Annotated in this window: 194 protein-coding genes and 1 pseudogene (1 of these 195 cut by a window edge); 116 read left to right on the forward strand and 79 right to left on the reverse strand. The window is 66.3% G+C overall.

What is annotated here, in order from left to right; all coding sequences use genetic code 11:
- Positions 1 to 359 precede the first annotated feature (359 nt).
- From P9A16_RS18705 to P9A16_RS18750, 10 genes are all read left to right on the forward strand, one after another.
- A complete protein-coding gene (locus P9A16_RS18705; protein ID WP_278025898.1) occupies positions 360 to 731 on the forward strand; it encodes a hypothetical protein in 372 nt (123 codons plus the stop codon).
- A 128-nt stretch (positions 732 to 859) separates the two neighbouring features.
- Positions 860 to 1,108, forward strand: a complete 249-nt coding sequence (locus tag P9A16_RS18710) for a hypothetical protein (protein ID WP_023512719.1) — start codon at positions 860 to 862, stop codon at positions 1,106 to 1,108.
- A gap of 445 nt (positions 1,109 to 1,553) precedes the next feature.
- Complete coding sequence (locus P9A16_RS18715; protein ID WP_278025899.1) at positions 1,554 to 2,978, forward strand: M20 family metallopeptidase; 1,425 nt, start codon at positions 1,554 to 1,556, stop codon at positions 2,976 to 2,978.
- Positions 2,971 to 4,665: a M28 family peptidase gene (locus P9A16_RS18720; RefSeq protein ID WP_023514190.1), complete on the forward strand. Its 1,695-nt coding sequence runs from the start codon at positions 2,971 to 2,973 to the stop codon at positions 4,663 to 4,665. The genes P9A16_RS18715 and P9A16_RS18720 overlap by 8 nt, the downstream gene beginning before the upstream one ends.
- 64 nt (positions 4,666 to 4,729) lie before the next feature.
- Positions 4,730 to 5,578 carry a transporter substrate-binding domain-containing protein gene (locus tag P9A16_RS18725; RefSeq protein WP_278025900.1) on the forward strand — a complete coding sequence of 283 codons (849 nt, stop codon included), beginning with the start codon at positions 4,730 to 4,732 and terminating at the stop codon, positions 5,576 to 5,578.
- 112 nt (positions 5,579 to 5,690) lie between these two features.
- Entirely contained in the window at positions 5,691 to 6,410 is a 720-nt protein-coding gene (locus P9A16_RS18730) for an ABC transporter permease (RefSeq protein ID WP_037404989.1), read from the forward strand.
- A complete protein-coding gene (locus P9A16_RS18735; protein ID WP_023514193.1) occupies positions 6,410 to 7,138 on the forward strand; it encodes an ABC transporter permease in 729 nt (242 codons plus the stop codon). Before P9A16_RS18730 ends, P9A16_RS18735 begins: the two co-directional genes overlap by 1 nt.
- On the forward strand, positions 7,135 to 7,914 hold the full coding sequence (locus tag P9A16_RS18740; protein ID WP_130516780.1) for an ABC transporter ATP-binding protein: 780 nt from the start codon (positions 7,135 to 7,137) through the stop codon (positions 7,912 to 7,914). The genes P9A16_RS18735 and P9A16_RS18740 overlap by 4 nt, the downstream gene beginning before the upstream one ends.
- A gap of 51 nt (positions 7,915 to 7,965) precedes the next feature.
- On the forward strand, positions 7,966 to 8,823 hold the full coding sequence (locus P9A16_RS18745; protein ID WP_023516985.1) for a transporter substrate-binding domain-containing protein: 858 nt from the start codon (positions 7,966 to 7,968) through the stop codon (positions 8,821 to 8,823).
- A gap of 202 nt (positions 8,824 to 9,025) precedes the next feature.
- Complete coding sequence (locus P9A16_RS18750; protein ID WP_156032107.1) at positions 9,026 to 9,517, forward strand: GNAT family N-acetyltransferase; 492 nt, start codon at positions 9,026 to 9,028, stop codon at positions 9,515 to 9,517.
- Positions 9,518 to 9,560: 43 nt separating this feature from the next.
- Here P9A16_RS18750 and P9A16_RS18755 read toward each other — a convergent pair whose 3' ends face one another.
- The 4 genes from P9A16_RS18755 to repA form a co-directional block, all read right to left on the reverse strand.
- Positions 9,561 to 10,205, reverse strand: a complete 645-nt coding sequence (locus tag P9A16_RS18755) for a GntR family transcriptional regulator (protein WP_023516987.1) — start codon at positions 10,203 to 10,205, stop codon at positions 9,561 to 9,563.
- Between the two features lie 155 nt (positions 10,206 to 10,360).
- Positions 10,361 to 11,587: a plasmid replication protein RepC gene (repC, locus tag P9A16_RS18760; protein WP_023516988.1), complete on the reverse strand. Its 1,227-nt coding sequence runs from the start codon at positions 11,585 to 11,587 to the stop codon at positions 10,361 to 10,363.
- A gap of 261 nt (positions 11,588 to 11,848) precedes the next feature.
- Positions 11,849 to 12,922, reverse strand: a complete 1,074-nt coding sequence (gene repB, locus P9A16_RS18765) for a plasmid partitioning protein RepB (protein WP_037409496.1) — start codon at positions 12,920 to 12,922, stop codon at positions 11,849 to 11,851.
- Entirely contained in the window at positions 12,922 to 14,175 is a 1,254-nt protein-coding gene (gene repA / locus P9A16_RS18770) for a plasmid partitioning protein RepA (RefSeq protein ID WP_443021680.1), read from the reverse strand. Before repA ends, repB begins: the two co-directional genes overlap by 1 nt.
- A gap of 500 nt (positions 14,176 to 14,675) precedes the next feature.
- Between repA and P9A16_RS18775 the strand changes: the two genes are divergently transcribed.
- From P9A16_RS18775 to P9A16_RS18785, 3 genes are all read left to right on the forward strand, one after another.
- On the forward strand, positions 14,676 to 14,933 hold the full coding sequence (locus P9A16_RS18775) for a WGR domain-containing protein (protein ID WP_023516092.1): 258 nt from the start codon (positions 14,676 to 14,678) through the stop codon (positions 14,931 to 14,933).
- A gap of 666 nt (positions 14,934 to 15,599) precedes the next feature.
- The gene (locus P9A16_RS18780; protein WP_256363708.1) at positions 15,600 to 15,989 is read left to right on the forward strand and encodes a helix-turn-helix domain-containing protein; all 390 of its coding nucleotides are present in this window, start codon (positions 15,600 to 15,602) and stop codon (positions 15,987 to 15,989) included.
- On the forward strand, positions 15,989 to 17,269 hold the full coding sequence (locus P9A16_RS18785; RefSeq protein ID WP_024271553.1) for a type II toxin-antitoxin system HipA family toxin: 1,281 nt from the start codon (positions 15,989 to 15,991) through the stop codon (positions 17,267 to 17,269). The genes P9A16_RS18780 and P9A16_RS18785 overlap by 1 nt, the downstream gene beginning before the upstream one ends.
- A gap of 81 nt (positions 17,270 to 17,350) precedes the next feature.
- Here the strand turns inward: P9A16_RS18785 and P9A16_RS18790 are convergent, their stop codons facing one another.
- The 4 genes from P9A16_RS18790 to P9A16_RS18805 form a co-directional block, all read right to left on the reverse strand.
- Positions 17,351 to 18,778, reverse strand: coding sequence for an FAD/NAD(P)-binding protein (locus P9A16_RS18790; RefSeq protein WP_023516866.1), 1,428 nt, complete (start codon positions 18,776 to 18,778; stop codon positions 17,351 to 17,353).
- Positions 18,779 to 18,787: 9 nt separating this feature from the next.
- Positions 18,788 to 19,420 carry an RBBP9/YdeN family alpha/beta hydrolase gene (locus P9A16_RS18795; protein ID WP_023516867.1) on the reverse strand — a complete coding sequence of 211 codons (633 nt, stop codon included), beginning with the start codon at positions 19,418 to 19,420 and terminating at the stop codon, positions 18,788 to 18,790.
- Between the two features lie 224 nt (positions 19,421 to 19,644).
- Positions 19,645 to 22,341: a bifunctional diguanylate cyclase/phosphodiesterase gene (locus P9A16_RS18800; protein WP_245290338.1), complete on the reverse strand. Its 2,697-nt coding sequence runs from the start codon at positions 22,339 to 22,341 to the stop codon at positions 19,645 to 19,647.
- A 31-nt stretch (positions 22,342 to 22,372) separates the two neighbouring features.
- Entirely contained in the window at positions 22,373 to 23,473 is a 1,101-nt protein-coding gene (locus P9A16_RS18805; RefSeq protein ID WP_023516869.1) for a TRAP transporter substrate-binding protein, read from the reverse strand.
- A gap of 247 nt (positions 23,474 to 23,720) precedes the next feature.
- On the opposite strand from P9A16_RS18805, the gene P9A16_RS18810 reads away from it, so the two are divergent.
- On the forward strand, positions 23,721 to 24,068 hold the full coding sequence (locus tag P9A16_RS18810) for a hypothetical protein (RefSeq protein ID WP_024270057.1): 348 nt from the start codon (positions 23,721 to 23,723) through the stop codon (positions 24,066 to 24,068).
- An 18-nt stretch (positions 24,069 to 24,086) separates the two neighbouring features.
- Here the strand turns inward: P9A16_RS18810 and P9A16_RS18815 are convergent, their stop codons facing one another.
- From P9A16_RS18815 to P9A16_RS18860, 10 genes are all read right to left on the reverse strand, one after another.
- Positions 24,087 to 24,521: a GNAT family N-acetyltransferase gene (locus P9A16_RS18815; protein ID WP_023515004.1), complete on the reverse strand. Its 435-nt coding sequence runs from the start codon at positions 24,519 to 24,521 to the stop codon at positions 24,087 to 24,089.
- Positions 24,522 to 24,721: 200 nt separating this feature from the next.
- A complete protein-coding gene (locus P9A16_RS18820) occupies positions 24,722 to 25,006 on the reverse strand; it encodes a copper-binding protein (protein ID WP_023515005.1) in 285 nt (94 codons plus the stop codon).
- 17 nt (positions 25,007 to 25,023) lie between these two features.
- Entirely contained in the window at positions 25,024 to 25,491 is a 468-nt protein-coding gene (locus tag P9A16_RS18825; protein ID WP_037405311.1) for a cupredoxin domain-containing protein, read from the reverse strand.
- A 32-nt stretch (positions 25,492 to 25,523) separates the two neighbouring features.
- Complete coding sequence (locus P9A16_RS18830; protein WP_023515007.1) at positions 25,524 to 26,882, reverse strand: multicopper oxidase family protein; 1,359 nt, start codon at positions 26,880 to 26,882, stop codon at positions 25,524 to 25,526.
- A gap of 14 nt (positions 26,883 to 26,896) precedes the next feature.
- Entirely contained in the window at positions 26,897 to 28,357 is a 1,461-nt protein-coding gene (locus P9A16_RS18835) for a TolC family protein (RefSeq protein ID WP_037405313.1), read from the reverse strand.
- Entirely contained in the window at positions 28,357 to 28,575 is a 219-nt protein-coding gene (locus tag P9A16_RS18840) for a hypothetical protein (protein WP_023517405.1), read from the reverse strand. Before P9A16_RS18840 ends, P9A16_RS18835 begins: the two co-directional genes overlap by 1 nt.
- A gap of 88 nt (positions 28,576 to 28,663) precedes the next feature.
- The gene (locus P9A16_RS18845; RefSeq protein WP_156031816.1) at positions 28,664 to 29,050 is read right to left on the reverse strand and encodes a hypothetical protein; all 387 of its coding nucleotides are present in this window, start codon (positions 29,048 to 29,050) and stop codon (positions 28,664 to 28,666) included.
- Positions 29,051 to 29,295: 245 nt separating this feature from the next.
- Positions 29,296 to 30,681, reverse strand: coding sequence for a TrkH family potassium uptake protein (locus P9A16_RS18850; protein ID WP_371260087.1), 1,386 nt, complete (start codon positions 30,679 to 30,681; stop codon positions 29,296 to 29,298).
- A gap of 214 nt (positions 30,682 to 30,895) precedes the next feature.
- Positions 30,896 to 31,480: a tyrosine phosphatase family protein gene (locus tag P9A16_RS18855; RefSeq protein WP_023517402.1), complete on the reverse strand. Its 585-nt coding sequence runs from the start codon at positions 31,478 to 31,480 to the stop codon at positions 30,896 to 30,898.
- Between the two features lie 147 nt (positions 31,481 to 31,627).
- Positions 31,628 to 33,958 carry a mechanosensitive ion channel domain-containing protein gene (locus tag P9A16_RS18860; protein ID WP_278025902.1) on the reverse strand — a complete coding sequence of 777 codons (2,331 nt, stop codon included), beginning with the start codon at positions 33,956 to 33,958 and terminating at the stop codon, positions 31,628 to 31,630.
- A 249-nt stretch (positions 33,959 to 34,207) separates the two neighbouring features.
- Here P9A16_RS18860 and P9A16_RS18865 point away from each other — a divergent pair, with 249 nt between their 5' ends.
- Positions 34,208 to 34,975: an SDR family NAD(P)-dependent oxidoreductase gene (locus P9A16_RS18865; protein ID WP_023515593.1), complete on the forward strand. Its 768-nt coding sequence runs from the start codon at positions 34,208 to 34,210 to the stop codon at positions 34,973 to 34,975.
- Between the two features lie 68 nt (positions 34,976 to 35,043).
- Here the strand turns inward: P9A16_RS18865 and P9A16_RS18870 are convergent, their stop codons facing one another.
- Together P9A16_RS18870 and P9A16_RS18875 are read right to left on the reverse strand one after the other, a co-directional pair.
- Complete coding sequence (locus tag P9A16_RS18870) at positions 35,044 to 36,561, reverse strand: malonate--CoA ligase (RefSeq protein WP_024270061.1); 1,518 nt, start codon at positions 36,559 to 36,561, stop codon at positions 35,044 to 35,046.
- Between the two features lie 132 nt (positions 36,562 to 36,693).
- Positions 36,694 to 37,566, reverse strand: coding sequence for a GntR family transcriptional regulator (locus P9A16_RS18875; protein WP_023515591.1), 873 nt, complete (start codon positions 37,564 to 37,566; stop codon positions 36,694 to 36,696).
- A gap of 213 nt (positions 37,567 to 37,779) precedes the next feature.
- Here P9A16_RS18875 and P9A16_RS18880 point away from each other — a divergent pair, with 213 nt between their 5' ends.
- The 12 genes from P9A16_RS18880 (at position 37,780) to P9A16_RS18935 (ending at position 48,641) form a co-directional block, all read left to right on the forward strand.
- Positions 37,780 to 38,700 (forward strand): GntR family transcriptional regulator, encoded by a 921-nt coding sequence (locus tag P9A16_RS18880; protein WP_023515590.1) that lies wholly within the window; start codon positions 37,780 to 37,782, stop codon positions 38,698 to 38,700.
- Positions 38,697 to 40,055, forward strand: a complete 1,359-nt coding sequence (locus P9A16_RS18885; protein ID WP_023515589.1) for an acyclic terpene utilization AtuA family protein — start codon at positions 38,697 to 38,699, stop codon at positions 40,053 to 40,055. Before P9A16_RS18880 ends, P9A16_RS18885 begins: the two co-directional genes overlap by 4 nt.
- Positions 40,048 to 40,350 carry a DUF4387 family protein gene (locus tag P9A16_RS18890; RefSeq protein ID WP_023515588.1) on the forward strand — a complete coding sequence of 101 codons (303 nt, stop codon included), beginning with the start codon at positions 40,048 to 40,050 and terminating at the stop codon, positions 40,348 to 40,350. Before P9A16_RS18885 ends, P9A16_RS18890 begins: the two co-directional genes overlap by 8 nt.
- A 216-nt stretch (positions 40,351 to 40,566) precedes the next feature.
- On the forward strand, positions 40,567 to 41,520 hold the full coding sequence (locus tag P9A16_RS18895; protein ID WP_023515587.1) for a tripartite tricarboxylate transporter substrate binding protein: 954 nt from the start codon (positions 40,567 to 40,569) through the stop codon (positions 41,518 to 41,520).
- Between the two features lie 30 nt (positions 41,521 to 41,550).
- Positions 41,551 to 42,024, forward strand: a complete 474-nt coding sequence (locus P9A16_RS18900; RefSeq protein WP_023515586.1) for a tripartite tricarboxylate transporter TctB family protein — start codon at positions 41,551 to 41,553, stop codon at positions 42,022 to 42,024.
- Between the two features lies 1 nt (position 42,025).
- Entirely contained in the window at positions 42,026 to 43,543 is a 1,518-nt protein-coding gene (locus tag P9A16_RS18905; RefSeq protein ID WP_023515585.1) for a tripartite tricarboxylate transporter permease, read from the forward strand.
- Positions 43,544 to 43,625: 82 nt separating this feature from the next.
- Positions 43,626 to 44,705, forward strand: a complete 1,080-nt coding sequence (locus P9A16_RS18910; RefSeq protein ID WP_023515584.1) for an Ldh family oxidoreductase — start codon at positions 43,626 to 43,628, stop codon at positions 44,703 to 44,705.
- Positions 44,705 to 45,490, forward strand: a complete 786-nt coding sequence (locus P9A16_RS18915) for a hydroxypyruvate isomerase family protein (RefSeq protein ID WP_023515583.1) — start codon at positions 44,705 to 44,707, stop codon at positions 45,488 to 45,490. Before P9A16_RS18910 ends, P9A16_RS18915 begins: the two co-directional genes overlap by 1 nt.
- Positions 45,487 to 46,863 carry an NAD-dependent succinate-semialdehyde dehydrogenase gene (locus tag P9A16_RS18920; protein WP_023515582.1) on the forward strand — a complete coding sequence of 459 codons (1,377 nt, stop codon included), beginning with the start codon at positions 45,487 to 45,489 and terminating at the stop codon, positions 46,861 to 46,863. Before P9A16_RS18915 ends, P9A16_RS18920 begins: the two co-directional genes overlap by 4 nt.
- 8 nt (positions 46,864 to 46,871) lie before the next feature.
- Positions 46,872 to 47,279, forward strand: coding sequence for a cupin domain-containing protein (locus tag P9A16_RS18925; RefSeq protein WP_023515581.1), 408 nt, complete (start codon positions 46,872 to 46,874; stop codon positions 47,277 to 47,279).
- An 11-nt stretch (positions 47,280 to 47,290) separates the two neighbouring features.
- The gene (locus tag P9A16_RS18930) at positions 47,291 to 47,584 is read left to right on the forward strand and encodes an antibiotic biosynthesis monooxygenase family protein (RefSeq protein WP_023515580.1); all 294 of its coding nucleotides are present in this window, start codon (positions 47,291 to 47,293) and stop codon (positions 47,582 to 47,584) included.
- Positions 47,585 to 47,594: 10 nt separating this feature from the next.
- Positions 47,595 to 48,641: an AbrB family transcriptional regulator gene (locus tag P9A16_RS18935; protein WP_023515579.1), complete on the forward strand. Its 1,047-nt coding sequence runs from the start codon at positions 47,595 to 47,597 to the stop codon at positions 48,639 to 48,641.
- Here P9A16_RS18935 and P9A16_RS18940 read toward each other — a convergent pair.
- From P9A16_RS18940 to P9A16_RS19000, 13 genes are all read right to left on the reverse strand, one after another.
- Complete coding sequence (locus P9A16_RS18940; RefSeq protein ID WP_023515578.1) at positions 48,626 to 49,696, reverse strand: threonine aldolase family protein; 1,071 nt, start codon at positions 49,694 to 49,696, stop codon at positions 48,626 to 48,628. The genes P9A16_RS18935 and P9A16_RS18940 overlap by 16 nt on opposite strands.
- Positions 49,697 to 50,003: 307 nt before the next feature.
- Complete coding sequence (locus tag P9A16_RS18945; protein WP_023515577.1) at positions 50,004 to 50,807, reverse strand: hypothetical protein; 804 nt, start codon at positions 50,805 to 50,807, stop codon at positions 50,004 to 50,006.
- Positions 50,808 to 50,999: 192 nt separating this feature from the next.
- Positions 51,000 to 52,166, reverse strand: coding sequence for a PP2C family protein-serine/threonine phosphatase (locus P9A16_RS18950; RefSeq protein WP_023515576.1), 1,167 nt, complete (start codon positions 52,164 to 52,166; stop codon positions 51,000 to 51,002).
- Positions 52,167 to 52,276: 110 nt separating this feature from the next.
- Complete coding sequence (tssE, locus tag P9A16_RS18955) at positions 52,277 to 52,756, reverse strand: type VI secretion system baseplate subunit TssE (protein ID WP_023515575.1); 480 nt, start codon at positions 52,754 to 52,756, stop codon at positions 52,277 to 52,279.
- Positions 52,757 to 52,771: 15 nt separating this feature from the next.
- On the reverse strand, positions 52,772 to 54,298 hold the full coding sequence (tssC, locus tag P9A16_RS18960) for a type VI secretion system contractile sheath large subunit (protein WP_023515574.1): 1,527 nt from the start codon (positions 54,296 to 54,298) through the stop codon (positions 52,772 to 52,774).
- A gap of 7 nt (positions 54,299 to 54,305) precedes the next feature.
- Positions 54,306 to 55,799, reverse strand: a complete 1,494-nt coding sequence (gene tssC, locus P9A16_RS18965; protein ID WP_023515573.1) for a type VI secretion system contractile sheath large subunit — start codon at positions 55,797 to 55,799, stop codon at positions 54,306 to 54,308.
- A gap of 4 nt (positions 55,800 to 55,803) precedes the next feature.
- On the reverse strand, positions 55,804 to 56,307 hold the full coding sequence (gene tssB, locus P9A16_RS18970; RefSeq protein WP_023515572.1) for a type VI secretion system contractile sheath small subunit: 504 nt from the start codon (positions 56,305 to 56,307) through the stop codon (positions 55,804 to 55,806).
- A gap of 42 nt (positions 56,308 to 56,349) precedes the next feature.
- Entirely contained in the window at positions 56,350 to 57,489 is a 1,140-nt protein-coding gene (gene tssA / locus P9A16_RS18975; RefSeq protein ID WP_023515571.1) for a type VI secretion system protein TssA, read from the reverse strand.
- Positions 57,490 to 57,698: 209 nt separating this feature from the next.
- The gene (locus tag P9A16_RS18980; protein WP_023515570.1) at positions 57,699 to 58,313 is read right to left on the reverse strand and encodes a DUF6931 family protein; all 615 of its coding nucleotides are present in this window, start codon (positions 58,311 to 58,313) and stop codon (positions 57,699 to 57,701) included.
- A gap of 62 nt (positions 58,314 to 58,375) precedes the next feature.
- Entirely contained in the window at positions 58,376 to 60,412 is a 2,037-nt protein-coding gene (locus P9A16_RS18985; RefSeq protein ID WP_023515569.1) for a type VI secretion system Vgr family protein, read from the reverse strand.
- A 149-nt stretch (positions 60,413 to 60,561) separates the two neighbouring features.
- Complete coding sequence (locus P9A16_RS18990; RefSeq protein WP_023515568.1) at positions 60,562 to 61,038, reverse strand: Hcp family type VI secretion system effector; 477 nt, start codon at positions 61,036 to 61,038, stop codon at positions 60,562 to 60,564.
- A gap of 74 nt (positions 61,039 to 61,112) precedes the next feature.
- Positions 61,113 to 63,818, reverse strand: coding sequence for a type VI secretion system ATPase TssH (gene tssH / locus P9A16_RS18995; protein WP_245290339.1), 2,706 nt, complete (start codon positions 63,816 to 63,818; stop codon positions 61,113 to 61,115).
- A 152-nt stretch (positions 63,819 to 63,970) separates the two neighbouring features.
- Positions 63,971 to 64,333 (reverse strand): STAS domain-containing protein, encoded by a 363-nt coding sequence (locus P9A16_RS19000; RefSeq protein ID WP_245290162.1) that lies wholly within the window; start codon positions 64,331 to 64,333, stop codon positions 63,971 to 63,973.
- Between the two features lie 100 nt (positions 64,334 to 64,433).
- On the opposite strand from P9A16_RS19000, the gene P9A16_RS19005 reads away from it, so the two are divergent.
- From P9A16_RS19005 to P9A16_RS19065, 13 genes are all read left to right on the forward strand, one after another.
- Complete coding sequence (locus P9A16_RS19005) at positions 64,434 to 65,462, forward strand: ATP-binding protein (protein WP_024270063.1); 1,029 nt, start codon at positions 64,434 to 64,436, stop codon at positions 65,460 to 65,462.
- Entirely contained in the window at positions 65,459 to 65,839 is a 381-nt protein-coding gene (locus P9A16_RS19010; protein WP_023517450.1) for a PAAR domain-containing protein, read from the forward strand. Before P9A16_RS19005 ends, P9A16_RS19010 begins: the two co-directional genes overlap by 4 nt.
- A 1-nt stretch (position 65,840) precedes the next feature.
- Positions 65,841 to 66,920: a class I SAM-dependent methyltransferase gene (locus P9A16_RS19015; RefSeq protein ID WP_024270064.1), complete on the forward strand. Its 1,080-nt coding sequence runs from the start codon at positions 65,841 to 65,843 to the stop codon at positions 66,918 to 66,920.
- 73 nt (positions 66,921 to 66,993) lie between these two features.
- Complete coding sequence (locus P9A16_RS19020; RefSeq protein WP_278025903.1) at positions 66,994 to 67,758, forward strand: FHA domain-containing protein; 765 nt, start codon at positions 66,994 to 66,996, stop codon at positions 67,756 to 67,758.
- Positions 67,755 to 68,315, forward strand: coding sequence for a type VI secretion system lipoprotein TssJ (tssJ, locus tag P9A16_RS19025; protein ID WP_023517087.1), 561 nt, complete (start codon positions 67,755 to 67,757; stop codon positions 68,313 to 68,315). Before P9A16_RS19020 ends, tssJ begins: the two co-directional genes overlap by 4 nt.
- A gap of 74 nt (positions 68,316 to 68,389) precedes the next feature.
- On the forward strand, positions 68,390 to 69,721 hold the full coding sequence (tssK, locus tag P9A16_RS19030) for a type VI secretion system baseplate subunit TssK (protein ID WP_024270065.1): 1,332 nt from the start codon (positions 68,390 to 68,392) through the stop codon (positions 69,719 to 69,721).
- A gap of 10 nt (positions 69,722 to 69,731) precedes the next feature.
- On the forward strand, positions 69,732 to 71,174 hold the full coding sequence (gene icmH, locus P9A16_RS19035; RefSeq protein WP_023517466.1) for a type IVB secretion system protein IcmH/DotU: 1,443 nt from the start codon (positions 69,732 to 69,734) through the stop codon (positions 71,172 to 71,174).
- Positions 71,171 to 72,958: a type VI secretion protein IcmF/TssM N-terminal domain-containing protein gene (locus tag P9A16_RS19040; protein ID WP_024270066.1), complete on the forward strand. Its 1,788-nt coding sequence runs from the start codon at positions 71,171 to 71,173 to the stop codon at positions 72,956 to 72,958. The genes icmH and P9A16_RS19040 overlap by 4 nt, the downstream gene beginning before the upstream one ends.
- Positions 72,955 to 76,470, forward strand: coding sequence for a type VI secretion system membrane subunit TssM (gene tssM, locus P9A16_RS19045; RefSeq protein ID WP_024270067.1), 3,516 nt, complete (start codon positions 72,955 to 72,957; stop codon positions 76,468 to 76,470). The genes P9A16_RS19040 and tssM overlap by 4 nt, the downstream gene beginning before the upstream one ends.
- Positions 76,471 to 76,566: 96 nt before the next feature.
- On the forward strand, positions 76,567 to 78,402 hold the full coding sequence (gene tssF / locus P9A16_RS19050) for a type VI secretion system baseplate subunit TssF (RefSeq protein WP_023517400.1): 1,836 nt from the start codon (positions 76,567 to 76,569) through the stop codon (positions 78,400 to 78,402).
- Positions 78,366 to 79,457, forward strand: a complete 1,092-nt coding sequence (tssG, locus tag P9A16_RS19055; RefSeq protein ID WP_024270068.1) for a type VI secretion system baseplate subunit TssG — start codon at positions 78,366 to 78,368, stop codon at positions 79,455 to 79,457. The genes tssF and tssG overlap by 37 nt, the downstream gene beginning before the upstream one ends.
- A gap of 118 nt (positions 79,458 to 79,575) precedes the next feature.
- Positions 79,576 to 81,114, forward strand: coding sequence for a class I SAM-dependent methyltransferase (locus P9A16_RS19060; RefSeq protein ID WP_023515368.1), 1,539 nt, complete (start codon positions 79,576 to 79,578; stop codon positions 81,112 to 81,114).
- Between the two features lie 4 nt (positions 81,115 to 81,118).
- Positions 81,119 to 81,886 carry a protein kinase domain-containing protein gene (locus P9A16_RS19065; protein WP_023515367.1) on the forward strand — a complete coding sequence of 256 codons (768 nt, stop codon included), beginning with the start codon at positions 81,119 to 81,121 and terminating at the stop codon, positions 81,884 to 81,886.
- Between the two features lie 139 nt (positions 81,887 to 82,025).
- On the opposite strand, the gene P9A16_RS19070 is transcribed toward P9A16_RS19065, so the two are convergent.
- The 5 genes from P9A16_RS19070 to P9A16_RS19090 are packed head-to-tail and all read right to left on the reverse strand — an operon-like array spanning position 82,026 to position 86,994.
- On the reverse strand, positions 82,026 to 82,364 hold the full coding sequence (locus tag P9A16_RS19070; protein WP_023515366.1) for a slr1659 superfamily regulator: 339 nt from the start codon (positions 82,362 to 82,364) through the stop codon (positions 82,026 to 82,028).
- Between the two features lie 29 nt (positions 82,365 to 82,393).
- Positions 82,394 to 82,942, reverse strand: a complete 549-nt coding sequence (locus P9A16_RS19075) for a slr1658 superfamily regulator (RefSeq protein ID WP_023515365.1) — start codon at positions 82,940 to 82,942, stop codon at positions 82,394 to 82,396.
- A gap of 4 nt (positions 82,943 to 82,946) precedes the next feature.
- Positions 82,947 to 85,304 (reverse strand): SpoIIE family protein phosphatase, encoded by a 2,358-nt coding sequence (locus tag P9A16_RS19080; protein ID WP_023515364.1) that lies wholly within the window; start codon positions 85,302 to 85,304, stop codon positions 82,947 to 82,949.
- Positions 85,301 to 86,479, reverse strand: a complete 1,179-nt coding sequence (locus P9A16_RS19085; protein ID WP_023515363.1) for a class I SAM-dependent methyltransferase — start codon at positions 86,477 to 86,479, stop codon at positions 85,301 to 85,303. Before P9A16_RS19085 ends, P9A16_RS19080 begins: the two co-directional genes overlap by 4 nt.
- A complete protein-coding gene (locus P9A16_RS19090) occupies positions 86,476 to 86,994 on the reverse strand; it encodes a hypothetical protein (RefSeq protein WP_023515362.1) in 519 nt (172 codons plus the stop codon). The genes P9A16_RS19085 and P9A16_RS19090 overlap by 4 nt, the downstream gene beginning before the upstream one ends.
- A 211-nt stretch (positions 86,995 to 87,205) precedes the next feature.
- Between P9A16_RS19090 and P9A16_RS19095 the strand changes: the two genes are divergently transcribed.
- From P9A16_RS19095 to P9A16_RS19110, 4 genes are all read left to right on the forward strand, one after another.
- The gene (locus P9A16_RS19095; RefSeq protein WP_023515361.1) at positions 87,206 to 88,129 is read left to right on the forward strand and encodes a PP2C family protein-serine/threonine phosphatase; all 924 of its coding nucleotides are present in this window, start codon (positions 87,206 to 87,208) and stop codon (positions 88,127 to 88,129) included.
- A 301-nt stretch (positions 88,130 to 88,430) separates the two neighbouring features.
- Entirely contained in the window at positions 88,431 to 89,183 is a 753-nt protein-coding gene (locus P9A16_RS19100; RefSeq protein WP_023517395.1) for a Tll0287-like domain-containing protein, read from the forward strand.
- Positions 89,180 to 91,927, forward strand: coding sequence for a hybrid sensor histidine kinase/response regulator (locus P9A16_RS19105; RefSeq protein ID WP_278025904.1), 2,748 nt, complete (start codon positions 89,180 to 89,182; stop codon positions 91,925 to 91,927). The genes P9A16_RS19100 and P9A16_RS19105 overlap by 4 nt, the downstream gene beginning before the upstream one ends.
- Positions 91,924 to 92,295 (forward strand): response regulator, encoded by a 372-nt coding sequence (locus tag P9A16_RS19110; RefSeq protein WP_023517393.1) that lies wholly within the window; start codon positions 91,924 to 91,926, stop codon positions 92,293 to 92,295. Before P9A16_RS19105 ends, P9A16_RS19110 begins: the two co-directional genes overlap by 4 nt.
- 9 nt (positions 92,296 to 92,304) lie before the next feature.
- Here P9A16_RS19110 and P9A16_RS19115 read toward each other — a convergent pair whose 3' ends face one another.
- A complete protein-coding gene (locus tag P9A16_RS19115; protein ID WP_024270069.1) occupies positions 92,305 to 93,714 on the reverse strand; it encodes a helix-turn-helix domain-containing protein in 1,410 nt (469 codons plus the stop codon).
- Between the two features lie 120 nt (positions 93,715 to 93,834).
- Here P9A16_RS19115 and P9A16_RS19120 point away from each other — a divergent pair, with 120 nt between their 5' ends.
- Genes P9A16_RS19120 through mce form a run of 5 tightly spaced genes read left to right on the forward strand, consistent with a single transcriptional unit; the run spans position 93,835 to position 100,290 of the window.
- Positions 93,835 to 95,367 carry an acyl-CoA carboxylase subunit beta gene (locus P9A16_RS19120; RefSeq protein ID WP_024270070.1) on the forward strand — a complete coding sequence of 511 codons (1,533 nt, stop codon included), beginning with the start codon at positions 93,835 to 93,837 and terminating at the stop codon, positions 95,365 to 95,367.
- A 14-nt stretch (positions 95,368 to 95,381) separates the two neighbouring features.
- Positions 95,382 to 95,684: a hypothetical protein gene (locus P9A16_RS19125; RefSeq protein ID WP_023514401.1), complete on the forward strand. Its 303-nt coding sequence runs from the start codon at positions 95,382 to 95,384 to the stop codon at positions 95,682 to 95,684.
- Positions 95,684 to 97,702: an acetyl-CoA carboxylase biotin carboxylase subunit gene (locus P9A16_RS19130; RefSeq protein ID WP_024270071.1), complete on the forward strand. Its 2,019-nt coding sequence runs from the start codon at positions 95,684 to 95,686 to the stop codon at positions 97,700 to 97,702. Before P9A16_RS19125 ends, P9A16_RS19130 begins: the two co-directional genes overlap by 1 nt.
- Before the next feature lie 40 nt (positions 97,703 to 97,742).
- Positions 97,743 to 99,881 carry a methylmalonyl-CoA mutase gene (gene scpA, locus P9A16_RS19135; RefSeq protein WP_024270072.1) on the forward strand — a complete coding sequence of 713 codons (2,139 nt, stop codon included), beginning with the start codon at positions 97,743 to 97,745 and terminating at the stop codon, positions 99,879 to 99,881.
- 7 nt (positions 99,882 to 99,888) lie between these two features.
- On the forward strand, positions 99,889 to 100,290 hold the full coding sequence (gene mce / locus P9A16_RS19140) for a methylmalonyl-CoA epimerase (protein WP_024270073.1): 402 nt from the start codon (positions 99,889 to 99,891) through the stop codon (positions 100,288 to 100,290).
- A gap of 12 nt (positions 100,291 to 100,302) precedes the next feature.
- Here mce and P9A16_RS19145 read toward each other — a convergent pair whose 3' ends face one another.
- Positions 100,303 to 101,301 carry an AraC family transcriptional regulator gene (locus P9A16_RS19145; protein WP_024270074.1) on the reverse strand — a complete coding sequence of 333 codons (999 nt, stop codon included), beginning with the start codon at positions 101,299 to 101,301 and terminating at the stop codon, positions 100,303 to 100,305.
- Positions 101,302 to 101,621: 320 nt separating this feature from the next.
- Here P9A16_RS19145 and P9A16_RS19150 point away from each other — a divergent pair, with 320 nt between their 5' ends.
- Entirely contained in the window at positions 101,622 to 102,740 is a 1,119-nt protein-coding gene (locus P9A16_RS19150; protein ID WP_278025905.1) for a branched-chain amino acid ABC transporter substrate-binding protein, read from the forward strand.
- A 63-nt stretch (positions 102,741 to 102,803) separates the two neighbouring features.
- Here P9A16_RS19150 and P9A16_RS19155 read toward each other — a convergent pair whose 3' ends face one another.
- Positions 102,804 to 103,661, reverse strand: coding sequence for a LysR family transcriptional regulator (locus P9A16_RS19155; protein WP_023517528.1), 858 nt, complete (start codon positions 103,659 to 103,661; stop codon positions 102,804 to 102,806).
- Positions 103,662 to 103,753: 92 nt separating this feature from the next.
- On the opposite strand from P9A16_RS19155, the gene P9A16_RS19160 reads away from it, so the two are divergent.
- From P9A16_RS19160 to P9A16_RS19200, 9 genes are all read left to right on the forward strand, one after another.
- Positions 103,754 to 105,085, forward strand: coding sequence for an aspartate aminotransferase family protein (locus tag P9A16_RS19160; RefSeq protein WP_024270076.1), 1,332 nt, complete (start codon positions 103,754 to 103,756; stop codon positions 105,083 to 105,085).
- A 13-nt stretch (positions 105,086 to 105,098) separates the two neighbouring features.
- Positions 105,099 to 105,557 carry a cobalamin B12-binding domain-containing protein gene (locus P9A16_RS19165; RefSeq protein ID WP_023517487.1) on the forward strand — a complete coding sequence of 153 codons (459 nt, stop codon included), beginning with the start codon at positions 105,099 to 105,101 and terminating at the stop codon, positions 105,555 to 105,557.
- Complete coding sequence (meaB, locus tag P9A16_RS19170) at positions 105,554 to 106,546, forward strand: methylmalonyl Co-A mutase-associated GTPase MeaB (RefSeq protein WP_024270077.1); 993 nt, start codon at positions 105,554 to 105,556, stop codon at positions 106,544 to 106,546. Before P9A16_RS19165 ends, meaB begins: the two co-directional genes overlap by 4 nt.
- On the forward strand, positions 106,543 to 108,243 hold the full coding sequence (locus P9A16_RS19175) for a methylmalonyl-CoA mutase family protein (RefSeq protein WP_023517291.1): 1,701 nt from the start codon (positions 106,543 to 106,545) through the stop codon (positions 108,241 to 108,243). Before meaB ends, P9A16_RS19175 begins: the two co-directional genes overlap by 4 nt.
- An 8-nt stretch (positions 108,244 to 108,251) precedes the next feature.
- Positions 108,252 to 109,001, forward strand: a complete 750-nt coding sequence (locus P9A16_RS19180) for an enoyl-CoA hydratase/isomerase family protein (protein WP_023517292.1) — start codon at positions 108,252 to 108,254, stop codon at positions 108,999 to 109,001.
- A 2-nt stretch (positions 109,002 to 109,003) separates the two neighbouring features.
- A complete protein-coding gene (locus P9A16_RS19185) occupies positions 109,004 to 110,635 on the forward strand; it encodes an AMP-binding protein (protein WP_024270078.1) in 1,632 nt (543 codons plus the stop codon).
- 148 nt (positions 110,636 to 110,783) lie between these two features.
- The gene (locus P9A16_RS19190; RefSeq protein WP_023513229.1) at positions 110,784 to 112,733 is read left to right on the forward strand and encodes a PrkA family serine protein kinase; all 1,950 of its coding nucleotides are present in this window, start codon (positions 110,784 to 110,786) and stop codon (positions 112,731 to 112,733) included.
- A 25-nt stretch (positions 112,734 to 112,758) separates the two neighbouring features.
- Positions 112,759 to 114,081 carry a YeaH/YhbH family protein gene (locus P9A16_RS19195; RefSeq protein WP_023513230.1) on the forward strand — a complete coding sequence of 441 codons (1,323 nt, stop codon included), beginning with the start codon at positions 112,759 to 112,761 and terminating at the stop codon, positions 114,079 to 114,081.
- A 13-nt stretch (positions 114,082 to 114,094) separates the two neighbouring features.
- Positions 114,095 to 115,636, forward strand: coding sequence for a SpoVR family protein (locus tag P9A16_RS19200; RefSeq protein ID WP_023513231.1), 1,542 nt, complete (start codon positions 114,095 to 114,097; stop codon positions 115,634 to 115,636).
- Between the two features lie 37 nt (positions 115,637 to 115,673).
- Here P9A16_RS19200 and P9A16_RS19205 read toward each other — a convergent pair whose 3' ends face one another.
- From P9A16_RS19205 to P9A16_RS19245, 9 genes are all read right to left on the reverse strand, one after another.
- Positions 115,674 to 118,058: a polysaccharide biosynthesis tyrosine autokinase gene (locus tag P9A16_RS19205; RefSeq protein ID WP_051758579.1), complete on the reverse strand. Its 2,385-nt coding sequence runs from the start codon at positions 118,056 to 118,058 to the stop codon at positions 115,674 to 115,676.
- 59 nt (positions 118,059 to 118,117) lie between these two features.
- The gene (locus P9A16_RS19210) at positions 118,118 to 119,023 is read right to left on the reverse strand and encodes a UTP--glucose-1-phosphate uridylyltransferase (protein WP_278025906.1); all 906 of its coding nucleotides are present in this window, start codon (positions 119,021 to 119,023) and stop codon (positions 118,118 to 118,120) included.
- A gap of 4 nt (positions 119,024 to 119,027) precedes the next feature.
- On the reverse strand, positions 119,028 to 120,059 hold the full coding sequence (locus tag P9A16_RS19215) for a glycosyltransferase family 2 protein (protein WP_024270079.1): 1,032 nt from the start codon (positions 120,057 to 120,059) through the stop codon (positions 119,028 to 119,030).
- Positions 120,056 to 120,985, reverse strand: a complete 930-nt coding sequence (locus P9A16_RS19220; protein WP_023517113.1) for a glycosyltransferase — start codon at positions 120,983 to 120,985, stop codon at positions 120,056 to 120,058. The genes P9A16_RS19215 and P9A16_RS19220 overlap by 4 nt, the downstream gene beginning before the upstream one ends.
- The gene (locus tag P9A16_RS19225; protein WP_023517114.1) at positions 120,982 to 121,980 is read right to left on the reverse strand and encodes a glycosyltransferase family 2 protein; all 999 of its coding nucleotides are present in this window, start codon (positions 121,978 to 121,980) and stop codon (positions 120,982 to 120,984) included. Before P9A16_RS19225 ends, P9A16_RS19220 begins: the two co-directional genes overlap by 4 nt.
- Complete coding sequence (locus P9A16_RS19230; protein WP_024270080.1) at positions 121,970 to 123,172, reverse strand: glycosyl transferase 4-like domain-containing protein; 1,203 nt, start codon at positions 123,170 to 123,172, stop codon at positions 121,970 to 121,972. Before P9A16_RS19230 ends, P9A16_RS19225 begins: the two co-directional genes overlap by 11 nt.
- 14 nt (positions 123,173 to 123,186) lie before the next feature.
- Positions 123,187 to 123,972 (reverse strand): glycoside hydrolase family 16 protein, encoded by a 786-nt coding sequence (locus P9A16_RS19235; RefSeq protein ID WP_023517456.1) that lies wholly within the window; start codon positions 123,970 to 123,972, stop codon positions 123,187 to 123,189.
- Positions 123,973 to 123,977: 5 nt separating this feature from the next.
- Positions 123,978 to 125,102, reverse strand: a complete 1,125-nt coding sequence (locus P9A16_RS19240; protein ID WP_051758581.1) for an acyltransferase family protein — start codon at positions 125,100 to 125,102, stop codon at positions 123,978 to 123,980.
- 371 nt (positions 125,103 to 125,473) lie between these two features.
- Positions 125,474 to 126,946 carry a lipopolysaccharide biosynthesis protein gene (locus tag P9A16_RS19245; RefSeq protein ID WP_023516873.1) on the reverse strand — a complete coding sequence of 491 codons (1,473 nt, stop codon included), beginning with the start codon at positions 126,944 to 126,946 and terminating at the stop codon, positions 125,474 to 125,476.
- Positions 126,947 to 127,068: 122 nt separating this feature from the next.
- Here P9A16_RS19245 and P9A16_RS19250 point away from each other — a divergent pair, with 122 nt between their 5' ends.
- A complete protein-coding gene (locus P9A16_RS19250) occupies positions 127,069 to 128,028 on the forward strand; it encodes a glycosyltransferase family 2 protein (RefSeq protein WP_023516874.1) in 960 nt (319 codons plus the stop codon).
- Between the two features lie 63 nt (positions 128,029 to 128,091).
- Positions 128,092 to 129,039: a polysaccharide pyruvyl transferase family protein gene (locus tag P9A16_RS19255; protein WP_023516875.1), complete on the forward strand. Its 948-nt coding sequence runs from the start codon at positions 128,092 to 128,094 to the stop codon at positions 129,037 to 129,039.
- A 25-nt stretch (positions 129,040 to 129,064) separates the two neighbouring features.
- Here P9A16_RS19255 and P9A16_RS19260 read toward each other — a convergent pair whose 3' ends face one another.
- On the reverse strand, positions 129,065 to 130,063 hold the full coding sequence (locus tag P9A16_RS19260; RefSeq protein ID WP_050744331.1) for a glycosyltransferase family 2 protein: 999 nt from the start codon (positions 130,061 to 130,063) through the stop codon (positions 129,065 to 129,067).
- Positions 130,064 to 130,171: 108 nt separating this feature from the next.
- A complete protein-coding gene (locus tag P9A16_RS19265) occupies positions 130,172 to 130,498 on the reverse strand; it encodes an exopolysaccharide production repressor protein (protein WP_024270521.1) in 327 nt (108 codons plus the stop codon).
- Between the two features lie 679 nt (positions 130,499 to 131,177).
- Here P9A16_RS19265 and P9A16_RS19270 point away from each other — a divergent pair.
- From P9A16_RS19270 to P9A16_RS19285, 4 genes are all read left to right on the forward strand, one after another.
- The gene (locus P9A16_RS19270) at positions 131,178 to 131,855 is read left to right on the forward strand and encodes a sugar transferase (RefSeq protein WP_023516822.1); all 678 of its coding nucleotides are present in this window, start codon (positions 131,178 to 131,180) and stop codon (positions 131,853 to 131,855) included.
- 103 nt (positions 131,856 to 131,958) lie between these two features.
- On the forward strand, positions 131,959 to 133,182 hold the full coding sequence (locus P9A16_RS19275; protein ID WP_037407048.1) for a polysaccharide biosynthesis/export family protein: 1,224 nt from the start codon (positions 131,959 to 131,961) through the stop codon (positions 133,180 to 133,182).
- A 7-nt stretch (positions 133,183 to 133,189) separates the two neighbouring features.
- Positions 133,190 to 134,467 carry an O-antigen ligase family protein gene (locus P9A16_RS19280; RefSeq protein WP_023516824.1) on the forward strand — a complete coding sequence of 426 codons (1,278 nt, stop codon included), beginning with the start codon at positions 133,190 to 133,192 and terminating at the stop codon, positions 134,465 to 134,467.
- Positions 134,468 to 134,484: 17 nt separating this feature from the next.
- Positions 134,485 to 135,498, forward strand: a complete 1,014-nt coding sequence (locus tag P9A16_RS19285; protein WP_278025922.1) for an acyltransferase family protein — start codon at positions 134,485 to 134,487, stop codon at positions 135,496 to 135,498.
- A 14-nt stretch (positions 135,499 to 135,512) separates the two neighbouring features.
- Here the strand turns inward: P9A16_RS19285 and P9A16_RS19290 are convergent, their stop codons facing one another.
- Together P9A16_RS19290 and P9A16_RS19295 are read right to left on the reverse strand one after the other, a co-directional pair.
- Positions 135,513 to 137,615: an ATP-binding protein gene (locus P9A16_RS19290; RefSeq protein WP_024270522.1), complete on the reverse strand. Its 2,103-nt coding sequence runs from the start codon at positions 137,613 to 137,615 to the stop codon at positions 135,513 to 135,515.
- Positions 137,612 to 138,352: a response regulator gene (locus tag P9A16_RS19295; RefSeq protein ID WP_023515866.1), complete on the reverse strand. Its 741-nt coding sequence runs from the start codon at positions 138,350 to 138,352 to the stop codon at positions 137,612 to 137,614. The genes P9A16_RS19290 and P9A16_RS19295 overlap by 4 nt, the downstream gene beginning before the upstream one ends.
- Positions 138,353 to 138,585: 233 nt before the next feature.
- Between P9A16_RS19295 and P9A16_RS19300 the strand changes: the two genes are divergently transcribed.
- The 11 genes from P9A16_RS19300 to P9A16_RS19350 all read left to right on the forward strand — a co-directional run bounded on the left by P9A16_RS19300 (position 138,586) and on the right by P9A16_RS19350 (position 152,486).
- Positions 138,586 to 139,608, forward strand: coding sequence for an ABC transporter substrate-binding protein (locus P9A16_RS19300; RefSeq protein ID WP_023515867.1), 1,023 nt, complete (start codon positions 138,586 to 138,588; stop codon positions 139,606 to 139,608).
- A 122-nt stretch (positions 139,609 to 139,730) separates the two neighbouring features.
- The gene (locus tag P9A16_RS19305; RefSeq protein WP_023515868.1) at positions 139,731 to 140,759 is read left to right on the forward strand and encodes an ABC transporter substrate-binding protein; all 1,029 of its coding nucleotides are present in this window, start codon (positions 139,731 to 139,733) and stop codon (positions 140,757 to 140,759) included.
- A gap of 72 nt (positions 140,760 to 140,831) precedes the next feature.
- On the forward strand, positions 140,832 to 143,045 hold the full coding sequence (locus P9A16_RS19310) for an ABC transporter permease (RefSeq protein WP_023515869.1): 2,214 nt from the start codon (positions 140,832 to 140,834) through the stop codon (positions 143,043 to 143,045).
- Positions 143,042 to 144,103 carry an ABC transporter ATP-binding protein gene (locus tag P9A16_RS19315; RefSeq protein ID WP_024270523.1) on the forward strand — a complete coding sequence of 354 codons (1,062 nt, stop codon included), beginning with the start codon at positions 143,042 to 143,044 and terminating at the stop codon, positions 144,101 to 144,103. The genes P9A16_RS19310 and P9A16_RS19315 overlap by 4 nt, the downstream gene beginning before the upstream one ends.
- 67 nt (positions 144,104 to 144,170) lie before the next feature.
- Positions 144,171 to 144,971, forward strand: a complete 801-nt coding sequence (locus P9A16_RS19320) for an inositol monophosphatase family protein (RefSeq protein ID WP_023517449.1) — start codon at positions 144,171 to 144,173, stop codon at positions 144,969 to 144,971.
- A gap of 222 nt (positions 144,972 to 145,193) precedes the next feature.
- Positions 145,194 to 147,020 (forward strand): ABC transporter permease, encoded by a 1,827-nt coding sequence (locus P9A16_RS19325; RefSeq protein WP_024270524.1) that lies wholly within the window; start codon positions 145,194 to 145,196, stop codon positions 147,018 to 147,020.
- On the forward strand, positions 147,020 to 148,141 hold the full coding sequence (locus tag P9A16_RS19330; protein ID WP_023517334.1) for an ABC transporter ATP-binding protein: 1,122 nt from the start codon (positions 147,020 to 147,022) through the stop codon (positions 148,139 to 148,141). Before P9A16_RS19325 ends, P9A16_RS19330 begins: the two co-directional genes overlap by 1 nt.
- 72 nt (positions 148,142 to 148,213) lie before the next feature.
- The gene (locus P9A16_RS19335; RefSeq protein ID WP_023517333.1) at positions 148,214 to 149,320 is read left to right on the forward strand and encodes an ABC transporter substrate-binding protein; all 1,107 of its coding nucleotides are present in this window, start codon (positions 148,214 to 148,216) and stop codon (positions 149,318 to 149,320) included.
- A gap of 96 nt (positions 149,321 to 149,416) precedes the next feature.
- Entirely contained in the window at positions 149,417 to 150,262 is an 846-nt protein-coding gene (locus tag P9A16_RS19340) for an inositol monophosphatase family protein (protein ID WP_024270525.1), read from the forward strand.
- On the forward strand, positions 150,259 to 150,900 hold the full coding sequence (locus tag P9A16_RS19345) for a dual specificity protein phosphatase family protein (RefSeq protein WP_023517319.1): 642 nt from the start codon (positions 150,259 to 150,261) through the stop codon (positions 150,898 to 150,900). The genes P9A16_RS19340 and P9A16_RS19345 overlap by 4 nt, the downstream gene beginning before the upstream one ends.
- Complete coding sequence (locus P9A16_RS19350) at positions 150,897 to 152,486, forward strand: metallophosphoesterase family protein (protein WP_024270526.1); 1,590 nt, start codon at positions 150,897 to 150,899, stop codon at positions 152,484 to 152,486. Before P9A16_RS19345 ends, P9A16_RS19350 begins: the two co-directional genes overlap by 4 nt.
- Before the next feature lie 77 nt (positions 152,487 to 152,563).
- Here the strand turns inward: P9A16_RS19350 and P9A16_RS19355 are convergent, their stop codons facing one another.
- Positions 152,564 to 153,580, reverse strand: coding sequence for a LacI family DNA-binding transcriptional regulator (locus P9A16_RS19355; RefSeq protein WP_023517343.1), 1,017 nt, complete (start codon positions 153,578 to 153,580; stop codon positions 152,564 to 152,566).
- A 303-nt stretch (positions 153,581 to 153,883) separates the two neighbouring features.
- Here P9A16_RS19355 and P9A16_RS19360 point away from each other — a divergent pair, with 303 nt between their 5' ends.
- From P9A16_RS19360 to P9A16_RS19390, 7 genes and pseudogenes are all read left to right on the forward strand, one after another.
- Entirely contained in the window at positions 153,884 to 154,726 is an 843-nt protein-coding gene (locus P9A16_RS19360; protein WP_023517342.1) for a LysR family transcriptional regulator, read from the forward strand.
- 178 nt (positions 154,727 to 154,904) lie between these two features.
- Entirely contained in the window at positions 154,905 to 156,515 is a 1,611-nt protein-coding gene (locus tag P9A16_RS19365) for an ABC transporter substrate-binding protein (RefSeq protein WP_023517341.1), read from the forward strand.
- A gap of 253 nt (positions 156,516 to 156,768) precedes the next feature.
- Positions 156,769 to 157,758, forward strand: coding sequence for an ABC transporter permease (locus P9A16_RS19370; protein WP_024270527.1), 990 nt, complete (start codon positions 156,769 to 156,771; stop codon positions 157,756 to 157,758).
- Positions 157,755 to 158,573, forward strand: a pseudogene (locus P9A16_RS19375) (ABC transporter permease); the annotation flags it as partial. The gene P9A16_RS19370 and the pseudogene P9A16_RS19375, both read left to right, overlap by 4 nt.
- A 135-nt stretch (positions 158,574 to 158,708) precedes the next feature.
- Positions 158,709 to 159,473, forward strand: a complete 765-nt coding sequence (locus P9A16_RS19380) for an ATP-binding cassette domain-containing protein (protein WP_245290378.1) — start codon at positions 158,709 to 158,711, stop codon at positions 159,471 to 159,473.
- Entirely contained in the window at positions 159,470 to 160,267 is a 798-nt protein-coding gene (locus tag P9A16_RS19385) for an ABC transporter ATP-binding protein (protein WP_278025907.1), read from the forward strand. Before P9A16_RS19380 ends, P9A16_RS19385 begins: the two co-directional genes overlap by 4 nt.
- A complete protein-coding gene (locus P9A16_RS19390) occupies positions 160,257 to 161,354 on the forward strand; it encodes an aminotransferase class V-fold PLP-dependent enzyme (protein ID WP_023517203.1) in 1,098 nt (365 codons plus the stop codon). The genes P9A16_RS19385 and P9A16_RS19390 overlap by 11 nt, the downstream gene beginning before the upstream one ends.
- On the opposite strand, the gene P9A16_RS19395 is transcribed toward P9A16_RS19390, so the two are convergent.
- On the reverse strand, positions 161,339 to 162,151 hold the full coding sequence (locus tag P9A16_RS19395) for an alpha/beta fold hydrolase (protein WP_023517204.1): 813 nt from the start codon (positions 162,149 to 162,151) through the stop codon (positions 161,339 to 161,341). The genes P9A16_RS19390 and P9A16_RS19395 overlap by 16 nt on opposite strands.
- Before the next feature lie 355 nt (positions 162,152 to 162,506).
- Between P9A16_RS19395 and P9A16_RS19400 the strand changes: the two genes are divergently transcribed.
- The 6 genes from P9A16_RS19400 to P9A16_RS19425 all read left to right on the forward strand — a co-directional run bounded on the left by P9A16_RS19400 (position 162,507) and on the right by P9A16_RS19425 (position 171,600).
- Positions 162,507 to 163,121: an ANTAR domain-containing response regulator gene (locus tag P9A16_RS19400; RefSeq protein WP_037408701.1), complete on the forward strand. Its 615-nt coding sequence runs from the start codon at positions 162,507 to 162,509 to the stop codon at positions 163,119 to 163,121.
- A complete protein-coding gene (locus P9A16_RS19405; protein WP_024271229.1) occupies positions 163,118 to 164,329 on the forward strand; it encodes an ABC transporter substrate-binding protein in 1,212 nt (403 codons plus the stop codon). The genes P9A16_RS19400 and P9A16_RS19405 overlap by 4 nt, the downstream gene beginning before the upstream one ends.
- Positions 164,330 to 164,745: 416 nt before the next feature.
- On the forward strand, positions 164,746 to 165,972 hold the full coding sequence (locus tag P9A16_RS19410) for an MFS transporter (RefSeq protein WP_023517254.1): 1,227 nt from the start codon (positions 164,746 to 164,748) through the stop codon (positions 165,970 to 165,972).
- Between the two features lie 9 nt (positions 165,973 to 165,981).
- Positions 165,982 to 168,432: a nitrite reductase large subunit NirB gene (gene nirB, locus P9A16_RS19415; protein ID WP_023517255.1), complete on the forward strand. Its 2,451-nt coding sequence runs from the start codon at positions 165,982 to 165,984 to the stop codon at positions 168,430 to 168,432.
- A 5-nt stretch (positions 168,433 to 168,437) separates the two neighbouring features.
- Positions 168,438 to 168,773, forward strand: coding sequence for a nitrite reductase small subunit NirD (nirD, locus tag P9A16_RS19420; RefSeq protein ID WP_245290435.1), 336 nt, complete (start codon positions 168,438 to 168,440; stop codon positions 168,771 to 168,773).
- 175 nt (positions 168,774 to 168,948) lie between these two features.
- On the forward strand, positions 168,949 to 171,600 hold the full coding sequence (locus P9A16_RS19425) for a nitrate reductase (RefSeq protein ID WP_023517258.1): 2,652 nt from the start codon (positions 168,949 to 168,951) through the stop codon (positions 171,598 to 171,600).
- Positions 171,601 to 171,827: 227 nt separating this feature from the next.
- On the opposite strand, the gene P9A16_RS19430 is transcribed toward P9A16_RS19425, so the two are convergent.
- Positions 171,828 to 172,874, reverse strand: coding sequence for a LacI family DNA-binding transcriptional regulator (locus P9A16_RS19430; protein ID WP_023517188.1), 1,047 nt, complete (start codon positions 172,872 to 172,874; stop codon positions 171,828 to 171,830).
- Positions 172,875 to 173,170: 296 nt separating this feature from the next.
- Between P9A16_RS19430 and P9A16_RS19435 the strand changes: the two genes are divergently transcribed.
- The 7 genes from P9A16_RS19435 to P9A16_RS19465 all read left to right on the forward strand — a co-directional run bounded on the left by P9A16_RS19435 (position 173,171) and on the right by P9A16_RS19465 (position 180,624).
- Complete coding sequence (locus tag P9A16_RS19435) at positions 173,171 to 174,505, forward strand: ABC transporter substrate-binding protein (RefSeq protein WP_037406593.1); 1,335 nt, start codon at positions 173,171 to 173,173, stop codon at positions 174,503 to 174,505.
- Positions 174,506 to 174,829: 324 nt separating this feature from the next.
- Positions 174,830 to 175,777 carry a carbohydrate ABC transporter permease gene (locus P9A16_RS19440; RefSeq protein WP_023516419.1) on the forward strand — a complete coding sequence of 316 codons (948 nt, stop codon included), beginning with the start codon at positions 174,830 to 174,832 and terminating at the stop codon, positions 175,775 to 175,777.
- A complete protein-coding gene (locus P9A16_RS19445) occupies positions 175,774 to 176,715 on the forward strand; it encodes a carbohydrate ABC transporter permease (protein ID WP_023516418.1) in 942 nt (313 codons plus the stop codon). The genes P9A16_RS19440 and P9A16_RS19445 overlap by 4 nt, the downstream gene beginning before the upstream one ends.
- Positions 176,712 to 176,900 carry a hypothetical protein gene (locus tag P9A16_RS19450; RefSeq protein WP_023516417.1) on the forward strand — a complete coding sequence of 63 codons (189 nt, stop codon included), beginning with the start codon at positions 176,712 to 176,714 and terminating at the stop codon, positions 176,898 to 176,900. The genes P9A16_RS19445 and P9A16_RS19450 overlap by 4 nt, the downstream gene beginning before the upstream one ends.
- Before the next feature lie 4 nt (positions 176,901 to 176,904).
- The gene (locus P9A16_RS19455) at positions 176,905 to 178,002 is read left to right on the forward strand and encodes an ABC transporter ATP-binding protein (RefSeq protein WP_024271040.1); all 1,098 of its coding nucleotides are present in this window, start codon (positions 176,905 to 176,907) and stop codon (positions 178,000 to 178,002) included.
- Positions 177,995 to 178,990: an ABC transporter ATP-binding protein gene (locus P9A16_RS19460; RefSeq protein WP_023517478.1), complete on the forward strand. Its 996-nt coding sequence runs from the start codon at positions 177,995 to 177,997 to the stop codon at positions 178,988 to 178,990. The genes P9A16_RS19455 and P9A16_RS19460 overlap by 8 nt, the downstream gene beginning before the upstream one ends.
- A gap of 14 nt (positions 178,991 to 179,004) precedes the next feature.
- Positions 179,005 to 180,624, forward strand: a complete 1,620-nt coding sequence (locus tag P9A16_RS19465; protein WP_024271039.1) for a dihydroxyacetone kinase subunit DhaK — start codon at positions 179,005 to 179,007, stop codon at positions 180,622 to 180,624.
- Positions 180,625 to 180,813: 189 nt separating this feature from the next.
- On the opposite strand, the gene P9A16_RS19470 is transcribed toward P9A16_RS19465, so the two are convergent.
- The 3 genes from P9A16_RS19470 to P9A16_RS19480 form a co-directional block, all read right to left on the reverse strand.
- Positions 180,814 to 184,002: an efflux RND transporter permease subunit gene (locus P9A16_RS19470; protein ID WP_024271038.1), complete on the reverse strand. Its 3,189-nt coding sequence runs from the start codon at positions 184,000 to 184,002 to the stop codon at positions 180,814 to 180,816.
- A 327-nt stretch (positions 184,003 to 184,329) separates the two neighbouring features.
- A complete protein-coding gene (locus P9A16_RS19475; RefSeq protein ID WP_023517007.1) occupies positions 184,330 to 185,520 on the reverse strand; it encodes an efflux RND transporter periplasmic adaptor subunit in 1,191 nt (396 codons plus the stop codon).
- A gap of 58 nt (positions 185,521 to 185,578) precedes the next feature.
- Positions 185,579 to 186,376 (reverse strand): alpha/beta hydrolase fold domain-containing protein, encoded by a 798-nt coding sequence (locus P9A16_RS19480; protein ID WP_023517006.1) that lies wholly within the window; start codon positions 186,374 to 186,376, stop codon positions 185,579 to 185,581.
- A 142-nt stretch (positions 186,377 to 186,518) separates the two neighbouring features.
- Between P9A16_RS19480 and P9A16_RS19485 the strand changes: the two genes are divergently transcribed.
- From P9A16_RS19485 to P9A16_RS19495, 3 genes are all read left to right on the forward strand, one after another.
- Entirely contained in the window at positions 186,519 to 187,433 is a 915-nt protein-coding gene (locus P9A16_RS19485; protein WP_023517005.1) for a LysR family transcriptional regulator, read from the forward strand.
- A gap of 132 nt (positions 187,434 to 187,565) precedes the next feature.
- Positions 187,566 to 187,991, forward strand: coding sequence for a hypothetical protein (locus P9A16_RS19490; protein ID WP_023517004.1), 426 nt, complete (start codon positions 187,566 to 187,568; stop codon positions 187,989 to 187,991).
- 62 nt (positions 187,992 to 188,053) lie between these two features.
- On the forward strand, positions 188,054 to 189,130 hold the full coding sequence (locus tag P9A16_RS19495; protein WP_024271037.1) for an NAD(P)H-dependent flavin oxidoreductase: 1,077 nt from the start codon (positions 188,054 to 188,056) through the stop codon (positions 189,128 to 189,130).
- Positions 189,131 to 189,308: 178 nt separating this feature from the next.
- Here the strand turns inward: P9A16_RS19495 and P9A16_RS19500 are convergent, their stop codons facing one another.
- Positions 189,309 to 190,634, reverse strand: a complete 1,326-nt coding sequence (locus P9A16_RS19500) for an MFS transporter (RefSeq protein ID WP_023516011.1) — start codon at positions 190,632 to 190,634, stop codon at positions 189,309 to 189,311.
- Positions 190,635 to 190,930: 296 nt separating this feature from the next.
- On the opposite strand from P9A16_RS19500, the gene cyoA reads away from it, so the two are divergent.
- The 10 genes from cyoA (at position 190,931) to P9A16_RS19550 (ending at position 198,234) form a co-directional block, all read left to right on the forward strand.
- Positions 190,931 to 192,025 (forward strand): ubiquinol oxidase subunit II, encoded by a 1,095-nt coding sequence (cyoA, locus tag P9A16_RS19505; protein ID WP_023516010.1) that lies wholly within the window; start codon positions 190,931 to 190,933, stop codon positions 192,023 to 192,025.
- A gap of 102 nt (positions 192,026 to 192,127) precedes the next feature.
- A complete protein-coding gene (gene cyoB, locus P9A16_RS19510; protein WP_023516009.1) occupies positions 192,128 to 194,131 on the forward strand; it encodes a cytochrome o ubiquinol oxidase subunit I in 2,004 nt (667 codons plus the stop codon).
- Positions 194,132 to 194,134: 3 nt separating this feature from the next.
- Positions 194,135 to 194,758, forward strand: a complete 624-nt coding sequence (gene cyoC, locus P9A16_RS19515) for a cytochrome o ubiquinol oxidase subunit III (RefSeq protein ID WP_023516008.1) — start codon at positions 194,135 to 194,137, stop codon at positions 194,756 to 194,758.
- Positions 194,755 to 195,153 carry a cytochrome o ubiquinol oxidase subunit IV gene (cyoD, locus tag P9A16_RS19520; RefSeq protein WP_023516007.1) on the forward strand — a complete coding sequence of 133 codons (399 nt, stop codon included), beginning with the start codon at positions 194,755 to 194,757 and terminating at the stop codon, positions 195,151 to 195,153. The genes cyoC and cyoD overlap by 4 nt, the downstream gene beginning before the upstream one ends.
- A 266-nt stretch (positions 195,154 to 195,419) precedes the next feature.
- Complete coding sequence (locus P9A16_RS19525; RefSeq protein WP_278025908.1) at positions 195,420 to 196,139, forward strand: SURF1 family protein; 720 nt, start codon at positions 195,420 to 195,422, stop codon at positions 196,137 to 196,139.
- Positions 196,140 to 196,273: 134 nt separating this feature from the next.
- On the forward strand, positions 196,274 to 196,468 hold the full coding sequence (locus tag P9A16_RS19530; protein ID WP_024269947.1) for a hypothetical protein: 195 nt from the start codon (positions 196,274 to 196,276) through the stop codon (positions 196,466 to 196,468).
- Positions 196,461 to 196,877: a hypothetical protein gene (locus tag P9A16_RS19535; protein ID WP_024269948.1), complete on the forward strand. Its 417-nt coding sequence runs from the start codon at positions 196,461 to 196,463 to the stop codon at positions 196,875 to 196,877. Before P9A16_RS19530 ends, P9A16_RS19535 begins: the two co-directional genes overlap by 8 nt.
- Before the next feature lie 12 nt (positions 196,878 to 196,889).
- Positions 196,890 to 197,810, forward strand: a complete 921-nt coding sequence (locus P9A16_RS19540; RefSeq protein WP_023517514.1) for a dihydrodipicolinate synthase family protein — start codon at positions 196,890 to 196,892, stop codon at positions 197,808 to 197,810.
- Positions 197,811 to 197,821: 11 nt separating this feature from the next.
- On the forward strand, positions 197,822 to 197,968 hold the full coding sequence (locus P9A16_RS19545) for a hypothetical protein (RefSeq protein WP_023517515.1): 147 nt from the start codon (positions 197,822 to 197,824) through the stop codon (positions 197,966 to 197,968).
- A gap of 23 nt (positions 197,969 to 197,991) precedes the next feature.
- The gene (locus tag P9A16_RS19550) at positions 197,992 to 198,234 is read left to right on the forward strand and encodes a hypothetical protein (protein WP_023517516.1); all 243 of its coding nucleotides are present in this window, start codon (positions 197,992 to 197,994) and stop codon (positions 198,232 to 198,234) included.
- A 367-nt stretch (positions 198,235 to 198,601) separates the two neighbouring features.
- Here P9A16_RS19550 and P9A16_RS19555 read toward each other — a convergent pair whose 3' ends face one another.
- Entirely contained in the window at positions 198,602 to 199,195 is a 594-nt protein-coding gene (locus P9A16_RS19555) for a TetR/AcrR family transcriptional regulator (RefSeq protein ID WP_023517453.1), read from the reverse strand.
- A gap of 105 nt (positions 199,196 to 199,300) precedes the next feature.
- On the opposite strand from P9A16_RS19555, the gene P9A16_RS19560 reads away from it, so the two are divergent.
- The 3 genes from P9A16_RS19560 to P9A16_RS19570 all read left to right on the forward strand — a co-directional run bounded on the left by P9A16_RS19560 (position 199,301) and on the right by P9A16_RS19570 (position 203,755).
- Positions 199,301 to 199,975, forward strand: coding sequence for a PspA/IM30 family protein (locus tag P9A16_RS19560; RefSeq protein ID WP_024270298.1), 675 nt, complete (start codon positions 199,301 to 199,303; stop codon positions 199,973 to 199,975).
- A gap of 27 nt (positions 199,976 to 200,002) precedes the next feature.
- Positions 200,003 to 200,281, forward strand: a complete 279-nt coding sequence (locus tag P9A16_RS19565) for a YiaA/YiaB family inner membrane protein (RefSeq protein ID WP_023517096.1) — start codon at positions 200,003 to 200,005, stop codon at positions 200,279 to 200,281.
- A 75-nt stretch (positions 200,282 to 200,356) separates the two neighbouring features.
- Positions 200,357 to 203,755 (forward strand): acyl-[ACP]--phospholipid O-acyltransferase, encoded by a 3,399-nt coding sequence (locus P9A16_RS19570; protein ID WP_024270297.1) that lies wholly within the window; start codon positions 200,357 to 200,359, stop codon positions 203,753 to 203,755.
- 200 nt (positions 203,756 to 203,955) lie between these two features.
- Here the strand turns inward: P9A16_RS19570 and P9A16_RS19575 are convergent, their stop codons facing one another.
- The 8 genes from P9A16_RS19575 to P9A16_RS19610 form a co-directional block, all read right to left on the reverse strand.
- On the reverse strand, positions 203,956 to 204,957 hold the full coding sequence (locus P9A16_RS19575; protein ID WP_024270296.1) for a hypothetical protein: 1,002 nt from the start codon (positions 204,955 to 204,957) through the stop codon (positions 203,956 to 203,958).
- Positions 204,954 to 206,057, reverse strand: coding sequence for a GNAT family N-acetyltransferase (locus tag P9A16_RS19580; RefSeq protein ID WP_023516948.1), 1,104 nt, complete (start codon positions 206,055 to 206,057; stop codon positions 204,954 to 204,956). Before P9A16_RS19580 ends, P9A16_RS19575 begins: the two co-directional genes overlap by 4 nt.
- Positions 206,041 to 207,243, reverse strand: a complete 1,203-nt coding sequence (locus P9A16_RS19585) for a hypothetical protein (RefSeq protein WP_023516949.1) — start codon at positions 207,241 to 207,243, stop codon at positions 206,041 to 206,043. The genes P9A16_RS19580 and P9A16_RS19585 overlap by 17 nt, the downstream gene beginning before the upstream one ends.
- On the reverse strand, positions 207,240 to 208,115 hold the full coding sequence (locus P9A16_RS19590; RefSeq protein WP_023516950.1) for a HesA/MoeB/ThiF family protein: 876 nt from the start codon (positions 208,113 to 208,115) through the stop codon (positions 207,240 to 207,242). The genes P9A16_RS19585 and P9A16_RS19590 overlap by 4 nt, the downstream gene beginning before the upstream one ends.
- Positions 208,112 to 209,056 (reverse strand): hypothetical protein, encoded by a 945-nt coding sequence (locus P9A16_RS19595; protein WP_245290358.1) that lies wholly within the window; start codon positions 209,054 to 209,056, stop codon positions 208,112 to 208,114. The genes P9A16_RS19590 and P9A16_RS19595 overlap by 4 nt, the downstream gene beginning before the upstream one ends.
- Positions 209,057 to 209,175: 119 nt before the next feature.
- The gene (locus P9A16_RS19600) at positions 209,176 to 210,819 is read right to left on the reverse strand and encodes a metallophosphoesterase family protein (protein ID WP_024270295.1); all 1,644 of its coding nucleotides are present in this window, start codon (positions 210,817 to 210,819) and stop codon (positions 209,176 to 209,178) included.
- Between the two features lie 5 nt (positions 210,820 to 210,824).
- A complete protein-coding gene (locus P9A16_RS19605) occupies positions 210,825 to 211,310 on the reverse strand; it encodes a class I SAM-dependent methyltransferase (protein ID WP_023517252.1) in 486 nt (161 codons plus the stop codon).
- A gap of 11 nt (positions 211,311 to 211,321) precedes the next feature.
- Positions 211,322 to 212,665 (reverse strand): nucleotide sugar dehydrogenase, encoded by a 1,344-nt coding sequence (locus P9A16_RS19610; protein ID WP_023517253.1) that lies wholly within the window; start codon positions 212,663 to 212,665, stop codon positions 211,322 to 211,324.
- Positions 212,666 to 212,886: 221 nt separating this feature from the next.
- On the opposite strand from P9A16_RS19610, the gene P9A16_RS19615 reads away from it, so the two are divergent.
- Together P9A16_RS19615 and P9A16_RS19620 are read left to right on the forward strand one after the other, a co-directional pair.
- Positions 212,887 to 213,984, forward strand: coding sequence for a glycosyltransferase family 4 protein (locus P9A16_RS19615; RefSeq protein WP_024270294.1), 1,098 nt, complete (start codon positions 212,887 to 212,889; stop codon positions 213,982 to 213,984).
- Positions 213,981 to 214,715: a polysaccharide deacetylase family protein gene (locus P9A16_RS19620; RefSeq protein WP_023512972.1), complete on the forward strand. Its 735-nt coding sequence runs from the start codon at positions 213,981 to 213,983 to the stop codon at positions 214,713 to 214,715. The genes P9A16_RS19615 and P9A16_RS19620 overlap by 4 nt, the downstream gene beginning before the upstream one ends.
- 506 nt (positions 214,716 to 215,221) lie before the next feature.
- Here the strand turns inward: P9A16_RS19620 and P9A16_RS19625 are convergent.
- The 9 genes from P9A16_RS19625 to P9A16_RS19665 all read right to left on the reverse strand — a co-directional run bounded on the left by P9A16_RS19625 (position 215,222) and on the right by P9A16_RS19665 (position 228,299).
- A complete protein-coding gene (locus P9A16_RS19625; RefSeq protein ID WP_023512973.1) occupies positions 215,222 to 215,641 on the reverse strand; it encodes a cyclic nucleotide-binding domain-containing protein in 420 nt (139 codons plus the stop codon).
- 47 nt (positions 215,642 to 215,688) lie between these two features.
- Entirely contained in the window at positions 215,689 to 218,400 is a 2,712-nt protein-coding gene (locus tag P9A16_RS19630) for an ABC transporter transmembrane domain-containing protein (RefSeq protein ID WP_024270293.1), read from the reverse strand.
- 70 nt (positions 218,401 to 218,470) lie between these two features.
- Entirely contained in the window at positions 218,471 to 219,622 is a 1,152-nt protein-coding gene (locus P9A16_RS19635; protein ID WP_023515397.1) for a glycosyltransferase family protein, read from the reverse strand.
- Positions 219,619 to 220,929: a glycosyltransferase family 4 protein gene (locus tag P9A16_RS19640; RefSeq protein ID WP_037406212.1), complete on the reverse strand. Its 1,311-nt coding sequence runs from the start codon at positions 220,927 to 220,929 to the stop codon at positions 219,619 to 219,621. The genes P9A16_RS19635 and P9A16_RS19640 overlap by 4 nt, the downstream gene beginning before the upstream one ends.
- Before the next feature lie 17 nt (positions 220,930 to 220,946).
- On the reverse strand, positions 220,947 to 222,149 hold the full coding sequence (locus P9A16_RS19645) for a glycosyltransferase family protein (protein ID WP_023515395.1): 1,203 nt from the start codon (positions 222,147 to 222,149) through the stop codon (positions 220,947 to 220,949).
- A gap of 73 nt (positions 222,150 to 222,222) precedes the next feature.
- Entirely contained in the window at positions 222,223 to 223,398 is a 1,176-nt protein-coding gene (locus tag P9A16_RS19650; RefSeq protein ID WP_023515394.1) for an ABC transporter permease, read from the reverse strand.
- Entirely contained in the window at positions 223,395 to 224,393 is a 999-nt protein-coding gene (locus P9A16_RS19655) for an ABC transporter permease (protein WP_023515393.1), read from the reverse strand. Before P9A16_RS19655 ends, P9A16_RS19650 begins: the two co-directional genes overlap by 4 nt.
- A 112-nt stretch (positions 224,394 to 224,505) precedes the next feature.
- Positions 224,506 to 226,407 carry an ABC transporter substrate-binding protein gene (locus P9A16_RS19660; protein WP_024270292.1) on the reverse strand — a complete coding sequence of 634 codons (1,902 nt, stop codon included), beginning with the start codon at positions 226,405 to 226,407 and terminating at the stop codon, positions 224,506 to 224,508.
- Positions 226,404 to 228,299 (reverse strand): dipeptide ABC transporter ATP-binding protein, encoded by a 1,896-nt coding sequence (locus tag P9A16_RS19665; protein WP_081870547.1) that lies wholly within the window; start codon positions 228,297 to 228,299, stop codon positions 226,404 to 226,406. The genes P9A16_RS19660 and P9A16_RS19665 overlap by 4 nt, the downstream gene beginning before the upstream one ends.
- A 260-nt stretch (positions 228,300 to 228,559) precedes the next feature.
- Between P9A16_RS19665 and P9A16_RS19670 the strand changes: the two genes are divergently transcribed.
- Both P9A16_RS19670 and P9A16_RS19675 read left to right on the forward strand, forming a co-directional pair.
- A complete protein-coding gene (locus P9A16_RS19670) occupies positions 228,560 to 229,522 on the forward strand; it encodes a hypothetical protein (RefSeq protein ID WP_023517376.1) in 963 nt (320 codons plus the stop codon).
- A 184-nt stretch (positions 229,523 to 229,706) separates the two neighbouring features.
- On the forward strand, positions 229,707 to 230,686 hold the 5' portion of the coding sequence (locus P9A16_RS19675) for a UDP-glucose dehydrogenase family protein (protein WP_023517375.1). The gene runs 364 nt beyond the window's last position; only the first 980 of its 1,344 coding nucleotides appear in the window; the start codon lies at positions 229,707 to 229,709; the stop codon falls past the right edge of the window.

Here is a 230,686-nt window from a genome sequence, read left to right on the forward strand (position 1 = left end):
CAGCACAGAAGAGAGGAGAAAAGGCCAATCCCTTGACCAAACCCTGATCAGAAAACCATACTCAGAAGTGGCTCACTTCTCGGTGGAAAAACCGGCTCAGTTCCGCGCGGAAACCAACATCCCGGGAACTGTGCGGCAGATGGGGTACTTTCACCGACTATCTCGCCGATAAACGCTACGATTGCCTTCCTTTCAGGCTCGCCGACGCCGGCTTCGCGACGATCAGCTATGACGGTTTCAAGGGCGGGCTCCTTGCCCTGCGAGACTGGTATCCGAGCATCGGACTCAAGACACTGAACTTTCGCGACGACCTGGAGAGAGATCATCCGTCCGAGTTTACCCGCCAATGCGGATCCGCTTTGAAGGGGCTCTGCGACAGTGATGTCGGAAAACGCGTCCATCGCGAGCTTGCCGCCTCGAACGGCCAGCGAAAGTTCGTCTATTGGCTCACGCTGAACAGCCATCTGCCGTATGTTCCCGTCGAAAACGGCCCCCTGGCATGCAATTCGGCTCAGGCCCGGATAACCGACCGCATTCCGTGCGAGCTGACGGAAATCTGGATGGAGGTGTTCGACGCCGTCGCCGCGATCGCCGCCGATCCGGACCTGCCGCCCCTCGACATCATGGTCGTCGGCGATCACAACACGCCGATGTGGTCCCGGGCTGCGGCCAGCCATTTCCGCACCGGCCTCATCGACTGGTATCGATTGGAATATGTTGCAGACCGCTAGGGAAACAGCGGATCTCGCGGGCGGGACGGCAACGTCCGGTCCGGAGAAACCGCCTTTTCCGCGAGGGGATCTCCAAGAAGGCAAAAGCCGTCATTGATCGGGGCGGGAACCCTCTGTAGTCCAGTGCAATGAGATCCCTGAGCCTCCTCCTCCTGTCGGCCGTCCTTGCCTTCTGCGCCAGCCTCGCCGTCGCGGGTCTGTTTCTTCCGGTCTACAGCCTTTTCGAGGGTGGGACGCACAGCTGCCTGGCGGGCGGCCTTGCGCAGTGCCTGTCCTGGATCCCCCTCAGTGCCCTTTTCTACGGGCCGCTGTTCTCCATCGTCGGCGTCGTGCTCGGCACGCCGCTTGTCATGACGATCCTTGCATGGCGCGCATGAGCGCGGCAGACTCCGGCGCACAGCATACCGAAATGGCCCACGCCAGGCCGGAGCTGCCGGCCGGGTGACCAAACAGGCTGCGTGCCGGGCGTCCCCCTCCCCCCAAGGACGGGGCGGCTGTGTCCCCTTCGACAACCGGCTCTTTTCTCCATGCCGGAGAAGACCGCAGTGTTGGAAAGGGACGGGACGCCAACGCAAGGCAGTGTGTTTTCCCCTCCCCCAGCCCCCTGCGCCAAAGCATTTCCGGTGAAAGCGGGTTTACTGGAGGCCTTCTATCTCCTTGTTTTTCCGAATTGTCCGACGCCGAAGCGGTCCCGCTTCGGCTGGAAATGCTCAAGGGCCCGCAGCCGTCTCCTGCCGACAACAGCACAGCCCTCTTGCGTATCCAAAAATGTTATCGTAAATTGGCGCCAATCTTGGATACCATTTGCAAGGCAGAGACGTGATGATGAATTCCGATGCCATCTGGGGCCTCGTCGAGGCGAAGCGGGCGGTGTTTTTCGACCTCAGCGACCGGGTGTGGGACACGCCCGAAACGAACTATGCGGAACATGCCGCCGCCGAGGCCCATGCAGCGGTTCTGGACGCGGAAGGCTTTCGTGTCGCGCGGGGCATGGCGGGCATGCCGACGGCGGTGATGGGGGAAGCCGGGCAAGGCGGGCCGGTCATCGCCATTCTCGGCGAATTCGATGCGCTGCCGGGCCTCAGCCAGGTGGCGGGGCTTGCCGAGGAACGGCCGCTCGTTGCCGGCGGCAACGGGCATGGCTGCGGCCACAACCTGCTCGGCGCGGGCGCGCTGATGGCCGCCACCGCGGTCAAGGACTATCTTGCGGCACACGGGCTTGCCGGGCGCGTCCGCTACTATGGCTGCCCCGCCGAGGAGGGCGGCTCCTCCAAGGGCTTCATGGTACGCGCCGGCCTGTTCGACGACGTCGACATCGCGATATCGTGGCATCCGGCGCCCTTTGCCGGCGTCAACAATCCCGTCTCGCTCGCCTGCAACGAGATCGACTTCCATTTCTCCGGCCGTGCCGCCCATGCCTCCGCCACACCCCATCTCGGGCGCAGCGCGCTCGATGCCGTCGAGCTGATGAATGTCGGCGTCAACTATCTGCGCGAGCACATGCCCTCCAGCGCCCGCATCCACTATGCCATCACCGACGCTGGTGGCCATGCGCCGAATGTCGTGCAGGCCCGCGCCTCGGTGCGCCATCTCGTGCGCGCCCGCAGCCTGCCGGAACTGCATGCCCTTTCGGCCCGCGTGCGCGCCGTCGCCGAAGGCGCGGCGATGATGACCGGCACGACCGTCACGAGCCAGATCGTCAGCGGCGATGCCAATCTCGTCGGCAACACGCCGCTCGAGACCCTCATGCACCGCCATCTCGAACGGCTCGGCCCGCCGGCCTTCGACGCGGCCGACCGCGCCACGGCGGAAGCCTTCCAGAAGACCTTCACCGCCGAGGACATCGCCTCGGCCTTCGAGCGTTTCGGGCTGAAGCTGCGGCGCGGCGTGGCCTTGTGCGACACGATCTTTCCGCCCGAAAGCGGCGCGGGCACGCTGGTCGGCTCCACCGATGTCGGCACGGTGAGCTGGGTCGTGCCGACGGTGCAGATGCGCGGGGCGACCTATGCGATCGGCACGCCCGGCCATTCCTGGCAACTCGTGGCGCAGGGCAAGCTCCCCGCCGCCCACAGGGGCATGGAGCACGCCGCCAAGGTGATGGCCGCAACGGCCCTCGACCTCATCGCAGATCCCGCCCTCATCGCTGCCGCAAAGGCCGATCACGCCGCCCGGCTCGACGGCACGCCCTTCGTCAACCCCATCCCCGACGACGTCGATCCTCCATTGCCGGTGACGTCCAATGCGTAATCCGCCTCGTCCCGACCGCGCGCGCCTCGCCGCGCATATCGAAGAGTTCGCCCGCCGCATCAAACTCTCCGGCACAACGGAAGAGCGCGAGAGCTTTCGCTATCTCGAACGGGAGATGGCGTCCTACGGCTACCGGACGGAACTCCTCGCCCACGACGCCTATATCAGCCTGCCCGGGCGTGCCCGCATCGAGGTCGGGGGCGAAGGCCTGCGATGCATCACGCATTCCATGTCTCTTTCGACCCCGGCCGAGGGAATTTGCGCACCGCTTGTCTATATCGGCGACGGCAGCGCTGTGTCCTTCGCCTCGAACAGCGTTTCCGGCAAGGTTGTTCTGGTCGACGGGATCGCCGACGAACAAGTAACCGCACTGGCCGCCCTTCATGGAGCGGTGGGTCAGATCCATATCAGCCCAAACGAACATCTCTACGAGATGTGTGTTTCGCCGGTATGGGGCAATCCTTCGCAGATAACGCGGCCGCTGCTGCCATCCACGGTCGTTTGCACCATCGCCTGTGATGACGGGGCTGCCCTGAAGGCGCGCTCACTGAGCGATGAAACCCTCTCCGTGAAGCTCTGGGCCGAGGTGGATACCGGCTGGCGAAAGACGCCGCTCCTTGTCGCCGAGTTGCCGCCGGCGAACGCGGAGCACACCGACCATCCGTTCGTTCTGCTGTCCGGCCACCACGACACATGGCACTACGGCGTCATGGACAATGGCGGCGCCAACGCCACCATGCTCGAAGCAGCGCGGTTGCTTGCCGAGCGACGCGACCTGTGGAGGCGCGGCCTCAGGCTCTGCTTCTGGTCCGGGCACTCCCATGGTCGCTATTCCGGATCGGCCTGGTATGCGGATGAACACTGGGATGAACTCAACCGGCGTTGCGCCGTCCATGTCAACGTCGATTCGACCGGCGGCGCGGGGGCAAGCGTTCTTGCAAACTCGGCGGTCATCGACGAGCTGAAGACGCTTGCCGCCGAGGAAATCGAGGCGGTGTCCGGCCAGATTCACGCGGGGCGCCGCCACCAGCGGGTTGCAGACCAGTCATTCTGGGGCATCGGAATACCTTCGATGTTCGGAAGCATCAGCCATCACCCTCCCGGCGGCGTGAAGCGCCCTTCGGCCCATGGCTGGTGGTGGCACACGCCGCACGACCTGATCGAGCACATGGACCTCGACAACCTCGATCGCGATACGGCGATCGTCCTGGCCGTGCTGTCTCGCCTGCTCATCGATCCGGTCCTGCCGTTGGACTATACGGCCTTCACCGCCTCGATGCGTTCGGAACTCTCGGCGCTGGTGGCCGGCCTCGATGGCCGTCTTGATATCACCGGTCTGCTCGGCCGCCTCGATGCGCTTGAGGCGGCGGCCCGAACCGTGAACGAAATGGCCAAGAGCGCGCGTGAAGGCCAGCGGGCCGAGATCGACCGCGCCCTGATGCGTGTGTCGCGTGCCCTCGTGCCGATCAACTACACGAGCGGCAATCGGTTCAGCCATGACAGCGCGCTGCCGCATCCTGCCTGGCCCTCGCTTTCCGGCCTTCGCGCGCTCGCAGAGCTCTCCGAAGACGCTGCGGACACCGCCTTCCATGTCGTCTCCGCACGACAAAGCAGAAATCTCGTCACCCATAGCCTTGGGGAGGCACAGGCGGTGCTTGCCGCCCTCATCGAGCGCAGGGAAGGCTGACAAAACGCATCATTTCACCGCAGCACAACCGAGAGACATTCGGCAATAAAAAGGGAACGGAAAGATGAAACGGAATGCATGGATATCGGCAATTCTCCTGAGCAGCATTGCCCTTGCGGCGTCTACGGCCGCCGCCAGGGACTGGACCCATGTCCGGGTGGGCATAGAGGGTGCATTTCCGCCATGGAATGCGCTCGACGCGAAGGGGCAACTGTCCGGCTTCGACGTTGACCTGATCAAGGACATATGCGCCCGCGCCAAGGTCGAATGCGAGTTGCAGGCGGGCGAGTGGACGAGCCTCATTCCCAGTCTGAATGCCGGAAAATTCGACCTCGTCATGACGCTCGGCATCAACGAGAAGCGCAAGAAGGTCGTTGACTTCACAGTTCCCTACGCCAGTGGCGTCGCAACGTTCCTGATTGCCAGGGACGGACCGGTCGCAGAACTTCCCATGACGGGAGAACGCCTCAATCTCAACGACAAGCAAAAGGCTGAGCCGGTCATGGCGGAGATCGGCAAGCGCCTCGAAGGCAAAACGATCGGTGTCGTGCAGTCGACCAGCCAGGAGCAGCTCATCAATGCGTATTTCGGCGACGCCGTCACGGTCCGCACCTACAAAAGTTCGGGTGAACGCGACCTCGACATCAAGGCTGGCCGCCTCGACGCAGGCTTCGACAGCGGCGTCTACGGCACGAAGATGCTTGCCGAGCCGGGCAACGAGACCCTGGCGATGACCGGCCCGCTGGTGAAAGGCGCAATGCTGGCGACGGAAGTCGCCATGGGTATGCGCAAGGGCGAAGTCGAGTTGAAAGCCAAATTCGACGAGGCGATCAAGCAGGCTGCTGCCGATGGTGTCATTCGTGCCCTCTCCACGAAATGGAGCAAGCTTGATCTAACCCCTTCCTACCAGTGAACCGAGCCCGCCGGGTGGGTCTTTCAGGACCCATCCGGCCCTCGTCAGGCGGACACACCACAATGAACAGATGGCCAAACTCGATACCGGCGGGCCGGGGACCCTTCTCGCCATGAGCCAACCCAGCATCCTCGATCTCGTAAGCTTCGGGCCGAACGGCTGGGGCCAGGCGCTTGCCGCCGGCGCCACCATGACGATCCTCATCGCGCTGGCCGGCTTCTTCATCGGCGGCCTGATCGGCACGGCGGGCGCCTGGGCGAAGATTTCCGGCGGGCCGGCCGTGCGGTTCGCCGCGGAAACCTACACGACGGTGCTGCGCGGCATTCCGGACCTGCTCGTCATCTACCTCTTCTATTTCGGCGGCAGTGCCGTCGTCAGCGCGGTCGGGCGGCTGTTCGGGGCGGAGGGTTTCGTCAGTTTTCCGGGCTTTCTGGCCGGCGCCCTTGCCGTCGGCGTCACCTCGGGCGCGCAGCAGACCGAGGTCTTTCGCGGCGCCTTCCGCGCCGTGCATCCCGGCGAGCTGGAGGCGGCAACCGCCTGCGGCATGGGCCGGGCGCTGAAATTCCGCCGGGTCGTCGCGCCGCTGACGCTCCGCCATGCCCTGCCCGGCCTCGGCAATGTCTGGCAGGTGGTGCTGAAGGAATCCGCTCTCGTCTCGGTCACCGGCGTCGTCGAGCTGCTGCGCCAGGCGCAGATCGGTGCGGGCTCCACCAGCCTGCCCTTCGATTTCTACCTGATCGCGGCGCTGATCTACCTCGCCATATCCACCCTGTCCGGCTTTCTGCTCCACACCTCGGAGCGCCGGTTCTCGCGCGGCGTCAGGAGGGGCTGATGGACATCGTCTTTCTCTGGGAAACCTTCGTCAGCCTGCTTGGCGCCTTGCCGCTGACGCTGGAGCTTGCGGCAACCGCCATCCTGCTCGGCGCGGGCCTTGCCCTGGCTCTGGCGCTTGCCCGGCTTTCCGGCATTTTCCTGCTCGACTGGTCCGCCCGGCTCTATGTCTTCCTCTTCCGCGGCACGCCGCTTCTGGTGCAGATCTTCCTCATCTACTACGGCCTCAGCCAGTTTCCGGCCGTGCGGCACTCCTTCCTCTGGCCGGTGCTGCGCGAACCCTACTGGTGCGCCGTCCTGGCGCTGATGCTGAACACGGCCGCCTATGCCAGCGAGATCATCCGCGGCGGCCTGCTCTCCGTGCCGCATGGCCAGGTCGAGGCCGCGCGTGCCTGCGGCATGCCGCGCTTCATGATCTTCCGCCGGGTCGTCCTGCCGCTCGCCATTCGCCAGGCGCTGCCGGGCTACGGCAACGAGATGATCGCCATGGTGAAAGCGACCTCGCTCGCCTCGATCATCACGCTGATGGAAATCACCGGCGTCGCGGCGCGCATCATCTCGGAAAGCTACCGGGTGATCGAGGTCTTCGTCGTCGCCGGCGCGCTCTATCTCGTGCTCAATTTCGTGCTCACCCGGCTCGTCGCCGCGCTCGAACACCGGCTGAGCCCGGCGCAGCGCCGGCCGCTGCCCCTGCCCTCCTCCGCCGCCCTTTCGGGAGAAACCCCTTGACCCAGACCCACACCGCACCGCCCGTCGCCATCGCCGTGCGCGACCTGAAGAAGCGCTTCGGCCCCATCGAGGTGCTGAAGGGCATCGGCCTGGAAGCACGCGAGGGCGAGGTCGTCTCGATCCTCGGCTCCTCCGGCTCCGGCAAGTCGACGCTGCTGCGCTGCATCAACCTTCTGGAAGTGCCTGATTCCGGCTCGATCTGCGTCGCGGGCGAGGAAATCCGCCTGAAGGCCGCCGGCGATGGCCGCAGCCGGCCGGCCGATGCGCGGCAGGTCGACCGCATCCGCGCCGAACTCGGCATGGTCTTCCAGAGCTTCAATCTCTGGTCCCATCGCACCGTCCTGGAAAACGTCATCGAGGCGCCCGTCCATGTGCTGAAGCGCCCGCGCCGCGAGGCGATCGAGGAAGCCGAGGCGCTGCTGGCCAAAGTCGGCATCGCCGACAAGCGCAACCACTATCCCGCCCACCTCTCCGGCGGCCAGCAGCAGCGCGCCGCCATCGCCCGGGCGCTCGCCATGCGGCCCAAGGCCATGCTGTTCGACGAGCCCACTTCCGCGCTCGATCCCGAGCTCGTCGGCGAGGTGCTGCGCGTCATGCGCGGCCTTGCCGAGGAAGGCCGCACCATGCTGGTCGTCACCCATGAGATGGGTTTCGCCCGCGACGTGTCGAACCGCGTCGTCTTCCTCCACCAGGGCGCCATCGAGGAGGAAGGCACGCCCGACGAGGTCTTCACCCGCTCCGGATCCGCCCGGTTCCGACAGTTCATCAGCGCCTGAGCGCGTTTCAGCCGCAAAACGCCACCACCACCAAACAAAAGGGGAATGCACATGAAGAACACAGCCAAGATCGCCCTAGCGGCCCTCGGCCTCGCCACGACCGTCACGGCCGGCGCGGCCATGGCGGAGGAGAAGACGTGGACGACGGTGACGATCGCCACCGAGGGCGCCTTCCCGCCCTACAACCTCACCAAGCCCGACGGCACGCTCGACGGCTACGAGATCGAGCTCAGCAAGGTTCTCTGCGCCCATATGAAGGTCGAATGCACCATCGTGCCGCAGGCCTTCGACGGCATCATCCCGGCGCTGAACGCCGGCAAGTTCGATGCCATCATGGCCGGCATGTCGGCGACGGAAAAGCGCAAGGAGGTCATCGACTTCTCGCTGTCCTACGGCAGCACCGGCCAGGCTTTTGCCACCCTGAAGGGCAGCGACCTCGAAAACATGCCGATGAAAGGCGAGCTTTTCTCCCTTGCCTCCAACGAGGCGGGCGCCCGCAAGGCCGCAGAAGACCTGAAGCCGCTGCTCGACGGCAAGACCATCGGCGTGCAGAGCGCCTCGATCGCCGCCCGCTTCATCGACGAATACCTGAAGGGCGCCGTCGAGGTACGGGAATACAAGACGACCGAGCAGCACGACCTCGACCTCATCGCCGGTCGGGTCGATCTCGTCATGGCCTCCATGGGCTACCTGATGACCGCAGCGGAAAAGCCGGCCAATGCGGACATGGCCATCGTCGGCCCGCGCTTCCAGGGCGGGTTCCTCGGCGCCGGCAGCTCGGTCGGCCTGCGCAAGAGCGATCCGAAGCTGAAGGCGCTGTTCGATGCCGCCATCACCGCCGCCAAGGACGACGGCACGATCAAGCGCCTGTCGGAAAAGTGGTTCGGCTTCGACCTGACGCCGCGCTGATGCCCGGTTGAAGCCGGCAAGAGCAAATCCCTGATCGAACGCGCCCTGCAAGGATCCCGGAAACGGGCGGCTTGCAGGGCGCGAGCGGCCGGCTGTTGACAGCCCGTCGCGGCTACCCTACAGCGGAGGCTCCCGAGAGAAGGAGATTTATGCGCAGAGGTCCCGTCTGAGCCGCCCTATGCGGTGCTGCCCGGCATCCCGGATGCCGATCCCCTTTGCACATCCATCTTTCTGTGGAGTTTTCGTGAAAAACGACATCATTCTCCGTGCCTATGACCCGGCATCGGACCTCAAGACCCTGTCCAACATCTGGTTCGACGCCTCGCTGAAGGCCCATGCCTTTCTGGGCGAACCGCGTCTGCGTGCGCAGCAGACGCTGATCGAAACGACCTACCTGCCCGCAGCCGAAACCATCGTCGCCTGCCATCGCGAAAGGCCCGTCGGCTTCATCAGCCTGCTCGACGCCTTCGTCGGCGGCCTGTTCGTCGCGCCGGGCCAGCAGGGCCGCGGGATCGGGCGCACCCTGATCGCCGAGGCGCTTGCCCTGAAGGGCGAGCTGGTGCTGGAGGTCTATACGCGCAATGCCGAGGCCTTTGCCTTCTACGGCGCCCTCGGCTTTGCGGAAATCTCCCGGCGGCCGAGCGACGACGAAGGCCTGCCGTTCGAAAATGCCCGTCTGCGCCTGAAAGCCTGACGGCCGGCCGGAGCAGCACGCCTGCTCCGGCTCCTTTCGCCACTCAGCTGCGGATCGGGGCCTGGCGGATGTGGATTTCGATCAGCCGCTTCAGCTCCGCGACATCGCCGGCCGCCAGCGCATCGACCATCAGGTGGTGCTCGCGGGCGGATTGTTCGATGCGCGCGCGGGTACGCCACTGGGAGACCGGCGCCGAGGCCGTGCGCTGGCGGATTTCCGCGACGAGTTCGACAAGTTCGAGATTGCCCGAAAGGAGCAGCAGCGCCCGGTGGAAGGCGAGGTTGGCGTCGTAGTGCTCGATGATCGTGCCGCGAAACGACATGTCGTCGAATTGCCGGGCAAGGCCGCGCAGGGTCTCGATCGCCTCGGGTGTCGCATGAGCGACCATCCGGTCGGCAACGGACGTCTCCAGGATCACGCGGATGTCGCTGATCTCCTGCGTGCGGGCATCGTCGACCTCGTAGACCTGGTAGCCGCGGTTGGGAATGTGCTGCACCAGCCGCTTCTGCGACAGACGGTCGAGCGCCCGGCGCACCTCCGGCCGCGTGCAGGCGTAGCGGCGTTCGAGGTCGATCTGCTTCAGCCAGGTGCCTGCCGGCAGGGTTCCCGTCAGGATATCCTGCAACAGGAGATCCGTGACATCCCGTTCCTCCGCCTCGACTGCCGCTTCCGTCTGTGCCGCCCGCATCGTCCGTCCCGCTTTCTGACCGCGCGCCGCTCTGCTTCGGTCGCGGAATTGGCGCCATTTTTGGAGAAACTATGATAGCTGCCCGCGCAATTCAATGCGGATTGCCGTTTTCAGTCAAAAGCTTGCCGAGTTTCCCGTCCTGCCACCCTGCAGCATCAGTCATCCCCGACCGCGCGTCCCCGCTCCAGCGCCTGCAGCATCGGATAGATGCTGAACGCCCCACGGCCGGCCTTTTCGGTGAGATCGCGGAGATAACCGCCGGGCGAGCGAATGGCTTCACCCCGTTGCAGGAGCGCGGCGATCACCACCGCGGCCGCCTGTTCGCCCATCGCGGCCTTGGCCTTGCGCCAGGCATCGGGCGAAATGCCGAGCATCGAGCGCACGAGGTCGGCCGCTGCCAGGAGATCGGCCCAGCTGGTAACGCCATCTCGTCCGTAATCGGCGATATCGGGGCAAAGTTTGACCAGCCGAGCAAGGCTGATCGCCATCTTCTGCTCCGGTGCCGGCCGTGCCTCGTTCACCGCCTTCACCTTTTGAGTTTCTCGGCTATAGGATTCAAATTTTTGGTCTGTGTTTGAATTCTGTATATGCTGCTCAGTCTGAAGGTCACTGCCGCTCAATTCTTCTTCCGAAAGGCTTGAGAGATAAGCGTTTTCCACTTTGGCCCGAAGATGCAGCAAGGCCTCTCGCCGATCGGCCAGGAGATCGCGGGCAGCGCCGCGGCCAAGCCCGGCAGCAAGCTGTGCAAGACGTGCGGCGTAATCCAGCCAGTCGCCAGCCCTGCCCTCCTCCAGGGCCGTGGCAACGATCTTGGCGATGTCACGCTGGTGCAGCGTCACCTCGCCGCGCAGGGCCCGCTGGGCGCGATCCTCTGCCCGCACGGTCTCTGCCGCCTCGAAAATCTCGCCGGCCCGCAGCGCCAGCGGCGCCAGGTCGAAGCCGAAGGCATCCTCCAGCGCGCCCGCCTCGTCCCGGCGGCAGAAGCGCTTGCCGTTGGCGCTGTCGCGGCGGAAGATCATGCCGGCCTCGACGAGCGCTACGATATGGCGCCGGATCGTCGCCGGGGCCATGCCCCGCGCGCGCAGCGAAAGCTCGCGATTGGAAGGAAAGACGATGATCGGCGCCGTGCCGTCGAGCTCGCGCTCCGTGGCGAAGGAGACGAGCGCCTCCAGCACGCTGATCGTGCGGTCGCCGATGCCGTAGACCCGGCGGGCTTCCGTCACGGCGCGCATGAGCTGCCATTTGTCGGCGCGCCCGGTGTCGTTGCCGCCTTCGCCGGCACGCAGCTTCTCCTGTCGCTCCGTCGTCGCGCGCTGCCTCAGGAAAAGGCGCGCACTCATCCGTCCGCCGCCAAAAGGCGTCGTTGCAATCTGCTCCATCATTGTCGGGTCCCCTTTTCTGAGGCAAGGAGGTCCCGTCAACGCCGGCCATCAGGCAGACGAAGGTCTTCGTTTCGCGCGGCAACAGGGCCGGACGACTCTTGACTTTGACTGTTGGAAGTGATTCTCTCGAATTGCTACATAGAAGAGGGCTTCCGAAATGGTGACGTTTTGGGGGCCTTTTTTCTTGTCTCCGCGTATCCTTCCGCTGGTTTCTCAGGTGTTTGCCAGCCGCTCACGCGGCCGAATCAGGTGTTTACCTGCTCAGTCCTTCCCCGCCTTTTCGGCAAGAAAGACCGCATAATCCTCCCGCAGGCGGCTCTTCAGCGCCGCAATGAAGGCCGGATCGACATCTTTCGCGAAGGAAAGACGCACCGCCTTGCCCTTGCGCTCGACCGTGGCAAGCAGCGCGCCGTCAGCCCGGACGATCTCCTCAGCAGCAGCCGGCGCCTTCTGCGCCGGGCGCAGCAGGCGGTCAAACAGCATCTGGAAGCGCTCGTCGCTCGCTGCCGCCGCAAAGCGCGCGGAGGTCGTCTCGTCGTCCGCCTTCTCGATCTCCGCTCCGTTGCCGTTCGCAAACAGCGCACCGAGCGCCATCCAGCGCTCGCGCCCCGCCTTCGGCGCCGGGCCGATCGCGCGGATAAAGCGCAGCGGCACCGCATCGGCCACCTGCAGCAGCCGCGACAGTTCGCTCTTCTGCACCGCCAGCGCATCGCAGACGAGCCGGCGCTCGAAACTGCGGCCGACAAGCGTATGGGCAAAGAGGGCGCGCTCGATGAAGCTCAGATTGCGCCGCTCGGCATTTTCCTTGCCTTGGGCGAGCACCAGCTCGTCATCGGTGAGCGGCCGCACGACCGCCTTGACCTTGACGCTGAGACGGCGGGCCGCCTTCAGGCGGCGGTGACCGTAGGCAACCTGGTAGCGGCCTTCGCTCTCGCCTGCCCCATCCGTGGCTGAGGACGGGCGCACGAGGATGGGCACCTGCTGGCCGTTCTCGCGCATGCTCTCGACAAGCGCAAGAAAGTCCGGATCGTCGCGCTCCTCGTCGGAGAGACGGTCGCTGACGAAGGAGACGTCGATCCGCCCGGTATCGAGCGAGACGATGCGCTCGCCCTCTTCCAGAGCCTGGCGCAGCACCCGTGCCTCCTCCGCCTCGCGGGTGATGGAGGACAGCGTGAGCCCCATCGCCTTGACGGCGCCGGAGGACGTGCGCCCCGGCGTGGCGGGCGTCTCGGCGACGGGGAGCGATTTCGTCTCGGGCGCACGCTCCGCGCCGGCGGGCAGGATATCCCCGCCGAACAGCGCCTTGATCGAGTTCTTGCGGTCGCGGCCGGTCATCATGTGCGACCCCATGCGCTGTGGACGAGCTGTTCGATTTCCTGGTTGACCGCCTCGAGCGAATCCATCGCCCGGTCATAGGTCCCGCGGGAAAAATTCTCGCGGCCGACCTCGTAGAGCGTCTGCTTGGTAAGGCCGGCATCGGAGACGGCGGTGGATTTCAGCATGGTCGAGGTCAGGACGCGGTTGCCGAAGAGCGAGCGCAGGAAGCCGACGATCTGCGCCTGCGGCCCGTCATGCGGCTCGTAGCGGGTAACGAGATAGCGCAGGAAATCGAAATTGAGCTGGCCGCCCGCCTCGCGCACCACGCCGAGCAGATCCGAGGTCATGAACAGGAACTGGCTCATCGAGGCAACGTCGAGCATCTGCGGATGCACGGTGACGATGACCGAGGTGGAGGCGCAGAGCGCCGAGAGCGTGAGATAACCGAGCTGCGGCGGGCAATCGATGACGACGACGTCGTAGTCGTCGGCGACCGAAGCGAGCGCCGCCTGCACGCGGGTGAAGAACAGGCCGTGCGCCTCCCCTGCCCGGCGCTCGGCAAGCGCACGCGGTGTCGCATGCTCGAATTCCTGCAGTTCCAGATTGCCCGGCACGAGATCGAGATTGTGGAAATAGGTTTTTCGAACGATGGCGGACAGCGGACGGGCTTCGCCGTCATAGCGGATCGCGCCGTAGATCGTGTCGTTGCCGGCAAGGTCGAGTTCCGGCTGATAGCCGAAGAGCGCCGAGAGCGAGGCCTGCGGGTCGAGGTCGATGGCAAGCACCCGGTGGCCGGTCATGGCGAGATGCTGGGCCAGATGCACCGTGGACGTCGTCTTGCCGGAGCCGCCCTTGAAATTGGTGACCGAGATGATCTGCAGGTGTTCGCCACGCGCCGGATCGCGCCACTTCACATAGGAACGGGCCTTTGCCGCATTGCCCTTGGCGCGCGCCTGTTCGGCGAGGTGATGGCGCAGCGCATCGATATCGGCGAGCGAATACATGCGCCGGCCGCCCGGACCGGTCGCCAGTTCCGGCCCCTCGCCCGCCAGCGAGATCTGCCTGAGATAGCCGTCCGAAACGCCGATCAGCCGCGCCGCCTCGCCCGAGGTGAAGCTGCGCAGCGTCTTCTGCGAGGTCGGCGGAAACAGCCGGTCGCGCATGGCCTGGAGCTGCACGGACAGCGCCTGTGCGTCTTCCGCAATGGTTACGTCGGCCGGGCGAAGCGTCGACATGGATTCTCCAAGGGCTGTGTGCGACGGCTTGGCCATCGGCAGTCTCCGTTCATTCCCCGATCCGCGGCCCCTCATGGTCCGGCAGACCGGCTTGCCTATAGTTTCTCCGATTCTCACCCCGGGGATATGCGGGGACAAAGAAATCTACAGAGGCTTTCGGCAGTTACGGCGAAAGTCACAATCTTCGCCCGGCTCCGTAAGAGACGGTGGGACAGGTTCCGAGTCGCGTCAAGCGTTTTTTGGTTAACGACGCCCTGGCGGGCGAGGGCCGGAATCCCGCGGAATCAGGACTCTGGCGGTTCCCGGCGGCGCGTCATCCACCGGATTCTGACTCCGTCCCGCGCAAGGTCGGAGGCGCTTTGCGCCGGGCCGCAGCCGAATCGTCGGCCACGCCTGCCGATTCTCGTTCCCACCTTGCTCAAGGGCTCCGTTGACAGCTGTCAACCGCGCGATCCATCAGCATCATGAATCGATGCGCAGCCATCGATTCCAAAAATGCGTTGGACGGGATTCGCCCTGCCGGCGAGACTCGCCCCATGGACGAGACGAGGTCAAGCCATTTCGAACGCCGGGACGCGACCCGCAACATGCAGCGCTTCTACCGCCTGACGGTGACGCGGGATCTTTTCGGCACCGTGCTCTTGGTACGCGAATGGGGACGCATCGGCGTCTATGCCCGCGAGCGCAGGGAGGCGAAGGAGAATCTTGCCGCCGCCTGCCGGGATGCGGACCGGCTGGCGGTGCAGAAACAGCGGCGGGGCTACAGGCTGATCGAGGCCGATGGTGGGCGTTGACAGCTGTCAACACACCGGCCGCCGGGCGGGGTGAGGCGTGGACGAGATGCCGGCCCCGATACGCGGCATTGACAATGCCGGTAGTGGCGTTCCGCCATTCGCCGACCCGCCGATTTGACATTCCGGAACCCTACGCACGTACAGCAACACCCGCCAACGCGCTCCAGCAATCGCCCGCGCATCGCAGCGATGACCAGCGGGGCCGCATCCTTCTTCCTGTCCTGTGCCGGCAGCTCCAGCCCCTCGGCAACGAGCGCTTTCTTGTCGGGGGCGTGGGGCGTGGGGCGTGGGGCGTGGATCATCATTTGGTTGCCAGCTGTCAACTCGGCACGGCCCCGATGGGAGCAGTACGCCAGGCTGGCAGGCGCGTCCGATGGTGTAAAACGCCAGCACCATGGTCGGGTCGACCATTCCGGCAGACCCGCCCGACCGCCACGTCGCAGAGGGCGCCAAACCGCGATGTGCCGCTCGGGCCCCCAGCCGCCCGGGACAGCCGCGTGGCACTCCTTACCGCAACGCAGAGCAAGCAATGGAGGAAAACAGGCGCGGCAATGGATGGCACTCCGGGAACGGCGCAGAATGCCGGCATGCAAGGGTACCAAAAAAGCGGAATCCCGCTCTCTGCGCCAGGAAAAGCGGAATCCCGCTTTTTTGTAAGCCCGTTCCATGGTATGCGGAAATCCGCTTGTTTTGCAGCAAAGAGCGTCTTTCCGCATGAAATCCTCCGTCGCCGAAAATCTGGGCGCGCAGCTGCGCCGCACCCGCAAGGGCCGCGACCTCACCCAGCCGGCGCTGGCGGCGCGGCTGGGGCGGGATCGGGCGCGCATTTCGGAGCTGGAGCGCGACCTCATCCAGGGACGTCTCGGGCGCGACCGGCTGGCGCTGCTCCTGGAGATCTGCGATGCGCTCGACCTTTCGCCCGTGCTGGTGCCGGCCGAACGGCTGGCGGCGGTGCAGGTCCTGCTGGCGCCCGCCGGACCGAAAGAAGACGCCGCGCGCCCGGACGGCACCGCCTTCGACGACGTTTTCATCGACCTTGCCGACGGAGAAGCGTAATGGCGCGCGCGGCGGTGCTCGGGGTGCACCTCCTTGATCCTGCGGGCCGGCCCCGGCGGGTCGGCATCCTGTCGCGCGACGGGGAGGGGGCGACGGCCTTTATCGTCGACGAGGCCTATCTGCGCGATCCGGCCCGGCCGGTGCTGAGCCTCGGCTGGCAGGTGCCGGGCGACGAGGCGGCGACGCGCGGCCGGCTTGCCGCACGCGGCGACAAGATCGGCCTCAACGGTCACCTGCCGCCGTGGTTTGCCGGTCTCCTGCCCGAGGGCGCGCTGCGCGACCTCGTGCTCGCCGAGATGGGCCCGGGCCGGCACGATCAGTTCGATCTCCTGACGCGACTCGGCGGCGACCTGCCGGGTGCCGTGCTGGTGACGTCAGAGACGGCGCCGCCCGAGACCGCCGGTCCCCTCCATCTCGAACGGTTCGCCGGGCTCGACCTGCCGCAGCCGGAAGGACTGGTCAAATTCTCACTGGCCGGCGTGCAGCTGAAATTCTCCGCCGCCCCCGCCGGCGCCCGGCTGACCGTGCCGGCGCGGGGCGGGGAGGGACGGGCGATCCTCAAGGTGCCCACGGCGCGCTATCCCGGCCTGCCGGAGGCCGAATTCGCCGCCATGACGCTCTGCCGGATGATCGGCGTGACGACGGCCGATTGCCGGCTCGTGCCGGTGGGGGAGATCGACGGCCTGCCTGCCGGCCTGCTTTCGGGTGGCGCGATGGCGCTCGCCGTCGACCGGTTCGACCGGCCGGGGGAGGGGGAGCGCCTGCACATGGAGGATGCCGGCCAGGTCGTCGGTGCCGTCGGCGAGCGCAAATACACGATGGCGACCTACGAGACGATCCTCAACATGATCCGCCGCTTCAGCACCGACTGGCGTGCCGACGTGCTGGAGGGCATCCGCCGCATCGTCGCCGACGTGCTCATCGGCAATGGCGACAACCATTTGAAGAACTGGTCCTTCCTGTTTCCGGGAGGCGGGGCTGTACGGCTGTCGCCGGCCTACGACATCGTGCCGACCGTGCTCTTTGCGCCCGACGACCAGCTGGCGCTGCGCTTCGTCGGCACCCACGGCTTTTCCGCCGTCACCCTGCGCCGCTTTCGCCGCGTCGCGGACTTCCTCGGGCTCGATCCGGACTGGATCGAGCGAGAGGTGCGCGACACCGTGCTGATGGCACTCGATCTCTGGCCCGAAGCGCTGAGGGCGCATCTCGGCGCACCGCAGGCAGACCGCCTGATTGCGCGGCTCGGGACGCTGGCGCTGGTTGAGGAAGCGCGGGGTTGACCCTCCTCCCCTCTCCTCCCCACGACAGGGGAGGGGAGGGGAGGGCGCGCTCAGAGCAGTTCCGCTTTTCCCTGACAAGCTCTAGCCGTGCGCACGCACCTGCGCGGCGGGGAGGCTGGCGGCGATTGCGCGGGCGACGAGCACGGCGTGCTCCGTCACCTGCGGCAGGCCCATCAGCTCGCCGAACGTGCCGCGCGCCAGCGGGCCGGCAACGAAGAGCGTGCCGGAAGGCCGGCCGCTGGCGGCAACGCTGCGGCTTTGCTCATCGACCAGCAGGCCGAGACCCACCGGGTCCGCCCGCACATGGCCCGCGGCGGCAAGACCGGAGAGATAGGGCTGGCTTTCCAGCACCGCCTCGTGGCCCGGCCCCGTCGTCACCACCACCGCATCGAAACGGCCGTCTTCGAAGCCTCCGCCGTGCCGCAGGCGCAGGCGCACGGCAAGGCCGCCCGTAGCATCGTGTTCGGCTGCCGCAATCGAGCCGGCGCGAAAGGCGAGCGTTCCCTCGGCAAGGCGCTGCTCCAGCACGGCTTCCACCTGCGGGGCGATGCGGAAGCGGTGCGCATCCCAATAGGGCCGCAGGAAGCGCAGGAGCCGTCGCTGCTCGGCGAGGGGCAGCGCGCGCCAGATCGTACCGCCCTCCGCCCGCACCCGGTCGATGACCGCATGCCAGCCGACGTCCTGCGCTCCGGCCTCGGCGACGGTCTGGCGGATCCGGCGGAGCAGGGCGCGCGCCGAGCGGGCGGGCGGGGCGGTGAAATTGCCGAACGGCGCAGGCGCGGCAAGATCGTGCCCGCGGGCACGCAGGCCCCGGCGCGAGACGGCGGTGATGAGGCCGCGATGCCCGCGGGCATCGAGCGCGGCGATCACATCCGCCGCGGTGAGGCCGGCACCGACGACAAGAACCCGGTCGAGCGCCCCGATGCGCCGGAGCGCGCCGGGCACGGTGGCATCAGGGACGTAGCCCGGATGTCCGGCGAGGGCACGCGCCAGCACGGCCGGGGCGCGCGGCGCCGGGTGGGTCGTGGCGATGACGACGGTGTCGGCGAAGAGCACCGTGCCGTCGGCGGCCGCGATGCGCCAGTCGCCGCCCTCCTGCCGGGTCATCGCGGCGACGCGGCCGCGATGGTGCTCCACCGCCCCGCTGGCGAGGAGCGGTGCGAGCTGGTTGGCGACGTAGCGGCCGAAGGCCGAGCGACGGGTGAAGACATGGCCGTCCGCCGTCTCGGCATCGGGGTCCGTCGCAAGATAGCCGGTCACCCGCAGCCAGCGGGCGAAATGCTCGCCATCCTCCGGCAAAAGCGACATGCGTGCAGCCGGCACATTGATGCGGTTGACCGGTTCGTCCGTGTCATAGGCAAGGCCGCCACCGAGCCGGGCGCGGGGCTCGAACACGACGATGCGCGCCGCATGCGCCGGCAGCGCGCGCGCCAGGTGGTAGGCGACCGCCGCGCCGCTGAAGCCGCCACCGACGATCGCCACGACCGGAAGGAAGGATGAGGTGCTCATGCGCGTCTTTCAGTGGAGGGCTGCGGGGGAAAGGCCCGGGGAGGGGAGAGGGGACGGCAGGCGCCCCGTTGCCCGGCCCGCACCGGCCGCCCGCGTTTTCAGAAGTTCGAGGAAATCATAGCCGGCGGTCCAACGGCCGAAACCGCTGGCGATGTTGATATGGCCGGCATGGCCGATATCGACGAGGTCGCTGCCCCAGGCGCGCGCCGTCTGGCGCAGCCGCTCGGCCGGCATGTAGGGATCGTTGAGGCTGCCGACGACGAGCGAGGGAAAGGGCAGCGGGCGCTCCGGCATGGCACCGAACCGGATGATGCAGGGATGCAGCCCTTCGGTCGTCTCCAGATCGCAAGGCGCCACGAGCAGCGCGCCACGGATGCGCCCGGCGAGCCGGCTTTCGGCAAAATGCGCCGCGAGGATGCAGCCGAGGCTGTGGCCGACCAGCCAGACGTCGTTGCTCACCATCTCCACCACCCGTTCCAGCCGGACGAACCAGTCCCGCTGCTCCGGGCAGGACCAGTCGTGCTGCTCGACCACGCGGCTTTCCAGGTTGTCGCGCGCCCAATGGCGCTGCCAATGCGCCGCCGGCGAGCCGTTGAGACCCGGCAGGATGAGCGTATCGACGGGAATATCGAGCGACGGCATGGTGGCCTCCAGACGATCGGGATGCCCTGCGGCATCGATACCGGGGAGGATAACGCGTTCGGCTGGCGAGTATAGGAATTCTATCTTTTATATGGACTAATTTTCGAAAAGCCTTTTCACCCGGAACGGGAAGCATAACCTGCAACACTCGAAGCCCACGCCCCGCCAAGGGCGGCCATCGGCGATAGAGGCCGTGGCCCTTGCCCGCGCAGGCGGCGCCGGTTTCAGGACACCAGGCGTCTGGCCGTGATGGCCTCGATCTCTTCATGGACAAGGATGCTGGAGACGGCCTTGAGCAGCGGCTGGGGCCTGCCGAGCAGGAAGCCCTGGGCTTCCGTGCAGCCCGCCTGGCGGATCGCTTCCAGCTGGGCCGGGGTCTCGATACCCTCGGCCGTCGTCGTCATGCCCAGCTCGCCTGCAAGCGCCGCGATGGCCGAGACGATGGCGGCGCTGTCGGGGCGGACCGTGATGTCGTTGACGAAGGAACGGTCGATCTTGACCTTGTCCAGCGGGGCCAGCCGCAGGTGGCTGAGGCTCGAATATCCCGTGCCGAAATCATCAAGGACGATGCGCACGCCGAGCGCCTTCAGGCTCTTCACCGCGGCAAGGGTCCGGTTGTCGTCGTCGAACAGGGCGGTCTCGGTGATCTCCAGCTCGAGCCGCGCCGGATCGAGGCCGGTCTCGGCCAGCACATCCCGGACGATCGCGACCATGTCGCCGAAGGCGAGCTGCACCGGCGACAGGTTGACGGCAATACGCGGCGCGCCCGGCAGATGCACGGCATCCCGGCACGCCTGCCGCAAGGCCCAGGCGCCGATCTCGACGATCAGCCGGGTCTCCTCCGCCAGCGGAATGAACTCCCCCGGAGACACGGAACCGCGCTCGGGATGCTGCCAGCGCAGCAGGGCCTCGAAGCCGCTGAGCGTGCGGGAGGCCAGCTGGTAGATCGGCTGGTAGGCGAGCTCGAACTGCTCCTCGGCAATCGCCCGTCGAAGGTCCGCCTCGAGGGCGATGCGGCCATGCAGCTGCTCGTCCATTTCCTCCGTGAAGAAGCAGAACGTGCCGCGCCCGCGGGACTTGGACTGGTAGAGCGCCACATCCGCCTGCTTCAGCAGCGTGTCGGCATCCCCGCCCGCACCCTCGGCAATGGCGATGCCGATGCTCGTCGATATGGCGATCGCCCGGCCCTCGATGGAGAACGGCTGGCTGAGGACATCGACGATGCGGGCGCTCAGCACTTCGGCGGATTGCGGCTGGTCGTGCCCGGTGCACAGGATCGCGAACTCATCGCCGCCAAGGCGCGCGACGGTGTCGGTCTTGCGCACGCAGGCGGACAGGCGCCGCGCGACGTCCCGCAGCAGCTGGTCGCCGACCGGGTGGCCGAGCGTGTCGTTGATGTCCTTGAAACGGTCGAGATCGAGGAACAGCAGCGCGGCCTGCCCACCCCTGGTGCCGATCTGCTGCAGGACATCGGCAATCTGCGTGCGGAAGGCCAGCCGGTTCTGCAGGCCGGTCAGGTCATCGTGATGGGCAAGGAAGCGGATGCGGCTTTCCTGGCGGGTGAGGGCAATGTTCTGCCGCTGCGCCTCCTCGACCGCGGCATTGGCGCGGGCATTGGCCGCGGCGAGCTCCGCGTGGGCCGCCTTCAGCGCGGTGATGTCCGTGCGGATGCCGACGCGGCCGCCATCGGCCGTCCGCCGCTCGCTCGCCAGCACCCAGACGCCGTTCGGCAGCATGCTCTCGATCGCGCCGCTGTCCCCGCTGTGCCAGGCGACAAGATCGCCGATGAAGGTATCGATGTCCCCCGTAAGCTGCGGATACTGGCCCCTTTCGGCGCCCTGGCGAACGATATCCTCGAAACGCGCGCCTGCCTCGATGAAGGGGGCGCTCAGCGCGTAGAGGTCGCGGTAGCGCTGGTTGCAGGTCACCAGCCGGTCGTTCTCGTCCCACATCACGAAGCCATCGGACATCGCCGCGATCGCATTGTCGAGGACGGCAGAGGCGCGCTCACGCTCCGCGCCGACCTTTTCCCTCTGGCGGATGGCGACCAGGATCGCCGCCGCGAAGGCGAGCACGAACAGCGCGACGATCCCGGCGCCGAGAACGATGCCGTCGCGCGCGCTGCGCCAGTCGGAGAGCAGAACCGCGTTCTGTGCGCTGAGCACCACCCTGATGTCACCATAGAGCGACTGCCGGGCGACCGTCAGCACGCCATCGTCCGCACCGGTCTCGGTGGCCGGGAAGGCCACGCCGTTCACCGCCCCCTGCTGATGGGCAGCGCCATGGGATTTGCCGATCAGCAGCTCGTCATGCGGCTGCGAGGCGATAACCCTGCCATCGGCGCGCTCCAGGAAGATCCGCGTACCGCGTCCCAGATTGGTCTCCGACACCAGCTTCATCAGGGTCTGCAACGGCACTTCGGCGACCGGAACGATGCCGATCCATCCGGGAATCGGACGCGCGACATAGAGCGACCAGTCGCCGGTGACGGGATTGTGCACCGGGCCGATCAGGGTTGTCGGATTACGGCCCACCAGCGCGACATCGGTCGGCAGCGGATGACGCACCGTCATCGATTGCCCGGACGCCACCACGCTGCCATCCGGCGCAACCAGCAGGAGATCGCGAAAGGCCATTGTCTGAAAGCTGATGCCGCTCAGCAGCTGGCCGGCCGGCCCGGCCTGGCCCGGGGCGATCTTCGCCGCCTTGAACAAAGCCGGGAGGCTCGCCAGCGCGCCGTCGACCTGAAGCAACTGCCGCTCGAGCGCGTTCTCCACCGCCTTGGCGGACCCTTCCAGCGATTGCCGCGCGGCCAGCCAGGCAGCCCGTTCCGCCTTTTCCACGACATGCACGGTGCCAAGCGCGATGATCGTCAGGATGGCGGCCGTGCCGGCGCAGACGACGAGCTGAAGGCGTTTCATCACGGCAGGATACCCCGGCATTTCTGGTTGGTCATGGGCTTTGGGGCTCGTTTGCAAGGACGGGTTTGAGATAGGTGTTCCAGGTCTGCTCGCAGCTCTTTCCGCATCGCTTGAACCAGCGCGGCAGCACGACATCGAGCAGCAGGCGCTGCCGCCGCACTTCGTCCTCCGGCGATGTCGGCACGATGGTCATCGCCGCCTGGGTTTCGCCGGAACAGTCCGGCGCGCCGGCATTGCAAGCGAGCCCGCGCGCCGTGTCCGCCTCGGCCTGGGCCCAGATCCGCTGTTCGAGCTGGCGCACGCCCTGCGCGACCGTGCTGCGCACATCGACGGGCAGGTTGTCCCAATAGGGCCGGTTGACGCCGAAGATCGATACGCCCCAGCTCAGCGCCATGGCATGCACATAGGATGTGACCTCCGGCAGCCCGATCTCGTAGCCGCTCAGCGTGCCGGTGATCGCGCAGTCGACGAGGTCATCGCGAAGGCTCGGCACGATATCGGCAAAGGGTATGCTCACCGGCACGGCACCGAGCGCCGTCACCAGTTCCGATTGCGCGACGGAGGACGTCCGGATCCGCCGGCCGGCGAGGTCGTCGAGACCGGTGAACGCGTCGACGCAGAACAGCACCTGCGCCGGATAGGCGTAGACGCCGAGAAGCCGGATATCGTAGCGCTGGTCCAGCACCATTTCCAGGTGCGGCCGGTAGGCGCCGACCGTCCGGCGCAGCATCGCCACGTTGGGGTTCAGCGTCGGCAGGTCGATCGCGCTCAGTTCCGGCTCGTCCCCGGCGGTGGCGCTCAGCAGCACGGTCCCGAAGGAGACGACGCCAAGCCGCAAGAGCTGAAGCATTTCCTGGGCACGCAGCCCGCCGGCATCCAGCGGGCGGATCGCCGCGCTGATCCGGCCCTGCGACAGCGGCCCGATTTCCGTTTCCCAGAACGGCTGCTCGATCTTGGTGAACTGCGTGACGCCTGCAAGACCGCCGATGACCTGCAACCGGACCTGATCGCCTGAAGATTGCTGGGCGGAGGCACCGCCGGCACAGCCAAGCAGCGCAGCAAACAGGGTGCACGCCAGCCATGCGCCGGTAAAGCGGCCTGCCGCTGCACGCCCGCACCCTCGTCCGCTCATTCGTTACCCCCGGCTTACTCTTCTCCCAGCGTGAAATCTTCCGTCATAGAAGTTAACGGACCCTGTGTCCGAACTGCGAAATATGACATCTTGAGTTGCATCGATACGCCCGCGTTTTCCGGGATGCTCCGCAGTCTGGCTTGCCCGCTGCGATTTCGTCGAATAGGGCGGGATCGATATCCGGCCCCTCTTGAACCGGCCGCTTCCGGACGCCAGATAGGCGCTCGGACCGCAAGGAGACTGATGCTTGAACACGACCTGCCCCGTTCTCACGCCCGCAGAGAAACACTATGTCGAGATACAGGAGCGGGTGGAGAAGGCCATGATGGCCGCAATCCACGCGGCGCTGAAGACCGCGATCGAACAGGCTGCCGAGGAATTGAAGGCCGTCGGCCTCGACGAGCCGCCGCCGGCCTACGACTATTTTGTCGCCCACGCACAGCAGCAGCTGTTCCTGCACCTGTGCGGCGCGGACCCCGAGACCTTCGAGGGCGGCGATCCCGACATCGCCACCTTCGTCATCCGCAACGGCCAGAACATCCGCGACCACTACTGGGCCAAGGACAGGCCGGCGTCCGACGACGCCGAAGGCTGACCGGATCCCCCGCCGAGATCAGGCGGCCATAAGCTCGAAGCGGTGCATCTCGTCGTCGAGGCCGCGATAGGTCCATGCCAATGCCGTGAAGAAGGCGTGGGCCGCGTCGTTCTCGTGATCGACGAAGGCCATCCAGCCGGCGGCCGGCGGATGGCCGTCCCAGCCGACGACCGCGGCAAGCGCCCGGCGGCCCAGGCCCGTGCCACGCACGGCGGGGCGCACCGCGATATCCGTGATCCCGTGGAGCCCGCCTGGCTCGGGACTCCACACACAACCGACGAGTGCAGCGGGCGCACCGTCCTCGACACCGACGAGCTGGACGCCGTCCGTTGCGTGCAGGACGTGATCGAGCCATGCCTCGTCGAGCGGACCGAGTTCCTCGTTGAGGCGTTCGTCCTCGAACCAGTGCTGGATCCATGGCCAATCCTGCGGGGTGATCCGTCTCAACTGCATGCGCGTCCTGTGCTCCCTGACCGATGCCCCGAAGATGGGAGCGCCGGACCGGAAATTCCATGGGGCCGGGTGAGGGCGATCGCCGGTGTCGGATGGAGTGCGCGGGCCCCCTCTGCCCGGCCGGCCATCTCCGCAGACCCCACGCGATCGCCCCCGGCGGGGAAATGCCGCGCTCCTTTCGAGAGCGCGGCCTCCCGGCCTTACTTCACCTGCGTGACCGTCAGCTTGCCATTGACCCGCTCTGCGACGAACTCGACCTTTGCGCCGGCCTTGAGCTTCTCCATGAGCGCCGCGTCGGCGACCTGGAAGACCATGGTCATGGCGGGCATTTCGAGGTTCTTCAGCTCCTCGTGGACGAGCGTGACCTTCTTGGCCTTCTCGTCCACCTTCTTGACCGTGCCGTTCGTGAATTCCTGCGCGAAGGCGCCGGAGGCGGCAGCAAGGACGAGCGCTGCGGAAAGAGCGATTTTTGCGATGAATTTCATGATGTTCTCCTTTCTTCTCACTTCTTGGCGACGGTGATGTCGCCGTGCATGCCGGCGTCGTAGTGCCCCGGCACGAGGCAGGCGATCTTGAAGACGCCGTCATTGGTGAACTTCCAGACGACCTCGCCGGCCTTGCCGGGGGCAAGGCGGATGGCATTGGGATCCTCGTGTTCCATTTCCGGGAACTTCTCCATGACCGCCTTGTGCTTCATGACCTCCTTCTCCTCGTCGAGCACGAATTCATGGTCGAGCTCGCCGGAATTCTTGATCGCGAAGACGATCGTCTGGCCCTTGCGGACCTTGAAGGTGCTCGGCGTGAAGATCATCTTGCCGTCGTCGGTCTCCTTCATCGTCACGCGGATGGTCTGGGTGGCCTCGGCCTTCTTGCCGGGTTCGCCGACAGCCATGGCACCGTGGCCGGCATCGGCAAGGGCGCTCGTCGAAAAGCCCGCTGCGAGCAGCAGCGCGGTCAGTGCGGTCTTCATCATTTCATATCCTTCGTTTCGAGGGGGTTGGCTCAGCCGTGCTTGGCGTGGCCGGGGGTAATCGTGGTCTTCGCGTCCTTGGCCTTGGTCGTTTCGGGCAAGGCGCCCGTCCACTCCCAGGCCTGCGTGCCGGGCGGGTTTTCGTACCAGCCCGGATCGCTGTAATCGCCCGCCGAGATACCCTCGCGGACCTTCACGACCGAGAACATGCCACCCATTTCGATCGGGCCATGCGGGCCCCAGCCGTTCATCATGGGGATCGTGTTCTCCGGTATCTCCATCGACATTGCGCCCATATCGGCCATGCCGGCGGTGCCCATGGGCATGTATTCGGGACGGAACTGTCTGATTTTCTTGGCGACCTCCTTCTTGTCGACGCCGATGAATGTCGGGACGTCGTGCCCCATGGCGTTCATGGTGTGGTGCGACTTGTGGCAATGGATCGCCCAGTCGCCGACATATTTCGCGTCGAACTCGTAGGCCCGCATCGCCCCGACGGGGATGTCGATGCTGACCTCCGGCCAGCGCGCTTCCGGTCGGACCCAGCCGCCGTCCGTGCACGTCACCTCGAAATCGTAGCCGTGCATGTGCACCGGGTGGTTCGTCATCGTCAGGTTGCCGACACGCACGCGGACCTTGTCGTTCTTGGAGACCACCAGGGGGTCGATCCCCGGGAAGACACGGCTGTTCCAGGCCCACAGGTTGAAGTCGGTCATCTCCATGATGCGCGGGACATAGGCGCCGGGCTCGATGTCGAAGGCGTTCAGGAGGAACACAAAATCCCGGTCGACGGGCATGAAGGCCGGGTCCTTCGGATGCACGACGAAGAAGCCCATCATGCCCATCGCCATCTGGACCATCTCGTCCGAATGCGGGTGGTACATGAAGGTGCCGGACTTGATGAGGTCGAACTCGTAGACAAAGGTCTTTCCGACCGGGATATGCGGCTGCGAGAGCCCGCCGACGCCGTCCATGCCCGAGGGCAGGATCATGCCGTGCCAGTGGATCGTCGTGTGCTCCGGCAGCTTGTTCGTCACGAAGATGCGCACCCGGTCGCCCTCGACCGCCTCGATGGTCGGGCCCGGCGACTGGCCGTTATAGCCCCAGAGATAGGCCGTCATGCCCTCCGCCATCTCGCGCTCGACAGGCTCGGCGATCAGGTGGAATTCCTTGACGCCATTGTTCATGCGGTAGGGGAGCGTCCAGCCGTTAAGCGTGACGACAGGCGTGTAGTCCGGGCCGGTGGTGGGACGCACCGGGAACTGGGTGGCCGCGCTATCCATGACCGCCGCCTCGGGCAGGCCCATATTGGAGGTCTGGGCCCAGGCGGTGGACGAGACGAGCGCCGCGCCTGCAGCGCCGGCCCCGAGAAACTGTCTTCTGTTGAACATCGTCGTTTCCTTTCTCAATGGCCGGCGCTTTCGGCTTCTTCAGCCGGTGCCGCGCCGCCTTCCGCCGCCGCCGAACCGGTGCTGCCGCCGTAAAGCACGGGGGCAAGGTTCGCTTCGGCGAGCCAGAAGTCGCGCTTGGCGTTGACGGCAAGGAGGGTGGAGTCGATCTTCTCGCGGCTGTCCGCGATCAGCTCGAAGGTGCTGGTGATCATGCCGTTGTAAGTCATCATGGATTGCTCCTCGATGGCCGTGCGCAGCGGCAGGACGCTGTTGCGGTAGTGTCGGGCGATGTCGTAGGTCGACCGGTAGGCCACATAGGCCGAGCGCGCCTCGGAACGGACGTTGACCGCCTTTTCCGCGAGCTGGTTGGCCGCCCGCATATAGGCGAGTTCGCCCTTGCGCATACGGGCCTGGCCGGAATCGAAGATCGGGATGGTGAATTCCAGCCCCGCCGTCTTGGAAATGCTCCGGCGGATCTTGCCGTCCTCGCGCTCACGCTCCTGTTCCAGCGTGCCGACCAGCTCGATATCCGTAACGAGGCGGGTGGCGTCGGTGAGCTTGTAGGACTGGGCCGTCGCCGAAAGCTCCAGCCGGGCGACCTGCATGTCCATGCGCTTGTGGATGGCCTCGGCCTCGATATCGTCCCGCTTGGCCAGCGCCTTGGGAAGCGACGGCAGGCGGTTGGGGATCTGGAACTCGATGTCCGAGCCCGACAGGCCCATCAGCCGGACCAGCTCTTCCTTGGCGAGCTTTGCGGCGAGCCGCGCCTTGGCGGTCTCTCCCGTCAGCTCGGCATAGAAGACGTGCTCGCGGGCCTGGTCCGCCTTGGGCATCGACCCGGCCTCGCCGATCTTCGTGGCGAGTTCGGAAGCCGCGTCGGCGGCCACCTTGGCCTGGTTGAGATAGGTGACGTTCTCCCAGGCGGAGACGGCATTGATCCAGGCACGGCGGGTTTCCGCCGCCAGCGAGACCGTCTCGACCGCAGCGTTCAGCTGCGCCTGCCGGAAGCGCGTTTCGGCCAGCTTGATGTCCCGGTCGTAGGTGGCGAGCGCAAGGATGTTCGCCGCGATGGCCCCCTCCAGAACCCGGTAGGCCTCAAGCCCCGGCGTGCCGATGCCGGAGAGCCCGACGGAGACTGTCGGCAGCACGGAAAGCTGGGTCTGCCAGGCGTCGGCGGCGCTGTCGCCAAGATCGGCATAGGCCGCCTGCAGGCCCTTGTTGTTGAGGAGCGCGACCTGGACGGCGGTCTCGACGTCGATCGACTTCCTGGCCATCAGCGCCTTCACGCGTTGACGGGTCTCTTCGGCCTGCTGGCGGTTCTGCACCCAGACGGTCTGCTTGCCCGTGGCTTCCGCGCTTTTGGCCGAAGCGTCGGAAAAGCCCGCCGTCTTCGCCGAATAGCCGGTGCTGACGCAGCCGGTGGCGAACAGGGGAAGCACAAGCGAGGCGACCAGCTTCATCTTCAGCGATACCATCATGCACCGCCCTTCGGTGCCTGATCGTCGTTGAGGCCACGCCACGGCTTGGGATCAACGGGCATGCGATGGGAATAGGCGCCGATGGGGCTCTGATAGGCAAGGGGAGCCGCTACGGCGGTGTCAGGATCATGGGACGAAGCGACGACTTCGGGCAGCGTGGATGCGCATCCGCTCGCGACAAGCGGAATGGCAGCCACCAGGAACATGAGTTTCATGGTGAAAATCCGAGAAATAGATGACGAAGGCGCCGGCGCGCGTTGCCGCGCACGGGCACTGCAACACCCTCAAGGGGTCTGCGGAATCTCAGATATTGGGCGGCAGGTGCAGACGGGGTGCAAGGCCGACGAGATCGTTGTCGTCGATGAACGCAAGCACGGGATCAAGACGCGGATGGGCCAGCGCAGCGCTGTCGCAGTCGATGGCCGCGACGCCGCAATAATCCTGGCAGCAGTCCGGCTTGGTGTCCTTCGCGCCCGCCTGCCGCTCACCGCCGCCATGGTGATCCTCGTCCGCGACGGCGGCGTGGTCGGTGCCATGGGAGGCGGTATGATCGGCTTCGATCTGGGAAGCTGCGGCCGGCGTCTGCGGATGCATGGCGGCATTTGCCGAGGACAGGCTGTAGCCCGCCAGCGACACGACGATCACCAGTCGAAAAATCAGCGTTGCCGCTGCAGAGGCGAATCGAAGCATGCCGCTCATGATCCCGTAAATCACCGGAGCCTTGAAGATTGTCAACCGGCCCCGCTCTCAAACTGCACGCCCCCCGTCGAAAGACAGACGGGCAGCACGCGGGGCGGCCAGGAGGAAGGCGGTTCGTTTGAGCATCGTCCAGGTCCTCGTTCACGGCTGCGACATGCAGCACGGGAAGGCTAGGGCGACGATTTTTCCCTCACCTCTCGCAAACCTTACAAATTTGTAAGGGAGCGGCGGCGGTATCAGCTCTTCCAGAAAAGCGGCGTCAGCACCACGAGCACCGTCAGCACCTCGAGGCGACCGAGCAGCATCATCACCGAGAGCAGGTAGAGGGCGGGGTCGGAGATGGTCGAGAAATTGCCGGCCGGGCCGATGATGGCGCCGATGCCCGGGCCGACATTCGAAAGCGCGGTGATGACGGCCGACGTCGAGGTCAGCACGTCGTAGCCGAAGGCCGACATGGCGAGGCTGCCGGCGGCCCAGAGCATCAGATAGGTGGTGAAGAACAGGACGACAGCGCGCTGCAGTTCGGGATCCACCGTCATCCTGCCGTAGCGCACGGCATGGATGCCGTTCGGATAGATCAGCTTGTAGAGGCCAGTGCGGATCATGTTGAAGAGAATGATGAAGCGGTAGGCCTTGATGCCGCCCGCCGTCGAGCCTGAGCAGCCGCCCATGAAGGTCATGAAGAACGCCATGGCGACGACGAAGGGCCCCCAGAGCGTATAGTCCTCGCTGGCAAAGCCCGTCGTCGAGAGGATCGTCGAGACCGTGAAGAAGGAATGGGCGAGCGCGGCGTGGAAGGGCACGCCGCTGTTCAGTCGGTGATAGACGGCGATCGCCACCGAGAAGGCGACGAGATAGGCGAGGAAGACGCCGATCTGCGGGTCGCGCAGCGCGTCGAGCCGGCCGCGCACCATGAAGACGATCAGGATCGAGAACGGGAGGCTGCACACCGTCATGAAGAACGTGCCGGCCCACAGCAGCGGGAGGCTGTTGAAATAGCCGAAGGAAGCGTCATGGGTGGAGAACCCGCCGGTCGCCACCGTCGCCATGGCATGGTTGAGCGCATCGAAGCGGCTCATGCCGAGCACGGCATAGGTGAGCGTGCAGGCGAGCGTGATCAGCACGTAGACGAGCACGAAGGCGCGGGTGAAGCTGGCGATGCGGGCGAACGGCTTGTCGTTCGTGTCGGAGGATTCCATCTTGAAGAAGGAGATGCCGCCGACCCTGAGATAGGGCATGACGAAAAGGCCGAGCGCGACGATGCCGATGCCGCCCAGCCAGTGCAGCAGCGAGCGCCACATCAGGATGCCCGGCGGAGCGTGGTCCAGCCCGGCAATGACGGTCGAGCCGGTCGTGGTGATCGCCGAGACCGATTCGAACAGCGCCTTGGCGAAGTCCATGTCGAGCGAGGACAACATGAAGGGCACCGCGCCCACGAGCGAGAAGACCAGCCAGAGCAGGTTGACGAGCAGAAAGCCCATCTTCTTGTTGAAGGGCGGCGGGCCGGAGCGGGTCGCCGCGGCCGCAAGCAGAGAAACGCCGCCGACGAGCACCGCCGACAGCACGAAGACCTGCCAGTCCCGATGGCCGTAATAAATGTCGACCATGGCGGGTACGAGCATGGCGGCGGCAAGATACAGCCCGCAGATCGCCGAAATGTTGATGGCGGACCGGTAGATCGTGGCGTTCAAGGAAGATGGTCCCTCATCAAGGCATGGGCCGACCGCGCCCTCCGGCTGCTGCCGCAGGCTTTCAGGTTCCTCTCCCTACACCGGAAGACCGCCGCCCGGAAGCGCCTTCCGGCGGATGGGCGGCAGTCGCGGCAGCGGACTGGGCTCAGTCGAGTACGGCCATGCGCAGTTCGGCCTCACGGCCGAGCTGCGTCATCCATTCGGTATATTGCGGGCGGTTCTTGATCTGGCGGCCGTAGTGGCGGCCGAGCGCAGCGTTGAGTTCGCCCTTGCGGCCGAGCTGGGCATCGGCAAAGCCGATCATCTGCGAGTTCGGCCACGCCTGCGGGCGAATGGCGACGAGGCGGGTGAAAAGATCCTCGGCAGCCTCGCCGGGGTTGGCCTGCGCCATCAGGGTCAGCATGGCGGCCGTCGAGCGCGACACGCCCATATGGCAATGGACCAGGAGGTGGCTCGGTCCCTGGCTGTCCTGCCGTGCCTGGAAATCCGCGCCGAACTGCAGGATCGCCTCGACATGGTCCGGCCGGGGCATCACCTGGTCCGGCAGGGCGGCGATGATGTCATGGAAACGCAGCGTCGTGCGGTGATGCCGGGCATAGGTCGCAAAGGCCTCGAGCTCGGGCAGATCGGGATCGACGATGGACAGGACGTGGGTCACCTTGCGCTCACGCTGAGCCGGCAGTTCATCGATCCCGCAAACCGTCAGTTCCGGGGTAAAAATCACATCCATGGTCTATCCTTCCAATCCTGCTGCTTCGGCCCATCGCCACGTCAACGCTGGCGCCAAACGAGGGCGAAAGCATGTCGCGCGCCGCCTGCTTCTACGACAGGCAGGCGGGCGCCGATAGGGCCAAATCCGGGGGCCTCGCGCTGACAATCAGGCACCTGCCCCGTTGGCGGCGGCGAGCGTCTCCTGGCGCCGGCGGTGGGCCTCGATCGCCGCAGCCTCGGCCTGGCCCTCGCCGCTGTGGCCACCGACCTGCACGGTGGGGGAGGCGAACTGGATGCCGTTCTGCTTGAAGTCGAGCTTGATGCGATTCATGATCTCGCGGCGGATCATGAACTGCTCGCCCGGCTTGGTGGTGAAGCCGACACGCACGACGATGGCATATTCGCCGAAATCGGAAACACCCTTCATCTTCAGCGGTTCGAGCAGGATATCCTTGTATTCCGGCTTTTCGGCGATCTCCGCGCCGATGCGCTTGATGACCTTGCGCAGCTTTTCGAGATCCGTGTCGTAGGTGACGGAGAGGTTGAACTTGATGACCGACCAGTCACGGCTCATGTTCTGCACCGCGCCGAGCTCGCCGAAGGGGACGGTGGTGAGCGGACCGCGGTGGTGGCGCAGCTTGACCGAGCGCAGCGAGAAGCTCTCGACGACACCCTTGTACTTTCCGGTCTCGATATATTCGCCGATGCGGAAGGCGTCGTCCCAGAGATAGAAGATGCCCGAGATCAGGTCCTTGACGATGGTCTGGGCGCCAAAGCCGATGGCGACGCCCGCAACGCCTGCGCCGGCGATCAGCGGGCCGATATCGACGCCGAGGCTGGTCAGCACCATCATCACGGCGACGGCGGCGAGCGTAACGGCGAGGATGTTGCGCAGGATCGGCAGCAGCGTGCGGATGCGGGCGTTGCGGCCGCGCTCCTCGTCGGAAACGCGGCGGTCGAGCGGGCCATCGGCCATGCGCGCGGCGATCTCCGCCTTGAGGAACTGCCAGGCGATATCGGCGACCAGCAGCACGGCGATCGCCTGGGTGATGGCATGGGCGACGCGGCTGACCAGCGTTTCCCCGGCGCCCATCATGCCGGCGGCATCGACACCGGCGGCGGCGGCCACCAGCCAGGCACACAGGATGATGACGACGCCGCGCGCACCGCGTTCGCCGATGACGAAGTACATGCCCGTCGGGCGATCCACCTCATCGCCGCCATGCAGGCGCGCGACGATCGCCGTCGTCAGACGCAGGAGCGGGGGCAATACGAACGCCACGATGCCGGCCCAGAACAGAAGATGCAGCCCGGCCGTCCAGACGACAAGCAGCAGGATGACTGCCACCGTCGCCAGCCAGGACCAGATCTTGCGGGTGGTGTCCGTCTGGTCGGCCCGGCGCGGGCGCGACCAGACCGCCTCGATGGCGATGGTGAAGAGACCGAGGTCGAAGGCGAACATGACGAGCAGCATCGAGCCCTGGGAGAAGCCGAACACCCGCATCGATTCCAGCACGACCCAGCCGACGGCGAAGAAGCGCAGCGCGCGCTGCAGCCGCGTGAACCAGTAGTGCGCCTGCTCCGGCGTGATGCGACGTACAGGAGGGGACTCCTCGGCCGACGCAACGACAGCGTCGGCATCCGGCATGGTTTCGGTGGCGGCCGGCATGGCGAAAGCGGCCGCACCGTCGCCTTCCGGCAGCGTGACCGCCGGCGTTTCGGCAATGAGGGCCGCGTCACCCGGCACGGCCGGTATCTCGCCCTCGGCCGGCGCCGTTTCGACGACAGGCGCCGGACGGCGGGCTGGTTGTTCGAGCAGCCAGACGACATAGGCGCCGATGAGGCTGCCGAAGCGGGCAAGGATGGCGGCAATGGCGAGGATGAGCGCGGTGCGCTGGAGGAGCGGCGGCCAGGCGACCATGGCGAGCGGCAGCAGCGCGCCGACGGCGAAGCTGATGGCCTGCCCACCGACATGCAGCCCCATCGGCACCACGCCCACCGGATCGGGCCGCGGCCCCGCCTCCGCGCGGCGCCAGTGCCGGCCGGACAGGTGGTTGAACAGCCGCTCGAAGCCGATGGCGAGCAGGGGCACGAGCATCAGCAGCGTGAGGAGACGCAGGGCGCCGATCTGGGTGACTTCGGCGCGCAGCCGCGACAGGGCGGTGCTGGCGCCGCCGCCAAGCTCCATGCTGCCCCGCATGATGGTGTCGATGCGGCGCTGGACCACGTCGAGCCTGTCGGCGACATAGCCTGACTGCATCATCGACCCCATGCCGCCGGCCGGCGCTTCGTCCGCCTTGGTCTCGTCCTTGCGGGTCGTTTCCAGCCAAGCGGCAACATCGGGATCGGCAAGCAGGCGCGATATCTCGCGCAGCTTGTCCTGCGGCGCCGTGTCGGCATCTTGCGCCAGCGCAGGCTGGGCAAGGCCGGCGAGAAGGAGGATCATCGCCCCGAAGAGCATCCTGCAGGGCAAGAGATCGCGGATTGCAGTCACCATAGATGTCATGATCTCCCCTTGATGGACGGCGCCACTGCCTGGAGCCGCCGGCACCCTTCGGGTGTCCAAAGGAATATTAGTACATGCCGCGCAGAACGGCCATCGCCGGTTTCAATTCTCGGCCACACTTTTGCCACCGAAAGGCAGGCTGCAAAACCGCTGCACATCGCCGCGGAAAATGGTCTAGCTTGGGCCCGTCCTCCCGCTCGGAGGGCAACGGAAAATCCAGAGGGACGGGTAGATTTCAAAATGGCAGACAGACTGAAGAACAAGACCGCGATCATTTCAGGCGGCGCGACGGGCATGGGCGGCGCCTCCTCGAAACTCTTTGCCGCCGAAGGGGCGCGCGTGGCGATCATCGACCGCAATGCGGAGGCGGCGGAGGCTACGGTCGCGGCCATTCGCGCCGCAGGCGGCGAAGCCGCCTTCTGGACGGCGGATGTTTCCGACGAGGACGCCGTCAACGCGGCGGTCAGGGGTGTCGAGGCGACCTATGGTCCGGCCAATGTTCTCTTCAACCATGCCGGCACGATCGTCATCAAGCCGTTCCTCGAAACGACGCTGGCGGAGTGGGAGTGGCTGCATGCGGTCAATGTCCGCTCGATGTTCCTGATGACCCGCGCCGTCCTTCCCGGCATGATCTCGACAGGCGAGGGCGCCATCGTCTGCACCTCCTCGATCTCGGCCGTCGCAGCAACACCGATGGAGGTGCTGTACGACACGACCAAGGGAGCGGTGCACCAGTTCGCACGGGCGATCGCCGTGGAGTTCCGCGACCGCAACATCCGGTGCAACGCCGTCTGCCCGGGCTTCATCCGCACGCCGCACGGCCTGCGCGAGATCGAGGACCTGCAGGCGCTGGGCGTCGATGTTTCCGATGCGGCCCTTGCCGCGCAGCAGGGGCGCATCGGCGAGCCGGAGGACGTCGCGCGCGCCGCGCTCTACCTCGCCAGCGACGAGTCCCGCTTCATCACGGGCACTCATCTCTTCGTGGACAACGGCTTTACTGCCGTCTGAAGGATAAGGTCGGCGAAGGGGCGGGACCTGCTCCCGCTCTTTGGTCGATCCTAAAACCGGTACCGTGCCTATGGCTTGCCGGAATAGAGGTCCGCATAGGTCTGGCGCAGCACGTTCTTCTGCACCTTGCCCATCGTGTTGCGGGGCAGGTCGTCGACGAAGAGCACGCGCTTGGGCTGCTTGTAGCGCGCCAGCCGGTCCTTCAGCCCGTCGAGCACCGCCTGTTCGTCGATGGTCGCGCCCTTCTGGCGTACCACGACGGCCGTCACGCCCTCGCCGAAATCGGGGTGGGGCACGCCGATGACCGCGCTTTCGACGACGCCGGGCATGCCGTCGATCTCGGTTTCCACTTCCTTGGGATAGATGTTGTAGCCGCCGGAAATGACGAGGTCCTTGCCGCGCCCGACGATGTGCACATAACCCCGCGCATCGATCAGGCCGAGATCGCCGGTGATGAAGAACCCGTCCGTGCGGAACTCTGCCGCGGTCTTCTCCGGCATGCGCCAGTAGCCCTTGAAGACGTTCGGTCCCTTCACCTCGATCATGCCGGTCTCGCCATCCGGCAGCGGTGTGCCGGTTTCCGGCTCGGTGACGCGCAGCGAAACGCCCGGCAGCGGGAAGCCCACGGTGCCGGCAATGCGCTCGCCGTCATAGGGGTTGGAGGTGTTCATGTTGGTCTCGGTCATGCCGTAGCGCTCGAGGATGGCGTGGCCGGTCTTTTCCGAAAAACTGCGATGCGTCTCGGCAAGAAGGGGCGCCGAGCCGGACACGAAGAGCCGCATGCCGGCCGTCGCCGCCGGCGTCAGGCCGGCATGCTGCACGAGGCGGACATAGAAGGTCGGCACGCCCATCATCACGGTGGCGTCCGCCATCAGGCGCAGCGCCTCGTCGGCATCGAACTTCGGCAGGAGATACATCGACGCGCCTGACAGCAGCGTGACGTTCGAGGCGACGAACAGGCCGTGCGTGTGAAAGATCGGCAGGGCATGGATCAGCCGGTCGGCGCTGGTGAAGCGCCAGTGGTCGCGAAGGGCGAGCGCGTTGGACAGGAGATTGTTATGCGTCAGCATCGCGCCCTTGGAGCGGCCGGTCGTGCCCGACGTATAGAGGATCGCCGCAAGGTCATCCGCACCGCGCCCGATATCGGCGAATTCGGGTGTCTCCGTGCGGGCAAGCTCCAGCAGCGAGCCGCCGCCCTTGTCATCCAGCGTTTCGACGGCCGCGCCGTACTTGCCGGCGACGGGGCTCACGCCGTCGCGGGCGCCCGGCGAGACGACGACCAGTCTCGGCTCGGCATCGCCGATGAAATAGTCGAGTTCCGCCAATGTGTAGGCGGTGTTGAGCGGCAGGTAGACGGCACCGGCCCTGACGCAGGCGAGATAGAGCATCAGCGCCTCGGCGCTCTTTTCCACCTGCACGGCGACCCGATCCCCCGGCCGGACGCCGCGCGTGGCAAGAGCACCCGCCAGCTGCCCCGAAAGGGCAATCATGTCGCCATAGGTCCATCGACGCCCGTCGCCGGTCTCGATGAAGGCCGCCTCCGGCCGTGCCTCCGCCCGGATTGCGTCGAAGAGGTGGTTGCTCATGGGCTCGTTTCCCTCGTAGTGCCGATACTGTCCCGCGCTGCCCGCGCCGGGGTTCCCCTCACCCTGCAGGCCGCGCGGGTACACTAGCCTTGTGGAGCTCCGCGCGACAACTCGAATTCCCTGCAGGCCGGTTCAGGGCGAAGGCGCCTTCAGCGGCCCGAGGGCGCTCAGATGCTTGCGCATCGCCTCGGCGGCCTTGCCGTTCCTTCCGTCCAGCACCAGTTCGAGGATGTGCACATGTTCGGCACAGCGCTGGCGGGCCTGTTCGCGGTCCACCCGCTGCTGGTATTCGATGAGCCGGCGCAGCCGGTCGACACGCCTCAGGCTTTCGATGAAGAAGGCGTTGCGGCTGCATTCGGCGATCGCCTCGTGCATCTCGCTGTTCGTCTCGAACAGGCGAACCGCCGAGATTTCCAGGATCTCCCCCGCCACGAAGCGCCGCTGCTGTTCGAGATGCCGCTCCAGCACCGGGCGATTGAGCACAAAACCCGGCTCCAGCAATGCGGCCGGCTCGATCGCCTGACGAAAGCTGTAGCTCTGCCGGTAGGTTTCCATCGAGGTCAACACCGGCAGGAAACGCCAGCCGTGCCCCGGCAGCCGCTCCGCCCAGCCCTCCTCCGACATGCGCCGGAGCAGGGCCTGCAGGCGCGGGCGCGTGATGCCGTAGCGGCGCAGGAGCTCGTTTTCACTCGCCCGGTCGGGAATTTCGCCGGCCAGCCGGTCGCGCGCGATGGCGAGATAGACCTCCTCTCCGCCGTCGGGCGCCGGCTCGCTGGCGGCAAGGGCCCTTGCGGCGGAGGGATCGGCCACCTTGAAGCCGCCGCGCTCGGCCGCAGCCAAAACGCCGGCCTGCTGCAGTTCGCGCAATGCGGTGCGGATCGGCGAGCGCGAGACCAGGAAGCGCTCCGCAAGGCTGCGCTCGGTCAGCGGCTCGCCCGGCGCCAACCGTTCGGCATGCACGAGCCGGGCGATCTCACGGGCGAGGGGGCTGGATATCTGGGTCATGGATGCTCCTGGATGGCCCGGTCTTGTCGCACGTTCCACAGCCTTCGCCAAGCGCTGGTCCTTTGCGCTTGCATAGTACCATGATTCAGACTATTGGACTTTTGTCATTTCGAAATACCATGAGAAGGCGGCCGGCGGAAACGGCGCGGCCAGATTGATTGATTGCCTACGGATTGTCGTATATACGCGCTTAATACCATCCAGGGGTCGATCATGAACGAACTTCATCGCTCGCTGGCGGACAAGATCGTCCGCCATATCAGGACATCGGCCATGGAACGGGGACAGCACCTGACAGAAGCCAGCTTCCAGTCCCTGTTCGGCACGTCGCGCCAGCCGATCCGCTCGGCGCTCGGCATTCTGGCGGACCAGGGCATTGTCGAGCAGGTGCCCAACAAGGGCTTCTATCTGCGCGATCCCGACCGCATCGCCGCCGACCCGCTGCCCGCCGCCAACGATACGTCGGACGAGGCGACCTATCTGCGCATTGCCGATGACCGCCTGTCGCGCCGCCTGCCGGACCGGGTGAGCGAGACCGACCTGATGCGGCGCTACGGCGTGTCGCGGCTGGGGCTGCGACGCATCCTGACGCGCATCTCCGGCGAGGGCTGGATCGAGCGCAACGAGGGCCGGGGCTGGACCTTCGCGGTGCTGATCGATTCCGTCGAGGCCTACCGGGAATGTTACGACCTGCGTCAGGTGATCGAGGTGCACGGCATCCGCTCACCCGAGTTCCGCGCCGATCCCGTCATCCTCGCGGACCTGCGCCGCCGGCAGGAGATCGTCGCCGACGGCGGCTGGCAGCGGCTGAGCCAGATGGAGCTGTTCGAGGCGAATTCGTCGTTTCACGAAGGCCTCGCCGCGCTCTCCGGCAATCGTTTCCTGATCAACACGGTGCAGAAGCTCAACCAGCTTCGCCGCCTGATCGAATACCGCCAGACGCTGAACGCCGAGCAGGTGCGTGGCCAGAATGCCGAGCATCTTGCGATCCTCGATGCGCTTGATGTCGGCGACACCGCGAAGGCGGCGGACCTGATGCACAACCACCTCGGCAAGGCCAAGCTGCGCAAGGCCCGCGCCGAAATGTTTTCCGGTGGCCCCGCTGGCGGGCCGGACAAGGGAGATGACACATGACACGCGTACTTATACCCGCAGGCGCGCTGGGTCTGGGTTATGACCGCGCGGCGCTGGAGCGCGGCGTCGCCAACCAGCCCGACATCATCGCCATCGACGGCGGCTCGACGGACAGCGGCCCGTCCTATCTCGGGCGCGGCGTCTCGAAATATTCGCGCGCCTCGACCAAGGTGGAATGGCGCGAGTTGATGCAGGCGCGGGCGAAGGCCGGCGTTCCGCTCGTCATCGGCACCGCCGGCACCTGCGGCGCGGATGATGCGGTGGACTGGCTTTTCGACATCACCCGCGAGATCGCCCTGGAGGAGGGCATGCAGGTCAAGGTCGCCACGCTGAAATCCGGCCAGCCGAAGGAGCGGGTGAAGGCCGCGCTCGGCGACGGCCGTCTGCACGCGCTGCCGGCCGCACCCGATGTCAACGAGGCCATCGTCGACGACTGCACCAACATCGTCGCCCTCGCCGGCGTCGAACAGGTCGCGGCGGCGCTCGCCACCGGGGCGGATATCGTTATTGCCGGGCGCACCACGGACACCGCCATCATCGCGGCGCTGCCGGTCGTTCGCGGCGACCATGCCGGCGCCGCATGGCACGGCGCCAAGGTCGGCGAATGCGGGGCGCTCGCCACCACGCAGCCCAATTCCGGCGTGATCCAGATCGACTTCGACGCCTCCGGCTTCACCATCGAGCCGATGGCGGCAGACGCCGCCGCGACGCCCTATACCGTCTCCGCCCATATGCTCTACGAGAATTCCGATCCGTTCATCCTGCACGAGCCGGGCGGCCATCTCGACGTCACGCGGTCCGAATACGAGGCGCTCGACGGGCGCCGGGTGCGTGTCGAGGGCTCGAAATGGGTGCCGGGGCGCTACACGGTCAAGCTGGAGGGCGCCCGCATCGTCGGCTACCAGACCGTCGGCCTCGCCGTGGTGCGCGAGCGCCGTTATGTCCAGCATGTGCGCGAATGGGCGGCGGATATCGAGGCCAAGGTGCGTGACAAGATCGTCGCCCGCATGGGTCTCGCCCCCGATGCCTTCAGCGTCGAGATCCGGCTGATCGGCATGGATGCGACGCTCGGCGCGCTGGAGAACCGTCACGACATTCCCGTCGAGGTCGGCATTCTCGGCATTCTCACCTGCCCGACCGCCGAACAGGCGGCCGAGGCCGGCAAAATCCTCAACCCCTATCTCCTGCATCATCCCCTGACCGAGGACGAGCCGATGCCGACCTTCGCCTTTCCCTTCTCGCCCGCCGAAATGCAGCGCGGCGCGCTCTACGAGTTCTGCCTCAACCATGTGATGGAGCTGGACGACCCGCTCGCCGCCTTCGTGCTCGAAACCCATGAGGTGGGACATGCCTGAACTGGGAAGCCTCGTCAGCAAGGTACGCTCCAAGAATGCCGGGCCGTTCTGGTTGACGATCGACGTCTTCTGCGACGATCCGGCGACCTATGCCCGGGTGCGTGACGGGCTGAAGGATGCCACCGTGGCGCGGCTCTTCGGCGTCGAGCAGCAGTTGCTCAAGCGTTTCGACATTCCCGCGCTCAACGTCGTGAAATTCTCCGTGCCGCGCCCCGTCGTCCAGGGCACGCGCGCCGACCGCGACATGCACGGTGCCGGCTGGGCCTGCCTCCTGGAGGAACTGCAGATCGACTGACCGGTCCCGAACGCACCTTCCCGATCCCGTCCCTCGCCATCGGCGGGGGACACGCCGGCCACCGCGACGCCTTCTCCCCGTCCCCCGGCAAAACAATGTTGACAAGCGGCCAGATTGTCGTAAGTGTATTAATACGACAACGGCAAGGAGGCCGATGTCTGTGTTGCCGGCTCGGCAGCACCAGGGCTTTCAGCCCGGACTTATTGGGAGGAAATTATGATCAAAGCAGTTTTTGCCGCCGCAGTGGCGTTTTCGCTTTCGGCCGCAGCGCCGGCCTTTGCCGATCCGGCGGTGGTGATGGCGCCGGGCGGTGCCGGTGGCGGGTATGACGCCATGGCGCGCCTGCCGTTCGACGCGATGTCGAAGGAAGGCATCTTCGCCGACGGCGCGACCTTCACCAACAAGGGCGGTGCCGGCGGCACGATCGGTCTTGCCGAGTTCGTCGGCGCGAACCGCGGCAACGACAATGCCGTCATGTCGATGGGCGTCATCATGGTCGGGGGCATCCTGCTCAACTCCTCGCCCGTCACGCTCGACGACGTGACGCCGCTGGTGCGCCTCACCAACGATACGGGTGTCGTCGCCGTCGCGACCGATTCCCCGATCAAGACGGTGGACGATCTCGTCAAGGCGATGAAGGAAAACCTCGGCGCCGTGTCGATCGGCGGCGGCTCAGCCGGCGGCGTCGACCACATCGTGATGGCGCTGATCGCAAAGGAAAGCGGCCTGGAGCCGGCCAAGCTGAACTACATCCCCTATGACAGCGGTGCGGAAGCCGTGACCGCGCTCGGCGGCGGTGCCGTGACGGTCGCCGTCTCGGGCGTCTCGGAGTTCAAGCCGATGGCCGATGCCGGCCGCATCCGCATCATCGCGGTCACCTCCGAAGGCCGCGTCAACGGCATCGATGCGCCGAGCCTGAAGGAAGCCGGCCTCAACGTGGTCGTCGGCAACTGGCGCGGCATCGTCGGTGCGCCCGACATGTCTGCGGACGGCCGCAAGATGTGGCTCGACCGCTTTGCCAAGATGCATGAAAGCGCTGCCTGGAAGGACATTCTCGCCAAGCAGGGCTGGGAAGACGCCTACCTCGCCGGAGACGATTTCGTCGCGTTTCTCAACGACGAAAAGACCCGCATCGGCGCCATCCTGAAGGAAGCCGGCCTCGTCAAGTAAGCCGCGGCGCTTTTCGAAAGGATGTCTGACATGACGGAACGCCCCTATTGGCTTGCGGCGGGAACGGTCGGCTGGGGAGCCATCGTTTTCTGGAAGGCCGCGGAACTGCCCCAGTTCGACCAGTACGCCCATGTCGGCCCGGGCTTCATGCCCTCGGCCATCGGGATCGGCCTGGTCCTCATGGGCCTGCTGCTGACACTGCAGATCTACCGGGGCGTTCCGTTCGAGGAACAGGACGCCGAGGACGTCAGTGAGGACCACGCGGTCAACTACACCGCGCTCTGCCTTGCCGCGGCGGCCTGCGCCCTGCCGATGCTGACGATGAAGCCGCTCGGCTTCGTCATAACCTGCACCGGCTGTTTCGTGCTGGTGGCCGCGGCCTTCAAGTCGCGCCGCTGGCATCTCGACCTGGTGCTCGGCCTCGGCTTCTCGCTGTTGTGCTGGTGGCTCTTCCGCAAGCTGGGTGTCCAGCTTGGCGGTCTTCTTCCGATGATGGGGGTGTAGGATGGACGCGATCACCGGCTTGATGAACGGTTTTTCCGTCGCCCTTCAGCCACAGAACCTGATGTGGGCCTTCGTCGGCACCTTCATGGGCACCGCCATCGGTGTCCTGCCCGGCATCGGCCCGGCGCTGACCATCGCGCTGCTGTTGCCCGTCACCGTCTATATCGAACCGACCGCGGCCTTCATCATGTTCGCCGGCATCTTCTACGGCGCCATGTATGGCGGCTCCACCACCTCGATCCTGCTCAACACGCCCGGCGAGAGCGGCGCGATGATGACCGCGCTCGAGGGCAACAAGATGGCCCGCCAGGGTCGCGGCGCGGCGGCGCTCTGCACGGCCGCGATCGGCTCCTTCGTCGCCGGCACCATCGGCACGCTGGGCATCACCTTCCTGGCGCCGCCCATCGCCGAGCTCGCCTTCATCTTCAAGCCGCAGGACTATTTCGCCCTGATGCTGCTCGCGTTCCTCTCCGTCTCGGTCGTGATGGGAACGTCCAAGGTGCGCGGCTTCATCGCGCTCCTGCTCGGCCTGTCGCTCGGCGTCGTCGGCATCGACAAGCAGACCGGCCTGCAGAGGCTGACCTTCGGCGTGCCCGACCTCATGGACGGCGTCGAGATGACGGTCGTGCTCGTCTCGCTCTTCGCCATCGGCGAGACGCTCTATGTCGCCAGCCGCTTCGGCCTGCAGAAGCCCAACCTCAATCCGCTCGCCGGCGGCATCTGGATGACGAAGGACGACTGGAAGCGCTCGTGGAAGCCGTGGCTGCGCGGCACTTTCTTCGGCTTTCCCATCGGCGCGCTGCCGGCCGGCGGCGCAGAAATCCCGACCTTCCTCTCGTATACGGTCGAGCGCAAGCTGACCAAGCATCCGGAAGAGTTCGGCAACGGCGCCATCGAGGGCGTGGCGGGTCCGGAGGCTGCGAACAACGCCGCCGCTGCGGGCGTGCTGGTGCCGCTCCTGACGCTCGGGCTGCCGACGTCGGCCACCGCGGCGATCCTGCTCGCCGCCTTCCAGAACTACGGGCTGCAGCCGGGGCCGATGCTGTTCATCAACTCCGCCGATCTCGTCTGGGGCCTCATCGCTTCGCTCTATGTCGGCAACCTGATGCTGCTGATCCTCAACCTGCCGCTGGCGGGGCTCTGGGTACGGCTGCTCTTCATCCCGCGTCCCTATCTCTATGCCGGCATCCTCATCTTCTCGCTGGTCGGCATCTGGGGCGTATCCAACTCCTGGGTGGACCTTGCCATGATGTTCGGCGTCGGCCTGCTCGGCTACACGATGCGTGTCTATGACTTCCCGATCGCGCCGGTGCTGATCGGTCTCATTCTGGGGCCGATGGCGGAGGTGCAGATGCGCCGGGCGCTCGCCGTGGGGCAGGGGGATCCGATGGTCTTCGTCTCCACCCCGCTCTCGGCCGTGCTCGTCGCCATCTCCGCCCTGATCCTCATCGTGCCGGCAATGCTGCACTGGCGGCGCACCCGCAAGATCGACATGCCCGACAAAACCGCCGGCGCCTGACGCCGCCCACCACCGATGCCAATGCCCGACCGGCCGCACCCCTGCGGCCGGATGGGAAAACGCAACCCTCAGGGAGCCCACCATGGCTGAAACGCTTTACTTCCGAGCCGAAGACCTGACCCGCTACGCCACCGAGATGTTCCTCTCCGTCGGCATGAGCAAGGCCGATGCGGCGCTGATCGGGGGCGACCTCGTCAAGGCGAACCTGCGCGGCGTCGACAGCCATGGCGTCAGCCGCATCCCGATGTATCTGGAGCGGCTGAAGCGCGGCCTCGTCAATCCACGCCCCGAGGTGAAGGTGACGAAGGTGGCCGGCGCCGTCGCCGCGGTCGACGGCGACAACGGCATGGGCTTCGTCGCCTCCAACATCGCCATGAACGCCGCCTGCGACATTGCCGGCGAGATGGGCATCGGCCTTGCCGGCGTGAACCGCTCAACGCATTTCGGCATGGGAGCGTGTTATGCGCTGCGCGCCATCGAGCGCGGCTTCATCTCGATGATCTTCACCAATTCCTCGCCCGCCATTCCGATGTGGGGCGGGCGCACCACCTTCCTCGGCGCAAGCCCCATCGCCGCCGGCATTCCGGGCGGCAAGCACCCGCCCTATGTCATGGATATGGCGATGACGGTCATCGCGCGCGGAAAGATCCGGCTCGCGGCCATGAAGGGCGACCCCATCGCCGAGGGCCTGGCGCTCGATGTCGACGGCAACCCCACCACGGACGCCGCCAAGGCCTTCGAGGGCGTCTGCCTGCCCTTCGGCGGCGTCAAGGGTTCGGTGCTGGCGACGCTGATGGACCTGATGTCCGGTGTCCTCACCGGCGCGAATTTCGGCGGCGACGTGAAGAGCCTCTATTTCGACCATTCCGAGCCGCAGAATGTCGGCCACCTGTTCTTCGCCATCAAGCCGGACCTCTTCCTGTCGCTCGATGATTTTGGCGCGCGCATGGACGAGTTCTACGAGCGCATCAAGGTGCTGCCGCGCGCGGCCGGCGTCGACGAGATCATGATGCCGGGCGAGCCCGAGCAGCGCCGCGAGGACGAACGCCGCCGCACCGGCATCCCCGTCACCGGCAATGTCGTCGCGGATCTCATCGCCGAGGGTGAAGGCCCCGGCGTCGCCTTCCCGGAAGGCAGCGCGGCCCCTTTCGAGGCAGCCTGATGAACCGCCTCTCCGCCCACATCGGCTACCTCTATGGCGACCTGCCGCTTGCCGAACGGCCGGCGGCGGCGGCACGCGACGGCTTCACCGCCGTCGAGCATCCCGAGCCCTTTGCCGTGCCGGCGAAGGAGATGCGCGCCCGCCTTGCCGATCTCGACCTCACCTTCTCACAGGTCACGTCGGGCATGGGCGATGCAGCCGCGGGCGAAAAGGGCCTTGCCGCCCTTGCCGGCCGCGAGGCTGCGTTCCGCGCCGGCTTCGACCGGGCGCTTGCCTATGCGCTGGAGATCGGCTGCCCCTTCGTCCATCCCATGGCGGGGGTGCCGAAGGGCGGCGTTCTGGACGCGGCTGAGACCTACCGGCTGAACCTCTCCTGGGCGCTGAACCAGGTGGAAGGCAGTAGCGTGCGGGTGCTCGTCGAGGCGATCACCATTCCCGGCTACCATATGGGCAGCCTTGCCCTTGCGGCAGAGTTGCAGGACCAGTTCCACGGCCGTTTCGCCCTGCTGTTCGACACCTACCATGCCACCGTTCTCGGTGAGGACCCGCGCCTCTGGATCGCGCAGAATGCCGACCGCATCGGCCATGTCCATATCGCCGACCACCCCGGCCGCCACGAGCCGGGAACCGGCACGCTCGCCTTCGAGCCCATGCTCGCCGCCCTCACGGCAGCCGGTTACGCCGGTGCCATCGGCTTCGAATACATCCCCTCCGCCGCGACATCCGCCAGCACGTCCTTCCTTCCCGGCTGGAAGCGGCTCCTTTCCGAAAAGGTTTCCCCATGACCGCGATCACCTCCGTCAATCCCGCCACCGGAAAGCCCATCCGCAGCTTCGACCTGCAGGACGATGCCGCCGTGGACGCTGCGCTGGAGGCAGCAGCCCGCGCACAGCGCGCCTGGCGGCGCGTCCCGGTCGGCGAGCGCGTGGCGCTGCTCACCCGCATGGCCGCGGCGCTGCGCGCCGGCAAGGCGCGGTACGCCGAGATGATCGTGCGCGAAATGGGCAAGCCCATCGCCGAGGCCGAGGCCGAGATCGAGAAATGCGCCTACAACTGCGATTTCTACGCCGAGCATGCGCCGGTCTATCTCGCCGACGAGCCCGTTGCCTCCAATGCCAGCGAGAGCGTCGTCGCCTTCGAACCGCTCGGCGTGGTGCTGGCGATCATGCCGTGGAACTATCCGTTCTGGCAGTATTTCCGCTTCGTCGCCCCGGCGCTTGCCGCCGGCAACGGCGCGATCCTCAAGCACGCCAACAACGTGCCGGAATGCGCGCTTGCCGTTCAGGAGGTGATGGACGCCGCCGGCACCCCGGCCGGGCTGACGGCGACACTGCTCATAGACACGTCCAAGGTCGCCGGCCTCATTGCCGACCCGCGCATCGCCGCCGTGACGCTGACGGGCTCGACCGAAGTCGGCGCCATCGTCGCTTCGCAGGCCGGCAAGGCGCTGAAGAAGCAGGTGCTGGAACTCGGCGGCTCCGATCCGTTCATCGTGCTCGCCGATGCCGATCTGGAGGCCGCCGCCGAGACCGCCGTCAAGGCGCGTTACATCAATGTCGGCCAGTCCTGCGTCAACGCCAAGCGCTTCATCGTGGAGGAGGCCGTCGCTGATCGCTTCACCGCGCTCTTCGTCGAAAAGGCCGCCGCGTTGAAGATCGGCGATCCGATGGAGCGCGACACGAAAATCGGCCCGATGGCGCGCGAAAACCTGCGCACCGGTCTGCACGATCAAGTCAAGCGCTCGCTTGCCGAGGGGGCCGTGCTGAAACTCGGCGGCGAGCCGCTCGAAGGCGATGGCTTCTACTATCCACCGACCGTGCTCGACCACGTCAGGCCGGGCATGACGGCCTTCCGCGAGGAAACGTTTGGCCCGGTCGCCGCCATCATCCGCGCGAAGGACGCGGACGAGGCCGTCGCCATGGCCAATGACAGCGAATACGGCCTCGGCGCTGCACTCTGGACGGGCGATGCTGCCCGCGGACGAGCACTCGCCGCCCGCATCGATGCCGGCGCCGTCTTCATCAACGGCATGACCGCCTCCGACCCGCGCTACCCCTTCGGCGGCATCAAGCGCTCCGGCTACGGGCGTGAACTCGGCGTCTATGGCATCCGCGAATTCGTCAACATCAAGACCGTCTGGATCGGTCCTTCCAAGTGAGGTCCCCAATGTCCGAACCCGCTATCCTGCGCCCGCACGAGCTGAAGACCAACGACCGCGGCGGCGGCGCGCGCACCACGCCGCTCGTCACCCGTCGCTGCGGCTCCACCAGCATGATCAACGGCATCACAGCCTTCGATCCCGGCGCCGCCATCGGCCTGCATTTCCACAATTGCGAGGAAAGCGTCATGGTGATCGAGGGCGAGGCGATCGCCGAGATCGATGGCGTGCAGCACCATCTTTCCACCAACGACACGACCTGGATCCCCGCCAACGTGCCGCACCGCTTCATCAACGCCTCCGACAAGCCGATGCGCATCTTCTGGACCTACGCCACGGTCAATGCCACCCGCACCATGGTCGCGTCCGGCGAGAGCCGGTCGATCGATGCCGAACACGGCCATGCAGCGAAATGAAGGAGAACCCCATGTCCCCCGTCGTTGAGGTGGCGGAGATCAGGGTCACCGATCCCGCCGGCTTCGAGGCCGCCGTTGCGGCGGCGCGGCCCTTTTTTCTCGCTGCCGAAGGTTGTCTCGATCTCGCCTTGCACCGCGTCGTCGAGACGCCGGAGACCTACCGGCTGCTCGTGACATGGCGCAGCATCGAGGACCATATGGTCACGTTCCGCGCTTCCGACGGTTTCCAGAGATGGCGGGCACTCGCTTCGCCCTATTTCGCAGCGCCGCCGGTCGTCACCCATTCGGCGGCCGTGGCTCTCTGACGGGCGGGGCATGGCGCACACCCTCCTTTTCCGGCGCGGGATGACCGTGCTGATCGCGGCAGCTGGCGTTGCGGTCTTCCTCGCCCTGCATCTGCCCCTGCCGTTCCTGTTCGGGCCGATGGCCGCCTCGCTGGTGGCGGCGCTGTTCGGCGCGCCGCTGGCAGGGCTGGGGCCGGTGTCGGTCGCCGCGCGCTCGGTGCTCGGCATTGCCATCGGAACCTCCGTCACCCCGGCGCTGATCGCCGAACTGCCCTCGATGGTCGCGTCCCTGGCACTCGTGCCGGCCTATATCGTCGTGATCGGGCTGATCGGCGTTCCCTTCTTCCGGCGCGTCTGCGGCTTCGATCCGGTAACGGCCTTCTATGCCGCCATGCCCGGCGGGGCGGCGGATATGACGATCTTCGGACAGGAGGCCGGGGCGAATGTCCGGCAATTGTCGCTGGTCCATGTCACGCGGCTGATGGTCATCATGGTCGTCGCGCCCATCATCCTCGTCAACATCTACGGCGTCGGCCTCACGCATCCGGTCGGCCCGCCGGCCTCCGACCTGCCGGTTCCGGAAATGCTGATCATGGCGGTCGCCGCTCTCGTCGGCTGGAAGGGTGGCGAGCGGATCGGCCTTTTCGGCGCGGCGATCCTCGGGCCGCTCCTCGTCTCCGCCGTCCTGTCGCTCGCCGGCATCCTGCATCTGCGTCCGCCGCGCGAGGCGCTTCTGGCCGCACAATTCCTCATCGGCATGGGCATCGGCGTCAGCTATGTCGGCGTGACGCTGCGCGAACTGCGCAACACCGTCACCGGCGGGGCTGCCTTCGTGCTGATCCTCGCCGCGCTCGCCGGCGCGGTGACGGAACTCGTGACGCTGACCGGCCTTGCCCCGCCCGTCGAAGGCTTCCTTGCCTTCATTCCCGGCGGGCAGGCGGAAATGTCGATGCTGGCGCTGGTCTCCGGCGCGGACCTGAGCTTCGTCGTCGTGCACCACCTCACGCGCATCCTGGTGGTCATCCTCGGCGCGCCGATCCTGTTCCGCCTCATGCGCCGGGCTCAGCCGCCCGGCTGAGGCGACCGCAGCCGTGCCAGCGCCGCAACGATCGCCCGCCCGGCGACCTCCACGTCCTCGGCGGAAATGTCGATATGGGTGACCATGCGGACGCGGCTCTCGCCCTCGACATTGACGCGGATCCCCGCACCGAACAGTGCCTCGGCCAAGGTGCGCGCGGGAACGCCTGTCCCCGAAAGGTCGAGAAACAGGATGTTGGTGACATCGCCCTCGGGCTGCAGGCCAAGGCCGGGCACGCCGCCGAGCAACGTGGCAAGCCGGCGGGCATTGGCGTGATCCTCCGCCATGCGCGCGACATTGTGATCGAGCGCATAGAGCCCCGCGGCGGCGAGAATGCCGGATTGCCGCATGGCGCCACCGAGCCGGTGCTTCCAGATCAGCGCCTCTTCGATGAAGCCTTCCGGCCCCGCCAGAACCGCACCGACCGGGCATCCCAACCCCTTGGAAAGATCGATCCAGACGCTGTCGCACGGCGCGGCGAAGCGGGCCGCCGGAAGGCCGGTGGCGACGGCGGCGTTGAGCAGCCGCGCACCGTCCATGTGCAGCGCGAGCCCTTTTTCCTGCGCCAGTGCCTTCAGGGCAAGGATCGTCGCCTCGGGCCAGATGCGCCCGCCGCCGCGATTGGTGGTCTGCTCGATGGCGATGACCCGGCTGCGCGGCGAACGGTGGCGCGGCACCCGCAACCGGCGTGCGACGTCCTCCACGGAAAAGAGGCCCGTCGCCGTCTCGATCGGGCGGAACTGCGCCCCGGAAAGCGCCGCTGCGCCCGCCCCTTCCGAACCGAAGACATGGGCGTTTTCCGCACAGACGATCTCGTCCCCCGCCCGGCAATGGACGAGGAAGGCGATCTGGTTCGCCATCGTTCCTGAAGGCAGGAACAGCGCCTTCTCTTGCCCCAGCAGCTCGGCCACCCGTGCCTCCAGCGCCAGCGTCGTCGGGTCCTCGCCCCGCTGCTCATCCCCCACGACCGCCGCCGCAATGGCCTGGCGCATGCCTTCGCCGGGGCGCGTGGCGGTGTCGGCAGCAAGATCGATGAGGGGGGAAGGGGGCGACATGAACGCTATCCTTGAATGCGAGGCGGCAACCGGCGCGCCGACGGCGCACCGGAGCGATCCTATCCGGAAGGAGACGGTTGCCACAACACGCCACCGCACCCGATGAGAAGGCCATTTCCTGCCTCCACGCCCTGAAAGGGCGGCACAACGGCACCGCAGGAACGGAGATCCCGGCTCCGCCTGCCCACAAGGGTTGGGCTGGCGACAATCGCACTGAGACGCGGAAAGGCAAGAAGCTTGCCTTTCCGTTCAGAAAAAGGGTCCGGTCCGGCGCAGGATCTGCCGCGACCGCCCCAGGCTGCACCGATTACATCAGCATCAGCTTGTCGTTCAGCGCCATCCAGCCGCCGGGCTCCTTGATCAGGGCGGCGGTGTCGTGCTTGCCGAAGATGCGGGTGAAGCTGCGTTTGGTGAAGATCTCGTAGAACATCGCCGAGGCCGGGCCGACGGGCCCGCCGCGGCCACCGAAAGCACCGGCGATCACGGTTTCCTGATAGGCGCGCCAGTGAACCTCCATCGCGGTGCGCGCGACGAGCTTGCTCAGCGTCACCTTGATGCCGAGCTTGGCGACGGTGGTGGCCACGCTGGTGGCAAGGCCGACCGCCGGGATCGGAATGGCGGCACCGGCAAGACCGACGCCGCGCACGCCGATCTTGGCCACCTTCGCCTTGAGCATGGCATCGACCCAGCGCGTCACCGTCTCGCTCTTCTTGAAGCCCTTGCCGGCGGCCTTGATGCCGATGAGATGCGCAGCCGTGGTGCCGACGGCGCTGCCCTCCTTCAGGATGCTGCCGACATCGACCGCCGTCACACCCGAGGCAAGGCCCCCGGCGAGACTGACCGCGCTGCCGCCGAGCCCCTTGAAGGTGCGCCCGGTGAAATACTTGCGCGTCTTCGGCGACATGCCGTCATGTCCGTTGGCCAGGAAGGCCGGGTTCGGGATGACCCTCTCATCCGCATCCTCCGCGCCGTAGACCTCGCGCAGGAAATGCACGACCGCCACGATGCTCGCTGCGGTGTCGTCCATATCCGCGATCGATTCCACGACACACCAGCACACGTCTTCCGCGTCGCCCTTGTCGAGCGCGCCAAAATTGATACCACCCGGCACGACCTGTCCCCCTTTGAAAAACCAGAGACGGCCCGTGTGCAGCCCTTGCTCGCCGTGCCGTTCTACCCCTTGTCCCCACCACGTTACGCGGCGTCGCTTGCTTACGCCATCACTAAAATGCCGACGCAGACGCTACTGCAAACTCCGCACAATTGACAGTGGCAAGTCGCGGCCCAACCGCACTTTTCGCGTTCAGGCACACCGCCGGACGACCAGCACCGTGATGTCGTCGAACTGTGCCGCGCCGCTGGCAAAGGCACGCGCCTTCGCCAGAACGGCACCGGCAAGATCGGCCGAGGAAGCGCCGCGATTGCCGGCGATCTCGGCAAGGATGGCCTCCGTGCCGAACTGGGCCTGATCCGCGTTCTGCATGTCCGAAAGACCATCGGAGGTGAGGAACAGGCAGTCGCCCGCAGCAAGGGCCAGCTCATGATCGGCAAAGGTCAGCGCCTCGATGACCCCGAGCGCCGGATCGGGCGGCGTGGAGACCTCCGACACGGCCGCCGCGCCTGTCAGGATGGGATAGACATGCCCGGCATTGCAATAGGCGAGGCGACCGGTCGCAACCTCCAGCAGGGCGAAGAACAGCGTGACGAAGCGGGAATTCGGATTGTTCTTGCAAAGCTCGTCGTTGACGAGGGCGACGATCTCGGAAGGCTGAGGCACCCGGCCGGCTATGGCGTGGAACTGCAGCGTCCCCGCCCGCAGGAGACTGCGCGTGCGCGCCATGAAGAGCGCGGCCGAAGCCCCCTTGCCCGCCACATCGCCGATCGCCAGCGCGACGAGGCCCGGCGCGACCTCGAACACGTCGTAGAGATCGCCGCCGATTTCAAGGGCAGGATCGACGCTCGCAAAGATGTCGAGCCTTGCCGGATCGACGGGAAATTCGGTGGGCAGCATGGATTGCTGGCACAGCCAGGCTTCCGCCAGTTCGCGCTCCAGCCGGTCGAGCTGGCGCTGGTTGATGTCGCGCAGGAACTTGCGTTCCAGCACGGCCCTGACGCGGGCAGCAAGCAGCGCGGGATTGAAAGGCTTCGGCAGATAGTCCTCAGCGCCCAGCTCGACGCAACGCACCACCGTCTCGATCTCCGATGCGGCGGAGATCATCACGACGGGCGTCTTCTGAAGCCAGCCCTCGTCGCGCATGGCCTGCAGCGCATCGACACCGTTCATGCGCGGCATCATCACGTCGAGCAGCACGAGATCGAAGGGCTCGCTGCGGATCCTGTCGAGCGCCTCGAGGCCGTCGGCCGCCTGGTGCACATCGACGAGACCCTGCCGCCGCAGCCGGCGCGCCAGCACGTCCCTGTTGTCCTCGATATCGTCGACGATGAGGATTCTTGCCTGGGAGAAATCCAAAGAGGGCCTCGTGGCTGCGATGCGGATGAAGGGCGGCGCCGGGGCGTCAGGTTACGCCAATCGCGCGGCGTTTCAAGGCGGCGGATGGAATTGCCATACCGTGCCCGGCCTTACCGCCCGTTGATCGAGAGCATGCCCGTCACGGGATCGATCGCCGTGTTGAAGATCACCGCCTCGCTGGAGGAATCGGTTTCCAGAAGCGCGTTGATCTGGAAGCGCAGCACCCGCTCGACCTGGTTTTCCGGCACGACCAGCACGACGGAAAGCTCGCGGAAGCGTGGCTCGAACCGGCGGATGACATCCTCCAGTCCCTTGCGGAACTGTTCCTGCTGGGCGGGCGAGGCGAGGTGCTGGCTTTGCACTTCCGGCAGGCCGTAGGTCAGGATCGACTGGCGCAGCTCCGTCAGCCGCGCGTCCTCCGGCAGGCGGCCCGGCCGGGTGTTGAACAGGATTTCCAGGTCGCGCCGGACCGATTCGTGCAGTTCCTGCATGGCGCGGTCGGCACTGCGATCGGTCTCGATGCTGTCGCCCTGCAGCAGCCGGTCGAAGAGCGGAAGCCGGGGAGGGGCCTTGTTGGGAAGCCGGGCCATGCGTTCTCCTTTGCCTTACCGCGACCGCATCGCCTGGACTTCAGTGCGCATCCGGAACCCGGAGACGACCTGGTCGAACTGGAAATGCGGCTGGAGATGCAGCACGCAGTTCATGACGCCCGGGCGCCCGCTCACCTCGCTCATCTCCAGCCGCGCCCCGGCCAGCGGATAGCGCGCCTTCAGCTCGGGGCCGGCATCGGTGTTGCCGATCGTGTAATTGCGCAACCAGTCTTCGAGATACCGTTCGAGGTCCTGCGGCGTCGTATAGGCGCCGACCCGGTCGCGCGCCATGATCTTCACATAATGGGCGAAGCGGCTCATGCACATGACATAGTGCAGCATGGAGGACAGCCGGCCATTGACCTGCATGGGCAGGTCGCCGTCATTCGGGGCGGCATAGAGCGATTGCGCGCCGAGGAAGACGACGGACCGATCGAAATTGCGCGGGGTAAGCGCGATGAAGCCGAGCCCTTCGAGAATCTTCTGCTTCTTGTCGGTAAGCTCCACCTCCAGCGGCCGCCGGTAGGCGATGGCCTCGCCGGTGGAAAAATTTGGCGCCGGCAGATGGTCGACCACACCACCGAGATCGCCCTCCGGACCGCGCGTGCCGCACATGTCGGCAAACCAGCCCCAGTCACGGAAGGCCCGGATGGCAATGACGCCGAAGGCGAAGGCGGCATTGCCCCAGAGCCAGGAATCGACCCCCGCGCCACCCTCGCTGTAGCGGAAGCCGTCCTGACGGGAGGCGCTGTCGCGGTATCGGTCGCGCAGCAGGACACGCGGCATGGCGATGCCGAGGAAACGGCTGTCCTCGAGGTCGCGCAGCCGGCGCCAGCGATGGTATTCGCCGAGCTGGAAGCCGGCATCGAGACGTTGTGCATAGGAAAGGTCGGCGAAGGTGGTGACGCCGAAGAGCTCCGGCGCGGCACCAAGGATGCAGGGAGAGAAGGCCGCAGCGGCGACCTGCGCAAGCCCGGTGAGCGTGCCGACATCGTCCTGCCCGCCGGGGGCACGGTGGCGCACCGCGTGATCGCACAGAAGCAGACCGTAGGGCACGCCGCCCGGCATGCCGTATTCTTCGCTGTAGACCTTGGCGAACAGCGTGCTCTGGTCGAACTCGATGGCACGGTCGAAGTCCCGCGACAGCTCCGCCCAGGTCGCGTTGAAGAGCTTGACGCGGACCTTGTCGTCGTTGCCGGTTTCCGAAAGCAGGAGATCGACACCGCGCCAGGAGGCTTCCAGCGCCTTGAAATCGGGAGTGTGGATGATGGCGTCGATCTGGTCGCCGAGGAGCGGATCGATCGCCGCGATATCGCGGGTCAGCACCGCGCGCCAGCGGTCGCCGCCCTTGCGCGGGCCGAACCAGAGACGGAGGCATTCGTCAGGGTCCTCGCAGTCGAGGAACCGGTCGAGCGCCGCGGCAGGAGCATCCCCGCCACGGCCCAGGACAGCATCGACGATCCGAAGCCGCAGGCCGGCTTCGCCCGTCGCACCATCGCCGCCGGAGGCGTGTCCCGCAGCGATGGCGTCGTCTTCGTGCATCCGGGCGTCAGCCCATCTGCGGAATGCGGGCGACGAGGCGCATGGAGGCGGTCAGCTCTTCCATCTGCAACCACGGACGCAGGTACGCGACGGCGTTGTAGGCGCCCGGCGAACCCGGGATTTCCTTCACCGTGACCTGGGCTTCGGCCAGCGGATACTGCGCCTTCATTTCGGCGCTCGCATCCGGATTGCCGTTGACGAAGTTGCGGATCCAGTTGTTGAGCCAGGTCTCGCAATCGCTGACCTCGAGGAAGGAGCCGATCTTGTCGCGGCCCATGACCTTGAGATAGTGCGAGAAGCGCGACGTCGCCATGATGTAGGGCAGGCGGGCGGAGATGGCGGCATTGGCCGTCGCGTCCGGCTTGTCGTACTTCTTCGGGCGCTGGGTCGTCTGTGCACCGAAGAACACGGCATAGTCGGTGCTCTTGTAGTGGCAGAGCGGCAGGAAGCCGAGCTTGGAAAGTTCGGCTTCGCGGCGGTCGGTGATACCGATTTCCGTCGGGCACTGCTGGTCGGCATCGCCGTCGTCGCTGGTGAAGGTGAAGGTCGGAAGGTTCTCCACCTTGCCGCCGCCTTCCGCACCGCGGATGGCCACGCACCAGCCGTACTTGGCGAAGGCCGAGGTCAGGCGTTCACCCAGCGCGTAGGATGCATTCATCCAGGTGAAGTCTTGCGACTGCATCTTTGTGACGACGCCGTTGGCATCGATCGGGGCTTCCTCGAACTTGAACTCCTCGATCTGCTTGCCCTGCGAACCGTAAGGCACGCGGGCGAGCACGCGCGGCATGGTGAGCGTGACGAAGCGGCTGTCGTCGCTGTCACGGAAGCTGCGCCACTTGATGTATTCCGAGCTGTCGAAGATCTTTTCGAGGTCGCGCGGCTTAGAAAGCTCGGTGAAGCTTTCGAGGCCGAACATCTTCGGGCTGGCGGCCGAGATGAAGGGCGCGAAGGAGGCGGCGGCGACATTCGACATGCCCTGCAGCACTTCGAGGTCTTCCGTGCCGCTGCCGAATTCGAAGTCGCCGATCAGCGCGCCGTAGGGTTCGCCGCCGGGCGTGCCGAATTCGTTTTCGTAGAGCTTCTTGAAGATCTGGCTCTGGTCGAATTCGACGGCCTTGGTGAGGTCCTTGTGCAGCTCCTTCTTCGTCATGTTGAGCATGCGGATCTTCAGCGTCGCGCTGGTTTCCGAGTTCTTGACGAGATAGTTCAGACCGCGCCAGGTGCCTTCCAGCTTCTGGAACTCGTCATTGTGCATGATCGCGGTGAGCTGCTTGGAGAGCTTCTCGTCGATGGCCGCGATCGCCTTGTTGAAGGTCTGCGTGAGGTTCTTGCTGAACGTCACCGTGCCGGAAAGGGCTTCGGAGGTCAGCGTGCGCAGGAGGTCCTGGATCTCGTCGGGCTCGGCGGTCTTGGTGACCTGGATGGCCTGGTCGAGAAGGCTCAGGGAGCCGGTCTCTTCGGCGACAGCGGCGCTGCCGGCTGCTTGGGTCTCGGCGCTCATGCCCTTACTCCTTCTCTGCGCCAAGCTCGCCCGCCAGGGCCGTCAGCTTGTCGGTGTTCTGCAGGACTTCTTCCAGGAGGCTTTCCAGCTCTTCCGAGCGATCGACCTTCGACATCAGGTCGCGCAGCTTGTTGCGCACGGCCAGCAGCTTGCGCAGCGGCTCGACCTGGTCGACGATGGCGCCGGGCTCGAAATCGTCGATCGACTTGAACTTCAGCGCGACCGGCAGCAGGGAATCGTCACCCGCCAGCGTGTTCTCCACCTTGAATTCCGCGCCGGGCGTCATGCGCTGCATGACGTCGTCGAAATTGTCGCGGTCGATCTGGATGAACTTGCGGTCACGCAGCGGCTTCTGCGGCTCGTAGGGCTTGCCCGAAAAGTCGCCGATCACGCCGACGACGAACGGCAGTTCCTTGCGGACCTGCGCGCCTTCCGTCTCCACGTCATAGGTGATGTGAACGCGCGGTGCACGCACTCTCTTCAGTTTCTGTTGAACGCTTTCTGCCATGACGGCCCCCTCTTCAAGCGGTGGATTTTCTGCGACTCGTTATCAATAACCCTGTTCAGCCGGCTCCGGCGGCTTGATGCCCGCCGCCAGCAAGATGCGCTGCAGATGGGACGGGTCCTCGACCAGCTCCAGCAGCAGTTCGGGCAGGCTCATGCGCGCACGCCTGACGGCGTCATCGAGCGTGTACGACATGGGCGAATGGGGCTCCGTCTTGCGGAAATAGGCGGCGATGCGGGACAGTTCCGCCAGCGCCTCCTCACGAGACTGATAGCCTTCGATCTTCCGCACGACGACGGTGGTTTCCCCCGCCGCGCGCATGCCGGCCTCGCCCTCGTCTGCCGGACCGTCGGCGGCGATGTCCTCGCTGCCGGAAGAGTAGTTTGCAACTGCCAGCTTGTCAGCGGCGAAATGGGCGATCGAGCGGGAGATCTCCTCCAGAAGCTCGCGCAGCGCCGAAACGGGCGGGGCATCGACGCCTGCCACCGCGTCGAAGGCCGCCGACATCTCGGCAAGGGCGGCAAGCGCCTCCGCGATCCCGGTCTGGGTTTCGGCGAAGAAGGAGGCGGGCGTATCGGCCACGCTCTCCATGAATTGCTCCATGGTCACCGCGCCGTTGTCGATCCGCTCCTGCCGGCGGTTGGAATCGGTGACCTTGGCAAGGTCCGTCGCCTGCTCGTAGTTCCACAGCGAGTAGCTGCCCTGCGAACCACGGGTGATGGACACGAGGCGGATCGGCTGGATGAGCGTGCCGACCGCGCCGGAGCCGTTGAGGCCGGCGACGGCGGATACTTTTCCTTCCACGCCGTCTTCGTCAAGCTCGGGAAAACACGTCTCCCAGAAACCCGCGACGAGGCCGGTCATCACCTTCAGGCCATCGCGCAGGCCCATGAACCCGTCCTGCCGCAACAGGGCCTCGATCAGCCATGCGGCGATTTCGAGATCCTTGCCATGGGTGCCGAGAATCTCCGCCGCCGTTTCGGCGACCGTATCCCATTCCTCGGGCGGTGCGCCGCCGAGTTCGACAGCGGCCCGCTCGGCCGAGCGGGCGGCGTTACGGGCGTCCTTGGTGCGGTAGTAGAGCGAGGTGGGGGAGCTGTCGGAACGCGGATCGGTCCCGGCAGGCGCCTCTTCCGAGATCGGCTGGAGCAGAGCATCGACATCGATAACCTGCGGCAGAGCCATGGGTCTAGATCCTCCCCTCGCGGGCTGATTGCGGAATAGCCGGCGCATGCCGCTTCCGCCGCACTTCAATTGGATACCGCTACACGCGGGGCTGGCAGAGAATGCTTAGCCCCAAATACTTAATTGATCTTGAAGCGAATCTCCCGATTCTGGAGCTTCGCCCCGAGCCTGTTGTTCCACAAACGTCACACGTTTTTGTGAAGCCTGGCTCACGATCCATTCGTTCCTACCGGCCGCTCGCCCGGCAACCAGCCGTTGCCGCCATTGGCAATGCTGACCGCCCGGACGATTGCCGTCTCGAAGCGGTCGACGAGCGTCGCCGCATCGCCATTGGTGATCGACAAGAGGATGGACGCCCCCGCGCCGATCGGCCCCAGGCGCGGATCGGCCTCCGCATCCGGCATGCCCTCCGGCGCAAGGCTGCCGCCGGACCAGAACACCGAGAGCGCGGCATAGGCCGCCGCTCCCGTGAACTTCGCCGATTCGGCGCATTCCATGCAAGAGCGGCGACGGGCGTCGCTCGGCTCGTAGACCCAGGCCGCCGTGCGGTCGAGGCACAGCATTTCCAGCTCGGTCGGCACCGGAATGTTGGTTCTGGCCACCACATGCGCCCACCAGATCGCCTCGCGGATGGGCAATGCAAAGGCGACGAACCGCACGGCGTCCCCAATGTTTTCCGCCTCGACGAGCAGCGCGAGGAAGCCTTGCGGTGACAGGTCGGGCAAAAGGAAGGGGCGAGCCTCGGCAGACAGGTCCGCCCGGCTGCAGATCTCCTGCGCCGTCTGGGCCGTCACCTTGCGGAACGCTTCCGTCTGGATCTTCACCGTCTGCCCTTCGTTCTTGCCGGTTCCGGATGGCGGAGCGCCTGCTCCCCGCCGGAGCCGGCCTAGTTGATCTTCACGATGCCGCCCTTGAGGATGGCCATGCCATCGCCCGCGACGTTGACGACCGGTCCCTTGACATCCGTCTTGGCGGAACCCTCGATGGAAAGGGTGACGCCCTTGATGGTGATGCCGGCCTGCGTGATCTCCACCGTGCTGGCGCCGCATTTCAGCGTGATGCCCTGCATCGCCTCGAGCGTGATCTTGCCGGCGCTGGCCTTCGTCGTCTGGTTGCCCTTAGACAGCGTCAGGCTGTCGTCGCCCATGGTGAGCGCCACGGTACGGCCACCCTTCTTGAGCGTCAGGTCGTCATTGCCGGTGGACAGCGTGACGGTGCGGTTGCCCTTGTCGATGTCGAGCATCTCGTTGCCCGTCTCGATCTTTTCCGTCCGGTTGCCCTTCTTGATCGTCAGGGTCTCGTTGCCCTCGGTGATCTCGGTGGTGCGGTCGTTCTTGATCGTGCGCTTCTGGTCGTGCCCGACATTCAGCGTGTCGTCGTTCTCGACTTCCCGCAGGAAATCCTTCTCCGCATGGAAGGTGATCTTTTCTTCGCCCTTCTTGTCCTCGAAGGAGAGCTCGTTGGCATTCGCCGTCTGGCCGGACTTGCTGCTGCGGGTCAGAAGCCCGCTCTTCGTCATGTTGGCGGGCAGCGCCCAGGGCGGCATGTTGTCGGCATTGTAGACAGCGCCCGTCACCAGCGGCCGGTCCGGATCGCCGTCGAGAAACTGCACCACCACCTCCATGCCGATGCGCGGCACGAAGACGGAGCCCCAGTTGCTGCCGGCGAGCGACTGCGCCACGCGCACGAAGCAGGAGCTCTTCTCGTTCTTCTTGCCGTAGCGGTCCCAATGGAACTGCACGCGGATGCGGCCGTATTTGTCGGTGTGGATCTCATCGCCGGACGGGCCGACGACGAGAGCCGTCTGCGGCCCCTGAACTACGGGCTTCGGCGTTGGCAGCGGATTGCGCGCGATGCGCGTCGCCGGCATGGAGGAGAAACGGTTGCGGTAGTAGGGTTTGACCTCGGTGCCGGGCCGCATGGTGAAATGCGCGCGATCAAGGGCCTCGTGATGCACTTCCGTCAAGACGAGGCGGCGGTTTTCCGCAGAGACGGGATGCCCCTTCAGCGTGAAGGCATGGCCGCTCGTGAAGCTGGCGCAAGTGCCGCCACCGCTCACCGTCTCGAAGCCAGCCTCGGCCGCGTCGATGGCGGCGGTGGCATACCGCTTCAGCGTGTCGGCTTTCACAGACGTGCCAGGGAAGCGGAAATGCTCCCATTTCTTGCTCGAGGCGGGCTGCTGGTTCGTCTTGCGTTCGCCCTCGATGTTGTCGGCGGGCTTCTCGAAGTCGTAGTCCTCGATATGCCATTCGGCGTCCGTGAGGCTCGCGCCCGTGTCGAAGGTGTGGATGCTGTCGACCGCCTCTTCCTGCGCCTGGCGGTATTCGACGGTGTCCTGCAGGCAATCGGCATAGGCGGACGCGTTGTCTGCCAGCACCAGCTTGTGCTCGCCGTCCTTGTGCTTGAAGAAATAGAAGATGCCCTCCTCGGAAAGGAGGCGCTGGAAGAAGTCGAAGTCCGTCTCGCCGAACTGGACCCGGTATTCACAGGTCTCGTAGCTGGCGCTCAGCTTCTTCTCGAAGGGCACGTCGCTGTCGCCGAGCAACTGTTCGATGATGGCGACAGCGGTCTTCTCCTGGAAGACCTTGTGATCGGAGGTGCGCTTGAGCAGCCACAGGCTGGGCGAGACGACAAGCGTATAGAGCCGGTATTCGTTGCGCGTGAAGGCACCGGCCGAGAAGGCGGTGACGATGCCGTTGACATAGCGGCGCTTGCCGCCGGGACGCGCCATGGAGAGGGTCACGCTCTTGCCGAGCAGATCCTTTGGATCGATCGAGGCGCGCGTGGAAAGGGCGCTGACGGTGAATTCGAAGAGGCTGGAGATGCCTTCCGTGCCGCGCGCTTCCGTGGCGACGAAGACGTCTTTCCCGAGAGGTGTCTCCAGGGTGATCCAGCGGTCCTCTTGAACTAGGGTCGTCGCCATGGGGTCTTGCTGCCCGAAAGATGCGCGCGAGGCACGCATCGCCGTCTTGTGTCATGGGTCGGAGGCGGCAGGGCCGGACGCTCCGTCGAAGCTCGCGGCGCGACCCCGCCTCTTGCGGTAAGCCGCGCCGTGAAGGCCTGTGGCTGGCGTCAGCCGCTCTTGGTCGTGGACAGGTCGTAGTTGACCGTGACCGGGGTGCCGCCCTTGTTCTTGTCGTCGTAGGGCACGAACTTGAATTCGATCTTGGTGAAGTTGATCGAGAGCGATTCCGTCGGACGGTCACCGCCCGAGGAGACGCTGTAGCCCGAGATGAGCGCGTTGGTCAGCGTGTATTCGACATAGGTGTTGCCCGGGTTGCCCGTGCTGACCAGGTGGATTTCCACCTTCTTGCCGGTGGTGCCCGTCACCGATTCGGTGAACAGCTTCGGCGAGGCGCCGTCGAGCGTCTTGGTGACGACGACTTCACTGATGCTCGGCTCGCTGGCCTCGCGGTTCGTGCTTGCGCCCGCCGGCGTGGAAATGCCGCGGCCGACGCCGAACTGCAGGGACGACACGTCGATCCACTTCTTGTGGGTGTCGTGCGTCGCTTCCCCTTCGATGCCTTCGTATTTCAGGTAGATTGCCATAGTTTGCTCCCTTGGTATCCTGATGGAGATGTCGTCGATGGATCGGGACGATCACGGCCCGCCCCGCATTGGCTTCATTGCGCTGCCACGAATTCCGTCGGCTGTTCCGGCTGCGCGACCGTATCGCCCGAAGGTTGCGCGTGGAATTCGAACTGGCCGTTTTCATCGAGCACGGCCTTCAGTCCGCCGATCTGTCCGCCCTCCGCCATGACGGCGAGAACATGGGACGACAGCCTCGGCAGGAGCCCACGCGAAAGAATGTACTCGATGTTTCGGGCGCCGCTTTCCACTTCCGTGCAGCGGCTGGCGATCTCCTCGACGAGCGTGTCGTCCCAGCTCAGGACCGCGTTGTAGTTTTCCGCGAAACGCTTGCGGATACGGCCGAGCTGCAGGGTGACGATCTGGCGGATGACGTCGTCGGCGAGCGGAAAATAGGGAACCACGGAGCAGCGGCCGAGGAAGGCCGGCTTGAAGCTCTTCAGCAGTTCCGGACGGATCGCCTCCGTCAGCTCGGTCAGGTCCGGCCGCTTGGCTGGGTCCGCATAGAGCTTGTGGATGAGGTCGGTGCCGGCGTTCGAGGTCATGATGATGACCGTGTTCTTGAAGTCGATGTCGCGGCCTTCGCCGTCGCGCAGCATACCCTTGTCGAACACCTGGTAGAAGACGTCCTGCACGCCGGGATGGGCCTTTTCCATCTCGTCGAAGAGGATGACCGAATAGGGCCGCCGGCGCACGGCCTCCGTCAGCACGCCGCCTTCGCCGTAGCCGACATAACCGGGGGGCGAGCCGACGAGCATGGAAACCTTATGCTCTTCCTTGAATTCCGACATGTTGATGACGGTGAGGTTCTGCTCGCCGCCATAGAGCAGGTCGGCAAGCGCCAGCGCCGTCTCGGTCTTGCCGACGCCCGAGGTGCCAACCATGAGGAACACGCCGATCGGCTTTCTCGGATCGAGCAGCTTTGCGCGCGACGTGCGGATGGTTTCGGCAATCGCCTCCAGCGCATGGGACTGGCCGATGACGCGCTCGCGCAGCTTGTCGTTGAGGCCGAGGATCGTCTTGATCTCGTTGGAGACCATGCGTCCGACCGGAATGCCGGTCCAGTTGCCGACAACTTCGGCGATCGCCTGGCTATCGACCGTCACCCGCATCAGCGGCGTCTCGCCCTGCAACGCTTCCAGCTCCCCGGTGAGGACGGAAAGCTCCGCCTTCATCTCCTCGGGGGTCTTCTCGCCCGGCTCGGCTTCGTCCGGAGCGGTCAGGGCATCGTGCAGCGCGCGGATGCGCGAGACGAGGTCCTGCTCGCGCTTCCACTGGTCTTCCAGCTTTTCCAGTTCCTCGGCAACGCGCACGCGCTCCTCTTCGAGGTCCGCGATGCGCCCGGCATGGTCCGCGCCGATCTTCGTTTCACGCGCCAGTACGCCGAGATCGACGTCGATCATGTCCAGCCGGCGGCGACGGTCCTCGACGGCCGCGGGCACGGCATTGCTGGCGATGGCGACGCGGCCGCAGGCCGTGTCGAGCAGGCTCACCGCCTTGTCGGGCAGCTGGCGGCTCGGAATGTAGCGGCGCGACAGCCGGACCGCATCCTCCACGGCCTCGGCAAGGACGCGCACGCCGTGGTGGCGCTCCAGCGTCGGAATGAGGCCGCGCATCATGGCGATGGCCGCAACGTCGTCCGGCTCCTCCACCTTGACCACCTGGAAGCGGCGGGTCAGTGCGGGATCGCGCTCGAAATACTTCTTGTACTCCGCCCAGGTCGTGGCGGCGATGGTGCGCATCTCGCCGCGGGCGAGCGCCGGCTTCAGGAGGTTTGCCGCATCGTTCTGGCCGGCAGCGCCACCGGCGCCGATCAGCGTATGGGCCTCGTCGATGAACATGATGATCGGCTTGGCGGAAGCCTTGACCTCCTCGATCACCTTCTTCAGCCGGTTCTCGAACTCGCCCTTCATACCCGCCCCCGCCTGCAACAGGCCGAGATCGAGCGACAGGAGTTCGACATCCTTGAGGGCAGACGGCACCTCGCCGGCGGCGATCTTCAGCGCAAAACCTTCCACGACCGCCGTCTTGCCGACGCCGGCCTCACCGGTCAGGATCGGGTTGTTCTGGCGGCGGCGGGTGAGGATGTCGACGATCTGGCGCGTCTCGGAATCGCGGCCGAGCACGGGATCGATCTTGCCTTCGCGCGCCCGCGCCGTGAGGTTGATCGTGTACTGGTCGAGCGCCGAACCGCCGGCCGGGCCGGCCGGGGACGAGGTGGAGGCCTCGCCGGAGGCTGCCGTCTTGCCGCTGGCGGCGGCCGACTGGCCGGCCTCGCTGCTGCCCGAGACGATCTTCAGAAGACTGGTCTTCAGCGTTTCCGCATTGATCCGCGCAAAGAGCGGAGAGGCATCGCGCGCCAGTGCGGAGAGGGCGTCGTCGCCGAGCAGGCTGACGATGAGATAGCCGCTGCGGATCGAGCTGTCGCCATATTGCAAGGAGCCGTAGATCCAGGCCTCGCGCACCCACTTGACCACATTGGGGGTGAGGGCCGGCGAGCGGCTGTTGCCGGTCTTCAACCGGTCGAGCACCTTGGTGAGATCGGCCGCGAGCCGGCCCGTGTCGATCTCGAAATGGCGCAGGATGGCCGCGACGTCGTTGTCCGTCGCCTCCACCAGCTTCGTCAGCCAGTGCTCGATCTCGACATTGTAGTGGGTTCTGGACAGCGTCAGCCCGACAGCACCTTCGAGCGACGAGCGGCAATGTGCATTCAGTCGCCCTACCAGCGATTGCAGATCCACGTTCAGCAAAGCAGCCCCCCAGCTTTTGCCACGCCAAAACCCGGTATAACCGTGCTTCAGCGTAAAAGGATGATTAGAATCAATTCTCGTAAGGCAAAACGATTACCAACTCTAAAACCTAGTACGCGTAAAAGTCTACCGTCGTTTGTTTCTCACCCGGAGAGTGCGGCGTCCACATTCGGGTAGATTGGAAACAACCTTAAGAAACCACTCATTTCGAAGACCAGGCGGATGCGGCTGTTGAGGCCGGCCAGCGCCATGCCGCCGCCTGCCGCGCGGATCTTCTTGGCCGCGGAGAGGAAGGCGGAAAGCCCGGTGCTGCTGATATAGTCGAGATTTGTCAGGTCGATGACGAGGTTGACGTCGCCCCGGTCGATGACCGCGGAAAGATGCCTGTCGAAGACGGGAGAGGTCTGGCTGTCGATCCTGCCGCTGGGAGAAACGACGAGCTTGCCTCCCTGCCGGGCCTCGGCGATGTTCATGATGATATTGACCTCGGGCTTCCTGTTGATCACTCTGGCGCTTCGCCGGGACGGCGTCGGATGCGGGCGATGATTTCAGAAAGTTGCGCGACTTGCCAGAACGTTTTTTGACACTTTTCGGTGTGCCGGCGTGATGCGGGAAGGCCCTGTCTCCGATGCCGCGCTGATCGCGCATCTGCGCACATCCCTCTTGCCGCAACGGTTTCCGGTGCGCCGCGAGGCCGAACTGGAAGGCGGTGCGGGCGATGCGGGCGATGCCGTCTCCTTTTACGACCATCATTGGCCGGCGCCGTCGCTGCTCGCCGCCAGCGCCGTGCGGGTAGCGGGTGGCGACATCGCCGCGGCGCTGCGCGCGGCAGGCATCCGGCAGCTTTTGCGCGCCCTTGTCGCCAAGACGGCGAGTGCGCAGGAGGCGCTGGCGGCCCTGGCGGAGCGGATCGACACGGCCGGCCTCGATATCGGCCTCCTCGTCCTCGACGTCGTCACCGGCACGGCATCGGGGGCGGCCTGCGGCAGGGCATCGGCGGTTCTCGCCCGGTCGGAACGGGCCGGTACGGCGGTTCTGCAGGCTGGCGACATCGCGTGGCTGACGGCCGGCGACGTCGCCGCTCCTCCGGCCGCGGTCGCCACACCGCTGGACGGCATCGCCGCGCTGGTGCACGAGCGGATCGGCCGAGGCCGCTCCGGCGCGGCCTGCGCGCTGCTCGTCAAGGCACGCGGCCGCCTTGCGCAGGAAGCGGCCTTCTCCCTCGGCAACACCCATGGCGACATCCAGGTCGCGGCGGAGAAGGTGCGGCGCTTTCTGGAGACGCACGGCGCCGGCGAGGCCGATGTCACCGGCATCGACGTGGCACTCGACGAGATCCTTACCAACGTCGTGAACTACGGCTTCGAGGACGGCGGAGCCCACGAAATCGTCCTCGCCCTGTCGATCGCGTCGAACCTGCTGACGATCGAGGTGCAGGACGACGGGCGCCCTTTCGATCCGCTCGGCATTCCCGAGCCCGACCTGGAGGCGGACCTGGAAAGCCGACAGATCGGCGGCCTCGGCATGCATTTCGTGCGCACGCTGCTTGACAGGGTTTCCTACAGCCGCCGTAATGGCTGGAACGTGTTGAAACTGGAAAAACACCTCGTCGCAGAGGCGGAGAAGGCATCGTGAACGCCGCACGCATGGGAGACATGGTCAAGCAGGATGCGCCGCATTGCCATGCGCCGATCCACCCGGCCGCGCTTGTACCGACGCCGGTGCCCCATCCCGCCCTGCCGCTTGCCATCATCGGCGGCCTGCCGACCGTGATGATCGGCAACATGCCCGCCGCAAGGATGACGGACATGACGATCCTCTGCTCGCTGCCCAGCTGCGTGCCCGGTGGACCGGGCATGATCTCCAAGGGCTCCTCCACCGTTCTGATCGGCGGCCTGCCGGCCGCAAGGGTCAACGACCTGACGCTGCACGCCGTCTGCGTCGCGCCGATCCCCAGTCCCGTCGGAAAGATCCTGCCGCCCGGTTGCCCGACCGTGATGATCGGCGGCTGACGTGCGGATTACCCATTTCGAGACGTTGCGGCCGGTCTGTCCGGTTTGCCGGCTGAACGGGCTGGAAGGCCGGCTGAAGCTCACCACGATCGAGGCCGAGACCGGGGAGGACGTTCAGAGCGGCATCCTCTCCTGCGCGCTGTGCGGCTCGGAATTCCCCATCCTCGACGGCATGCCGGTCATCGTGCCGGAGGTGCGCCGCTTCGTGCAGGACAACCTCTTCTACCTCATGGCCCGCACCGACCTGACGCCCGCCGTCGAAAGCCTGCTGGGCGACGCCGCGGGGCCCGGCAGCGGCCTCGAATCGATCCGCCAGCACGTCTCCTCCTACGCCTGGGACCATTGGGGAGATCACGATCCCGCCGCCTTCACCCCGGTGCCGGGCGGCGGCGTGCCCGGCGCAGTGTCGCGCAACCTCGCCCAGGCCCTCGACATGCTGGACGGGGACCTGCCGGAGGGCCCCGTGCTCGACATCGGCTGCGCGGCCGGCCGCACCGTGACGGACGCGGCGGAGCGGCTCGGCCGCGACGTGCTCGGCATCGACCTCTCCGTGCCGCTGGCGCGCTGCGGCCGACAGGCGGTGGTCGGCGGCCGCATCGACTACGGCCTGCGCCGCGTCGGCCTCGTCTACGACCGGCGGTCCTACGCCCTCCGCCACCGGGCCGAAGGGCGCGGTGACGTGTGGCTCTGCGATGCGCTCGCGCTGCCGTTTTCCGCCGGCACCTTCGCGCTTGCCATCGGCATGAACGTCGTCGATTGCATGCGCGATCCGCGGGCGGGGCTCATCGAAATCAGCCGCGTGCTCGCCGACCACGGCAGCGCGGTGCTGTCCGTGCCCTTCGACTGGGCGGGTCAGGTAACGCCGGTGGAAGCCTGGCTGGGCGGCCACTCGCAGCGCTCCGGCCATGCCGGCAGCCCGGAGGCCATTCTGGACCTCCTCCTGTCCGACGGGCCGCTTGCCGCCGGTACGCTCCGACGCACCGGGGCCCCTGCCGAAGTGCCCTGGCACGTCCGGTTGCACGATCGCTCCTGCATGTATTATTCCGCTTATCTGGTGGTCGCGCGCAAGACGGTGGGGTAACATCCCCGCGTGCCAGCGATTCCGTGATTCTTTCGGTCAGACGGAAGATCCGGATCGTCAGCGGGGGTGGACAATGCGATTGCGACTCGTACTCAAGGGGCCGGAGCGGCTGATGGCCGGTCTGCGGGAAAAGACCGTCGAGACGGGTGCCGTCGTCATCGGGCGCTCGGCCGAGGCCGACTGGGTGCTTGCCGATCCCGAACGCATCGTTTCCAAGCGTCATTGCCGCGTCGAACGGCAGGCCGGCGGCTTTCTTCTCACCGACATGTCCACCAACGGCGTCCTGGTCAACGGCGTGCCGCTGGGGCGCGAAGCCTCCCGCATGCTGGTCGACAGGGATGTGCTGACGCTCGGCGATGCCGTCATCGCGATTGCGATCGAGACGGAAGCGCCGGCCGTCGCGGCCAATGCCGGCCAGGCCGTTCCCTCCGCCGGCGCCGACGATCCCTTCGCCGAAGGCCCCTTCGGTTTCGACGACCTTGCCGAGCAGGCCGTGGAGTCCGCCATCTTGCCGGATGTGACGCCGGAGAATGCTAGAGACAAGGTTGCGGTCCTACAGGATTGGTGGATTCCCGATGCGGCAAGCCGGCATGGCGAGCCAAATCCTGTGGATATCTCCGGGGGCATGGGCAATGCCTCGAATGCAAATACCAATGCGGCGGGCGAGACGGTAGCCTCGTCCGATGCGGAAGCGAATCTCGTTGCGGCAGCCGTAGGGCTGGATGCGGCGGCGTTCGCGAGGGCTGTTGAAGCGGCGATGTCGGTCTTGTCTGTGGACGAAAAGCGTAGGTTTGAGGGGCGGTTGCGGGATCTTCTTCGCAAGGAGAAGGCAGGTTGACGACTGGACTCTATCCGGTGCGGTGGTGGCTGGCCGGGTTGCGCGCGGTGCTCGCGCGCCCTTTCGCCTTCCTGTGCCTGGGTCTGGTGGCCTTTTCCCTCGCCGGCTGTGGTGCCTTCGGCGCGAAAAAGCCGCCGCCGACGGAGATCGAGATCAAGCCGGCGCCGGTCGATGCCAGCCTCGACGTCATCGCGGTCGCCTCACCCCTCGTCAATCCGGGGCCGGACGGGCTGCCGCAACCGGTGGTGATGCGGCTCTACCAGCTGAACGGCGAGACGGCATTCGCCAATGCCAGCTTCCGCCAACTCTGGGAAGCGGATGCCGAAACGCTGGGGCCCACCATGCTGGGCAAGACGGAACTTTATTTCGCACCCGGTGAGGTGCAGCGGGTCAAGGCGAACCTGATCGAGGGAACCACGATTATTGCCGTGGTGGTCGGGTTTCGCAATTTCGAGGAGGCCAAGTGGCGGGCCATGGTCGGGCTCCAGGGGGACAAGAAGTTCAAGCTCAAGGCGGAGCTGAAGACGCTGTCCATCGAACTGGGGCCGCAGGACTGAGCAAGTCGTGGCGTAGCGGCAAGGCCGGTGCGACGCGGGCAGAGCCCGCGCCGCCGGCGTAAGGAAGGGTGTGGATGTCGTTCGATGACAAGGTGATCTGGTCGGAGGGGATGTTTATCCGTGCCCAGCACTTCCAGCAGGAAGCGCGCCATGTCGAGCGCCAGCTGAGAGCCCGGACCAAAGCGCTCGTTCCCTATGGCTGGGGCTTGACCGAGCTGCGCCTCAACCGCGAACTCCTGTCGATCGGCCAGTTCGCCGTCGAGCGCGCGGCCGGCGTGTTTCCCGACGGCACGCCATTCTCCCTGCCCGACGGCGGCGTACGCCTGCCGCCGCTTATGCTCGGCGAGAGCGTCCGCAACGCCGTGATCTACCTCACCCTGCCGCTGACGGAGCCGGGCGGACGCGAGGTGGCGGACGCCGATGCCGAGCTGACCACGCGCTACACGCTCGCCGAGGTCGATGTGGCCGATGCCAACAGCTCCGATCTCTCCGCCGCGCCGATCAATGTCGGCAAGCTGCGCCTGCGCTACGGGCTGGAGACGAGCGACCGCAGCGGCCTCGTCGGCATCGGGCTCGCGCGCATCGTCGAGGTGCGCAGCGACAATTCCGTGGTGCTCGACGAAAGCTACGTGCCGCCGGCGATGGACTGCTCCGTCTCGCCGATCCTCTCCGGCCTTTTGACGGAAATCGTCGGCCTCACCAACCATCGCGGCGAGGCGATCGCCTCGCGCCTTGCCGGCACCAATGTGGGAACGGCCGCCGAAATCACCGACCTGATGATGCTGCAGACGATCAACCGCTGGCAGCCCGTCTTCACCCATATGGCCTCGGCGGCCTTCGTGCATCCCGAGCGGCTGTTCGTGGCGATGATCGGGCTCGCCGGCGAGCTTGCCACCTTCACCGCCGCCGGTCACCGGCCGCGCCCCTTCCCGGTCTACGATCACGAGCGCCTGCAGCTCTCCTTCGCGCCCGTCGCGGCGGCGGTGCGCCAGGCGCTCAACGCCGTTCTGGAGCGCAGCGCCATCACCATCCCGCTCATCGAGCATCGCTACGGCATCCGCGTCGCGGATGTGCCGGACCGCTCGATCTACGGCAAATATTCCTTCATCCTGGCCGCCAAGGCCGACATGCCGGCCGATGCGCTGGTCCGCCGCCTCGTCGGCCAGATCAAGATCGGCGCGGCCGAGCAGATCACCGAGCTTGTCAATGCGGCGCTTCCGGGCGTCATGCTGCGCGCCCTGCCGGTCGCCCCGCGCCAGATCCCCTACCACACGGGGAAAGCCTATTTCGAGCTCGACCGCTCCAGCCCCAACTGGAAGCAGATCGCGGCCGGCACCGGGCTTGCCATCCACGTCGCCGGCGATTTCCCGGCGCTCGAGCTCGACCTTTGGGCCGTGAAGGACTGAGGAGGCGGGCGTGAACGATCCATTTGCCGATTTCCCGAACGCCGACGACACGATCCGCAGGCCGCTGGGCGGCGTTCAGGCACGCCCGGTGTCCGGCTTCGGCCAGGAGAGCCTGCCGCGCGGTGGTTTTTCCGGCGATGGCGGCTTCTTCGCCGCCCGTCCCGTCGCTGGCCAGAAGGACGATCTCGATTTCGGGCTGGATGCCCTGCCGGTCGAGCGCGCGCGCCATCGCGGCGACCCCGCCATCGAAAAGGCCTTCGACCTTGCCGCGGTGAACCCGCTGGTCGGCGCCGCCTCGCCGCTGCTCTGGCTTGCCGGCCGGCTCAACGAAAGCGCCGCGCCCGACGACATCGCCGAGTTCCGCCGCCGCGTGCTGGAGGAGATCCGCAATTTCGAGACGGCCGCCATGGCGCGCGACACGCCCGACCGGCTGGTGCGCGTCTCGCGCTATGCGCTGTGCGCCGTCATCGACGACATCATCCTCAACACCCGCTGGGGCGCGACGACCGGCTGGGCGAGCCAGAGCCTCGTCTCCATCCTCTACAACGAGACCTGGGGCGGCGAGCGCTTCTACGACCTGCTCCAGCAGCTCCTGCAGCAGCCCGAGCAGAACATCGACGTGCTGGAGCTGATGGCGATCTGCCTGTCCATCGGCTTCAGCGGCAAGTACCGCGTCATGGACGGCGGGCAGGGGCAGTTCGCGCGGCTCAGGCAGGATCTCTACCGCGTCATCCGCCGGGTACGCGGCCCCTATGAGCGCAATCTCTCCCAAGTCTGGCAAAGTGCCGCCGCGCCGCACCGCGCACCGCGCAGCATGGCCGCGCCCTGGGCGGCGGCGCTCGTGCTGCTGGCGCTGCTCGCCGTCGTCTGGGCCTTCTCGTCCATCAGCCTGCGCTCCAGCATGGAGGAGACCGCGACGCAGATCAGCGCGCTCGTTCCCGCCATTCCGCTTCTCGTCGAGCGCGCCGGCATCCCGACCATCCCGGATCCCGTGCCGCCGGTGCGCAAGACGCAGATCGAGCGCTTGTCGGAGGCGCTTGCCGCCGAGATCGCCGATGGCCGGATCGAGGTGGCGAGCATCGGCGACAAGGTCGCGATCCGCATGCTGAAGGCCTCCTTCCCCTCCGGCGGCACCGACCTGTCGCTGGCCGAGGAACCGCTGATCACCAAGATCGGCGACGCGCTGGATGGCGAGAGCGGCGCCATCGTCGTCGTCGGCCATACCGACAACGTGCCCGTCGGCGCGGGAAGCCCGCTCGGCGACAACATGGCGGTTTCGCTCGCCCGGGCGCGCTCGGCGGCGCAGATGCTGCAACGCCATGTCGATGACGCTGCGCGTGTCACCTTCGAGGGCCGCGGCGCCAACGACCCGATCCTGCCGAACACGACGCGGGAGAACCGCGCGCGCAACCGGCGCGTCGAATTCCAGATCCCGGCGGAAAAGACGCCATGAGGCCATGGCTGCTCATCACCTGGTTTCTCGGACTTGCGGCGGCGCTTGCCGCAGGCTGGTTTCTGGCCAAGCAGCCGCCCGTCGACAATCCCGACCTGAAGCTCCTGCTGCCGCTGCTGCCCGTCGTGGTCTGGGCGTTGCTGCCGGTTGTCTTCTCCCGCTTCTTCCTGAAGCGCGGCACGCCCGAGACGCCGGCGCTGCGCGACCTGCGCCGGCAGGTTTCCGCCTTCCTCGCCGATCGCGGCCTCAAGGGTGCGCGCGGGCGCTACTCGGTGCCGTTCTTCCTCGTCGTCGGCCCGGCGGGCAGCGGCAAGACCTGCCTGCTCGAAAGCACCGAGATGCGCCTCGGCATGCCGAAGACGATCGGCCCGGCCAACTGGTGGGTCGGCCCGGAGGCCGTGTTCGTCGAGGCGCAGGTTTCCGAGGATGCCGGCGAACTGTTCCGCCTGCTGCGCGCCGTGCGGCCGAAGCTGCCCGTCAACGGCATCCTCCTCGTCGTCAGTCCGGCGGATCTTGTCCTGGCCGACCAGATCGAGCAGCGCATGACCGCCGAAACCATCGCCACCTGGTTCCGCCAGGCCGACGAGACGCTCGACCAGACGCTTCCGGCCTATGTGCTCCTGTCACGCACCGATCTCGTGCCCGGCTTCCAGGAGATTTTCGAGCGCATCGAGCCGGCCGACCGGGCGCAGCCCTGGGGCTTTGCCCTGGCGCATGACAGAAAAGAGACGAAAACCGTCGAGGCGCTGCACGCGGAGATCGACGCCGGCTTCGGCGACATCGTCGAGACCATGCGCCGCCGCCATATCGAACTCCTGTCGAAGGAGGCCGATGCGATCCGCTGCGTGCATATCCACGGTTTTTCCGCGCAGATCGCGGCGATCCAGCGCATCGTCATGCCTGTTGTCGATGCAATGATGCCGATGGGCAACGGCGCCTGGCGGGGCGTTCTCCTGCGCGGCATCTTCATGACCAGCGCGCGCCAGGAGATGCTGTCCATCGACGCCCTGCTGCCGGAACTGTCGCGCCGCTTCGCCATGCCCCGCAGCGGCATGTTGCCGCCCGATCTCGGCGGCGACGAAGAACTGAACCACGGCTATTTCATCAGCGGCGCCGTGAAGAAGGCCATCCTCCCGGAAGCCGGCCTCGTGCTGAAGGAGCGCCAGCGCGCGGCCGCGCCCGCCCTCTACTGGCTGCCGCTCGCCCTTGCCCTCCTCGTCTGTGCGGCCGGCGGCTACGCCCTGTTCTCGAGCTTCGACCACGAGATCGGCCTGCGGCGCCAGGTGCAGGAGGCGATCGGCGATGCCGCGCCGCTCACCGGGCCCACGCGCCGGGAGGACCTGCCGCGCACGCTTGCCGCGCTGGAGCGGCTCGATGCGGTGAGCCTCGTGCTGGCCGCGCAGAGGCCCGTGCCGCGCTACGCCTTCTGGCTCGACAAGCGCGGCATGCTGAAGGACGGTCTTGCAGAGGCGAAGCGGGCGCTGCACGTCAATGCGCTCGCGCCGCAGGTCGCCGCCTGGCTCGAGGCCGACCTCGTCGAAGACGGGAACGACACGGCAGCACTCAATGCGCTGATCGCCCTGGCTGAAACGGCCGGCGACCCGGCCTCGCCGGCATTGCGCGCATGGCTCGAGAAACGCGCCCCGGCGGTTGCCGGCGGTCATCCCGAAAAATTCGTCGCCGAGGCGCTGGAGGCGATCCGCCAGGCCGGCGGCCTTGCCGTCGACCGCGCCTATGTCGAGGCCGCACGCCGACGCATCGCCTACCGGGAAAGCCTGACGTGAGCGTGGGTGCGCGACTCAGGAAGCGTTTGCGGGTGCTGCGCCGCCCGGGCGTCATCCTGACGCTCGTCGTGCTGTTTCTAGCACTCGTCGTCTGGTTCATCGGCCCGCTCATCGCTTTTGGCGACATGCGCCCGCTGGGATCGTCCAGCGCCCGTCTTGCCATGCTCCTCCTGCTGGCGCTCGTCTGGGGCGGCGTCGGTTTCCTGATGCGCACCAAGCGGTCCAGCGAAGAGGCCGCGCTGCTTGCGGCCCTGCGCAAGCAGGAAGAGGAAGCGACCGCAAAATCCGACAGGGCCACGGCGGAGGCCGAAGCCGAGATATCCGCATTCCGCGAAGCGGCCGGCCGGGCGATGGGCCTGCTCAGGCGGGGCCATGGCGATCTCTTCGTCAGCGCGCGCTACGCACTACCGTGGTACATGGTGCTCGGCGCCGACGGCGCGGGCAAGACGTCGCTGGTGCGCGCCAGCGGCCTGACGCTGCCGTTCGAGGGCGACGGCGCGGTGGAGACCCCTTCCGCCCGTTTCCACATCAGCGACCAGGCACTGCTGGTGGAGTTTTCCGGCCGGCTCACCGGCAGCGAGGAGCCGCAGGCACGCCAGCTCTGGCTCAAGGCGCTGCAGCACATCCGCAGCCTGCGGTCGCGCCAGCCGGTCAACGGCATCCTCGTTGCGATCAGTGTCGACGAGCTGCTGGCCATGCTGCCGGAAGAGGCGGTCGCCTACGCCACGGCCATTCGCCAGCGGCTCGACGAGGCGGTGCAGCGCCTGCGCGCCAACGCGCCGGTCTACATCGTCGTGACGAAGCTCGACCGGATCGTCGGCTTCGAGGAGCTTTTCGAGGACCTGACGACCGAAGAGCGTGCGGCCGCCTTTGGCCTGCCGATCGCACCGGATCTCGGCGGCGATTCGCGCGGGCCGGCAGAAGCCCTCGACAAGGGGTTTGCCGGCCTCGTCGAGCGGATCATGCAGCGCCAGTTCGTCTGCCTGCAGGAAGAGCCCGACGAGATGCGCCGCCGCCGGGCCTTCGAGTTTCCCGCACAGTTCGCGCTGCTGCGTGAGCGCATCCAGCCGTTCGTGCAGCAGCTTGCCACCCAGCACCGCTTCGGCACCGCCACGAACATGCGCGGCGTCTTCTTCGTCTCCTGCCGGCAGGACGGCGACAATGTCGATGCGCTGGCCGGCTCGCTCGCGCCGGTCTTCGGGCGCAGCGCGGCGGCGCTGTCGCTGGCACCCGATCCGGGCATGCGGCGCGTGCGGCCCTTCTTCCTCTACGGGCTCTTCCGCAAGGCCATCTTGCCGGAGGCCGATCTTGGCGGGCTGACGCGGCCGGCGCTCGCGGCGGCGCGGTTCAAGGATCTGGCGATCAACGCCGTCCTCTGCCTTGCCGCCTTCGCCGCGCTCGCCTTCTGGTGGTTCGGCTTTTCCGACGGGCGCGCCTATGTCGCCGGCGTCACCGGCCAGACCACCGCGGCCCGCGGCGAGATCGCCGAGGCCGTGCCGGGCGGCACGCTCTCCATGCGCTTCGAGCCGGTCCTGGCGGTGCTCGACCGGCTTGCCGCGCTCAGCGAGGCCGAACCGCGCGGCGCGACCTTCGGCCTCTACAGCCCCGACCCTGTGCAGGGCGAGGCGCGCAAGGCCTATGACAAGGCGCTTGCCAACCTGTTCTTTCCCTTCGTCTGGCAATATCTGCGTCAGGGCCTCGAGAACCCCACCACACCCGCGGCACTGCGCTTCACCCAGCTGAAGTTCTACCTGATGCTGACCGGCGAGCGTCCGCCGGGCCGCGAGACGGCAGCGCTGCTCGGCCCGGACTTTGCCGCCAACTGGATGCTCTACGACCGCAGCGACGCGGTGGACCGGCGCATTGCCGAGCATTTCTCCGAACTCGCGTCCGTTGCGATCCCGGCGCCGGCGGCCGATGTCGCGCTGATCGAGAAGGCGAGGGCGGACATCACCAATTACAGCCTCGCCCGGCTTGCCTACGACCAGGCGCTGACGCTGCCCGACGTTGCGGCGATGGCCATGTGGCGGCCGGTCGACCATATGGGGCTTTCCGGTCCCGAGGCGCTGGCGCGGGTGAGCGGGGCAAGCTTCTTCGACGGTATCGAGGGCATCTACACGAAGAACGGCCTCGGCGTGATGATGCGCGCTTCGGCAGAGGCCGCGAGCACGCTTGCCGACGATCTCTGGGTGATGGGCCGGCCCGATACCGCGCTCGACCGCGAGCGCGAGACCGGCCGCATCCGTGACGGCCTCGCCGATCTCTACCGTGTCACCTACATGAGCCGCTGGGACAGCCTGATCGCCGACCTCGGCATTTCCGGCGAGACCGACGCACGCCGTCTTGCCGATGCGGTGGCCATCGTCGCCGGCAACCCTTCGCCGGCGAAGGAGCTTTTCGTCGCCATCGCCGCGGAGGTGGATCTCCAGGACCTGTCGACGACGGCGGCAAGCGCCGTCGAGGCACTGGCGGCCGAGCGGCTTTCGCAGGTGACGAAGACCGTGCGGGCGCCGCGCCGCGTCGTCAACGTGCCGCAATCGGTCAGCGATCATTTCAGGGCCTTCCGTCTCGCGGTCGTGCCGGCGGCGGAGGGACAGCAGTCGCAAGTCGACGACATGCTCGCCGCGCTCGAACCGCTCTATCGCCAGCTGAACCACGTGGCAGCCGGCGGCGACGTGCTGGAGCTCGGCGCCGAACCGCAGACGATCCTCAGCCAGCTCACCGACCGCAACGGCAAGCTCCCGGCAAACCTGCAGCCCTTCTTCGCCCGCATCCTCACCCAGGTGGGCGCGGTGACGGGCGGCAGTTCGCGTGAGCGGCTGAAGGAGATCTGGACCTCGACCATCCTGCCGCTGTGCACCGCCACGACCGTCGGCCGCTACCCCTTCGACCGGGAGAGCATCAACGACGCCTCGCTCGACGACTTTTCCCGGCTGCTCGGCCCGCAAGGCGCGATCGCCGGTTTCCGCGACACCTATCTGAAGCCCTATATCGACCGGACGACGAAGCCCTGGCGCTGGAAAAGCGGCCAGCAATTCGGCCTCGGTTTCCCCGATGAGGTCCTCGCCGCCTTCGAAAAGGCCGACGACATCACGACCGTCTTCTTTGCCGGGCAGGAGAAGCCGAATGTCGACTTCACTGTGGAAGTCGGCAAGCTGGACATGACGGCCCGCGCCTTCCTCATCGATATCGGCGGCAAGGTGGCGAGCTACACGCACGGGCCGCCGGCAGGCACGCAATATCTCTGGCCGCCGGAGAACCTGGTGGCGGGCGCGTCCATGTCCATGACGCCCGAGGTTGCCGGCCAGCGAAACATCCTGACGGAGCAGGGCGCCTGGGCGCTCTTCCGCCTTTTCGACCAGGGCCGCAAGATCGAGAAGAACCCGACGGACGTCGTAACCTACCAGTTCCGCCTCGGCAGCCGCGCCGTCCTGATGCGCCTCACCGCGCCCGCCACGCGCAACCCCTTCGCGCGCGACGTCCTCTCCCCGTTCGCGTGCCCGACGCTATGAAACACCGTCCGCCTTTCCTTGACAGCATGAAACGGAGTGCGCCAATGTCCGCACAACCATCGCGATATGCCCGTTTCCAATCGCCAAGGGGCCTCCATGTCGGATGATCTGCTTGTCCACTACAACCGCGAACTGCTGAGTATCCGCCGGGCTGCGGCGGCCTTTGCGGCCGAAAACCCGCGCATCGCGGGCCGGCTGCGCCTGTCCGAGGACGCGATCGAGGATCCGCATGTCGGCCGGCTCATCGAGGCTTTCGCCTATCTCACCGCCCGCGTGCGGCAGAAGATGGACGACGATTTCCCTGAGCTGACCAATGCCATGCTCGGCATCCTCTATCCGCATTTCGACCGGCCGATCCCGTCCATGTCGATCCTCCAGCTCGATCCGAAGGCGGAGCTGGCAGAGCCCTATCCCGTCCCGTCGGGCACGCTGCTCGACACCGAGCCGGTCGATGGCGAGCGCTGCCGGTTCAGCACCTGCTCGGACGTCACGCTGCATCCGATCGTCGTGCGCGCGGCCACGCTCACCGGCCGCCCGATCACGGCGCCGGAAACGCCGCAGGCGCACAATGCGGCGGGCTGCCTGCGCCTGACGCTGGAAATGGCGGGCGAGGACCAGAGTTTTTCGACCTACAATCCCGGGCGCCTGCGCTTCTTCCTGCGGGGCCAGCCGCAGCTCGTCTATCCGCTCTACGAACTCCTGCTCAACGACGTGGTCGCGATCGCCTTTGCCGAAGGCGCCAGCGACCGCAGCCCGGCAATGCTGGATGCCGACGCTCTTTCGCCGGGCGGCTTCGGCCCGCACGAGAGCATGCTGCCTTATCCGCAGGCCTCGCATCCGGCCTACCGGCTTTTGACCGAATATTTCGCCTTCCCCGAAAAATTCCTGTTCGTCGATCTCGAATTCCCGGAGGCCGGGCGCCTTGCCGGCAAGGGGCGCACGCTCGACGTCTTCCTCTATCTCAACCGTGCCGCGCCCAGCCTGGAGCGCTCGTTGACGGCGGCCGCCTTCGCGCTCGGCTGCACGCCGATCGTCAACCTGTTCCCCCAGACCGCCGAGCCGATCAAGCTCGACAGGACTGTCACCGAATACCGCGTCGTGCCGGACAGCCGGCGGCTGAATGCGCTGGAGGTCTACAGCATCGAGGCCGTTGCCACCGTGAATGCCGAGGGGGACGCGAGGACGCTGTCGCCGTTCTACGGCATCCGCCACGGCGTCGATGCCGACGAGGTCCGCGGCGAGGAGAAGGCGGCGGCCTGGTGGCTCTCGCACCGCCGGCCGGCCGAGGAGGAGAACCCGGGCAGCGAGGTCTTCCTGTCGCTCTCCGATCCCGAATTCAACCCGAAGAGCCTTGCCGACGACGTCCTGTCGGTGGAAACGCTCTGCCTCAACCGCAACCGGCCGGAGCGGCTGCCCTTCGGCGGCGGCCAACCGCAATTGCGGATGGTCGAGCCGGTGCCGATGGTGAAGGGCATGCGGCTGCTGACGGTGCCGACCGCGACGATCCGCCCGCATTACGGCCAGGGCGGGCGCTGGCGGCTCATCTCGCATCTGGCGCTCAACCATCTCTCGCTCGTTTCCGATGGCGGGGTGGAAGCGCTGAAGGAAATCCTGCTGCTCTACGATTTCCGCAACTCGGCCGAAACGCGGGCATTGATCGACGGCATCACGGCGCTCTCCTCGCAAAGCGGCACGGCGCGGGTGCGCAGCTTCGGCCAGAGCGCCTTCTGCCGCGGCGTCGACGTGACGATGACCTTCGAGGAGGGCAATTTTTCCGGTAACGGCGTATTCCTCATGGCGAGCATCATCGAGCGTTTCCTCGGCCTCTATGCGAGCGTCAATTCATTCTCACGGCTCACCGCCCTCGTTCGGGGGCGAAGCGGAAAGCTGAAGACATGGCCGGCACGGGCAGGCGATCGAATTCTTCTCTAGTCGCCCGCGCCTTCGACGGGCCGCAGGCGTTCGAACTCTTCCAGATGATCCGCATCCTGGAAGCGCTTGGCGCGGAGGAGGGGCACGACACCGCGCACCGGCCGGTCGATCCGGTCGGGCAGGGGGTGGACCCCGAGCGGGCGGCCGTGAAGATCCGTTCGTCGGTGCCGCTCGGCTTCGCCTCGGCGGAGGTGCTTTCCGTGCGCCGGCCGCGCAGCGGCGGACCTGTCGAGATGACGCAGACGCTGGTCGGCCTGACCGGCCCCTCGGGCGTGCTGCCGCATGCCATGAGCGAGCTCGTGCAGATGAGCGTGCGCGAACGCAATTTTGCCCTGCGCGAATTCTTCGACGTCTTCAACAACCGGCTTTCTGGCCTGCTCTACAATGCCTGGGCCAAGTATCGCCCGGCGATCGAGCGCGAGCGGGCGGCGCAGCTTTCGACCGCCGCCCCCATCGACCACGCGCTGAAATCCCTTGTCGGCCTCGGCCTGCCGGCGATGACCGACCGCACCCGGGTGGGCGACCACACCTTCGTCTTCTTCGGCGGGCTTCTTGCCCGGCAGGGCCGCTCGGCGGTGGCAATCGAGCAGGCGCTCGCCGGCGCGCTCGGGCACACGCTGCGCGTCGAGCAGTTCGCCGGCGAATGGTATCCGATCGCCCCGTCCGACCGCACGCAACTGCCCGACCGCACCCGGCCGCGCGGCGCCTTCGCGCGCCTCGGCGACGATGCGGTGATCGGTACGAAGACCTTCGACATCCAGTCCACGGTCACGCTGCGCGTGGAGGGGCTGGACTATCCGGCCTTCCGTTCACTGCTGCCGGACGGCAGCCGGGCACGGCTTCTCACCGACCTTGCCGCCAGCGCGCTCGGCGCCGACAAGATGTTCAACATCCGCCTGGAGCTGAAACCCGACCACGTGCCGGCGCTGCGGCTCGGCGGGCAGCGCGAGGACACCAAAGCGAGCAGGCTCGGCTGGAACACCTGGCTCCAGCCGGCACGCCCGCGCCAGCAGCCGGCCGCCGTCCAGTTCCGCCCGCCGCCGCATCTGCGCTGAAAGACGTTCCCGGCAGAGCTGCGCAGCGGTTTTGCGGAAAAACAGAAGACTGGCGCACCTGTCGTTCCCGCGCCGCCCGCGTATCCCTATTGATATTGCTCGAGCATAGGATTTCATCATGAATGACTGGACCCACGGCTACGTTTCCGACATCGAATATCTCCCCGGCTTCTATATCGAGCAGACGCCGGCGCATCTGGACGTGGCCTGTCTCCTGCGTGGCATCGAGCCGCCGGTGGAGGAGGGGGCGCCCTTCGCCTATTGCGAACTGGGATGCGGGGTCGGCGAAACGGCGCTGACGATCGCCGCAGCCAACCCGCAGGCCGACGTCTGGGGTTTCGATTTCAATCCGGCGCATATCGCACGCGGGCGCTCGCTCGCCGCGGCCGGTTTCGTCGGCAACATCCGCCTGGAGGAGGCCTCCTTCGAGGATCTGGCCCATGGCCGGCAACCGGGCCTGCCGATGTTCGACTATATCACGCTGCATGGCGTCTGGAGCTGGGTCAGCGCGGAGAACCGCCGCCATATCGTCGATTTCGCCGCCCGTCATCTGAAGCCCGGCGGGCTCCTCTATGTCACCTACAATGCCCTGCCGCGCTGGACCGCTTCCATGCCGATGCAGCGCCTCGTCAGCCTCGCCGCCGCGCATGACAGCGAGCGCAGCGACCGGCGCGTGCTGCGGGCGCTGGACATGGCTCGCGCCTTCTCCGAGGCCGGCGCCGATCTGATCCCGGCGGAAATGCTCGACCGGCTGGACAAGGAGCGGGCGGAGGGAACCGCCTATCTCAGTCACGAATATCTCAATGCACACTGGTCGCCCTGCTACCAGATCGACGTGGCGCAGGATCTGGCAGCGGCCAAGCTGTCCTTCGTCGCCGCAGCCAATCTCTTCGAGAACTATCCGGACCTCTGCACGACCGACGCCCAGCGGCGTCTCATCGAGGGCTTCCCCGCCGCCCATGCGGAAACCGCGCGGGACTTCTTCCTTGCCCGCAGCTTCCGGCGCGACATCTATATGCGCGGGCCCCGGCCGATCGCCGCCCGGCGGCTGGAAAAGCGGCTGGCGGCCCGCAGGCTCGCCCTCGTCGTGCCACCCTCCGCGATCAAGCTTTCCGTGAAGGTGCCGGTCGGCGAGGCAACGCTGAACGAGAGCTTCTACGGCCCGGCCCTTGCCGCCCTCGCCGAAGGCCCCATGACGATCGGCGCGCTCAGGAGCCTGCCGGAAGCGGACGGCTCGTCCGCCACGGAGCGTGAGGTACTGGGCATGCTGATCGGCTCCCGCCAGGCGATGGCCCTGCCGAATGCGGTGACGGAGGAGAGCGTCGCAGCGGTGCGGCGCTACAACCGCGCCCATCTCAGGATCTGCTCCGACGAGGGCCGCGCCGTCTGCGCGCTCGCGGCGGCGGGGATCGGCTCCGGCATCACGGTGCGCCTGTTCGAAATGCTGGCCTACGAAGTGCTGCTCGACGGCGTCGAGGCGGAGGCCGGCGCGGTGACGGCGGCCATCCACGCCCTGCTGGCGGCGCGCGGCGACCGGCTGCGCAACGAGGGCGTCCCGATCGAGGACGAGGGGGAGGCGCTGCGTGTCATCCGGGAAAATGTCGACCTGATCCTGACCGTCGCCCTGCCGATGTGGCGACGCATCGGCGCGATCTAGGCCGATGGGCGTACCGCCCCCGGTCAGCGAAGCCGTCCTGCGCGGGCAGGGTCCCGTGCGGGTCTACCGCGCGCAGATCAGGGCGGCGCCCGTCATCGTCAAGCGTCTCGTCGGGGACGGGGATGCCGTGGCGCTCCGGCGTTTCGAGCGCGAGCGGCGGATCGCCCGGCTGCTGGTACATCCCTCGCTGCCGCAGCTCGTGGCGGAGGGCGAGGACTGGATTGCCCTCAAGATGCTGGGGAAGGCGCTTTGCGAACCCGATGTGGCGGCGCGCTACGCGGATCCGGCTGCCCTCCGCCTGCTGCTCGCCAGGCTTGCCGCCGCGCTCGCCTTCGCCCATGCGCGCGGCGTCGTCCACCGCGACGTGAAGCCGGCGCACGTGCTCTTCGACGGCGGAACGCCAGTGCTCATCGATTTCGGCATTGCCGGTACGCCCGGCGATGACCTGCAGCGAGCGGAACTGTCCGGTTCGCCCGCCTGGATGGCGCCGGAACAGCTTGCCGGCGAACCGGCCGGCCCGGCGGCCGACATCTGGCCGCTCGCGGCGCTCGGCCTGTTCCTGCTGACGGGGGAAAAGCCCTATGAAGGCGAGGCGGAGGCGGTGCTGCGCCGCCGGCGGGCGGGCGAGCCGCCGGCTTTCGTCGTTTCCGCGGCCCTGGAACGGGAGGACCCCGCTCTGCTCGGCTTGCTGATGGCGGGGATCGGTGCGGCGGACCGGCCGACGGCGGCGGAGTTCCTGCGGATTCTAGAGGGCACCTGCCCCTCACCCTGACCCTCTCCCGGCAAGCGGAAGAGGGGACTTGCCCTACAAATCGTCGTGAGCGGGAAAAACGGCGGCGGCATCTTCCCTTCGCCCCGCTTGCTGGGAGAAGCTGCCGGCAGGCGGATGAGGGCGCTCCGCCCCTCCATCCTCAGGCGATGACCAGATTGACTGCCGGATGCAGCTTCTTCAGGTTCGGCAGGGACTTGGACTGCCACGGGATCTGCGTGCTGCCCTTGACCATGAGGCCGATGCCCGGCTGCTTGCGCACGTCGATGGTGAATTTGGCGAGCAGGTTGATGCCGGAGCTGTTGAGGAATTCCAGCCCCGACAGATCGAGCGTGATGGTTTCCGGCTTCTCGGTCAGCACCTGCTGCATCAGTTCCAGGATCGGGGCATAGGCCTCCGTGCCGGAAAGGCGCATCGTGCCCTCGTAATGGATCGCAGAACCCTCGCTCCAGACACGGTATTCGTTCGTCTTGATTTCCATTTTGTACAATAAACTCCCGGTATGTCTGCTCAAACGATGTCGAGGGCGGCGTAGGTGTCGAGGCGCATCGCGTCCGGTACTGCCGCTGGTTGGAAACGCCAGCCGAGACGCGCGCCATAGTCGCTCATTAGGGTGAGCAGGCCAAGTCCCGAGCCGCTCGAATTCATGTTCTCCGCATTTTCTTCGATGCGTTCGATGAGGAGTTCACCCGGGTCACGGGTCGTCAGTTCGGCAAGGAGCGCCTGGAACCTGCCGGCCGTCTCCTGGGTGACGAGGTTGCTGATGCGGATCTCGAAGCAGCTGCCGTCGAGCGAGGCCTCCAGCGTGATGCCGTCGCCATGGCGGAACTTCACCGCATTCTCGAGCAGTTCGTTGGCGAGATAGCCGATGCTGTGGCGCGCCTCGTTATAATCGCCGCCCTCATCCCGCCGCCGCAGGGCGAAGAAGTCGCCAAGGAATTCCGACGTAACGCCGCAATGCTGCCAGGCAAGGTCGAGCGGCCCGTCGGCAAGACGGATGCGGTTCTTCAGCGCCCCGGCGCCGTTGGTGAATTCCACCTGTCCGAATGTGGCTTCCATGACGTTACCTGTGTTTCATGACGACGAGCGTGATGTCGTCGTGGATCTTCTGGGTGCCGATATGTGCCATGAGGTCGGCAATGATGCCGTCCTTGATCGCGTCGGCGTCCTTGCGGCGATGGCGCTTTGCGCTCTCGCACAGCCGATCGAAGCCGAAGAGTTCGCCCGCCGGGCTTTCCGCCTCGGTCACGCCGTCCGTATGCAACACGATGACGTCGCCGGAATCGAACGGGAATTCATGCGTGTCGACGAAGGGTCCGATGTCGCTTTCCAGGCCGATCGGGAAACCGAGATCGACCGTGTCGATGCGCTCGACCTCATCGTTGTCGCGCAGGACCAGCACCTCCTCGTGCTGGCCGGACAGCGTGATCTTGCGATCCTCGTAGTCGAGGAAGGCAAGCGAGAGGTGCTTGTCGGTCTTGGTGCGCTGGATGTTCTTGAAGACGGCGCGGTTCAACACTTCAAGGAACTCGCGCGGATCCTCGTCGCCCTGCTCCTGAAGGGCGCGCGCAACCGACTGTACCATCAGCATGAGCACGCCGCTTTCGAGGCCGTGGCCCGTCACGTCGCCGATGCCGACCTTCATGCGGCCCTGATCGTGCAGCACGTCGAAATAGTCGCCGCCCACCTCGTCGGCCGGCTCCATGTAGCCGGAGACGTCGATGCCCTTGATCTCGTCCAGCTCGTCGCGTTTCGGCAGCACCATCATCTGGATGTGCCGGGCGACATCGAGCTCGGCGCCGAGGCGCAGGTTCTCGCTCTTCAGCTTGGCATTCAGCGCGTTGATCTCGCCATTGGCCGTTTCGAGCGCCTTGGTGCGTTCGGCAACGAGGTTTTCAAGGTTTTCCGTGTGGTAGCTGATCTCCTCCGCCATGCGGTTGAAGGCGACGCCCACGGCGGCCACCTCGTCGCGCGCGGGAATGGCGACACGCACCGAGTAGTCCTTGTTCTGGAGGCGCTGGGCGGCATCCGCCAGCGCCCGCAGGCCGGCGGTAATGCGGCCGGAAATCGCGAAGACGGCGCTGAGAACGACGAGCAGCGACAGGATGACGGTCCCGACCTGCCAGGTCACGACCTGGCGCGTCTCGGCCGAAATGCCGTCCTTGGCCGCGATCAGCGAGGCATAGATCTCCCGCTCGGGCACCATGAAGCCGAGCGACATGACCTCGCGGGTGACGGGCACCTTGCCGGTATAGAGGTTTTCCGCGTTGAGCTGCTTGAGGAGCACGACATAGGGCACGTCCTCGCCGTTTTCCTTCAGCGTCAGCGTGGTAAGCACGGTCTCCGGGCTGGATGGCATGGCGAGCCCGGCAATGGCCGCCTGGCTGCTGTGCGCAAGCCGCCGGTCGAAGCCGCTCTCGTTGTTGATCTTGACGCCCAGCGTCTTCTCGCCGTCCTCGGTGACGGCAAGCACGTTGCCGTTCGACATCGAGAGGAAGGCGAAGCCCGTCTCGGCGATCTTCACGCTCTTGACGATGTCGGCGAGCTGGTCGAGCGTCAGGTCGACGCCGACGATGCCGTTGAGGTCCTTGCGGTCGGGCGTCGTCAGCGGCTGGAAGAAGCTGACGATGATCTTTCCGGTAATGCCGTCGAGATAGGGAGACAGCATGGTGATGGGACTGTCGACCGGGCGCTCCGACGGTTTCGCCAGCCAGGTTTCCCAGGTCTCGTAGAGGCCGGGGAAATAGAAATCCCACCAGTTCGTCTCGTTGTGGCCGGGATAGACCTTGTCGAAGACGGAGCCCTGGTCGTTGTAGGGCGTCGACCGCAGGATCGGGTTGGCGCGCGGGCCGATATAGTACATCTGCAGCTTCGGCGGGCCGGCGGACAGGAAGCTCGGGCCGACGAGGTTGAAGGCGGCGCTTTCGCGCACGGTCTTCATCGCATCCGGCGTCGGCTGCTTGTTCTCGTCGAGCAGATAGCCCCAGACGGTGACGGCGGAAGCCTCGCCCGGCTGGTTCTGCCACCAGTTGCCGGTCTCGTTATAGGCGAGCGGGGTGGTCACGCCGTCGGTTTGCAGCTGCTGGCCGAGCTTGTCGGAAAGCGCGGGATTGTCGATGAACGTCTGCATCGATCCCGCAAGGCCGCTCACCTCGGAATGGTAGCGGTCGAGCAGCAGGTCCGTGCGCTCGACGGTCGTCGCGATATAGTTCTGCAGGTATTCGATATTCGCCTTTTCGAGACCGCGACCGACCTCGTCCATGGCGTTGGTGGAAAGGCGGTTGACGTTCCACAGCGCAATGCCGCCGGCGACCAGGAGGTCCACCAGCACGGCGCCGCCGACGACGAGCACGAATTTCGCGCGGAACGAGGTCAGCGAGAAGCCCCAGCGCGAGGGCGGCGTTTCGGCAAAATCGCTCATTGCGGCTTGCGTCCCGACGCAACCCAGACGGGCCAGCCGGCATACCCGCCGGGGTGAAGGGCGGCAGCGATATGATCCTCGAAACCACGGCGGAACTTCTCCACGAAGGCCGCGTCGTCACCGCGCTTCTCGCACATGCCTCCGGCGAACATTTCCTCCCAGGCCATGACCATGTCGGCGAAGGCCTGCGAGTCACCGTCCCGGTTGGTCACCATGAAGCTTTCGATGCGGATGTCCTCGAGGCCGGCGCGCTGCAGGGCCTGGTAGCTCTTCGGGCCGAATTCGAGATCCATGTCGAAATCGGCAAAGAGCTTCGACAGCTGGTCATAGGTCCACTGGATCGAAGGGCCGCGCGGTTCGCCGAGGCACTGGGAGATCTTCTCGTTGGTGACATAGACGCGCCCGCCGGGCTTGCAGATGCGCACCAGCTCCTCGACGATCATCTCGGGTTTGTTGAAGATCTGCAGCGCATGGCGGCAGGAGACGAAGTCGAACTGGCCGTCCTCCAGCAGCATTTCGGCCGCATCGCCATAGATGTATTCGATGCCGCCGATATCGAATTCGCTGGCGACCTGGCGCGCATAGGCAAGGCTCGACTTCGAATGGTCGAGCGCCACGATGCGCGACGGGGAGAATTCCTTGGCGACCAGCACGGCGAAATCGCCGATGCCGCAGCAGATGTCCGCCATGGTCATGCCCGGGGCAAGGCCGTGACGCGGCAGGATGGAGCGCTCGTGTTTCCAGGTCAGCTTGGTTTGCGTGCGCAGCACCGGCACGAAACCGCCCTCTTCCAGGAAGGCCTGGCCCGGGTAGAACTCGCTGTCATACTCCTCGACGAGGATGCGCGGGTTCTTGGCCGTCAGCGCGCCGAACTTCTTCGTCGACCAGCCGATGACGCTCGACGTGACGATGGAGATCTTGAGCTCCGGCCGCTCCTCGGCCGCCTTCAGCAGCGCGCCGGCCAGCGCGTGGAACGCCACGTTGTTGAGGCGCACGAGGCGCTTGACGTTGACGTAGAAGGTACCGCGGATCGACGCGATCGATTTTTCGATGAGGCGGACGCATGCCTCCATCTCGGCAGCGCGCTCGGGGCGCATCGAGCCGGACAGCGCGAACTCCTGATTGTTTTCGTCAAAGGAGACCTTGTAGGTCTGGACAAGCGAATCGGCGATCATGCGACAGTTGCCTCCAGCGTGAGTTCGGCAATGAGACGGATGGCATCTCCGTCGGCGGGTTCGATGGAAAAGCGGGCGGCATAGTCGACGGCCAGCTCCAGGAGGCCGATATTCGGCTGCAGGGGGCCTTCTGTGAAGAGGGCACTGTGATACCGCGCGGCGACGTCGCCTTCGTTCAGGACATCGACGGCCTGCCGATAGAAACCGGCCGTTTGCGCATCGGCCGGGATGGTCAGGATGATGCGGTCGCTGGCGCCCTTGCGGGAAACCGCGCAGACGAAGCTGCCGGTCGGCGCGTGCAGGCGATAGACCGTTTCCAGAAGCTCGTTGAGGGCCGAAGAGAACAGGTTGGAATAGAGCAGCGAGTCGCTTCGATTGTGGCTGATCATGCGGGCGAAATAGGTCGACAGCCGGTCGCAATAGGCCCAGTTGGACGCAAAGCCACCCATGTCCATGTCGAACTCCAGAAGCAGGACATGATCGTCCGCTCCCGTCTGCACTGCTCGAAGATCCATTCGCCCCAGCCTCATGATGTCGTAAGCGGGAGCGGCGGCCGCGCGCTTACCTATCTTTCGGGAAATTCCTAGACTATGTAATGTCCGAAGTGCGGGCGATGCGCGGGGGCTGCCAGCAGAGACCGGCACGCGCGATATGATATCGGTAGTTGCGCCGCCCCCTCCGAACGTGTGAGGAGCTTTCCATACAATCATGAAGGATTCGTCAAACTTGTCTGCCGCTTCTTCAGTACCTTTCACGGATGGCGACGCCGCGGAACTCGCCCGGCTGCGCCTCGATTTCGCACAACTGGAGGCAGAATACGACGATCTGAAGCTGCTCTACGAGGCCATGATCGAACATGGCGAGGCCGTCGAGGACCAACTGGCCGAGCAGAACCTGCTCCTGGAGCGCACGCAGGCGCGGCTCGACGAAGAGCTGAACGATGCCGGCCGCTACGTCTTCTCCATCCTGCCCGACAAGCGCACCGAAGCGCCCGCGACCGACTGGCTGCTGGTGCCCTCCACCGAGCTCGGCGGCGATTCCTTCGGCTACCACCGCATCGACGACGATCATTTCGCCATCTACCTGCTGGATGTCTGCGGCCACGGCGTCGGCGCGGCGCTGCTCTCCGTCACCGTCATCAACGTGCTGCGCGCTTCCGCACTGACGGGCGCGGATTTTCGTGATCCGTCCACGGTGCTGAAGGCGCTCAACAACACGTTTCCGATGGAAAAACAGAACAATATGTTCTTCACCATCTGGTACGGCGTCTACAAGGCGAGCACCGGCGAACTGCGCTATGCGACCGGCGGCCACCCGCCATCGATTCTCCTGCGCGGGCCGGGCCGCCCCGCGGGCACACCCTCTCGCGAACTGCTCATCACCGTTGGTGGCGTGGCGATCGGCGCGCTGCCCGACATGGACTACGACAGCGACGTCACCCAAATCTTCCCGGGCGACAGGCTGCTCGTCATCAGCGATGGAACATTTGAGGTGGATGGGCCCGACGAGGAGATGCTGAGCGTCGAGGCGCTCGCCGAACACGCCGAAGCCCATGCCAGCGGTCCGAAGGACATCCTCGCCTGGGTGAAATCCTTCAATGGCACCGGGCCGCTGCCGGACGATTTCTCCCTGCTGGAGATCCGCTTCTAGGCGGCTTGCCATCACGCGATCGTGTTCGCGACGAGGTCGCAGATCGCCCCTCATCTACCTGCCGGCACCTTCTCCCCGCAAGCGGGGCGACGGGAATGGGCAGATCCGGTTTCCCGGGATTCACAACCCAGCACAGGACAGGTCCCCTCTCCCCGCCTGCGGGGAGAGGGTTAGGGTGAGGGGCCATAGCAGAGGGCGACGCCCGCGCTTCGCTCCATGATTTGCCGATTGCCGGCCAGCGGAATTCCGCTATCTTTCCATCATCGTAACGCCGGTTCGGCGGGCGCAGGGGAGGACGGCGATGCGTGCGTTCGTGAAAGGCGGCCTTGCCGCGCTGTTGATGTCGGCCCTTGCTGGCGGTGCTTTCGCTGCCGAGGCCGGCCCGGCAGACCTTGCCATCGCCCAAAGCCTTGCCACCATGCTGCAATCGGCGCGTGCGGTCATTTCCACCAACCAGGAGCGCATCAACGACCCCGCGCTGGGCGACAAGGGTCTTTCGGGCGCGGCCGTACTGGAAAAGGCCATCGCCAACTACCGCCAGGCCACCGGCCGGGATCCGAACACCATCGATCCCGCCTCCTATGAAGGACGGCTCATCCGGGCGCAGATGGACGCGGTGGTCGAGGTGATGGACACCAACCAGGAGACGATCAACGCCAAGGGCAAGGGCTTCAAGGGGTTCATACCCGCCACCTTCACGCGCCTCGTCAACGAGGCCTTCGAGGCGCGCGCCGGCAAGGAGGCAAGCATGAAATTCACCGCGCCCCCCGTGCTGATCCGCAACCGCAAGGCCCGGCCGGACGCCTTCGAGGCCGCGGCGATCCGCGACTATCTCGAAAAGGCCGACTGGCCGAAGGGCCAGATCTATTCGGCCATGGTTTCCGAGGAGGGGCAGGAGAGGGCGCGCGTCATGGTGCCAGAGTACTACGTGCCCTCCTGTCTGACCTGTCACGGCGATCCGGCCGGCGAACTGGACGTGACCGGCTATCCGAAGGAGGGCGCCCATGAGGGCGATCTCGGCGGGGTGATCAGCATCGGGCTCATCCCGCAATGAGCCGTTCGCCCGCGTCGTTCCTCTCGCTGCGGCGCCTGTCGATCCGGGTGCGGCTTGTCCTCCTGGCGGCGGTGCTGCTGTTTGCGACCATCGGCAGCAGCCTCTTCACCCGCAGCGAACTCTCCGAAGCCCTCGAATCGGGCGAGGAAGCCAATCGCATCGCCGAGATCATCGTCCTGTCGGACGACGTGCGCGCCGCCTTCAACAGCCTGCGCTACTGGCAGGCCGACCTTTCCGTCAGCCTGCTGACGCTGGCCGAAACCCGTGCCGGCGAGGCCCGCACGCGCCTAGGCGAACGGCTCGACCGGCTGGCGGAACATCGGCCGGCCGAGGCCGAGGCGATCCGTCAGGAGGTCGCCCGCTTCGACGATCTCGCAACCCAGGCCGTCGATGCCTATACCGACGACCAGCGCGTCATCGGCAACACCCATTTCGCCGAGGCGCGGCGCTACGGCATCAGCGTGGACGAGCAGCTGACGGCCCTCCAGGGCTTGCTTTCACGCCAGGCCACGGCAGCGCGGGCGAACATCCTGCGGCAGTTCGAGCGGGCAGCCAATGTCGCCTCTCTGCTCTCGATCGCCGCCGTCGTCATCGGCGCGGTGCTGACCATCGTCATCCTCGGCTCGATCCTCAAACCGCTCGGCGAAATCGTTGCGGCCGTGCGCGGCCTGACGGCGGGCGATGCGGATGTCGCCGTGCCTGCGGCGGCCGCCGACGAACTCGGCAAGGTGAGCGCGGCCCTGCAGCTTCTGAAGGAAGGGCAGGCGGAGCGGGCGCGGCTGACGCAGGAGGCCGAGCATCAGCGCCGGACGCTCGTCGATGCCATCGAGAGCATCGCGGAAGGTTTCACCCTTTATGGACCCGACGAGCGGCTGCTGATCGTCAACCAGCGCTTTCGCGACATGCATCCCGTGCACGACGCCATGGTGGCCGGCACCTCGACCTTCCGCGATGTCATCGAGGCGGGCGGGCGCCACGTGGTCGAACTCGACAAACCGTTCGACGAATGGTTCGCCACCCGGCTCGCCTCGCACGACCACAGCGCCACCCGCGTCACCCCCTTCCGGGACGGGCGCTGGATGCAGATCAGCGAGCGCCGCACCCACGAGGGCGGCTTCACCATCGTCTATGTCGACATCACCGAGCTGCGCCAGCGCCAGCAGGAGCTGGAGCTGGCCCGTGACGAGGCGCAGCGCGCCACGCAGGTGAAGTCCGAATTCCTCGCCAACATGAGCCACGAGCTGCGCACGCCGCTGAATGCCATCATCGGCTACGCGCAGATTCTGCAGGAGGACGCGGAGGATACCGGCCAGACCGATTTCCTGCCCGACCTCAAGAAGATCGAAAGCGCCGGCAACCACCTGCTCGGCCTCATCAACGGCATCCTCGACCTGTCGAAGATCGAGGCGGGACGCATGGAGGTCTATCGCGAGCGCTTCGATATCGGCGCCCTGACGCAGGACGTCGCGGCGCTGATCCGGCCGCTGGCCGCCAAGAACGACAATACCTTTGCCGTGGAGTGCCCGGCCGATATCGGTACGATCGAGACCGACGTCACCAAGGTCAAGCAGACCCTGCTCAACCTTCTCAGCAACGCCTGCAAATTCACCGAAAAGGGCACCGTCACGCTCACTGTCGCGCGGCAGGGCAAGGGTGCCGGCCGGCTCCTGTCGCTGACCGTCCGCGACACCGGCATCGGCATGAACGAGGAACAGCTGGGCCGCCTCTTCCAGGCGTTTTCCCAGGCCGACAGCTCGACCTCGCGCAAGTTCGGCGGCACCGGCCTCGGCCTTGCCATCAGCCGAAGCTTCGCCCAGATGCTCGGCGGCGACCTCACGGTGGAAAGCCGGCCGGGCGAAGGCTCGCGCTTCACCTTCATCCTGCCCGATCCTCAGGAGAACATGGCGGACGATGCGGAAGACGGCGAAGGCCTCCTCGGCGAGGAGGCGGGCCTTGCCGCAAGGCCGGAGCAGGCAGAGCGGCCCGCCGTGCTCGTCGTCGACGACGACGAGGCGTCGATGAACATCATCGGCTCGCATCTCAAGCGCGACGGCTACCGGGTGCTCTACGCCGGCACGGGCGAGCAGGCGCTGGACATGGCGCGCAAGCACCGTCCCGCCGCCATCACGCTCGACATCCTGATGCCGCAGATGGATGGCTGGTCCGTGCTCGTCGCGCTGAAATCCGATCCGGAACTGGCCGCCATCCCCGTCGTCATCGTCTCCATCAGCAACGAGAAGGCACTCGGCTTCACGCTCGGCGCCGCCGCCATGCTGGCAAAGCCCGTCGATCGCGGCGAGCTCAGCGATTTCATCGCGCGTCTGACCGGCGGCAGCCAGGGCGGCACGGTGCTGGTGGTGGAAGACGACCCGGCGACGCGTCTGCTCATGCAGCGCACCGTCGAACGGCTCGGGCGCAGCGTGGCGCTGACGGAGAACGGGCGCCAGGGCATGGCGTGGCTGGCCGCCAACCCGCCGCCGGTCGCCATCCTCCTCGATTTGCAGATGCCGGAAATGAACGGCTTCGAATTCCTCGCCGCCCTGCGAGAGCGGGAGGAATGGGATACGGTGCCGGTCCTCGTCGTCACCGCCAAGCATCTCAGCAATGCCGAACGGGACCTGCTCAGCGCCCGGGCGACGCAGATCATCGGCAAGGGCAAGGGTGCGCATGTCGAGCTCACGCAGGCGCTGCGCGAGGTCATCGTCACACGCACGCGAAAAACCGATCGGGAATTGACGCCATGACCAAGATCCTGCTGGTCGAAGACAACGAGATGAACCGCGACATGCTCTCCCGCCGGCTGGAGCGGAAAGGCTACGAGGTGATCCTCGCCGAGGATGGCGAACAGGCCGTGGTGCGGGCCGGAACGGATGCGCCGGACCTCGTGCTGATGGATATCGGCCTGCCCGGCATCGACGGCTGCGAGGCGACGCGCCGCATCCGCAGCGGCCCGGCCGGTACGGGCCTGCCCATCATTGCACTCACCGCCCATGCCATGAGCGTCGATGAGGCGCGGGCGCGCGAAGCCGGCTGCGACGACTTCGACACCAAGCCGGTGGACCTGCCGCGCCTGCTCGGCAAGATGGAGCGGCTGCTGTCCGGACACGGATAGGGCTTTTGCTCAGGCGAGGCGATAGGGGATCGTCTCGCGGATATCGGGATCGACCTGCAGGCGGCCGCGGATCGGCGGGACCGCCCGGCTCGGACAGTTGCCACGTTCGCACAGCCGGCAGGAAATGCCGATCGGCTCGAAGCGGGAGCGCTCGCCGATATCAAGGTCGTCCGCATAGACGAACTGGTCGGCATAGGAGACCTCGCAGCCGAAGGCGAGCACATAGCCCGTGCGCGTGGCGGCAAAACCGCCGGTGCCCTTGAAGGTCTGCGTTGCAAGACAGAGATAGCGCACCCCGTCGGGCGTCTCGGCAAGCTGGCGGATGATGCCCTGCGGCACCTCGAAGGCCCGGTGGGCGTTCCAAAGCGGACAGGCCGCGCCGAAGCGGGCGAATTGCAGCTTCGTCGCGCTGTGCCGCTTGGTGATGTTGCCGGCACGGTCGATCCTCGCGAAGAAGATCGGCACGCCCTTGTTGCCCGGCCGCTGCAGTGTCGAGAGCCGGTGGCAGACCTGCTCCAGCGAGGCCTCGAAACGGGCAGACAACAATTCGATATCGTGGCGCAGCGCCTGGGCGGCGGCAAGGAAATCGCTGTAGGGCATGACGAGGGCGCCGGCGAAATAGTTGTGCAGCCCGATGCGACAGATGTCCCTTGCTTCGTCCGTGCGAAAATTCGCCCGCTGGACGATCTCCTCGATCTCCCGCGCCGCATGGAGCTGGGAGATCTGGTGGGCAAGCTGGAAGACCTGCGTCGGGTTCGCCGAGAGCCGGTTGAGGGTCAGGGTCTTCCGGTCGCGGTCATAGTGGCGCAGCGGGCTGTCATTGGTCTCCGCGAAAACGACCGAGACGCCGAACTGCTCCCCAAGATGGCGCACGAGGGCGGACCTGCGGTCGAAGCCCGCACCGTAAAGGCCGGCCGCCAGCGTTTCGGCGAGAACATCGAGCGTGTGCACGTAGTTGTCGACGAAATGGAAGAAGTCGCGCACCTCCTCATAGGGTGTGGCGCCGAGGCCAGGGGCGTTCTCGCGGTCGTGGTCGAGGCTCGCCAGCTGCTCGCTCTTGCGGCGATAGGCCTGGTGGGCGAGCACGAGCGCATGGGCCAGCGCCGGCGCGTTCTGCGAAATCAGCTTGAGTTCCTGGAGGGAAGGGCTGAAACTCTCGAAGATCGGATCGGCGAGCGCCTCGCTGAGCGCCGAGAGCAGCCGGTCCGTCTCCCCGCGTGACAGCTCGCTGATGTCGAGGTTGAACTTGTCGGCGAGCTGCAGCAGCACGGCGGCCGAGACGGAGCGCTGGTTGTTCTCGATCTGGTTGAGGTAGCTGGTCGAAATGCCGATGCGCTTGGCGAACTGGCTCTGCGTCTGCTGGCTCGCCACGCGCAGCTCGCGCACCTTCAGGCCGATGAAGAGTTTTCCGAGCGCCATGTTCGCAATTTCGCAAGTTTCAGTTTGCAGATTTATAATTCCACATTTGCGCCCGATCAAGGGTTCAGCAAATCCATGCAAACCGGTATGAGTATCGATACGACACCAGTGGGAGCCTTCATGCGCGACATCCTTGAACAACTCGAACAACGCCGCAGCGAGGCAAGGCTCGGCGGCGGCCAGAAGCGCATCGACGCCCAACACGGCAAGGGCAAGCTGACGGCGCGCGAGCGCATCGAGGTGCTGCTCGACGAGGGCTCCTTCGAGGAATACGACATGTACGTCACCCACCGGGCCGTCGATTTCGGCATGGCGGGACAGACCTTCGCGGGCGACGGCGTCGTCACCGGCTGGGGCACGATCAACGGCCGCCAGGTCTATGTCTTCAGCCAGGATTTCACAGTCCTCGGCGGTTCGCTGTCGGAAACCCATGCCCAGAAGATCTGCAAGATCATGGATATGGCGGTGCGCAACGGCGCCCCGGTCATCGGCCTCAACGACAGCGGCGGCGCGCGCATCCAGGAAGGCGTCGCCTCGCTTGCCGGCTATGCCGAGGTCTTCCGCCGCAATGCGGAGGCTTCCGGCGTCATCCCGCAGATTTCCGTCATCATGGGCCCCTGCGCGGGCGGGGCCGTCTATTCGCCGGCCATGACCGATTTCATCTTCATGGTGCGCGACACGTCCTACATGTTCGTGACCGGCCCGGACGTGGTGAAGACCGTGACGAACGAGATCGTCACCGCCGAGGAACTCGGCGGCGCCGGCACCCATACGAAGAAATCCTCGGTCGCCGACGCGGCCTATGAGAACGACATCGAGACGCTGGAGAATGTCCGGCTGCTCTTCGATTTCCTGCCGCTCAACAACCGGGAGAAGCCGCCGGTCCGTCCGTTCCACGACGATCCCGCACGCCTCGAGATGCGCCTCGACAGCCTCGTGCCCGAAAGCTCGACCAAGCCTTACGACATGAAGGAGCTGATCCTGGCTCTGGCCGACGAGGGCGACTTCTTCGAATTGCAGGAGGCCTTCGCCCGCAACATCATCACCGGCTTCATCCGGCTGGAAGGCCAGACGGTCGGCGTCGTCGCCAACCAGCCGATGGTGCTGGCCGGTTGCCTCGACATCGATTCCGCCCGCAAGGCTGCGAAATTCGTGCGCTTCTGCGATGCCTTCTCGATCCCGCTCCTGACCCTTGTCGACGTGCCCGGCTTCCTGCCCGGCACCGCACAGGAATATAACGGCATCATCAAGCACGGCGCCAAGCTGCTCTTCGCCTACAGTCAGGCGACCGTCCCGATGGTGACGCTGATCACCCGCAAGGCCTATGGCGGGGCCTATGACGTCATGGCCTCCAAGCATATCGGCGCCGACGTCAATTATGCCTGGCCCACCGCCGAGATCGCCGTCATGGGCGCCAAGGGCGCGACCGAAATCCTCTATCGCTCGGAACTCGGCGATGCGGAAAAGATCGCCGCCCGCACGAAGGAATACGAGGCGCGCTTCGCCAACCCCTTCGTCGCCGCCGAGCGCGGCTTCATCGACGAGGTGATCATGCCGCATTCCTCGCGCCGGCGCATCGCGCGGGCCTTCGCATCGCTGAAGAACAAGCAGGTGGAGACGCGCTGGAAGAAGCACGACACGATACCGCTTTGACAAGGGCGGGGAGGATGGAACGGCCGGAACTGACGCCGGAGGAGGCGCGCAAGGATCACTGGCACATGCTGCGCTTCATGATGCTGCATGCGCTCGTCGGCGGCCTGATCGGCGCGGCGACGGCCGCCGCCGTTATCCTCCTCGATATCGGCGGCATCGGCACGCGCATCGCCCGCGCGGCGGATCCGGTCATGCCGGTGCTGCTGCTCGTCGTGCCCTTCGCCTCGCTGTTCGGCGGGGCCGCGACGGCCTCGGCCATCCTGCTGATGCCTTACGAAAAGAAATACAAAGACAGACCGGGACCGGAAGACACCTGATGTTCAAGAAAATCCTGATTGCCAATCGCGGCGAAATCGCCTGCCGCGTCATCAAGACCGCCCGCAGGCTCGGCATTCCCACCGTCGCGGTCTATTCCGATGCCGACCGCAACGCGCTGCATGTGACCATGGCCGACGAGGCCGTGCATATCGGGCCGGCGCCGTCGGCGCAGTCCTATATCGTCATCGACCGCATCCTCGACGCCATCCGCAAGACCGGCGCGGACGCCGTGCATCCCGGCTACGGCTTCCTGTCGGAAAACGCCGCCTTTGCCGAAGCCTTGGAGAAGGAGGGCGTCGCCTTCATCGGCCCGCCGGTCGGTGCCATCCAGGCGATGGGCGACAAGATCACCTCGAAGAAGCTGGCGGCGGAGGCCGGCGTCAGCACGGTGCCCGGCCATATGGGCCTGATCGAGGATGCCGACGAGGCGGTGACGATCGCGTCCCGCATCGGCTACCCCGTAATGATCAAGGCGTCTGCCGGCGGCGGCGGCAAGGGCATGCGCATCGCCTGGAACGACGCGGAGGCGCGCGAGGGCTTCCAGTCCTCCCGGAACGAGGCGAAAAGCTCGTTCGGCGACGACCGCATCTTCATCGAGAAGTTCGTCACCCAGCCGCGCCATATCGAGATCCAGGTGCTGGGCGACAAACACGGCAGCACGCTCTATCTCGGCGAGCGCGAATGCTCGATCCAGAGACGCAACCAGAAGGTCATCGAGGAGGCGCCGTCGCCCTTCCTCGACGCGGCAACGCGCAAGGCCATGGGCGAGCAGGCCGTGGCGCTGGCAAAGGCCGTCGGCTATCACTCCGCGGGTACGGTGGAGTTCATCGTCGACGGGAACCGTAATTTCTACTTCCTCGAAATGAACACGCGCCTGCAGGTCGAGCATCCCGTGACGGAGCTCATCACCGGCATCGACCTCGTCGAGCAGATGATCCGCGTCGCCGCCGGCGAAAAGCTCACTTTCGGCCAGGACGACGTAAAGCTGAACGGCTGGGCGATCGAAAGCCGCCTTTATGCCGAGGACCCTTACCGCAACTTCCTGCCGTCGATCGGCCGCCTCACGCGCTACCGCCCGCCGGCCGAGGGCAAGGCGGCCGACGGCACCGTCGTGCGCAACGATACCGGCGTCTACGAGGGCGGCGAGATCTCGATGTATTACGACCCGATGGTCGCCAAGCTCTGCGCCTGGGCACCGGGGGAAGGAGCCGAGGCCCGGCTTGCGGCGGTGGACGCCATGGCCCGCGCGCTCGACGGTTTCGAGGTGGAGGGCGTCGGTCACAATCTGCCGTTCCTGTCGGCCGTCATGCAGCAGCCGCGGTTCCGCGAGGGGCGGCTGACGACCGCCTATATCGCGGAGGAATTCCCGGACGGCTTCCACGGCGTCGAGCCGGACGGCGAGGCCGCACGGGTGCTTGCCGCCGTCGCCGCCTCGGTCAGCCAGGTGATGCAGGCGCGCGCCGTGCAGATTTCCGGCACGATCGGCAACCACCGCCGCGTTCTCGGCAAGGACTGGGTGGTGCGCTTCGGCGAGACCGAGCTTGCCCTGACGCTGGAAACCGGCGTGGAGGGCGCCAGCGTGCGCTTTGCCGACGGCACCGTGCTGCCCGTTGCCGGCAGCTTCGTGCCGGGTTCCACGCACGCCACCTTCACCATCGCCGGAGAGACGGTCGGCATGAAGGTCGATCTCGTCGGCCCGGCCATCCGCCTGCGCTGGCGCGGCATCGATATCAAGGCGCATGTCCGCTCGGGCCGGGTCGCGGCGCTGGCACGGCTGATGCCGAAGAAGCAGCCGCCGGACACCTCGAAGATGCTGCTCTGCCCGATGCCGGGCGTCATCACGTCCGTGAGCGCCAAGGCGGGCGATACCGTCGAGGCGGGCCAGGCGCTCGCCGTCGTCGAGGCGATGAAGATGGAAAACATCCTGCGCGCGGAAAAACGCGCGATCGTCAAGCGCGTTGCCGTCGAGCCCGGCGCGAGCCTTGCGGTCGACGAGCTGATCATGGAGTTCGAATGATGGCAGACGAGCTTGACCGCAGCCGGCAGGAGGGCGCCCGATGAGTGAAAAGACGATCGCCGACTGGGAGGCGCTGGCCGAGAAGGAGCTGAAGGCCTCGCCGGAAACGCTGACATGGCAGACGCCCGAGGGCATTGCCGTCAAGCCGCTCTATACCGCCGCCGACATCGAGGGCATCGAGCACCTCGCCTCGCTGCCCGGCTTTGCGCCCTTCGTGCGCGGGCCGCGCGCGACCATGTATGCGGGGCGGCCGTGGACCATCCGGCAATATGCCGGCTTTTCCACCGCCGAGGCCTCGAACGCCTTCTACCGGAAGAATCTGGCCGCCGGGCAGCAGGGCGTGTCGGTCGCTTTCGACCTCGCCACCCATCGCGGCTATGACAGCGACCATCCGCGCGTCGTCGGCGATGTCGGCAAGGCGGGCGTCGCCATCGACAGCGTCGAGGACATGAAGATCCTGTTCGACGGTATCCCGCTGGAAAAGATCTCCGTGTCGATGACGATGAACGGCGCCGTCATCCCCATCCTCGCCAGCTTCATCGTGGCGGGCGAGGAGCAGGGCGTCCCGCGCGAAAAGCTGTCGGGGACCATCCAGAACGACATCCTCAAGGAGTTCATGGTCCGCAACACCTACATCTACCCGCCGGCTCCCTCCATGCGGATCATCGCCGACATCATCGAATATACCGCGCGGCAGATGCCGAAGTTCAACTCCATCTCGATCTCCGGCTACCACATGCAGGAGGCCGGGGCGACGCTGGTACAGGAACTGGCCTTCACGCTGGCGGACGGGCGCGAATATGTCCGCGCCGCGCTTGCCAAGGGGCTCGACGTCGACGATTTCGCCGGGCGCCTCTCCTTCTTCTTCGCCATCGGCATGAACTTCTTCATGGAGGCTGCCAAGCTGCGCGCGGCGCGTCTCCTGTGGACGCGCATCATGCAGGAATTCGAGCCGAAGAAGCCGTCCTCGCTGATGCTGCGCACCCATTGCCAGACCTCCGGCGTCTCGCTGCAGGAGCAGGACCCCTACAACAACGTCATCCGCACCGCCTATGAGGCGCTGTCGGCCGCGCTCGGCGGCACCCAATCGCTGCACACCAATGCGCTCGACGAGGCGATCGCGCTGCCGACGGAGTTTTCCGCCCGCATCGCCCGCAACACCCAGCTCATCCTGCAGAACGAGACGGGCGTGACGAAGGTCGTCGATCCGCTCGCCGGCTCCTATTATGTCGAGAGCCTCACCAACGAACTGGCGGAAAAGGCCTGGGCGCTGATCGAGGACGTCGAGGCGATGGGCGGCATGACGAAGGCCGTCGATGCCGGCCTGCCGAAGCGGCTGATCGAGGAGGCGGCGACGCGCCGGCAGGCAGCGGTCGACAAGGGCGAAGAGGTGATCGTCGGCGTCAACAGGTTCCGCCTGGAGGACGAGGCGCCGATCGACACGCTGGAGATCGACAACACCGCCGTCCGCTCGTCGCAGATCAAGCGGCTCGAAGCGATCCGGCGCCGGCGGGATTCCGCTGCCGTCACGGCCGCGCTCGCGCGCCTTGAGGAGGTCGCCCGCACCGGCGAGGGCAACATTCTGGACGCAGCCGTCGACTGTGCCCGCGCCAGAGCCACCGTGGGCGAGATCTCCGATGCCATGCGTGCGGTCTTCGGCAACCATGTCGCCGAGCCCAAGGTCGTGCGCAACATCTATGGCAAGGCCTATGAGGGCGAGCCGGAACTGTCGGTCCTGACCGAACGTCTCGACGGCGTCGCCACCAAGCTCGGGCGCAAGCCGCGCGTCATGGTCGCAAAACTCGGGCAGGACGGCCACGACCGCGGTGCCAAGGTGATCGCCTCGGCCTTCAGCGACCTCGGCTTCGATGTTCTGGCGGGGCCACTGTTCCAGACACCGGAGGAGGCGGCCGCCATGGCCGCCGCGAAGGAGGTCGACGTCATCGGCGTCTCCTCGCTCGCCGCCGGCCACAAGACATTGATGCCGCAGCTTGCCGAGGCCCTGAAGACGACGGGCGGCGAGGACATCATCGTCGTCTGCGGCGGGGTCATCCCGCGGCAGGACTACTCCTATCTGATGGACAACGGCGTGGCCGCCGTCTTCGGCCCGGGCACCAACGTGCTCGATGCCGCCCGGACGGTGCTCGACCTGATCGAAGGCCGCCGCAGGAACCAGTGAGGTCAGCATGCTGAAGCGCGTCAACCATATCGCCATCGCCGTCCCGGATCTGGCAGCGGCGGCCAGCCGCTACCGCGATCTCGGCGTCACCACGACCGAGCCGCAGGAGCTGCCGGAACACGGTGTGCGCATCGTCTTCGTGGAGTTCGAGAACACCAAGATCGAGCTTCTGGAGCCGCTGGGGCCGAATTCGCCCATCGCCGCTTTTCTGGAGCGCCAGCCGGCGGGTGGCATCCACCATGTCTGCTTCGACGTGGACGACATTTCGGCGGCCATCGGCACGGCGACGGCGAACGGCATCCGCCTGCTCGGCGGCGGCGAGCCGAAGATCGGCGCACACGGCAATCCCGTCGTCTTCGCCCATCCCAAGGATTTCCAGGGCACGCTCGTCGAGTTCGAGGAGAACTGACGGGAGGCCACCCTACGCCTCCATCTCGCCCGCGCTGCGCCGGAAGACGGCCGGGGATTTCCCGGTCCACTTGCGGAAGGCGCGGTAGAAGGCGCTCGGCTCGGAAAAGCCGAGGTCGGCGGCAAGCTGCGTGACATTGGCATGGCCGTCCGCAAGCGCCTCCATGGCGAGCGCGCGGCGCAGGTCATCCTTGATCTCCCGATAGGTCTGCCCCTCCAGCTTCAGCCGCCGCCGCAGGCTCGGCGCGGGAATGCGCATGCGTCCGGCCAGCTCCTCGAAACCCGGCCAGGCCTGCGGCGCGAGGCCGCCGAGACGCTGGCGGATGGCGGCCGATAGGCCCATGTCATGTCGGTAGCGAACGAGGAGATTGCCCGGCGCGTGGCGGAGGAATTCCCTCAGCGCGCGCTCGTCACGGATGGTCGGCAGGTTCAGGAATTCCGCATCGAAGACCAGCCGCGTCTCCGGCTGGTCGAAGCGCACCGGCGCGCCGAAGAACAGGCGGTAGTCGGTGCCGGCCGGCGGCGCGCTGCAGCGGAAATCGACCCAGCGGATCGGCAGCCGCCGTCCGATCAGCCAGCAATTGACCCCGTGCACGATGATCCAGAAGGTACGGTAGGCGAAGGCCGAGCGCGGCCCGCCCGCATCCCTCAGCACGATCTGCGCCAGCCCCTCCTCGACGACCAGCGTACCGCGGGGGTCGTCGAGCACGACCTTGAGGAACCGCAGGGCCCGCCGTAGTGCATGTTCCAGCGTCGCCGTCGAGAGGATGGCCTGACAGAGCAGCGCGAAGGAGCCGGCACGCATGGGCCGCGCGCCTTCGCCGAAGAACTCGTCGTCCATGGTGCGGGCCACCGCGTGCCAGAAGGCACCGTATCGCTCAGCCGGAATGGGGCCGGTGATGACCGGCGGAAGGCCCGCTTCGGCGAGAAGCGGCGCGGCCTCCACCCCCTGCCGCCGCAGGCATTCGAGCGTGTCGTCCATGAAACAGGGCGCGATCATGCGGCGTTCCATGCGGCCTGCCCTCCATCCCTATGGCAAAAGCGATCACGAAATCTGAAACCTTCGGTCATTGCATACCATATTTCTCCGCCGCATCATCCCCTCTCACAAGAAGGGGAGCCGGGTGGCATGGGGCCGAGGCGCCGCGTCTTCGCCGCCTGACAGGGCGGCCGGCGGGGCAGGGAGCCCGAACCACCCGCCGGACACAGTCCGACATCATCAAGACCGAATGCCTGGCGGGTGTCTTCACGCGCCGGATGGCGTTCTGCGCCGATCGTGGGCAGCGCAGCAAAGCCTCAACCATCGCCCGCAGCCAAACTGGGAGCGCATCCATGAAAAAATTCTTCTTGTCGTCGGTGGTCCTGACGTCTCTGGTCCTGTCCGGCGGCAGTGCCTTCGCCGACATCGTCATCGGCGTCGCCGGCCCCATCACCGGCCCGAACGCCGCCTTCGGCGCGCAGTTCGTCAAGGGCGCCGAGCAGGCGGCCGCCAACATCAACGCCGCTGGCGGCGTGCTGGGCGAACAGGTGAAGATCGTCATCGGCGACGACGTCTCGGATCCGAAGCAGGGCATCTCGGTTGCCAACAAGTTCGTCGCCGACGGCGTCCACTATGTCGTCGGCCATTTCAACTCCGGCGTCTCGATCCCGGCCTCGGAGGTCTATGCGGAAAACGGCGTGCTGCAGATCACGCCTGCCTCGACCAACCCGCAATTCACCGAGCGCAGCCTGTGGAACACCTTCCGCACCTGCGGGCGCGACGACCAGCAGGGCAGGGTGGCGGCGGCCTATATCGCGGCCAATTTCAAGGACGCGAAGATCGCGATCGTCCATGACAAGACACCCTACGGCCAGGGCCTCGTCGACGTCGCAAAGCAGGAGCTGAACGGCGCGGGCATCACCGAGGTCCTCTATGAAGGCATCACCGGCGGCGAGAAGGATTTTTCCGCGCTGATCGCCAAGATGAAAGCGGCCGGCGTCACGCTGATCTATTTCGGCGGCCTGCACACCGAGGCCGGCCTGATCATGCGCCAATCGGCCGACCAGGGGCTGAAGGCGACGCTGTTCTCCGGCGACGGCATGGTCTCCAGCGAACTGGCGCAGATCGCGGGCGATGCCGTCGTCGGCACGCTGAACACCTTTGCCCCCGACCCGCGCCGCAACCCGGCGGCCAAGGACGTGGTCGAGGCCTTCCGCACCGCCGGCTTCGAACCGGAGGCCTATACGCTCTATTCCTACATCGCCGTGCAGATCATCGCGTCCGCCATCGAGAAGACGGGCTCGGCCGAGGATGCGCAGAAGGTCGCCGAGACCATCAAGTCCGGCGGACCCTGGGCGACGGCGCTGGGCGAGATCGGCTACGACGCCAAGGGCGACATCAACCGCCCGGACTATGTCATCTACGAATGGCGCAAGGTCGAGGACGGCAAACCGACCTATTTCGAGAAATAGGTCGCAGGCCATCGCTTGGGAACAGGGCGGCCGCGGCGGGGAGACCTGCCGCGGCCGTTCGCGTCACAGCGTCGGCAACACCGCGCGGATATGGTCGGCAAAGGCGCTCGTCGCGGGCGACGGGTCGCCGTCGGCAAAGGCGATCAGCATGCCGAGATGCGGCAGATGCGGCAGCGGCGCGTTGAGGATATGGAGGTCGGGCGGCACGGCCTCCTGCGTCATGACGCAGATGGCAAGGCCGGAGCGGGCAAGGCCGATAAGACCGGCAAGGCTGTTGCTGGCATAGGAGATCTTGTAGCGAAGCCCCGCCCGCGCCATCGCCTCGCAGGCCGCGCGGTGGTCCATCGCATTGGAGGCCGGCAGCGCCAGCGGCACCGTATCGCCGAAATCATGCGCCTCCAGCGTCGGTTTGCTGCCGACCCAGACCAGCGGCTCGGTCCGCACGATATTGTCCACATCGGCAAGATTGGGCGTCGAGACCAGCGCCAGGTCGACCTTGCGCGACGGCAGAAGGGCGCGCAGCTCGGCGGTCGGGGCGGAGAGCACCTTGATCTCGACATCCGGATAACGCGTGCCGAAGCTTTTCAGGAGCATGGGAAAGAACGACAGAAGGTAGTCTTCCGGGCTGCCGAAGACGATGGAGCCGTGCAGGCCCTTTTGGGAAAAGGCGGACACGGCCTCGTCGTGCATTTTCAGGATACGCTCGGCATAGGCAAGGAAGCGCTCGCCGCTTCCCGTCAGCCGGACGCCGCTGCCGCTGCGGTGCAGGAGGCTCTGCCCCAGCATCTCTTCCAGCCGCTGCATCTGCATCGTCACGGCCGATTGCGTGCGGCCGACCTGCACGGCCGTGGCGCTCAGCGAACCGGAATGGGCGGCGTTGACGAAGGTGATGAGCAGGCGAAGATCCAGCGGCCCCAGCATATCAGTTTTCCTTATATCGGAATCCAAATACTATCAATTTTACAGAGACCCCGCCAGCCGGTATCGCTTTTGAAACGGCATCGGAGGCTCACATGTCACGCAACCAGGACCCCGCCTTCTGGGCGGCCGCACGCAAGCACCTCATCCGCTACGGCGGCAGCTTCGACCCCGCCATCATCGAGCGGGCCGAGGGTTGCTTCGTCTTCGATGCGGACGAGCGCCCCATTCTCGATTTCACCTCCGGCCAGATGAGCGCGCTCGTCGGTCATTCCCATCCGCACATCGTCGCCACTGTCCAGCGCCAGATGGGTGCCGTGGCGCATCTCTTCAGCGGCATGCTGTCGCGGCCCGTCGTGAACCTTGCCGAGCGGCTGGCGGCACTGGCGCCGGGGCTCGACCGAGTCATGCTGCTGTCGACCGGCGCAGAATCCAACGAAGCGGCCATCCGCATGGCCAAGCTGGTCACCGGCAGGCACGAGATCGTCGCCTTCTCCAAGAGCTGGCACGGCATGACGGGCGCCGCGAGCTCGGCCACCTACAGCGCCGGCCGCAAGGGTTACGGCCCCGCCATGGTGGGCTCGCTCACCATTCCCGCGCCGAATACCTTCCGCCCGCGCTTCCGCCATGCGGATGGCAGCCTCGACTGGAAGACCGAACTCGACGACGCTTTCGGGCTGATCGACAGCCAGTCGGTCGGCAGTCTTGCCGCCTTCATCGCCGAGCCGATCCTGTCGAGCGGCGGCTTGCTGGAACTGCCGCTTGGCTATCTGGCCGCGCTGAAGGAAAAGTGCCGCGAGCGCGGCATGCTGCTCATCCTCGACGAGGCCCAGACCGGCATCGGCCGCACGGGCACCATGTTCGCCTTCCAGCGCGACGGCGTGACGCCCGATATCCTGACGCTCTCCAAAACGATCGGTGCCGGCCTGCCTTTGGCAGCCGTCATGACGACGGCGGAGATCGAGGACATCGCCCATGAGAAGGGCTACCTCTTCTACACGACCCATGTCTCCGATCCGCTGCCGGCAGCCGTGGGCCTCGCCGTGCTCGACATCGTGGAGGAGGAAGGGCTCGTCGCGCGCGCCGGCCGGCTTGGCGCGCGGCTCTTCGAGGGCCTGTCGCAGCTCAAGCAGCGCTTCGACTGTGTCGGCGACGTGCGCGGCCGCGGTCTGATGCTCGGCGTCGAGATCGTCAATCCGGACCGCAGCGCCGACCACGAGCTCGGCAGTCGCATCGCCGCGGAAGCCTTCCGGCGCGGGCTCAGCATGAACATCGTCAAGCTGCCCGGCATGGGCGGCGTGTTCCGCATCGCGCCGCCGCTGACGATTTCCGAGGAGGAGATCGACATCGGCCTGCGCATCATCGCCCAGTCCATCGAGGCCGCTTCCGTTTCCGGTGCCCGTGCGCCGGGCATCGCGGCCGAGTAGGGAGAAAGAACGGATGCGCGACGCGACCCTTGCCGGCGAAAGCCTTTCCACCGGGCCGGACGAGACCCCCGACACCATCCGCGTCCTCGTCGCCAAGCTCGGCCTCGACGGCCATGACCGGGGTGCCAAGGTGGTGGCGCGCATCCTGCGCGATGCGGGCATGGAGGTCGTTTACACCGGCCTCTACAAGACACCGAAGGACGTCGTGCAGGCGGCGATCCAGGAGGATGTCGACGTCATCGGCGTCAGCCTGCTCTCCGGCTCGCATGTCCCGCTGTTCCGGGAACTCGGCCGCTGCCTGCGCGAGGAGGGGGCCGGGCACATCCTCGTCGTCGCCGGCGGGGTCATTCCCGAGCAGGACTACCCCGCTCTGCTGGAGGGCGGCGTCGATGCCATCGTTCCCCAGGAGGCCCGTTCCGACCTTATCGTCACGACGATCACCGATCTCGTCACGGCACGTGGCCGGATATGACGGTCGTCACCCATTCCGCAAAACCGCGGCGGGCGACCTATGTCCCCTCGGCCGACCTGGTGAAGGACGTGCTGGCGGGCCGGGCCATCGCCATCGCCCGGATGATTTCGCGCGCGGAGGAGGGCTATCCCGAAGCCGCCGCGGCGCTCGCGGAACTCTACCGGCTTGGCGGTAGCGCCCATATCATCGGCATTACCGGCGTTCCGGGCGCGGGCAAATCGACCCTCGTTTCGGCGCTGATCAAGGCCTATGCCGCCGAAGGCCACAAGGTCGGCGTCATCGCCGTCGATCCAAGCAGCCCCTATTCCGGCGGAGCGATCCTAGGCGACCGCGTGCGCATGAGCGAGACGGCGGCGGCCGGCGGCGCCTTCGTGCGCAGCATGGCGACCCGCGGCCATCTCGGCGGGCTGACGCGCGCCACGCTCCAGGCGGTCGACGTGCTGGATGCGGCGGGCTACGACCCCGTCATCATCGAGACCGTGGGCGTCGGGCAGGACGAGGTGGAGGTGGTCACGGCCGCGCATACCGTCGTCGTGCTCTCCGCCCCGGGCCTCGGCGACGACATCCAGGCGATCAAGGCCGGCATTCTCGAGATCGCCGACATCCATGCCGTCAGCAAATGCGACAAGCCGGAGGCGGCCGCGACGGTCTCGGCGCTGCGCGGCATGCTGGCGCTCGGCGGGGACCACCACGATTCCCGTTGGACATCGCCGGTCCTGCCCATCAGCTCGATTTCCGGCGAACGCGTCGGCGAATTGAAGGACGCCATCGGCGCGCACTGGGCGCATCTCAACGAGAGCGGCGAACGGGCCGAGCGCCAGCGCGCTATGGGCCGCACCCGCATCCTCGGCACGGCCCGCCATCTCTTTCAGCAGAAATTCCAGCAAGCACCCGAAACGCTCGAACGGCAGATCCGGGCGGTGGCGGAACGGCGGATGGACCCTTCCGTCGTCGCACGCGCCCTTCTGGGTTGGGAGGAAACCCCATGAACGACGCCCATCTCTTCTCCGCGCCCGCCATCGACGCCGTCCGCGAAAGCCAGGCGGAATGGGAGGAGGGTGCCCTTGCCGCCTTCCTGAAGAACCGGCCGGAGGAAAAGGACGTCTACGAGACGGAAAGCGGCATCCCGCTGAAGCGCATCTATACGGCCGCCGACGTTGCCGACATTCCGGCCGAGGAGCTCGGCTTTCCCGGCGCCTATCCCTTCACCCGCGGCGTCTACCCGACGATGTATCGCGGCCGCCCCTGGACGATCCGCCAGGTCGCCGGCTTCGGCAATCCCGAGGCGACGAACCAGCGCTACAAATACATGATCCAGACCGGCCAGACCGGCCTCTCCACCGACTTCGACCTGCCGACGCTGCTGGGGCTTGATTCCGACGACCCGATGGCCTTCGGCGAGGTCGGCCGCGTCGGCGTCGCCATCGACACGATGGACGATATCGACCGGCTGTTCGACGGCATCGACCTGGAAAAGATCTCCGTCTCGCTGACGATCAACCCCTCGGCCTGGGTGGTCTATGCCATGTTCGTCGCGGTGGCGGAGCAGCGCGGCTGCGACCTGCACAAGCTGACCGGCACGCTGCAGGCCGATCCGCTGAAGGAATATGTCGCCCAGAAGGAGTGGATCTATCCCGTCCGCCCCGCCGTGCGGCTGCTGCGCGACCTCATCATGTACAGCGCCAAGGCGACGCCGAAGATCAATCCGGTCAGCCTCAGCGGCTACCATCTCTCCGATGTCGGCGGCAATGCGCTGCAGGAGATCGCCTTCACCATGGCTTTCACCATCGCCTATTGCGAGGAAGTGACGAAGGCCGGCATGGATATCGACGATTTCGCGCCGCGCCTGTCGTTCTTCTTCATCAGCCACCAGGATTTCTTCGAGCAGATCTGCAAGTTCCGCGCCGCGCGGCGCGTCTATGCGAAGATCATGGCGGAGCGTTTCAAGGCCCGGAAGCCGGAATCCATGCGCCTGCGCGTCCATGTGCAGACGGCCGCGATGAGCCTCACCAAGGTCGAGCACCACAACAACCTGATGCGCACCGCCATCCAGGCGCTTGGCGCGGTGCTCGGCGGCTGCCAGAGCATGCACACCAACGGCCTCGACGAGGCCTTCGCCATCCCCACCGAGGAGGCGATGAAACTTGCCATCCGCACCCAGCAGATCATCCGCGAGGAGATCAACGTCACTTCGGTGATCGACCCGCTCGGCGGCTCCTACTTCATCGAGCGGCTGACCAAAGACATGGAGACCGAGATCTGGAAGATGCTCGACGAGGTGGAAGAGCGTGGCGGCGCGGTTAAACTGGTGGAAGAAGGCTGGTTCCAGCAGAAGCTCGCCGATTCCGCCTATGCCACCTTCAAGAAGATCGATTCCGGGGAGAAGATTTCCGTCGGCGTCAACAAGTTCGCCGACGAGGCGAGCAGCACGGCGGATGTCCATATCCACCCCTATGACGATCATTGCACGCAGCTTCAGGTCGATCGCCTGAAGATCGTCCGGGCCAACCGGGACGATGCGCGCATCAAGGTCCTGATGCAGGAACTCGTCGAGCAGGCCCGGTCGGAGGACATGAACCTGCTGCCGAAGACCATCGAACTGGTCAAGGCGAAGGCGACGCTCGGCGAGATCTGCACCGCGCTGCGCGGTGTCTGGGGCGCCTATTCCGAACCGATGATCGTGTGAGGCAGGCGATGAACGACACTGTCCTCATCACCCTCGAAGGGCCGATCGCCTGGATCACGCTCAACCGGCCGGAGCGGCTGAACGCCATGAACCGGCCGCTCGTCGACGGGCTGATCGCGGCGCTTTCCGCCGCCGAGGCGAACGACGATATCCGCGCGGTCATCCTCAATGGCGCCGGCCGGGCCTTTTGCTCGGGCGACGATCTCAAGGACCTCGACGCACAGACCGCGTCGAAGGCCGAGACCGAGGACTGGGTGGAGGCCATCCAGGCCGTCACGCTCCATGTCATGCGCTCGCGCAAGATCGTGATCGCTGCCGTGCATGGCTGGTGTGTCGGCGGCGCGCTGGAATGGGCGATCAACTGCGATTTCCGGCTCTTTGCCGAGAACACCCGCTGGTTCTTCCCCGAGGTCGGCTACGGCCTGTTCGTGACGGGCGGCGTGACCGCGCTCCTGACGAAACAGGTCGGCCCGCAGGTCACCAAGGAACTGCTCATCCTCGGCGAACGCCACGATGCGCAAAAGGCGCTGGAGACCGGCATCGCCTGGAAGGTCGTGCCCGACGATACGCTGCTCGACGAAGCCAGGCGCCTCGCTCTTGCGATCGCCGACCGTCCGGCGGGTGCGGTGGCGGATGTCAAGCGCGCCATCAATGACGGCTTTCATTCCTCCCTCGAAGACGCGATGGCGCAGGAGACGGCGGCCACGGTTCGCGGCTTTCTCTCTCCCGCGGCGCAGGCAAAGGCAAAAGGGTTCTGACCGTGTCCATCCTCCCCGCCTTCTCTTCCCTTTCGGCCATCCCGGGCCTTCACGACGATGCGATCGAAGAGCGTGTCCTGCCGAAGATCCTCGTCGCGCAGGCCGAACGTTTCGGCTCCCGTCCCTTCATCGATATCTGCGGCCGCACGGCGAGCTTCGAGGAGATGCTGGCCCTCACCTGCCGGCTTTCCGGCGGTCTTCGCCGGCTGGGCGTCGGCCGCGCCGACCGGGTGGCGATGCTGCTGCCGAACTGCCTCGAACTCGTCGCCACCTGGTTCGCCGCCTCCAGCCTCGGCGCAATCGAGGTGCCGAACAATCCGGGGCTGAAGGGCGACCTGCTCTGCCACAACCTCAACAATTGCGGGGCGGAGGTGCTGGTCGCCGATGCGGGCGTCCTGCCGGAACTCGCCATCGTGCAGGACCGGCTGCCGGCGCTCCGCACGCTCATCCTCGTCGGCGCCGATCCCGCGGCAGCGCGCGCGGCGGGGATCCGGATCGACCGCATCCTGCATTTCGAGGAATGCCTCGCGCCACCCGCCGGCCTCGACCTTTCGGCCGTGCACTACAGCGATCCGATGGCGATCCTCTATACGTCGGGTACGACGGGCCCGGCCAAGGGCGCGCTGATGTCGCACCACCATTGTTACGCCTGGGCGGCGGCGATGGCCGCCAATCTGGGCTACAACACGGATGACAGCTACTTTTCCGCCCTGCCGCTGTTCCACACCGATGCGCAGATGTTCGGCGTCTATCTGCCGCTGATCTACGGCACGCGAACAACGCTCGCCGACGGGTTCAGCGCCTCGCGCTTCTGGGCGCAGGTGCGCGACAGCGGCGCGACGGCGACGAACCTTCTCGGCGCCATGGCCGTCATCCTCATGCGCGCGCCGCAGGAAGGGCACGACGGCGACAACCCCGTGCGGGTCTGCCAGTGCATTCCCATGGTGCCGGACCAGGCGGCGTTCGAGGACCGCTTCGGCATGCGCCTTGTCACGGGCTACGGCCAGACGGAGACCAGCTTCGTGACGCTCGACACCGTGGACGACACGCGGCCCGGTTCCTGCGGCCGGGCGCATCCCGACTGGGAGGTGGCCGTCGTCGACGACAAGGACCGCCCGCTGCCGCCCGGCAGCATCGGCGAGATCGTCTCACGCCCCAAGAAGAGCTGGAGCATGTTTTCCGGCTATTATCGCGCCGAGGCCAAGACGGTCGAGACGCTGCGCAATCTCTGGTATCATTCCGGTGATGCCGGCGTGATGGACGCGGACGGCTGGCTCTACTTCAAGCACCGGCTGAACGAGGCGATCCGCCGCCGCGGCGAGAACATCTCCGCCTACGAGGTGGAGATGCTGGCCGAGCAGCATCCCGACATCGTCGAAAGCGCCGCCTTCGGCATCGCTTCCGAATTCACCGAGGAGGATATCATGGTGGTGGCCTTCCGCCGTGCCGGCTCGATGCTCGATGCGGCCGGCCTGCTCGAGCATTTCAGGACCAGCGCACCACGCCACATGGTGCCGCGCTATATCGAGATCACCGATGCCCCGCTGCCCCGCACGCCAACGGAAAAAGTGGCGCGCAGCGTGCTGCGCCAGCGCGGTCTCGGGCCGGCGACCTTCGACCGCGGCGCGCGCTAGGCGGCATGAACGGGGCCGGTCACGGATAGAGGGAGATTTCACACATTCGCTTGAAGAATGCGGGGAACAAATTGCAGTCGATTGCGTTCCGGCGTACACTATACGCGGGAGATTCGACACTCCCGGCTAACGACCGCGGGAGGGTTCCATGGGAACCACTGGCAGCGACGTTTTCGACCTGTTTTCAAAGGTATACGCGAGTACAGCACAAGAAGAATTGAGCCTTCAGGAATACCTGTTGGCCTGCCGCGACGACAAGAGCCTCTACGCCACGGCGCCGGAGCGCATGGTGGCGGCGATCGGCGCGCCGACCCTCGTCGATACCAGTGCGGACGAGCGTTTCGGCCGGGTTTTTGCCAACCGTACCATCAAGATATACCCCGCCTTTGCCGATTTCTTCGGCATGGAAGACACGATCGAACGCATCGTCGGCTATTTCCGCTATGCCGCCCAGGGACTGGAGGAGCGCAAGCAGATCCTCTACCTTCTGGGGCCGGTCGGGGGCGGCAAGTCCTCGCTCGCCGAGCGCCTCAAGAAGCTGATGGAAGAGCAGCCGATCTATACGCTCGCCATCGACGGCAAGATCAGCCCGGTCTTCGAATCGCCGCTCGGCCTGTTTTCCCGCGAGCGGATGGGCGAACTGCTGGAAGACAAATACGGCATCGCCCAGCGCCGGCTTACCGGCCTCATCTCGCCCTGGGCGACCAAGCGGCTGGACGAGATCGGCGGCGACATCTCCAGGTTCAGCGTCGTCAAGCTGATGCCCTCGCGGCTGCGGCAGATCGCCATCGCCAAGACGGAGCCGGGCGACGAGACCAACCAGGACGTGTCCGCGCTCGTCGGCAAGGTGGATATCCGGCAGCTCGAGAATTTCAGCCAGGCCGATCCCGACGCCTATTCCTACAGCGGCGGCCTCAACCGCACGACACAGGGGCTGCTCGAATTCGTCGAGATGTTCAAGGCGCCGATCAAGGTGCTGCATCCGCTTTTGACCGCAACACAGGAGGGCAGCTACAACGGCACGGAGAATTTCGGCGCCTTCCCCTATCAGGGCATCGTGCTCGCCCATTCCAACGAGTCCGAATGGCTGCAGTTCAAGCACAACAAGAACAACGAGGCCTTCCTCGACCGCATCCTCGTCGTGAAAGTACCCTATTGCCTGCGCGTTACCGAGGAGCGGCTGATCTACGAAAAACTGCTGCGCGAGAGCGAGCTGGCCGACAGCCCCTGTGCGCCGGAAGTGCTGGAAAACCTCAGCCGATTCACCGTCGCCACGCGCCTTTCCCCGCACGAGAACTCGCCGACCTACACGAAGATGCGGGTCTATGACGGCGAGAACCTGAAGGACACCGACCCCAAGGCGAAATCGCTGCAGGAATACCGCGATGCCGCCGGCATCGACGAGGGCATGACGGGCATCAGCACGCGTTTCGCCTTCAAGGTGCTGTCGGAAACCTTCAACTACGACACCAAGGAGGTGGCGGCCGATTCCGTGCACCTCATGTACATCCTCGAACAGGCGATCCGGCGCGAGCAGTTTCCCAAGGAGGTCGAGGCGAACTATCTCGACTTCATCCGCTCCGAGCTTGCCGCCCGCTATGCCGAGTTCATCGGCCACGAGATCCAGAAGGCCTATCTGGAATCCTACAGCGAATACGGCCAGAACCTCTTCGACCGCTACATCGCCTATGCCGATGCCTGGCTGGAAGACCAGGACTTCAAGGATCCCGACACGGGCCAGATCCTCAACCGCGAGATCCTCGACAGCGAGCTGTCGCAGATCGAAAAGCCGGCCGGCATCGCCAATCCCAAGGACTTCCGCAACGAGGTGGTGAAGTTCACCTTGCGCGCCCGCGCCCGCAACAACGGGCGCAACCCTGCCTGGACGAGCTACGAGAAACTGCGGGAAGTCATCGAGAAGCGCATGTTCGGACAGGTCGAGGATCTCCTGCCCGTCATCAGCTTCGGCTCGAAGAAGGACAGCACGACCGAGAAGCAGCACGCCGAATTCGTCCAGCGCATGACGGCGCGCGGTTATACGAGCCGCCAGGTCCGCCGGCTCGTCGACTGGTACATGCGCGTGAACAAGGCCGGCTGACCATGCCGAAGCGGGGGATTGGCGTATGCCTCATTTCATCGACCGCCGGCTCAATCCCAAGGACCGGAGCCTCGGCAATCGGCAGCGTTTCCTCAAGCGCGTGCATGACGAACTGAAGCGCACGATCCGCGACCAGGTGAAGTCCGACAAGATCGCCGACGTGGACGCGGCCCATGGCGTGCCGATCCCACGGCGCGGCGCGGACGAGCCGAGCTTCCGCCACTCCGGCGTCAGCGGTGAACGCCATCATGTGCTGCCCGGCAACCAGACCTTCTCGCCGGGTGACAAGATCCGCAAGCCCGAGGCGGGCGCCGGTGGCGGGGGCAACGGACGCGGCCCGGGGCGCGGCGAGGCGGCGGACGACTTCCTCTTCATCCTGTCTCGCGAAGAGGTGCTGGACCTCTTCTTCGAAGATCTGGAGCTTCCGGACCTCGTGAAGCTCAATCTCCGGGAAACCGTCACCTACAAGCCGCACCGCGCCGGGCTGACGACGTCAGGCACGCCCACCAATATCAATGTCGGGCGCACCATGCGCAACAGCTTCGGGCGCCGCATGGCGCTGCGCCGCCCGAGCGAACGGGAATGCCGGGTGCTTGCCGACGAGATCGCCGAACTGGAAGCAGAGGAGCGGTTGTCGCTGCCGCAGCGCAACCGGCTCACGCAGCTGCGCCAGGAGCTGGAGGTGCTGGAACGCCGGCGTCGACGCATCGCCTATGTCGACCCGGTCGACGTGCGGTTCAATCGCTACGAGCGCAAACCGCAGCCCAATGCGAGCGCGGTGATGTTCTGCCTGATGGATGTCTCCGCCTCGATGGGCGAACGCGAGAAGGATCTGGCAAAACGCTTCTTCGTTCTGCTGCATCTCTTCCTCAAGCGCCGCTACGAGCGGATCGACATCGTCTTCATCCGCCACACGGACGAGGCACACGAGGTGGACGAGGAGACCTTCTTCTTCAGCAAGCAGAGCGGGGGAACGGTCGTCTCCACCGCGCTGGAGGAGATGCAGCGCATCATCATGGACCGCTATCCTTCCAACATCTGGAACATCTACGCCGCACAGGCCTCGGACGGCGACAATGCCAATGGCGATTCCGAGCGTTGCGCCTCGCTGCTGCGCGACGAGCTGATGCGGCTTTGCCAGTATTATGCCTATGTCGAGATCATCGACGAGCGCGAAAGCGAGATCTTCGGCACCACCGACAACGGCACGTCGCTGTGGCGCGCCTATCGCACCGTCGACGGAGCGGTACCGAACTTCCAGATGACGCGCATTTCCCGGCCCGCCGACATCTACCCCGTCTTCCGCAAGCTCTTCGCCCGGCACCAACCCCGCGCCGCGCGCGTCTGAGGGGAGCATTGGGATGGCGAAGCGACCGGCCTCTTCCCTGCTGTTCAACGGTTCCGAATGGAACTTCGCGACCCTGTCGCGGGCCTATGACGCGATCGAGACGATCGCCCTCGGCGAAATGGGGCTCGACGTCTACCCGAACCAGATCGAGGTCATCTCCTCCGAACAGATGCTGGACGCCTATTCCTCGGTCGGCATGCCGCTGATGTATCAGCACTGGTCCTTCGGCAAGCGCTTCGTCTTCGAAAGCCATCTCTACCGCAAGGGCTACCGCGGGCTCGCCTATGAACTCGTCATCAATTCCAATCCCTGCATCACCTATCTCATGGAAGAGAACACCATGCCGATGCAGGCGCTCGTCACCGCCCATGCCTCCTTCGGCCACAACCATTTCTTCAAGAACAACTACCTGTTCCGCCAGTGGACGGATGCGAGCGCCATCCTCGGCTACATGGATTTCGCCAAGAAATACGTCGCCAGATGCGAGGAGCGGCACGGCACGACGGCGGTGGAGGAGATTCTCGACGCGGCGCATGCCCTGATGGACCAGGGCGTCTTCCACTATCGCCGCCCGCCGCGGCTATCCTCGGAGAAGGTGACCGAGCGGGCGCGTGAGCGGCTGGAATACGAGGAACAGACCTACAGCGACCTCTGGCGCACCCTGCCCACCACCAACGGCCATGCCGGCATCGAGGCGGCCGAGCAGGAGGCGCTGGAGCGCAAGCAGGCGCTGAACCTGCCGGAAGAGAACCTGCTCTACTTCCTGGAAAAACACAGCCTGATCCTCGAACCCTGGCAGCGTGAGATCCTGCGCATCGTGCGTGTCATCGCCCAGTATTTCTATCCGCAGGGCCAGACCAAGGTGATGAACGAGGGCTGCGCCACCTTCGTGCACTATTTCATCATCAACCGGCTGTTCGACCAGGGCAGGATGAGCGAGGGCGCGATGCTGGAGCTGCTGGCGAGCCACGCCAATGTGGTGTTCCAGCCGGATTTCGACGATCCGCGCTTTTCGGGTCTCAATCCCTATGCACTCGGTTTTGCGATGATGCAGGACATCGAGCGCATCTGCACCCGGCCGACCGACGAGGACCGGGACTGGTTTCCCACCATCGCCGGCAATGGCGACTGGCGGGCGACATTGCTCGACGCCTGGGAAAACCACCGCGACGAATCCTTCATCCTGCAATATCTCAGCCCGACGCTGATGCGCCACTTCCGCCTGTTCCACCTCACCGACCGTGCCGACGAACGGTTCTGCGAGGTCGCCTCCATCCACGACGAGCGGGGCTACTCCGCCGTGCGCGCCGCACTCGCCCGCAACTACGATCCCGGCGTCAACCGGCCGGACATCCAGGTGGTCGATGTCGACCTCCTGGGCGACCGGCAGCTTCGGCTGCGCCACCGCGTGAAGAGCGGCATCCTGCTGAACGAGACCGACCGTGACGCGACCCTCGCCCATGTGCGCCGGCTGTGGGGCTACAATGTCAGCCTGTCCGGTGTGGATGCGCAGACGGGGGCCTCCCTCTACGAGTGCTCGGCGACGGGAGACTAGCAGTGCGGGCCCGACCTGTCAGGCCAGACCCGCAGCGTCACCCTTGCGTCGGCGCGCTCTTCTGCCGCGCGGGCACCGGCGGGACGGAATCGGTGCAATACTGATCGTAGAGGCTGCGATATTTCTCCGCCGCGCCGAAATCGCTGTAGCGGGGGAGCGCCGTCATATCCGTCTTGTTGAGCACGACGCCGACGATCTTGGCCTCGATGCGGCTTTCGGCGGTAAGCAGGTCGCGCACCAGCGGCGAGGGGGTCTTGCCCCATTCCACCACGAAGAGGAAGCCGTCGGCCAGCGGCTCGAAGGTCTTCACGTCGACGACAGGGGCGAGCGGCGCGAGATCGACGATGACGTAGTCGAAGGTCTGGCGCAGCTCGTCGAAGAGCCGCTTCATGCCGGCGGAGGCCATCAGCTCGTTGGGGTGGTGGACCTCGCCGCCGCGCATGCGGCCGCCGGCCGGCAGGACGGCAAGCTTGCTGCGGCGGTCGACCTTGATGGCCTGGTTCCAGGCGGCCTGCCCGAGCAGCACCTCCACGAGGCCCGCCTGCGGGGCGGGGTTCAGCATGCCGGTCAGGCTCGGCCGGCGCAGGTCCGCGTCGATCAGCAGCGTGCGCTTGCCACTGGCGGCGAGCAGCGCAGCGAAGTTGATCGCAACGGTGGACTTTCCCTCCTGCGGCAGGGCGGAGACGATGCCGATCACGCGGCTTTCCCGTCCATGCAGCATCATGTCGCTGGCGAGCCGGGCATGACGCAGGGTCTCGGCGAAAGCCGAGCCCGGCGCGTCGAGCACGATGCGCGTCATGCGCTCGAAGGGAATGACGTCGCCTTCGTCCGCACCGCCGTCCTCAGGCCGGGCGGGCTGCGCGCGCTCCTTGCGGGCGCCGACCAGCGGCAGGTAGCCGAGCGGGCGCAGTCCCAGCACGGCGCGGATGTCGTTACCGACCCGGAAGGAGCGCTCGCGCATTTCCTGCAGGAAGGTCAGCGCACCGCCGCCCATCAGGCCGAGCACCAGCGACAGGCCTATCGTCAGCGTCCTGCTCGGGCTGGAGGCCGCCGTCGGCACGCCGGCGTCGGAAATCACCCGTGCCTTGGCGATGGGGAAGGATTGCTGCTGCGTCGCCTGCTCGTAGCGGGCGAGATAGGCGTCCGACAGCGTCTTCAGCGCCGTGGCCTTCTGTTCCAGTGTGCGCAGCTGCACAGAGGAACGGTTCGCTTCGGCATTGCTGCCAGCGACCTTCTCGATGCTTTCGCGCAGCGAAATCTCCCGCGAGCGGGCGACGTCGTAGTCGTTTCGGTAGCTCGCCGTCAGCTGCTGCAGTTCCTGGTAGATCTGCCGGGCGAGATCTTCCTTCTCGGCCCGGAGTGCCGTCGCCTGGGGATGGTCGGCGCCGAAGGAACGGGTGATCTCCCCCTCGCGCTTGACGACGGCGTTGTAGCGGCCGCGCAGATCCTGCACGATGGAATTGTCACCCTGCCGCGCCGGGATGGTCGCATTGGCGACCGCCCTTTCCGGCCCCTGCTCGACGATGGCGCGAAACTGGTTGTAGCGGGCGGAAGCGCTTGCCGCATCCGCCTGCGCCACGATGAGCTGGCTGTTGAGGTCGGCAAGCTGCTGCTCCGACATGAGCTCTCCGCGCGCAGCGGTCAGGCCGTTCTCGTTGCGGTAGCGCTCGACCTCAAGCGCGGCTGCCTGCGAGCGCTGCTGGATATCGGCAAGCCGTTCCTGCAGCCAGGCACTGGCCTGTTCGCTGGCATGGACATTGGCGCTGAGCTGCTCGGCAAAGAAGGCCTCGGCATAGGCTTTTGCAATGGTCGCCGAAAGCTGCGGGTCGGGTGAGCGGAAGGACACCGCGACGACGGAGCTGCGCGCGACACGCTCGACGCCGAGGCCCTGCTGCAGCATCGCTGCTGCCTTCTGCCGCCGGCCCTCTGCTTCCGCCTCTGCCGAGGGGGCGGCCCCACCAGAGCCCAGGGAGGCGAGCGACTTGACCCAGCCCTTGGCGAGCGAGACAGGCGATTGCGGCGGGTTGAGGATCGTCTCGTTCTGCGAAAGATCGAGATCATCGACCACGCGCAGCGCCAGCCGGCCCGATTTCAGAATCTCGATGGCGCTGGCAAGGCGCGTGTCCGCCTGCTGGCTGCTTTGCGGCGTGGTCTCGGCCTCCTCGGCATACCGCGACAAGTCCTCGTCGAGCAGGATCTGGGTCATCGCCGTATAGAGCGGCGTCGCGAAAACGAGATAGAGGACGCCAAGCGCCAGCGCCACGACGACGGAGAGCGCGATCAGCCGCGCCCGCCGCATGAGGATCGTCATCAGGCGGTTGAGATCGATGAAGCTGTCGGACGTATCCGGCTCCCTGCGAAAAAGACTGCCGTACGGCACGGTGCGGTGGTGCATGGGGCTCCGTTCTGCCTTTCGGCTCATGGGTCGCTGCTTTGCCCTGGGAGGACCCCGGGCCGGCAAGCCCGGCCCGGGGTCTCGCGTCAGGCGGCGCGCACGCCGCCGCCGTGGGCCATGACGAGATCACGCAGGGGCTCGACGAGCGCGCCACCGAGCTCCGGCCGGGCCAGCGCGAAGGCGACATTCGCCTCGATGAAGCCCTGTTTGGAACCGCAATCATAGGTCCGCCCCTCGTAGACATGGGCATGGAAGGGCTGCGTGGCGGAGAGCTTCAGCATGCTGTCGGTCAACTGGATCTCGTTGCCGGCGCCGCGCTGCTGGCGGGCGAGATGGCCGAACACTTCCGGCTGGAGGATGTAACGCCCGTTGAGGAAGAGATTGGACGGTGCCGTGCCCGGCGCGGGCTTCTCGACCATGTGGGTGACGGCAAAGCCATGGCGCACGCCCAAGCCCCTGCCGACGATGCCGTATTGCGAGGTCTCCTCGGGCGCGCATTGTTCGACGCCAACCACATTGCCGCCGACCTCGCCATAAAGGTCCATCAGGCCGGAAAGGCAGCCGCGCGGGCCGAAGGATACCATGTCCGGCAGGAGCAGCGCGAAGGGTTCGTCGCCGATGAGGTCACGCGCACACCAGACCGCATGGCCAAGGCCGAGCGGGGCCTGCTGGCGGGTGAAGCTCACCGCACCCGCCGCCGGCAGCAGCCGGCCGAGTTCGCTGACCGCGGCGTCCTTGCCGGAGCGCTCCAGCGAGGAGATCAGCTCCGGCGTGTCGTCGAAATGGTCCTCGATGACCTGCTTGTTGCGGCTGGTGACGAAGACGACGTGCTCGATGCCGGCCTCGCGTGCCTCGTCGAGCGCATATTGCACGACCGGGCGATCGACGATGGTCAGCATTTCCTTCGGCATGGCCTTGGTGGCCGGCAGGAAACGGGTGCCGTTGCCGGCAACCGGGATGACGGCCTTGCGGACGGTCTTGGTTCGCTCCATGGCATTATCCTTTGTTCTCAAGCGGCAGATCCTCCGCTGTCGTTGGGGAGAGGTCCGCGCGGGGCGCGGCCGTCCTCGGATGGGCCGACAGCGCCATCAGGCGGCGCCACCGGGCGGCGATCGGCATCGAAAGATGCCGGAGCGCGACGGGATCGCCCAGCGCCACCCTGAGGGCGGGTCCGAGCGAACGGTTCTTCAGATGCTGGATCAGCGCGAGGAAGGACCGCGTTTCCTCGAGGTTGCGCGTGCGCCGGCGCTGGGCGTCCGCCGCCGCGCCGCGAAGCGGGAAACGGGCGAGAAACCGCCGGTCGCCGGCCAGCATCGCATCGACATGGTCAAGGCGCAGCACGCGCGAGATCGAGCCCTCGCGGATGCGGTAGACATAACCTGCCTCGGGCACGACCGCAGTGGTTCCGCCCGCGGCGAGCACGGAGGCGAGCAGGAGATAATCCTCGCCGATGCGCAACGCCTCGTCGAAGGCCAAGTCCCTCTCCTCCAGGAAGGAGCGACGGAAGACCGGCTTCATGTAGCCGAAATTGTGCGTGGCGTGGAAAATCCGGTTGGCGTCGATGAAGACGGGCAGCGTCAGGGCCGGCATGGCGGCGAGCAGCGCCGGGGCGAACATCCGCTCCCTGCGGCCATCGGCATGCAGCACGTCGAGATTGTCCACGACGACTGCCGCATCCTTCGCCTCGGCCATGGCGATCATGCGGCAAAGGCGATCCGGCTGCAGCGTGTCGTCGGCGTCGAGCACCGCAATCCAGCGGCCTCGCGCGGCCGCAAAACCCGCATTGCGCGCACCACCCGGACCGCGGTTGCGATCGAGCGGCAGGAGTGTCAGCCCCGACGTGCCGAGCGCGGCGACGGTCGCACGGGTCGCGTCGGACGAACAATCGTCGACAACGATGATCTCCACCGTCACGCCCTCCTGCGCGGCGGCGCTGCCGATCGCATCGCCGATCGTATCGGCCGCATTGTAGGCGGCGATCACGACGGAGACATCGGGGATGGGATCAGACAGAAGAGTCCCGTTCATCGCGCCGCGGCCTCCAGCTGCCCGTAGGGTTCGATGGCGCGGGCGCCAAAAAGGCCGCCGACCACGCCGGCATGCAGCAGGCCGCGCAGGAGGAAGCGGTTGCGTGGTATCGGCAGGAGGACGAAGGCCGTTGCCGCCGCAAGGCACATGGCGGCTTTCGCGGCGGCCAGCCCCGCGGCGGCGGTCCGACCCGCGCCGCGACCGGCAAGAAGCCGGCCATGGGTCTGGCCCATGCGCAGCCGGCGCTGCGCCAGCCAGGAAAACCGCGCCCGCGCGGGCGGCACCGGCTCGTTGACCCAGGCCTCATCGGCAAAGGCGATGCGCCCGCCGGCGGCGTGCACCTGCATGAAGAAGGCGGTGTCCTCGCCGCCACTGCGGCCGAGCGCATGGTCGAACCGGCGGCCGGCGATGGCCGGGGCGGCAAGGCGCAAGAGCACGTTGCAGGTATAGCCGGTGCGGATCTCCCCCTTCACCCAGACGGGGCGGGTGGAATGGAAATCGCCGCGCCGCATCCAGCCGGCGGCGTCCGGCCCATATTGCGCCCTGACCGGGCCGAGGACCACATCCGCGGCGCCCGTCGTAGCCGCGGCAAGCAGGTTTTCAAGCCATTGCGGCTCCACCGTCTCGTCATCGTCGACGAAGGCGAGGAAATCGGCATCGGCTTCGTCCAGGCAGGCATTGCGGGCGAGCGAAATGTTGCCGGCCGGGCAGTGCACATAGGAAAGCGCCATCGGCAAGCCTGCCCGCGCGGCCTCGACGCGTGCGTGGGCGCTCGGCTCGACATCATTGTCGGCGACGATGATACGCAGGGCAACGCCCGACGGCACCGTCAACGCCACGAGCGAGGCAAGCGTCTCGCCGAGCGCTTTCGCCCGCCGGAAGGTGCAGACTGCGATATCGACACGGAGGGGAGCGGGGGCCGTCATGCGGGCACCCGGTGCTGGCGGAAATCGAGAAGCTCGCGCCAGAAGCCGGCAGACCAGGCGAAATGCATGATCATGGCCGAGACGGCGGCGAGCGGACCATAGGGGTTGCGCTGGCCGAGCGCCATCCAGGCGCCATAGCCGAGGCAGGCCGCCGCCCACAGTGCGAAGGGCACGGCGGCGATCCAGGTGATGGCCGCCAGGAACGCCCCGACCGCCACCGGCGCCACCATCAGCGGCAAGAGCTGGCGCAGGCTCGGGCAGGCGCGGTGCTTGAGGAAATTGCGTGCCCGCCCGCGGCCATAACGGAAATATTGCCTGAACAGCGGCCCGGCGCTGGCGCGTGGATAGTAGACCATCGCGGTGCGTGCGGTCATCCAGATCCGGTAGCCGGCAGCCAGCAGGCGATAGTCGTATTCGGCATCCTCGTTGGCGGTGAAGCTCTCGTCATAACCGCCGACCATGCGGAAGGCGGAAATGCGCATCAGCGCGTGGTGGCCGTGCTCGGCCCAGTGGCTTTCCGCACCGGCGCGATGCTTGGCGCCGCCATTGCCGAGCACCGAGTTCTGCGCGACGGCGGTGGCTTTCTGGAAGGTGCCGAAGCCGACGGTCTGCATGGCGACCACGACGGAATCGGCTCCGGTCGAAAGCGCTTCCTCGAGGAGCACGCGGCAATAGTCCGCGGGATAGGTGCCGTGCGCATCGATGCGGATCAGGTAGTCGTGGTCCATGCCGAAGGTCTCGACGGCAAGGTTCACGGCGGCGCTCTGGATACGCTTGGGATTATCGAGGAGAGTGAGGTTCGGCACGCTCGCCGCAAGCCGGGCGGCAATGTCCCGCGTGCCGTCCGTGCTGCCGCCGTCGGCAACGACGAGCGTGGCGTTGAGCTCGGCGAGCGCCGGCTCGAGCTGCCGCACCAGCGGCTCCAGGTAACGCGCCTCGTTGAGGCACGGGATCACGATCAGGCACCGCACGGATGTCACGGGATCAATGGTCATGGCAATCCACCTTGCTTGCGAGAAGGGAAGGAACAGGCGTGGGTTCCGCCGTCGGCGCTTTAAGCGCGGCAAGGCGCTGGACGAGCCCGGCGCAATCGGCCCGGTCATGGATCCAGGGCTTCGGCCCGAGCCTGGCGAGCGCGGCCTGCAGCGTCCGGTACCTGTCATCGTCGAAGGCGGAAAAACGCGTCACCAGCGTTTCGAGGCGCGCATCGCGCAGGGCAATGCCGATGCCGCGCCGGCCGGCAAGCCGCGCCGTCTCCGTTCCGCCCAGAACGATGGGCACGGCGCCATGGCGGCATCCTTCGTAGAGCCGGTTGGGCAGCAGCCAGGCGGAGTTCAGCCCCTCCTCGAAGAAGTCGATCGCCCAGGCAAGGTCGACCCCGCGATAGATGGTGGCGAGGTCCTCCGGATTGCGGTAGGCGCCTTCGAAACGGATGAAGGGTTCGCGCGCCACGAGGCCGCCGAAATCCTCGAACTCCGACCGGGCGGGGCGGCCGCGCAGAACCACCTCGAACCGGCCCTCCATGCGCCGGGTGAACGCGGAGAGGAGGTCGAGCGACTTGCGGCAGCGGATCGCGCCGAACCAGCCGATGCGCCAGGGCTCTCCCGCCGGCCTTTCTGCCCGCAGGCACAGCTCGTCCGCCGGTCCGTCCAGCTCCAGCACGCGGTTTTCAACGAGATGGACAGGCGCCCTGATGCCGGAAAGCAGCTTGAAATACTGCTCCACAAAGGCTGGCGAGCTGGTGAGGAGGAGACCGGCGTTGCGGGCGAAATGGCGCTCTGCCGCGCGCAGGCCACGGCTCGTCACGCCGCTGCCGGTCAGCAGCCGGTGGATGTCGAGGCATTCATAGGCGACAGGCACAGCGCCGCCGAAGATCGCCTGCGCCCGGCCTGCCAGCGCCAGCATTTCGAGATTGCGCGCGAGGATGACATCCGGCCGCGCCAGCCCAGCCAGCCGGCGGCGCAGCGTGACACCGGCGCGGGCGACGGCGGCAAGGCGCTGGGCGAAGCGGGCGTCCCGGGTCGTGCCGAGCTCCAGGGGAACGACACCCTCCACCGCCGCCAGCCGATTCTCGCCACGCCGGAAGCCGGCCAGCGCGACCTCCGCCCCGCCCGCCTGCAGCATCAGCACGCGGCGGCGCACCGCAGGGTCGGAAAGATCGTGAACGAGATAGAGCACGCGAAGCATAGGCCGTGTCCCGGTCAGTTCAGCAGGCAGGCGACGGAGCCGGCGAAGGGGCAGGCATCGCCCTCGGCGGTGAAGGCGACGCGCTCCACCTCCAGCTTTGTCGGGCCGGCGAAGGCGAAGCGGCCCATCCAGCCGGTCAGCGTGTCGCTGCCCCAGAGCGAGAGGAAAACCTTTTGGGCATTCTCCGGCAGCGCCGCCGGGTCGGTCACCTCGTGCACGAGGGCGCCGTTGACATAGTAGCGGAGCCGGTCCTTCTGCCAGACGAAGGCATAGTCGTTGAAGCCGGCATCCGCCGGGCCGGGGAGCGGCACCAGCTTCTCGTTGCCGCCCTTGCCGGCGACGTACTGGTTGAGCTGCACGCGCGACGTGTCCTTGCCGAGCACCTCGAAATCGATCTCGTCGTGCTGTTTCTTGTCGGCCGGGCCGATATAGGTGAAGAAGGCCGAGTTGAGGCCGGAGCCGGTCGCCGTCTTCATGCGCACCTCATAGGTGCCGTAGCCGTAGCGCTTGCGGGTCTGCACCTCGCCGCAGGCATAATCTCGTTCGCCGGCCGGCGCCGCATCGAAGGAGAGCAGCAACTTGCCGTCCCGGACCGCGACCCGGTCCTTCGACCAGGTGCAGTTCTGGTGCGCGCCGTTGTTCCAGCCGTCGGAGACGTACCAGAAGCCTGTGTCGAGCGTATCGAACTCCTCGACGAAGGAGGGTCCGCCGGCCCCCTCCTGGGCGGCGAGCGGGGCGGCTGCGGCGAGTGCCGTCAGGAACGCGCCGGTGCGAAGGACGGTGTTCAAGGAAGCGGTCATTCGGGTTACCTCCGTTGAGCGACGGAACCGTTCGGCTCCATCGGCGGGGTTTGGCGCCGGCCCGTGGACGCCCGTGGGCTGCCCAGCCGGCGGCCGGTGAGGATGGCGTGCAGCGATGGTGTAAAGCGCCGCGCCGCGGCATGGCTGACAACGAGGATGGCCAGCGCGAGGATGGGGCTTGCGGCGTAGAAGAGCGGGTAGTCGTCCACGCTGCCGAAGCGGTTCCAGACCATCCAGAACAGGATGAGCAGCGGATAGTGCGCGCAGAAGATCCAGAAGCTGAGGCCGCCGAGCTTCGCCAGCGCCGCGCCCGGCGCCGTGCGCACCAGGAGCGCAGAAAGTGCCCAGGCGCCGAAGATGCCGGCGATCGCCGTCAGGCTGCGCAGCATGTCCAGCCAGGCCGGGAACACCGGGCCGAAGGCAAAGAGGGCGAGCGACAGCGCCACGGCCATGGCGAGCACGGCAAGGACGAGCGGAACGGCAAAGCGGTCGAGGCGGCGGATGTCGAAGCGGTGCAGCGCGGCGCAGACACCGAAACTGAAGCCGAACAGGATGGATTTCTTCAGGAAGATGCCGTTCGGCAGCGGCAGCACCGCATAGGCCAGCATCAACGTCAGCACGGTGCGCGGATAACGCAGCACGGCAATGGCGATGAGCGGCGAGAGGAGAAGGCAGAGCAGCAGGTCCCGCAGGAAATAGAGCGGGACATTGACCGGCCAGGTCTCGATGGCGAAGGCAAGGTTCATCCATTCGCGCGGCGTGGCACTCAGGACGTCCGGCAGGTAGCCGAAGCCGATGCCGCGCGCCTGGGCCGCCAGCACGAGGAGAAGGAAGGCCGTGTTCCACAGGAGGAACGGCACAAGGATCGTCGAGGCCTTGCTGCGCAACGTCCTTGGATAATCGAAACCCGCAAACCCGCGCTGGAAGAGCAGATAGCCGGAAATCGCGCTGAGGCAGGGGACGCCGATCCGGAACAGGCTGTCACCGAGGAAGACGCGCAACCAGTCGATCCCGCCAAACTGCCCGGCATAGGGGCTGGTCGCGGGGTCATAGGGCACATGCACGAAGATGATGCCGCTGATCAGCACGATGCGCATCAGGTTGATGCGCTGTGAAACGGTCGCGTCGATATCCACGGTGTCCGTCACCCCTCTGGTGTGCCGCTCCCCCAAGCGGCCGTTCAAACAAGAGCAGACTCGAGCCTACGAAGCGGAGTCTGGGTGACGGGACGGAAAAAAATATGGCGGCGCAACAAATTCGCGTGATGAGAAGGTTGCATTGCAACATAGCGACAGGTTCGGCACCGCGTGCGGAAGGGGAATTCCAGCCGCCGTCCGGCAAGACCAAGCACCGCGGCATCAATTCTTTGAAGTCTATTCGAATATACTGATCTTCCTGCAATTATGGGGTGCAGGAGCTCACGAAGTTTTTTTCGAAGACTATGCGCAATCGGTCTGGCGGGAGGCCGATTGCGGCAGGCCGGGGCCGAAATGCGGCGGGCTCAGGGCAAAGCGGGCGATGTCTTGGGGCGGCGTGCGAGATCGATGAGCTTGCGCAGCAGGGGACGCTCCGTCAGGAGGACCAGCCCGCCGTAGAGCACGCCGCCAAGCGCAATACCGGCGACAAGCTGCAGGGTGGCCGGCAGCCGCTGGGCGAGGTAGTGCTCAAGGGCATAGCGCACGGCAAGCGCCATCAGCGCAGCCATCAGCATCGGGCGCACCGCGCGATAGAAGCCGGAGAGGAACGGCGTGCCATCGGCGCTGAACACCAGCCGGGAATAGCCGACCAGCACCAGCGCATTGACGATGCACAGCGCCGTCATCGCCGCGATCAACGTGCCCTCATAGGCGCCATAGGCGACGGCGGCGGTGGTGACGGCGGCCCGGCCGACTGCCCAGCGGAAGAGCGCGCCGCCATGGCCGGCGCCTTTCAGATAGGGGATGAACGTGCTGCAAGGCGTCAGGATGCCCTTTGACAGCGCGAGCAGGCCGAGCACCGGCCAGGCGGCTGCCCATTGCGGGCCGAACAGCAGGAGCATGGCGGGTTCGGCAAGCGCCCACAGGCCGAACATCATCGGCGCGAGCAGCAGGGTCGTCACCTGCGTGCTGAGCATCAGCGCCTGCGAACGGCGTTCGCGATCGTGCATCATCGCGCTGAAGGCCGGAAAGAGCACGCCCATGACGGCCGACAGCACCACCTGGTTGGGAATGCTGGAAAAGCGGTTCGCCGCGGAATAGGCCCCGGCTTCTGCCAGTCCCAGGAAGCGCGAGATGACGACCATCGGCGACTGGAAGGTGACGAAATTGGCAATCTCCGAGCCCATCAGCCCGAGGCTGAAGCGCGCAAGCCGCGTCACCTCGCCGAGACGGAAGGTGAGGCGCGGCAGGTAGCGCGAGACGAAGAACAGGCCGGCAAGCCGGATAACGCCCGCCACGAAAAGCTGGACGACCAGTGCGACGACGCCGAAGCCGGCGAGCGCCAGCGCGACCGCGGCGATCGCCGCCAGCGATTCGGACACCATGCTCCAAAGCGCATCCTGGCTGAACTGCATGCGCCGGGCGACGAGGGCATAGGCGACGTCGCCGGCAAGCTGCAACGGAACGAGCAGGCTCATCAGGCGCAGGAGCGGGGCGGCATCGGCTGCACCGAGCCAGCCGGCCAATGGCTCGGCCCAGAAAAACAACCCCGCCGCCATCAGGAAGGCGAATGCCAGATTGGCCCAGAACACCGAGTGGATCGTCTCCTTGTCTTCCCGCGGCTCGAGGATGAGAGCCGAGGCGAGACCCGCCCCGCCGATCATCGCCAGGAACTGCACGAGGGCGAGCGCGACGGCCACCGCGCCGAACTCCTCGGGCGAAAGCAGCCGGGCGAGAATGGGCACCGTGACAAATTTAAGCCCGAATGTGCTTGTCTTGGATAGGACGCTCCAGCCGACGTTTCGCGTCACCGACTTCGCGTTCACCTGCTGGGACATGGCGGATACCTGCTCGAAAAAGGAGCCCTGGCGACGACGAAATGCCTGCGCCGGAAACGGCCGCGCCCCCGTGGGAGGAGACCATGCGAAACTCTTTCTAGAGAAACCACAGGGACGAAAAGATGGCGAAGCTGACAGTTATCATCCCCTTCTATCAGAAGGAGCCGGGCATCCTGGAGCGTGCGCTCAGGTCTGTTTTTGCCCAGAATTTCAACGACTTCGACATTATCGTCGTTGACGACGAATCGCCGTATCCGGCCGATGGCGACATCATTGCGCTTTTACCGGAAGATCAGGCGCGCGTGCGCATCCTGCGCCAGGAAAATGCCGGGCCGGGCGGGGCGCGCAACACCGGGCTCGACCATGTCTCCCCGGAAACCGAGCTCGTCGCCTTCCTTGATTCGGACGACACCTTCGCCCCCGGCCATCTCGCGCGCGCCCATGCGGCTATGACCCGGTACGGGGCCGATTGCTACTTCGCCTCCATCACCGGGGGCGATGCCTTCTACTATCATTTCGGCGTCGCCGATCTTGCGGAAAGCGAGACCGTGGTGCGGCTTGAGGAGGATCCGCTCCTCCTCGAAATCCCCGGCCTGACGCAGGTCATGCTGAAGAACTGGAGCTTCCTGCACCTCTCCTCGATGGTCATCGGCCGGCCGCTGATCGAGCAGGTGCGCTTCGATGCGGCGCTGCGGCTTGCTGCGGAAGACGTGCTGTTCTTCTGCGATTGCGTGCTGGCGGCCGGACGCGTCGTGCTCGGCGCGGAGGCGGGGGCCGTGCGCGGCGAGGGAATCAACATCTTCCACGGCGTCGACAACGATTCCCCGCAATTCCTGCGCCAGCAGTTCAACACCTGGCTGGCGCTCGACCGGCTGGAGACGCGCTTCACCGAGCGGCCTGCGGAGGTCGCCTCGCTGCGCGCCTACAAGCAGACGGCCCGGCGCCAGGCGCTCTGGGGGCAGGCGCGGCGCGTCAAGCGGCGCAAGCTGCCCCAGTTCGACATGCTCGCCCGCTGGGCGCTGCGCGATCCGCGGTTGATCACCAGCGCCTTCGCGCTTGCCGTCGGCAAGGTCTCCCGCTGATCCCTTTTCGCGCCGGGCAGCACGCCCGGTCCTTTTGCGACCCGCTTTTCCAAGGAGGTGGACATGAAGCCCTATTACTGGGAATCGCAGCACGGCAATTTCGGCGACGACCTCAATCTCTGGCTCTGGGACTTCCTGCTGCCGGGCTTTCGCGCGGTCCATCCGGACGTGCTGCTCGTCGGCGTCGGCACCGTGCTGAACAGGGCCTTGCTGCCCGAGGCAGGGCGCAAGCTCGTCATCGGCAGCGGCTTCGGCTACGGCGCGCTGCCGGACATGCGGGATGAAGGCGTCTGGGACATCCGCTGCGTGCGCGGGCCGCTGACGGCGCAGAAGGTGGGTGTGCCGGAGGCGCTGGGCATCATCGACCCGGCGGTGCTGGTAGCCGACATGCCGGAGTTTTCAAACCTGCCGAAGCGTCATGGCTGCAGCTTCGTGCCCCATTGGGAATCGGCGGTGGCGGGCCTGTGGCCCACCGTCTGCACCACGGCCGGCCTCACCTATATCGATCCGCGCGGCGAGGCGAAGGCCGTGATCCGGGCGATCGCGCAGTCTGAGCGGATCGTCGCGGAATCCATGCATGGCGCGATCCTCGCCGACGCCTTCCGCGTGCCCTGGGTGGCCGTCAGCACGTCGGACAGCATCAACGGCTTCAAATGGCGCGACTGGGCCGCAACGGTAGGGGTCGAGCACCGGCCGCGGCGCGTGCCGATCTCCAGCCGCGCGGAGGCCATCGTCAAGGGCGCCCGCTTCTGGGGCGTCGATTACGAGGGGCGCAGCGCCGTGCGGCCCGCGCCCGGCCAGGCCGGGGATGTCGCGGTGGCCGAGGCCGCAAGGCCGGCATCCGGCGCGAGCCTTCGCCTTGCGGCCAAGCAGGTGCTCGCCGCCCCCTCGACACTGGCGCTCTGGCAGGCGAGCCGCGCCGAGCCGCAGCTCAGCGCCGACACCCGCCTCGCGGCGCGCAAGGCGCAGCTCTACGATGTGCTGGAAGACGTGCGGCGCGACTACCTGTAAAGCCGGCGATGCCGGGCCGGCCCTGTCAGGCCGGCTCGGCGGGAGAGGCGGGCAAAAGGTAGCGCGGGCCTGCCGGCGCCGGCGGCTGTGGGCGCAAACGCCGGTAGGCGGTCTCCGCCTTGTCGCGCAGGATGCCGCCGGCAATGGCCGGCAGGGTGGCAGGATTGCCGAAGGCATAGGCGAGCGCCGCACCGACGCCCCGCTCCCGCCTGCTGTCGAGGAAATGGCGCAGGGCATGACGGTCGCCGATCTGGCGGCAGTGCCGGCGCATGACGCCGAGCGCCTCCGGGGAAACGCCGCCCGCCGCAAGGATCGACCGCTCCGCTGCATGCAGCGCCGCCAGATCCTCCGTGCGGTGCCGGCCGCTGAGCGAGTTCTCACGCACCAGCGCGCCGTAGCCACAGCTCTCGATCACCGTATAGCGCGCGCCGTTTGCCAGCGCCCGCACATAGAGCTCGTAGTCCTCGCCCAGCCGCATCTCCTCGCGGTAGCGCAGCCCGTGCGCATCGAGAAAGGCGCGGCGCATGAGCGGCTTCAGGAAACCGAGTTCTCCGCGCGGCGCGCCGCGGCGGGAGATGTTGCCCTCCACGAAGGCCTTGAGATCGAGCCGGCGCGGGCGGGGCGCGAACTGCGCCGGCTGGCGGAGCGGCTCGGTCTCGGCCATGAAGGCGATGTTGTCAGCGATGAAATCCCAGTCCGGGCAGGCGAGCATCTGGCGGAAACGGCCAGGAAAGAAGATGTCGTCCGCATCGAGAATGGCGATCAGCGGCGCGCGGGACACCGCAATCGCCCGGTTGCGGGCCGCCGAGGGTCCGCGGTTTTGGACGAAACCCAGGATATCCAGCCGGCCGCTCGCATCGTTTGCGGCGGCCGCCGCCGCCATGGTGCGGTCGTCCGAGCCGTCGTCGACCACCACGACTTCGGCCACTTCCGGCTGCGCAAGAGCCGAGCCGACGGCCTTCCCGATCGTCTTTTCTGCATTCTTCGCGGCAATGATGACGCAGACCGTTTCTTCCCGGGCCATGAGCACTCCCCGTCACGCGTTGGACCATGGCGCGGTACCTGCCCGCGCTGCAATGCAGCATGAAAGGGGAAAAGGGCACAAAAACGACCCGCAGGGGTCATGCGGGGGTCAGGGTTTGGAGTGGCCGGGCTCGTTCATCGAAACGGGAACCTTGCTCTTGGCCGCGTCGCGGGATTTGTCGGCATCCGGCGTGCCGGGGTCGGTTCCCTGCCGGCGCTCCCGCGCCGTCCGCCAGACGAGAAAGAGCGTGGTGAGGAAGTAGCCGATCTGGATGAGGATGGCGCAGAGGAACGTCTGCCAGGCGGTTGTGGCGAGCGAACCGGTGGACAGATAGCTCACCACGGCGAAGGCGACGAGCGCGATGGCCATGCTGAGGAAGAAGCGCGGCGCATAGGCCATGCTGTCCCGCCACTTTTTGTCCGGTACGCGTTTCATCGTTGGATTCGCCTTCTCCTCGCAGGCCGCCCGGCACTATAATGTGCCGCTTCAAGAGGTGCAATCAAAGGTCAGAACCCGCAGGCGCCTGCACCGGTTCCACCCTAGCCCGGCGACCTTGCGCTTCCGTTAAACCAAACCGCCTGCGATTCGCCGCCTTGTTTTCGCCCCAATCAAGCCCGGTTGCGCGCCGCATGCGGGTTATCGCACCTCCAGCCTATCCGCGGAGTTGCGAAGGCCATGCCGATGGATCAAATTTTGTTACGGTTTCAGTGCCTTTTTATCGGAAACTGTGCGTTGCAAAAGCAATATTGCATCGCAAAATAAACGGCGTTCCGCGTGTATATTTTGAGAGAATTTCAACCTGTGAAAGTCGATTATCGGAATCGATTCGTACTTATCTGGCATGATTTTTATCAAAATAAGTGATTATGAAGAAGCCTACTGAATATCTGAGACAGAAAAAAACGGAAATATCCGGGCGCATCACGAAAATAGACCGAACCATCTTCGGAAGGACTTCAATTTAGCACATAACGTATTTCTTAAATTCACTGCGTCCGCAACTAACACCGACTTCACGTTTCAAAAAACAAACTGTGACCACACAGTCCGCATTGGATGACGGGGCGCGTCCGAAGGGACCGACCCTATCGCAAATCCAAGTGGAGCCCTCTCTATGAAGTCCGCGACACGATCGGCCAGTTCGCCGTATTTCAGTTCGTTTGCAACCGGCGCCCCGCCGGTGGGAGGAATATCGAAACGAAGCTTCGACATCCTCGTGGCGCTTGGCGCCTTCATCCTCATCAGCCCCATCTTCCTGATGATCATGGCGCTGGTGAAGTTTTCCGACGGCGGCAGTGTCTTCTACGGCCATCGCCGTATCGGCTATAACGGCACGACCTTCCGCTGCCTGAAGTTCCGCACGATGGCGGAAAATGGCGACGCCATCCTGCAGCAATACCTGAAGGACAACCCGGCCGCCTATGAGGAGTGGCGCAACGCGCGCAAGCTGCAGCACGATCCGCGCGTGACCGTCGTCGGCACCGTGCTGCGCAAGCTCAGCCTCGACGAGCTGCCACAGCTCTTCAACATCCTGCGCGGCGAGATGAGCCTCGTCGGGCCGCGTCCGGTGGTGGAAGACGAACTGGAGCTCTACGAGGCCTCCGCCATCTACTATCTCCAGACCCGCCCCGGCCTTACGGGCCTCTGGCAGGTCAGCGGGCGCAACGACGTGTCCTATGCGGCACGCGTCGCCTTCGATACGCACTATGTGTGCAACTGGTCACTGGTGAGCGATCTCATGATCGTCGCCCGCACCATCCCGGCCGTCTGCCTTTCGCGCGGCAGCTATTGATCCGGCAGCAACGCCCGCGGCCCCGGCTGCGGAGCGCCGGAAGACAGGGGTTCTCATGAACACGAAGACACCGAACGTGGCTTTCGCCGCGGCCGCGTTTCCCATGAAGGCACGCACGGCGCTGTGCCTTGCTTTTCTCGTCCTTGCCGGTCCGGCGGGTGCACAGGCCGGTGAATACCGGCTCGGCGTGATGGACAAGCTGCGCATCCGCGTTGCCGAATGGCAGACCGCCGAAGGGGCGATCCGCGACTGGAGCGCCGTCAGTGGCGACTACAGCATCGGAGCGGACGGGGCGGTTTCCGTGCCCTTCATCGGCCCGTTGCCGGCAGACGGCCGCACGACCGGCGAGCTTGCCGAGGAGATCGGCCAGAAGATGCAGGTGCTGTTCGGCCTGCGCGACCGTCCGTCCGCCTCGGTGGAGATCGCCGAATACCGGCCGGTCTATCTCGCCGGCGAGGTGCAGACGCCCGGCGCCTATCCCTATGCACCGGGGCTGACGGTGCTGAAGGCCGTCAGCTTCGGCGGGGGCCTGCGCCGCGCCGATGCCAGCCAGCGCTTCACGCGGGATTTCCTGCGCTCCGAAGGCGAGGCCGCCGTCTTTCTTTCCGAACGCAACCGCCTGCTGGTCCGCCGCGCCCGCATCCAGGCGGAAATGAACAACGCCAAGGGCATCGCCATGCCGAAGGAGCTCGGCGAGGCCGAGGAGGCGCGCGCCCTGATGGAAAGCGAGACGGCGCTGATGGTCTCGCGGGAGAAGCGCCAACGCCTGCAATTGACGGCGCTCGCCGACCTAAAATCCCTGCTCAGCACCGAGATCGAGGCGCTCGGCAAGAAATCGCAGACCCAGACGCGGCAGCTCGAGCTCGTCCAGGCCGATCTCGACAAGGTCGACACACTCGCCGAAAAGGGCCTGGCGATCAGCTCCCGGCGGCTGGCGCTGGAACAGCGCACGGCCGACCTGCAAGCCGCCCTGCTCGACATCGACACCGCCTCGCTGAAGGCCAAGCAGGACATCAACAAGGCCACGCAGGACGAGACCAACCTCACGAACGACTGGGACGCGCAGCTTGCCCAGGAGTTGCAGAACACCGAGCAGGAACTCGACACGCTGGCCCTGAAACTCGGTACGAGCCGCAGCCTGATGTCGGAGGCGCTGATGCAATCGGCCGATGCGGCCGCCTTCAAGGACGGGCTCTCCTCCGCCAACATCGCCTATTCGATCCTGCGCACGGTGAAGGGCAAGGCCGAAGAGATCAGCGCCACCGAGACGACGACGGTCCTGCCGGGCGACATCGTCAAGGTGGGACTGAGCCTGAAGACGCAGTGAGCCGGCCATGCGGATCGCCAAGGCAAGCCTGATCGACCCGGGGGCCAACACGGCCTATGCCGCGACGGCCGTCGCGCTGTCCTTCTTCGTCTTCGCCTATTCCTTCCGCTTCGGTCAGGTGTCGATCCTCGCCTACTACGCGCTGTGGCTGCCACTGGTCGTCGTCGACTACCGGCGGGTGCTCGGGAACTATGCGCGCTACGGCTGGATCTTCGCCTTCGCCATTTTCGCCTGCCTTTCCGTCTTCTGGTCGCAGGCGCCAGGCGTCACGACCCGGGCGGGCGTGCAATATCTCTCCCATGTCGTCTGCGCGCTGATCGCCATGCGCGTCGTCGACACGCGCACGCTGGTGCGCGGCGGCCTTGCCGGCACGGCGCTCGTCTTGTGTTACTCGCTCGTCTTCGGCGTCTACCATCTCGATCCGCTCGACGGCACCTACAGCTTCGTCGGCGCCTTCGCCTCCAAGAACCAGCTTGGCTTTTATGCCTCGCTCGCCGTGCTCTTCGCCTTCGCCGCGCTCTTTCTCGGGGGTGAGCGCGGGGCGTGGAAGCTCGTCGCCCTTGTCTGCGTGGCGGTCGCGCTCTACTGCCTGAAAGCCTCGCAATCGGCGACCTCCGTGCTGACGACCGCCGCCGTCGCGGGCCTCTGCCTCGGGCTGAAGGCGCTGGAATGGCTGGCGCCGGCACACCGCAAGATCCTGTTTCTCGTGCTCGCCGTCTTCGCCGCGCTCGTGCTCCTCGCCGGAGCCTATGGCGGGGGCTATGCGCTGGTGCTCGGCGCCTTCGGCAAGGATGCGACGCTGACGGGGCGCACCTATCTCTGGCAGCAGGGCATCGAGACGGCCGCGGCCGCGCCCTTCGTCGGCATCGGCTACCAGGCCTTCTGGGTGCAGGGTTTTGCCGAGGCCGAGCGGCTGTGGGCCGCCTTCTTCATCGGCACCCGCTCGGGCTTCCACTTCCACAACACCTTCATCGCCGCGACGGTGGAGACCGGTCTGATCGGCTGCCTGCTCCTGTCGATGGTGCTGCTCGTCGCACTCGCCGGCCATCTCCACCGGCTACTCTCTGCCGCGCACGACCTGGAGGCGCTGGTTCTCTTCACCGTGGCGGCGCTTTTGGCGGTGCGCACCTTCGTCGAGATCGACATCCTCAATCCCTACCATGTCGGCTCGTTCCTGCTCTATTTCGCCGCCGGCAAGCTGGCCGATGCCCGCCGCGCCCGAAGGCGGCAGCCGGTGTATCGCGTCAGGCTGCCGCTGCGCCCAGAAGGGGCCATCCGCCCATGACGGAGGAAACACGGCCGGTGACAACGCTCTACGGCATCCAGTACTTGCGAGCGCTCGCCGCGCTTGCGGTCGTCTTCTTCCATGCCGGCGAGCGCAGCGGCCATGCGCTGGCGATCGGCGCGGCGGGGGTCGACGTCTTCTTCGTCATCAGCGGCTTCATCATGTGGGTGATCGTCGCGCGGCGCCCGGTCTCGCCCGGCTGTTTCCTTGCCGAGCGCCTGCGCCGCATCGTGCCCGTCTATTGGCTCGCGACCGGGGCCATGGTGGCAGGCGCACTGCTCGGCCTCTTCCCCAATCTCGCGCTGACGGCAGAGCACCTCCTCGCCTCGCTGTTCTTCGTGCCCTTGCCCTCGCCGAGCAGCGGCGAGATCTGGCCGCTGCTCGTCCAGGGCTGGACGCTCAACTACGAGCTCTTCTTCTATGCCGTCTTCGCCGCCTGCCTGTTGCTGCCGGCGCGCATGAGGCTTGCCGCCGTTGCCGCGATCTTCCTCGGCCTTGTCACGCTCGGCCTCACGGTGACAAGCGACAACCCGCTCTTCGTCACCTATACGCGGCCGATCATCCTGGAATTCGTCGCGGGCATGCTGATCGGCCGGCTGTGGCTAACCGGGCGCGTGCAGGGCAAGGGGCTGGGCCTCGCGCTCGTTACGCTGTCGCTCGCCGGCTTCGCCGTGATCGGCCTCCTGCGGCTGCCCTTCGACGAATGGACCTGTGGGCCGCTCGCGGCCATGCTGGTCTACGGCACGGCGGCGCTGGAGCGGGAGGGCGGCGTGCCGCATCTGAGACTACCGGCGCTTCTCGGCGATGCGTCCTATTCGATCTATCTCTGGCACACCTTCGCCATCTCGGTCGTGGCGAAGGCGGGCGTCACGCTCGGCCTGGCGCCGCCGCTCGTCTTCATCGCCGCAGTCCTCGCCGGCGTCCTTTCCGGCCTTGCCGGCTATCGGCTCATCGAGCGCCCGCTGCTGCGCGGGTTTTCCGGAAAGCGCCGCACGGACGCTGCCCGGCGGGCGGTTGCAGCCGAGGGCTAAGCTCTCGTGTCCCGTCAGGCCCGGAGCACGGGGAACGTGAGCTCCACCACCGTCCCCTTTCCCTGTATCGAGAGGATGCGGGCATCGCCGCCGCTCTGGCGCACGAAGCCGTAGACCACGGCAAGGCCGAGGCCGGCGCCGCCTTCCTCGTCGCGCGTGGTGAAATAGGGCTCGAAGGCCTTGTCGGCGGCTTCCGGCGACATGCCGATGCCCTCGTCGGCCACCGAAACCACGACGCCGGCTCCCCCGCCGAGGCAGCGGATGAGGATCGTTCCCCCCGACGGCATGGCAGCGGCGGCGTTGAGGCAGAGATTGAGCACGGACTGCTCGAACAGCGCCGCATCGAGCAGCACCGTCGGCAGGCCATCGGCAATGTCGAAGACGAGCCGGCACTTCTCCCCGACGGCGATCTCCAGCACGTCCGCCATGCCGCGCAGCAGCGCACCGATTTCCACCGCGCCGGGATGGATCGGCTGCTGGCTGCCGATGGAAAGCATGCTGCCGGCCAGCGACCGGCCCCGGTCGGCGGCCTTGCGGATGCGGGCGAGGTGGCGCTTCTGCCGGTCGTTGAAGCCGGTCTCGCGCTCCAGGAGGCCGAGGCTGCCGGTGATGATGCCGATCATGTTGCCGACCTCGTGGCTCACCTGGTGCGTCATGCGCATGATGCCGTCGAGACGCTGGATCTTGGCGGTCTCCGCCTCCTGCCGGTCGATGTCGGTGACGTCGCGCGCCAAAAGCACGATGCCGCCATCCGGCTGGCGCGACAGCGAGACCTCCGTCACCCGCCCTGCCTCGGAGCGATGGCGCAGCACGGAGCGATCGCCGAGTGCGCCCGCCTCGCCCTCGGCAGGTAGCAGCGTCGGGTCGATCTCGGGGATCGGCGCGACGAACTTGCGCACCGGCAATTTGCGCGCCGAGCCCGACCAGCCGACCAGTTCGATGACGCGGCGGTTCATGGTGATCGGCTTGCCGCGCGGATCGAACAGCGCGATGCCCTCGTTCATGGTGCGGAAGGTGGAGCGGATGGTGCGCGCGGCGGCCTCGGCGGTGCGCCGCAGCCGCGAGACGCGCTCGACGCTTTCCCGGAAGGCCCGGAAGGCCTCCAGCAACCGCACCAGCTCGGTCTCCGTGCCGTCGTAGCGCGGCGCGTCGACATCCTTGCGCCCTTCCGCCAGCGCATTCATGCCGTTGGACAGCGCAACGATGCCGCGCGAGACGCGCATGACGGAGCGGATGGAGAAGATCGCCATGACGAGCACGAGCAGCGCCGCAAAGGCGACGATGACGAGCAGACGGCTCAGCGCGGCGGATGTCGAGGCGAGATCGTCGTTCAGGCTGCGCGCGACCGCCTCGCTCTGGGTTTCGGTGGCGTGCGAGAGATCGCGGGACACGGAATGCAGCCGCGAGACGGCGGCGCGGATGGAAAACATTTCGAGGAGATAGCGTGTCTGCGCCTCGAAGATGCGCTCGTAGGGCGCGAATTCGGCAGCGGAAATCCGCACGTCCGGCGCGGCGCGCGCAATGCGCGGCGCGGTTTCGGCCACATAGCGGCGGCGCAGTTCCCCGAGCTGGAACAGGCTGTCGGAATTGGACGCCGACTGCACGATGGCGTTCAGCCGCCGGCGGAAATCGGCATCCGCGATGCCGCTGCCGGTAGCGATCTCGCCGAGCGCCGCGGCGGCCTCGGCCTTGTGCTGCTGGGCGCTGTCCGCATCGCCGGCAAGTGCCGTGGTCTGCGTGCGGATCGTTTCGAGAAGCTCGACGATACGGGTGCTGGCAAAACCCTTCATCCCGGCCGGGCCGCTATCCGGCGCCATGGCGTGCAGCAGCGCATCGACCTGCGCGACCACCGAGCGGCTTTCGCTGGAAACCCGGTAGGGCGAGGTGGCGTTCATCAGGAAGGGCGCGCTGGAGACGAGATCGGAGACCTGCCGCGAGACCAGCGAGGCCTTGGCGAGGCTGGAAAAGGCCTGCAGGCCATAGGTCGCCATCTCCTCGCGCGCCCGCTGCAAGCCATAGATGGCGATGGTCGACAGGCTGACGACGAGCACGCAGATGAAGACGATCGCAAAGGGCAGGCGGAAGGCGATCGAGGACAGGAAGGGGCGGTTGATCACGGCGAAAGCTCGGTGTCGTCGGTGTCGAGCACATAACCCTTGCCGCGCCGCGTCTTGACATGGCGCGGCAGGTCCGGATTGCGCTCGATCTTGCGGCGCAGGCGCAGCACCAGCACGTCGACGTTGCGGTCAATGTAGCGGTCGCTTTCCGCGCCGAGACGGTCGAGGATATGCGCCCGGCTGACCGGGATGTTCGGCGTCTCGGCGAGGATTTCCAGCAGGGCGAATTCGGCGCCGGTCAGCGACTTTCCGGGATCGGTGCGGCAGACGGCGCGGCGGCGCGCCAGATCCACCGACCAGTCGCCGAGCTTCAGGGAAGCCGGTTCGTGCTCACGCTCGCCGTCCCGCTCGGGCTTCAGCGTGGGGATCGTCCGCCGCAGCACGGCCTTGATGCGCGCCGTCAGCTCGATGGGCTCGAAGGGCTTGACGACATAGTCGTCCGCCGCCGTCTCCAGCCCCAGCACCCGGTCGGCGGGGCTGCCCGCCGCCGTCACCATGACGATGCCGATACTGGTCTGCGCGCGCAGGCGCTGGGCGAAGGCCCTGCCGGAAATGCCGGGCAGGTTATGGTCGATGAGCACGAGATGCACGCTCTCGCGCGCCAGCACGCCCGCCGCCACCTCCGCCGATGGTGCGGTCACCGGTATCCAGCCCTCGGCCTCCACCAGATCGGAGATGAGCTCCGCCATGTCGGGATCGTCCTCGACGATCAGAATCCGTACCCTCTCGTTCAACACATGTCCGTCCTCCCGCACCCATCATAGTAAGGCCCGGATGATTGTTCAAAGCAGCTCGCATTATGCGGCTTTGTCACATTTGTAACCTTTGTCATTTTTGACAGGGCGCACCGGCCGGGGATTGTAAGAACGGTAACCATTCTTCGATTGCGGTGCGCGGCGGATATGCCATCCTGAACGCGGAGATTGGAAGGTCCGGCAGTGAGGAGGGCGTTCCAAATGGGAGGAACATCGTGAGAGGCATCAGCGCTTTCGGCGCGGGCGTGGCCCTGTGGCTGGCGACCGCCACGGCCGGCATGACGGCCCCTTCGCTCACCGTCCTGTGCGGTGTGGACGAGGTGTGGTGTGCCGCCATGCAGAAGGCCTACGAGGCGGAGACCGGCCTTGAGATCGCGATGACGCGCCGGAGCACCGGCGACATCCTCAACCAGATCCGCGCGGAAAAGGACGCGCCCACCATAGACGTCTGGTGGGGCGGCACGGGCGACACACATCTGCAGGCCGGTTCGGAAAACCTGCTCGAGCCCTACCAGCCGGCGCATGAGCGCGACATGCTGCCCTGGGCGCAGAACTTCTTCGCCATGTCCGGCGGCCGCTCGGCCGGCATCTATGCCGGGGCGCTGGGCTTTGCCTACAATGCCGACCTGCTGCGCGCGGCGAAGCTGCCGGCGCCAACCTGCTGGAAGGACCTGGCGGACATTGCCTATCGCGGCCGCATCCAGAGCGGCAATCCGAACTCCTCCGGCACTGCGTTCACGACACTGGCGACGCTGGTGCAGCTCTTCGGCGAGGACGAGGCCTTCCGCTATCTCGCCGCGCTCAACCGCAACATCGAGCGCTACACGGCGTCTGGCTCCGCCCCGGTCAAGGCTGCGGCGCGGGGCGAGGTGCTGATCGGCATTTCCTTCATGCACGATGCGGTCACGCAGAAACAGGCGGGGTCCCCGCTGGTCATCGTCGCGCCCTGCGAAGGTACGGGCTACGAGATCGGCGCCGTCAGCATCGTCAGGGGCGCGCGCCATGTCGAAGCGGCAAAACGCTTCGTCGATTTCGCGCTGAGCCCGGAAGGCCAGGCGACGGGTGCCGCGGCCGGCCAGAACCAGGTACCTTCGAATTCCATGGCGAGCCTGCCGCTCGCCGCGCCCGACATCTCGCTGATCAAGATGGTGGACTACGACTTCGCCACCTTCGGCACGCCCGAAGAACGACATCGGCTGCTCAAACGGTTCGACGCGGTGCTCTCCGCAACGAACTGATCGAGGACCGGAAACAGACCCAAATCGACAAGAACGCGAACGAGCCGCCCGCGGGCAGCCCGATGGCCCCGGCATGTCCGTTCGCGCCAGGATTCAAACCAAGGCAACAGGAGGATGCCCCAATGAAGACCAAGACCCTTTCCCTCATGCTTTTCGCCGGAACGGCGCTTGCCGCCCTGCCGGCGCAGGCGGCCGGCGACCTCAACCTCATCTGCTCGGCCGACGTCGTCATCTGCGAGCAGATGAAGGGCGATTTCGAGAAGGCGCACAGCGACATCAAGGTGAATATGGTGCGCCTGTCCTCGGGCGAGACCTATGCCAAGGTGCGCGCCGAGGCCCGCAACCCGAAGACCGACATCTGGTGGGGCGGCACCGGCGATCCGCATCTCCAGGCCGCCTCGGAAAACCTGACCCTGGAATACAAGTCGCCGAAGCTCGACGAACTCAACGACTGGGCGAAGAAACAGGCCGAAAGCGCGGGCTACAAGACGGTCGGCATCTATGCCGGTGCGCTCGGCTGGGGCTACAACACCGAGATCTTCAAGGCGAAGGGTTTCAAGGAGCCGGTCTGCTGGGCCGATCTCCTGGCACCCGAGCTGAAGGGCGAAATCCAGATTGCCAACCCCAACTCCTCCGGCACCGCCTATACGGCGCTCGCCTCCCTCGTGCAGATCATGGGCGAGGACCCGGCCTTCGACTACCTGAAGAAGCTCAACGACAACATCTCGCAATACACCAAGTCCGGCTCGGCACCCGTCAAGGCGGCGGCCCGCGGCGAGACGGCGCTCGGCATCGTCTTCGTGCATGACGCGGTGACGCAGACGGCCGAAGGCTTCCCGGTCAAGTCGATCACGCCCTGCGAGGGCACCGGCTACGAGATCGGCTCCATGTCGATCGTCAAGGGCGCGCGCAACCTCGACAACGCCAAGGTCTGGTACGACTGGGCGCTGACCCCGGAAGTCCAGTCGCGCATGAAGGATGCGAAATCCTTCCAGCTGCCGTCCAACAAGAGCGCCGAAATCCCGAAGGAGGCACCGCGCTTCGAGGACATCAAGCTGATCGACTACGACTTCAAGACCTATGGCGACCCGGCCAAGCGCAAGGCGCTGCTGGAGCGCTGGGACCGTGAAGTCGGCGCGGCCGCCAACTGACGGCCTGATGGACGGCGCCCGTCTCCTCCGGGCGCCGTCTTCCCGAAACGACAAATCACAGCGAGGTCGGCCATGAGACATGGCAATCGCAGGCTGGACGTGGTCCTGATCCTGGGCGTGGTCACTTTGACCCTACTGCCCTGGTACCGGATCGACGGCGGCTTCTACGGGTTCGGTTGGCTGGCCGGGTTCCCTCTTTCCACCGAGGCCGCGCCTGGCCTCGTGCAGATCGCCGTGCATGACCGCCTGTGGCTGGCCGGTAGCGCGCTTCTTCTTCTTCTCGCGGTCGCCGCGCGCAGCATGGCGGATCCGATGCGCCGTGGTGCAGCCCTCGCCTTTCTGGGCGCGCTCGGCATCCTCTTCCTGTCGCTGCAGGGCCTTGCCATCGGCTTTTCCGGCTGGACATGGACGGTGAGCGAAAGCCTGTTCGGCGCGCTTTCGGACGGCCAGCCCTCGATGGGCGCCGGGGCCGTGCTCTCGGCGGTCGTCTTCGTGCTTCTCTTCGCCTTCGGCCTTGCCGAGCGCGGCGTGATGAAGGGCGATGCCTTCGTCGTCAGCGCCATCTCGCTGCTCGTCTTCCTCGTCGCGGTCTTCGTCTTCTATCCGATCGGCAGCATGTTCGCCGGCTCGGTGCAGGATTTCGACGGCTCGTTCAATCCGGACGGCTTCATCCGCAACATGCAGGATCCCGGCATCTGGAGCCTCAGCTGCGTCATCGGTGGCGGGCGCTGCGGCGTCGCCTGGCGCACCCTGTGGCTCGCCATCATGACGGGCCTCGGCTCGACGCTGCTCGGCCTTGCCTTCGCGCTGGTCGCCACCCGCACGCGCTTTCCCTACAAGAAGGGCCTGCGCCTCCTCACCATCCTGCCGATCATCACGCCGCCCTTCGTCATCGGCCTGGCGCTGACGCTGCTCTTCGGCCGCGCGGGCGTCGTCACACAGGGGCTTTCCGATCTCTTCGGCATCGAGCCCGGCCGCTGGCTCTACGGCCTCACCGGCATCTGGATCGCGCAGGTCCTCTCCTTCACGCCGATCGCCTTCCTCGTCCTGATCGGCGTCGTCGAGGGTGTCAGCCCGTCGATGGAGGAGGCCTCCACGACACTGCGCGCCGACCGCTGGCGCACCTTCCGGCGCGTCTCGCTGCCCCTGATGAAGCCGGGCCTCGCCAATGCCTTCCTCATCGGCTTCATCGAGAGCATGGCCGATTTCGGCAATCCGCTGGTGCTCGGCGGCAGCCACGGCGTGCTCTCGACGGAGATCTTCTTCGCCGTGGTCGGCTCGCAGAACGACCCATCGCGCGCCGCCGTGCTCGCCACGGTCCTGCTCGTCTTCACGCTCTCGGCCTTCCTCGCCCAGCGCTTCTGGCTGTCGGGCAAGAACTTCGCCACCGTGACGGGCAAGGGCGACAGCGGGGCGCATATCGCGCTGCCGCGCGGGGTGTCGCTCGGCGTGCATGCCATCGTCATCCCCTGGGGCCTGTTCACGCTGGTCGTCTACGGCATGATCCTCGTCGGCGGCTTCGTGAAGACCTGGGGCCTCGACAACTCGCTGACGCTCGACCACTACGCCAAGGCCTTCTCCATCGGCTTCGACGGCGGCATCGCCTGGACGGGCGTTGCCTGGAACTCGTTCTGGACGACGATGGAGATCGCGCTGATCTCCGCACCGCTGACGGCCATCGTCGGCCTTCTGACGGCCTACATCATCGTGCGCCAGAAATTCACCGGCAAGAACGTCTTCGAGTTCGCGCTGATGATGAGCTTTGCCATTCCCGGCACGGTCATCGGCGTCAGCTACATCATGGCCTTCAACCTGCCCCCGCTGGAGATGACCGGCTCGGCACTGATCCTCATCGCCTGCTTCGTCTTCCGCAACATGCCGGTCGGCGTGCGCGGCGGGATTGCGGCGATGAGCCAGCTCGACAAGAGCCTGGACGAGGCCTCGCTGACGCTGCGTGCCGGCAGCTTCCGCACCATCCGCAAGGTCATCCTGCCGCTCCTGCGGCCCGCCATCACCGCCGCGCTCGTCTATTCCTTCGTGCGCGCCATCACCTCGATCAGCGCCGTCATCTTCCTCGTCAGCGCCGAATACAACATGGCGACCTCCTATATCGTCGGCCTCGTCGAGAACGGCGAGTACGGCGTGGCGATCGCCTATTCCTCCATGCTGATCGTCGTGATGATCACGGTCATCACCGGCTTCCAGCTTCTCGTGGGCGAACGGCGCCTGCGCCGTGAGAACCGCGTCGCCGGCCTTGCCCCCTCTCGTCAGGAGAAAATCGCATGATCAACCAGAAAGCCGGTTCCGTCACGTTCGAGAACGTGAAGAAGACCTTCGGCGCCTTCACCGCCATTCCCGACCTCTCGCTCACCATCGAGCCCGGCACGCTCGTCACCCTGCTCGGCCCTTCCGGCTGCGGCAAGACGACGACGCTGCGCATGCTCGCCGGGCTGGAACATCCGACGGCCGGGCGCATCCTCATCGGGGGCAAGGACGTCACCATGCTGCCGGCCAACGAGCGCGACGTCTCGATGGTCTTCCAGTCCTATGCGCTCTTTCCGCATATGAGTTCGCTCGACAACGTCGCCTATGGCCTCGAATCCTCCGGCCTCTCGCGCAAGGAGGCGCGGGAGAAGGCGGAGGAGGGGCTGGCGCTCGTCGGCCTCGCCGGCATGGGCGGACGCCTGCCGGCCGAACTTTCCGGCGGCCAGCAGCAACGTGTCGCCGTCGCCCGCGCGCTGGTGTTGGAACCGCAGGTGCTTCTGCTCGACGAGCCGCTCTCCAACCTCGACGCGCGCCTGCGCCGGCGGGTGCGCACGGAGATCCGCGAACTTCAGCAACGCCTCGGCTTCACCGCCGTCTATGTCACGCATGACCAGGACGAGGCGCTCGCCGTCTCCGACCGCATCATCGTCATGAAGGATGGCGAGATCGCGCAGTCCGGCGCCCCGCGCGATCTCTACGAGTTCCCCGCCTCCGCCTTCATCGCCGATTTCATGGGCGAGGCGAATGTCATCGCCTGCGAGGTCCTGGGCATCGACGGCACGGAGGCCGACATCCGCATCGGCAGCCTGAAGCATCGCGTGCCCGCCGGCCGGGCGAAGCCGGGCGCTGCCAGCCTTGCCGTGCGCCCCGGCGCGGTAACGCTCGCCGAAGGCCGCGGCGAGGGGCTGGCCGGCCGCATCCTGCACTCGGCCTATCTCGGCGACCATGTCGAATACGAGGTGGAAACCGATGTCGGCACGCTCTTCATCGTCGACCATGCCGTCGACCGCATCCTGCCCGCTGCCTCCGACGCCACGCTCGGCTTCAAGGGCCGCGGCATCGCCCTCATCAGCAACTAGAGCAAGTCCACTTTTCTTCGAATCGCGGAAACGCTCTATCTTTTTGTTTTTATGCAAGGAAAACAGCATGACGTCGCAAGAGACGGACCTAGACAGACGCTTCGTCCTCGCCAAGGCCATCGCCCAGGAGGCGGGAGCCATGGCACTCGATTATTTCAACCGTCGCGACAGCCTGGTGATCGAGACAAAGCGCGACCCGCAGGATGTCGTCTCCATCGCCGACCGCACCGTGGAAAAGCTGATCCGCGAGCGGGTCGAGGCGACGTTCCCCGGGGACGGCTTCCTCGGTGAGGAGTTCGGCCACACGGCCGGCAGCTCCGGCTACACCTGGGTGGTCGATCCCATTGACGGCACCGCGCCTTTCGTCAGCGGCATGCCGACCTGGTGCGTCTCGATCGCCGTGCTGCACGACAATGAGCCCGTCATCGGCGTCATCGGCGCGCCTTGCCACAACGAGCTCTATGCCGCCGCCGCCGGCCGGGGCGCCAAGCTCAACGGCAAGGTCCTGACGCTGGATCCCACCCGCAACGTGCGCAACGCCATGACCGGCATCGGCGCCAACAGCCATGTGACGCCGGACGCCATGGCCGACATCATCCGCCGGCTGCTGCAGGCAGGCGGCACCTTCATCCGCAACGGCTCCGGTGCGCTGATGCTCGCCTATGTCGCGGCCGGCCGGCTCGTCGGCTACTACGAGCCCTACATGCACGCCTGGGATTGCCTTGCCGGCTATTGCCTCGTGAAGGAGGCCGGCGGCTGGCATCATCCCTTCCCGGTGGAGGGCGAGCAATTGACCAGGGGCGGGCCGGTCGTCGCCGCCGGCCCGGGCGCCCGCGCCGACCTCGAAAGGCTGGCCGGGCTCACCTAGCAGGCCGGCTTTGCGCATCAATGCACGGCTGTGCAATATTATATTGACAAGCACCGACCCTCAGTGATTGACTGCACCCAATGATCAATCGGGATGGGAGGAAACATTCCCGATTTGGTCAAATTCGGTGCGGTGGCCGGCGAAAGCGGGCAGGGGAGGAAACATTGCACGGCTTTGCGAACACTGTCGGAAGAACGTGCCGCAGCGCACAAGGCGGGCTTCATGGCCGCCTCTGATGCGACTGTAGCGCCGGCGCCCGTTGGCGGCGCGCGCTGGCGCTACCGGTTGCGGCTGGCGCTGCGCGAGCCGACGACTGTCATCGCCGTCCTGATGGCGGCGCTGTTCGCCTATCTCATCGTCGTGCCGATCCTGTCGATCCTTGCGGACGCGGCGACCGTGCAGTTCGGTGACGAGCGGCGCACGGCAGGCGAAACGGGCAGCTTCACCGCCTACTACCTCTACCGCGCCTTCGCTTCGCCGGTCGCGCACGATCTCTTCTGGGAACCGCTCCTCAACACGCTGAAGGTCGCCTTCGGCGCCATTGCCATCTCGCTGTCGGTGGGCGGCATTCTCGCGTGGCTGATCGCGCGCACCGACATGTTCGGCCGCCGCTGGTTCGCCACCGCCCTCATCGTGCCCTACATGCTGCCGGCCTGGACCTTCGCGCTCGCCTGGACCACGCTGTTCAAGAACCGCACCGTCGGCGGCCAGCCGGGCTGGTTCGAGGCGGTGGGCCTGACGCCGCCGGACTGGCTCGCCTATGGCCAGGTGCCGATCACCATCATCCTCGCGCTGCACTACACGCCCTTCGTCGTCCTGCTGTTCGGCTCGGCGTTGCGCCGCTTCGACAGCCAGCTGGAGGACAGCGCGCGCATTCTCGGTGCGCCGGGCCGGGTGGTCGCCCTGCAGATCATCCTGCCGCTGATGCGCCCCGCGCTGCTGTCAGCCGTGCTGCTCATCTTCGCCAAATGCCTCGGCGAGTTCGGCGTGCCCTATGTGCTCGGCCTGCCGGTGAAGTTCGACGTGCTGGCGACCTCGCTCTACCGGTCCATCGGCTCGCGCCAGACCGGCGTTGCGGGCGTGCTCGCCGGCGCCATCATGCTGATCGGCGTGCTGGCCATCATGATCGACGCGCATCTCGCCCGCGAGGCGCGCCGCTTCGTCACCGTCGGCTCCAAGGGCGCGATGAACCGGCTGTCGCGGCTGAAATCCTGGCGCTGGCCGGCCAGCGGCTTTGCCGCCGCCATCTTCGTCGTCTCGGTCGGCATGCCCCTCCTGACGCTGGCGCTTTCGACGGTCATGCACCAGCCCGGCAGCTTCGCCCTGTCGAACTTCACGCTCGACTACTGGATCGGCCAGGACCTGCCGACGGTCGCCATGCGCACCGGCATCCTGCTCAGCCCCGATCTCTGGCAGGCGGCGTGGAACACGATTTCGATCGTCGGTATCGCCTCCATCTGCTCGGGCATCCTCGGCGTGCTGACGGGCTATGTCGTGGTGCGCACCACCATCCGGCCGCTGGCGATCTTCCTGCGGCAGGTCACCTTCATGCCCTATCTGGTGCCCGGCATCGCCTTTGCCGCGGCCTATCTCTCGCTTTTCGCCGTGCAGCGCGGGCCGATCCCCGGCCTCTACGGCACGACGCTGATCCTCATCCTCGCGCTGATGGCGGACCAGATGCCCTATGCGTCCCGCGCCGGCATTTCGGCCATGATGCAGCTCGGCAAGGATCCGGAGGAGGCAGCGCAGATCGTCGGCGCCGGCTGGTTCCGCCGCATGACATCAATCGTCATCCCGATCCAGAAGGGCTCGCTCGTCACCGGCATCCTCCTGCCCTTCATCTCGGGCATCAAGGGGCTCAGCCTCTTCGTCATCCTCGCCGTGCCCGCCACGGACGTGCTGACGACCTTCTCGCTGCGCCTCGTGGACTACAACTATACCCAGGCCGCCAATGCCGTGGTGCTGATCATCGCCGGCCTTGCCTATGGCGGCACGGTGCTCGCCCAGCGGCTCACCCGCACCAACCTTGCCGAGGGACTTGGAAACTGATGCCCGATATCGTTCTCAGCCATGTGCAGAAATCCTACGGCGCCGGCTCGCCCAACGCGGTGAGCGACCTCGACCTCCACATCGGGGACGGCGAGTTCATGTGCCTGCTCGGGCCCTCCGGCTGCGGCAAGACGACGACGCTGCGCATGATCGCGGGGCTGGAGAACCTGACCGACGGCGAGATCGGCGTCGGCGGGAAGATCGTCGACAGCCCGGCGCGCGGTGCCTTCATCGGCCCGGAAAAGCGCGGCATGGGCCTCGTCTTCCAGTCCTATGCGCTCTGGCCGCATCTCACCATCGAGCGCAACACGGATTTCGGCCTGCGCCTGCGCAAGATGCCGAAGGCCGAGCGCGAGGCGCGCGTCACCGAGGTCATGAAGGCGCTGGATATCGAGAAGTACCGGCACCGCTATCCCTCGCAGCTCTCCGGCGGCCAGCAGCAGCGTGTGGCGCTCGCCCGCATGCTGGCGGTCAATCCCGGGGTGTTGCTGCTCGACGAGCCGCTGTCCAACCTTGACGCGCGCCTGAGGCTCGAAATGCGCGCCGAACTGAAGCGCATCCACGCCGCCTTCCGCACCACCATCGTCTTCGTCACGCACGACCAGTGGGAGGCGATGACGCTCGCCACCTCCATCGCCGTCATGAACGAGGGCCGGTTGCAGCAGCTCGGCACGCCCAACGACATCTACGACCGGCCGGCAAACCGCTTCGTCGCCGAATTCGTCGGCAGTCCGCCGATCAACATTCTCGAAACCGCGACCGGCCATACGCTGGATCGCGCCGCATCGCATTGGCTCGCCGGTCGGCTCGGCGAGAGCGCGGGGGTCGGCTCGGTGGGCTTTCGGCCCGAGGCCCTGCAGATCGCGCGCTCGGAGGCTGCCGTTCCCGGCGACAGCTTCCGCCATGCGGCCGAGGTTACCGGCATCCTGCCGACCGGCGGAAGCTGGATCATCGAACTGAAGGTCGACGGCCGCGCCCTTTTCGCCACCACCACCGAATGCCCGGTGCTGAAGGGCGGCGAGCGGGTCTTCGTACACGCACGGCCGACGGCCATGCACGTCTTCGACGCGGCGGGCCTGAGGCTCGCCGGCGCCGACGACACGCTGGCGCAGGCCGCCTGAACCGAAACGGAAACTGAAACCCGCGCCGTCCGATGGGAAGAGACGGATGGGGCGAAGCTGGAGGAGGAGAGCATGCGGAAATACGGTTTACTGGCGGGTGTCGCCCTTGTGCTCGGCATGGCCGGCGGGGCGCTGGCGGAAGAGTTCAATCTCGACGCCCTCATCGAGGCGGCAAAGAAGGAGCCGCCGCTGTCGGTCTATGACAGCACCGGCAAGATCGTCGACATGGTCGAGGCGTTCAACGCCAAATACGGGTTGAAGGCGGAGGGCGCCAAATCCAAGGCGACCGCGCAGCTCGAGACGATCATCCGCGAATCCCAGTCGGGCAACATCCAGACGGACGTGTCCTTCATCTCCGACCCCTCGGCGGTGGTCGGCCAGCTGATGCCCGCCGGCTTCGTGGAAAACTGGGTGCCGCCGGATCTCGCCAAGGACATCTCGCCCGAGGCCCACAACCCGCTGCTCGTCGTGTCGAGCCCCAACTTCCTCGCCTACAACACCAAGCTCTACGACAAGTGCCCGATCACCAACATTTGGCAGCTCACCGAGGCGGAGTGGAAGGGCAAGGTCGCGATGCAGGACCCGCTCGGCAAGCCGTCCTACACCGACTGGTTCAACCAGATGCGCAGCCGCATCGACGACAAGATCGCCGCCGCCTACGAGAAGCAGTACGGCAAGAAGCTGGAAAGCGACCTCGGCAGCGCGACGCAAGCCTTCGTGGCGGCGCTGGCGGCCAACGGCCCGCTGCTGACGGATTCGGATTCCGCCGCCGCCGAGGCCGTCGCCGCGCCCGGCCAGAGCGAGCCCTTCATCGGCCTCGTCTCCTCCGCCAAGTTCCGCGACAATGCGGGCAAGGGCTTCACGCTCGGCCTTTGCGCCGGGGTGGATCCGATCATCGGTTTCGCCAACCCGACGGTCGGCGTCATCGTCAAGGGCTCGGACAGCCCGAATACGGCGAAGCTCTTCGTCCACTACGCCATGACGGCCGAGGGCATCGCACCGCAGACCGACGATGGCAAGATGTCGAGCAATCGCAGCGTGGGCCTGCCCGCCGACGAGCCGTCGGGCATCGGCAAACATCTTGAAACGCTGCTGATCTACGACCCCGCGACGGGCCTCGAAGACTGGGACAGCCGGCAGGACTGGCAGGATTTCTGGCGCGTCCACTACAAGCGCTGAGCGAAAGATGGGCGGGCCGGGCCGCGGCCCGCCTGCCGCCTTTGCGGCGGGACTGACGAACCGAAAACGACGAACAGGGCAGGAAAGACAGGGCGCATGAGCATTGACGACGGGGCGATCGATCGCCGGGAGGCCTTCCTGCACGACCTGGTCCACGAGGCGGCGGATCTCGCCCGCGCGGGCTTTGCCCGGCAGACGGGGCAGGCGATCAGCATGAAGGGCCCGCAGGATTACCTGACGGAAACCGACGGGCAGGTGGAGGATCATCTGCGCGCCCGGATTTCCGACGCCTTCCCCGAGGACGGCTTCCTCGGCGAGGAGGGCGGCGGCGAGCCGGGCCGCCAGGCCTGGGTGGTCGATCCCATCGACGGCACGGCCAATTTCGCCCGCGCGATCCCGCATTTCTGCGTCGCCATCGCCTTCATCGCGGACGGCGAGGTGCAGCTCGGCGCCATCGTCAACCCCGTGCTGGACGAGGTCTATTTCGCCCGCCTCGGTCGCGGGGCTACCCTCAACGGCAAGCCGATCCACGTTTCCGCCACGACCGACATCACCGCAACCTCCTTCGAGATGGGCTGGTCGAACCGCCGGCCGCTCTCCCGCTATATCGGCGCGCTCAACGCGCTCTATGAGGCGGGCAGCAATGTCCGGCGCGGCGCCTGCGGAGCGCTGGGGCTCGCCTATGTTGCGGACGGGCGCAGCGATGGCTATGCGGAGCTGCACATGAATTCCTGGGATTGCCTTGCCGGTCTACTTCTCGTGCGCGAGGCCGGCGGGGTGACGGGGCCGTTCCTGTCGATCGGCGGGCTGACCGCCGGCGCTGCCGTGCTGGCCGCCGCGCCGGGCGTCGCCGCCACCCTGTCGGAGGCGACAGGCATTCCCCTTCTCGCCGGGCCGGACCTTCTGGCCGCAGCGGAAGAAGAGCATCGGAGAACCGCATGACCGAAAAGAAAACCCGCCATTACGATCGCCCGTCGATCAGCCGCGTCTACGAAAACCTGCCGGGCTTCGGCGTCGATCTCTTCGTCGGCGGCCGCGAGGGAGCATCGGACGTACCGCTGCTGCGCGAGAACGGCATTTCCACCGTGCTCAACTGCGCGGTCAATCTCGACTTCAACTATGTCGCGGCGCCCGACGAGGTCTCGCATGACAGCCGCGTCGGCTACGGCCCGGCACCCATCCGCTACTACAAGCTCGGCATTGTCGACGGTCCCGGCAATCCCGAAACGATGTTCCTCGCCGGTTACTACCAGCTGCTCGGCGCGCTGCAGCAGATACTTCCAGAAAAGCCGAGCTACCCGATGCGCGAGCGCGGCAACGTGCTGGTCAACTGCCGGGCCGGGCGTTCCCGCTCGGTGATCCTCGCCGCGCTGCTGCTGCACCTGCAGATCCCCGGCGAATTCCCGACACTCGCCTCCGCCGTCGACCATGTGCGGGTGAAGCGCGCGCTGCACCCCGACGAATGGCACGAGACGCCGAAGCCCATGCTGGTCGCCGCCGCCGAAAGCGCCGCCGGCTGGGTGCGCCTCGTCGAGGCCGACCGTGCCCGCGCTGCCGCCCCCGCAAGGGCCACCGCATGATCCGCATCGCCGTCATTGCCGATCCGCATGTGCATGATTGTGCCTGGATGCCGGACGGTTCGGGCCTGCCCGGCGCCATCCGCAGCTTCGCCGAGACCGCCGCCTCGACCCGCGTCTTCAACGAGAGCATCCCCGCCTTCCGCGCGGCGCTGGACCGCGTCGCCGCGTCAGGCGCGAAGATCGTGCTCCTCGTCGGCGACCTCACCGACGACGGCCAGCGGCCGAATATCCGCGCCGCGCTTGCCCTTGTTGCGGAGTATCGGGAGCGCCATGGCATCCGCGTGCTGATGACCCCCGGCAACCACGATTTCTATGCCCTTGCCGGCCGGCCGCAGGACAAGAGCTTCCTCATGACCGACGGCACGCCGCTGCTCCTGCGCAGCGCCGATTGCCCGGAGGCGGCAACGCTCGGCACGGCGGAGGCGCTTGCTATGCTTTCCGGCCTCGGCTTCACGCCGGAAGCCGGCGATCTCCACTGGGAAAGCCCCTTCGGCACCGACCCTGCCTGGTCGGCCCGCAGTTACGAAGCGGTGAGCCCGGACGGCGGCACGCGCTGCCGGATGATCGATTCCTCCTATCTCGTCGAGCCGGTGGAAGGCCTCTGGGTGCTCGCCATCGACGCCAATGTCTGCGTGCCGCGCGACGGGGCGGACGATCTTGCCGATCCTGCCCAGTTCCACGATCCGACCGACGGCGGCTGGCGGGCGGTGCTCGCGCATCGCGCCCATCTCTTTGCCTGGATGGCGGACGTGGCGGCACGGGCGAAGGACAAGGGCAAGCGGCTCGTCGCCTTCTCGCATTATCCGGCGCTCGATCCGCTCGGCGGCGTGTCGAGCGAGGAGGTCGCGCTGTTCGGCGCCACCGGCCTTGCCCGCCGCGCGCCGACGGCCGCGGTGGCCGATGCGTTTGCCGCCACCGGCGTTCCCCTGCATTTTTCCGGCCATCTTCATGTCAACGACACGGCGCGGCACGAGACGGGCGCGGGGCGCTTCGTCAATATCGCGGTTCCCTCGCCGGTCGGCTACGGGCCGGGCCTGAAGATCGTCGATCTCCATACCGATCGCAGCGAGATCCGCACGCTCTCGCTGCGGCAGGTGCCCGGCCATGACGCAGCCTTTGCGGCCTATCGCGCCGAGGCGGCGCGGGAAGGAGCGGAGGAGCCTGCCGCCAGTTCGGCGGCCGATCATGGCGCCTTCCTCAGCCGCCATCTGGTCAATCTCGTGCACGGGCGCTATCTCGCACGCGAATGGCCGCGCGAGATGGTGGAGTTCGCGCGCACGGCGACGGTCGCCGATCTTCTTGAAGCGCTTGGGTTCGACCGCGCCGGCGCGCCGACCTTCGGCCTCGGCGCACTCGTCGAGGACTGGTATCGGCTGCGCAAGGCGGGTGAACTCAGCCATGCGGACATCGCGACCGACCGGCTGGCTTTCTATCGGGACCTCTGCGCAAGGGCGCCGCATATCGAGGGCGACGGCCTGCCGGCCCGCTTCGCCACGCTGCTGCGCATGATGCGCGCCTATCTCGAACGCCCGCCGAACCGGGATTTCTCCCTCAGCCTGCCCGACCTTGCCGTAAGGGCACTTTAGAGTTTGTCAGGGAAAAGTGGGAACCGGTTTTCCCGAAGAGACAAACGAACACAAAGAAACCTAGAACCTGTCAGGTTCTAGGGCCGTACGCTCTTGCGCCAGGCGACCTGCGTCGGCAGGCGCTTGGGCGGGGCGGGCTCGGCCTCGTCCTTCTCGATGATGGCGACGATATGGTCGGCGATCGCGCCGATCGGCTGGCGGAAGGTGGTGAGGTTGTAGCCGATCCAGCCCGCCTGCGGGATATCGTCGAAGCCGACGACGCAGAGCGCCTCGGGGATGTCGAGGCGGAATTCCAGCCGGGCCACATCCATGAAGCCGAGCGCCAGCAGGTCGGTGACGCAGAACACGCCGTCCGGTCGGCTGGAGGCCCCGAGCAGCTGGCGGGCGCCCTCCGCGCCGGTCGCGTAGCTGGTCGGCCCGGCACGGCTGACCTGGGCTTCAAGCCCGAGCTCGGCGGCAGCGGCGACGAAGGACTGTTCGCGCGTCACGATGCTCGGCGTGCCGGCCGTCGAGCTGACCACGGCAAGGCGCCGGCAGCCGGCGCGGTGCAGCATGAGGCAGGCTTCGCGCGCCGCGCTCTCGTTGTCCACCAGCACGATCTCCGGCCCCTCGATCGGATCGTCGCGGTTGATGAGGATCACGCGCTGGCCGTTCTCGATGCAGGTCTCGATCAGCGAGACGGGCGGGGCACCTGACACCACCACCGTGGCGTCCGCCCGGTAGTTCAGCGTCTGGCGCAGGGCCGCCTCGACATTGTCCGGCTGGCCGGCGGTATTCAGCACCATCACCACCTTGCCGATCGCCTGCAGCTTGCGCGTGGTGACCTCCACCACATTGGAGTGGAAAGGCGCCTGAAGTTCCGCCACGATCATGCAGACGATGCCGGACCGGTGATGGATCAGCCCGCGCGCCAGATGGTTGACGTGGTATCCGAGTTTTTCCGCCGCCGCGAGCACCTTGGCACGCGTTGCCGGCGAAACGCTGGCCCCGTCGGTGAAGGTGCGCGAGACGGCCGAGCGCGAGACGCCCGCGAGCTCGGCCACGCGAATGGCGCTGACCGAGGCCTTTTTCGGCCTGGATCTGGGTGTCGACACGTCTTCCTGCCTCCGGTGGCGTCTACGCCTACTTGCGCATATTCTTCGCCCTGTGCAAAGCGGCGCCGGAGCAGATTTCTCCAGAAAAACCGGAAATCATGCGGAGCATTCCCGCACTTTCATGCCAGGCCCCTCACGGGTTTTCGCACGGCTGTGCAAAGAGCGCTCACGCCGACGTCATGCGCGTCGACACGATGGTCCGCCGCTTCCCGCAGTCGGAAGGCTCGGCCAGCGGAAAGACGGAAGGCAAGCCGCATCAAATCCTGTATGAAGGCAAAATAATTGCACTCAACGGGGAATTCCATGGATATCGACCGGGCGCGCACCTTCCTCGAGATCGTCCATACCGGCAGCTTCCTGAAGGCTTCCGAGCGGCTGCACATCACCCAGACGACGGTGAGTGCGCGCATCCGCACGCTGGAGGAGGCGCTGGGGCGCAAGCTTTTCGTGCGCACGCGCAACGGAGCCGCATTGACCGCTGCCGGCCGCGAATTCGAGCGTTTCGCGCAATCCTTCGTCCAGGTCTGGGAGCGGGCACGCCAGCAGCTCACCGTGCCACCGGGTCGAACCTCGGTCGTGGCGGTGGGCGGCGAGATGAGCCTGTGGAACCCGCTGATGCTCGACTGGCTGGTCTGGATGAAGGGCAATTGCCCTGCCATCGCCATTCATGCCGCCGTCGGCATGCCCGACCAGCTGCTCGAGCAGCTGCGCACCGGCGTGCTCGATGTCGCCGTGCTCTACGCGCCGAAGCTGATGCCGGGCTTCAAGGTCGAGCTGATGGAAGAGGAACGGCTCGTGCTGGTGCGCAGGGTTGCCAGCTCGGGAGAGAGCGGTCCGCCGGACTATGTGCATGTCGACTGGGGGCCGCAATTTGCCGGGCAGGGCGGTTTCGGGCCGGCGGGGTTTGCCGAACCGGCGCTGAAGGTGGATTTCGGTCCGCTCGCCCTCCACTATATTCTGCGCACGGGCGGCATGGGCTATTTCCGCAAGGGAACCGTCGCGCCCCATCTGGCAGCGGGCGACCTTGAGCGGGTGGAAGATGCCCCCGAATTCCCCTATCCGGCCTATGCCGTCTATCCGGAAACGGCCGAGGCCCGGCACGATGTGCAGGAGGCCCTGCGCGGCCTGCGGCAGGTCTCTTCCTGACGTTACGGGAGACGGCGCTGCAACGCGATTTTCCGCCGCTCGCAACAGGCATGCGGTAACGGAATGTCACCCGGACAAGATTTTGTTGTTGCCGGCGGCAAGAGGAGAATTTCCTGCCTATGTTAACCGGCGAATCGCCGCCAATATCGGCAGCAAACGCTGACCGCAGGAGACAAAGATGCTGATCGCGAATCCCACCCGGCGCTCGTTCTTGCAGGCCGGGGCCGTCCTTCTCGCCTCGACGGCGCTGCCGGCCATCGCACGTGCCGAAAGTGCGCCTGCCGGCGGCCGGCTGGTGGTGGCGGCCGATTCCGAACCGAAGAACCTCAATCCCGCGATCGTCGCCTCCAACGGCGTCTTCTTCGTCGCCAGCAAGGTCGTCGAGCCGCTGGCGGAAGCCGCCTTTGCGGGCGAGGACGGGCTGTCGCCACGCCTTGCGACGGGCTGGGAGGGGTCGGAAGACGGCCTTTCGGTCACCTTCCGCCTGCGCGAGGGTGTGACTTGGCACGACGGCAAACCCTTCACATCAGCCGATGTCGCCTTTTCGGCCCTGGAGGTCTGGAAACCGCTGCAGAATCTTGGCCGCATCGTCTTCGCCCATCTTAAGGCCGTCGAAACGCCGGACGCCGCCACTGCCGTCTTCCGCTTTTCCAAGCCCACACCGCTGCAGCTCATCCGCAATGCCCTGCCGGTCGTCAGCAGCGTCATCCCGAAACATCTCTACGAGGGCACGGATATCGCGACAAATCCGGCGAACACCCGGCTCGTCGGCACCGGCCCCTTCCGCTTCGCCGAATACAAGCCGGGCGAATATTACCGCCTGACGCGGAACGAGGCCTATTGGGACAAGGACCAGCCGAAGCTCGACGAGATCATCTTCCGCGTGCTGCCGGACCGCGCCGGAGCCGGTGCGGCGCTGGAGGCGGAGGAAATCCAGCTTGCCGCCTTCTCCGCCGTTCCGCTCGCCGATCTCGACCGCATCTCCAAGGTGCCGGGCCTTGCGGTCATCACCAAGGGCTACGAGGCGCTGACCTACCAGCTCGTCGTGGAGATCAACCACCGCCGCAAGGAACTCGCCGACCTCAGGGTGCGCCAGGCGATCGCTCACGCCATCGACAAGAAATTCGTCGTCGACACGATCTTCCTCGGCTATGCCGAAGCCTCGACCGGCCCGGTGCCGAAGAACGCGCCCCAATTTTACGACGCCGACGTGCCAGCCTATGCCTTCGACATCGCGAAGGCCAATGCCCTGCTCGACGCAGCCGGCTACGCGAAGGGCGAAACCGGCACGCGCTTCACGCTGAAGCTGCGCCCGGCGCCCTATTTCAACGAGACGCGTCAGTTCGGCGACTATCTTCGCCAGGCACTCGCCGAAATCGGCATCGATGCGGAGCTGGTGAACGCGGATTCGGCCGCCCACCAGAAAGCCGTTTATACCGACCACGATTTCGACCTTGCCGTCGCCCCGCCGGTCTTCCGCGGCGATCCGGCGATCTCCACGACCATTCTCGTGCAGTCGGGCATTCCGGCCGGCGTCGGCTTCTCCAACCAGGGCGGTTATGCCAACACCGAGCTCGACGCCGTCATCGCAAAGGCGGCGGAGACGATCGACACGACAGCCCGCACCGACCTCTACCGCCAGTTCCAGAAGCTGGTCGCCGCCGACCTGCCGCTGATCAACGTCGCCGAATGGGGCTTCATCACGGTGGCGCGCGACAGCGTGCTCAACGTCGCCAGCAATCCGCGCTGGGCGGTGTCGAACTGGGCCGATACCGCGCTCAAGGCGTGACGGGCGTTGCCGTGAACAGCTTTCACCTTCTCGGGGTAAATGGCGATCGCATAGGATACCAGCACCCCCCTCTGCCCTGCCGGGCATCTCCCCCACAAGGGCAGAGATCAGCAAGAAGCAAGAGCCTCGCTCAAACCGCAGCGTGGAAGATGGGCGAGACGGCGCTCCATTCGGTCTCCCTCCCTATGGGGGAGATGCCCGGCAGGGCAGAGGGGGGTGGTTCCCGCACCACGCCCCCCATCCGGCGCACCCCATGACCCGTGCCCTCCGCCTCACCGCACGCCGCGCTCTCAGCAGCATTCCGGTGCTGATGATCGTCATCGTCATGACCTTTCTGCTGCTGGAGACCGCGGCGGGGGATGCGGTCGATGCCTACCTGCTTTCCATCGGCGGCGGGGACGCGGCGATCGCGCAGTCGCTGCGGCAGGCCTATGGGCTCGACCAGTCCATGCCGGCCCGGCTGTGGCTCTATCTCTCCTCGCTCGCCCGGTTCGATCTCGGCTGGTCCGTCGCCTTCGACCGGCCGGTTCTCGGGCTGATCGTCGAGCGTCTGCCGAACACGCTGCTTTTGATGGGAAGCGCCACCGCACTCGCCTTCGCCTTCGGCTCGACGCTCGGCATTCTCGCCGGCGCGCGGCCGGGCAACCTGCGCGACCGGTTGCTTTCCACCGTCTCGCTGGTCGTCTATGCCATACCGGGCTTCTGGCTCGGCCTGGTGCTCGCCATCGTCTTTGCCGTGCAGCTACGCTGGCTGCCGACCTCGGGCATCGAGACGATCGCCTCCGGCCGCACGGGCCTTTCCCGCGCCGCCGACATCGCGGCCCATCTCGTCCTGCCCGTCGGCACGCTGGCGCTCCTCTACACCGCCCTGTTCCTGCGCGTCATGCGCGCCGGCATGGCCGGCATCTGGCGGCTGGATTTCGTGCTCTTCGCCCGGGCCAAGGGGCTTTCGCGCCCTCGCATCGTCCTGCGCCATGTGGCGCGCAATGCGCTCCTGCCGCTCGTCACCATGCTTGGCCTGCAGGCCGCCGCCATGCTCGGCGGCAGCGTCGTCATCGAGAGCATCTTCGCCATTCCCGGTTTCGGGCGCCTGGCGCAGGAGGCCGTAAGTGGGCGCGACGCGGCGCTGCTCTGCGGCATCATCGTCACGAGCGCCGTTCTGGTCATCCTCGTCAATCTCCTCGTCGACATCGTCTATGCCGCGCTCGATCCACGTGTCGGCGCCGCGGAGCACGGCGCATGATCCTCGTCCGCACCGTCCTGCGCCAGCCTGAAGCCGCGACCGGCCTTGTGCTCCTCGCCGTGCTTGCGCTTCTCGCGCTGCTGGCGCCCGTTCTCTTCCCCGGCGATCCGCTGAAGATCGCCGGCCGGGCGCTGACCGTGCCCTTCACCGATCCCGCCTTTCCGCTCGGCACCGACCGGCTCGGCCGCGACGTGCTGGCCGGCATCGTGCACGGCGCGCGCACCTCGCTCTTCGTCGGCCTTGCGGCGGCGCTCGCGGCGCTGGCAATCGGCCTTTCGGTGGGGCTTGCAGCGGGCTTTGCCGGGGGGATTGCAGACGAGGCGCTGATGCGCGTGGTCGATGCCTTCCAGATCGTGCCGAGCTTCCTTCTGGCGCTCGCCTTCGTCAGCGTTGTCGGGCCTTCGGTGCCGGTCGTGGTGCTGGCCATCGCGCTCGGCGCCTGGGCGGATCCTGCGCGGCTCACCCGTGCCGAGGTGCTGTCCGCGCGCGAGCGGGACTATGTCGCCGCCGCGCGTGTTGCCGGCATGCACCCGGTGGAGATCGCCCTGCGCGAGATCCTGCCCATTGTGCTGCCGCCGGTGCTGGCGCTCTCGGCCATCATCGTCGCCGCCGCCATCCTGACGGAGGCGGCGCTCTCCTTCCTCGGCCTCGGCGATCCGAATGTCGTCACCTGGGGCTCGATGATCGCCGAGGGGCGCAACGTCCTGCGCTCCGCGCCCTTCCTGTCGATCTTTCCCGGCCTCGCTTTGGTCGCGACGGTGATCGGCGTCTACCTGTTCAGCGAGGGGCTGACCAATGCGCTTGCGGGGGAGGGGAGAGCAAACGTCAATGAAGGAAAGAAGCGTCGAAGCCGCGGCAAATCCTCCTCTTTGCCCGGCAGGGCAGAGAGGGATGACAGCGCTGGCGACAATCCTCCTGCCGAACAGGGAGAGGAGGGCGTGCTCTGCCGGGTGAAAAACCTCTCCGTCACCTATCGCGGCCAGGAGACGCCGGCGCTGAGGGATCTCGACCTTCCGATCCGCGTCGGCGAGCGGCTGGCGATCATCGGCGAGAGCGGCTCGGGCAAGAGCACCTTTGCGCGGGCACTGGCCGGGCTCCTGCCCGACGGGGCCGAGATGGAGGGCAGGGTGCACTGGACGGGAAGCGCCGCGCCGCGTGCCGGCCGCGATCTCGGTTACGTGCTGCAGGACCCCTCCGCCAGCCTCAACCCGGTGCTGACGATCGGCGAACAGGTGGCCGAAGGCGCCCGCCGGCATCTCGGCCTTTCCTGGCCCGAGGCGTGCGCCCGCGCGCTCGACATGCTGGAGCGGGTGCATCTTCCCGAGCCGAAAAAGCTGCTCGACGCCTATCCGCACCAGCTCTCGGGCGGCCAGCGCCAGCGCGTGGCGATCGCCGCCGCACTCGCCGCCCGCCCGGGGCTGCTCATTGCCGACGAGCCGACCAGCGCGCTCGACATGGTGGTGCAGGCGGAGATCGTCGCGCTGCTCGACGAACTGGTGCGCGCGGCGGGGATGACACTCGTTTTCATCACCCACGACATCGCGCTGGCCGCCGGCTTTGCCGATCGGGTGGCGATCTTCAAGGACGGGGCGCTCGTCGAAACCGGTCCCGCGGCCGCCGTGCTTGCCGCCCCGCACGCGACCTATACGAAGCAGCTGGTCGCCAGCCACCGCGATCTCGCCTCCACGCCGCTGGTCGGGGAGATCGGCGCATGAGCCTCCTCGTCGCGGACAATCTCAGCAAGCGCTTTTCCTACGGCGGCCGAACCGTGGCGGCGCTGAACGATGTCTCGCTCAGCCTTGCCGCAGGGGAAACCCTCGGCCTTGCCGGCGCCTCCGGCAGCGGCAAGTCCACGCTGGCGCGCATCCTCACCCGGCTCTTGCCGGCCGATGGCGGCAGCGTGCGCTTTGCCGGCGAGGACTGGCTCGGCCTGTCGGGCGCGGACCTGCGCCACCGCCGCGCCCGCATGCAGATGGTGTTCCAGGACGTCGCCGGTGCCTTCAATCCGCGCGCCACCGTGGCCACCGCGCTCGACGATCCCCTGCGCATCCACGCCGTGGTGCCGAAGGCCGAGCGGCCGCGCGAGATCGCCGCCCTGCTCGAACGGGTCGGCGTGCCCGCCGCCTATGCCGGCCGCGCGGTCCGCGACCTCTCCGGCGGCCAGCGCCAGCGCGTCGCCATCGCCCGCGCCATCGCCACACGCCCGGCGTTGATCGTGCTTGACGAGGCGGTCTCGGCGCTCGACGTCTCGGTGCGCGAACGCATCCTGATGCTGCTCGCCACGTTGCAGGAAGAACGCGGCATCGCCTATCTCTTCGTCTCGCACGACCTGGCCGTGCTGCGCGCGCTCTCCCACCGCATCGCCGTGATGGAGGCCGGACGCATCGTCGAATGCGGGCCGGCGGGCCGCGTCATCGCCGACCCGCAATCGCCCGCCGCCCGCGCCCTCATCCGCGCCGTGCCGCGCCTCCTCCCCCCGGAAAGCAAGGAAAGCCCCGATGGCCGCTGACCGCTGGAACGCCCTCAACGATGTGCCCGATTTCCCGGCCGGCCGCCTCGGACCGCTCGCCGACCGGATCGCCCGCATCCTGAAGACCCGCAACGACATCCTGCTCTTCCAGACGGAGGCCGTCGTGGCGCTGGAGGCGGTGGCGAGCAGCATCGCGCGGCCGGGGCTGACGGCGCTCAACATCGTCACCAGCCCCTTCGGCGCCTGGTTCGGTGACTGGCTGCGGCGCGGCGGGGCGGAAGTCGTCACTCTTTCGGCCGAAGCCGCCCGACCCATCGACGTCGAGAGCGTGAAGGCGGCCTTCCACACCCATCCCGAAGTGAAGGCCGTCATCCTCTGCCATGCCGAATCGGCGAACGGCGTACTCAACCCGCTGACGGAGATCGCCGCCGCTGCCCGCGCACGCGGCATCGTGACGATCGTCGACGCCGTCGCCTCGGTGGGCGGGCATGCGCTCGATGTCGACGCGCTTGGCATCGATATTGCCGTGATCGGCCCGCAGAAATCGCTGGCCGGGCCGGTCGGGGTCTGCGCACTGTCAGTGAGCCGGGCTGCCTGGGCGCTGATTTCCGCGGAGGGCGGAGTACGGAACTCGACGCTCTCCCTGCTCGATCGCCGGGACTGGCTCGACAGCGGGCGCGGTGCCCTGCCCGGTACGGCGGCACCGCTGGAGTTCTTCGCCCTCGAGGCCGCGCTCGACCGCTTCGAGGCCGAAGGAGCCGACGCCGTGCTCGCCCGCCATGCCCGGGCGGCAGCCGCGACGCGTGACGGCCTCCTGGCACTCGGCGCCCATCCCTGGGCGGACCCGGGCCGGGCGTCCCATCTCGTCACCACCGCGGCGCTGCCAGAGACTGTTGATCCCGACCTGTTCCTTGCCGCCGCCGCGCCGCTCGACATGGAGCTTTCCGCCGGCATCGGCCCGGGCGCCGGACGGCTGGTACGGCTCAACCATACCGGCCGCCGCGCGCGCTTCGATATCGTGCTCGGCAATGTGCTCGCCTATGGCATCGCCCTTCAGAAATGCGGCGCCCCGGCGGATCTTGCGGCCGCCGCCGCGGCGGTCGCCGCCCATTACGGCGCGGACTGAAGCCGGTCGAGGAAATCGAGTACCGTGCGATTGAAGAGGTCCGGCCGCTGCAACGGGGCGAAATGGCTGACGCCGGGCAGCACCCTAAGCGTGGCACCGGGAATGGTGTGGGCCAGATAGGCGGCGTGTTCCTGCCGGATGAATTCGTCCCCTTCGCCGATGACGATGGCGACCGGCACCCGGATGGCGGCGAGCTGCGCGGCGCTGTAGTCCGGCTCGCTCTGCATCATGCGCGAGACATCGGCCACGAAGCCGTCGAAATCATCGGGCGTCGCCGACAGGGCCGCATAGTCGAGACGGTGGCGATTAAAGCAACGGTCCAGCACCGGCGTCGGTTCCAGATCGCGCGCGCCGCCCGGGTCCATGTTGCAGGCGAAGAAGAACACGCCCTCGACCCGTTCGGGATGCCGGTCGGCAAGGATGAGCGCTGTTACGGCGCCGTCGCTCCAGCCGACGAGGCCCGCCGTTTGAAGACCGAGATGATCCATGACCGCAAGCACGTCCTCTGCCATGCGGACATAGCCGAACGGCCCGGCATCGCGCGTGCTGCGGCCATGCCCGTGACTGTCGATGACGAGCACCGTGCGGCCCGCCGCCATCAGCGCCGGTACCTGATGGCCCCAGTTGCCGGCATGGCCGAGCCCGCCATGCAGCAGCGCGACGGCCGGGCCGGCCCCATGCATGCTGAACCAGATTCGCGCGCCGTCGCGCGCGACAAAACCCTGCCGGCCACCTGCCGGAAGCGGCGGCGCGCCCTCCGCCTCGAAAATTTTCAGATCGTCGTCGTTCACCTGCATGGGCTTCTCCCTGGCTTTTCTGGAAGACGGCCGAGCCTGGCGCCTCCCGACAAGCCTGCGCAAAAATCGGGCAGACGGTGCCGTCGCAAGAAGCAACGCAGCATTTGCATAGCTGCATTGCACAATAAATGTTTCCCATTTGGTCAAAAAAGCCGCATAGTGCCCTCAGTTGATGCACACAGCGGTTTTCCTCCCAGTGCCGCTGCATCAGCTGTTCCCCTCTGGAGGTTTTATGACCTTCACACTTCATGGGCCGCGGTTTCCGCTGGCCCATTTTTTTTGCCCGCAGCGCAGCTTGATTTTCCCGGCCATTCGGAGGCATCTGCCGAAGACCCTGACGCTGACACGGTGGGATATGAAACCGGGCGCACTGAACGTACTGGTCATCGACGAGAACCGCATTCGCGCCGCCATCATCGAGGAGGGGCTGCGCGATGCCGGCTATGCCGTCACCGTCGTCGAGGAGATGCAGGGCCTCGCCCGCCGCATCGCCGACCTCAACCCCGACGTCATCGTCATCGACCTGGAAAACCCCAATCGCGACATGCTGGAGAGCATTTTCCAGCTCACCCGCGCGGTCAAACGTCCCATCGCCATGTTCGTCGACAAGTCCGACGAGGCCTCCATCGAGGCGGCGGTGGAGGCGGGCGTCTCGGCCTATATCGTCGACGGGCTGAAGCAGGAGCGCGTGCGGCCGATCCTCAAGATGGCGATCAGCCGCTTCAACGCCTTCTCCCGCCTCAACCGCGAACTGGAGGAGACGCGCAGCGAACTGGAGAACCGCAAGGTGATCGATCGCGCCAAGGGGCTCCTGATGCGCTCGCGCGGGCTTTCCGAGGAGGCGGCCTATGCGCTGCTGCGCCGCACGGCGATGAACCAGAACCGCAAGATCGCCGAGATCGCGCAAAGCCTCGTCACGGCGGCGAGCCTGCTCGATCCGGGAGCGCCCGATCCTGGAGCAAAGGAATGACGATGCGCCACGCCATCACCGCCGGCTTCGTGCCGCTGCTCGACAGTGCGCTGCTCGTCGCCGCCCGGGAAAAGGGTTTTGCCGAAGCGCAGTCGATCGACCTGACGCTGGTGCGCGAGCGCTCCTGGGCGAGCATCCGCGACCGCCTCGCCGTGCGCCAGTTCGACGTCGCCCATATTCTCGGCCCCATGCCGATCGCCTGCAATCTCGGCCTCTCCGCCCCGGCGCCGAAAATGATCGTGCCCATGGCGCTCGGCCTCGGCGGCAATGCCGTCACCGTTTCCGCCGTACTCTGGCAGGCGATGGCCGGGGCCGGCGCGACGGACGATCTCGACGCGCGCCGGAACGGCGCGGCGCTCCGGAAAGTCATCGACGGGCGCGGTGGCGAGCCGCTGCGCTTCGGCGTCGTGCATCCCTATTCCGGGCACAATTACGAACTGCGCTACTGGCTGGCCGCGAGCGGTGTCGATCCGGATCGCGACATCGAAATCCTCGTCCTGCCGCCGCCGGATATGGGCGATGCTCTCGCCGAGGGCCTGATCGACGGCTATTGCGCCGGCGAGCCGTGGAACACCTTTGGCGTTTTGAAACGCGGTGCGCATCTTGCAACGGTCAAGGCGGCGATCTGGAAATCCAGCCCGGAAAAGGTGCTCGGCGTCAACGCGCGCTGGGGCGAGGCGAACCCGGAGGCGCTGGCCGCGCTGCTCGTCGCGCTGCACCACGCCTCGATCTGGTGCGGTGATGCGCGCAACCACACGGAACTCGCCCGGCTGCTGGCGCTGCCCGCCTATGTCGGGCGCGCGGCGGACCTGCTGCTGCCGGCCCTCTCCGGCAACCTGCCGGTCGGCGGCGGCGTGGTGCGCCCGGTCGGCGATTTCTTCGTGCCGCATGCCAAGGCCGCGACCTTCCCGTGGAAGAGCCATGCCCTGTGGTTCTACACCCAGATGGTCCGCTGGCGGCAGGTGGCGCATACGGAAGCAAACCGTGAGATCGCCGCGGAGACCTATCGCCCGGATGTCTACCGCGCCGCGCTGAAGGCGCTCGGCATCGCCATGCCCTCCGCAAGCGCCAAGGTCGAGGGCGCGCTTACCACGGAGACGCCCGTCGGCTCCTCCGGCGCGCTGACGCTCGGCCCGGACGGCTTCTTCGACGGCGGCCGTTTCGATCCCGATGCGGTCGACGACTATATCGCAGCGCAATCGCGCTAAAGTCCGTCAGCTTCATACTGAACCTGACGGACTTTAGCGTTCTTTGTTTTCGTTTGTGTTTTCGGGAAAACCGGGTTCCACTTTTCCCTGACAAACTCTCGCGCCTATTTTATGCGCACTGCACAAAATTTAACGCCGCTCGTGCCGACGACACATGCGCGCCGTCAACCTGCTGCTTCGGAGATGGTTGTAAATCAAAGGCTTGCCGAACTGGCACGCCGATTGCTTTTCTCTCCGTAGGCCTTCGGGTCACGATATCGGCGTCCAACGACGGGCGCCACCAGCAAAGCCGCTGATCGGGTTTTTTGCGCACACGGCCTCCCTCCGTGCCGCGTGGGAAAGACCTGACCAGCGGCTTTTTGTTTTTCAACCCCCCAAGATGGAGCGGCACGACCTTGTCGGGCCCCGGAGAAGCCATGTCCAAGCCCCAGCAGCCCCTGTCCCCACGCGAACCCGCCATCGCCCTGTGGATGTCCACCTTCGCCTTCACCATCTGTTTCGCCGTCTGGACGATCTTTGCGATCATCGGCATCCGCATCAAGGAAGACCTCGGCCTCAGCGAAGCGCAATTCGGCCTGCTCGTCGGCACGCCCATCCTCACCGGCTCGCTGGTGCGCATCCTGCTCGGCGTCTGGACGCCGCGCTTCGGCGGCCGCCTCGTCTATACGCTGACCATGCTGGCGGCGGCGTTTTCCACGCTGCTGCTCTCGCACGCCACCACCTTCCCGCAGATGCTGCTCGCCGGCCTCGGCGTCGGCCTTGCCGGCGGCTCGTTTGCGGTCGGCGTCGCCTATGTCTCGCCGTTCTTCCCGGCGGAAAAGCAGGGCACGGTGCTCGGCATCTTCGGCGCCGGCAATGTCGGTGCGGCGCTGACGAAGTTCGTCGCGCCCTTCGTGCTCGTCGCCGCCGGCTGGCAGATGGCGGCGGAAATCTGGGCGGCGGCGCTGATCCTCACCGCCTGCCTGTTCTGGTTCACCACCAGCGACGATCCGGCCTTCCGCAGCCGCCGCGCCGGCACGGCGCCGAAGCGCAGCCTCATGCAGGAATTCGCACCCCTGAAGAAGGCGCAGGTCTGGCGCTTCTCGCTCTACTATTTCTTCGCCTTCGGCGGCTTCGTGGCGCTGGCGCTCTGGCTGCCGCGCTACCTCGTCGGCGTCTACGGCTTCGATATCGCCACCGCCGGCATGGTCGCCGCCGCCTATTCCATCCCCGGCAGCATTTTTCGCGCGCTCGGCGGCATGCTGTCCGATCGCAAGGGCGCCCGCGCCGTCATGTACTGGATGTTCGGCGTTTCCGCGGTCGCGACGCTTATCCTCGCGCTGCCGTCCGGCGTCACGCCCGCCGTCTTCATCGTCACCGTCTTCGTGCTCGGCTTCGTCATGAGCCTCGGCAAGGCTGCGGTCTACAAGCACATCCCGGCCTATTACCCCGACAATGTCGGCGCGGTCGGCGGGGTGGTCGGCATGGTCGGCGGGCTCGGCGGCTTCGTGCTGCCCATCGCCTTCGGCCTGCTGAAGGACGCGACCGGCCTGTGGTCGAGCTGTTTCCTGCTGCTCTTCGCCGTCGTCGCCGTCTCGCTTGTCTGGATGCACCTCTCCATCCGCCAGATGGAGCGCCCCTCCGTCTCCCCCGTTGCCGCGTAAGGAAATCCCATGACCGAGAAACTCGTCATCGTCGGCAACGGCATGGCCCCCGGGCGCATGCTGGAGCACCTCCTCGAAAAGGCCCCCGGCCGCTATGAGGTCACCATCTTCAACGCCGAGCCGCGGGTGAACTACGATCGCATCATGCTCTCGCCGGTGCTTTCGGGCGAGAAGGACTACGAAGAGATCATCATCCACGGCGACGGCTGGTACATCAAACACGGCATCACGCTCTACAAGGGCCATCGCATCGTCGCCATCGACCGCGCCGCAAAAACCGTCACCTCCGATCACGGCGTCACCGAACGCTACGACAAGCTCGTCATCGCCACCGGCTCCGTGCCCTTCATCCTGCCGGTGCCGGGTCACGACATGCGCGGCGTCATCACCTATCGCGACCTCGACGATGTGCAGGCCATGCTGCTCGCCGCCCAGTCGCGCGAAAAGGCCGTGGTCATCGGCGGCGGCCTGCTCGGCCTCGAAGCCGCCGCGGGCCTTGCCGGCCGCGGCATGGATGTGACGGTGCTCCACGTCATGCCCACGCTGATGGACCGCCAGCTCGACCCCGCCGCCGGCTATCTCCTGCAAAGGGAGCTGGAAGGGCGCGGCATCAAGATTGTCTGTAAGGCGAACACCAGGGCCATCGTCGGCAACGGCAAGGTCGAGGGCATCGAACTGGACGACGGCCGCATCATTCCCGCAACGCTCGTCGTCATGGCCGTCGGCATCCGCCCCAGCGTCGGCCTCGCCAAGGAGGCCGGCCTTGCCGTCAACCGCGGCATCGTCGTCGATCACGGCATGCAGACCTCCGACGGCAGCATTTTCGCGCTCGGCGAATGCGCGGAGGTGGGCGGCATGGTCTATGGCCTCGTCGCCCCGCTCTACGAGATGGCCCGTGTCGCCGCCGCGCATCTGGCCGGCGAGCACGCGGCCGCCTTCGTACATTCCGATACGCCGACCAAATTGAAGGTGACAGGCATCGAGCTTTTCTCGCTCGGCGATTTCGCCGACGGCGACGACCGGGAGGAAATCGTGCTGCGCGACGCCTCGGCCGGCGTCTACAAGCGGCTGGTGCTGAAGGACAACCGCATCATCGGCACGGTGCTCTATGGCGAGACCGCCGACGGCGCCTGGTTCAACGACCTCAAGAAGAAGCAGACCGACATTTCCGAGATGCGCGAGACGCTGATCTTCGGCCAGGCTTACCAGGGGGGCGCTCCGCTGGACCCTATGGCGGCCGTTGCAGCCTTGCCGGATGATGCGGAAATCTGCGGCTGCAACGGCGTCTGCAAGGGCAAAATCGTCTCGACCATCACCGAAAAGGGCCTGACCGCGCTCGACGAGGTGCGCGCCCACACCAAGGCGTCGGCCTCCTGCGGCTCCTGCACCGGCCTCGTCGAGCAGTTGATGACGCTGACGCTCGGCGACAGCTACAACCCCGCCGCCGTTCAGCCGATGTGCGGCTGCACCGATCTCGGCCATGACGACGTGCGCCGCCTGATCAAGGCGAAGGGCCTGAAAACCATTCCCGCCGTGCTGCAGGAACTGGAATGGAAGACCTCCTGCGGCTGCGCCAAATGCCGCCCGGCGCTCAACTATTACCTCGTCTGCGATTTTCCGGACGAATATGCCGACGACTACCAGTCGCGCTTCATCAACGAGCGCGTGCACGCCAACATCCAGAAGGACGGCACCTATTCGGTCGTGCCGCGCATGTGGGGCGGCGTCACCAATGCCGGCGAACTGCGCGCCATCGCCGATGTCGTCGACAAGTTCGAAATCCCCCTGGTGAAGGTGACGGGCGGCCAGCGCATCGACCTGCTCGGCATCGAGAAGGAGGACCTGCCCGCCGTCTGGGCCGATCTCGGCAAGGCCGGCTTCATCTCCGGCCAGGCCTATGCCAAGGGCCTGCGCACCGTCAAAACCTGCGTCGGTTCCGACTGGTGCCGCTTCGGCACGCAGGATTCCACCGGGCTCGGCATCCGCATCGAAAAGTTCATGTGGGGCTCCTGGACGCCGGCCAAGCTGAAGCTCGCCGTGTCCGGCTGTCCGCGCAACTGCGCCGAGGCGACCTGCAAGGATATCGGCGTCATCTGCGTCGACAGCGGCTTCGAGATCCATTTCGCCGGCGCGGCGGGCCTCGACATCAAGGGCACGGAGGTTCTGGGCCTCGTGAAGACCGAGGACGAGGCGCTGGAGCATATCGTGGCGCTGACGCAGATGTACCGCGAGCAGGCGCGTTACCTGGAACGCATCTACAAATGGGCCAAGCGCATCGGCCTCGACGAGATCCGCCGCCAGATCCTCGGCGATGCCGACAAGCGCAAGGCTTTTTACGACCGCTTCGTCTTCTCCCAGAAGTTCGCGCAGGTCGATCCGTGGTCGGAGCGGGTTTCTGGCAAGGACAAACACGAATTCAGACCGATGGCGACCATCGGCTACGGCGAGGCCGCGGAATGAGGAATATGGACATGCGCTGGTTTCCCATCGGCAACATCGCCGACATCCCCCTGCGCGGCGCGCGCTGCGTGAAGACGCCCGAGGGCAAGATCGCTGTGTTCCGCACGGCGGAAAACGAGGTTTTCGCCATCGACGACCATTGCCCGCACAAGGGCGGCCCGCTCTCGCAGGGCATCGTGCATGCGAAAGCCGTCACCTGCCCGCTGCACAACTGGGTGATCTCGCTGGAGACCGGCAAGGCGCTCGGCGCGGACGAGGGGGCCGTCAGGACCATTCCGCTGCGCAACGAGGGTGGGGCGCTGTTCATCGCACTCGAACGGCTGATGGCGGCGGCGGAGTAGGCGATGACAGGAGCCAGTCTCGCCCCTCATCCGGCTGCCGCCACCTTCTCCCCGTCGAGACGGGGAGAAGGCTGCTGGAGCACCGGCATTGCCACACCCTTCTTCTCCCCGCTTGCGGGGAGAAGGTCCCGGCAGGGGGATGAGGGGCGTGCGTCGCTCCCGGTAGGAGCCGCCCATGCCCGTTGAAACAAAGACCACCTGCCCCTATTGCGGCGTCGGCTGCGGGGTCATCGCAACGGTGGCCGACGACGGCGCCGTCTCCATCAAGGGCGATCCCGACCATCCCGCGAACCACGGCCGGCTCTGCTCGAAAGGCTCGGCGCTCGCCGAAACGATCGACCTCGACGGCCGCCTCCTCCATCCCGAAATCGGCGGTCGGCCATCCACATGGAATGAAGCACTCGACCGCGTCGCCGAGAAATTCACCGCGGCCATCGCCGAGCACGGCCCCGATTCCGTCGCCTTCTACGTCTCTGGCCAGTTGCTGACGGAAGACTATTACGTCGCCAACAAGCTGATGAAGGGCTTTGTCGGCTCGGCCAATATCGACACCAATTCGCGGCTCTGCATGTCCTCCTCCGTCGCCGGCCATCGCCGCGCTTTCGGCTCGGATACCGTGCCGGGAACCTACGAGGATCTGGAACTGGCCGACCTCGTCATCCTGACGGGCTCGAATCTCGCCTGGTGCCATCCGGTGCTCTACCAGCGGCTGGCGGCGGCAAAGGCGAAGCGGCCGGGCCTCAAGGTGGTGGTCATCGATCCGCGCCGCACCATGACGGCCGATATCGCCGACCTGCATCTCGCCATCCGGCCGGACACGGATGTGGCACTCTTTGCCGGCCTGTTCTCCCATCTCGTGCAGAACGGCGCGGTGGACCAGAATTTCGTCGCGGCGCATACGTCGGGCTTTGCCGAAACCTTCGCCGCGGCCCTTTCCTTCAACGACGTGCTGGAGAGAACCGGCCTGCCGGCCATGCAGCTTCGCGAATTCTACCGGCTGTTCACGACGACGGAAAAGGTGGTGACCTGCTACAGCCAGGGCGTCAACCAGTCCTCGTCGGGCACCGACAAGGTCAACGCCATCCTCAATTGCCACCTCGCCACCGGCCGGATCGGCCGGCCGGGCATGGGGCCGTTTTCGCTGACCGGCCAGCCGAACGCCATGGGCGGGCGCGAGGTCGGCGGGCTCGCCAACATGCTTGCCGCTCATATGGCGATCGAGAGCGCCGAGGACCGCGACCGGGTGCGGCGCTTCTGGAATGCGCCGCGCATCGCCGACAAGCCGGGGCTGAAGGCGGTCGATCTCTTCCAGGCGGTGGCGGCGGGGCGCATCAAGGCGCTGTGGATCATGGCGACGAACCCCGTCGTCTCGATGCCGGATGCCGACGCCGTCGCGGCAGCGCTAAAAACCTGTCCCTTCGTCGTCGTCTCCGACATCCTGCGCGAGACGGACACGGCGCGCCACGCCCATGTGCTGCTGCCCTCGCTCGGCTGGGGCGAGAAGACGGGCACGGTCACCAATTCCGAACGCCGCATCTCCCGCCAGCGCGATTTCATGGCCGCACCCGGCGCGGCGCGGGCGGACTGGTGGCAGCTTGCCGCGGTCGCCCGGCGCATGGGCTTTGCGAAAGCCTTCGCTTACGAAACACCAGCCGCGATCTTTGCCGAGCACGCCGCGCTCTCCGCCTTCGAAAACCACGGCAGCCGTGATTTCGACATCGGCGCCCATGCCGGCATTGAGGGGCCGGCCTATGAGGCGCTTGTCCCCTTCCAATGGCCACAGCCCCTCGGAAGCGGGCCAGCGGATACCCGCTTCTTTGTCGATGGCGGCTTCTATCACCCGGACGGCAAGGCCCGCTTCATCGCGGTCGCGCCCGCCGCCGCGGACCGCACGGACGCCGCCTATCCTTTCACGCTCAACACCGGCCGCATCCGCGACCAGTGGCACACCATGACGCGCACGGGCAAAAGCGCCCGCCTCTGCGCCCATATCGCCGAACCCTTTGCCGAACTCCATCCGCGCGATGCGCTGGAGATCGGCGCCGTGCCGGCCGGCCTCGTCGAGATCGAAAGCCCGTTGGGCAGGGCGGTGGTGCGCGCCCTCGTCACCGATCGCCAGGCGCGCGGCAGCCTTTTTGCGCCGATGCACTGGAACGACCAGTATGCGGCGAAAGCCCGTATCGACGCCCTCGTACCGCCGGTGACGGATAAAGTTTCAGGCCAGCCGGCCTCTAAAAACGTCGCCGTCGCCGCCCGCCCGTTCAAGGCGGCGCTGTATGGTTTTGCCGTGTCGCGGGCGAAACCCGAAGGGTTCGATGCCGCCTATTGGGCGCTGGCCAAGGCCGAGGGCGGCTGGCGGCTGGAGCTTGCCTTCGAAACCCCGGTGGACGACTGGGCCGAATGGTGCCGCCGCAGCTTTGCCACAGCGGAGGGCATAGAACCGCTCGGTTACGCCGACCGGCAGACCGGCGAAATCCGGCTCGCCTTCTTCGACGGGCCACGCCTGCTGGCCGCCTTCTTCCTGGCAAAGGAGCCGGTGGCGGTGGCGCGCAACTGGGCGATCGCAGAACTCTCCGCCGAACACACGAACCTGCGCAAGCGTTTCTCCCTCGTCGCCGGGCGGCCGGGGGCGGACAAGCCGGATCCCGGCGCCACCGTCTGCGCCTGTTTCGGCGTCGGCGTCAACCAGATCGTGGCCGCAGTGCGCGGAGGGTGCCACAGCGTCGAGGCGGTCGGCACGGCGCTGAATGCCGGCACGAACTGCGGCTCCTGCCGCGGCGAAATCCGCGGCATCATCGACGGATGCCTTGCCGCGGCGGCGGAGTAGCGCTGGAAGGCTTAGCGGGGGCAAGGCGGTAGCTTGTGAAATGCAAGCGTCGCCACGCTCCCCTTCTCCCCCGCGGGGAGAAGGTGCCGGCAGGCGGATGAGGGGGCCGTCTGAAGCGCAAAAGACTGTTTTGATCCGTCGGCGCCACCCCCTCATCCGACCCTTCGGGCCACCTTCTCCCCGCGGGGGAGAAGGGAAGGCGGCATCGTCCTGCCCCATGTGCCCCGTCAGAACCCCGCCGCCGTCTGCAACTGAAGATTCTCCTTCAGCAGGACCTCGATGCGGATGCGCTCCTGCGAGGCCAGCAATTCGCGGTGGTCGGCGCGGGCGCGCATGATGCGCAGTGCGCTGCGCACGGCATGGCCGGGGTCCTGGGCGATCACGGCGTCGATGCGCTCGTCGAGCAGCGCCTGTTCGCTGAACGGCGTGTGTTCGTGCGCGACGACGGTGAGGGGGCGGGCGCCTTGCGCGTTCCAGACGGCGGTCAGCGGCACCCGCGCTTCCGAACTCAGCACATAGACGGCGATGGTATCGGGATTGTGCTGCAAGGTGCGCTGGATGATGAGGTCCGCGCGTTTTTCGTCGGCATAGGTTTCCAGCGACGGCAGGCTTTGCAGGTGCGGAAACTGCGCGTTGATGATGCTGTCGAAGCCGAGGCGGCGCTGGATGCTGTCGAGCGCCATCATGGTTTCGGCGACGACCATGATCTTTCCCGGCCGCGCGCCGATGAAACGGCCGGCGATCTTGCCCGCCGTCGCGCCGGCGGCAAAATTGTCGATGCCGACATAGTCGGCGCTTTCCAGCCGCTCCTGACCGGAGAGGAACTGCACGACCTTGACGTCGCGCTCGACGAGTCGCACCAGCGCGTCGCGCACCTGGGGCGATTCCGGCGCCATGACGGCAACGCCGTCCACCGCGTCGTGGTCGATGACCGTCAGATATTTGGCGACATGGTGCGGGTCGCTCATCGGGATCCGCACGGCCTCGACCTCGATCGAATCGGCGCGCAGCGCCTCCTTGGCCTCGCCGACGCGGGCGATGAGTTCCGTCAGGTACTGGTCGCCGGAGGTCGGCAGCACGAAGCGGAAGCGATAGGTCTTGTTGCGCGCCAGCGCGACCGCCGCGGGATTGCGCACGAAGCCGATGCGCTCGATCGCCTCGGCCACCCGCTTTGCCGCCTTCGGGCTGACATTCGGGCGCTCGTTGAGGACGCGGTCGACGGTCGCGAGGCTGACGCCTGCGGCTTCTGCCAGGTCTTTTGCGGTTGGCCGCATTCTCCGCTCTCTTTCATGATGCCGGCGCGATGCCGGGCACGACGGCGTAATCCCTGATGCGATTTCTCTAACAAAGCCAAGCGAAAAGCAAGAATTGAAGTGCGCACCTCAAAAATCGCTTGCATTGAGGTGCGCACCTCAATATGACTCCTGACGCGGCTTGCAGGAGGAAAATGCGTGCCGCAGAGGCGGCGCGGAGGAGACAGGCCCGCCGGGAAGTCATTCCGCGTCATGTGCCCGCAACGGGCGTTTTCAGCCTTCCGATGGCTCGGGAGGCGAGGGAGGAGGGTCCCGCCATGAAATTTCGCAACGTAAAAACATTGGCCGCTTTCGGTGCGCTTCTGGCCGCCGGCGTCGCAACGACCGGTCAGGCGAGCGCCAAGGACTTGACGCTGTGCTGGGCCGCCTGGGATCCGGCGAACGCGCTCGTCGAGCTCAGCAAGGATTTCGAGGCCAAGAGCGGCGTCACCATGAAATTCGAGTTCGTGCCGTGGCCGAATTTTGCCGACCGCATGCTCAACGAGCTGAATTCCGGCGGCAAGCTTTGCGACCTGATGATCGGCGACAGCCAGTGGATCGGCGGCGCCGCGGAGAACGGCCAATATGTCAAGCTCAACGATTTCTTCGACAAGGAAGGGATCAAGATGAGCGACTTCATCCCGGCGACCGTCGTCGGTTATGCCGAATGGCCGAAAAACTCGCCGAACTACTGGGCGCTGCCGGCCTTCGGCGATGTCGTCGGCTGGAGCTACCGCAAGGACTGGTTCGCCCGTCCGGAATTGCAGGCCGAATTCAAGGAGAAGTACGGCCGCGAGCTCGCGGTGCCGAAAACGTTCGGCGAATTGAAGGACATCGCGCAGTTCTTCCAGAAGCGCGAGATCGACGGCAAGACCGTCTATGGCGCGGCGATCTATACGGAGCGCGGCTCCGAGGGCATCACCATGGGCGTCATGGATGTGCTCTATAGCTTCGGCTTCAAATACGAAAACCCGGAAAAGCCCTATGAGCTGGAGGGCTACGTCAACTCCGCCGAGGCGGTGAAGGGGCTGGAGTTCTACAAGGAACTCTACGATTGCTGCACGCCGCCCGGCCATTCCGACGCCTATATGTCGGAGGACATCGACGCCTACAAATCCGGCCAGGTCGCACTGCACATGAACTTCGCCTTCACCTGGCCGGGCATCCATGCCGACGCCAATGTCGGCGGCGAAAAGTCGGGTTATTTCCCGAACCCGGCCGGGCCTGACGGTGTCGCCTATGCCCAGCTCGGCGGCCAGGGCATCTCGGTCGTCTCCTCCTCGGAAAAGCAGGAGGATGCGCTCGCCTATATCAAGTGGTTCGCGCAGCCCGACATCCAGCAGAAATGGTGGGAGATGGGCGGCTATTCGGCGCTCCTGAAGGTCGTCGAGGATCCGAAGTTCGCCACCAGCCAGCCCTATGCGCAGACCTTCCTCGATTCCATGGCGATCGTGCAGGATTTCTGGGCGGAGCCGGCCTATGCCTCGCTGCTCCAGGCGGCGCAGAAACGCTTCCACGACTATGTCGTCGCCGGCCAGGGTTCGTCCAAGGATGCGCTCGATGGTCTGGTCAAGGACTGGACGCAGGTGTTTGACGACGAAGGCAAGTACTGACGCCATCGGGTGGTCGCTCGCCTAGGGATGGAAACGCTGCCCCATCCCCTTCTCCCCGGCGGGGGGAAGGTGCCGGCAGGCGGATGAGGGGAGATCGACGGCGTCAAAAATCGGAGTGATCCGTCGGCGCCCCCCTCATCCGACCCTTCGGGCCACCTTCTCCCCGCGGGGGAGAAGGGAGAGCGGCACCGTATTGCGTCACCGCCGATCGCCTTCATACTCCGCCCTGTACCCGCGCCTCCCAGCGGGCCACGGCGCGGCCGGAGCCGGGGATGTTCCCCCGGCTCTGTCGCCGCTCAGTCGAAAAATATTAGGGGAATACCCATGCTGAAATCCTCCGTGGACCGGGTCGCCGAGGCGACGCCGCATTCCATCGCCAGACGCATGCACGGCCTGTCCGACCGCGCGCTCGCCTGGCTCTTCGTCGCCCCGTCGATCGTGCTGCTGCTGGCGGTCAACATCTTTCCGCTCATCTGGACGATCCGGCTGAGTTTCACCAATTTCCGCGTCAACCGGCCGAATGCCGAGGTCGAGTTCGTCGGCCTGAAGAACTACCTGAACATCCTGTCGGATCGCGACATCTGGCTGACCATGCAGGCGACGGCGCATTTCCTGATCTGGACCATCGTGCTGCAGGTGCTGATCGGTTTTGCGCTCGCCTATCTCATCAACAAGAAGTTCCGCGGCAACGACCTCTGGACGACGATCATCGTGCTGCCGATGATGCTGAGCCCGGCCGTGGTCGGCAATTTCTGGACCTTTTTGTACCAGCCGCAGATCGGCCTCTTCAATTATGCGGTCGGCTTCCTCACCGGCGCGGATCCCTCCAGCTTCTCGATGATCGGCGACGTCAAGCTCGCGCCCTGGGCGATCATCATCGTCGATACCTGGATGTGGACACCCTTCGTCATGTTGATCTGCCTTGCCGGCCTGCGCTCCATTCCGCCCAGCATCTATGAAGCGGCCGAATGCGACCGCGCCAGCAAGTGGCGGCAGTTCTGGACGATCACCATCCCGCTCGTCCTGCCCTTCCTGATGCTCGCCGTCTTGTTCCGCGGCATCGAGAACTTCAAGATGTTCGACCTCGTCGTGCAACTGACAGGCGGCGGCCCCGGCTCGATCACCGAACTCACCTCGATCAACCTCAAGCGCGAGGCCTTCGAGAAGTGGCGCACCGGCTATGCCTCGGCCTATGCCGTCATCCTCTTCGTCACGGTTTTCGGCCTCGCCTCGATCTATGTCAAAGCGCTCAACAAGGTGAAACAACGATGAGCAGCTATTCCGTCACCGAGCCGTCGCTGCGGCAGAAATGGGTCGCGGGCATCCTGGTCGTCGGCTACGCGCTGATCACCATCCTGCCGCTCGTCTGGATCATCGGCACCAGCTTCAAGACCCCGTCCGACGCCATCGCCTATCCGCCGAAGACCTTCTTCACGCCGACGGTGGAAGGCTATGTCAACGTCTTCACCACCCGCACCCGCCTGTCGCCCGAACAGTTGCAGGCGCTCGGCGAGCCCACCACCTGGTACGACAAGCTGGTGCGCAAGGACGGGCTCGTCATTTCCGGCCCCTCGCGTTTTGCCGAACGGTTCACCAATTCCGTCATCATCGGCTTCGGCTCGACGGTGCTGTGCATCGTGCTCGGCACGGCCGCGGCCTATGCCTTCTCGCGCTTCAAGGTGCCGCTGAAGGACGATCTCCTGTTCTTCATCCTCTCCACCCGCATGATGCCGCCCATCGCCGTCGCCATCCCGATCTTCCTGATGTTCCGCTCGCTCGGCCTCAGCGACACCCATGCCGGCATGATCCTGCTCTATACGGCGGTCAACCTGTCGCTCTCCGTCTGGCTCTTGAAGGGTTTCATCGACGAGATCCCCGTCGAATACGAGGAGGCGGCGCTGATCGACGGCTACACCCGCTTCCAGGCCTTCTACAAGGTCGTGCTGCCGCAGGCCGCGACGGGCATCGCTTCGACCGCGATCTTCTGCCTGATCTTCGCCTGGAACGAATATGCCTTCGCCGTTTTGTTGACATCTGGCAACGCCCAGACGGCCCCGCCCTTCATTCCCACCATCATCGGCGTCAGCGGCCAGGATTGGCCCGCCGTCGCCGCCGGCGCCACACTCTTCCTCGTGCCGGTCATGGTGTTCACCATCCTTCTGCGCAAACATCTCCTGCGCGGCATCACCTTCGGAGCAGTCCGCAAATGACACGATTTTTCAATGGCCTAATGCATTTCCGGCGCAGCGCCTGGGAAATGCTGGCCTCGGTGCTGATTGCGGCGGGCGTCGTCATGCTCATGCAGCCCTTCGCGCTCACGCTTTACTCCTGGTCCTTCGTCGTCACGCTCCTGGGCACGGTGATGTTCATCATCGTCAGCCATTTTCCGGAGTAGGCCGATGGCGCAAATCAGGATCCAGAACGTCCGCAAGGAATTCGGCGCCTTCACCGCCGTGCGCTCCTCCTCCTTCACCATCGAGGACGGCGAATTCTTCATGCTGCTCGGCCCTTCCGGCTGCGGCAAGACCACGACGCTGCGCATGATGGCCGGCCTCGAACTGCCAACCTCGGGCGAGATCTTCATCGACGGCGAGGAAGTCGGCATGAAGCCGGCCAGCCAGCGCGACATAGCCTTCGTCTTCCAGATGTTCGCGCTCTACCCGCATATGAACGTGCGCAAGAACATCTCCTATCCGCTGGTCAGCCAGGGCATGAAGCGCGAGGAGGTGAAGACGCGCGTCGCCGAAGTCGCCCGCATCCTCAAGATCGAGCATATCCTCGAAAAACCCGTCGGCGGCCTCTCCGGCGGCGACCGCCAGCGCGTGGCGCTCGGCAGGGCCATCGTGCGCCGGCCGAAAGCCTTCTTCATGGACGAGCCGCTCGGCGCGCTCGATGCGGAGTTCCGCGAGCACATGGCGGAGGAACTGCGCGCGCTGCACGACCGCATGGGCGCGACAACAGTCTATGTCACGCACGACCAGCTCGAAGCCATGCAGATGGGCGACAAGATCGTCGTGATGAACCACGGCGTCGTCGAGCAATTCGGCAAGCCGCAGCAGATCTACGACTGGCCGGCGACGAAATTCGTCGCCCAGTTCATCGGTTCGCCCTCGATGAATTTTTTGGAGTTCGAAGGCATGATCGGCATCGGTGGCACCAGCGTCGATCTTGGCGGCGTCAGGATGACCGTGCCTGCCGCGCGGGAGGGCCGCGCCGGCCGCCTGACGCTCGGCGTGCGCCCGGAACATGTGAGATTGCGCGACGACGCGGCCTATCGCGGCCAGGTCAGCGCCGTCGAATATCTCGGCACGACGCAGATCGTCACGCTCTCGACGGGGCACGGCGAGCTGAAGGCGCGCATTTCCTCCGGCCATAGGGTGCGCGAGGACGAGCTGGTCGGCCTCGATTTCGACGCGCGAACCCTCTCGCTGTTCGATGCGGAAAGCGGCAAGGCCCTCCTGTCAGAGGGCAATGAAGGAGTGCTGGCCCATGGCTGAGATCGTGCTTGAAAACGTCACGAAACGCTTCGGCGGCACCGTCGCGCTCGACAATGTCTCCCTGACGGTGCCGGACGGATCCTTCGTCGTGCTGCTCGGGCCGACGGGCGCGGGCAAGACGACCACGCTGCGCATGGTCTCCGGCCTCGATGCGCCCGACAGCGGCGAGGTCTTCATCGACGGCCGGCCGATGAAGGGCCTGTCGCCGGCCGAGCGCAATGTCGCCATGGTGTTTCAGCAATATTCGCTCTATCCGCACCTCACCGTCCGCCAGAACCTGGAGTTCCCGCTGAAATCCCCGCTCCTGAAGACGCCGCGTGCGGCGATCGACCGGAAGGTCCGGGAGGTCGCCGAGGTCCTGCAGATCGCCCACAAGCTGGAGAACAAGGCGACGGCGCTTTCGGGCGGCGAGATGCAGCGCGTCTCCATCGGCCGCGCGCTGGTGCGCAATCCGGAAATCTTCCTGATGGACGAGCCGCTGAGTTCGCTCGACGCGAAACTTAGGGCGGACCTGCGCATCGAGTTGAAGCGCATCCAGGCGAAGTCAGGCGCGACGCTGCTCTACGTCACCCACGACCAGATCGAGGCGATGACCATGGCGACCCATGTCGGCGTGCTCAACGAGGGCAGGCTGGTGCAGTTCGGCTCGCCGCGCGAGGTTTATGAGCAGCCGGTCAGCGTCTATGCCGCGACCCGCCTCGGCCAGCCGCGCATCAACGTGCTGCCGGCCGATCTTTTCGCCGGCGCGCCGGCGGGGGCGAAGAACATCGGCCTTCGTCCGGAGCATATATCGCAAGGGGAGGGCGAGGAGGCGCTGGTCAAGCGCGTCGAGCATCTCGGCGACCAGACCCGCCTGCACCTTACCTTCAAGCGGCACGACCTCATCACCGTCACCGATGCCCACACGCCGCTTCGGGGCGGCGAGACCATAAAAATCCAACCGTCGCGGCCGCTCTATTTCGATGCTGCCGGCATGCGTTTAGCTTAGGGAGAACAACAACCATGGCGCAATTCATCAACCGGCGCGAAGATGTCGTCACCGAGGCGATCGACGGGGTGCTGGCCCTTTCCGGCGGGGCGCTGACCCGGCTCGACGGCTATCCGCATATCCGCGTCGTCCTGCGCAGCGACTGGGACAAGTCGAAGGTGGCGATCGTCTCCGGCGGCGGCTCGGGCCACGAGCCTGCCCATGTCGGCTTCGTCGGCAAGGGCATGCTGACTGCCGCCGTCTGCGGCGACGTCTTTGCCTCGCCGAGCGTCGACGCCGTGCTCGCCGGCATTCTGGCGGTCACCGGCCCCGCCGGATGTCTCCTCATCGTCAAGAACTACACCGGCGACCGCCTCAATTTCGGCCTTGCCGCCGAGCGCGCCCGCGCCTTCGGCCTCAACGTCTCGATGGTCATCGTCGGCGACGACATCGCGCTGCCCGACCTGCCGCAGGCCCGCGGCGTCGCCGGCACGCTCTTCGTGCACAAGATCGCCGGCGCGCTCGCCGAACAGGGCGCCGACCTCGACACGGTCACGAAAGCCGCCAGGCACGTCATCACCGGCACGCGCTCCATCGGCATGTCGCTCGATACCTGCCGCGTGCCCGGTTCGCCGAAGGAGGACCGCATTCCCGACGGCAAGGCCGAACTCGGCCTCGGCATCCATGGTGAGGCGGGCGTCGAGCAGATCGATTTCACCGGCGCCCGCGCCGCCGTCGCCACAATGGTCGAGCGGCTCGCCGCCGTGATGGGCGAGGGGCCGCATGTCGCGCTGATCAACAATCTCGGCGGCGCCTCGGTGGTGGAAATGTCGGTGCTCGCCCATGACCTCCTCGGCTCCACGATCGGCGGAAAAATTACCCACACCATCGGCCCCGCGCCGCTGATGACCTCGCTCGACATGCAGGGCTTTTCGATCTCCGTCTTCCCCGCCAACGCGGCCGAGCTGGAACTCCTGAAAACCCCCGTGCCGATCGCCGCCTGGCCCGGCGTTTCGGAAATCCGGCCGATCGCCATCGCCGCCCTGCCGGACGGCCTGACGCCGATCACGCCGATGGCCTCGCACCACGAAGCGACCCGCGCCTTCGTCATCGATTGCTGCAATGTCCTCATCGCCGCCGAACAGGACCTCAACGCCCTCGACGCCAAATCCGGCGACGGCGACACCGGCTCGACGCTGGCGGGCGCTGCCCGCGCGCTGATCAGCGCCATCGACCGTCTGCCGCTCTCCGACCACACGCAGCTCCTGCGTGCCATCGGCCAGGAGCTGAGCCAGACGATGGGCGGCTCCTCCGGCGTGCTGCTCGCCATCTTCTTCGCCGCCGCCGGCGACGGCGCCTCCAGCGGCCTGCCGATGCGCGAGGCGTTGCGCGCGGGCCTTGCCCGCATGCAGGAGATCGGCGGCGCGCATATCGGCGACCGCACCATGGTCGATGCGCTCTCCCCGGCGCTCGAAGCGCTCGGCGAGAGTGTTGCCGCCGCTGCGGGTGCGGCAAGGCAGGGCGCGAACTTCACCGCGACGCTGACGCGGGCGAAGGCCGGGCGGGCGGCCTACATCAATGCGAAGCAGTTGGAGGGCCATGTCGATCCGGGTGCGGAGGCGGTTGCCCGGCTGTTCGAGCATCTGGCGGCTTGACGTAGTGGCGAAACCTCTCCTCCGTCATGGTCGGGCCTGACCCGACCATCCAAGCCGCGGGTGCCGCGTGGATCCTTGGGTTAAACCCGAGGATGACGGAAGAGGGTGGGGTGAGGGCCGTCCAAAAAGCAAGGCCGGGGCAGCGATTTGCTGCCCCGGCCTTTGTCTGTTGAGATAAGGCTGCGCTGGTTACGCCGCGTGCGCCTCGCCTTCCCCTTCCATCGTCGACTTGCCGTGCTGCACCAGCGGGCGGTTGCCCGCGAGGCGCCGCAGCAGCACGTAGAAGACCGGCGTCATGAAGATGCCGAAGAAGGTGACGCCGATCATGCCGGAGAAGACGGCAAGGCCCATGGCGGCGCGCATTTCGGCACCCGCGCCGGTCGAGAGCACCAGCGGCACGACGCCCATGATGAAGGCCATGGAGGTCATCAGGATCGGGCGAAGACGCAGGCGGCTGGCTTCGATCGCGGCCTGGACGGGTGTCCTGCCCTCGAATTCCAGTTCGCGTGCGAACTCGACGATCAGGATGGCGTTCTTCGCCGACAGGCCCACCAGAACCACGAGGCCGATCTGGGTGAAGACGTTGTTGTCGCCGCCCGTGTACCAGACCCCGGCAAGTGCCGCGAGCACGCCCATCGGCACGATCATGATGATGGCGATCGGCAGCGTCAGGCTTTCATATTGCGCGGCGAGCACCAGGTAGACCAGCAGCAGCGCCAACGGGAAGACGACGATGCTCGAATTGCCGGCCAGGATCTGCTGGTAGGTGAGGTCCGTCCACTCGAAGTCGATGCCTGATGGCAGCGTCTCCGCCGCGATCCTTTCCACCGCGGCCTGTGCCTGGCCAGAGGAGAAGCCCGGGGCCGGGCCGCCGTTGATGTCGGCGGCAAGGAAGCCGTTGTAGCGCGTGGTGCGCTCCGGCCCGGTCGTCGCATCCACCTTCAGGAGCGCGGCGAGCGGGATCATCTCGCCGGTCTGCGAGCGCACTTTCAACTGGCCGATGTCTTCCGGCTTGGCGCGGAAGGCGGAGTCGGCCTGCACGCGCACCGAATAGGTGCGGCCGAAGGCGTTGAAGTCGTTGACGTAGAGCGAGCCGAGATAGATCTGCAACGTCTCGAACACGTCGGTCACGCGCACGCCGAGCTGCTGGGCCTTGGAACGGTCGAGGTCGGCATAGAGCTGCGGCACGTTGATCTGGAAGCTGGAGAACAGGCCCGCCAGCTCCGGCGTCTGGTAGGCTTTGGCGAGGAACGCCTGCGTCGCCTCGTTGAGCGGCCCGTAGCCGAGGCCGGCGCGGTCTTCGATCTGCAGCTTGAAACCGCCCGTCGTGCCGAGGCCGTTGACCGGCGGCGGCGGGAACATGGCGATGAAGGCGTCCTGGATGCCGGAGAACTTCTGGTTGAGCTGCATGGCGATGGCACCGCCGGAAAGCTCCGGCGTCGTGCGCTCCTCGAAGGGGGCGAGCGAGGCGAAGACGATGCCGGAGTTCGAGCCGATGGTGAAGCCGTTGATGGAGAGGCCCGGGAAGGCGATGGCATGCTCGACGCCCGGCTGTTCCAAGGCGATCTCGCTCATCTTCTTGATGACCTCTTCCGTGCGGTCGAGGGTGGCGCCGTCAGGAAGCTGTGCGAAGCCGATGAGATACTGCTTGTCCTGTGCCGGCACGAAGCCGCCGGGCACGGCGTTGAACACCGCATAGGTCGCGCCGACGAGGGCGAGATAGACCGCCATGACCAGCGACTTGCGCGAGACCAGCCCGCCGACGCTGCGGCCGTACCCCTTGCCGGCGGCGTTGAAGGCGCGGTTGAAGCCGCGGAAGAACCAGCCGAACAGGCCGTCCATGATCCGCGTCAGCCAATCCTTCGGCGCATGGTGGTCCTTCAGGAGAAGAGCCGCCAATGCCGGGGAAAGCGTCAGCGAGTTGATGGCGGAGATGACCGTCGAGATGGCGATGGTCAGCGCGAACTGGCGGTAGAACTGGCCGGAAAGACCGCTGATGAAGGCGAGCGGCACGAAGACAGCGACGAGCACCAGCGCGATGGCGATGATCGGGCCGGAGACTTCGCGCATCGCCCGGTAGGTGGCTTCGCGCGGGGTGAGGCCGTTCTCGATGTTGCGCTCGACGTTTTCGACGACGACGATCGCGTCGTCCACCACGATGCCGATGGCGAGAACGAGACCGAAGAGCGTCAGCGCGTTCACCGAGAAGCCGAAGGCATACATGACGGCGAAGGTGCCGATGATCGAGACCGGGACGGCGAGCAGCGGGATGATCGAGGCGCGCCAGGTCTGGAGGAAGACGATGACGACGAGCACGACCAGGGCGATCGCTTCGAGCAGCGTATCGACGACCTTTTCGATCGAGGCGCGCACGAATTCCGTCGTGTCGTAGACGATCTCGTATTTCACGCCTTCGGGCATGGCGAGCTGGAGCTGGTCCATCGTGGCGCGCACGTTGTCGGCGATCTCGATGGCGTTCGAGCCTGGCGCCTGGAGCACGGCGACGGCGACGGCCGGCTCGCCGTCGAGCAGCGAGCGCAGCGAATAGTCGGCCGCGCCCATCTCGATGCGCGCGACGTCGCGAAGGCGGGTGATCTCGCCTTCCGTGCCGGTCTTCACGATGATGTTGCCGAACTCTTCCGGCGTGCGAAGGCGGCCTTGCGCGTTGACGTTGAGCTGGAGGTTGACGTCGCTGGACGTCGGCGAGGCACCGATGATGCCGGCGGCCGCCTGGACGTTCTGCTCGCGGATGGCGTTGGAAATATCGCTGGCGGCGAGCGCATGTTCAGCCGCCTTCTGCGGGTCGATCCAGACGCGCATCGCATAGTCGCCCGCGCCGAACACCTGGACCTGGCCCACGCCTTCGATACGGGCGAGGCGGTCCTTGATGTTCAGCGTGGCGTAGTTGCGCAGATAGGTGATGTCGTAGCGGTCGGTCTTCGAGACGAGGTTCACCACCATGATGAAGTCGGGCGAGCTTTTGACCGTGGTGACGCCGAGCGCCCGCACTTCGGCGGGAAGGCGCGGTTCGGCCTGCGACACGCGGTTCTGCACGAGCTGCTGGGCCTTGTCCGGGTCGGTGCCGAGCTTGAAGGTGACCGTCAGTGTCAGGACGCCGTCGGAGGTCGCCTGGCTGTTCATGTAGAGCATGTCCTCGACGCCGTTGATCTGCTCTTCGAGCGGTGTCGCGACGGTTTCGGAAATGACGACCGGGTTTGCGCCAGGATAGGTGGCGCGCACGACGATCGAGGGCGGAACGACCTCGGGATATTCGGAGATCGGCAGGGCGCGCATGCCGATCAGGCCGGCGACCACGATGAGGATCGACAGCACACCGGCAAAGACCGGGCGATCGATGAAGAAACGGGAGATATTCATGGCGAAAGGACCCCTCTCCAGGGACGAACAGGCCCATCCGGCGGGCGATGCGCCGCCGGCGGGTATGGGATTGTTGCTTGCATTGGGGCAGGGCGGGTAAGCGTCCTGCCGATCTTTGGTCATGGCGGTCGCCACGCCTTCCGTAGGGAAGATCGTCGCAGTCGGTCTGGCCCCTCATCCAGCCTGCCGGCCACCTTCTCCCCGTAAACGGGGCGAAGGGGATCCGCCGCGCCGGTTTCCCCTATCGTGCCCGTTCGTGGGGCACGTCCCCTCTCCCCGCTTGCGGGGAGAGGGTTAGGGTGAGGGGCCGAACCTCGACCCGCCCGCTTACTTCACCGAGGCGACGTTCTCCTGCACCTGCGGATCGACGACGACACCCGGGCGGATGCGCTGCAGGCCGTTGACGACGATGCGGTCACCGCCGGAAAGGCCGCTTTCGACGATGCGCTCATTGCCCGAGAGGCCGCCGAGCACGACCGGCCGGTAGGTCACCTTGTTATCCTTGTCGATGACGAAGACGAACTTCTTGTCCTGGTCCGTGCCGACAGCCTTCTCGCTGACGAGGATCTTGCTCTCGGCCCTGGGCTCGCCCATGCGGATGCGCACGAACTGGCCGGGGATCAGCCGGCCGCCGGGATTGTCGAAGACGGCGCGCACGGTGATCGTGCCGCTTGCCGCATCCACCTCGTTGCCGATGAGCTGGAGCTTGCCGTGGATCGGCGTGCCCTCGTCGACAAGCGTGCCGACTTCCACCGGGATCTGGTCGATCGGCGGCAGCGCGCCATCGGAGGCCGGCAGGGCGGCGAGCGCCTTGGCGACCGTCTCCTCGCTGACATTGAAGCCGGCATAGATCGGATCGACCGAGACGAGCGTCGTCAGGGCCGGCGAGGCGGAGCCTTCAGCGACGAGGTTGCCGATGGTGATCTCCACTTTGCCGACACGGCCGGCGACCGGTGCGCGCACTTCGGTATAGCCGAGCTGGAGCTTTGCGGCATGCAGGGCGGCTTGCGCCGTCTTCAGCGCGGCGCGGGCCTCGGCCAGCGCGTTCTGGCGCTGATCGACCTCGCTCTGCGAGACGCTGTTGCTCTTGGCAAGCCGCTCACCGCGTTCCAGTTCGATCGAGGCGAGTTTCACTCGCGCTTCGGCGGAGGCGTACTGGCCTTCGGCCTGCGTCACCGCTGTCTTGTAGGGCTCCTGGTCGATGGTGAAGAGCAGGTCGCCCGCCTTCACCAATGCGCCTTCGCGGAAATTCACCGCCTCGATGGCGCCGGCGACGCGCGAGCGGATCTGCACGCGGTCGATGGCCTCCAGGCGGCCGGAAAACTCCTGCCAGGCGACGACATCGCGGTTCTCGACGACGGCGACCGTGACCGGCACCGCCGGCACTTCGGCCGTCACGGTGGCTTCGGCCTGGGCGACGTTGCCCGGCAGTTGGAAATAAAGGGCTGCGGCGGAAACGGACACAGCCAGTCCCAGGCCGGCGCCCGTCAGGGCCCAGCGTTTGCGCTTCGACGTCATTGTCTCTTCTCCTTGCGGCCTTTCCGGCCACGCTCTATCGGCTTGTTCTCAATGCAAATTAGTGAATGCTTATATCCTTGATGAAATCGGAGAAATGCTCGGCGAGGGAGTTTCGCCATGCTCCGGTGACATCGGATTTCCCGCTGTAAATCGAAGACCAGCCTGTTCCCGCGGGAAGAACATGCTGCTGAACCTTGACGCCCGACGCCCTCAGACGGTCGGCATAACCCTGCGCCTCGTCGAGGAGCGGGTCGTCCGCCGCCGACAGGACAAGGGCCGGGGCGACGCCCGAGAGCCGCGAACAGAGGCTCGGGGCGGCGTAGGGGTGGCAAACGCCGCCGCTGAGATAATGGCTCCAGCCATTGGACCAGCGCTCGCGCATCCCGATCTCATCGGCGCTGCGGAAGGAGGTCGTACCCATGAAGGGATCGAGCAGCGGCGAGATGAGCACCTGACCGTCGAGCTCGTTGGCAAAGTGGTCGCGCGCCTTCAGCGCCACGCCGGCGGCGATGTTGCCGCCAGCTTCCTCGCCGCCGATGAGCAGCGGCGACTTACGGTCGCCGAGGCCTGCACACTTCTTGGCAAGATAGGAAAACACCGAGAAGCCGACTTCCAGCGGCTGGGGGAAGATCCCGCCACCCGGCGCATTATAGTCGGGCACGGCGACGATGGCACCGGTCGCAGCCAGCATTTCGGCAAGCGGGCACTCGACAACACCGGATTCGAGGAAAGCGCCGCCATGAAAGTAGAGCAGGATGGGGGCGCCCTTGGCGAACTCCGCTCCCTGATAGACGCGCGCGGACACGGGGCCGCTGGCCACCTTGTCGAACGTCATGTCCTTGATCTCTACCGACATCGTCTCGCCCTCGCCCCGCACTGGAATTAGAATGGGGCCTCACGATTTATATCGTACCTGATCTCTGCGATATAAGTGTGCTAAAACTGACTTCACTATCCAGAATTTCGAACAATCATAGCTTCCGACGCAGGAATGTTCCATGGATCAGCTTTCCGCAATGCGTGCCTTTCTCCGTGTGGTCGAGACCGGCAATTTCACCCGGGCCTCCGCCGCGCTCGGCATGCCCAAGGCGACGGTGAGCAATCTCATCCAGAATCTGGAAACCCATCTCCAGACCAAGCTGCTCAACCGCACGACGCGGCGGGTGATGGTGACGACGGACGGCGCGCTTTATTACGAGCGGGCAATCCAGATCGTCGCGGAGATCGACGAACTCGACGGCAGCCTTTCGCACTCCCATGCAAGCCCCCGTGGCCGGCTGCGCGTCGAGATGGCGGGGGCCTTCGCCGACCTCCTGATCATCCCGAAGCTCGGCAATTTCCATAAGAAATATCCCGATATCCATATCGACCTCGGGGTCGGCGACCGGACGGTGGATTATCTCGCCGAGAACGTCGACTGCGCCCTGCGCGGCGGGGCGCCGGGCGACCAGTCGCTGATCGCAAGGCGGGTGGCGGAGATCGACGTGGTTACCTGTGCCGCGCCTGCCTATCTGGAGATCTTCGGCGCGCCGGAGCATCCGCTGGATCTCGGCGGGGAGCATCATTGCGTCAACTACTTCCTCGCACAGACGGGCCGCACCATGCCCTTCGAATTCGAGAAAGGCGCGGAAAAAATCGAGGTCAACAGCCGCTATATCGTGTCGGTCAACGATGCCCGCAGCTATCTCGCCGCCGCGCTCTCCGGCCTCGGCATCGTGCCGCTGCCGCGCTTCATGGCGACGGAGGCGCTGGCGAGCGGGGCGCTGGTGCCCGTTCTGCCCGGCTGGCGCTCCGAACCCATTCCGCTCTACATCGTCTATCCGCCGAACCGACACCTCTCCAACAAGGTGCGCGTCTTCGTCGACTGGCTGGTGCGCCTGCTTGCCGAAGCACAGCTCGGCAAACCGGCCTAGGCCGAAACGGCTGTCTCGTCATGACACCGGCACAGGGGGGAGAAGGCATGTCCGGTTTGACGGCGCGAATACGGGTCGCACCCGGCAAACGGAACGCGGCGACCACCCTCAAGAACGAGAGGATGCCGGTCCTTGACGTTTGACACGCACGATTTCGAGATCGAGGAGATCCTGTTTGAGGAGGGCGAACTCCTCGTGCTCTCGCTCGGCTTTGCCTCAGCGGACGATCCGCTCGACATCTTGCACATCGCCTGCGGGCGCACCCGGAGCGGCGCGGAACCGCCGCTCCTCGAAGACCGGCTCTATCTTGAACGCACGGACCAGGACCTTGCCTGCGACGGCCACGCGGTGCGCGCGCTCATCGGCCATTCCGACCATGTCGAGCTTGTCCTGACGGAGGAGGGCGCTACCGCCCTCGGCCTTGCCGCCCGCACGCGCTTCCGGTTCACCCGCCAGCCGTCGCTCGCCGCCGACGCGCTGCGGCTGCTTGCCGCCATGGCCGCTGCCGGCCAGAGCCAGGTTGCCGTGCGGAAGGCCGTCTCTCCGAGTGCGACATAGACGCTCGTGGCGATGGGCGTATAACGGATCCAACACATCTTCCCCACCGAAAGGAACAGCCCATGGACCGCTGGCCCGACCGCCGCATTCTCGATCTCTTCGGCATCGACCTGCCCATCCTCCAGGCGCCGATGGCCGGCTCGACCGGAGCGGAGATGGCCATCGCCGTTTCAAGGGCCGGCGGGCTGGGGTCACTGCCGAGTGCGCTGCTCAGCGTCGAGCAGGTACAGGCGGCGCTCACCGATATCCGCACCGCCACGGATCGGCCGGTCAATGTGAACTTTTTTGCCCATACGCCGCCGGCGGAGAACGCGGCGGCCGATGCGGCGTGGAAACAGGGTCTCTCCGGCTATTACCTCGAAGCGGGGCTCGACCCCGCCATGCCGATCCCCGCGACGGGGCGTGCGCCCTTCGACGACGCCTATTGCCGCGTGGTGGAAACGGTGCGGCCGGAGGTGGTGAGCTTTCATTTCGGCCTGCCGGAGGCGGGGCTGCTCGCAAGGGTCAGGGCGACGGGCGCGAAAATCATCTCGTCGGCGACGACGGTCGCCGAGGCCGTCTGGCTGGAGGCGCATGGCGTGGATGCCGTCATCGCCATGGGCTTCGAGGCCGGCGGCCACCGCGGCAGTTTCCTGACCGATATCATGGCGGCGCAGGTGGGCACGATGGCGCTGGTGCCGCAGGTGGTGGATGCGGTGAAGGTTCCCGTCATCGCAGCGGGCGGCATCGCCGATGGGCGAGGGATGGCGGCGGCGCTGATGCTGGGCGCGTCGGCCGTGCAGGTCGGCACGGCCTATCTTTTCACACCGGAGGCGCGGATGAACCCGTTCCACAAGGCGGCGATGGCGACGGCGCGCGACGACAATACGGCGCTCACCAATCTTTTCACCGGCCGGCCGGCACGCGGCATCTTCAACCGGCTGATGCGGGAGATCGGCCCGATGTCGGAGCTCGCCCCCGCCTTCCCGACGGCCGGCGGCGCGCTCGCCCCGATCCGCGCGAAGGCCGAGGCGGCGGGACGGGACGATTTCACCAATCTCTGGTCCGGCCAGGCCGCGCGGCTCGCGCGGGCCCTGCCGGCGGGGGAGCTGACGACAAAGCTCGTTGCGGAGGCGCTGGAGGTTTTGGGGCGGCGTTGATGTGGACCAAGGTGTGAGCTTTGCCCCTCACCCTAACCCTCTCCCCGCAAGCGAGGAGAGGGGACTTGCCCCACGAACGGCCTTAGTACGGGAAGCCGGCGCAGCATAGGCTTCGCCCCGCTTGCGGGGAGAAGGTGCCGGCAGGCGGATGCGGGGCGAAGTCGCTCTGAGTTCGACCTCAGTTTTGGTCGAGCGCCCGCGTCAGCGTCAGTGCCGCAATCGTGCAGATCGCGCCCGAGATAAGATAACCGCCGATGAAGATGATGCCGAAGCTGGTGGCAAGGCCGAGCGCCACGAGCGGCGCAAAGCCGGCGCCGACGAGCCAGGCGAGGTCCGAGGTCAGCGCCGCGCCGGTGTAGCGATAGTACTTCGTGAAGCGCGAGGATACGGCGCCCGAGGACTGGCCGAAGGTGAGGCCGAGGATGAAGAAGCCGATCAGGATATAGGCATCCTGCCCCTTGCCGCCGGAATCCAGCAGGAACGGCGCGGAGAAGGAGAAGATCGCGATGAGGATGGCGCCGGCCATGAGCTGGTTGCGCCGCCCGATGCGATCGGCGATGACACCCGAGAGCACGATCCCCACGGCGCCGACGGCCGCGCCCGCCACCTGCACCCAGAGAAACTCCTGCACCGACTGGCCGCCATTGAGCATGATCCAGGAGAGCGGGAAGATGGTGACGAGGTGGAACATGGCGAAGCTTGCCAGCGGCACGAAGGCGCCGAGCACCACATCCATCGAATGTTTGCTGAGCATTTCGAAGACCGGCCGGGGCTGCAGTTCCTGCGCTTCCATGGCCGCGCCGAACTCCTTGCTGGCGACGATGCGCAGGCGCGCGAAGAGCGCCACGACGTTGATGGCGAAGGCGACGAAGAACGGATAGCGCCAGCCCCAGGCGAGGAAATCCGCCTCCGAAAGACTGGTGACGAAATAACCGAACAGGATGCTGGCGAGCGCAAAACCGAAGGGCGCGCCGAGCTGCGGGATCATCGCATACCAGCCGCGGCGGTTTTCCGGCGCGCTGAGGCTGAGCAGCGAGGCGAGCCCGTCCCAGGCGCCGCCGAGCGCGAAACCCTGCCCCAGCCGGAAGAGCGCGAGCAGCGCGACCGCCCAGTAGCCGATCGTCTCGTAGCCCGGCAGGAAGGCGATGGAGGCGGTGGAGCCGCCGAGGATGACCAGTGCCACCGTCAGCTTGGTGCCGCGGCCGTAGTTGCGGTCGATCCACATGAAGACGAAGGAGCCGACCGGACGGGCGAGGAAGGCGAGGGGGAAGAGCGCGAAGGACATCAGCGTCGCTGCGACGGCGCTGCCGGCGAAGGGGAAGATCAGCTTCGGGAAAACGAGGATGGAGCCGAGGCCGTAAACGAAGAAATCGAAGAATTCGGAGGTGCGCCCGATCACCACGCCGATGGCGACACTGCCGGGCGACAGCGGCTTGTCGTCCGCATGCATGCGGCGGGCATCCCGCTCGAGACCGGAGGACGAAGGATTAGCGACCGAACTCATGAATTTCTCCGAGCAATGTGCGCCATGTCGTTAGAGTGTTGACTATTCGGCGTCCAATATCAAGAATTAGGCGAAACGTGCGCGTTGCGGCAAGGTTGCGTCCGAACCTTCGATCCGTCGCAGCGGGCATGCGAGACCCGCGACGATTATTGCGCTAGATCAATTTTGCGGCGGCGGACAGCCCAAATGTCTCTACCGCACTGCGACAGAATGCTGCGCTGCGACGAAGCACCTCACTTCCAAGCGCGACCATGCCCGCTTATTGCCGACTAGACAGAACGCAAGTTGAGGCCGCAATGCCGAAGCCATTCAGTTTAGCCCGAGTCTCGATCCTCCCCCTGATGCTGGTCCTGCTCACCGGATGCAACATGGTTGTCATGTCGCCGTCCGGCGACATCGCCGCCCAGCAACGGGACCTGATCGTCGTCTCGACCATTCTCATGCTGATCATCATCGTACCGGTGCTGGCAATGACGCTCTATTTCGCCTGGCATTACCGCCAGTCGAACACCGCGGCGAAATACGATCCGGAGTGGCATCATTCGACGGGCCTGGAAGTCGCCATCTGGTCGGCCCCGCTCGCCATCATCATCGCGCTCGGGGCCATCACCTGGGTCAGCACCCACAAGCTCGATCCGTACCGGCCGCTGGAGCGGCTCGACGCGGCGCGGCCGGTGACGGAAGAGATGAAACCGATCACCGTGGAGGTGGTGGCGCTCGATTGGAAATGGCTGTTCTTCTATCCGGAATACGGCATCGCCACCGTCAACGAGATGGCAGCGCCCGTCGACGTGCCGATCAACTTCAAGCTCACCGCCTCTTCGGTGATGAACTCCTTCTATGTGCCCGCGCTTGCCGGCATGATCTACACCATGCCCGGCATGGAGACGAAGCTGCACGCCGTCATCAACAAGGCGGGCGAGTACGAGGGCCTGTCGTCGAACTACAGTGGTGACGGTTTCTCGCACATGCGCTTCAAGTTCCACGGGGTCGACCAGGCCGGTTTCGAGGCCTGGGTGGCGCGGGTCAAGCAGAACGGCACGGCGCTCAACCGCGACGCCTACCTGAAGCTCGAAAAGCCGAGCGTGAAGGAGCCGGTGCGCTACTACGCCACTGTCGACAACGGGCTCTACCAGGCTGTGCTCAACATGTGCGTGCGCGACGGCCAGATGTGCATGAAGGACATGATGCACATCGACATGATGGGCGGCGCCGGCAAGGAAAGCCACGACAACAAGGCCAAGCTCGAGCACGACAACCGCCATGCCGAGGACGAGGCGCCCGCCGCCACCTTCCCCGAGACCGGCAATCCCGCGCGCAGCGAAGAACCGGCCGAGGGCGTCGAGGAGAACCCGGCAACGATGAACCACGACGCGCACCAGTCGCACTAGCCGCGCTGGTCGCACCAGTTTTCATTGCGCCCGCCGGCTGCGGCGGGCGCGCAAGGCCCAAGGTCCCACCGGGCCGCCTACGCAACGATATTGGACGATCCCATGTTCGGCGACATCAGCCTCACGCAATTCATCTTTGGACGGCTCACCTGGGAAGCGATCCCCTACCACGAGCCCATCCTCGTCGTGACCTTCGCGGTCGTGGCGCTGGGCGGCATCGCGCTTCTCGGCCTGATCACCAAGTTCAAGCTCTGGGGCTATCTCTGGAACGAGTGGTTCACGTCGGTCGATCACAAGAAGATCGGCATCATGTACATCATCCTCGCCATCGTCATGCTTTTGCGTGGCTTTGCCGATGCCATCATGATGCGCATCCAGCAGGCGATCGCCTTCGGCGGCAACGAGGGCTATCTCAACGCCCACCACTACGACCAGATTTTTACCGCCCATGGCGTGATCATGATCTTCTTCGTGGCGATGCCCTTCGTCACCGGCTTCATGAACTATGTCGTGCCGCTACAGATCGGCGCGCGCGACGTCTCCTTCCCCTTCCTCAACAACTTCTCCTTCTGGATGACGACGGGCGGCGCGGTCATCATCATGATGTCGCTCTTCGTCGGCGAGTTCGCCCGCACCGGCTGGCTCGCCTATCCGCCGCTGTCGGGCGCGGACTACAGCCCCGGCGTCGGCGTCGATTATTACATCTGGGGGCTACAGGTCGCGGGCGTGGGCACGACCTTGTCGGGCATCAACCTGATCGCGACCATCGTGAAGATGCGCGCGCCGGGCATGACCTTCATGAAGATGCCGGTCTTCACCTGGACCGCGCTCTGCACCAACATCCTCATCGTCGCGACCTTCCCGATCCTGACGGCGACGCTCGCCCTCCTGTCGCTCGACCGTTACGTGGACACGAACTTCTTCACGAACGACCTCGGCGGCAACCCGATGATGTATATCAACCTCATCTGGATCTGGGGCCATCCGGAGGTCTACATCCTCGTGCTGCCGGCCTTCGGCATCTTCTCCGAGGTGGTCGCGACCTTCTGCGGCAAGCGGCTCTTCGGCTACACGTCGATGGTCTATGCCACCTGCGTGATCATGATCCTTTCTTATCTCGTCTGGCTGCACCACTTCTTCACCATGGGCTCGGGCGCGTCCGTCAACGCCTTCTTCGGCATCACGACGATGATCATCTCGATCCCGACGGGGGCGAAGATGTTCAACTGGCTCTTCACCATGTATCGCGGGCGCATCCGCTACGAGGTACCGATGCTGTGGACGGTCGGCTTCATGGTGACCTTCGTCATCGGCGGCATGACGGGCGTGATGCTCGCCATCCCCCCGGCCGACTTCGTGCTGCACAACTCGCTGTTCCTCATCGCCCATTTCCACAACGTCATCATCGGCGGCGTGCTGTTCGGGCTGATGGCGGGCGTCGTCTACTGGTTCCCCAAGGCCTTCGGCTACAAGCTCGATCCCTTCTGGGGCAAGATGAGCTTCTGGTTCTGGCAGATCGGCTTCTTCTTCGCCTTCATGCCGCTCTATGTGCTCGGCCTGATGGGCGTCACCCGCCGTGTCAGCCAGTTCGAGGATCCCTCGCTGCAGATCTGGTTCATCATCGCCGCCTTCGGTGCCTTCCTGATCGCGCTCGGCATCGGCTCCTTCATCGTGCAGCTCGTCGTCAGCTACTTCAAGCGCGACCAGCTGCGCTGCGACAGCGGCGACCCCTGGGACGGCCGCACGCTCGAATGGTCGACCTCATCGCCGCCGCCGGACTACAACTTCGCCTTTACTCCTGTCGTGCACGACCACGACAGCTGGTACGACATGAAGAGCCGCGGCTATGAGCGTCCGCTCGGCGGGTTCCGGCCGATCCACATGCCGAAGAACACCGGCACGGGCGTCATCCTGTCGGCCATCAGCGTCGTGCTCGCCTTCGCGCTGATCTGGTACATCTGGTGGCTTGCAGCGCTCTCCTTCATCGGCATCGTCACTGTTTCGATCGCCCACACCTTCAACTACGACCGCGACTTCTTCATTCCCGCCGACACCGTGACGGCGACGGAGGATGCGCGCACGAAACTGCTTGAAGAACGGACCTGAGCCATGAGCGCGACCCAAGTCCACAATCCCGACGAAAAGCCGGTCTTCTACCTCAAGGACGATCATCACCCGGAAAACAGCACCATGCTGGGTTTCTGGCTCTACCTGATGAGCGACTGCCTGATTTTCGCCGTGCTCTTTGCCACGCACGGCGTGCTCGGCCGCAACTATGCGGCAGGGCCCTCGCCGGCCGATCTCTTCGACCTCAATCTCGTCGCCATCAACACGGCGATGCTGCTCTTCTCTTCCATCACCTACGGATTTGCCATGCTCCAGATGGAGCGGGGCGCCAAGATGGAGACCCTGGTCTGGCTCGGCATCACCGGCGTCTTCGGCGCGGCGTTCCTGGCGCTGGAGCTCTATGAGTTCTACCACCTGATTGCCGAGGGCGCCGGCCCGACGCGTTCGGCTTTCCTTTCCTCCTTCTTCACGCTGGTCGGCACGCACGGCCTGCACGTCACCTTCGGCATGATCTGGCTGATCACGCTGATGGTGCAGGTGAAGAAACACGGTCTCAACCCCGAGAACCGCCGCCGACTGATGTGCCTGTCCATGTTCTGGCACTTCCTCGACGTCATCTGGATCGGCGTCTTCTCCTTCGTCTATCTCCTGGGAGTCCTCGGATGAGCGCCCACCCCACCCACGAAAGCGCCCACGACACCCACCATGCCCACAGCGATGGCCATGGCGCCGGCCACGGCTCGTTCAGGGGCTACATGATCGGCTTCGTGCTCTCGATCGTCCTGACGGCCATTCCCTTCTGGCTGGTCATGGGCGGCGTGCTCGACAGCAAGCTTTTCACCGCCGTTCTCGTCATGGGCATCGGCGTGGTGCAGATCGTCGTGCACATGGTCTACTTCCTGCACATGAACCCGCGCTCGGAAGGCGGCTGGACGATGATGGCGCTGATCTTCACCCTCATCATCGTCGGCATCGCGATCGCCGGCTCGCTCTGGGTCATGCATCACCTCAACACCAACATGATGCCGATGACCCACGAGATGATGAAGAACATGCCCTGAGCGGGGTGGTGGATGTGCGGGAAAAAATGGACCGCTTTGGCGACCACGCCCCTCTGCCCCTCATCCGGCCTGCCGGCCACCTTCTCCCAGCAAGCGGGGCGAAGGGGATATGCCGCGGCGTTTTTCTCAAGTTGCAGCGATCCGTGGGGCAAGCTCCCTCTCCCCGCTGGCGGGGAGAGGGTTAGGGTGAGGGGCATTGCCCGGATACAATGGCCCGACGCATCGTGCGGGTCTTCGGCAGAGCAGAGAGGGATACAATAGGCCTGATGCCCCAACCGTCCCCCCGCGCCCGGCGCCTCCTTACCGGTTTCCTCCTCCTTCTCGTCACCGCCTTCCTCGCGCTCGGCGCCTGGCAGGTGCAACGCCTCTTCTGGAAGCTCGACCTCATCGCCCGCGTCGACAGCCGCGTGAACGCTGACCCTGTGCCAACCCCCGCGCGTGCCGAATGGCCCGAGATCACCCGCGAGAAGGACGAATACCGCCGCGTCACCGCCACCGGCCTCTTCCAGCATGACAGGACGGTGCTGGTACAGGCCGTGACGGAGCGCGGCGCGGGCTTCTGGGTGCTGACGCCGCTCCGCCTGCCGGACGAGACGATCGTGCTGATCAACCGCGGCTTCGTGCCCGCGGACCGACGCGAGCCCGCCGACCGCATCGCCAGCGAACTTGCCGCCGGCCCCGTCGCGGTGACGGGCCTCCTCAGGCTCAGCGAACCCGGCGGCGCGTTCCTGCGCGCCAACGACCCGGCCGGGGATCGCTGGTTCTCCCGCGATGTCGCCGCCATCACCGCTGCAAAGGGCCTTACCGATGTCGCGCCCTATTTCATCGATGCGGACGCGACGGCAAATCCCGGCGGCCTGCCGGTCGGCGGCATGACTGTCATCGCCTTCCGCAACAGCCATCTCGTCTACGCGCTGACCTGGTTCGCGCTGGCGGCCATGAGCGCGGCGGCCGTCTGGGCCGTGCATCACCGGAAGCTTGTTTAGCCCCGCCGTCTTTATGAAATCCCTATCTTCCCCGCCGCTTTTCCCAATCGAGAAGTTATGTCGGCACGCCTAGCTTGAAGGTCGAAGCCACCGCCCGATACGGCCCTGGCCTCGACATTCCAGGAGGCGCCCTGATGCGCAAAGACCAGCCTGACCCGTCCCTGCCGCCGCTCTCGACGCGGATGATCTTTCTCAACCACCGCGTGCGCATGCACGAAAACGCCGCAAGGCGGTTCCGCCGGGCGGATGCGGCGCCACGGCCCGCCACGACCTGGGCGCTGCTCGCGGCTCTTGCCGCCCTGGCGCTGCTGGCGGTGGCCCATGCCTAGGCTTTCTCCGTGGCAACTGCCGGCTGCCGTGCCGGAAATCCTGCCCGCCGATACCGATGCGCTCGCCGCGCGCCTCGCCACCGTGCCGCGCCTGCGCGAACATCATCTCTGGGAGGTGCTACGCATCCTGCCCTCGCTTGCCGAAGCGCGCGAAGACATCGGGTTCCGCCGCGCCTTCCGCATCCTGATGGAGCGTGACGACCTCGACGGCGCAAGCCGGGCGCTGGTTGCCGCCGCGCGCCCCGCCCGCCGGCTCGACCGGCTGCAGGCGCTCGACGGCGTGTGGATCGCCCGCATCGTCCTCACGGAGGCCGCGCCCCGCCGCGCCGTCGCCGTGCATGGCGACCGGCGCGCCGCCGTCATGGCGGCCCTGGTGGCGCTCGATCGCCCCGCCCCCTCACAACACTGAAAGGACAATCCCATGCCGGAGCATCGGCGCCGCATTCCCGTTCAGGGCCTCATTTCCGATCTCGTCACGCCCTTTTCCGGCGAGGCAGTGGACCACGCGGCGCTCGCCGCCCTCATCGACTGGCAGATTGCGAGCGGCGTTTCCGGCATCGCCGTCTGTGGTCGGCTGGGCGAGGGGCCGGCGCTTGGCCGCGAGGAGCGCCGCGCCGTGCTGGCGACGGCGGTCCGCAGCGCCGGCCTTGCCGTGCCCGTGCTTGCCGCGGTCGGCACCTATGCGACGGACGCGACCGTAAGACTGGCGCTCGATGCGGAAGAAGAGGGCGCGGACGGGCTGGTCGTCACGACGCCCTATTACAGCAAGCCGACGCAGAAGGGCATCATCGCCCATCTCAGCGCCGTGGCGGAGGCGACGGCGCTGCCGATCCTGGCGCTCGCCGATCCCGCGACGACGCGTTCGGACGTCACGGCCGAAACCCTTTGGGCACTCAGCGAGATCGTGGGCATCCACGGCTTCGTCGACGCATCCGGCGACATGGCGCGGATCGCCGTGATCGACCGCAGGCTGCGCGAGCGGCTGGCGCTCTATTCCGCCCATGATGCGACCGCCTTCGCCTTCAACGTGCTCGGCGGAAGCGGCACGCTGTCGCCGGCCGCAAACCTCGCGCCGCGCCTGACGAGCGCCATGCACCAGGCGCTCAGGACCCGCAACATCGACCTTGCGCTCGACCTGAAGGATCGCCTCACGCCGCTCTTTGCCGCACTCGGCGATACGCCCGATCCCGCCGTGGTCAAACACGGGCTCTCGCCCGTGCTCGGCCTTTCCGAGACGGTGCGGCTGCCGCTGGTGCCCGCCTCATCCGCGATGGGCGCGTCGGTGCGCCGGGCGCTTGCCGGCCTGCCGGAATGCGCCGCGCAGCTTGCCAGGGCGAGCTGAGGGACCGGCACATGAAAACCAGGAAGAAGGACCGCAAGGCGATCGCCGCCGCGCTGCCACACCCCAAACCCCCGCTGCCGCTGCCGGCGCTGCTTCTGCGCATCGGCCTCATCCTCGTCGCCGCGGCGGCCGTGCAGCATTTTCTGCCGCAACCCTGATCCATCCCCCGAAAGGAAGACCCATGCACCGCCAGACCCGCAAAAACCGCGTCCGCCGCGCCAGCCGACCGCCGGAGCCGCCCCGCTTCACCGTCGGCCGCGACCCGCATGGCTGGTGGGTGGTGGAAGACCGCCTCGGTCGCGTCGGCGGCCTGTTCGCCAGCGAGGACGCGGCGATGCACTATGCGCTGGAAGAGAGCAACCGTGACCGCGAGGCCGTGCGCCGCCAGCAAATTGGCGCCGCGATCGCGTTCCGGTTCGCCTAAAAGTCTTACGGCCGGCTGCCGCGGCAGTGCCGTTTTTTACATCACGAAGGCCCGTTCCCAATCTCCCCGGGGGCGGGCTATTGCCAATGGAATAAATTCGCTGCCCCCCAGCCCCTTCTCCCCGAGGGGGAGAAGGTCGCGGCAGCGGGATGAGGGGGAAGCCGAAGGCTAGAAAAGCCGGGGAGCCATCCGCGTGCCCCCCTCATCCCCGGCGCAACATGTTGCGCCTGAACCCTTTGGGCCACCTTCTCCCCACGGGGAGAAGGGAAGGTGCGGCCACCGCGCATGCCCGAGCGATTGCCGGCGCTTGTGGAAAGTGCCGATGGGCAGAGGGGGACTTTGTTCGAAAATCCGCCCGTCCCGCCGGTCACCCGAGACTTCTCGCCAGAATGCGGGCGAGGGCGGCGACCTCCTGTTCCAGCCGCGCCGGCGTGATGCCGACGAAGCGCCCCTCCAGGCTGATGGCGATGACGCCGTGCACGGCGGAAAAGAAGGTGCGGGCGCGGATGGCGATGTCCTCGGCGGACGCATCCGGCATGCGCGCCGCCATCGGCACGGCGATGAGGCCGATCAGGAAGGCGTGTTCGGCAAGGTGCCAGTCGGGCACCGCAACACCCTCCGGCATGCGATGCTCGAAAAGCGCGGCCCAGAGGTTCTTTTCCGCCAGCGCAAAGCGGAGATAGGCGAGCGACAGGTTGAGGAACGTGTCCTCAATGCCGGCCTCTTGCGGGATGGCGGTTTCCAGCGCCGTCTCCAGCCGCTTTAGCGTGCCGGAATTGACCGTCAGGATCAGCCCGTCGAGATCGGGAAACACCGTATAGAGCCCGCCGAGCGCCGCTCCCGCCCGCTCGGCGATGTCGCGGGCGCGCAGACCCTTCAGTCCCTGGTCGCGGATGAGGTCCGTGCCGGCCGCGACGAGCCGGGTTTTCAGGTCTTCCTTCTTCGTCCGTGGTCCCGCCATCGGCCTCGACTCCTATTTTTGAACGTCGTTCACTTTCTATATTGAACAACGTTCATTTTTATGCGACAAGATTATTGAACATTGTTCATATAGGGAGAGACGCAAATGTTCAAACAGATCCTGACGCTGATGCGCGGCCGTGCCCACGAGGCGGAAGAGGCCTTCGGCGACCGTCATGCCCTTCCCATCCTCGCCCAGCAGATCCGCGACGCCGCGCGCGGCGTGGAGGCGGCACGCCGGGCGGTGGCCGTCGCCATCGCCCAGAACCGGCTGGAGACGGAAAATGCCGAGCGCCTCGCCGCCCGCATCAAGGACCTTGAAAGCCGCACCATCGCCGCGCTCGAAACGGGCCGCGACGACCTTGCCACCGAGGCCGCCGGCTCGATTGCCCGGCTGGAGACCGAATTGCAGAACGCCCGCCAGGTGCAGGCCGAATTTTCCGGCGGCATCGACCGTTTGAGACAGGCGGTGCGGCAGAGCGAGATGCGGCTTTCGGCGCTGCGCCGCGGCGAACGGCTGGCCCTGGCGCGCGATCGCACCCGGCGCCTTTCGAACGACGCGCCGGGCGAAAACACGCTCGCCGACGCAGAAGCGACGCTGGCCCGGCTGGAGCAGCGCCAGCGCGAGGCCGAACTGACGGCCGAGGCGCTGACGACGCTGGAAATAGGCCCGGACCCGGCGGCGCTCGCCGAAAAACTCGCCGCTGCCGGCTGCGGCCGCCCGCTCGTCACCAGCGCCGACGAGGTGCTCCAGCGCCTGCGCAGTCGCATGAACGCTTAATTCACACATTTGAAGGGAACCATCGCCATGAACGACAGCCTGATGAAACACTCTTCCGCCTGGACGACCTTCTCCTATGCCAGCTTCGGCCTCGCCGCCTTCATGCTGGCGCTCGGCCTCTACATGATGCCGCTCGATCTCTGGGGCAAAGGCTATCTCGCCATGGGCATCCTGATGCTGGTGCAGACCACCGTAAACGTCACCAAGACGTTGCGCGACAACCAGGAAGCCGACAAGCTGCTACGCCGCATCGACGACGCCAAGACGGAGAAGCTGCTGCTCGGCATCAAGAGCGAAGACGTCTGATCGAAAGCGACCTTGCCTCTCAACCAAGCGGCAAGGTCTTGCCTTTAAACAATCCCGCAAGATGGGGGATGCGCCGTGCAACAGAATCTCATGACGTCCCGGCGCTTCGCGCCACTCTTCTGGACCCAGTTCCTTTCCGCCTTCAACGACAATTTCCTGAAGAACACGCTGGTCTTCCTGATCCTCGCCACGGTCGCGGCGGAGGAGGCGGGATCGCTGGTGACGCTCGCCGGCGCCGTCTTCATGGCGCCGTTCCTCTTGTTCTCCGCCCTCGGCGGCGAGCTTGCCGACAAGTTCGACAAGGCCGTCATGGCCGAGCGGCTGAAACGGGTGGAGCTGGCGGCGGCGGGTGTCGCCGTCGTCGGCCTCGCCTTCCACTCGATCACGGTGCTGATGGCGGCGCTCTTCCTCTTCGGCGTCATCTCCGCCCTGTTCGGCCCGGTCAAATACGGCATCCTGCCCGATCATCTCGAACGCAAGGAACTGCCGCGCGCCAATGCCTGGATCGAGGGCGCGACCTTCATCGCCATCCTCGGCGGCACGCTGGTCGCCGGCCTTGCCGCCGCTGACGGCGTCAATCCCTGGCTGTTCGGGCCGATGATGCTGGGCCTTGCGCTCGCCTGCTGGCTGTCGAGCCGCTACATCCCCCGCGTCGGCGCGAAGGCCCCGGACCTTTCCGTCGATCGCAACGTCTTGCGCTCCACCGGCCGCCTCGTCAATGCGTTGCGCGGCGACAAGCGCCTGTGGCGTTCGGCGCTGATGGCGTCGTGGTTCTGGCTGGTCGGCGCCATCGTGCTCTCGCTGCTGCCGCCCATGGTGAAGGGGAGCCTCGGCGGCGACGAGACCGCCATCACCGCCTATCTCGCCGTCTTCGCCGTCGCCGTGGGCATCGGCTCGGCCATTGCCGCCTGGATGTCGGCCGGCCGCATCGTGCTGCTGCCGGCGCCGATCGGCACGCTGATCATGGCCGTCTTCGGCCTCGATCTTGCCTGGAGCGTCGGCCATGCCGGTGTCGCGGCGCCCGCGGAAAGCCTCTCCGCCTTCTTCGCCGGCCCCTACACGATCCGCATCGCCATCGACCTCGCCGGCATGGCGATCGCGGGCGCCTTCCTCGTCGTGCCCACCTTCGCCGCCTTGCAGGCCTGGGCAGAGGAAGAGCAGCGCTCGCGCGTCATCGGCGCGGCCAATGTGCTCTCGGCCGGCTTCATGACAGTCGGCGGCGGCCTTGTCGCGGCCCTGCAGGCGGCGGGCACCTCGACGCCCCTGCTTCTCGCCGGCCTCGCCATCGCCAATATCGTCGCTGCCTGGGTGATGCTGAAGACGCTCCCCACCAATGCCTTTCGCGATTTCGTCTCCATCCTCTTCCGCGCCTTCCTGCGACTGGAAGTGGACGGGCTCGACAACCTGAAGAAGGCCGGCAAGGCGCCGATCATCGCGCTCAACCACGTGTCCTTCCTCGACGGCGCGTTGGCGCTTGCCCTCACCGACGAAGAACCGACCTTCGCCGTCGACTACACCATCGCCAAGGCCTGGTGGGTCAAACCCTTCCTCAAGATGTGCAACTTCCTGCCGCTCGATCCTTCGAAGCCGATGGCGACGCGCACCTTGATCAAGACCGTCAACAACGGCGAACCGCTGGTCATTTTCCCCGAGGGCCGCATCACCGTCACGGGCGCGCTGATGAAGGTCTATGACGGCGCCGCCATGGTGGCCGACAAGACCGGCGCGATGGTCGTGCCCGTGCGCATCGACGGACTGGAAAAGAGCTATTTTTCGCGCCTTTCCTCGCTGCATGTGCGCCGCCGCCTGTTCCCCAAGGTCAAGGTGACGATCCTGCCGCCGGTACGCCTTACCGTGCCGGCCGAACTGAAGGGCCGCAAGCGCCGCATGGCGGCGGGCGCCGAACTCTACCAGATCATGTCCATGCTGATGTTCTCCACCACGGACACCAGCACGACCGTCCTCGAAAAGGTCATCGAAAGCGCCGAGGAGCGCGGCATGCGCCGCCTTGCCGTGCAGGATCCCGTCACCGGTTCGCTCACCTACGGCAAGCTTTTGACCGGTGCCGCCGTGCTCGGCGCAAAATTCCGCGCGCTCTACCCGGAAGACCGGACGCTCGGCGTGCTCCTGCCCAATGCCAACGGCTCCGTCGCGACCCTTCTCGGCGTCATGTCCGCGGGCAAGGTGCCGGCCATGCTGAATTTTACCGCCGGTTCCGCCAACATCCTGTCGGCCTGCAAGGCGGCCGAGGTGCGCCGCGTGCTCACCTCCCGCGCCTTCATCACCCAGGCGAAACTGGGCCCGGTCGTGGAAGAACTTGCAAAGACGCTGGAGATCGTCTGGCTCGACGACCTGCGCCAGACCATCGGTTTTGCCGACAAGCTGCGCGGCCTCCTGCGAAAAGGCCGGCCGCTCGTCAAGCGCAAGGCCGACGATCCGGCGGTGATCCTCTTCACCTCGGGTTCGGAAGGCGCGCCGAAGGGCGTGGTGCTCACCCACCGCAACATCCTCTCCAACGCCGCGCAGGCGGCCTCGCGCATCGATTTCCATTCCGGCGACAAGGTGTTCAACATCCTGCCGGTCTTCCACTCCTTCGGGCTCACGGCCGGCACCATCCTGCCGCTCGTCTCGGGCGTGCCGGTCTATTTCTATCCCTCGCCGCTGCACTACCGCATCATTCCGGAGCTGATCTATTCCTCCAACGCCACCATCATCTTCGGCACGGACACCTTCCTCAACGGCTACGCCCGCACCGCGCACCCCTATGATTTCCGCTCGATCCGCTACTGCTTCGCCGGCGCGGAACCGGTGCGCGCCACCACGCGCGCGCTCTACATGGAAAAGTTCGGCGTGCGCATCCTCGAAGGCTACGGCGTCACCGAGGCGGCCCCGGTCATCGCGCTCAACACGCCGATGTTCAACAAGGCCGGCAGCGTCGGCAAGATCATGCCCGGCATGGAATACCGGCTCGACCCGGTGCCGGGCGTCGATGTCGGCGGCCGCCTCTTCGTGCGCGGCGCAAACGTCATGTCCGGCTATCTGCGCGCCGAAAACCCCGGCGTGCTGGAGCCGACGCCGGACGGCTGGCACGACACCGGCGACATCGTGACCGTCGACGAGGACGGCTTCATCACCATCCGCGGCCGCGCCAAGCGTTTTGCCAAGATCGGCGGCGAAATGGTCTCGCTCGCCGCCGTGGAGGCGCTGGCCAGCGAACTCTGGTCCGGAAAGCTCTCCGTCGTCGTCTCCCTGCCGGATGCCAAGAAGGGCGAGCGCCTCGTCCTCCTCACCGACGCCCCCGACGCCACCCGCGCCGCCTTCCTGCGCTTTGCCAAGGAAAAGGGCGCGATGGACATGATGGTGCCCTCGGAGGTGAAGGTCGGCACCGTTCCGGTGCTCGGCTCCGGCAAGGTGGATTTCGTCAGTGCACAGAAGTTGCTGGCGGAACAGGCCCGGGCGGAAGTGGCGGCTTGAGGTTTTTGGCGCTGGCGAGGGTTCGCCCCTCATCCGGCTGCCGCCACCTTCTCCCCGCTTGCGGGGCGAAGGAAAAGGATGCACCGGCCTCCCGCAAATGAAACCGCCTTGCGTGAGGAAGAATGTAGCCACAGATGCCCTTCTCCCCGCTTGCGGGGAGAAGGTGGCGGCAGCCGGATGAGGGGCAATCTGCGTCGCCGTCAGCCGTCCAGCACGAGCTCTTCCGCCGGCAACCGGTACTTCGTCGTCACGAAAGGCGCCGGTCCGACGCGTAGCACATTGATCAGCCGATGCCCCGCCGGCACGGCAAAGCGCTGTCCCATCGCCTCGGCGGCGGCGGGTACGTCGGCCAGAACCGCCATCGGCCAGCCGGCAAGGCCAAAGCGGGTGAAATCCAGCCAGAACCGGTAGAAGGCCCGGCCCGTCGCGACCGGGCTTTCGCCTGCCGGACGGTGGAAGAGCAGGCAGGCCGCCGCCGTCATCGTCTTGGCGGTCTCGGAGACCAGCGATGCCGCGAGGCCGAGACGGTCGGCGAGGGAAAAGAGCGGAGAGGCGAGGATTTTTCCCGCCACGGCGCCCTCCAGCCGGCCCATGCGCAGCGCGTCGAGATTGAGGCCGTCGCTCCTATAGGCGGGGTGGTTCGGCGAAAGCCGCATCCAGGCGACGAGCTCGTCGCGGAAGGCACGTTCGCGCATGACGGTGAGGCTGGCCGCGTCGTTGTGTGCGGCGATGAAAGCGAGGGCATCCTTTCCGCCGGCGAAGGTGACGTCGTCCTTTGCCAGCGCTGAGGCTTCAAGGGCCGCCAGTGTCCCGGGCGCCACGGGTGAGAACAGGCCGCGCCATGTGAAGCGTTTTTCGGTGAAGGCGGCAAGGTCAGGCGCGGTCGCCGCGCCCGATGGAGTGAGGCGGGCGGCGAGGCGATAGCCGGGGCGCCACAGGGTATCCGCAGACCAAAAATCCTCGACCTCGGCGCCGATGCCGCGGCCGGCAAGGGCCATGACGAGGCCTTCGAGCGCCGCGCCGCAGGAAAGACCCATGTCGCGGTTCGTCGGGTCGCCGACCGCAAGGCGGCGGGACAGATCGGCCACGACGAGGATGCGGCCGGCATCATCGAGCGCGAAGCGGGCGGGCTGGGTGTTGTGCGTGGAGGGGGCGCGGTTGGCCTCGGCGGCGAGCGTCCTGAGCGTGGCGATGTCGATCACAGCGTTTTTCCGAAGAGATGCAGCCGGTGCATGGGGCGGGCGCCGGCCTTTTCGGCCTGGCGCAGGCTTGCGGCGTTGGCATCGGCGATCCAGGTGCCCCCGGCGGTCTCGTAGCCGGCCCGCTTCATCTCACCGAGGATGTGGGCGAGCATCAGCGGGTTGAGGCCGCGGCCCCAGAATTCCGGCTTGACGCCCTGGAAGATGACGACGGCGCGGCGGCGTCTCAGCCGATGTTTTATAAGGTGCCAGGGTGTGGAGAGGCCGAGGCGCGAGCCCATGGCCTTCAGCATCGGGTTGACGTCGGGAATGGCGATGACGGCGCCGGCGGGTTTGCCGTCCTTTTCCGCGACGGCCGAGATGCGCGGGTCCATGACCCACTTCATCTCTTTCGCCTGGAATTCGTATTCGGCGCGGCTGACGGGCACGAACATCGGGTTGTCGGCAAAACTCTCATTGAGGATGAGGCGGGAATCTTCCAGCCGCCGGTCGAGCGTTTTCCGCTCGATCGGCGAGAAGGAAAAACCGTCGGCGCGCAGCGCCCGCATCTCCGCGCCGTCGAGGATGCCGCCGAGGGGTGCCGAGCGGATGTCGATCTCGAAGGTCGTCATGGGGAAGGACGGGGAGTAGCCGCGGCTTTCCAGCAGGCGCGGCAGGTGCGGCGGTCCCCAGATCTGGTCGGTATAGGGCGCATGCTCGAAGCCGCCGGTCATGATGCCGGCCTGCTGCATGGCGGTGAGGTTGAAGTTGCCGAGGATTTCCGAAAAGCCCTTCTGGCGCGCCCAGTCTTCTGCCCGTTCCAGCAGCGCGGCGGCGACGCGCTCGTCGTCGGCGCAGTCGAAATAGCCGAAATACCCGCGTTTCAGGCCGAAACGCGTGTTGGAGGCGCGGTGCACATGGGCGGTGATGCGGCCGCGCACCGCGCCGTTGTCATGGGCGGTGAAGATGGAAAAATCGTCAGGGGTTTCGAAGAGCGGGTTGGTCTTCGCCGAGAGGAAGCGCCTGAGGTCGCCTTTCATCGGCGAGACGTAGGGCGTGCCGGCATAGACGGCGAAGGGTGCGGCGAAGAAGGCGCCGATGTCGCCCTCACGGATCTCGATCATGCGTCCTCTCCGAAATCAGCAGCGCCATGCGCTGGACAACCTTCAGCTCCGTCTCGGCGCCGGGCGTGGCGGAGACGGAGGGCATGTTGAGCGCGATCAGCCGGAAGGGTTTTCGGGAAACCAGCATCAAGTGGGTCGCCTCGTATTTTTCGGTGAGCCAGGCGAGCTGTTCGGCGTCGGTTTCCGCAAGGTCCGCCGTTTCCGTGGCGCGCAGCAGCGGACGGGCGGAAAGCAGCGTCTTGAGGCCGGCAAGGTCGAGATCGGCAAGCGCCGCCTCCTCGAGCAGCAGCGCGCCCTCGACCAGCGGATGGTTCTGCAATTCCTTCAGGAAACCCAGCGTGTCGTCGATGCGGTCTTCGGCAAGATGGCGGATGAGGCTCTGGCGGCGATGTTCGGTGCGCAGGCTGATCGTGTCGTTCCAGAGGGTGCCGAGCAGCGCCGCCGCGGTGATGACGCTGGCGGTTCGCGTAAAGGCGGCGGCGTCAAAACCGTTCTCCATGCCGATGGCGAGCGCGGCGGTGAGGGCGACGGCGGTGAGGATGACGAAGGCGGTGACGGTGTCGCGGTGGCTGGTGGCGCGCTGGCCGAGGCTGATCAGCAGCCAGCAGAGGAAGAGGATGGCGACGCCGCCGAGCCGGACGGGCAGGTCGATATAGGTCGAGCGGAAATCCGTGACGAGCAGCGGCAGGATGAGCAGCAGCGACAGCGCGATGCGGTCCACCGCCTGGTTTTCCGCCCGGGAGAGGCTTTTGCGGTCGCGCGTCACGGCCATGTGGCCGGCCAGCGCGAAGGTGACGAGCTGGTAGAGGAAGAGGCCAAGGAACCGCCACGGATCGGCAAAGGAGGCGGGCAGGAAGGCGAGCACGGCGAAGCTTACCGCGCCGCCGGCGGCGATCCATTTGGTGAGGCGCGGCGCATGCCGGCGCATCAGGCCCTCGGCGAGGATGACGGTGGCGAGCGGCACGAGGCCGGCGGCGATCATCGTTGCAGCCTCGAAGACGAACAGACCCGTCCACCAGGCGAAGACGCGGCTGATCATCAGCGCCGCCAGCACGCGCAGGCCGAAGAGGAAGCGGCGGGTCAGCGGGCTTTCCGCATCGAACGAACGGATGGCGCGGATCAGGACGATGAGCCCTGCGAAGGCGGCAAGCGAGATGAACGTGTCGGCGATGGTCGGCGGGATCATGGTTTTGCCGTCAGCCGCTGAATGAAGCGCCGCACCAGCGGGCGCAGCAGCGCCGCGAAAAGCGCATTGCGCGGGCGCTCGACGCGGCCGGCGTGCGGATTGAAGAACCAGCCGCGGCAATCGGCGCCGTGCGGCCGGCCGAGCACGGCGTTGATCGCCTCATAGGCCATCAGCATGCCGGTCGAGATAACCATGGGAGCGAAGGACATGCGGCTGCGCGTGCCGGCCACCACCTCGCCGGCGAGCGCAAGGTCGACATGGTGGCGGGAGGAGGAATGCACCATCACATGCTCCGCCTCGCGCAGAAAACTTTCGGCGCGCTGGTCGGGGGTGAGGGCGTTCCAGGCGGTGCCGGATGTCGGGTAGCCGAGGCGCTCCTCCGGCATCGGGTCCGTGGCGCGCGTCACATAGACCGAGGGCAGCGGCGACGCATAGGCGTCGATGACGGTTTTGCCCTGGCGGCGCGCGGTGCGGTAGAGGAGGAGGCTCGCGCCGAGATCGTCGGTGCCGTTGATGACAACGTCGGCATTTGCGACCAGCGTCTCCACCTGATCCGTCCAGTCCGGGCCGAAGACGGTGATGGCGAGATCCGGATTGATCTTCAGGCAGAGGTCGCGTGTCGCCTCGGCCTTCTGCCGGCCGATCGTATCGGCAAAGCAGAAGACCTGGCGGTTGAGGTTGGACATTTCGAAGCGGTCGATATCGGCGAGCACAAGCCGGCCGATGCCGGCGCGCGCCAGCGCCTGGATGGCCGCGCCGCCCATGCCGCCGGTGCCGCAGACGAAGACGGTCGACTCCTGCAGCCGGCGCTGCTCCGCCTCGCTGACGAAGCCGATGTTGCGGGTGGTGAAGGTCTCGTAGGAAAAGCTCATCGGGAAGGTCTCAATATGCCCCAGGGCCGGCGGCCGTCCGCCCAGTGCATGAGGGGCAGCACCAGCCGCTGCACGAGGATGACGAAGCTTGCCACCGCAAGGCGCCCGAGCGCATTGCGCGGCACGCTTTCGAGGAGGTAGCGCTGGGCGGCGTTGAGATCGAGCTGGCCGATCTGCAACAGGTCATCGCCGCGCGCATAGTCGAGTTCGGCGGCGCAGAAGTCGTTGTATTCGGCCTTGCGGTGCTTTGGCGCGGCCTCGAAGGTCTTCTTCAGGTTGTCCGAGCCGCCGGTATAGGCGTCGGTGATGACGAAGCGGTCGGCGTCGAAGCCCGCCTCCCTGCCGACGCCGAAGACATGGCGGTGCGCGGCCATGATCTCCGTCGCGATCATCTGCTGACGCAGCGAGCGCCGCGCGCCGCGGCTCGGCGAGGGAAAGACGTCGGAGAAGGTTTCCGCCACCATGCCGGCGACGGCGGGAACCTGCGTGACGTTGGATATCCAGAGCGGCCGGAGCTGGTTGCGCAGGAAAAGCAGGAAGCAGGTGAGGCCGTAGAGCACCCAGGAAAGGCCCTGGCTGCGCACCGTCGGGTCGATCATCACCAGCCCGAGATGCAGCACCTCGACGGGTTTGCCCGACAGCGAGAGCGAGAGGACCGGCAGCGCATTGAAGGCGACGGGCGTGCCATCGGAAACGCGGTAGACCAGTGTGACGATGGTGCGCTGGAGCACGTCCTCGCGGGCGGAAAAGACGCCGTAGTCGAGATCGCCATGCGGCACCGCGCGGCCGGCGACCTTCAGGAGATCGGCCCGGAGCGCGCCGATCTCGCGCTCGTTCATCCACAGGCCCGGAAACTCGACGATCCGGGCGCGGAAGTCGGCCGAGGTCTTGAGATCGAGGTCGAGGCGCTTCTTCAGGACGACCGACAGGAGGTTGTACAAGGAACCGATCCGGAAACGAGGGGCGGGCTGGCCGCGCATAGTGGCGGTCGAGAGGTAAGATTTGGTTTAACGCGGAGGATAGGCGGTTTGTAAGGGGGTATCGTGCGCCACGCTCCTCCTCAGGCCGAACGCCCCGCCTCCCTTGACGCCCGCTCCAAACTCCGGCCGAGAACGCCAAGAAAAATGGCGAAGAACCGCCTGGGCCCGTCCTCGGCCACCGGCGTGAAGCCGCCGAAGTGATCGGCCAGAGACCGGTAGCAGGCGAACCTGTCGGGGGCGATATAGGACGGTGCGGCTGCCGGCGACTGGCGCAGGCAATACCAGTCGACGACGAGGTCGAGGAGAGGGATGGCCTCCAGCGGCGCGATGTCGAGACCGACCGGCGACGTTCCCCCTGCCATCAGCCGGGAGAGACCGGCGAGCGTCATGCCGCGCGCCAGTTCCGCGATCTCTGCCGGCCATTCCCGCGGCAGGAAGCGCTGGACGACGAGGGCGCGCATGTGGCGGTGCAGGAAATCCCCATAGTTACGCGCGGCAAGCGCCGGGTCGGGGGCAAGGCCGGCGCGGTCCTGCTCAGTCCGGTAGAGCGCGAGGAGATCGGCATCGAGCGGCGTCTCGGCAAGCGAGACGGTCTCGACCGACGGCGCCCCGTCTCCCGTCTCGACCACGACGAAGCCGGCGGGGAAGGCAACGAGCGAGGGTACGGCGATATTGACGAGGCTGCGGCCATCGGCGGAATGGCGCGTGCGGGCCTCGACATGCAGGTGGCCGCTGAAATGCAGCGACAGGCCGCTGGCGGCGAGCGTCTCGGCAACGATCGGGCACGGCGTGCGCTTCGCCACGATCGTTTCGCCGAAGAGGGCGCGCTCGCTGTCCGTCCCGTCCTCGAACGGGTCGAGAACGGGGTAGTGCGAGAAGGCGAGGAGCGTCTTGCCATCGCGTTCCGCCCGCGCCGCGACGTCGGCGATCCAGGCAAGGAGATAGGGTTTCACGCGCAGGAGCGCGTTCCAGCCGGCATCGGAACTGCCAAAAAAGGCCTTCTTGCGAGCGATGTCGCGCCGGCCGTTGCGCGGCTCGAAGACATTGGCGTCGATCATCAGGAGCCACAGGCCGTCTTCCGGCTCGACCAGGTAGGAGGCGTCCATCAGCCGCCGCACGGTGCCGCCATCGGCGGAATGGAGGTCATGCTCGCGCTCGGGCGGCGCATCGCTGGTGCCGAAGGGCGTTTCGAAATGAAGATCGCCGGGACGGCGGAAATAGCCGAAATCGCCGAGCGCGCGAATGCCCGCCAGCACGCCGTCGCAATACATCTTCTCCGTCACGACCGGACGGCCCGGATCCTCCGCCGCCTTTTCCGCATCGCTCGTCACCAGCGTCGTGCCGCCCTCGGCATTCACGTAGCGGGTGTCATGATGCTTGCCGAGCGGGCCGAAGACGTCGTGGTTGCCCGGCGTGGCATGGAAGCGGAGGCCATGACGATCACGATAGGCCGCGAGCAGCCGTACGAGGCTCGCCACCGTGCCGCGCTGGCCGTCATCCGTATAGTCGCCGAGCAGCACGACATGGCGGATGCCCATGGCGACGATCCGGTCGAGCGCCGCGGGCAGGGCGGCGAAACTCTCGTTGTAGACACGGGTGGAGCGGACGGTATCGGCGAAGGTGCGCACCGTCAGCCTTCGTCCGTTCACGACGATGCCGGGAAAATCATAGTCGCCTTCGATATCGTGGAAATGGGCGTCCGCGATGACGGCGACGCGGGCCATGGGGCTCAGGCCCGCCTGCGGTAGAGGAAGTAGCGCTTGCTGTCGACGGAGGCGGGCAGCGCCAGAGGCTCCAGTGCGGCATGGTCGAGCGGCAGGCCGCTGATGGCAACGCCGCCGGTGCCGAGCGCGCGGGCGACGACATCCGGCAGCCAGGTCAGCGTGACCGCGTCCTTGTCGTCATAACCGGTGCCGATATCGGCATGGACGAGCGCGGCATTCGTGCCGGCAAAGGCCCTTGCCGTCTCGACGATTTCCCCGAGCACCAGGTCGCCCGGCGGCGGTGTGGAGGAGGAATGCGCGCCGAGCGCCCGGTCGAAGGCGACGATGCGCCGGCCAGGGAATTTTTCGCGCAGGTGATCGAAGGTGCGGCCGTTGCCAAGGCCGATTTCGAGGATTGCACCGTCGTCCGGAAGCGGCAGGTTCTGCGCGACATGATCGATGACGTCGCGCTGGGCGGACATGCGGCGGATGAAGCTTTCGAGACGGCTCATGCAGGAAAATCTCAGGCCTTGAGGATCGTATCGGCGGCGATGCCGCGCCGGGCGAAGACGTTGCGCGTGTCGACGATCAGCGCGCCCCATTCGGCGAGCGCCGCATAGTCGACATCGTCATGGTCGGTGGCGATGAGGATCGCGTCGAAGGCACGGATATCCGCCTCGTTCCAGGAAGCCGACGGGCGGCCGCGGAACGCGCCGTATTCGCGGGTCGGCGGTATCTCCGGCACGTGCGGGTCATAGTAGCTTGCCGAACCGCCGCGCTCCTCGATCAGCTCGATCAGCTTCAGCGAGGGGCTTTCGCGGATGTCGGGTACGTTCTTCTTGTAGGCAAGGCCGATCACCAGCACCTTCGAGCGGCTCAGCGCCTTGCCGGCGCGCCGGTCGAGCGCTTCGGCCAGCCTTGCCACCACATGGCGGGGCATGGCCGAGTTGATCTCGCCGGCCAACTCGATGAAGCGGGTCGGCAGCTCGTGGGCGCGCGAGGCCCAGGTGAGGTAGAAGGGATCGATCGGGATACAATGGCCGCCGAGGCCCGGGCCGGGATAGAAGGGCATGTAACCGAAGGGTTTCGAACTGGCGGCGTCGATCACCTCCCAGATGTCGATGCCCATGGCCTCGTAGACGACCTTCAGCTCGTTCACCAAGGCGATATTCACGGCGCGAAAGATGTTCTCCGTCAGCTTCACCGCTTCCGCCGTGGCGGTGGAGGAGACGGGCACGACCGTCTTGACCACCGCGCCGTAGAAGGCGGTGACGAGCGCCTGCGCCGTATCGCCGTCGCCGGCGACGACCTTCGGGATGGTCGAGGTCTGGAATTCGCGGTTGCCGGGGTCCTCCCGCTCCGGCGAGAAGCCGAGGAAGAAATCCGTGCCGGATTTCAGGCCACCGGCCTCCAGCGTGCGACGTACCAGGCCGTCGGTCGTGCCGGGATAGGTGGTCGATTCCAGAACGACGAGCTGGCCGGGGCGAAGCGTCGCGGCGATGTCGCGGCAGGTCTGCTCGACATAGCGCATGTCGGGATCGCGGTGACGCGTCAGCGGCGTCGGCACGCAGATGGCGATGATGTCGCATTCACCGAGCCGGGAGAAATCGCTCGTCGCGGCAAAGCGGCCGGCGTGATGCTCCGCGTCGAGAATGTCACTCGGCACTGCCTCGATATAGCTGCGCCCGGCCTCGATCGCGGTGATCTTGCCCGGGTCGATATCGAAACCCGTCACGGTAAAGCCGGCACGGGCAGCGGTGATGGCGAGCGGCAGGCCGACATAGCCGAGGCCGACAATGCCGACGCGGGCCCCGCGAGACGTTATTCGGGCCAGCAGCGTCTCGTGGGAAAGCAAGGCAGTTGGCATCGGCACTCCGCGCACATATACAGGACCGCGCGTTGAGATGGGAGAGTTTGGCCAGCCTGTCAACCCTAGCCCGAACGGGGCGGGGGATGGATGCGAGGTCCGTGGGCCGGTTTCCGACCCGCCCGCAATGCTGCGGCAACACGGTGCGCAGCGAGCTGTTCCGCAACGCGCGCCGTGCTTGCGGCACCCGGACGACAAGCAGAAAGGGCCCGCGGGCGAGCATGAAGATCGCATTCTACGCCCCGCTGAAATCGCCCCACCACCCCGTGCCCTCGGGCGACCGGTTGATGGCCCGCCAGCTTCTCGCGTGCCTCGGCCACGCCGGCCATGCAGTCGCACTCGCCTCGGAGCTGCGCGCCTTTTGCGGCGACAGCGATGACGCAGCGGCCTATGCGGCGCTCACGGCGCAGGCTGCGGCCGAGGTCGAGCGGCTTTCGACGCTCTGGCGGGCGGAAGGGGCGCCGGACCTCTGGTTCTGCTACCACCCCTACTACAAGGCGCCGGACCTGATCGGCCCCGCGCTCTGTGAACGTTTCGGCATCGCGTATGCCACGGCCGAAGCTTCCTATTCCGGGCGCCGCAATGTCGGCATCTGGGCCGACATGCAGGCGCGCGTGCTGGAGGCCGTCCGCGGCGCCACAGTCAATATCGGGCTCACCGCCCGCGACCGGGCGGGCCTTGCCGCCGCCACGCCGGAGGCGATCATTGCGCCGCTGAAACCCTTCATCGACGCCGCACCGTTCACAGGTCAGACCCCGCGGCCACAGCCGGGCCATCTCGTCACCGTGGCCATGATGCGGGCCGGCGACAAGCTGGAGAGCTTTCGCGCGCTTGCTGCGGCGCTGCGGCTGGTCGAGGACAGGCCCTGGCGCCTTTCGGTGGTGGGCGACGGGCCGCTGCGGGGCGAGGTGGAAGCACTGTTTTCCGGCTTCGGCGACGGGCGCATCGCCTGGCTGGGGCAGAAGCCGCAGGCGGCTGTGGCAGAGATTCTGGCCGAAGGCGCACTCTATGTCTGGCCGGGCTGCGGCGAAGCCTATGGGCTCGCCTATCTGGAGGCGCAGGCCGCCGGCCTTCCCGTCGTCGCCCTGCGGACGGCGGGCGTTCCGGAGGTGGTCGAGGACGGCAAGACCGGGCGCCTCACCGCGCCGGGCGATCTTGCTGCCTATGCGGCGGCCATCGCGGCCCTCATGGATGACGCCGCGGAACGCCGGCGTCTTGCGCACAATGCCCGCGCCCGCGTGCTGGCCGAGCATTCGCTGCCGGCCGCCGCCGCGGCGCTCGACGCCATCGTGCGGAAAGCTGTAGGAGAGACAGGATGACGCCGCCAGCCAGCGCAAAACCCCTCGTGGACGAAATCGCCCGCCGGGCCGCGGCAGGAAAGCCGCTGAGGCTGTGGCTGCGCGACGACGACGCCGTGGAGTCCACAGCAGCGCTCGACACGTTGCTGGCGCTGACGGAGCGCCACGCGGTGCCCGTGCTCATCGCCGTCATCCCGGCCTTCACAGGTGCAGCACTCGCGGCGCGGCTGGCCGAAGCCCCGCAGGCGCAGGTGGCGGTGCATGGCTGGGCGCATGAAAACCATGCGGGGCCAGGGGAGAAGAACCAGGAGCTCGGCGCCCATCGCCCGGCGGAAACGGTCCTTGCCGAGCTTGAGCAGGGTTTCAAACACCTTTCCACGCTCCATGCCGGCCGCTTCGTGCCCATGCTGGTGCCGCCGTGGAACCGCATCGCACCTGCCGTTATCGGCGGCCTGCCGTCCCTTGGTTTCAAGGCGCTCTCCGTCTTCGGTCCGGAAAAGCCGGCACCGCTCGCTGTGCTCAACACGCATGTGGACATCATCGACTGGCGCGGCACGCGGGGTGCCCGGCCGGCCGAGGCGGTGATTGCCGATCTCGTGCGCCTGTCGCAGGCCCACGACGGCCCGATCGGCCTCCTGACCCACCACCTCGTGCACGACGCAGCCGCGTGGGCGCTGATGGCGCTGATTTTCGAGGCGACCGCCGGGACGGCGGGCTGCGTCTGGGCCCGCGCGGGAGACCTCGTCGGGTAGGGTAGTATCCTCCTCCAGTGCCGCCGCCTCATTTTTTGCTGCCGTTCGGCTCGCCAGGAAAGGAAGAGACGTGTTGTTCCGTGACCACCCGCCTCCCGGCAGGGCCGAGCGCTTCACCGTCGGACGGCCCGGGGTTTCCAGCGGGAAATGCCCGTCGCAAGTCGCCCGCCGCCGCTGCGCCGGGCGACTTGCGCAAACCACGGCCTTGCAGACGGTGAGCGGATGATCACAGAAATATGAAAGACGCGAGAGCGGGGTGAGGGGACTAGTCCCTTGTTTCTGCCGCAATTCCTTGGCAAATCCAGCCCGCGCCGCGAGGTGCTTCGCTGCTTCGCGGAACGGGTTTTCCCTCCGCAGCGGCGAAAAGTCCGGTAACGGAATGCCTTCGCGAAAGGCTTTCGGAAAAGGATGAGAACGCCTGTTGCGTGGACGCACGCAACAGAAATCTGGCCGACCCGAAGGGGGCGTTCAGGAAATGCCGGCAGGCAAGGCCGACGGAGAGGTCCTCAGTGCGCGGTTGCGAGCCGCTCGCCCATCACGCGCATGGTTTCGGCCATGCTGCGGGGGCAGGACGAGAGAACCTTGAGGAAGCAATCCTTGCGAATGCGCAACGCTTCCACGACCGTGGAGGCCTTGACGGTGGCATTGCGGGTCGTGCCGCAGAGGATGGCGATTTCGCCGACGACCGAGCAACTGCCGGTCGATGCGATCTTCTCGTCTCCTGAGGGACCTTCCTTGTAGACATCGACGACGCCCGACAGAACGACATAGGCGGCATCGCCTTCATCGCCCTGATGGAAGAGCTCCTGGCCCTCACGGTAGCTGACGCGGTCCGAAGCGAAGGCGAGCAGTTTCAGCTTGCCTGCGTCGATGCCCGAGAACAGCGGCACCCGTCGTAACATCTGCACTTCGTCGTTCAAGATCATAACAGTCAACCGCCTCGAATTCCGGTTATCTGATCACTTCATACCAGTCATGCTATCAGTTGCTTGTATACCGTACCACTTTCGACGATCGTTTCGTAGGTTCCGTCTTCCACCAAACTTCCGCCATCAAAAGCAAGCACTCTTTTAAAGTGTTTTGCAAGCGGGGTATTTGACAAAACCCAGACAACGGCTGGATTATCACCGCTCTTGGCCAGGAACGCAAGGGCCGCCTCCACGATGTGCTCCTGGAGGTGGTGGTCGACGCCCGAGAACGCCCGGTTGAAGATGTAGTAGTCAGAGCGGCGGATGAGGGCGCGGGCAAGGCCCAGCTTCAGGCGCTGCAGGCTGTTCAGTCGCCGGCCACCGGTCCCGATATTCGATTCCAGCCCCAACGCCATCAACGCGCGGTAGAGTTCCGGCCGCTTGGCCAAAAGCTCCCCACCGATCTCCCTGAGCTTGGAAATCGCGTCGCTGAAGCGATGGTTGAGCTTGCCGAACACGATATTGTCGACCAGCGTTCCCGATGTGAGATAGGCATTCGGATTGTAACGTTCAATATGGGTCTGCAGTTCCACCGGCAGGTTCGCGTGGAACTGGTGGCGCACCTCGACGATCTTGCGCATCAGCGTCTCATCGAGCACGCCGAAGCGGTGCCGTGGCTCGACATAGAAGAAGCTGAGCCTGATCAGCGCAATCCTGTCTTCCTCGCTGGGTGCGGCATTGTGCCGCAGCTTCTGGAGGAGGTGCTGATAGGTCGGAATCTCGTCCGCCCGCATGAAGGTCAGCTGTTCGAAGAACGGGTGGTCGGGCGGCAGGTCCTTGAAGAGCTCCACCGTGCTCTCCGCAATGCCCTTGCCCATCTCGAACAGCGCCTCGCCAAGGCCGCTCTCGCGCATGATGTTGCGGAAATAGGGCGTTTTGACGATGGCCCTGGTGGAGGCCTTCGGATCCGGCATCATGCCGAAGAACAGGTTCTCGGCGACCGGCGCCTCGGTGTTGTACTCGTTGTCGCGGAACGGCACGATGAGGCTGTTGAGGTCGCGGCGGTTCAGCTCCTCGCGAAGGTCATGGCGCATCTCGACGATCTGGGCGGCGAAATCGGGATTGTTGTTGACCGCGATCGAGGAATGCAGCGCCAGCTGCAGCACGTCGTCGGACAGCTCCACCACGTCCATCACCGCCATCATCGCGCCGAACAGCCCGTCCGTACCGTTGGCATTGAGCGTGGCGAGGTCGATCCAGTTGCCGTTGAGGTCGAAATCCGGATTGCCGGAGCGGCGCGCCTCCAGCACGTCCCACTTGCGCTGGTCGGCCTCCTGCCCCTTGTAGACGGCCGGCTCGATCGGTGCGTGCTTGAGGCCGTAGAGCAGGTTGTCCTGCAGGCTGCCATGGAAGAAATAGGCATCGGGCGAGACATAGGAGATGCGCCTGCCGGTCACGGCCTCAGGCAGGCTGAAGAGGTCGTCGTCGCCCGCCGTCACCTTGCCGCCGGCCGGCCAGACGACGCGCGCCAGCACCTCGGCGAGACGATCGCCGCCGCTCGCCGCCGTGCCGATGATGGCGACGGTCTCGCCGGGCGCGATCTTGACCGTGACATGCTCCAGGGCCCGCCCGCCGATATCGTCGTCGATCAGGAGGTTCGTGGTGCTGAGCGGATGGTTCAGCGCCGGCTGGCTCTCCGCGTCGATCGCCTGGATTTCCGGAGCGATCATTTCATCGGCTTCGAACTGCTCGACGACCTGCTCGTACTTCACCTGAACGTCCTGGCGCACCAGCTCCCAGTCGATCAGCTCCTTCAGCGGCCCCGGAAGCTCCTTGTAGGCGTTGATGACGGCGACGAGCTGGCCGACGTCGAGCCTGCCGACGATCGTGAGGTAGCCGCCGATGCAGTAGAACAGGAAGGGCGTCAGCTGGGCGAGGAAGTTGTTGAGGAATTTGACCAGGAACTTCCACTGGTAGATGTCGTAACGGATCTTGAAGATGCGGCCGAGCCGGGCGGCGATGTCGGCGCGCTCGTAGTTCGAGGTGTCGTAGGCGTGGATCGTGTCGATGCCGTCGACGATTTCCGCCACGCGCCCAGCGAGCTGGCGGGCGGTGAGCTGGCGCTCGCGGCCGAGCTCGATGAGCCGGCGGCGCATGCGCGGGATGATGCCGACCTGGATCATCGCCATCGCGAAGGCGATGAAGCCGAGCCAGAAATGCTGGATGAAGATGAAGATCAGCGCCGTCAGCGCCTGGCCGCCGAGCAGCGCCGGCTGCACGAAGGCATCCGCGGTGAAGCCGCCGAGCGGTTCCACCTCGTCCTTGACCATGGAGGAAACTTCGCCGGCCTTGATGTGCTTGAAATAGCGCGGCGGGAAACGCAGGATGCGATCGACGAGTTCGTAGCGGATGCGCCGCAGCAGCCGCTCGCCAAGGCGGCCCTTGTAGGTGTTGATGAAATACTTGAACAGGCCGTTGATGATGACGAGCACGAGGAACGTCAGGCTGAGGGCGAGCAGCGAGGGCATGCGCTCCAGCGGCAGGCCCGCGAAAAGCTCGACATGGCCGAAGAACGGCAGGTCGAAGGCGATCGGCATGAAGAGCTGGGTGTTGCCGGGCTGCTCGAATCCCGTCCCCTGGATCGGGCCGTTGACGATCTGCTTGGGCAGGTCGAAGGCCAGATAGTAGGGAATCATGGACAGGGCGACGATCAGCAGGATCGCGAGCTGCTGCGGCCGGGTGTGGACCCAAATGTACCGGGCGAGGCTTTTTTCCATGAAGAGCTTCTGTGCGTGAAAGGCCGCTGTCTCGTGTGAAGATTATAAGACAGCCGCAATACCGCAAGAGCTAGGTAGTCGCTCGCTGTTTTAGTAGGTCCCTCAGGATTTTTGCGGTGCGATTGGCGCCATCCAGTTGCAAAACAGGCACATTTTTCTCCGTTTCCGCGGAAAGCGCACGAGAAATTGCGTCTGCCATCGTCTCCCTGGAAAGCGTATCCTCGCACAGCACGACAGCCCGGCCGAGCCGTTCCAGCCGTTCGGCACGCGCCGTCTGCTCGCTCTCGCCGCCCGATGCGAAGGGCACCAGCACGGCGCCGCAGCCGGCCTGCAGTACGTCGCAGACGGTGTTGTAACCGGCCTGTGAGACCGAGAGCCGCGCTGCCGCGAGGAGATTGCGGAAATCGGTGCGGAAGCGCACGAGATCGACATTGGCCGGGCATGCGCCGGAAAGGCGCGAAAAATCGGCCTGCGGCATGTTGGGGCCGGTGATCACCAGCCAGCGGCGGGCGCTATCGAGCTCCTGCGCCGCCTGGAGTGCGGCCTCCACCAGGCCGGCGCCGACAGCCCCGCCGCCAGCCGAGACGACGACGTCGTAGCGTTCGGCGGCAGGCTCTGCCGCCGGACCGCCGACGAGGCCGGTATAGACCACCCGCTCGGCAATGGCCTCCGCCAGCGGGAACGTATCCTCCAGACGCACGAAGGCGGGATCGCCGTGCACGAGCACCCGGTCGAAATGACGACGCACGAGGTCGATCGTCTCCTCGTCGCGGCCCGGCTTGGCGCGCTCCTGCAGGATGTCGCGCAGCGAGGTCAGGAGGAGGGGGCGCGGCGTGCTCGCCTCGATCGCCTCGATCAGCGGCAGCAGCTCGAAGCGCACCTGGCGGCGACCGAAGGGGAAGGCCTCGACAATGACGATATCGGGCCGCAGGGCATGATAGGCGGCGAGCAGTTCGTCGCGCCGCGCGGCCTTGAAGGCCTCGTCGATAACCGCGCCGTTCTCGTCGACGAGCGCGGAAAAGCCGCCGTCACCGACCGCGATGGCCGGGAGGGCTATATGGTCGATGCCGGGACCGGGAAAGCCGTCGACCGGCATGCCGCCGGTGACGAGCGTGACCGCAAAGCCGTCATCGACGAGCGCGCGCACGATGCGGCTGGCGCGGGCGAGATGGCCGATGCCGAGCAGGTGCTGGACATAGAAGAGGACGCGCGGGGCGCTCATCGGCGGGCTCCCGCCTCGAACAGCGCCTTCAGCTGCGCAATGCTGGTATGGTGGTCGAAGCTCCGGCGCACCTTCGCCTCGGCGGCCGCACCGAGGCGGTGGCGAAGGGCGGGATCGCGGATCGCGCGTTCAAGCGCTCGGGAAAACGCATCTACGTCCTCGGAGGGGACGAGCAGGCCGTTCTCCTCGTTCTCGAAAAGCTCGGGAATGCCGGAAATGTCGGTCGCCACGCAGGTGAGCTGCTGGCTTGCCGCCTCCACCAGCACGTTCGGCAGACCATCGCGGTCGCCGTCCGGCGTGATGCGGCAGGCGAGCGCGAAAATGTCAGAGCGGCGATAGGCGGCAAGCACATCCTTCTGGTCGACCGCGCCGAGCCAGGTGATCCTTTGCGCGATGCCAAGCTCGTCGGCGAGCTTTTGCAGCTTCGCCCGCTCGCCGCCGTCGCCGGCATGGACGAAACGCCAGTGAAGATCGGCCGGAAGCCGCGCAAGGGCCTTCAACAGGACATCGTAGCCCTTCTTCGGCACCGCGCGCCCGACGCTGATGATGGTGACGGGATCCTGCGGGTCAGCTCCGTCACGCAGTGGGCGGGCATTGCCGCTCGCGGCGGCCTCTGCCGGATGGGCGCAGTCGCATCCGGCCGGGGGGGCGTGCTCCCCGGTCTCAAGCGGCGGAAACCGGTCGAGATCGAGGCCGTGGTAGCTGAGGTGCACCCGGTCACGGTGCGGGCCGGCGAGGGTCTGCAGGTGGGCGTGGCCGGATTTGGTGCAGGTCACCGCCCAGTCGGCGATCGTCAGCTTGTCGGCGAGTTCCCAGTCCTTCGATGTCCAGATGTCCTTGGCATGGGCCGAGACCGAGAAGGGCAGGGCAAGCATGCGGGCCGCATAATTGGCGACGGAGGCGGGGGTGTGGATGAAATGGGCGTGCAGCCAGCCGCCGGCCTCGGGAAACTCCCCCACGAGCACCGCCGCCTGGCCGAAGCGGCGGAACCGGTTGCGGCTGAAATCGCGCGGCAGATCCTTCAGGAACTGGCGGAAAGCGGCCCCGAAGCCGGGGGCGCGAAGGCTTTTGAACAGGCCGCGCAGCACGCGCAGCGGCTCCTCGTGCAGGTATTCCGGCAGGTAGAACACCGGGGCCTTGATCTCGTCGTGCACGGGATGGCGTTTCTTGTCCGTCGGGCGGCGGAGCGAGACGAGCACAAGCTCGAGCCCGGCGCGCTCCAGCCCGCGCAGTTCCTGAGCGATGAAGGTTTCCGAAAGGCGCGGATAGCCCTTCAGCAGCACGACGATCTTATGCGGCAGCGACACGGCGGGCGTGGCCTCTTTCAAGCGACGGACGGCGGGGTGAGTTCCCGCGCGGAAAGCTCCTCGCCGACGATGCGGGCGATGTTGCGCAGGCCTTCGAGCCGGAGTTCGGGATTGCCGCTCGAGGGCGGTCGGCATTCCGGAAGGGTCTTCAGCACGGCGGCAAGGCGCGCGGGATCGGCCGATTCCTCCGGCAGCAGCATGTTGATGAGGCCGAGTTCGGCAGCGCGGGTGGCACGGATGAGCTGCTCCTCGCGCGGCTGCACGCGCGGCACGATGAGCGCCGGCTTGTCGAAGGAGAGAATCTCGCAATAGGTGTTGTAGCCGCCCATCGCCACCACGGCCTTCGCGCCGGCCACCAGGTCCTCCATGCGCGAATCGAACTCGATCACCTCGACATAGGGGATTTTCGCAGCTTCCTGCGTCAGCTTGGTGCGCTCGCCCTGCGGCATGTAGGGGCCGAGCACGATGAGGGCGCGATGGGTGAGACCGGCATCGTGCCGGTAGGCGCGAAGCACATCCTCCACCAGTTCAGCCCCGTCGCCGCCGCCACCGGTCGTCACCAGGATGTAGTCGCCCGAGGGCTGGTACTGGGCGCGGTCCATCTGCAGCGCGTTGCGCTGCAGGAAGCCGACGAAGTTCAGCTTGTCGCGCACGCCCTGCGGCACGTCGAGGCCGACGAGCGGATCATAGAAATCCGGCGGGCCGTAGACCCAGATGTCGTCGTAGAACCGCGCGATCTTGTGCATGACGTCCTTGCGCTTCCACTCGGCATCGAGCAGGTGCGGAGAATCCATGACTTCACGCAGGCCGAGGATCAGCCGCGTGCCGCGGCCCTTCAGGTAGGCCAGCGTTTCCTCCACCTCGCCGGAAAGGCCCATCGGCTCCTTGTCGATGATGAAGATGTCCGGATTGAACGTCTCGGCCGTGTGGCGGATGATCGACCGGCGCATGGTCAGCGTGTCTTCCAGGTCGATATGGCGCTCCAGCGAGGTGTATTCGCCGTTGCGCAGCTTGATGACGCTGGGGATCTTCACGAAGTCGACACGGGCGCGATAATCGAAGGCGCCGGCGATCGTCGCGCCCGAGATGATCAGGACGTTGAGGCCGCGATATTCCTCCACCAGCGCATGGGCGATCGTACGGCAGCGGCGCAGGTGCCCGAGGCCGAACGTGTCGTGGCTGTACATGAGGATGCGGGCGTGCTCGAAACTGCGGCTCAAGGGCAAAGTCTCCCGAAATCCGCCGGGCTCGCCATCGTGGAGGGGCGATTCTTCTGCATTCGTAATCCCGATTTCACTTATAGGGGTCAGCCGCATCACGCAGTCCATCGCCAAGGAAGTTGAAAGCCAGAATGACCAAAACGACGGGTACCACCGGAAAGAGCAGCCACGGATAGAGGGCGATAATGTTGATGCTGCGGGCTTCCGTCAGAAGGATGCCCCAACTGGTGATGGGTGGCCGGAGGCCGAGCCCGAGGAAACTCAGTGCCGTCTCCCCGAGGATCATGCCCGGAATGGTCAGCGTTGCGCTGGCGATCAGGTGGGACATGAAGCCGGGTATGAGATGGCGGCGAATGATGCGGGCGCTGCCCGCGCCCATGACCTGGGCCGCCAATACATAATCTTCCTCCCGCAAGGCAAGAAGTTTCGAGCGCACGGCGCGTGCAAGTCCGGTCCAGTCGAGCATGCCGAGGATGATCGTAATGCCGATATAGACGAGAATGGGGCTCCAGGTGACCGGGATGATCGCGGCGAGCGCCATCCACAGGGGAATGCTTGGAATCGACTGAAGGACCTCGATGACGCGCTGCACGATGAGATCGAAGACGCCGCCGTGATAGCCGGCAAGGCCACCGATGACGATGCCGAGCACGAAGCTCATGGCAACGCCTAGCGCACCGATGGTGAGCGAGATGCGCGCGCCATAGAGGATGCGCGAGAGCATGTCGCGCCCCAGCCGGTCGGTGCCGAGGAAGAAGAACTGGCCGTCCTTGGCCGGGCAGACAAGATGGACGTCCGAGGTGAACAGGCCCCAGAACTTGTATTTGTCGCCACTGCAGAAGAAGCGCAGCTTCTGCACGTCCGTCTTGTCGTCCGTGTAGACGCGCCGCAGATTGTCCATGTCGAGCGTCATCTTCTGGCCGTAGACGAAGGGACCGACGAACTGGCCCTCATGCATGAAACGCAGGGTCTGCGGCGGGGAGTAGATGAAGTCGATGTTGCGGGTGTGCAGGTTGTAGGGCGACAGGAACTCGCTGACCGCGATCATCAGGTAGATGACGAGGAGGAAGATGCCGGAGACGAGCGCCATGCGGTGGCGGCGGAACTGCCACCACATCAACTGGAACTGCGAGGCCTGCGCGACCTTCTTCAGCTCCTCCGTCTTGTGTTCGGCGGCATAGGGGTCGAACGGCTTGTCCGAGACGAAATGGCCGAGCGGGGCGCCGGGTTCGGGAAGAGGCGTCTTCACTTGCGGCTTCCTCCGCCGAGCCGGATGCGCGGATCCAGAATGGCGAGCGCGATATCCGAGATCAGCACGCCGATGACCGTCAGGAAGGCCAGGAACATCAGGAAGGAACCGGCGAGATACATGTCCTGTGTCTGCAAGGCCTTGATCAGCATGGGGCCGGTCGTTTCGAGCGACAGCACGATGGCGGTCACCTCCGCGCCCGAGATGATCGAGGGCAGGATGGAACCGATATCGGAGATGAAGAAGTTGAGAGACATGCGCAGCGGATATTTGGTGAGGACACGCATCGGATGCAGGCCCTTGGAGCGTGCGGTCACGACATATTGCTTGTTGAGCTCGTCGAGCAGGTTGGCGCGCAGGCGGCGCACCATCGCGGCCGTGCCCGCCGTGCCGATGATGATCACGGGTATCCAGATATGCGAGAGGATGGAGCGGAATTTCTCCCAGCTCATCGGCGCACCGAGGAACTGGCGGTCCATCAGCCCGCCGATCGAGACGCCGAACCAGATATTGGCGAAATACATGACGACCAGCGCCAGCATGAAGTTCGGCACGGCAATGCCGATGAGGCCGGCGAGCGTCAGGCCGTAGTCGCCCCAGCTATACTGGTGGGTGGCCGAGTAGATGCCGATCGGGAAGGCGATCAGCCAGGTGAAGATGATGGTCACGAAGGAGACCAGCACCGTCAGCCAGAGCCGGTCGCCCACCACCTCCGAAACGGGAAGGCGATATTCGAAAGAGTAGCCGAAATCGCCGATGAGCATGCCGCCGACCCAGTGCAGGTAGCGCAACGGCGCAGGCTTGTCGAAGCCGTAGCGCTCGCGCAGCTCCTCGATCTCGGCCATGTCGGTCGCCTCGCCCATGGCGCGCAGCTCCGAGATGTAGCTCTCGAAATAGTCGCCTGGCGGCAGCTCGATGATGGTGAAAACCAGCACCGAGATGAGCGCGAGCGTCGGAACCATGACGGCGATGCGCCAGAGGATGTAGCGGATCATCGGGCTGGCTCCTGGGGCCGGGGCAGGGCGAAGCGGCAAGGTTTCGTCCGTGGCCGCCCCTCATCCGCCTGCCGGCTGGCTGACGACCACGCATGGAAGATCGCCTGTCCCATCACGCACCCTCCTCGTACCAGAACGTATCCGGCATGTAGACCCCGAGGAAGGCGGTGGGCTGGAAACCGCAGAGGGCCTTTTCCGGCATGTTGCGCAGCTGGCGCGCACGCACCACCGGTTGGGAAATGCCGTTGACCGTGCCGATGGTGAAGACCTGGTCGGCGTGATGGGCGAGCATTTCATGCCAGATCGCCGTGCGCTCCGCTTCCGTCGTCGTCATTTCCCAGGCGGCGAGCCTGTCGACGAGATACTGCACCTCGGGCATGTCGGGCGGCTCGCCCTTGGTCTTGACGGTCGCGTAATACATGCCCCAGACGGGCCACTGGTACTGGTCGTCGGAACTCGGCGCCAGTTCGGCGGGCGACATTTCCGGTGTGGGCACGCCATTGTCGAGCCCGTACCAGACGGACATCACCACCTCGCCGCCGATGGCGCGGCTGCGGAAGATGTCGCGCTGGGAAACCCGTACGAAAAGCCCGAGGCCGATCTCGCGGAAATAGTCGGTGACGAGTTCCAGCACATCCGTTTCCAGCGTGCTCTCGCCGGCGCTCTCGATGACGACCTGGGCGGGGCGGCCATCCGGAAGAAGCCGCGTGCCCTCGTCGTCGCGCTTGTCGAGCCCGGCCGCATCGAGCAGGCGGTTGGCCTCCGCCGGGTCATAGCCGGCATAGGCCTTTGCATAGTCCGGCTTGAAGAGGGTGCTTTCCGGCAGCACCGTGTTGGCACTTTCCTGGCCGAGGCCGTAGAAGACCGCCTTGTTGATCTCCGTACGGTTGATGGCGAGCGACATCGCCCTGCGCACGCGCACGTCGCGCAGCACCGTGCGCCAGCCTTCATCGCCGCAGTTGAGATTGGGGATCAGGGCGACACGCGAGCCCAGCGTGCGTTTCCACAGCATCACGTTGATCGGATACGTCGCCTCGGCGCTCTTCAGCAGCGTGTAGTCGGTGAAGTCGAGATTGCCGATCTGCAGGTCGCTTTCCCCGGTCGCCGTCTTGGCGGAGATGAGATCCGGCGAGGAGACGTTCAGCACCAGCCGGTCGACATAGGGCAGCTGCGTGCCGTTCTCGTCGACCCGGTGGAAGAACGGGTTGCGCTCGAAGATGAACTGTTCGGCGGGCGGGGCGGTGCGCGGCCGCCAGGCCTCCAGCGTCGGGAGATCCGGGTTTTCCGGCCGGGTCTGGCGCGACATCTTGATGTGCAGGCCGCGCCAGTCGTCGACGCGCTGCTTCTTGATATGCTTTTCCAGCGCCTCCGCTGTCTGGAACTTCTTGTGGAACTGCCGCATGTAGGCGGACGGCAGCGCCAGCACCAACGGAATGGGCGAGGCGAGTTTCGGCAGGAAATCCGGGATCGGCTTTTCCCAAGTGTAGCGCACCGTCAGCGGATCGACCACGTCGAAGGCGGGCGGCTTGCCTTCGACGAGCAGGTCGGTGGGCGGACCACCCTTCAGGAGCTCGCGGTTGAGGATGACCTCTTCCCAGCAATAGCGGAAGTCCTCCACCGTGAAGGGGTCGCCGCTCGACCATCTGTGCCCTTCGCGCAGGCGGAAGGTGAAGATGCGCTCCTCTTCCACAGTGAAGCTCTCGAGGATGTCGGCGACGAGCTTCAGGTCGCGATCGTAGCCGACAAGGCGCGAATAGCTGTTGATCGGGACGAGGCGCACGTCGCGCTGGCCGCCGATCAGGATGCGCAACCGCCCGCCCTGCTTGCCGGGGGCGCCGCCGAGCGCGGCGGTGTTGACGACGCGCGGCACCTTCGGCAGGCGCTCTGCAACCGGCGGCAGTTCACCCGCCGCGATCTTGTCCTTGAAATAGGCGACATCGCTGTCCAAGCCGCGGGCGATGCCGGGAACGAAGGCGGCGGCCAGCAGGCCGAGTGTGGTGCGGCGCGTGATCACGAGCAAAGCTCCCGCATGTCGGCATTCCTGCGGGCAAGCACGAAATGGCCGCCACCGAGATCGGCCGGCGCCAGCCCCTCGCTGCCCTCCTCGTCGCGGAAGACCTGTGCCCAGCTCTCACGCGAGACGGCGCTGGTCCGGCCGGCCGTCTCGAAATTCAGCGGGCGCTCGAGATCGGGGAAGGGAACGGCATCGAGCAGCGCCCGCGTATAGGGATGCACCGGCGCGGTCATGATGATCTCGCGCGGCGCGATCTCGACGATGCGCCCGGCCCACATCACGGCGACCCGGTCGGCCATGTAATCGACCACGGCAAGGTTGTGCGAGATGAAGAGATAGGTGAGGCCGAGGTCCTTCTGGAGGTCCTTGAGCAGGTTGAGGATCTGCGCCTGCACGGAGACGTCGAGCGCGGAAACCGGTTCGTCGCAGATGATCATGCTCGGGCCGAGGGCAAGTGCCCGGGCGATGCCGATACGCTGGCGCTGACCGCCGGAAAAGGAGTGCGGATAGCGCTTCAGCGAGGCCTCGTCGAGGCCGATGGCGCGGATCAGCGCCTTCGACGCCATCCTGCGCTTGGCCGCGTCGCCATAGTCGTGGATGTCGAGGGGTTCACGCAGGATGTCGCCGACCGTCATGCGCGGTGAGAGCGAGGATTGCGGGTCCTGGAACACCATCTGCAGGCGCGTGCGCAGCGATTGCAGCTCGGCGCCCTTGGCGTTCAGCACGTCGACCGGCCCCTTGCCGTCGTCGAACAGCACCGATCCGGCGTCCGGCTTGATCGCGCGCATCAAGATCTTGCTGACGGTGGTCTTGCCGCAGCCGCTTTCGCCGACGAGGCCGAGACATTCGCCGCGCCTGATGTCAAAGCTGACGCCATCGACGGCCGGCCGCGGCTTTTCCTTCTGCTGGCCCGGCATGGCCCAGTTGTCCTTGCGGGTCACGAAGGTCTTGCTGAGGTCGCGGACCGAGAGGATGACATCCGGCCCGGTGCGGGCCTGATATTTCTTCGACAGCAGGCTGTCCTGGTTGACCTCGATCTCACGCAGCGGCTTCAGCCGGTCGCCGCGCTTCATGCCGAAATGCGGGATCGCCGCCATCAGGCCCTTGAGGTAGGGATGGGCAGGCCGATGGAAGATCGTCTCGACCGGCCCCGCCTCCATGATCTCGCCCTGGTAGATCACCACGACCTCGTCGGCGATGTTGGCAACGACGCCGAGATCGTGCGTGACGAGCAGCACCGCCATGTCCATCTGCTGCTGCAGGTCGCGCAGGAGTTTCAGGATCTGCGCCTGGATGGTCACGTCGAGCGCCGTGGTCGGCTCGTCGGCGATCAGCAGCGCCGGGCCGCAGACGAGCGCCATGGCGATCATCGCGCGCTGGCGCATGCCGCCGGACAACTCGAAGGAATACATGTCGTAGACCTTGCGCGGATTGTTGAAGCCGACGCGCGCCAGCATGTCCTCGCAGCGCTCGCGCATCTCCGCGACGGTAAGGCCGGTGTGGATGGCAAGGGACTCGCTGATCTGGTCGCCGATCGTGTGCAGCGGCGAAAACGAGGTCATCGGCTCCTGGAAGATCATGCCCATGCGCCCGCCGCGAATGGAGCGGATCTTCTTGCCGTCGCGGGGCAGGGGCAGGATGTCGATCGGGCCTTCGTCGGAGAGCGGGTCGTCGAAGAGGATCTTGCCGGTGACCCGCGCGGTCGGCGGCTGCAAGCCCATGGCGGTCTGGCTGATGACGGACTTGCCGGAGCCGGATTCTCCCACGAGGGCGGTCACCTTGCCGGGCAACACCCTGAGATTTGCGCCCCTGACGGCAGTGATCCTTGCGCCCATCAGGGAGAAGGAGACGTGCAGGTCTTCAATCCGCAGCAGGTCCCTCGGCCGGCGCATCGCATTCGAATTCATATGTGCTTTCCCGCCTGACGGATTTTATCCACGCGGCCTTTTCTTGATGTTCCCCGCCAAGACACTAGCGCGCGCACTTTTTTCTGTCCACGCCTTACTCCAGGCAAGGTTGGGGGTTGTCGTTGCTCCGGCCGGGACCGAATATGAAGAAACGCCGCCGGCAGACGGGCACGCTCTTGCTTCAACCCCGCCGGCGGATGCAAAACCGCTTCGCACTTTTGCCGGAACTCCCCTAGGACAGCTTGATGTCAGCCAAGCAACGATTGAACGAACAACTGGAAAAAGCCGCCGAATACCGCGAGGACGGCGATTTCGGTGCCGCCTGGCAGGTGCTGGAGGCGGTTTCCGCCGATCCGGAGCGTGCCGCCCTCGGGCAGGAAACGGCGCTCGGCCTGCCGCGCCGGCTGCATTCGGCTTTCCTCAAGCTCGCGAAGGCCGAGGACGATCCGCTGGAGCGGATCGGCTACCAGTACCATCTCGTGCCCGATCCGGACCTTCTGGCCACGCACGGAACCTTCTCCTCGGCCGAGCGGCGGGCGATCGCCGAGGCGAACCGCACCGCGATCCCGCCCGTCATCCATCAGGTCTGGATCGGGCAGGGGGCCGTGCCGCCCTCGGCCAAAGCCTGGGAAAAGCACGCCAAGGCCCATGGCTATGGCCATTTCCTCTGGCGGGAGAAGGACCTGGAAGAGGCCGGCATCCACGAGAACAAGGCGTTCCGCGCCATGCTGGAGCGGGGCGACTATCCCGGCGCCGTCGATATCGCGCGCTATCTCCTCGTCGAACAGGAGGGCGGCATCTACCTCGATTGCGACTGGTATCCCGCCCGCGCCGACATCAGCTTCCACGATCTCTTGCCGATGACCGGGCTGACCGCCATGGCGGAGGACATTCCCCGCAAGACCGGCCGCGGCAGCCTGCTGCTCGCCAATTCCTTCCTGGCCGCGCCCGCCCATCACCCGGTCCTCATCCGCCTCAATGCGGTGCTGCCCGATGTCGTCGCGGCCATGCCCGGGGCGCCGGCCTGGTGGTCCACCGGCCCGCTGATCTTCACCGTCGTCGCCCGGGGCGGCGCGATCACGCTGGCCGACGCCGCGCTTGTGGCGGGCGACCTGCCGCGCGGCGCACCGTTCGGCGATGTCGAGGCGGCCTGCCGGGCGGCCGAGCATGACGATGGCGGGTTGTTGCTGGCCTGGAAATCGTGGTGACAGGCGCCCCCTGGCCCGCAGGGCGGAAGGCGCGGGGTGGCGAAGACCGCCGCCGCACACTAGATACCGCCCGCATTCCGCTTGAAGCGGGCGGCGTTCCGTGCTTTGCCCGGCGTCGTATTCTATCTGTGATCGTCGACGGCCAGGACAGCCGCGAAAAGGTCCCATCCGGAGAAGAAGCATCATGAAGATCGCGATGATCGGTTCGGGCTATGTGGGCCTGGTATCCGGCGCCTGTTTTGCCGATTTCGGCCACACCGTCGTATGCATCGACAAGGCCGAGGCGAAGATCGAGGCGTTGAACCGCGACGAGATCCCGATCTTCGAACCGGGCCTCGAGGCGCTGGTGGCGGAGAACGTCAAGGCGGGCCGGCTCTCCTTCACCACCGAATTTTCCGGCCCTGTCAGCGAGGCCGACGTCGTCTTCATCGCCGTCGGCACGCCTTCGCGGCGCGGCGATGGCCATGCAGACCTCTCCTATGTCTACGCCGCCGCCCGCGAAATCGCCCAGTCGGTCAAGGGTTTCACCGTCGTCGTCACGAAATCGACCGTGCCCGTCGGCACCGGCGACGAGGTCGAGCGCATCATGCGCGAAACCCGCCCCGAGGCCGACATCGCCGTCGTGTCGAACCCGGAATTCCTGCGCGAGGGGGCTGCGATCAGCGATTTCAAGCGACCGGACCGCATCGTCGTCGGCATCGAGGACGAGCGGGCGCGCGAGGTGATGACGGAGGTCTACCGGCCGCTCTACCTCAACCAGTCGCCGCTGCTCTTCACCACCCGGCGCACCTCCGAGCTGATCAAATATGCGGCCAACGCCTTCCTCGCCATGAAGATCACCTTCATCAACGAGATTGCGGATCTCTGCGAAAAGGTCGGCGCGGACGTGCAGCAGATCTCGCGCGGCATCGGCCTCGACGGGCGCATCGGCGCCAAGTTCCTGCATGCCGGCCCCGGTTATGGCGGCTCGTGCTTCCCGAAGGACGCGCTGGCGCTGGTCAAGACCGCGCAGGACAATGACAGCCCCGTGCGGCTGATCGAGACCACCATCGCCATCAACGACACGCGCAAGCGCGCCATGGCCCGCAAGGTCGTCACCGCACTTGGCGGCGAGGTGCGCGGCAAGAAGATCGCCGTGCTCGGCCTCACCTTCAAGCCGGAGAC

It is taken from the genome of Shinella sp. 838 (assembly GCF_029623935.1).
GTDB lineage: Bacteria > Pseudomonadota > Alphaproteobacteria > Rhizobiales > Rhizobiaceae > Shinella.

What these genes read in the sequence shown, in the direction of transcription:
- P9A16_RS18780 (WP_256363708.1), top strand. Translation starts at nt 15,600, where the DNA reads ATGGTATGCGGAAATCCGCTTGTTTTGCAGCAAAGAGCGTCTTTCCGC.
- P9A16_RS19460 (WP_023517478.1), top strand. Translation starts at nt 177,995, where the DNA reads ATGGCTGAGATCGTGCTTGAAAACGTCACGAAACGCTTCGGCGGCACC.
- P9A16_RS19565 (WP_023517096.1), top strand. Translation starts at nt 200,003, where the DNA reads ATGAACGACAGCCTGATGAAACACTCTTCCGCCTGGACGACCTTCTCC.
- P9A16_RS19395 (WP_023517204.1), bottom strand. Translation starts at nt 162,151, where the DNA reads ATGCAGGTGAACGACGACGATCTGAAAATTTTCGAGGCGGAGGGCGCG.
- P9A16_RS18900 (WP_023515586.1), top strand. Translation starts at nt 41,551, where the DNA reads ATGACGGAACGCCCCTATTGGCTTGCGGCGGGAACGGTCGGCTGGGGA.
- repA (WP_443021680.1), bottom strand. Translation starts at nt 14,175, where the DNA reads ATGGCCAAGCCGTCGCACACAGCCCTTGGAGAATCCATGTCGACGCTT.
- P9A16_RS19635 (WP_023515397.1), bottom strand. Translation starts at nt 219,622, where the DNA reads ATGAGCGCCCCGCGCGTCCTCTTCTATGTCCAGCACCTGCTCGGCATC.
- P9A16_RS19500 (WP_023516011.1), bottom strand. Translation starts at nt 190,634, where the DNA reads ATGAGTTCGGTCGCTAATCCTTCGTCCTCCGGTCTCGAGCGGGATGCC.
- P9A16_RS19085 (WP_023515363.1), bottom strand. Translation starts at nt 86,479, where the DNA reads ATGATCGCCGATTCGCTTGTCCAGACCTACAAGGTCTCCTTTGACGAA.
- tssF (WP_023517400.1), top strand. Translation starts at nt 76,567, where the DNA reads ATGTCGGATGATCTGCTTGTCCACTACAACCGCGAACTGCTGAGTATC.
- P9A16_RS18885 (WP_023515589.1), top strand. Translation starts at nt 38,697, where the DNA reads ATGACACGCGTACTTATACCCGCAGGCGCGCTGGGTCTGGGTTATGAC.
- P9A16_RS19495 (WP_024271037.1), top strand. Translation starts at nt 188,054, where the DNA reads ATGGACCGCTGGCCCGACCGCCGCATTCTCGATCTCTTCGGCATCGAC.
- P9A16_RS19315 (WP_024270523.1), top strand. Translation starts at nt 143,042, where the DNA reads ATGATCAACCAGAAAGCCGGTTCCGTCACGTTCGAGAACGTGAAGAAG.
- P9A16_RS19620 (WP_023512972.1), top strand. Translation starts at nt 213,981, where the DNA reads ATGACGCCGCCAGCCAGCGCAAAACCCCTCGTGGACGAAATCGCCCGC.
- P9A16_RS19630 (WP_024270293.1), bottom strand. Translation starts at nt 218,400, where the DNA reads ATGGAAAAAAGCCTCGCCCGGTACATTTGGGTCCACACCCGGCCGCAG.
- P9A16_RS19260 (WP_050744331.1), bottom strand. Translation starts at nt 130,063, where the DNA reads ATGGCCCGGGAAGAAACGGTCTGCGTCATCATTGCCGCGAAGAATGCA.
- P9A16_RS19410 (WP_023517254.1), top strand. Translation starts at nt 164,746, where the DNA reads ATGTCCAAGCCCCAGCAGCCCCTGTCCCCACGCGAACCCGCCATCGCC.
- tssA (WP_023515571.1), bottom strand. Translation starts at nt 57,489, where the DNA reads ATGGCTCTGCCGCAGGTTATCGATGTCGATGCTCTGCTCCAGCCGATC.
- P9A16_RS19340 (WP_024270525.1), top strand. Translation starts at nt 149,417, where the DNA reads ATGAGCATTGACGACGGGGCGATCGATCGCCGGGAGGCCTTCCTGCAC.
- P9A16_RS18775 (WP_023516092.1), top strand. Translation starts at nt 14,676, where the DNA reads ATGGACGAGACGAGGTCAAGCCATTTCGAACGCCGGGACGCGACCCGC.
- P9A16_RS19245 (WP_023516873.1), bottom strand. Translation starts at nt 126,946, where the DNA reads ATGTCCCAGCAGGTGAACGCGAAGTCGGTGACGCGAAACGTCGGCTGG.
- nirB (WP_023517255.1), top strand. Translation starts at nt 165,982, where the DNA reads ATGACCGAGAAACTCGTCATCGTCGGCAACGGCATGGCCCCCGGGCGC.
- P9A16_RS19320 (WP_023517449.1), top strand. Translation starts at nt 144,171, where the DNA reads ATGACGTCGCAAGAGACGGACCTAGACAGACGCTTCGTCCTCGCCAAG.
- P9A16_RS19390 (WP_023517203.1), top strand. Translation starts at nt 160,257, where the DNA reads ATGGCCGCTGACCGCTGGAACGCCCTCAACGATGTGCCCGATTTCCCG.
- repB (WP_037409496.1), bottom strand. Translation starts at nt 12,922, where the DNA reads ATGACCGGCCGCGACCGCAAGAACTCGATCAAGGCGCTGTTCGGCGGG.
- P9A16_RS18870 (WP_024270061.1), bottom strand. Translation starts at nt 36,561, where the DNA reads ATGAGCAACCACCTCTTCGACGCAATCCGGGCGGAGGCACGGCCGGAG.
- P9A16_RS19110 (WP_023517393.1), top strand. Translation starts at nt 91,924, where the DNA reads ATGACCAAGATCCTGCTGGTCGAAGACAACGAGATGAACCGCGACATG.
- P9A16_RS18940 (WP_023515578.1), bottom strand. Translation starts at nt 49,696, where the DNA reads ATGTCGCCCCCTTCCCCCCTCATCGATCTTGCTGCCGACACCGCCACG.
- P9A16_RS19235 (WP_023517456.1), bottom strand. Translation starts at nt 123,972, where the DNA reads ATGACCGCTTCCTTGAACACCGTCCTTCGCACCGGCGCGTTCCTGACG.
- P9A16_RS19120 (WP_024270070.1), top strand. Translation starts at nt 93,835, where the DNA reads ATGCGCGACATCCTTGAACAACTCGAACAACGCCGCAGCGAGGCAAGG.
- P9A16_RS19175 (WP_023517291.1), top strand. Translation starts at nt 106,543, where the DNA reads ATGAACGACGCCCATCTCTTCTCCGCGCCCGCCATCGACGCCGTCCGC.
- P9A16_RS19065 (WP_023515367.1), top strand. Translation starts at nt 81,119, where the DNA reads ATGGGCGTACCGCCCCCGGTCAGCGAAGCCGTCCTGCGCGGGCAGGGT.
- P9A16_RS19450 (WP_023516417.1), top strand. Translation starts at nt 176,712, where the DNA reads ATGACACGATTTTTCAATGGCCTAATGCATTTCCGGCGCAGCGCCTGG.
- cyoC (WP_023516008.1), top strand. Translation starts at nt 194,135, where the DNA reads ATGAGCGCGACCCAAGTCCACAATCCCGACGAAAAGCCGGTCTTCTAC.
- P9A16_RS19585 (WP_023516949.1), bottom strand. Translation starts at nt 207,243, where the DNA reads ATGATCCCGCCGACCATCGCCGACACGTTCATCTCGCTTGCCGCCTTC.
- P9A16_RS18735 (WP_023514193.1), top strand. Translation starts at nt 6,410, where the DNA reads ATGGACATCGTCTTTCTCTGGGAAACCTTCGTCAGCCTGCTTGGCGCC.
- P9A16_RS18990 (WP_023515568.1), bottom strand. Translation starts at nt 61,038, where the DNA reads ATGGCAATCTACCTGAAATACGAAGGCATCGAAGGGGAAGCGACGCAC.
- P9A16_RS18875 (WP_023515591.1), bottom strand. Translation starts at nt 37,566, where the DNA reads ATGACCCAGATATCCAGCCCCCTCGCCCGTGAGATCGCCCGGCTCGTG.
- P9A16_RS19435 (WP_037406593.1), top strand. Translation starts at nt 173,171, where the DNA reads ATGAAATTTCGCAACGTAAAAACATTGGCCGCTTTCGGTGCGCTTCTG.
- P9A16_RS19545 (WP_023517515.1), top strand. Translation starts at nt 197,822, where the DNA reads ATGAAAACCAGGAAGAAGGACCGCAAGGCGATCGCCGCCGCGCTGCCA.
- P9A16_RS19080 (WP_023515364.1), bottom strand. Translation starts at nt 85,304, where the DNA reads ATGAGCGATTTTGCCGAAACGCCGCCCTCGCGCTGGGGCTTCTCGCTG.
- P9A16_RS18790 (WP_023516866.1), bottom strand. Translation starts at nt 18,778, where the DNA reads ATGAGCACCTCATCCTTCCTTCCGGTCGTGGCGATCGTCGGTGGCGGC.
- P9A16_RS19190 (WP_023513229.1), top strand. Translation starts at nt 110,784, where the DNA reads ATGGGAACCACTGGCAGCGACGTTTTCGACCTGTTTTCAAAGGTATAC.
- P9A16_RS18755 (WP_023516987.1), bottom strand. Translation starts at nt 10,205, where the DNA reads ATGCGGGCGGCACAGACGGAAGCGGCAGTCGAGGCGGAGGAACGGGAT.
- meaB (WP_024270077.1), top strand. Translation starts at nt 105,554, where the DNA reads ATGACGGTCGTCACCCATTCCGCAAAACCGCGGCGGGCGACCTATGTC.
- tssC (WP_023515573.1), bottom strand. Translation starts at nt 55,799, where the DNA reads ATGAGCGCCGAGACCCAAGCAGCCGGCAGCGCCGCTGTCGCCGAAGAG.
- tssE (WP_023515575.1), bottom strand. Translation starts at nt 52,756, where the DNA reads ATGGCCCGGCTTCCCAACAAGGCCCCTCCCCGGCTTCCGCTCTTCGAC.
- P9A16_RS19265 (WP_024270521.1), bottom strand. Translation starts at nt 130,498, where the DNA reads ATGAAACGCGTACCGGACAAAAAGTGGCGGGACAGCATGGCCTATGCG.
- P9A16_RS18850 (WP_371260087.1), bottom strand. Translation starts at nt 30,681, where the DNA reads ATGCTCGTACCCGCCATGGTCGACATTTATTACGGCCATCGGGACTGG.
- P9A16_RS18855 (WP_023517402.1), bottom strand. Translation starts at nt 31,480, where the DNA reads ATGGATGTGATTTTTACCCCGGAACTGACGGTTTGCGGGATCGATGAA.
- P9A16_RS18825 (WP_037405311.1), bottom strand. Translation starts at nt 25,491, where the DNA reads ATGAAGACCGCACTGACCGCGCTGCTGCTCGCAGCGGGCTTTTCGACG.
- P9A16_RS18985 (WP_023515569.1), bottom strand. Translation starts at nt 60,412, where the DNA reads ATGGCGACGACCCTAGTTCAAGAGGACCGCTGGATCACCCTGGAGACA.
- P9A16_RS19590 (WP_023516950.1), bottom strand. Translation starts at nt 208,115, where the DNA reads ATGAGCTTTTCCTACGAGACCTTCACCACCCGCAACATCGGCTTCGTC.
- P9A16_RS19125 (WP_023514401.1), top strand. Translation starts at nt 95,382, where the DNA reads ATGGAACGGCCGGAACTGACGCCGGAGGAGGCGCGCAAGGATCACTGG.
- P9A16_RS18720 (WP_023514190.1), top strand. Translation starts at nt 2,971, where the DNA reads ATGCGTAATCCGCCTCGTCCCGACCGCGCGCGCCTCGCCGCGCATATC.
- P9A16_RS18815 (WP_023515004.1), bottom strand. Translation starts at nt 24,521, where the DNA reads ATGCAGTTGAGACGGATCACCCCGCAGGATTGGCCATGGATCCAGCAC.
- P9A16_RS19280 (WP_023516824.1), top strand. Translation starts at nt 133,190, where the DNA reads ATGCGGATCGCCAAGGCAAGCCTGATCGACCCGGGGGCCAACACGGCC.
- P9A16_RS19610 (WP_023517253.1), bottom strand. Translation starts at nt 212,665, where the DNA reads ATGCCAACTGCCTTGCTTTCCCACGAGACGCTGCTGGCCCGAATAACG.
- P9A16_RS19440 (WP_023516419.1), top strand. Translation starts at nt 174,830, where the DNA reads ATGCTGAAATCCTCCGTGGACCGGGTCGCCGAGGCGACGCCGCATTCC.
- P9A16_RS19200 (WP_023513231.1), top strand. Translation starts at nt 114,095, where the DNA reads ATGGCGAAGCGACCGGCCTCTTCCCTGCTGTTCAACGGTTCCGAATGG.
- P9A16_RS19040 (WP_024270066.1), top strand. Translation starts at nt 71,171, where the DNA reads ATGAGGCCATGGCTGCTCATCACCTGGTTTCTCGGACTTGCGGCGGCG.
- nirD (WP_245290435.1), top strand. Translation starts at nt 168,438, where the DNA reads ATGGACATGCGCTGGTTTCCCATCGGCAACATCGCCGACATCCCCCTG.
- P9A16_RS18880 (WP_023515590.1), top strand. Translation starts at nt 37,780, where the DNA reads ATGAACGAACTTCATCGCTCGCTGGCGGACAAGATCGTCCGCCATATC.
- P9A16_RS19350 (WP_024270526.1), top strand. Translation starts at nt 150,897, where the DNA reads ATGATCCGCATCGCCGTCATTGCCGATCCGCATGTGCATGATTGTGCC.
- P9A16_RS18845 (WP_156031816.1), bottom strand. Translation starts at nt 29,050, where the DNA reads ATGCTTCGATTCGCCTCTGCAGCGGCAACGCTGATTTTTCGACTGGTG.
- P9A16_RS19230 (WP_024270080.1), bottom strand. Translation starts at nt 123,172, where the DNA reads ATGCTTCGCGTGCTCTATCTCGTTCACGATCTTTCCGACCCTGCGGTG.
- P9A16_RS19535 (WP_024269948.1), top strand. Translation starts at nt 196,461, where the DNA reads ATGCCTAGGCTTTCTCCGTGGCAACTGCCGGCTGCCGTGCCGGAAATC.
- P9A16_RS18890 (WP_023515588.1), top strand. Translation starts at nt 40,048, where the DNA reads ATGCCTGAACTGGGAAGCCTCGTCAGCAAGGTACGCTCCAAGAATGCC.
- P9A16_RS19325 (WP_024270524.1), top strand. Translation starts at nt 145,194, where the DNA reads ATGGCCGCCTCTGATGCGACTGTAGCGCCGGCGCCCGTTGGCGGCGCG.
- P9A16_RS19090 (WP_023515362.1), bottom strand. Translation starts at nt 86,994, where the DNA reads ATGGATCTTCGAGCAGTGCAGACGGGAGCGGACGATCATGTCCTGCTT.
- P9A16_RS19060 (WP_023515368.1), top strand. Translation starts at nt 79,576, where the DNA reads ATGAATGACTGGACCCACGGCTACGTTTCCGACATCGAATATCTCCCC.
- P9A16_RS19485 (WP_023517005.1), top strand. Translation starts at nt 186,519, where the DNA reads ATGGATCAGCTTTCCGCAATGCGTGCCTTTCTCCGTGTGGTCGAGACC.
- P9A16_RS19480 (WP_023517006.1), bottom strand. Translation starts at nt 186,376, where the DNA reads ATGTCGGTAGAGATCAAGGACATGACGTTCGACAAGGTGGCCAGCGGC.
- P9A16_RS19005 (WP_024270063.1), top strand. Translation starts at nt 64,434, where the DNA reads ATGCGGGAAGGCCCTGTCTCCGATGCCGCGCTGATCGCGCATCTGCGC.
- P9A16_RS19365 (WP_023517341.1), top strand. Translation starts at nt 154,905, where the DNA reads ATGCTGATCGCGAATCCCACCCGGCGCTCGTTCTTGCAGGCCGGGGCC.
- P9A16_RS19115 (WP_024270069.1), bottom strand. Translation starts at nt 93,714, where the DNA reads ATGGCGCTCGGAAAACTCTTCATCGGCCTGAAGGTGCGCGAGCTGCGC.
- P9A16_RS19475 (WP_023517007.1), bottom strand. Translation starts at nt 185,520, where the DNA reads ATGACGTCGAAGCGCAAACGCTGGGCCCTGACGGGCGCCGGCCTGGGA.
- P9A16_RS19670 (WP_023517376.1), top strand. Translation starts at nt 228,560, where the DNA reads ATGTCAGCCAAGCAACGATTGAACGAACAACTGGAAAAAGCCGCCGAA.
- P9A16_RS18820 (WP_023515005.1), bottom strand. Translation starts at nt 25,006, where the DNA reads ATGAAATTCATCGCAAAAATCGCTCTTTCCGCAGCGCTCGTCCTTGCT.
- P9A16_RS19105 (WP_278025904.1), top strand. Translation starts at nt 89,180, where the DNA reads ATGAGCCGTTCGCCCGCGTCGTTCCTCTCGCTGCGGCGCCTGTCGATC.
- tssK (WP_024270065.1), top strand. Translation starts at nt 68,390, where the DNA reads ATGTCGTTCGATGACAAGGTGATCTGGTCGGAGGGGATGTTTATCCGT.
- mce (WP_024270073.1), top strand. Translation starts at nt 99,889, where the DNA reads ATGCTGAAGCGCGTCAACCATATCGCCATCGCCGTCCCGGATCTGGCA.
- P9A16_RS19615 (WP_024270294.1), top strand. Translation starts at nt 212,887, where the DNA reads ATGAAGATCGCATTCTACGCCCCGCTGAAATCGCCCCACCACCCCGTG.
- P9A16_RS18840 (WP_023517405.1), bottom strand. Translation starts at nt 28,575, where the DNA reads ATGAAACTCATGTTCCTGGTGGCTGCCATTCCGCTTGTCGCGAGCGGA.
- P9A16_RS19550 (WP_023517516.1), top strand. Translation starts at nt 197,992, where the DNA reads ATGCACCGCCAGACCCGCAAAAACCGCGTCCGCCGCGCCAGCCGACCG.
- P9A16_RS18795 (WP_023516867.1), bottom strand. Translation starts at nt 19,420, where the DNA reads ATGCCGTCGCTCGATATTCCCGTCGATACGCTCATCCTGCCGGGTCTC.
- P9A16_RS18800 (WP_245290338.1), bottom strand. Translation starts at nt 22,341, where the DNA reads ATGAAACGCCTTCAGCTCGTCGTCTGCGCCGGCACGGCCGCCATCCTG.
- P9A16_RS19225 (WP_023517114.1), bottom strand. Translation starts at nt 121,980, where the DNA reads ATGACCATTGATCCCGTGACATCCGTGCGGTGCCTGATCGTGATCCCG.
- P9A16_RS19020 (WP_278025903.1), top strand. Translation starts at nt 66,994, where the DNA reads ATGCGATTGCGACTCGTACTCAAGGGGCCGGAGCGGCTGATGGCCGGT.
- P9A16_RS18935 (WP_023515579.1), top strand. Translation starts at nt 47,595, where the DNA reads ATGGCGCACACCCTCCTTTTCCGGCGCGGGATGACCGTGCTGATCGCG.
- P9A16_RS19075 (WP_023515365.1), bottom strand. Translation starts at nt 82,942, where the DNA reads ATGGAAGCCACATTCGGACAGGTGGAATTCACCAACGGCGCCGGGGCG.
- P9A16_RS19425 (WP_023517258.1), top strand. Translation starts at nt 168,949, where the DNA reads ATGCCCGTTGAAACAAAGACCACCTGCCCCTATTGCGGCGTCGGCTGC.
- P9A16_RS19130 (WP_024270071.1), top strand. Translation starts at nt 95,684, where the DNA reads ATGTTCAAGAAAATCCTGATTGCCAATCGCGGCGAAATCGCCTGCCGC.
- P9A16_RS19560 (WP_024270298.1), top strand. Translation starts at nt 199,301, where the DNA reads ATGTTCAAACAGATCCTGACGCTGATGCGCGGCCGTGCCCACGAGGCG.
- P9A16_RS19530 (WP_024269947.1), top strand. Translation starts at nt 196,274, where the DNA reads ATGCGCAAAGACCAGCCTGACCCGTCCCTGCCGCCGCTCTCGACGCGG.
- P9A16_RS18710 (WP_023512719.1), top strand. Translation starts at nt 860, where the DNA reads ATGAGATCCCTGAGCCTCCTCCTCCTGTCGGCCGTCCTTGCCTTCTGC.
- P9A16_RS19600 (WP_024270295.1), bottom strand. Translation starts at nt 210,819, where the DNA reads ATGGCCCGCGTCGCCGTCATCGCGGACGCCCATTTCCACGATATCGAA.
- P9A16_RS19525 (WP_278025908.1), top strand. Translation starts at nt 195,420, where the DNA reads ATGCCCCAACCGTCCCCCCGCGCCCGGCGCCTCCTTACCGGTTTCCTC.
- P9A16_RS19305 (WP_023515868.1), top strand. Translation starts at nt 139,731, where the DNA reads ATGAAGACCAAGACCCTTTCCCTCATGCTTTTCGCCGGAACGGCGCTT.
- P9A16_RS19220 (WP_023517113.1), bottom strand. Translation starts at nt 120,985, where the DNA reads ATGACGGCCCCCGCTCCCCTCCGTGTCGATATCGCAGTCTGCACCTTC.
- P9A16_RS18835 (WP_037405313.1), bottom strand. Translation starts at nt 28,357, where the DNA reads ATGGTATCGCTGAAGATGAAGCTGGTCGCCTCGCTTGTGCTTCCCCTG.
- P9A16_RS18915 (WP_023515583.1), top strand. Translation starts at nt 44,705, where the DNA reads ATGAACCGCCTCTCCGCCCACATCGGCTACCTCTATGGCGACCTGCCG.
- P9A16_RS19195 (WP_023513230.1), top strand. Translation starts at nt 112,759, where the DNA reads ATGCCTCATTTCATCGACCGCCGGCTCAATCCCAAGGACCGGAGCCTC.
- P9A16_RS19310 (WP_023515869.1), top strand. Translation starts at nt 140,832, where the DNA reads ATGAGACATGGCAATCGCAGGCTGGACGTGGTCCTGATCCTGGGCGTG.
- P9A16_RS19655 (WP_023515393.1), bottom strand. Translation starts at nt 224,393, where the DNA reads ATGATCCGCTACATCCTCTGGCGCATCGCCGTCATGGTTCCGACGCTC.
- P9A16_RS19555 (WP_023517453.1), bottom strand. Translation starts at nt 199,195, where the DNA reads ATGGCGGGACCACGGACGAAGAAGGAAGACCTGAAAACCCGGCTCGTC.
- P9A16_RS19665 (WP_081870547.1), bottom strand. Translation starts at nt 228,299, where the DNA reads ATGCGCCGGCCGAGGGACCTGCTGCGGATTGAAGACCTGCACGTCTCC.
- P9A16_RS19430 (WP_023517188.1), bottom strand. Translation starts at nt 172,874, where the DNA reads ATGCGGCCAACCGCAAAAGACCTGGCAGAAGCCGCAGGCGTCAGCCTC.
- P9A16_RS19465 (WP_024271039.1), top strand. Translation starts at nt 179,005, where the DNA reads ATGGCGCAATTCATCAACCGGCGCGAAGATGTCGTCACCGAGGCGATC.
- P9A16_RS19455 (WP_024271040.1), top strand. Translation starts at nt 176,905, where the DNA reads ATGGCGCAAATCAGGATCCAGAACGTCCGCAAGGAATTCGGCGCCTTC.
- P9A16_RS19255 (WP_023516875.1), top strand. Translation starts at nt 128,092, where the DNA reads ATGAAGCCCTATTACTGGGAATCGCAGCACGGCAATTTCGGCGACGAC.
- P9A16_RS19625 (WP_023512973.1), bottom strand. Translation starts at nt 215,641, where the DNA reads ATGATCTTGAACGACGAAGTGCAGATGTTACGACGGGTGCCGCTGTTC.
- P9A16_RS19370 (WP_024270527.1), top strand. Translation starts at nt 156,769, where the DNA reads ATGACCCGTGCCCTCCGCCTCACCGCACGCCGCGCTCTCAGCAGCATT.
- P9A16_RS19150 (WP_278025905.1), top strand. Translation starts at nt 101,622, where the DNA reads ATGAAAAAATTCTTCTTGTCGTCGGTGGTCCTGACGTCTCTGGTCCTG.
- scpA (WP_024270072.1), top strand. Translation starts at nt 97,743, where the DNA reads ATGAGTGAAAAGACGATCGCCGACTGGGAGGCGCTGGCCGAGAAGGAG.
- P9A16_RS19145 (WP_024270074.1), bottom strand. Translation starts at nt 101,301, where the DNA reads ATGGAACGCCGCATGATCGCGCCCTGTTTCATGGACGACACGCTCGAA.
- repC (WP_023516988.1), bottom strand. Translation starts at nt 11,587, where the DNA reads ATGATGGAGCAGATTGCAACGACGCCTTTTGGCGGCGGACGGATGAGT.
- P9A16_RS19160 (WP_024270076.1), top strand. Translation starts at nt 103,754, where the DNA reads ATGTCACGCAACCAGGACCCCGCCTTCTGGGCGGCCGCACGCAAGCAC.
- P9A16_RS19330 (WP_023517334.1), top strand. Translation starts at nt 147,020, where the DNA reads ATGCCCGATATCGTTCTCAGCCATGTGCAGAAATCCTACGGCGCCGGC.
- tssG (WP_024270068.1), top strand. Translation starts at nt 78,366, where the DNA reads ATGGCCGGCACGGGCAGGCGATCGAATTCTTCTCTAGTCGCCCGCGCC.
- P9A16_RS18715 (WP_278025899.1), top strand. Translation starts at nt 1,554, where the DNA reads ATGATGAATTCCGATGCCATCTGGGGCCTCGTCGAGGCGAAGCGGGCG.
- cyoA (WP_023516010.1), top strand. Translation starts at nt 190,931, where the DNA reads ATGCCGAAGCCATTCAGTTTAGCCCGAGTCTCGATCCTCCCCCTGATG.
- P9A16_RS19605 (WP_023517252.1), bottom strand. Translation starts at nt 211,310, where the DNA reads ATGAGCCGTCTCGAAAGCTTCATCCGCCGCATGTCCGCCCAGCGCGAC.
- P9A16_RS18750 (WP_156032107.1), top strand. Translation starts at nt 9,026, where the DNA reads ATGCCGATCCCCTTTGCACATCCATCTTTCTGTGGAGTTTTCGTGAAA.
- P9A16_RS19400 (WP_037408701.1), top strand. Translation starts at nt 162,507, where the DNA reads ATGAAACCGGGCGCACTGAACGTACTGGTCATCGACGAGAACCGCATT.
- cyoB (WP_023516009.1), top strand. Translation starts at nt 192,128, where the DNA reads ATGTTCGGCGACATCAGCCTCACGCAATTCATCTTTGGACGGCTCACC.
- P9A16_RS19155 (WP_023517528.1), bottom strand. Translation starts at nt 103,661, where the DNA reads ATGCTGGGGCCGCTGGATCTTCGCCTGCTCATCACCTTCGTCAACGCC.
- P9A16_RS19070 (WP_023515366.1), bottom strand. Translation starts at nt 82,364, where the DNA reads ATGGAAATCAAGACGAACGAATACCGTGTCTGGAGCGAGGGTTCTGCG.
- P9A16_RS19470 (WP_024271038.1), bottom strand. Translation starts at nt 184,002, where the DNA reads ATGAATATCTCCCGTTTCTTCATCGATCGCCCGGTCTTTGCCGGTGTG.
- P9A16_RS19180 (WP_023517292.1), top strand. Translation starts at nt 108,252, where the DNA reads ATGAACGACACTGTCCTCATCACCCTCGAAGGGCCGATCGCCTGGATC.
- P9A16_RS18865 (WP_023515593.1), top strand. Translation starts at nt 34,208, where the DNA reads ATGGCAGACAGACTGAAGAACAAGACCGCGATCATTTCAGGCGGCGCG.
- P9A16_RS19210 (WP_278025906.1), bottom strand. Translation starts at nt 119,023, where the DNA reads ATGGAGCGAACCAAGACCGTCCGCAAGGCCGTCATCCCGGTTGCCGGC.
- P9A16_RS19275 (WP_037407048.1), top strand. Translation starts at nt 131,959, where the DNA reads ATGAAGGCACGCACGGCGCTGTGCCTTGCTTTTCTCGTCCTTGCCGGT.
- P9A16_RS19445 (WP_023516418.1), top strand. Translation starts at nt 175,774, where the DNA reads ATGAGCAGCTATTCCGTCACCGAGCCGTCGCTGCGGCAGAAATGGGTC.
- P9A16_RS19100 (WP_023517395.1), top strand. Translation starts at nt 88,431, where the DNA reads ATGCGTGCGTTCGTGAAAGGCGGCCTTGCCGCGCTGTTGATGTCGGCC.
- P9A16_RS18860 (WP_278025902.1), bottom strand. Translation starts at nt 33,958, where the DNA reads ATGGTGACTGCAATCCGCGATCTCTTGCCCTGCAGGATGCTCTTCGGG.
- P9A16_RS19345 (WP_023517319.1), top strand. Translation starts at nt 150,259, where the DNA reads ATGACCGAAAAGAAAACCCGCCATTACGATCGCCCGTCGATCAGCCGC.
- P9A16_RS19165 (WP_023517487.1), top strand. Translation starts at nt 105,099, where the DNA reads ATGCGCGACGCGACCCTTGCCGGCGAAAGCCTTTCCACCGGGCCGGAC.
- P9A16_RS19250 (WP_023516874.1), top strand. Translation starts at nt 127,069, where the DNA reads ATGGCGAAGCTGACAGTTATCATCCCCTTCTATCAGAAGGAGCCGGGC.
- P9A16_RS18905 (WP_023515585.1), top strand. Translation starts at nt 42,026, where the DNA reads ATGGACGCGATCACCGGCTTGATGAACGGTTTTTCCGTCGCCCTTCAG.
- P9A16_RS18895 (WP_023515587.1), top strand. Translation starts at nt 40,567, where the DNA reads ATGATCAAAGCAGTTTTTGCCGCCGCAGTGGCGTTTTCGCTTTCGGCC.
- P9A16_RS19270 (WP_023516822.1), top strand. Translation starts at nt 131,178, where the DNA reads ATGAAGTCCGCGACACGATCGGCCAGTTCGCCGTATTTCAGTTCGTTT.
- P9A16_RS18930 (WP_023515580.1), top strand. Translation starts at nt 47,291, where the DNA reads ATGTCCCCCGTCGTTGAGGTGGCGGAGATCAGGGTCACCGATCCCGCC.
- P9A16_RS18920 (WP_023515582.1), top strand. Translation starts at nt 45,487, where the DNA reads ATGACCGCGATCACCTCCGTCAATCCCGCCACCGGAAAGCCCATCCGC.
- P9A16_RS19385 (WP_278025907.1), top strand. Translation starts at nt 159,470, where the DNA reads ATGAGCCTCCTCGTCGCGGACAATCTCAGCAAGCGCTTTTCCTACGGC.
- P9A16_RS19540 (WP_023517514.1), top strand. Translation starts at nt 196,890, where the DNA reads ATGCCGGAGCATCGGCGCCGCATTCCCGTTCAGGGCCTCATTTCCGAT.
- P9A16_RS18830 (WP_023515007.1), bottom strand. Translation starts at nt 26,882, where the DNA reads ATGTTCAACAGAAGACAGTTTCTCGGGGCCGGCGCTGCAGGCGCGGCG.
- P9A16_RS19215 (WP_024270079.1), bottom strand. Translation starts at nt 120,059, where the DNA reads ATGAACGGGACTCTTCTGTCTGATCCCATCCCCGATGTCTCCGTCGTG.
- P9A16_RS19360 (WP_023517342.1), top strand. Translation starts at nt 153,884, where the DNA reads ATGGATATCGACCGGGCGCGCACCTTCCTCGAGATCGTCCATACCGGC.
- tssC (WP_023515574.1), bottom strand. Translation starts at nt 54,298, where the DNA reads ATGCACGAAGACGACGCCATCGCTGCGGGACACGCCTCCGGCGGCGAT.
- P9A16_RS18730 (WP_037404989.1), top strand. Translation starts at nt 5,691, where the DNA reads ATGAGCCAACCCAGCATCCTCGATCTCGTAAGCTTCGGGCCGAACGGC.
- P9A16_RS19335 (WP_023517333.1), top strand. Translation starts at nt 148,214, where the DNA reads ATGCGGAAATACGGTTTACTGGCGGGTGTCGCCCTTGTGCTCGGCATG.
- P9A16_RS18785 (WP_024271553.1), top strand. Translation starts at nt 15,989, where the DNA reads ATGGCGCGCGCGGCGGTGCTCGGGGTGCACCTCCTTGATCCTGCGGGC.
- P9A16_RS18725 (WP_278025900.1), top strand. Translation starts at nt 4,730, where the DNA reads ATGAAACGGAATGCATGGATATCGGCAATTCTCCTGAGCAGCATTGCC.
- P9A16_RS19580 (WP_023516948.1), bottom strand. Translation starts at nt 206,057, where the DNA reads ATGATCGAGATCCGTGAGGGCGACATCGGCGCCTTCTTCGCCGCACCC.
- P9A16_RS19405 (WP_024271229.1), top strand. Translation starts at nt 163,118, where the DNA reads ATGACGATGCGCCACGCCATCACCGCCGGCTTCGTGCCGCTGCTCGAC.
- cyoD (WP_023516007.1), top strand. Translation starts at nt 194,755, where the DNA reads ATGAGCGCCCACCCCACCCACGAAAGCGCCCACGACACCCACCATGCC.
- P9A16_RS18805 (WP_023516869.1), bottom strand. Translation starts at nt 23,473, where the DNA reads ATGAGCGGACGAGGGTGCGGGCGTGCAGCGGCAGGCCGCTTTACCGGC.
- P9A16_RS19205 (WP_051758579.1), bottom strand. Translation starts at nt 118,058, where the DNA reads ATGAGCCGAAAGGCAGAACGGAGCCCCATGCACCACCGCACCGTGCCG.
- P9A16_RS18745 (WP_023516985.1), top strand. Translation starts at nt 7,966, where the DNA reads ATGAAGAACACAGCCAAGATCGCCCTAGCGGCCCTCGGCCTCGCCACG.
- P9A16_RS18910 (WP_023515584.1), top strand. Translation starts at nt 43,626, where the DNA reads ATGGCTGAAACGCTTTACTTCCGAGCCGAAGACCTGACCCGCTACGCC.
- tssB (WP_023515572.1), bottom strand. Translation starts at nt 56,307, where the DNA reads ATGGCAGAAAGCGTTCAACAGAAACTGAAGAGAGTGCGTGCACCGCGC.
- P9A16_RS18925 (WP_023515581.1), top strand. Translation starts at nt 46,872, where the DNA reads ATGTCCGAACCCGCTATCCTGCGCCCGCACGAGCTGAAGACCAACGAC.